Genomic DNA, 230686 nt, shown 5'->3' with positions numbered 1-230686 from the left:
AAAACCCAGAAGTAAAAGTTATTATTTACAGCGCACAGCAAGAAGAAGTTTATGCTGTAAGTGCTATTAAAGCTGGAGCAGATGGCTATGTTAACAAATCCACTGACTTACTAACTTTAAAAGATGCTATAATGAAAGTGTATTTGGGCGGACTTTACATAAGCCCAAATTTATCTAGAAAAATAGCATTGGATAAAAACAGTGGAAAAAGTAATTACTACAAAAAACTATCTACAAGAGAGGTTGAAGTTTTAAAGCTTTTATCTAACGGTAGACGTAACAAAGAAATTGCTGAGGAATTACAGATTAATGAAAAAACGGTTAGTACCTATCGTGCTAGGCTAATGAAAAAGCTTAATGTAACTAACTTAATTGATTTAGTAAACCAAGCAAAAAGTTTAGATCTATAAAGCTCTATTTAGCTTTCTTGACAACAACATTTTTAAACCTGAGTAATCCTTGACTTCTTCAAGGATTTCTCGGTTTATAGTGTTTTTATCTTCTAATGTTTCTTTTTGAAACTGTAATACTTTTTGATCAATTAAAAAGCAACGTAAAGTCAAAATTGTCTCGCTAACTAATTGCGCAACAGAGTCTATTTTTGTTTTTGGAAAAATATTATTACGATGCCAGTCCGATAACGCATAACGCTCATCCTCCATTAAAATAGATGTGATTTCTGAGGCTAAAACAGGATCTATTGTGTTAATAATGCTTTCTATTTTAAATTCTGGATTTTGATTTAAAGCTTCAATTATTGCAAAATAAATATCTTTAAACTGTGGGTTTAAAAATTCCATTTCGTCTTCTTGTAAGTCTAAGTATATTTTTTCAAACACTTTAGCTTCTTGCACAACTGGTTCTAACTCTAACTGACCATTGTCTGCTTCTTTTAAAACTAAGTCCTCAAAATCTTCTTTTCTGTTTCCGTAAAGTAGTAGTATCTCAATAATTTTTCGCTCTAAGGTATATTGCACATCAACCTTTTTAACTGCTGGTTGACTTTTAATAACTTCAAAAGCTTGCGGGTTTTGAGGTTGTTTTACTGCTTCATTTTGCTCTTTATTAGTCATTTGAGCTAGAGTAGAAAATAAAACCTCTTCACTTATATCCATTATCCTTGCGCACTCTTGGATGTAAATTTCTGTTTTAATTCTATCCGGAATTTTAGCAATACTATTTACAATATCTCTAATGGTTTCGGCCTTTTTAATTGGATCGTTTTTAGCACTTTCATATAAAACCGAAGCTTTAAACTGGATAAAATCCTTAGCATTTTGATCTAAATAGGCTGTTAGCTCCTCTAATGTATTTGATTTTGCAAAGCTATCTGGATCCTCTCCTTCTGGAAACGTACAAACCTTAACATTCATCCCTTGCTCTAGGATTAAATCTATACCTCTTAAAGAGGCTCTCATACCTGCAGCATCACCATCAAATAAAACAGTAATGTTTTTTGTTAAACGGTTAATTAATCTAATTTGGTCACTAGTTAAGGCTGTACCAGAACTAGAAACTACATTTTTAATTCCTGTTTGATGAAATTGGATTACATCTGTATAACCTTCTACTAAATAACAATTATCCTCCTTTGCAATGGATTGTTTAGCATGATAAATACCATATAAGACTTTACTTTTATGATACAAGTCGCTTTCTGGACTGTTTAAATATTTAGCAGCTTTTTTATCATTAGTTAAAATACGACCACCAAATCCTAAAACACGACCACTCATACTTTGTATAGGAAACAAAACACGTCCTTTAAAACGGTCAAACTGCTTAGTCTCCTTTACTATAGTTAGTCCTGTAGCCTCTAAAAACTCTAAATTATATCCTTTTTTTAAGGCTGCATCTGTAAAGGCACTCCATTGATCTAAACTGTAACCAAGTTCAAACTTTTTAATAGTTTCTGTTGTAAAACCTCGCTCCTTAAAATAACTTAATCCTATTGCTTTACCTTGATCTGTATTATGTAGTGTGTTTTGAAAATAACTGCTAGCAAACTCACTAACTAAATATAAGCTTTCACGTTTATCTTGCGCTTGTTTTTGCTCGTTAGACTGCTCTGTTTCTTCTATTTCAATATTATACTTTTTAGCTAAATATTTAATAGCTTCGGGATAGGTAAAATGTTCATGCTCCATTAAAAAAGCAACGACGTTTCCTCCTTTTCCACTTGAAAAATCTTTCCAGATTTGCTTAACTGGCGACACCACAAAACTTGGAGAACGTTCTTCTGAAAAAGGACTTAATCCTTTAAAATTACTTCCTGCTTTTTTCAGCTGAACAAAATCACCAATAACCTCTTCCAGTCTGGCTGTTTCATATACTTGGTCTATGGTAGATTTTGTAATCAAGATTAAATTTTATTGAATTTTTAGAATGTAAAAGTAATACAAAATAAGACGTTTTTCAATTCAGAAACTTTTAAGTTTTGACGTTTTTAGAATTAAATAAGTTTGAAACTGCGTTAATAATACTAATTTTTTAAACCTTTAAACCTAAATAGCATTGGGAAACATATAATTAGTTTTAAAGCAAAAAAAACCGGAATATGTTCCGGTTTTTCATTTTATTTTAAGTAAAACAACTATTTCTAGTCATTAACGCTTAACTTAGTTATAGTTAAATACTCTACTTCTTCGTCATCACCTTCATCATTTACAATCATTTCTTTTTCTTTCTCGTAAGTGATAGTAAAGCTTGTACCAATTAACTCATCAGAATCAAGATCAAAGTTTTCAAAAACATCTTCTGAAAGATAGTTAAATTCCATTTTTTCTGTCTTATCACCTTTAGTGATTGTAAATACGTAATTAGTATCCTCTACACCATCATAAACTCCAGATACTACTTGATTTTTTGAAATTGTAAAAGAACTTAAAGTTAGGCTTAAAAAAGCAATTGTTAAAACTAAAATTTTTGTTTTCATTTTAATACTATATTAAAGTTGATATTGTGTTAATGGGTTTCGGATTTTAGCCACCTCAAGTCCGAATCTGCTTTTAGTATTGTTTTCCTTAAAAACAATAACACGTGGTTTTACTTTAAATACGTTTAGTACTATCTGTTTAGATTATGAAACTATTTTTTTTAGTTTAATTTTTTTTTAAAAATCGTGATCTTGCTCTTCACTTTCTTCTAATTGAGGGTCTTGTACTGCTTCTGGATCATCATCTTCAAAATCCTCGTAGTCATCCTCATCGTAGTTTTCCATTGTTTTTACCAATTTAGTACTAACCTTAACTAGATATTTAGTATCTTCTGTAGTTACTTCTACAGCTTCAATTAACTCGTTTTTAGCGTTTCTAAATTCGATAATATGATCTTCATCGTATCCTTCTGGATATTTATCCACTAACAGCTTTAAAATTTCTGGTGTTAGCTTTTTAAAATCAACAATGACGCGTTTTAAATTGTCTGGCTTTTTCATTTTTTTATAGCAATTATAATCCTAATATATATGCAAAGATAAGTGGTGCAACAATTGTTGCGTCACTTTCAACAATAAATTTTGGTGTATCAATATCTAATTTACCCCAAGTAATTTTCTCGTTTGGAACTGCTCCAGAATACGATCCATAACTTGTAGTTGAGTCGCTAATTTGACAAAAATAGCTCCAAAAAGGTGTCTCTGTACGCTCCATATCTTGATACAACATTGGCACCACGCATATTGGAAAATCTCCTGCAATACCTCCACCTATTTGGAAAAATCCGATTCCTTTTTGAGAGTTGTCTGTGTACCAGTCTGCAAGAAAGGTCATGTACTCAATCCCAGATTTCATTGTGCTTGCTTTAAGTTCTCCTTTTAATACATAACTAGCAAAAATATTACCCATTGTACTGTCTTCCCAACCTGGACATACTATTGGTAAGTTTTTTTCTGCTGCAGCATACATCCAAGAGTCTTTTAAATCAATCTCATAATACTCCTCTAAAACACCTGATAATAACATTTTGTACATATATTCATGCGGTAAATAACGCTCGCCATTTGCTTCTGCATCTTTCCATATTTTTTCTATATGGTGTTGTAAGCGTCTAAATGCTTCGTGTTCTGGAATACAAGTATCTGTAACACGGTTAAGTCCTTTTTCTAACAAGTCCCATTCTTCTTGAGGCGTTAAATCACGATAATTAGGTACACGCTTGTAATGTGAATGTGCAACTAAATTCATTATATCTTCTTCAAGATTTGCTCCTGTACAAGAAATAATATGCACTTTATCTTGTCTAATCATTTCTGCAAAACTTTTACCAAGTTCAGCAGTACTCATAGCTCCTGCTAATGACACTAACATTTTAGCTCCATTATCCAATTGCGTTTCATACCCTTTTGCTGCATCAACTAAAGCTGCTGCATTAAAGTGTAAATAATGGTGTTGAATAAATTGTGATATTGGTCCTTTAGTACTCATCGTCTTCGTTAAATTTTGAACTATTATTTTTTTGTTTGTTACTGTCGTAAGTATTGTCATACTCGTCCTCTACACCTTGATCCATAAACTTATAGCTTAGCATTTTATAGTATAATTTTGCTGCTAAAAAGTCTGATGATTTGTCAACTGTGTTTGGACATAACTCTACTATATCAAAACCTACTACATTTTTTTCTTCAAATACTTGTTTTAAAAACTCTAAGGTCTCATACCATAATAAACCACCAGGTTCTGGTGTACCTGTACTTGGCATAATTGATGGGTCAAACGCGTCTAAATCTATGGTAATAAATACATTGTCCGTCATTTGATCAATTGCACTATCCATCCATGTATCATCAACAGCCATCTCGTGTGCGAAGTATGTTTTTTCTTCGTCCATAACTGTTTTTTCAATAGCATCCATAGATCTAATTCCAACTTGAATTAAATTAGTGGTTTGACTAGCTTCATAAACAGCACAAGCGTGATTACATTTAGAGCCTTCATACTCTTTACGTAAATCTGCATGTGCATCTAATTGTAACACAGTTAAGCTAGGAAACATCTCGTTAAAGGCACGAATAGTACCTATAGATACTGAGTGTTCTCCTCCAAAAATGGTTACAAATTTATTTTTTTTAATATACTTTTTTGTTGCTTGATGTACTGCCTCAACCATAGCTTCTGGCGAGCTATTTTCTGAAACAGGATCTGCTAAAAAGACACCTTGTTGATAAACTTCGGTATCGGTTTCGATATCATAAAGTTCCATATTCTCTGAAGCATTTAAAAAAGCTTCTGGGCCTTTATCTGCTCCTTTTTGCCATGTACTTGTCCCATCATAAGGAACAGGAATTAAGACAATTTTTGCTTGTTCTAATTTTGCTAATTCTTCTGGAATACCAGCATAAGTTTTACTTTGCATAGCCTAAAATTTTAAGTAAGTCTTCACTTTTTTGTTGTTCTGAAAATAATGTTTTGGTGATGTTACCATCTTCGTCTTTGTCTATTAAAATATGTTTTGGTGACGGAATCAAACAATGTTGTAATCCTCCAAAACCACCTATAGTTTCTTGATAGGCTCCTGTATTAAAAAAGCCTATATATAATGGTTTGTCTTTATTGTATTTTGGTAAATAGATGGCATTCATGTGCTGCTCACTGTTGTAATAATCGTCACTATCACATGTTAATCCACCTAATAAAACACGCTCATAAGAGTCATTCCAGCGGTTTATGGCTAACATTATAAAACGTTTATTTATAGCCCAAGTATCTGGTAATGTTGTAATAAAAGAAGAGTTAATCATGTTCCACTTTTCACGATCGTTTTGTTGCTTTTGGTATAATATCTCGTAAATTGCGCCTCCACTTTCTCCTACTGTAAAACTTCCAAACTCTGTAAATATGTTTGGTACATCTACTTCTTCGTCTTCACAAGTTTGTTGAATTTGATTAATAATTTCATCGATCATATACTCGTAATCAAAATCAAACGCTAACGAGTTTTTAATTGGAAAACCTCCTCCAATATTTAAACTATCTAAACTTGGACAAATCTTTTTTAAGCTTGTGTACACTTTTAAACACTTTAATAATTCATTCCAATAATAGGCATTATCTCTAATCCCTGTATTGATAAAAAAGTGAAGCATTTTAAGCTCAATCTTAGGATTGTCTTTTATTTGATTTTTGAAAAAAGGTACAATGTTTTTATACCCAATACCTAATCTAGAAGTGTAAAATTCAAATTTAGGTTCTTCTTCAGATGCTATTCTAATACCAACTTTAAAGTTACCTTCGATTTGTTCTGACAACAATTCTATCTCCTCATAATTATCAATAATCGGAATACAGTTTTCCTGACCACCATTAATTAATCTAGCAATATTTGTAACGTATTGGTCACGTTTAAAACCGTTACTTATTACAAATGTTTTATTTGTTATTTTACCTTCTTTTTTTAAATTTTCAACAATGTCAATATCAAAAGCCGAAGAGGTCTCTATATGTATATCATTTTTTAAAGCTTCATTTAAAACATGTTTAAAGTGCGAGCTTTTTGTACAATAACAATAGTTATAATTCCCTTTATAATCATGCTTTTTAATAGCATCACTAAACCATGATTTAGCGCGTTGTATGTTATTAGAGATTTGTGGTAGGTACGTAAATTTTAATGGTGCACCATACTCTTCTACTAACTCCATTAAGTTGATGTCGTGAAATTGTAGGGTTTTTTCCTCTAGTTTAAATTCTGGTTGAGGAAAATCAAAGGTTTGACTTATTAAGTCTATGTATTTTGTATTCATTATTTTGTTTAGAAATTACTTTAAAGATAAAACATAATATTTTTATTATGCTGTTATGTCAAAATAATTCTATCAAATCTGAATTTTTAGCTCACAAGTAGGCATGAAGCCAAACTGATGCTGGCTAGCAAATATTGTAGTGAAAGCGGAAGTTAGCTTTAAAATTCGGTCACTTAATCTGTAAGCTGCTTTTGAATATGACTTCCTAATTTCCAAAAGCCCGAACATAGAAACAGAGTTCAAGGTGTTCAGCTAATATGATGCAAATGAAATACTTTTTTTTAATTAAAAACTTTTTTTTGAAAAAAATAATATTTTTTTAAAGATTTGATAACATCAGTATTTACAACCCTTTTAACGCTAAAAAGCGTCTTTTTTAACAATAAAAAAAGACGCTTTTTAAAATAAATACTGTTTGTTTAATCTAAATCTACTCTAATACCTAAAGATAAGTTGTTTTGATCCACTATTTGGTTTTTAAATATTGGTGCCAAATCAAATTTAGCATACAAACTTAAATCCCCAAAACCTACATAAGCACTTACACCATAGGTAAATGTATTTGTATTATAGCCTCTTCTAATGGTTTCTTCGACACGCTCTCCATCGGATTTGTAATTTAGCTTTTGCACTGCTTTTCCATTAACACCAACGTATCCACCTAAACCTATTTTAAATTTATCGTAATTATTATAACGGACTCTACCATCTTCGTACACTTTTTTATCCCAAGGTCCAAATTCAAAATGCACAGGAACAACAAGACTGGTTGTTCTAAACTTAGCACGTTTTAAATCACCATCAAAACGTTGCAATGTGGTTTGATTACCTTCTTGCACAAAGTACATATCGTTTTTTATATCTAGTTTATTCCATTGTACTGAAAGCCCATATTTTAATCTTAAAAAGTTAGACTCTTTAAAGACTCGCGTATTCCATAGCCATCCTAATTCTACAAAACCAGAACCACCTAATTTATATGGCGAGTCACTTAAGCTAACACCATCAATAATTGCGTTATTAAAGCCCATTGCAAATAGTAATTGATTACCTGTGCGTATGTCTTGTTTTGGAGGTGTATGATTTGCTGTAACTCCGATTAACTCTTTATCTGATGCTCCAATTTTAATAGAAAAAACATTAACGTTTTCATCATCATCTTGCAGCTGCTTGTTTCGATCTAAAAACTCTAATCTATTAACAGCAATTGCGACTCTGTTTTCAATATTTAAAGCTCTTTTTTCTGCGACTTCTTTTTTCAAGCTTTCTGCTTCATCAAAAGTAATCTCATCCGCTTCCAATCTATCGTTAATTGCATCAATTTCAATTTTTAAAGCATCACGCTCTCCTGCAATAATCGCTTTTTTTAAGGTTTCAATTTTAGGAATTGTGTCATTTACTTGTGCGCTAATTTGGCTGACAGTAAATAAAATAATTAGATAAACTAAATGTTTAGTAATGGTTTGCATAATTGTTCGTTTTTTTTAATGATTAATTGATTTAAAAATCACGCTCTGCCACTGTTGTTTTTAATGTTTCGTAGCCTGATTTTACAGCATGAAACAGACGATTTTTTAGAGATTTTTCAGATTTCATCTCTACATCTTCCAACAATGAGTTAGCGTCAATTTTTTCTGGCTTATAAGTAGTGTAGTTGTTTTGCACATCTGAGTATGCTTCTTTTAATAATAGGTCAGCTTCAGATGTTATTGTTGTCGTTTGACCAGTATTATCAATAGGTTTTTGTGAATTATTAGCAGATGCTATAGTTACTTTATCTTCCGACTTAGTACTGTCATTTACAACCAAAACAGTATTAGATTTATCTGCTTCTACACTTTGTACTGTTGTTTTGTTTTTATTTGTTACCGCTTTATGTTTTGGTGTAACACTTACCTTATCAACGACTACTTCAGGACTTGTTATTGTTTTAGTTACTTTATTCTGCTTGTTAATTTGATTGATTTTACTTGGTAACAGTATTTCATTTTTAACCTCCTCAACAACTACATTAATTGGATCAGGATTGTCATTAAAAATAAAAATTGCCATAAATACACCTAGAAAAGTAGCTGCAATACTAAACCACCAAAACGGGAGTTTTCGTTTATTTTTTTGATTATCTAATTTCGTATCTAGTTGGCTCCAAGCTATTTTGCTTGGTGCAATTGTACGACGCTCTAGCGTGTCTTTTAATTGCTTTTCAAATTTATTTGGTGCCATATTCTTTAATATTTAATATCTTAATATTGTCCTGCAGCATTTTTCTTGCTTTAAATAATTGAGATTTTGACGTCCCAACGCTTATGTTTAAAAGTGTTGCAATCTCAGCATGTTTATAGCCTTCAATTGCGTACATTATAAAAACCATTTTATAACCCTCTGGCAAATTGTCTATTAATTCTTGAAGTTGTGCCACATCATATTGTTGCGATGCTTCATCTTGAATCTCGATGTGTTGATAATCTTCATCTACAAACTGAACCGTCTTTTTTTGTCTTAAAAAAGAGATAGCCTCTCTAACCATTATACGTCTAATCCAACCTTCAAAACTGCCTTCATGTTTAAAGGTTTTTAAATTAGTAAACACTTTTAAAAAACCATTTAACATGACCTCTTCTGCATGTTGCATATCCTTTATATAGTAACGACATACACTTAACATTTTAGGCGCATGCAACTCAAACAATACGTGTTGGGCTTCACGATTATTCTGAGCAGCTTTTTTAATTAGCTTAACTTCGTTATTAAATAAGGTAACGACTTTCACAAATAGTGTTGTTTAGTTTGGTCTTCTATTTATAAAGACGCAAAAGCTTTTAAGAAGGTTGCCTGAAGTATGAAAAAAATTATTTTTTTCTTTCTATGACATAATTCACCATTAACTCAAGCGAGTCTTTATATTCTGATTTAGGAAAATTATTTAGCAGTAATAATGCCTCTTCCTGAAATGCTTTCATTTTTGAAACAGCGTAATCCAATCCTCCATTGTCTTTTACAAATTGGATGACTTGATTAACCCGTTTTCTATCTGTGTTGTGATTTTTAACCGAATTGATTAACCACTTTTTGTCCTTTTTAGAACAATTGTTTAATACGTAAATTAAAGGTAAGGTCATTTTTTGTTCCTTGATATCAATACCAGTTGGTTTACCGATGCTTTGAGTACCATAATCAAACAAGTCATCTTTAATCTGAAATGCCATACCTATCAACTCTCCAAACTTACGCATACTTTCTACCTCAACAGAATTAGGTTTTACTGAAGCTGCTCCAAGACTACAACAAGCAGCAATAAGTGTAGCTGTTTTTTGTCTAATAATTTCATAATAAACAGCTTCTGTTATATCTAGTTTTCTAGCTTTTTCTATTTGAAGTAATTCGCCTTCACTCATCTCTCTTACAGCAATAGAAATGATTTTTAAAAGATCAAAATCATTATTATCTATTGATAGTAATAATCCTTTTGATAATAAAAAGTCACCAATTAAAACTGCTATTTTATTTTTCCATAGTGCATTTATAGAGAAAAAACCACGACGCTTATTACTATCATCCACGACATCATCATGCACTAATGTTGCTGTATGGATCAACTCTATGACAGATGCACCTCTATATGTCCTTTCACTAACCTCACCATTAGACACCATTTTTGCAACTAGAAACACAAACATTGGACGCATTTGTTTTCCTTTACGATTGACGATGTAATAGGTAATCCTATTTAACAGAGCAACTTTAGAAGACATGGCAAGCCTAAATTTTTGCTCAAAAAGATCCATCTCAAAAGCAATAGGCTGTTTTATTTGTTCTGTTATTTTCAAAATAATGGTGTAACTTTTAGTAATATCAAAAATACGAATAATCTAATGGACCTTAATATTAATAATTCGTAATTTTTATACTAATAGAGGCCAACTATTTAATTTTTAGTATATTTAATACGTAGTAATCCATAAAAACAAACACATGAAAAAAATTACATTTTTATTAATTATTTGTTTAACACTTACTAATTGGTCCTTTAGTCAATGTACTACACAAGGGTTTTATTGGCCTGATGACGATGTAAACATTGCTCCAGTACCTGGAGCACAAACCATTGCTACAAATAATTATGCAGACAACGAATACTCTACTATTACAGGAATTGTACCTGGAGAAACCTATACAGTAACAGCTGCTATGTACATTACTGTGACAGAAAGTGACGGAACAACAGTTATTAATCATGGTGCAAACTCTGTAACTTTTACAGCTGGTGCTGGTGTCACTAGCATTTACTGCTTTTGGACCGTCGATGCTGCTTGTACAGGTGGTGGGTTTACAGATATATTAACTGAGATAGAATGTACAACATGTACTTGTGCTGAAACCGCAATACCTGCTTGCACAACACCTATAGCTCCTGTTGATGGCGAGTTATACGCAGCTACCAATACCTCCACAGTAGATGGTACTCGTGAAGTTGCTTTTTCTTGGAATGCTATTCCTGGTGCACTTAGTTACCAAATAACTTTTGATGGTGTTGTTTTGGGAAGTACTCCAAATGCTGCTGTTAATATATATGGTTTAAGTTACGACACTACTTACACATGGTCTGTCACTCCAATTAATTGTTTTGGAACAGCTACTGGTTGTGCGACCTATACATTTACAACTGAGGATGCTTTATCTACTGATGAGTTTACATTAGATAATAATTTTAGCGTTTATCCTAATCCTGCTAGTGATGTTATAACTATTAAAACAAACTTAGCTATTGAATCTGTTGAAGTATACAACCAATTAGGACAACTGGTAATTAACAGAAAAGGTACAGATATTCTAGAAAACTCAATTAATGTAGCCTCTTTAAATAATGGTATTTACTTAATAACAATTAATACTCAAGACAAAAAGCAAACGCTTAAATTTGTTAAAGAATAATCTTGTTATAGTTATAAAAAAAAGCGACTTTCAATTGATTTGAAAGTCGCTTTTTTATGTTTAAACTATTTTTTAAACTATTCTTTATTTGCTAATTGCCCACATGCTGCGTCAATATCCTTACCTCTACTACGTCTAATAGTTACGGTTATGTTATTTTCTTCTAAAACGCTTTGATACATATCTATTGCTTGTGATCTTGCTTGCTGGAATTGACCATCGTCAATAGGATTGTATTCTATAATATTGACTTTGCTTGGTGCAAATTTGCAAAACTGCACTAATGCATCAACATCTTTGCGTTTGTCGTTAATCCCTTCCCAAACCACATACTCATAGGTGATGCGATTTTTTGTTTTCTCGTACCAATAGACTAATGCTTCTCTTAAATCTGCTAACGGAAATGTTGCATTAAAAGGCATTATAGATGTTCTTACCTCATCAATTGCTGAGTGTAGTGATACTGCTAATTTAAACTTAACCTCATCGTCTGCCATTTTTTTAATCATTTTTGGCACTCCTGATGTGGACACCACAATACGCTTTGGCGACATGCCTAATCCTTCTGGTGATGTTATTTTATCTATTGCTTTAAGTACGTTATTGTAGTTCATTAATGGTTCTCCCATTCCCATAAATACAATGTTACTTAATGGCCTGTCAAAGTATAATCTACTTTCTCTGTCAATTGCTACTACTTGATCGTAAATCTCGTCTGGATTTAGATTACGCATACGTTTTAATCGTGCTGTTGCACAAAATTTACAGTCCAAACTACAGCCTACTTGACTTGATACACAGGCTGTGGTCCTTGTTTTTGTAGGTATTAAAACCGACTCGACTATTAAGTCATCGTGTAATCGTACTGCATTTTTTACGGTACCATCACTACTACGCTGCATAACGTCTACTTTGATATGGTTTATAACAAAGTTATCTTCTAGCATTTGACGCGTGTCTTTGGACAGGTTGGTCATATCCTCAAAGGTGTGTGCACCTTTGCTCCATAGCCACTCGTATACTTGATTTCCTCTAAAGGCTTTATCGCCTTCTTTTTGGAAAAAGTCCCTAAGTTGGTCTTTGCTTAATGCGCGTATGTCTTTTTTCTTGATTTCCATTGGATTGCAAAAATAGTGAATCGTTTATTGATTTACGAATTACGATTGAGGATTTACTGTAGATTATTTTAAAACTGGTCTTTGGGTTGTGCATTAGCGATGGAGACATTTGTTGAAGCTCTTGCTTTTGCCTTAAAGCAAATGCAAAGCGACTGTCGAGAGCGCGACCCTTGGGTAATGCCATAAAAAAACCTCTTTTACTAATTAAAGCGAAAAGAGGTTTTAGTAGTTTATATTGATAGGATTAGATGATTAACATCGCGTCTCCATAACTGTAAAATTTGTATTTTTCTTTTACTGCTTCTTCGTATGCTTTTTTCATGAAGTCGTGTCCTGCAAATGCTGACACCATCATTAAAAGTGTTGATTTTGGCGTGTGAAAGTTAGTAATCATTGCGTTTGCGATGCTAAAGTCGTATGGTGGAAAGATAAATTTATTGGTCCATCCTTCTACTTCGTTTAGTGTTCCGCTTGATGATACTGAGCTTTCTATTGCACGCATTGCTGTTGTACCAACTGCGCAAATGCGACGTTTTTCTTTTTTAGCGTTATTGATAACCTCTACTGCTTTAGCTTCAATTTTAAGCTCTTCGCTATCCATTTTGTGTTTAGATAAATCTTCTACTTCTACTGGATTAAAAGTCCCTAAACCTACGTGTAAAGTTACTTCTGCAAAGTCTACACCTTTGATTTCTAAACGCTTTAATAAGTGCTTAGAAAAGTGAAGTCCTGCTGTTGGAGCTGCTACTGCACCTTCTTCTTTTGCGTAGATGGTTTGGTAACGGTCTTCGTCTTCTGGCTCTACTTCTCTTTTAATATATTTTGGTAAAGGTGTTTCTCCTAACTCTTGTAGTTTGATTCTAAACTCTTGGTATGATCCATCGTATAAAAAACGTAATGTACGTCCTCTAGATGTTGTGTTGTCAATAACCTCTGCTACTAACGTCTCGTCATCACCAAAATAAAGTTTGTTACCAATACGTATTTTACGTGCTGGATCTACTAATACGTCCCAAAGACGTTGTTCTTGGTTAAGCTCGCGTAATAAAAACACTTCGATTCTTGCTCCTGTTTTTTCTTTGTTACCAAATAAACGTGCAGGAAATACTTTGGTGTTGTTAAGAATCATCACATCTTTCTCGTCAAAATACTCGATTAAGTCTTTAAACATTTTGTGTTCGATGGTTTGCTCTTTTCGGTTTAATACCATCAAACGAGACTCGTCTCTGTTTTCTGCAGGATATTCTGCTAATAGCTCTTCAGGTAATTCAAAATTGAAGTGTGATAATTTCATTTATTAATTAGTTGTTAAGTTAACAAGATTGCAAATATACAATCTGGAGATAGGCGTTGTCAAGTAAATGACCAATTATTATTTATTAAACACTAAAAATGAAGCCTAAAGCAGCCAAATCGTCCCAAAACGTTGGGTAAGATTTAGAGACTACTTTTGAGTCTTCTATAATTATTGGCACTTTTAAGGCTAATGGTGCAAATGCCATAGCCATCCTGTGATCGTTATAGGTTGCTATTGTAACATTTTGATGTCTATTAGTCGCTTTTTTTAATGTTAAGCTATTGTCTGTAATAGTTACTTGGCCTCCTAGTTTTTCAATTTCGGTTTTTAAGGCGACTAAGCGGTCAGTTTCTTTAATTTTTAGTGTATGTAATCCTGTTAAATGACAGTCTAACCCTAGTCCAAAAGCTGTAACCGAAATAGTTTGTGCTATGTCTGGTGCATTTTTTAAATCGAAATTAATTATCGTATCTGATGATGTAGCTTCGGTTTTTTGAAGGACAACTGTATTATTTTTAAAGGTTGTGGTCACACCAAATGCGTTATATATTGTCGCTAAAGCGGAATCTCCTTGCAGGCTATTTTGCTTATATGATGATAACGAAATTGTTGTACCTATTGCAGACATTGCTACTATACTATAAAAATAGGATGCTGATGACCAATCACTTTCTACGGTTAATTGTTGCGTTTTATTAGCTAGTTGCTGTTGTGGGTAAATGGTAATTACATTATCCTGAAACTTTGTTTTTGTACCGATTTCTTCCAATAAGCTTAACGTCATTTTAATATATGGTACAGATGTGATATCGCCTTCAAGGGTTAATTCTAATCCGTTTTCTAATTTTGAAGCCACTAATAAAAGTGCTGATATATACTGACTACTTACATTAGCTTTAAGCGTAACTTTATTTTTAGTTAACTTTTTACCAGTAATTAATAATGGTGGAAACCCTTGGTTTTCTTTATAAGTAATCTGAGCTCCTAATTGATTTAAGGCATCAACCAAAATAGCAATAGGACGTTCTTTCATGCGCTTAGATCCTGTAAGCTCTATTGTTCTGCCTTCTTGTGTTGAAAAATATGCTGTTAAAAATCGCATCGCTGTTCCAGCGTGATGTATGTCTATAACAGTGTCTTTTGACGCTAAAGCTTTAGCCATTAATACCGAATCGTCACTGTTTGAAATATTATTTATTTTAATTTCGGGATATAAAGCTTGCAACAATAACAGTCTATTAGATTCGCTTTTTGACCCAGTAATTTGGATAGCGTTTGTTTGATGTATTGTTGATTGGTGTAAATGTAAATTCATATGTAAAGGATTTCTGTAATAACAGAAATTAGTACTTTATTTTAATTTTTGATTGTTGTGATGTCTGTCGTGATCACGCTTAGTTTTAAGGTCTAACTTTTTATCAAAAGCTTCCTGAAGATTTATTCCTGTTTGGTTTGCCAAACACAATACTACAAACATAACATCTGCCAGCTCTTCTCCTAAATCTTTATTTTTATCAGATTCTTTTTCGCTTTGTTCACCATAGCGTCTAGCTATAATACGTGCAACTTCACCAACCTCTTCTGTTAATTGAGCCATATTGGTAAGCTCGTTAAAATAACGAACACCATGATTTTTAATCCAATTATCTACCTCTAGCTGTGCATTTTTAATGTCCATTTTTAAACTGTTTTAAGTACTGTTTTTTCAATTTATAAATTTACTACTATTTGAATAGTGTAACTAGTTTGTTTTACTAAATATGTATAACGAAATACGTTTTTATAATTACTGGTTTTATGCTTTAAATAGTTTGTAATACTATTTTTGAAGCATCGTGCTTAGCTACTTCAGCTCTAAACAATCTATAGGCTTTATAGTCTTCTTTACTGAAATCTCCTTTATTTATTATTAACGTTCTGTTGTACACTAAGGTGTTTTTATTAGTTTTTGTAATAGAAAATTGATATGATCCAAACTTGTTTTTTATAGTAACATCCTCTTGTAGCGCTTCAATTTTTAAATTTTCAGGCAATATTATTGTGTATTGATCAGTATCTATAAACCCTCTATTAATTTTAAACGGTAATTTACGATTAGCATATTTTGGAGGTATATTTTTTGATTTATTAAATAAATTGGGTTCAAACAATAATCTGTTACCTACTTTTTTAGCATAGTTTTTGGCATTTAAAGCAATTTGCTCTTCAAACTCAATATTATCTTTGTTGTTATTAAATAACAAATTAGTTATTTGAATATTATTAATACCATCAAAATAATCTTTATAATCTAGTATATTTTCTTTTTCGGTTTGCGCTTCTAACCTTTTATATTTAGAATATTGCGTGCCTTTAGATTTAATGTTTATTTCAGCATTAATACTTCCGCTATTATCTAAATTAACCGTCGCATGAGTCACTTGAGAATTGTCATTGGTTTCATAGGCTTTGGTATGTACTATTTGACCTCCTGTTGGTGTAACTATAAGCACATCTCTGTCATCCGTAAAATTAGCATTATAACCAAACGGAACGGTTTGATCTGTACACTCTAAAGTAATATAACTATTATTATCTGGAATGGATAAAATAGCATGATTACCTTGCAAGGATGAGAAAGAAGTATCTATATCTCTTATATCTGAGTCACCATAAACAATGGTGTAATAGGACTGCACACCAACAACATCTAACAATGCCTTAGTGTAATTGGACAATCCTTTGCAATCTCCATAACCCAACCTATCTACGTCACTTGCCAACATAGGCTTCCAGCCTCCAATACCTATTTGAACACTAATATAGCGTGTTTTGTTTTGCATATAATTGTATACAATTTTGGCTTTTTCTAAAGGCGTTTTTGCGTCTGCAGTAAGATTTAAAATTTCTAATTTTACTGTTTCTGGTAACTCTTGGGTTCCTGCAATTAACTTATCATTAATCCATTTTCCAAACTCACTCCAATCTGTATTTTCGCCTTCTACACTTTCCATACTAAACTGTTTTAGTGCAAATTTAACAGAGGGAACTGTTTCTGTAAACGATGGACTATAAGCCTCATAGTTTATAGCTGGAATGTTTTTAGCTTCATAGTAGAATTCAGACTTTTTTTCAATTTTAAAACTATCTAAGTTTGTTTCTTTATAGCTTAATTGTATCTCAGAATTATTAATGATTTTTACCGATGATTGTTCTGTACTTAAGTGATAGCCTTCTATTGGATACCATTGTGGTAAAAATGCAGTATTTGTTGATACTGTTTCTAAGTTAAAAACAATAGTATATGGATAAGCGCTTGGTGTATAATCTATACGTTTGGCTCTATTATCATTAAAAATTGAAATACCATCTGCTACACTTACATCCAAAAAATCTCTTTTTTTGTACTTTTTAACCTCTTTTCCAAAAGCATCATATATTACAGCCTCTAGTGTTTTTATGGATTTAGAATCGTCATAATACACATAAGCACCTTCGTGTTTTTGACCATATTTATTAAGGACAGTAACAGCACGTTTCTGGTTTGTAATTAGCTTATCCTTAGCGTCAATAGTTATTTCGGTATGACTAGATCTAATAATTGCATTGGCATTTTTTTTAAATCCGAATCAATTAGAAGTGCTTGATATGTATCCTGAGCAAAAGTATTTATGGAGACAAAAAGTATCAAAAAAATACTTTTAAATAGTGTAGTTGTAGACATTTAAAATAATTAAACTCTAATATATAAAATTTGTAGAAAATGTAAAACAATGACTTGAATAAATCCTGTAATTACGCTTACTTTATTACTTAGCTTTTGTTTTAAAAATCAGTGGTCTAACTAAAGTTTCAAATAAACCCATAGCCACTCCAAAAAAGATAGACATATTAATTATTTGATTATTTGTATAATCAGATGTTACAAAATAATTAATTAGATATCCTAAAACACCATAAAACAATGCTGCTACAAAAAATGTGATTACCTTTTTTTCATGCTACTCTTTGTTTTTAGAATCTATAATGATAGTTACTGGACCATCATTTAGCAACTCCACTTTCATGTCTGCCCCAAACTGACCTGTTTGTACAGGTTTATCTAAAACAGATTGTAATTGCTTTACAAAAGCTTCATACAAAGGGATTGCAATATCAGGTTTTGCTGCCTTGATATAACTTGGTCTATTTCCTTTTTTGGTACTTGCATGTAGTGTAAATTGGCTTACAACCAACGCCTCACCATTTATGTCTATTAATGATCTATTCATGACTTGATTGTCATCATTAAATATGCGACAATTAGCAATTTTGTTGACTAACCAATCAATATCATCTTGCGTATCTTGCTCTACAATCCCAAGTAAAATTAGTAGTCCACTGTTAATATTAGCTACTAAATCACCTTCAATAGTTACGCTTGCTTTACTAACTCTTTGAATGACTGCTTTCATTTATTCTTGATTCCAGATATCGGTTCTGTAATGTTCCTCGTCTCCTTCTACAATTTGCACATAACTTTTATATCGTGATACTGCGATTTCATCTTTTTCTAAAGCATCTTTAACAGCACATTTAGGTTCTTCGATATGTAAACAGTTATTAAACTTACAATCTTGTTTTAAGGCAAAAAATTCTGGAAAATAGTCTCCAATTTCTTCTTTTTCCATATCTACCACACCAAACCCTTTAATTCCTGGTGTATCTATAATTTTAGCATCAAAACTTAAGTCAAACATCTCTGCAAAAGTTGTAGTGTGTTGACCTTGCATGTGTTGCATGGATATGGCTTTAGTTTTTAGGTCTAAAGCTGGCTCTATGGCATTGACCAATGTTGATTTTCCAACGCCAGAATGACCAGTAAACATACTTACCTTCCCTTCCATTAAGCCTTTAACTTGCTCTAGATTTTTTCCGGTCGTAGCCGAAATACCTATACATTCATAACCAATTTGACGGTATACATGAGCTAAATACCTTACCTCATCTAAAGTCTCTTGATCGTAAGTATCAATTTTATTAAATAATAAAACTGCTTTAATATCATAAGCCTCTGCTGTTACTAAAAACCGATCTATAAAACTCGTAAATGTTGGTGGATTATCAATAGTAACTAATAAAAACACTTGGTCAATATTTGACGCAATAATGTGTGTTTGTTTGGATAGATTTACGGATTTACGGACAATATAGTTTTGCCTGTCATGAATGGTGTTAATTACACCTGTTTCTTGATCAGATTTTGTATCTAATTCAAAGTCCACAAAGTCTCCAACAGCAATTGGATTTGTGCTTTTAATTCCTTTAAGTCTAAACTTACCTTTAATTCTACACTCGTAAGTTTGACCTAATTGGGTCTTTACTGTGTACCAGCTACCTGTGGATTTGTATACGCGTCCTGTCATTATTACAAATATGAAAATTATTATGGTCTATTCCAACAAAAATCAGTACCAAATAGCATCCTTTGTCGGTTTAAAATTTTTATTAACTTCGTGTCTTAACATAAATTATATCATGAAAAAAAACTATTTATTTATCGCATTAGCCATTGTTGGCTTTATTTCTTTCTCATTTATTACTAAATCTGACAAAAGTGGTCAGGTAGAGTATAAGGTTGTGACTGTTGTAGAATCTATTGTACCTAATGGTTTAGGTCGTTCTAGAATGATATCTGCAAATGAAACTAAAGATTACAAAGAATTTACAACTGTGCGCTCTGATGATAAAGATTCTGATGAAAAAAACAAATCTAAAAGAAATGAAATCAGAGTTAAAAATTATGACGAAACTAAGTTATTAAACTTTTATAATTTAGGTGGAATTAGATTTCAAAATATAGCTGCTAACGATGCTGTTATGACATCAAAAGTTAATGACATGGTAGCACAAGGATGGGAATTAGCCTTCATAAACACTGGTGTTGAAAGTGAAGGTGGAAAAGGAGATGGTAAAGGTATATTTATTACACGATACACTTTTAAAAGAAGTCTTTAAAAACAAATATTAAAAAAAGCCTCTTAAATTTAAGAGGCTTTTTTAATAATAAATTATCCTTTTATGATTTTTTCTTGATGATTAATAGACTCTTGGTGAATAGCTTTAAACATTTTTAAAATAAACTCTTCACTTAAACCTTTAGACTCACCTTCTAAAACCATTTTTCCTAAAATCTCATTCCAACGTTTGCTTTGTAAAACCGCAACATTTTTCTCCTTTTTAAGACCTCCAATTCCGTCAGCAATTTTCATACGCTTACCTAAAGCTTCGATAATTTGATTATCTACAACGTCTATTTGTGCTCTTAGGTTAGTTAACTCTTGATTGTATTCTGCTTCTGGATCAGACTCTTTTCTAATCTTTAAATCTACCATCATTTGAATTAATGATGTAGGTGTAACTTGCTGTGCAGCATCACTCCATGCGTTATCAGGATCTGTATGCGTTTCAATCATTAATCCATCAAAATTTAAATCTAATGCTGTTTGAGAGACATCAAAAACCATATCACGTTTTCCAGTAATATGCGACGGATCGTTTATTAATGGTAAATCTGGAAATCTGTTTTGAAACTCGATAGCAATTTGCCATTCTGGAATGTTTCTATATTTAGTTTTCTCGTAAGTAGAAAATCCTCTATGGATAGCACCTAAGTTTTTAATACCTGCAGTATATAACCTTTCAATACCACCTAACCATAACGCTAAATCTGGATTTACTGGATTTTTAACCAACACAATTTTATCTGTTCCGGCTAATGCATCTGCTAATTCTTGCATGATAAATGGACTAACTGTAGATCGTGCACCAATCCAAAGTAAATCAACATCATTTTCGATAGCCAATTTTACGTGTGCAGCATTAGCAACTTCAGTACAGGTTTTCATGCCTGTTTCTTCTTTTACTTTTTTAAGCCAATTTAAACCTAAAGCACCAACACCTTCAAACATTCCTGGTCTAGTACGTGGTTTCCATATACCTGCTCTAAAATAGCTAACGTCAGTATCTTTTAGCTCGTGTGCTATTTTTAATACTTGCTCTTCTGTCTCTGCACTACATGGTCCAGCGATTACTAATGGATGATCTAACTTCATGTCATCCAACCAGTTTCTCATTTCTTTTTTATTTTCCATAATCTTCTAATCTAAAGCCTCAAAATTATTTAAAATTTTAGAGGTATTACTATTTATTGTATTCCGTTTAATATTTGTTTTATGTAATTAGTGTCTTTCATTTCGTTAAAAACACCTTCAAAGTCATCATTTTCTATCAGTTTTTTAAACTGTGTTAAATTAGCAATGTAATCTTCTAATGTTTCGACTACATTAGTTTTATTCTGTTTAAAAATTGGTGTCCACATGGCTGGACTACTTTTGGCTAATCTTACAGTACTTTCAAATCCTGAACCTGCCATATCAAAAATATCACGCTCATTCTTTTCTTTTTCAATAACCGTTTTACCTAGCATAAACGCACTAATGTGTGATAAATGCGATACGTAAGCGATGTGTTTATCATGTGATTCGGGATTCATGTAACGCATGCGCATCCCAATGTCTGTAAATAAACTAACCGCTTTTTCTTGTAATTTAAAAGCTGTTTTTTCTACTTCGCAAATGATATTTGTTTTTTGATTAAACAGATTTCTGATTGCTGCTTTTGGTCCAGAAAACTCCGTTCCTGCAATAGGATGCATTGCTAAAAAATTGCGTCGTCTTTTATGATTTTCTACAACTTTACATATATCTGACTTAGTCGAACCAACATCTGCTACTAACGTAAAATCTGATATTTTATCTAATACTTGAGGCAAAACAATTACTGAAGCATCCACAGGAATAGCTAACACGACTAAGTCTGCCTTATCTAAATCCTCCAAAACTGCTTTATGGTCTATAACACCAAGCTCTAAAGCTTGATTTAAGTGGTCCTCAGAATTATCTATACCATAAACTGTAACTTCTGGACGCTTATTTTTTATATCCAAAGCCAAGCTACCACCAATTAATCCTACACCAATTATGTATATATTTTGTATCATACTCTTGCTATTGCTTCTTCTATTTGGTCAGTCGTTGCACATAACGAAAATCTTACATATCCTTCGCCTTGTGTTCCAAAAACCGTTCCTGGCGTTATAAATAGGCTTTTATCGTGTAACAATGTATCTATAAATGTTTCTGATTTGTAACCTTCTGGTGTTTTTGCCCAAACAAATAAACCTGAGGCATTTTTATCATACGTACAGTTTAATTTATCTGCCAATTGCCATACTAATTTACGACGTGTTGTATACACTTTGTTTAAATTATCAAACCAATCTTGTGAGCTCTCTAGTGCTGTTATTGCGCCTTTTTGAATGCCATAAAACATACCAGAGTCCATATTACTTTTTACTTTTAAAATTGCATTAATATGGTCTTGACTTCCTAACACCATACCTACTCTCCAACCAGCCATGTTAAATGTTTTGCTAAGTGAGTTTAACTCTAAACACACCTCTTTTGCGCCTTCAATGTTTAAAATACTTAACGGATTATCGTTTAAAATAAAGCTATAAGGGTTGTCGTTTATTAGCAATATATCATGCTTTTTAGCAAAATCTACTAACTTTTTTAAATCTGTTTTTTTAGCCTTTGCTCCTGTTGGCATATGTGGATAACTGATCCACATTAGTTTAACTTTAGTTAAATCTAAAGCTTCAATCTCGTCTAAATTAGGTAGCCAATTATTGCTTTCATCTAAATTATAAGCGATAGGATTAGCTTTTACTAATTTAGTCACAGCTGCATATGTAGGATAGCCTGGATTAGGGATCAAGACACTATCACCTTCATTTAAAAAAGCCATAGAGATATGCATAATCCCTTCTTTACTTCCCATTAATGGTAACACTTCTGTTTCTGGGTTAATCTGTGTTTGATATTGTTTTTTATAAAATTCTGAAATAGCTTGTCTAAACTCCGGTAAACCTTGATAGCTTTGATATTTATGTGCATTAACATCTAATAAACCTGCTGTTAACGCTGCAACAACTTGGCTTGATGGTTGTAAATCTGGACTTCCAATTCCTAAATTAATTATAGGTTTTCCGGCTGCTTTTAAAGCATTGACTTCCTTTAATTTTTTAGAAAAGTAGTATTCCTCTACACTATGTAATCTGTTAGCTACTTTCATTATTTTTTTGCATTTTTATATTGACCAATAACTTTAAAATGGGTGGCCATAATATCCATTATAGATTTTGCTTTTTTGAAATCTTGATAATCTTGAAAGGTTACATCCACAAAAAAGGCATATTTCCAAGGAGTTTCAATGATTGGCAAAGACTGTATTTTTGTTAAGTTTAATTTGCAATCACTCATGACATTTAAAATGGTTGCTAAACTTCCTCTTTTATGGTCTAATTCAAATTTGATAGACGCTTTATTAATTTCCGCTTCAGCGATCTCAGAATTATCTTGTTTTACAATAACAAAACGGGTTTCGTTATGCTTAATAGTCTGGATGCTTTTTGCTAAAATATCTAGCTCAAATATCTGCGCAGCTAAAGTACTTGCAATAGCTCCTGTATTTTTTAATTGTTTATTATGAATACGTTCCGCAACCTCTGCAGTGTCCTTATCTTCTATAAGTTTGATATGTGGATATTGCTTAAAAAAGGCTTTACATTGCAACAAAGCCATAGGATGAGAATATACTTCTGCAATATCCTCAATCTTTTGATTTGGCAAAGCCATTAAGTTGTGCTGAATATCTAAATAATACTCTCCTACTACGTGTAAATTATTAGTATCTATTAGCGCATAATTAGGTATAATGGAGCCTGCAATTGAGTTTTCAATAGCCATTATTGCTGCATCTGTCTGTTTATTAAGGACACTTTCCACAGTTTGGTCAAAAGACATAAACGGAACAATACTAATATTAGTCTGAAAATAATTTTGAGACACAATGTGATGAAATGATCCTTTAATACCTTGTATAGCTACTGATTTTATCAATTTAGTATTCTTTTTTAATTGAGTTATCCTAATTTGTTTTGTGTAATCCTGACTTATTAAAACAAAAAAAGTCTCGATATATATCGAGACTTTTTTAAAAAATATATGTTGCTAAATTACATATACAGCGTCTCGTTCCTTTTGTTAAAAAAGAAATAATACCAGCTAAAATATGTATTGTTTATTGTGCTCATGTTTGTAATAATACTGCTAAAGTAACTAATAAAATGATATAACAAAACACTAAGCACCTATTTTTGTGGTTTTTAGTAAAGATTTAAAGATTTACTAATAATCTATGGTTTAAATTACAGAATGTCTATTTTTGAGTAAAGATTATAACCATGTCAATTAAAGTAGAAAACATAACTAAGGTTTATGGCTCGCAGAAGGCTTTAAACAATATTTCTTTTGAAATTAATCGTCCCGAAATTGTCGGTTTTTTAGGTCCTAATGGCGCAGGAAAATCTACAATGATGAAAATCTTAACAACCTACATCAATCCTACATCAGGCGATGCAGAAGTTAATGGACATCATATTTTAACTGACACAAAAAATGTACAAAAAAGTGTTGGCTATTTACCTGAACACAACCCTTTGTATTTAGAACAATATGTAAGAGAATATTTAAGCTTTAACGCTAATGTTTATAATGTTGACAAATCGCGTATTGAAGAAGTTATTACGCTTACTGGATTAACACCTGAGGCACATAAAACTATTGGACAACTATCCAAAGGTTACAGGCAACGTGTTGGTTTAGCAAACGCCTTGTTACATAATCCTGAGGTTTTAATCTTAGACGAACCTACGACAGGCTTAGATCCTAATCAATTAATTGACATTAGAAATCTAATTAAAAATTTAGGAAAAGATAAAACTGTATTTTTATCTACACACATTATGCAGGAAGTTGAAGCCATGTGCGATCGTGTTATTATTATTAATAAAGGTGAAATTGTTGCCAACAAAAAGCTAAAAGAATTGCGCGATGGACAGCAACAAATTGTTATTGTGGAATTTGATTATAGAATTGAAGACGCTTTTTTATTAAAATTACCTAATGCAAAACATGTTAAAAACATTCACGATTTTACTTACGAAATCACGTTTGGAACGTCAGAAGATATGCGTAGTCATGTCTTTGATTTTGCCCATGATAACGAATTAAAGATTTTACAACTTAATCAAAAAAATGCAAGTTTAGAAAGTCTATTTAGAGAACTAACAAGTTAGTTACTCAAAAATTACTTGTCCATCAAATTGTTGCGAAATTGTAACTGTTGGTGGTGTATTAACAGCGATAACATCTCCTGTACTAACCAAACTAGCTATTAAGCTAAGTTGCGGATTTACTATGATATCATTTGTACCACGATGATAAATGGTTACATTTTGAGCTATTAAATAGCGTCCTTCAAAACGACCATTACCAGACGCATGATTAACTCTTAAATTCTCTGTTGTACCAGAGATTATATTTGTAGTTATATTATTAATTACCACTACTAAATCGGTACAATTAACTTCCATATTAAAAACACCTACATTGTAATAATCTCCAGAATCATCTTCAGAATACAACTTTAAGTCTGGAAAATTTAAAACACCAATACTATGTACGTCTAAATTACTACTGTTTCTAACTTCTGTCACGTTAGGTGTGGTAACATATATTTTAGTAATCCCATAATCCCTTGTTAAATTACAACCGTTATTGTCCTTTAAAATCAATCGTCCATTTTCTACATAGACATCAACATCGTTTGCTAAGTTTTCTCCAGTTTCTAAAACTACTTTTTGCGTCAGACCTTGTTCTATAAATAATTCGATATTTTCATATACCGTAATCTTGGTAAACCCATCTACAGCAATTTCTTGCTGTACGATATCTCCCGAATTTTGAAAACAATCTGGTGCGTTTTCAGAATCACAACTAAATAGAACTATTACTGATAGTATGTATATTATTTTTTTCATCTTATAATCTTATTCCTATTCCTAATTCTACTGCTTCTGCTTTGGCACCATGAGATTTAAGAGTTAAAGCTCCATAAATTTTATCTCCAAAATAGCGTTTTAAACCTACTCTATTATAAACACGACCTTCAAAATCAAATGGGTAATACACATAGTAACCTAGTTGTGTAATTAATGATGTTTTACTAATAAATAACTCATGACCTACAAAAACACCAACACGTTTATAATCTTCGTCTCCAGAGACATTATCTAAAGGAAAGGCAACCGATTTATATCTAATATGTGTTTTTAAAAAATTAGAGAAAAAGACATCTGTCCCTAATTGTATGGCACTTTTTTTATTTAAACGCTTATCTGCATATGCAGAAACAATGTAAAAAACGTATTGTCCAGAATCTATAATATCACTTTCGTTAACACCTGTTCTGATAGCAAAATTATACTTTACTTTTTCTGTAAATGCCTCGTCAATATGCTTGATATATTCTGGTGAATTATTTGAATCCAAAAGATAATTAACTCCTAAATTTAATGTAATACTATTTATAGAGCTGTTTGGTGCTTTAATGTTAGCGTTTGAGTAATGGATTAAAGATAAACCCGTTTGTAATCCAAATCCTTGAAAAATATTTTCTTTTTTATAATTAAGCATCACATAAGTACTGCTTAACAAGCGCGTACCAAATGCATTATTACGGTAATTATCTACCTTATCATACGGATTAGAATTGTATGCTAAGCCTTGACCTATTCTGAATACTAAGTTTCGTTTTAAAAAGTAAAAATTATAATGCGCATAGACACCAAGGTTATTGCCTAACGTTTCATTTTTAAAATCCTGATAAATAATTGACGCTCCATAATCTGGATAATTATATCTGCTTTCCCAAGCATTTTGACCAAATGTCTTTTTATTGTAACTTAAAATAAAACCAGTTGGGTGTCCTTTTATTAAATGTGAGAATATCACTGTTATGCTCTGTTATATTTCCATAGAAAAAATTAGCATCTAAGGTAAACGGATTTTTTTCTTGTTGTGCTGTAGCTAAAAAGACACAACATAAAAATAAACAACTAAAATAAGACTTCATTAACACTGTAATTAGGTCGCAAAAGTAATTAAATTATAAACAGCGTTAACGCATATTACTAATCAAATAAGGTAGAAGACAAATAACGGTCACCTCTGTCGCAAATAATTGCAACGACAACGCCTTGATCTAAAGTTTCGATTAATTTTAAAGCGGTCGCTACAGATCCACCACTACTCATACCAGCTAAGATACCTTCTTCCTTTGCTAATCTTTTAGTCATTGCTGTTGCTTCTTCTTGACTAACTTCGATAACTTGATCAACTTTAGATGGATTAAAAATACTTGGTACGTAGTCTGGAGACCATTTACGGATGCCTGGTATACTAGATCCATCGGCTGGTTGCGCACCTATTATTTGAATGTCTTTATTTTGTTCTTTTAAAAATGTTGAAGTTCCCATAATGGTTCCTGTAGTACCCATTGCAGACACAAAGTGCGTCACTTCTCCTTTTGTGTCTCTCCAAATTTCTGGACCTGTGGTTTTATAATGCGCTTTCCAGTTGTCGTTATTTTCAAATTGATTTAGCAATAAATAACCTTTTTCATCTCTCATTTTAAAAGCAATATCTCTTGAGCCTTCAATACCACGTTGGGCATCTGTTAAAACAACCTCTGCTCCATAAGCACGCATTGTTTTGACACGCTCGATAGTGGAGTTTTCTGGCATTACTAAAGAAATATTAATCCCAAATAAACTGGCTACATAAGCCAAAGCTATACCAGTGTTACCACTTGTAGCTTCTACTATATGTCCTCCTTTTTTTATGTCGCCACGTTTTACAGCTTCAGCAATCATATTATAAGCAGGTCTATCTTTTACACTTCCGCCTGGATTATCACCTTCTAGTTTTAAAAGCAACTTAACGTTAGGTTTTGATACTAAATTAGTGGCTTCTACTAATGGTGTGTTACCTATTTGTTTTAAAATACTCATTTGCTGTACTTATTGGTGATTTTAATATCTGATTTGTAAGTGACTAAAGATTGTTCTGGAATAGATTTAGTAATCCATACATTAGCTCCAATTACAGAACCTTCTCCAATAATAACGTCACCTCCTAATATAGTGGCATTGGCATAAATGGTAACATTATCCTTAATTGTTGGATGCCTTTTGGTGTTTTCTAAAGCTTTTTCGACTTTAATACCACCAAGAGTTACTCCTTGATAAATAATGACATTGTTATGTATAATTGCTGTTTCTCCAATAACAACTCCTGTAGCATGATCTATAAAAAATGAGTCTCCAATAGTAGCACCAGGATGTATATCTGCACCAGTTATACCATGCGCATATTCCGATATCATACGTGGTAAAACAGGCACATCTAATTGCCATAAAATATGACTTAATCTATACATTGCTATAGCGTAAAATCCAGGGTAAGCTAAATAAACTTCTTTAACACTTTTTGCTGCAGGATCATTATTATAAGCCGCTTCTGCATCCAATTGTAATTTTGGTTTTAAAGCTTTAACTCCTGTTTTAAACTGATCCCATTTTGTATTACAAACACCGCAATCTAATGCCTGAGAAACATAAAAAAAGGCATCTTTAATATTTTTAAAAAGCTGTTCCTGTTGGTCAGAAGTCTCTAACGCACAATAAAACAACTCTTTTGCTAAGTCTTCTACCTTCTCTTTAAACCTAAATGGAATTTGTAACGTCTCCTGCATAACCTATTTATATTTGAGGCTATAAAGTTACTTCTAATTTTAGACTATTTAGCGTATTTGTAATAGGAGTTTAACTATTTAAAATAATAGCAATTACTTAGATAATACATTGTATTTATTTAATAATTACTATTGTATAAATCCTGCACCTACCGTATTATTAGATTTACTATCTATAATAATAAAAGAACCATTTGTCCTATGGTCTTTAAATGCATCATAAAATATAGGCTTATTTAATTTAAAAGTCACTGATGCAATATCATTCATGTTTAACACCTGTGCAGACTGATCAATCCCAGAATAATCAGGATTTATTTTATGATGAATGGTATCCACTTTTGCTAATACTTTGTTAACACCATGTTGTATAACATACCTATTACCTGTGGCTAAATTTTGAGAATCCATCCAAGAAATGGTCGCTGTAAATTGTTTATCAATAACAGGTAAATCGTTAGCTTTAACAATCATGTCTCCTCTACTAATATTTACATCATCATCTAAAGTAATTAATACCGACGAGCGTCTTGATGCAGTTTGTACTTTTTGATTATAAAAATGAATCTCTTTAATTTTGGATTTAGTCTGAGAAGGAAGAATAACAACCTCATCTCCAACACTTAATTCACCTCCATAAACCTTACCAGCATAACCTCTAAAATCGTGAAATTCTTCGGTTTTAGGACGAATAACATACTGCACAGGAAACCGAGGTGTTCCTGAATTTAATACATCTTTTTGATTAATATTTTCCAAATGTTCCAATAATGTTTCACCAGTATACCAAGGTGTATTTTCTGATTTATTAACAACATTATCACCTTTTAAAGCACTTACTGGAATAAATTTAATGTTTTGGTCTTGATAGTCTCGTTTGCTCATCAAAACTTCAAATTCAGATTTTATCTCATTATATCTCTCTTCAGAAAAATCAACTAGATCCATCTTATTTATAGCTACAATAACGGTCTTAATTCGTAATAAATTATTGATAAAAAAATGACGATTAGTTTGCTCAATCACTCCTTTACGCGCATCTATTAAGACAATAGCTGCTTGAGACGTTGACGCACCAGTTACCATATTTCTAGTATACTCAACATGACCTGGAGTATCTGCAATGATGTAACTTTTGTTAACTGTAGAAAAATAAATATGTGCAACATCAATAGTGATTCCCTGTTCTCTCTCGGCAACTAAACCATCTGTAGCCAAAGAAAAATCTAAATAATCATAACCTAGTTGTTGACTTTTATTTTTTATAGCTTCTAATTTGTCTGAAGTAAGTGATTTTGTATCGTACAATAATCTTCCAATTAATGTACTTTTTCCATCATCAACGCTACCTGCTGTTGCTATTTTTAATACGTCCATATTATATGTTTGACTTCAAAATGAAGTTTTTATTATTAAATTAAATATTACTTTTTCAAGGAAAGAAAAGGCTTCTCTAAAAATACCCTTGTTGCTTTCGTTTCTCCATTGCAGCTTCAGAACGCTTATCATCTATTCTGGCACCTCGCTCTGATATTGAAGAATCACGAATCTCTTGTACTACACTAGATATATCTGAAGCTTCGGATAAGACAGCTGCTGTGCAACTCATATCTCCAACGGTTCTAAAACGAACAATTCTTTCAATCACTTCTTCATCTTTATCTCTATACACAACATCATCGTCAGCAGACCATATTAATCCATCTCTTAAAAAAGTAGCTCTTGTATGTGCAAAATAAATAGAAGGAATTTCAATTTTTTCTTTCTCTATATAAGACCAAACATCTAATTCCGTCCAATTAGAAATAGGAAATACACGTACATTTTGTCCCAATTCTATTTGTCCATTTAGCATGTCAAATAATTCTGGACGTTGATTTTTTTCGTCCCATTGTCCAAAATCATCTCTTACTGAAAAGATACGTTCTTTTGCTCTTGCTTTTTCCTCATCACGTCTGGCTCCTCCAATACACGCATCAAATTTAAACTCTTCAATAGCATCTAAAAGTGTTGTTGTTTGTAATTGGTTTCGGCTTGCGTATCGTCCAGATTCTTCTTTAACTTTTCCTTGATCAATAGAGTCTTGAACATTTCTCACTATTAATTCTAAACCTAATTCTTTGACCAAACGGTCTCTAAAGGCTATAGTTTCAGGAAAATTATGACCTGTGTCTATATGCATTAATGGAAACGGAATTTTAGCAGGATAGAATGCCTTTTGAGCTAATCTTACTAATGTTATAGAATCTTTTCCTCCAGAAAACAGTAAAACTGGTTTTTCAAATTGTGCTGCCACTTCTCTAAAAATATAAATAGCTTCGTTTTCTAACGGATTTATTTGTGAGGTATTTTTCATTATTTTATTTATCATTTATGCGTGTAAACCGCATTCTCTATTACCTAAAACTTTAGTTGGATCAAAGTATTTAAACTCGTTTGGTAGTTGATGTTTTTCAAGATATGCATCAAGGCTTTCATCTGTAAAATTATAAAAAGGACTAACTTTAATTACGCCATTTTTATCCACAGATACAACATCAATACTATCTCTAAAAGCAGTTTGACCTTTACGCAAATTGGTAAACCAAACATCTGGTTTATGCTCTAAAAATGCTCTAGTAAATGGCTCTAGCTTAACTTGTTCTGTAAATAGTTTATGATTGGGATCATTTACATCAGGAATACCTAAAACGACATCACGATGTGCAACAGTCTGTTTTGGCACATAAAGTCTTACGTTTAAATTTAGGGTATTAATAACCGACTCGGCATGTTTATAGGTATTAGGCGTATTATATCCTGTGTCGCACCAAATTACCTTTATATCCTTTTTTTGATTGGATACTAAATGTAATATTGCAGCTTCATAAGGTCTAAAATTAGTAGTAACCAAAGGATTTTTGGCAATACTAATAGCCCAATTGACAATCTCCTGTGGTGTTTTATTTTTTAATTTTTGGTTAATACTATCTATATCTATTTGTATCATTTTCCTAATTTAATTTTGTTCCAAGCACGTTCATGAAAAAAGTAAAGTAACATTTTAGAAAAAAACTCTATAAAACCAATACTTAAAGCCATTTGTAAAGTGCCAGTAATAAAATAGGTAATTACTAAAGTATCTAACGTACCAATAACTCTCCAACTTATTGTTTTAAGGATGCTTCTATTAATGTTCTCTTCGGATGACTTAGCTTCCTTCTTTTTGTTTTCTACTTTAAAAAACGCATCTAAAATCATATCTAAATTCAATTACTCTTTAATTCCTATCGGAATAGTAGATTAAATGCAAATGTATAGCTTGCAGCTTGTTTGCACAAATAAATTAAATAAAATCTGCTAAAGTCTTGTTGTTAAAAATTTTAAGAGAACTATCTCTAACCTCTTCCATTAAGGTGTGAACAGCGCAAATGGTTTCATCTGGACAATCACTACATGCTTCGTAAAAATTTAAACTTACACAAGGCACCATTGCAATAGGTCCTTCTAAAATACGCATGACATCTGCCATACTAACATTTTTAGGTTCCTTTAAAAGGTAATAACCACCTGCTTTTCCTTTTTTAGAACCCAAAATCCCGTTTTTTTAATGTAAGCAGGATTGTCTCTAAAAATTTTTGAGAAATATTTTCAGCTGAAGATATTGTACTAATTTGCACAGGACAACGTTGGTCCTTTTTAGCTAAGTGTACTAAAGCCTTAATTCCGTATTTTGTTTTCTTAGAAAGCATATTACAAAAGTAAGCGTTTTTTGTTATTAAAAAACAGCTTCGGCAATTGCTTTAATATTATCACTTTTTCCCATCGAGTAGTAATGCAACATTGGTATGCCTGCTTTTTTAAGCTCTAAAGATTGCTGGATACACCACTCAATACCAACTTGTCTAACCTCAACATTAGTTTTACATTTAATAATACTTTTAATTAAAGCTTCTGGCAAATCCACATGAAAACGATGCGGAATAACATTTAACTGCTTTAAAGTTGATATTGGTTTTAAACCAGGAATAATAGGCACAGTAATCCCTTCGTTTCTGCATTTATTTACAAACCGAAAATACTTTTGATTATCAAAAAACATTTGTGTCACCACATATTCAGCACCATTTTTAATCTTCTTTTTTAAAAAATGAATATCACTTTCTAGACTTGGTGCTTCCATATGTTTTTCTGGGTACGCACCAACACCAACACAAAAATCCGTCGCACTACAATTAAGTAGTTGATCATCCAAATAATTAGCTTCATTTAAAGCTGTTATTTGTTTTACCAAATCACTAGCATACGCATGACCTTCTTTTTCTGGCGTAAAATAGGTTTCGGTTTTAACAGCATCTCCACGCAATGCCATAACATTATCGATATTTAAAAAGTCCAAATCAATCAAAAAATTCTCAGTATCCTCTTTAGTAAAACCACCACATAAAATATGCGGAATGGCATCCACGTTATATTTATTTTGGATTGCAGCACAAATACCAACGGTTCCAGGACGCTTTTTTACCACTTGTTTTTTAAGCAACCCATCACCCAAATCCTTATAATGATACTCCTCACGATGGTACGTAACATCAATAAAAGGTGGATTAAATGCCATTAAGGGATCAATATTATCAAAAATAGATTGGATATGTTGTCCTTTTAAAGGCGGTAAAATCTCGAACGAAAATTGCGTTTTCCCTTCACCTCTAATTATGTGTTCTGTTACTTTCATGTATTACCTAAAATTATATCTCAGTTACTTTTATGGCGTTACCACAAGGGTCGCGCTTTCCGTTATATCTTTTTACTTGTTCTCGTTACAATACTCCTAACGTCGTATCACTCAAACTGACGTAAAAAGGATGCCACATCAATCGCTAACGCACTAGTCTGCTAAATTTGGGTTTAGCCATTTGGTAGCTTCTTCTATGCTAATATTTTTTCGTTTTGAATAATCTAATAATTGATCTTTCTTGATTTTTCCTAAGCCAAAATACTTAGCCTCAGGATTACCAAAATAATAACCACTTACACTTGCTGCAGGCCACATAGCAAGACTTTCGGTAAGTTTTACACCAATATTTTCTTCCACGTTTAATAGCTTCCAAATGGTTTGCTTTTCTAAATGATCTGGACACGCAGGATAACCAGGAGCTGGACGAATGCCTTTATAACTTTCCTTAATTAATTCTTGGTTAGTTAAACTTTCATCTTGTGCATAAGCCCAATGTTTTGTTCTTACTTCTTTATGTAGATATTCTGCAAAAGCTTCGGCTAATCTATCTGCTAACGCTTTAATCATAATCGAATTATAATCATCATTATCAGCTTCAAACTGCTCTGCTAATTCTGCTGTACCAAAACCAGTAGACACGCAAAAAGCACCAATATAATCTTGTATTCCTGTTTCTTTTGGAGCAATAAAATCTGCTAACGCATGATTAGGCACGCCTTCTCTTTTCTTTAATTGTTGACGTAAGGTTATAAATTTAATTTTATCTTCACTTGTAAGACCTCTCGACTGCGCTCGAGGCGACAAACTTACCTCAACGTCATCATCATTTATGGTATTAGCAGGAAATAGTCCAAAGATGGCTTTTGCTTTTAATAGTTTTTCATCAAAAATTCTTTTTAATAATTCTTGAGCGTCAATAAACAAATCTGTTGCTTGACTTCCGACAACATTATCTGTTAAAATATCAGGATACTTGCCATGTAAATCCCAACTTCTAAAAAAGGAGACCAATCTATAAACGTTTCTAATTTTGTAATATCAAAATCATCAATAATCTGAATTCCTAATTGTTTTGGCTCGACAATTTTAGAGGTTTGCCAATCTATTTTATACTTTCTATTTCTAGCCTCTTCAATACTTATGTAGTCTTTTTGTTTAGTTCTGTTTAAAAAATTTTCTCTAAAGACTTCATATTCTTCCCTAATCTGCTCTTTATAAACAACATTGTTTTTATTTAATAATTCACCAACAACAGTTACAGCTCTTGAGGCATCATTAATATGTACCACAGCATCTTTATAATGAGGTGCAATTTTGACAGACGTATGTGCTTTAGACGTCGTTGCTCCTCCAATAATTAAGGGTATATCTAGGTTTTGTTTTTCCATTTCTTTGGACACATAAACCATTTCGTCTAAGGATGGTGTGATTAAACCACTTAAACCAATAATATCTACCTGCTCTTTAATAGCAGTATCAATTATTTTTTCTGGCGGAACCATAACTCCTAGATCTATAATCTGGTAATTATTACAACCTAAAACCACGCTCACAATATTTTTACCAATATCATGAACATCTCCTTTTACAGTTGCCATTAAAATTTTTCCAGCAAAGGCTTGTTTTCCATCTTTTTCAGCCTCAATAAATGGCTGTAAATAAGCTACAGCTTTTTTCATGACTCTAGCCGATTTTACTACTTGTGGCAAAAACATTTTTCCGCTTCCAAATAAATCTCCAACAACACTCATACCTTGCATTAAATGTCCTTCAATAACCTCAATGGGTCTTGAAACAGATTGTCTTGCTTCTTCAACATCTTCAATTATAAATGCATCAATTCCTTTTACTAAAGCATGTGTGATTTTGCTTTGCAAGTCGGTATTTCTCCATTCCTGAACCGTTTCTGTAGTTTCTTTTTTATTGCCTTTTACGGTTTCGGCAAACTCCAATAAACGCTCAGTAGCATCCTCACGTCTATCAAACAAAACGTCTTCAACACACTGTAGTAACTCCTTATCAATTTCATCATAAATCTCCAACATGGTTGGGTTTACAATACCTAAATTCATTCCGTTTTTTATGGCATGAAACAAAAATGAAGCATGCATAGCCTCACGCACAGTATTGTTTCCTCTAAAAGAAAAGGACACATTACTTACACCACCAGACACATTAGCAAATGGTAAATTTTGTCTAATCCACTTTGTAGCATTAAAAAAGTCTAATGCATTTTTACGATGTTCTTCCATTCCGGTGGCAACAGGAAAAATATTGGGATCAAAAATGATATCTTGTGCAGGAAAATTGACAATATTAACCAATATTTTATAAGAACGTTCACAAATTTCAATACGACGTTTATACGTATCTGCTTGACCATTTTCATCAAAAGCCATTACAATTACAGCAGCTCCATAGCGTTTTACTAGTTTAGCTTGACGTATAAACTCGGTTTCTCCTTCTTTTAAACTTATAGAATTTACAACAGATTTACCTTGAACCACCTTTAAACCAGCCTCAATAATTTCCCATTTAGAGCTATCAATCATTATAGGGATTCTGGAAATATCTGGCTCTGAAGCAATGAGATTTAAAAAGGTAGTCATCGCATAAACGCCATCCAACATACCTTCGTCCATGTTGACATCTAAAATTTGTGCACCACCTTCTACCTGATCTCTTGCTACAGCTAAAGCTTCGGTATATTGTTCTTCTTTTATTAAACGTAAAAACTTTCTAGAACCTGTAACATTGGTACGCTCTCCTACGTTTATAAAATTACTTTCTGGTGTTACAATTAAGGGTTCTAAACCAGAAAGTGTTAAATATTTTTGACAGTCGCAGTCGTCCATTATGCTAATTGTTTTATTTGTCTTGGTTTATAGCTTTTTACAACCTGAGCAATTGCTTTAATATGTTCTGGATTTGTCCCACAGCAACCTCCAATAATATTAATTAAATCGTCTTTTAAATATTCTTCAATTAAGTTTTTCATTTCTTCTGGAGTTTGATCATATTCTCCAAAAGCATTTGGTAATCCAGCGTTTGGATGTGCAGACGTGTAAAAATCTGTTTGATTTGATAGACGTTTTAAATAAGGTTGTAATTGCTTTGCGCCTAAAGCACAGTTAAAGCCAACACTTAATAAAGGCACGTGAGAAATTGAAGCTAAAAAAGCCTCAACTGTTTGACCTGACAGCGTACGACCAGAAGCATCTGTAATGGTCCCAGAAACCATAATTGGAATGTCTATATTTTGTTCTTCTTTTACTTCTTCAATTGCAAATAATGCTGCTTTTGCATTTAAAGTGTCAAAAATAGTTTCGACTAGCAATAAGTCTACTCCTCCATCTATTAATGCTTCTACTTGTTGCTTATAAGCTATACGTAACTCATCAAAAGTCACAGCTCTAAATTCTGGTCTGTTAACATCAGGACTAAGGCTTGCAGTACGATTAGTTGGCCCAATGCTTCCTGCTACAAAACGAGGTTTTTCGGGATTTTTATTAGTGAATTCCGTAGCAACATATTTAGCAATTTTAGCCGATTCAAAATTAAGTTCGTATACTAAATCTTCCATGTCGTAATCTGCCATAGCGATGGTTGTACCAGAAAACGTATTAGTTTCAACTATATCAGCACCAGCTTCAAAATACTTACGATGTATGTCCGCAATAGCATTGGGTTGGGTTAATGACAGTAAATCATTATTTCCTTTTAAAGATGTTGGATAGTCTTTAAAACGCTCGCCTCTAAAATCTTCTTCAGTAAAATTATAGCGTTGTAACATGGTACCCATAGCACCATCAAGCACTAAAATTTGTTTTTTAATGACTTCTCTGATACTACTCATACACACTTTTTTAATACTGCTTCAAATTTGTTTATTGACACTTCTTTACTTTTAAAAATTGGGTTTAATAATCTAGACAACTGATCAAATTCTATTAAAAAAGCATCATGACCATGCAGTGATTTAATCTCACCAATAGTTACATTTTGCTTGACTGATTTTAAATCAATATAAGTTTCCCAGTTTTCATCAGCCTTAAAAAACAAATCGCTATTAATTGTTATAATATGTACGTGACCTTTAATAACTGAAGCCACGTCTTTAAAAGGTAATCGTCCTTTTGTTATATCAATAGTCTTTAGAATTTGATTCATTAATTTATAAGCTGACAAATGAAATCTGCTATCCAACTGGTCTCCATGATAACTTAACCAACTTTGGACTTTAAATAAAGATTGTGAATTTTTACCACGAGAAAACTTTTTTGTCAAAGATTCTGGCGTACGATATAAAGTCATAGCGTGCATTCTCGCATCTTTTAAAGGCTGATTTGAATTGTTTAAGATTGCGTCCTGAATATGGCAATTTGCGGTAATCCAATCCGTCACTTTCCAATCTGTAGCAATTGGTATTACATGCTGTGCTAAGTTTGGTTTTAAAACAGCTAACTCCCAAGCTATTCCTCCTCCAACGGAACCTCCAATGATGGCATACAATTTATTAATTAATAAATGTTGAAGTCCTAAAGCAAAAATTTCGGCTATGTTTCTAGCTGTAAATTCCTGGTAATTATGTATCAGATTTTCTTCTAGATTATCATAACCATTACCTGGAATATTAAAAGCTAAAATGGTATAATGTAAGGTATCAATACATTTATTATCACCTATTAAATCATTCCACCATCCTTGGTCTCCAACCACATTAGAATTACCAGTAAGTGCATGATTAACCAATATAATTGGTGCTGTATGTAATGGTCTGCCAAATAATTGGTAAGACAACTTAATATCTGATGTCTTACCATTATTGTTAACAAACTCAGGGATATTTATATATTTTAAATCCTCCATTTTACTTTAAACTATATTCTTTTTCAACAGCTATTTTTATTGGCGTTTTATTTGACAAATTGTCTCTTACAGGACAACGTGCCTCAACAATCTCTAACCATTTTGCAAGTGTTTCTATACTTGCATCTGTTTTAGGGATTAGGTTTAGTTCTATTGTTTTAAAACCAGCACGCTCGTCTTGCGAGATTCCTAAGAATTTATTTGGATTGATTTGTCCTGAAACTTCGATATCAAGTTTTTCTATTTTAAAACCAAGCTCTTTTGCTACTAGGTGTCCAACTACATTTACGCAACCTGCAAAACCTGCTAAAATATACTCGACAGGGTTTGGACCTTGATCTGCTCCATTTAAAGTATCTGGTTCATCAACCACTAATTTAAACTGTCTAGCTTGTCCTATAAATTGAGTAGCAGAAGTACTGTTTCCTGTTACTGTAAATTTTAAATCACTCATATAAAATCACTTTAGAAATAACCTTCACACTTTAAAATGGCAACTAAAAAGTGTGACGTTATTTCGGGTTAAAAAATTAAAATTAAATTAGGTCTAAGCTAAAACGGTTTTGTTTACAACAGCAAAAGCCTCTTTTAAATCTGCTTTTAAATCGTCTATATTTTCTATTCCAACCGACAATCTGATTAAGTCTTTTGTAACTCCTGTGGCTTGTTGCGCTTCATCACTTAGTTGTTGATGCGTTGTACTTGCAGGATGAATAATTAGTGATTTAGTGTCACCAATATTAGCCAATAGTGAAAATAACTTAGTCGTATCTGCTATTTTTTTAGCCGATTCAAAACCACCTTCAACTCCAAATGTCACCACACCACTTTGTCCATTAGGCAAATATTTTTTAGCTAACGTATTGTACTTACTAGTTTGCAATCCTGGATAATTTACCCAAGTTACTTCTGGCTGTTCTTGTAACCATTTAGCTAATTGTAAAGCATTTTGAGAGTGTTTTAAAATTCTTAATTCTAAGGTTTCTAATCCTTGAATAATCTGAAATGCATTAAAAGGACTTAAAGCGCCACCATAATCACGTAAACCTTCAATTCTTACCTTTGCTATAAACGCTGCTGGTCCAATAACATCACTATAGACTAAACCATGGTATCCAGCAGAAGGCTCTGTAAATTCTGGAAACTTACCATTAGTCCAGTCAAAAGTTCCTGCATCTATAATGATACCTCCTAAAGAAGTTCCATTACCTGTAATATATTTTGTAAGCGAATGGATGACTATATTTGCACCATATTCAATTGGATTTAACAAGTAAGGTGTTGCAACTGTATTATCCACAATTAATGGCACTTTATGGGCTTTTGCATGTTTAGAAATAGCCTCTAAATCCAAAACATCCAATTTTGGATTACCCAAAGACTCTACAAATACAGCTCTTGTATTTTCTTGAGCTGCTTTACTAAAATTTTCTGGATCAGAAGGATCAACAAATGTGGTTGTAATACCATGTCGTGGTAAGGTTACGCTTAATAGATTATAGGTACCACCATACAAACTACTAGAAGCCACAATATGATCTCCTGCTTTTAATAAGGTTAATAATGTTGTAGAAATGGCAGCTGTTCCGGAAGCAGTTGCTACTGCTGCAATACCACCTTCTAGAGCTGCAATACGTTGTTCTAAAACATCGTTTGTTGGATTATTTAAACGTGTATAAATAAATCCAGGGACAGACAGATTAAAGCGTCCTGCTGCGTCATCCGAATCGTCAAAAACGTATGAAGTAGTTTGATAAATAGGAACTGCTCTTGTCCCTCCTGTTTTAGCAGTGTCATGTCCTGCGTGTAATGCTTGTGTTGCAAATTTTTGAGTACTCATTTTTCTAATTTTTGAGTTAATAAATAAATTAAACCAAAAGTCAAATAAGCTTCGTTTGAAGCATACTTAATAGAAAAATGTTAAAAAGAAAAACACTAACCACAGATGAGTAATTAGTTTTTAGTTATCTATCCAATGTATCGATTAATGAATCGAAAATTAAGTAGAATTTAGCACCTTCTTAGTAAGTCTAAGGGTTGCTAAGGCTTCAATGGGTCTAATCCCTCCACCTTTCTTGATAACATTTCAGTAAGTTTTTGAACTTTGTGAGTACAAATATTGCAAAATAAATATTTTAGAAACAAACAAAACGGAATAATTTTCTAAAAAATTAACTTTTTATTCATTAAACAGAAAATAATTCATATAATATTAAATTATACAGATTAATATTCTGTTATATTTAAAAATAGCAAGTTCAAAAAAATTTTAAACTTGCTATTTAATGTTATATTAAATGTTAATTGGTTATGATTAAGCCGAATTACGACTCGCATTTATATTACCAAATAACGATCGTGTTACTAATTTTTCATAAACAGCAATCAAATCGGTGTCTTTTACAGCTGCTTTTTCTAATTCCTGAATTTGTTTTAAAGCATATTGTTGTATTGTTAATAGTGGCAATACAATAGATTCTCTGACCCTAATTGAGGCTTTACCTGATGGCTCTTCTTCCATTAAATCTGTATAACCTGTTAATTTTAAAATCAATCGTTTTGTTGTTAAATACTCGTTATGTATAACATTCCAAAAGGCACCATATTCTGGATCATCACTCATATACTTTGTCAAATCAAAAAACGATTTTGATAAGGACATCATACTGTTTTCAATTAATGTTCTAAAAAAGCTAGAGGTTTTAAATAAGTTTTGCGCTTTTTCAAATTCGCCAGCATCTTCGTAATGTTTTAAAGCAGTCCCAACACCAAAAAATCCTGGTACATTTTGTTTTAATTGACTCCAAGATCCTACAAAAGGAATGGCTCTTAAATCTTCAAACACTAAACCTTCTGCTTTACCACGTTTGGAAGGTCTGCTTCCAATATTAGTTTTTGCGTAATATTTAAGTGTACTCATATGTTCTAAATATGAGATAAATTTTGGATGATTTTTAAAATCTACATACGCTTGATAACTTAGCTTAGCTAAATTATCCATAACCGCTCTATTTTCTGGAACCATGCGTAAATCCGTATCACTTAAACTATTATATATACCAGAACTTATTAATTGCTCTAAGTTATATTGTGAAGAATCTAAAGTACCAAAATTAGAACTTATAGTTTGTCCTTGGATAGTTAATTGCACTTCTTTATCCTCTATAGTTGGTCCTAAGGACGCATAAAAATTGTGTGTTTTACCACCTCCTCTTGCTGGTGGTCCACCACGACCATCAAAAAATATGACAGTTACATCATATTTTCTAGATATAGCTGTTAAACGTTCTTTTGCTTTATAAATAGCCCAATTAGCCATTAAATAACCTCCATCTTTAGTTCCGTCGCTAAAGCCTAACATTATAGTTTGCTTATTTCCTCTAGATTTTAAGTGTTTAGCATAAGCAGGATTTGTATATAAATCCTCCATTACTATATGTGCATTTTCTAAATCTGTAATAGTTTCAAAAAGAGGTCCAATATCAACCGTTAGCTTATCATTAAATGCTACAACTTTAAGCATTGCAAATAACTGCATCACATTTAAAGTGGTTTGATTATTACTAATAATATAACGGTTTGCAGCCAACTCTCCATTAGTTTCCTGAATTGATTTTAAAGCCTTAATAGTATTTAGTGCTTTTAGCGTTTCTTCATCTTTAATTAAAGACAAATCCACTGTTCCTTTAACTTCAGACAAAACCTTAACTTGTTCCGCTTCTGAAAGACTATGATAATTACTCGGAATATCCTTGCTTCCGTTAGCAATCATACTATCCACCATTGTTGTAAAAATTGAATGATGCACTCTACTATCTTGACGTATATCTAAGCTTGAAAAATGAAAACCAAATAAATGAATTTTGTTAAGTAAACTAGTTACTTCGGTAACGTAAAGCGATTGATGCTGATCAATTATGATTTGTCTGATGGCTTTTAATTCTGAAACAAATTCGTTTAAAGTTAAACTTGATTCTTCATGAAGCACCTTTTTATATAACTGTGTTTCTATATGTGATATACGCGCTTCAACACCTTGAAAGGTTAATTTACGTTTTAATTTTCTGACGTCTTTATGGTAATTTTTAATAATAGTTTCGTGTAACCTTTCTGCGACTTTAACTGTAATTTCTGGTGTAACAAATGGGTTTCCATCTCTGTCTCCTCCTGGCCAAAAACCAATATTAATAATATCGTTATCTATATGTTTCCCGTCAAAAATATTTTGTTGGATATAGTCATATATTTTTCCGAAGGATTCATAAAACACATTTTCTAGATACCAGATTAAGCTAACCGCTTCATCGTAAGGTGTTGGTTTTTCATGTTTAAAAAATGGTGTTTTTCCTAATTGTGCTAACAAATCATTAATACGTAGTAAGTCGTTTTCTCTAACTGCTTCTGTCAAGTCTGTGATAATTCCTAAAACAGTACCAGGATAAAATTGTGTTGGATGTGCTGTTAGCACAATTCTAACTTTAAATTCTTCTAAATACTGACGTAACTTATCTAGCTTTCCTTCTGCAACAGCACTTTCTTTTAAACTTCTAAGTGTACCAATTCCGTCCATATTATTAACAATCGGGAAAGCAGCATCCTCTATCGCATCAAATAAAACGACTTGTCTTTCTATATATTGAATAAACCTAAACAACAAATCTATCTTGGATTTGTCTGAACGTCTAGCTTGATATTTTTTAAAAAACGTATCTACAATAACGGTTGGATTATGCCCATCTTCAAACCCATTTTTGCATGTTTCATGAAACAATGGTAATAAAACACCTGTTTTAGTAATTGTATCAAAAGGAAGAGTCATAAAAATACCATTATATATTTGATATTTAGACAATACATTTTGATTGAAACGCGTTAACTTAGGCTGTAAAGGCATAATTTTTATTTTTAGATAAGTTATAAAGTTAATGAACAATAGGTGACTTTGATAAAATGATTGAAATTTTTAGGAATTATTAACTAATAGCACTGCTTTATATGAATTACATAATTAAATCTTCATATTTTGATTTTTACTAAATGTAATTATGATTGGCAATTCCATCAATTAACTATTTTTAACGGTATGTTTTGATAAAAACTACTTTATTTTCTTACTTTTGCTGCTCAATAAATTAGAGGACGGATTTGACTGATTGCAACCTCATTAAAAAATGCTAAAGGCAGTGTAAACTTCCTTAGACGCTTTCGTCAAATCTATTATATACATTTTAAAAAACAAATATGGCGTATTTATTTACATCAGAGAGTGTGTCTGAAGGACACCCAGACAAAGTAGCAGATCAAATTAGTGATGCTTTAATAGATAATTTTTTAGCATTTGACAAAGACAGTAAGGTTGCTTGCGAAACTTTAGTAACAACAGGACAAGTTGTTTTAGCTGGAGAGGTTAAATCTAACACGTATTTAGACGTACAACAAATAGCAAGAGACACCATTAATAAGATTGGATATACTAAAAGTGAGTATATGTTTGACGGTAATTCTTGTGGTGTGTTTAGTGCAATACATGAGCAATCGGACGATATTAATCGTGGTGTTGACAGAGCTAGTAAGGAAGAGCAAGGTGCTGGTGACCAAGGTATGATGTTTGGTTATGCAACGCGCGAAACTGAAAACTACATGCCTTTAGCTTTAGATTTATCTCATAAAATCTTAATTGAATTAGCTGAGTTACGTCGCGAAAGCAAAGACATTACTTATTTAAGGCCTGACTCTAAAAGTCAAGTTACTATCGAGTATAGTGATGATAATGTACCACAACGTATTGATGCAATTGTAGTATCAACTCAGCATGACGATTTTGATGCTAACGATGAGGTGATGTTATCTAAAATTAGAAAAGACATTGTCGAGATATTAATACCTAGAGTCGTTGCTAAATTACCAGAAGCGACACAAGCATTATTTAATGACGACATCAAATACCACATTAATCCAACAGGAAAATTTGTTATTGGTGGACCTCATGGTGATACAGGATTAACAGGTCGTAAGATTATTGTTGATACTTACGGAGGAAAAGGAGCCCATGGTGGTGGTGCTTTTTCTGGAAAAGATCCAAGTAAAGTTGATAGAAGTGCTGCTTATGCAACAAGACATATTGCTAAAAATTTAGTTGCAGCAGGCGTTGCTGACGAAATTTTAGTGCAAGTATCATACGCAATTGGTGTTGTTGAGCCAATGGGAATTTTTGTAGACACATACGGAACTTGTCCATTTAATATGACTGATGGAGAAATTGCACAAAAAATATCGAAGATATTTGACATGCGTCCATCTGCTATTGAAGATCGTTTAAAATTACGTAATCCAATGTATAGCGAAACAGCTGCTTATGGACATATGGGAAGACAAAACGAAACCGTGTCTAAAACATTTTCTAGACCAAATGGAGGAGACATTACTATGGATGTTGAATTATTTACTTGGGAAAAATTAGACTACGTAGACAAAGTAAAAGCTGAGTTTGGATTATAACATCCAACTTATTTATATAAAAAAAGCCTCTCAAATTATTTGAGAGGCTTTTTTATTTATTAGTTGGCTTTCCATTTTATTGGCAAATGCACAATTTTTTTAGTGTCAAAAAAGTCTTCTTCAAAATAATCTGATATATTATAGATAGTAGTGGTTTTATAGTCCTGAAGCTCTTCCGTTAAGTCACCACCTTTAAGGTAAATTATTCCATTTTTAAGTTCGTTTTGCTGTGTTTTTGAAACTTTTCCTTTTATCCAATGTACAAACGTTGGCATTGCTGCAACAGCACGACTGATAATAAAGTCGTAGGTTTCTTTAATTTCTTCTACACGACTATGGGTTACTTTAACGTTTTGCAATTCTAAACCTGCAACAACCTCTCTAACTACATTTAGTTTTTTATTAATACTATCTACTAAATGAAATTCGCATTCAGGAAACAAAATAGCCAAAGGAATACCAGGAAAACCTCCTCCTGTCCCAACATCCATCATCGAGCTTCCATCTTTAAAATTAATAATTTTAGCAATTGCTAAAGAGTGTAGTACATGACGTAAATACAACTCGTCAATATCCTTTCTAGACACCACATTTATTTTCAAGTTCCAATCTTGATATAAAGCTTCAAGCTTAGTAAATTGTTCTATTTGCAAAGGGGTTAAATCAGGAAAATACTTTAAAATCAGCTCCATAAACGTTTATAATTTTCGACAAAAATATGCATTTTAACACTAAAAAGGGAGCTTCTGTTTTGCTTAATTAATTATCTTTGTAATAAATATTATTTGACGGATTTTTCCGTTATAGTAAAAAGAATACAATTACAATGACAAAACAAACAGTAACGTTCTCTCGAACAGACTCTGCAAAATTTTTTAAAACACTTAATAAACGTGTCAACAATTATTTTAAAGAAAACAATATTAAAAAAACAGGAAATTGGAAGTTATACTTTAAAGCGATAGTAATGTTTACATTATTATTGGGTCCTTTAGTACTTATATTAACCGTTGATCTACCAACTTGGCTACAAATTATATCTGTTATGGTTATAGGTGTAGGTATGGCTGGAGTAGGTATGAATGTAATGCACGATGCTAATCATGGGTCGTTCTCAAGTAAAAAATGGGTTAACCGTTTAATGGGTAGTAGCATCCATATTTTAGCTGGTAATGACTACAATTGGAAAGTACAACACAACGTATTACATCACACGTATACTAATATTGAAGGTCATGATGAAGATATTGACGCAGGAAGAATCATACGTTTTTCTAAACATTCAAAATGGTTAAAGATCCACCAATATCAAAAATATTATGCATTTTTACTGTACGGTTTACTAACTGTAAACTGGGCAATTACAACAGATTTTAAGCAAACTTATATTTATTTAAAAAGAAAATTATCTTATGGTGATTTCCCTAAACCTGCAACACAATGGACCAAATTAATCATTGGAAAAATATTGTATTACACGATTTGGGTAGTATTACCATTATCTTTAGGATATGCTTGGTGGCAAGTTTTAATTGGCTTTTTAATCATGCATTACACAGCAGGAATAATACTAAGTGTTGTGTTTCAATTAGCACACGTAATGCCTAATACAGACATGCCTTTACCAGACGAAAATGGTAACATGAAAAATACTTGGGCTATTCACCAGTTATTTACTACTTCTAACTTTTCGCCTAAAAATTGGTTAGTAGAGTTTTATACAGGTGGATTAAACAGACAAGTAGAGCATCATTTATTTGCACATATTAGCCATGTACACTACAAAAACATAGCAAAAATAGTCAAAGAAACTGCACATGAATTTAGCTTACCATACAATGAATATAACTCTATTTGGAAAGCTATTGGAGAACACTACCAACAACTAAAAATGTTAGGTCAAAAACCTAACATGGCATAATTAATTTTTGCACAATATAACAACACACACATGAGCCAACCACTTTCTGATCGTATTTTAAACATGTCCACTTCTGCCACTTTAGCTATGGCAGCAAAAACTAGAGAACTTAAAGCTGAAGGAAAAGACATTATTGGATTAAGCTTAGGCGAGCCAGACTTTAATACACCAGACTTTATTAAAGATGCTGCTATCCAAGCTATTAATGACAATTACAATTCATACTCTCCAGTAGATGGTTATGTTGAGTTAAAAGAAGCGGTTATTACTAAATTTAAGCGTGACAACAACTTAACATACACCTTACCACAAATTGTAGTATCTACAGGTGCTAAACAAAGTTTAGCAAATATAGCTGCAGTTATGTTAAACAAAGGTGACGAGGTTATTTTACCATGTCCTTATTGGGTAAGCTACTCTGACATTGTTAAGTTAAGTGAAGGTGTACCTGTAGAAGTACAAACAAGTATTGACACAGATTTTAAAATGACTGCTGCACAATTAGAAGCTGCTATTACACCAAAAACTAAAATGTTATGGTTTAGTAGTCCTTGTAACCCAAGCGGATCATTATATAGTCAAACAGAATTAGAAGCTTTAGCTGAAGTTTTAAAAAAACATCCAAATATATACGTTGTTTCTGATGAAATATACGAACATATTAATTACACCGGAAAACCTCACGCAAGTATGGCTTCTGTTGATGGCATGTTTAACAATACTATTACGGTAAACGGAGTCTCTAAAGCATTTGCAATGACTGGATGGCGTATTGGTTACATTGGTGCTCCAGATTGGATCGCACGTGCTTGTAACAAAATGCAAGGTCAAGTGACTAGTGGAGCTAATTGTATTGCACAACAAGCTGTAATTACAGCTTTAAACGCAGATCCAAGTGTTGTAAAATTTATGATTGATGAGTTTAAAGTACGTCGTGATTTAGTTTTAGATCTACTTGGTAACATTGAAGGTTTTAATACAAATACACCAGAAGGCGCTTTTTATGTTTTTCCAGATATTTCTTATTTTTTCGGAAAAACATTAAGAGGAAAAACAATACATAACGCAACAGATTTTTCGTTATATTTATTAGAAGAAGCTTTAGTAGCAACAGTTACTGGAGAAGCTTTTGGAAATCCTAATTGCATTAGATTAAGTTATGCAGCTTCGCAAAAAGAGATCACTGAAGCTATAAAGCGTATTAAAGAAGCGGTTAGTTAATTAGCCCACTACATATTACTTATAAAAAAGCTTCACTATTGTGAAGCTTTTTTTTATTAAATACTTTTTCTTTTTGTGAAAATAAAATAGATCCATTTAAACTTATAGTAAACACCTAAAGCTATAAAAAGAAACATAAAATAGTATAACCAATTATAATCTGTGTCAGATTGGTATCCATAATATTGTTTTAATAAAAATAATACTGATGCTAATGCGTAAAATACTAACGCAAATACTAAGTTTTTCATAAAGGGAAAATTTAATAACTAAATAAAAAAAGCAACGTTTAATTAGACATGAGTTTAAATCTAAAAAAATAAACTAACATCACTTTATTTAAACTAAATATATAAAAATAGATAACATAACAGCCAAAGTTATAATAAGTAATACTATTTGTTTGACACGTCTCAACTTATGCTCTTTCTTAAGCTTATTGCGTAACAACGCTATATCTTTATCTGATGCTTTTGGTAAATTGTATTTTGTTTTTTCTTTAGAATTACTAACAAAACTAAAAGATTTCTCTTTTCGTTTTGCTAACATATTTCTATTACTTTTTAATGATTGGTTGGCAGCCATCATTGATCCTTCTCCACCCATAAAATCTATATTTTAGTCTGAATATTTTCAGAAATTAAACATTTAAATCTTTTTAGCAAACCATTATACATTAGTTGCTATTAAAATTATTATATAAAAAAAGCTGCTTTATATATATGTAGCAGCTTTTTATAAAATGTTACATTCCTGATTAAAGAAAATAACGATAGACTAATAGAAATTAAATAATAGCGAGAATTATCATGACTACAAACAATAACAGTTTAAGTGATGTAGCAACTGTACAACAGCTTTTATTATAAGACCACCTTTTTAGACGTTGCTTACTGCTAAATAAAGATTTAGACGAAATGTTTTTAAAATTACTTATTACAATAGACTTGTAATTAGAATTTAAAATCCCAGAATAATTATTTAATGTAGTTACTGAGTCCGTTTGTAAAGACTGTGTGTTGATTGATAGTGACATGATTGATTGATGTATTGGTTATATAATAAAGACGAAGTAGACTTTAAAATGTTACAGTACAACAAATAAAATACCAATACTATTTTGAAAACTATCTATTTCTCCAGAAAAAAGGCGTCAATAAAATCAATACAGTAAACAACTCTAGACGACCAATTAACATTAAAAAACTACACCACCATTTACCAACAGCTGGTAATGCTGCATAATTATTTACTGGTCCAAATTGACCTAAAGCAGGACCAACGTTTCCTAAGCTTGAGGCTGCAATACCAATAGAGGATTCAAAATTAATACCCATCATAGAAAAACCTAAGGCACCAATTATAAAAGCAATCATATATAAAATAAAAAAGCCTAGAATATTAAATACAATATCTCCTGATATAGCTCTTTTATTATATCGTACTGGTAAAATAGCATTAGGATGCAGTGTACGTTTAAACTCTAAAAATCCGTTTTTAATTAATACTAAATGACGCACTACTTTTACACCTCCTGCTGTACTTCCTGCAGAGCCACCTAAAAACATTAGCCCAAAGAAAAATACCACCAAAAATGGTGTCCACAATGTATAGTCTGCTGTTACAAAACCTGTAGTAGTAATTACAGATAGTACTTGGAACAAAGCGTGTCTAAAAGCACTTTCGGCTTTACCCCAAACCATTGGATGGTCTATAGAAGATATCGTTAAATCTGCTCTAAAATAAATAATTAACGCAGCAATTATTGTAAATATAGCTACAAATTTAAAGTACAGTTTAAACTCTTCATCATGTATCACTTTTTGAACTTTTCCTTTAAAAGCAAAATAACTTAGTACAAAGTTAGAACCTGCTAAAAACATAAAAGCGATAATAATATATTGTATAACTGGTTGATTATTCCAGTAAGCAACACTTGCATTTTTAGTAGAAAAACCACCAGTAGACAACGTACACATGGAGTGATTTATGGCATCAAAAAAGCTCATTCCTGCCACTTGAAGCAAAATAGTTTCTGCTGCTGTATAACCAAAATAGATTAACCACAAACGCTTTGCAGTATCTGTAATTCTAGGATGTAATTTATCTGCACTAGGTCCAGGTGCTTCAGCTGCAAATAACTGCATACCTCCAATTCCCAGCAATGGTAATATGGCAACTGCTAAAACAATAATACCCATACCACCAATCCAATGGGTTAAACTTCTCCAAAACAAAACCCCTTTAGGTACAATTTCGATATCATTTAAAATGGATGCTCCAGTGGTTGTAAAACCAGACATGGTTTCAAAAAAAGCGTTTGTAAAGTTAGGAATTGCTCCTGTGGCTAAATACGGAACTGCACCTGATAAGGACATAACAATCCACCCAAAAGCTACAACAATGTAACCTTCACGCTTATTCATTTCTTTATTATGGTTACGATGATTAATCATCCCTAAAAGCCCAAAAATTAAAATTCCTAAGCCAGAAGACACCAATTGTAAAGTCACACCATCTTGATAAATTAAACTTACCAATGCTGACAGTAAAATAAAACCACCATTAAAGACTAATAGTAAACCAAAAAAGTAAAATATAATTTTGTAGTTAAGGCGTAATCGTTTTCCCATTATAAAAATAGTTTTTCTACTTCTTTAATAGATCGTGGTAAACAACACACGACAATATAATCTCCTTCTTCTATTCTAAAACTACCCAAGGCAATCAATCCTTTACCGTTTCTGATAACACCACCAACAATTGCAGATCTAGGAAACTCTACATCTTTAATTAACTTATTGCAAATTTTTGAAGTAGGCTTAACCTTAAACTCTAACAACTCGGCATTCATGTTGTTAAGTTTAGTCATTGCAATAACTTCACCTTTACGTATGTATCTAAAAATGTTATTGGCAGCTAAAAGTTTTTTATTAATTAGCGTGTCAATACCAATAGATTGGGATAACTCAAAATAATCCATGTTTTCTACTAAGGCAATTGTCTTTTTAACACCCTTAGATTTAGCAACAAGGCAGGACATGATATTAGTCTCAGAATTACCAGTTACAGATATAAAAGCATCCATTTCGCTAATATTTTCTTCTTCTAACAATTCAACATTACGACCATCTCCATTAATAACTAAAACTTTAGGTAAGTCGTCCGCTAAATCAAAAGCGATATCTTTATTATTCTCTATTAATTTTACATTAAACCCGCTTAAAGACAGATCTCTAGAGGTTTTAAAACCAATTTTACTACCACCTAAAATCATGACATCCTTAACAGGTGTATTTGTTTTACCTGTCATTTTACACAACTCATCACCTCCTCCTGCACAAGTAATAAATACTGCATTATCACCTTCTCTAAACTCGGTATCACCTCTAGGTATAATAGTATATTGCGTACCAAAACGTTGTATTGCAATTGGCACAAAATGTATTTCCGAAAATGATTCGGCAGCCTCTTTTACTGTTTTACCAACAAAACCTGCTGTTCTGGTCAAACTTAAACTAACCATTGTTAGTGCACCACCTTCAAACTCATAACTATCCTTAAAGGCAGATTGATTTAAAAGCAACTCAATTTCTGCAGCAGCTAAACTTTCTGGCGAAATCAGCTCGTCAATACCAAATCGGGTAAAACCAACCTCATCTTTATGTTTAATAAACTCTGTATTAGAAATTCTAGCAATCGTACGTTTAGCACCTAATTGCTTGGCTAATACACAGACTGTAATATTTGTAGTTTCGGATGCTGTTACGCCAATTAATAAATCTGCACGATCTATTTTAGCTTCTTTTAAAATAGCAATGGATGTTGCATCACCTTTTAAGACTTTAATATCCAAATGGTTATCTGCATAAGACAAACTGTCTCTATCTGTATCAATAAGTGTAATTTCTTGAGACTCGTAAGACAATAATTTTGCTAAATGAAATCCAACTTCACCAGCTCCAGCAATAATTATTTTCATAGTTTCTTTAATAAACGGAGTGCAAAGATAATTAATTTAAAGATTTAAGGGTCAATTATTTATTCTTTTGAAGTTTTACAGACTATTATATATGCATTATCTTTGTAAAAAAATTGATTTTGACAAAAGTAAATCCATACAAAGATAGCGACTTAGGAAAGAAAGAACAGGTAACTAAAATGTTTGATACCATTTCTGGTGAATATGATGGTTTAAACCGAGTAATTTCTTTTGGAATAGATATTAAATGGCGAAAAAAAGTAGTTGACATTGTTAAAGCTACTAATCCAGATAATGTTTTAGATATTGCCACAGGAACTGGTGATTTAGCTATTAACCTTGCTGAAACTAGCGCAAAAAAAATTATTGGTTTAGACATTAGTAGTGGTATGCTAGAAGTTGGAAAGCTTAAAATAAAAGCTAAAAAACTAGATCAAAAAATTGATATGGTTATTGGTGATTCCGAAAACATGCCTTTTGACGACAACACCTTTGATGCCATTACTGTTGCTTTTGGTGTGCGTAACTTTGAAACTTTAGAAAATGGTCTAAAAGACATTTTACGTGTTTTAAAACCAGGTGGTATTTTTGTTATTTTAGAAACCTCTGTACCAACTAAGTTTCCGTTTAAACAAGGGTATCAATTCCATTCTAAAGTTATTTTACCTACCGTCGGAAAATTATTTTCTAAGGACAAAACAGCTTATAAATATTTAAGCGAAAGTGCTAATGCGTTTCCATATGGAGAGGCTTTAAACAATATTTTACGTAAAATTGGGTTTAGTAATGTTACAGACATGCCTCAGACATTTGGTGTTGCTACAATTTACAAAGCATTTAAAAAATAATGAATACAAAACATATATCAACCTTACTGATTGCTCTATTTTTAGCCACAGCTTCTCAAGCGCAGCTTTTCACTAAAGAAAAAGTAAAAAACCTAGAAACTGTAGATAAAGCAACATTAAGTTGGGGTTATTATTTAGGATTTAATAACTTAGATTTTAAATTTGACTACAATAATAATCTTGGCGATATACAAACAGAACGCACGATTGGTTTTAATGTAGGTTTGTTAGGTAACGTACGTATTAACGATTATTTTGATGTCCGTTTTGAACCAGGTTTGGTAATCTCGCAACGTAACCTGATGTATCCAGAAAACTATTTTGACGGTTTTGACGAAGAGATTACAGACTCGGATTTACTACGTGAGGTAAAGTCAACCTATGTATACTTTCCGCTATTACTTAAAATGTCGACTAAACGCATTAATAACTTCAAACCATTTGTTTTAGCAGGTGTATCCACTGCTATTAACTTGTCCAGTAACGAGAAAAACCCAGACGATAACTCGGCTGGAGATTTTAGAATGGTAAAAAATATGCAGTTTTTTGAGCTTGGTTTTGGTATAGATTTTTACTTAGACCGCTTTAAGTTTACACCTTCCATTAGAGGTGTTTTTGCAATGCAAGACGAGCTGGTTAGAGACAAAGATATTAACAGTCCTTGGACAGGTAATATTAGTCAAATGCAAACACGTGGTATTTTTATCAATTTTACTGTTCAATAAAAACTTAACGCCTAAACTCACTTAACAAAATAGCTCCAGCAGTGGCTACATTTAAACTTTCTGTTGCTTGAAGATCTCCAAATCTTGGAATACTAATTTTATCTGTTACGCTAGCTTCAATTATTGAAGATATTCCGTTGGCTTCATTTCCTAAAACTAAAATCCCATCTTTTGGCAACTCTGTTTGGTACACATTTTTACCATCCATAAAGGCACCAAAAACAGGTACATCGACTTCTTTTAAATAAATGCTTAAGTCGGTATAAACAATATTTACTCTAGTCAAAGATCCCATAGTTGCCTGCACTACTTTTGGATTATAACAATCCACAGTTTTAAGACTACATACTAATTGCTTGATTCCAAACCAATCACACAAACGTATAATGGTACCTAAATTACCAGGATCGCGTATATCATCCAACGCCAATATCAGACCTTGGTTTATTATAGTGTCAGTTTCTGGAATTTTAAAAATAGCTAAGGCTGTATTAGGCGTAGTTAAACAGCTAATTTTTTTAAATCAGCTTCGGACACGATGCTTTCGTTTTCTACATTAAAGGTCTCTGTTGTAAATAAATCTACAAGTTTAAAAGTAGAGTTTAAAAACTCTTTGATGACTTTTCCGCCTTCAGCAATAAATAAACCTTCTTGTTGTCTATATTTTTTTTGCTTTAAACGCGTTATATTTTTAATTTGATTTTTAGAAAGCACGCTTTTAATATTTTTTTATAAAGAAAATGAAAAAAAGGAGTTCGCATTTGTGTGTTTCTATTTATTTAAAATTTATTTGTTCAATAAATAGTGTATTTTTGAATATGATGTATATACAGTACATCAAATCAGTAATAAACACCCTTATTATTTAGTATTCTTTTGAAAAAAATTCAATTTAAAATAATAGTTTTAATAGCAATTACCATGTTGTTTAATGCTTGTGACTCCGTTAAACGCGTAGCTCAAAACCAGCATCTATTAACTAAAAACACCATAACTATTAATGGAGAAAGTGTAACAAATGATACAATATCTAGTTTGTTTTACCAAAAACCAAACTCTAGATTACCTATACCATTTACTACAATACCATTAAAGCTTTATATATATAATAGTGCTAGACCAAATATTGACTCTGTTTTAAATGCTAGATTTTATAGCAATCCAAAAAAGATGGCACGTAAATCTAAATTACTGTCAAGAAAACAATTGGATAAATATTTAGACTCTAAAAAAAGTTTTAACAGTTGGTTAAAACGTACTGGAGAGGCACCAGTTATTATTGACACAGCATTAACTAATAAATCCTTAGTAAGGATAGAAAACTATTACAAAACTAACGGTTGGTTTAATGCCACAGCAGACTATAAAATTAATAAAGGTGACGACAAAAAAGCGACAATTGATTATACTATCCAAACAAAAAACGCTTATAAGTTTGACACAGTTGCTTCCAATATTAAATCTCCCGTAGTCGAAAAAATCTACAACCAGTTTAAAGACCAATCACTAATTAAATCTGGGTCACAATACCGTATTAACAACGTTTATAATGAAGCAGACCGTATTGTAGAACTAATGCGTGATAATGGTGTTTATCACTTTAGTCAAGATTATATAGAGTTTGAAGGCGATACCATTTTTGGTACCAACAAAATGAATATTGAAACCATTATTGAAAACCGATTAATTAGAGAAGAAGACGTTTCTAGACGAGAGCCTTTTAAAATTTTCAAGGTAAAAGATGTCAATATTTATACCAATAGCTCATTTAAAAATAGAAACCAATCTACAAACGACACCACTTATTACGATGGTTATAATATCTATAGTATTGGTAAATTAAAGTACAAACCAAGAGCATTAACAAACTCGGTATTTATAACACCAAACACTGTTTTTAAAGATAAAAACAGACCGTTAACATCAAGAAAAATAAGTGATTTACGCACGTTTAAATATCCAAACATTACTTATGTAGAAAATCCAGACACGACGTTAACCGCTAATATATTTTTAACACCTTTAAAAAAGTTTGAATTAGAGTTTAGCGCAGAAGCACTACAAAGTAACATACAAACCATTGGTTTTTCTATTAATCCAAGCTTATTAATTAGAAACGTTTTTAATGCTGCCGAGACTTTGGAAATTTCTGGATTTACATCCATTGGTTCCTCCAAGGATGCTAGCAATATAAAAGATCAGTTTTTTGATATTAACGAGATTGGAGCCAACCTAAAACTTACCATTCCAAGATTATTCTCTCCTTTTAATACAGAGAAAATCATACCTAAGTACATGTTTCCTAGCACAAGCCTTACAGTAGCAACATCTAGTCAAACTAACATAGGTTTAGACAAGCAAACCTTTACAGGATCATTTAATTACAGATGGTATCCCAATAATACTATAACTAGCAAATTAGATTTATTTAATATCCAATTTGTAAAAAACCTTAATACTGCTAACTATTTTAATGTCTATGATAATTCATTTGATTCTTTAAATGAAATTGCACAAACCTCAGGATTTATTAATTCTAGCCAAAATTTAGGCATACCTACTCAAGCCAATAACTTTTTAGATCAAGTAGCAAGTGGATCCTACAACACCATACTATCCAATGACGATATAGATACCGTAAATGCTATAAATGAAAGAAAACAAAGACTAACAGAAGACAACCTTATTTTTGCAACTAGTTTCAGTTTTACTAAAGACAGAAGAGACAACTTAGGTGATGAGGATTTTTCAATATTTAAATCACGTTTAGAATTAGCAGGAAATTTCTTTTCACTAACCTCTAAAGTTTTAGGATTACAAAAAAATGCAAACGGAAAATACGAAATGTTTAATGTTGCTTATTCGCAATATGCTAAAGTAGAATTAGACTATATCAAACATTGGAGTTTAGGGTACAAAAACGTACTAGCTTTTCGTACCTTTTTTGGAATAGCAATACCTTATGGCAACTCTACAAACATACCGTTTTCTAAAAGTTTTTTTGCTGGTGGAGCTAATGATAACAGAGCTTGGTCAGCCTATAATTTAGGACCTGGAAGTTTAGAAACCTCAAACGAGTTTAATGAGGCCAACCTAAAAATAGCCATAAGTGCAGAACAACGATTTAACTTATTTGGACCACTTAATGGAGCCATTTTTGTTGACACAGGAAACATCTGGAATGTCTTTGACGACATAGACCAAGATGAGGCAACACTATCAGGCTTTGACTCGCTTAAGGACATTGCAGTAGGTTCTGGTTTTGGACTTAGATATGACTTTAACTTTTTTGTACTTCGTGGTGACATAGGCTTTAAAACCTACGATCCATCCTATCCAATAGGCAACAGATGGTTTAATGATTACAATTTTGCAAACGCTGTTTATAACATCGGAATCAACTATCCTTTCTAGTATAAATTAGCACTTTAGCTAAAACGTTTGCGTGGTTTTATAGTTATTTAGACTTAAAATTTAGCAATTTTCATTACTTTTGAAGCTATACAAATTCAACTAAAAAAAATTAAAATGGCTCATAATATCAAACCAGGAGTTGCTACTGGAAAAGAAGTTCAAGAAATCTTTAAACTTGCTAAAGACAAAGGATTTGCTCTTCCAGCAGTAAACGTAATAGGATCAGACACTATTAATGGTGTATTAGAAACTGCAGCAGCATTAAACGCTCCAGTAATCATACAATTCTCAAATGGAGGTGCACAATTTAACGCAGGAAAAGGCTTAAGTAACGAAGATCAAAAGGCAGCAATTGCAGGATCTATAGCAGGTGCAAAACACGTCCACTTAATGGCAGAAGCCTATGGTGTACCTGTAATTTTACATACAGACCACTGTGCAAAAAAACTATTACCTTGGATAGACGGTTTATTAGATGCTAGTGAGCAACACTTTAAAGAAACTGGAAAATCATTATACAGCTCGCACATGATTGACTTAAGTGAAGAACCACTTGAAGAAAACATAGAAATCTGTAAACAATACCTTGCCAGAATGAGCAAAATGGGTATGACCTTAGAGATCGAGTTAGGTATTACAGGAGGAGAAGAAGATGGTGTAGACAATAGTGATGTAGACGAGTCTAAGTTATACACACAACCAGAAGAAGTAGCCTATGCCTATGAAGAGCTTAGCAAAGTAAGCGACCAGTTTACAATCGCAGCAGCTTTTGGAAACGTACATGGTGTATACAAACCAGGAAACGTAAAATTAACACCAAAAATCTTAAAAAACTCTCAAGAGTTTTTATCAAAAAAACACAACTTACCACACAACCATATTGACTTTGTATTTCATGGTGGATCAGGATCTACTCTAGAAGAAATCAGAGAAGCTATAGGTTACGGAGTTATAAAAATGAATATTGACACAGACATGCAATACGCATTCATGTCAGGAGTAAGAGATTACATGGCAGAAAAATCAGACTACCTACAATCACAAATAGGTAATCCAGATGGACCAGAATCTCCAAACAAAAAATATTACGACCCACGCGTTTGGTTACGCAAAGGAGAAGTAACGTTTGTAGAGCGTCTTAAAAAAGCATTCGAAGACCTAAACAACGTTAACACACTATAAAATAATTTTGGCGTTACCCAAGGGTCGGGCTTTCCGTTATATCTTTTTTGAAAAAAGACAAAAAAGGATGCCACTACAATCCCTAACGCAGCCAACATAATTACATAAAATAAAATTCCGTTTAAACTGATTAACCTCAGCACTAAACGGAATTTTTTTATCCCCAAAAAGCAATAAAAAAACAGATAGAGACATCAATTTTTGAGATTGATTAATAAAAAATGTAATTTTGTACGCTTGTATAAAGCAAACTAAAACTAAAATTAGAATAGGTTACTAGAAAACATCTACTAATCTTAATCCCAAAATAGTAAATCAATATGGCTTGGTTTAAAAGAAAAGAAAAAGGAATAACAACCGAAACTGCAGAGAAAAAAGACATTCCAAAAGGATTGTGGTACAAATCTCCAACAGGAAAAATAGTAGACTCTAAAGAGCTAGAAAAAAACTTTTACGTAAGCCCAGAAGATGGTTACCACGTGAGAATAGGAAGCAAAGAGTATTTTGAAATACTATTTGATGACAATAAATTTAAGGAGTTAGACGCAAATCTAACCTCAAAAGACCCATTAAAATTTGAGGATACAAAAAAATATCCAGACCGTTTAAAAGCTGCCGAAGCTAAAACAAACCTTAAAGACGCTGTACGTTGTGCAGTTGGTAAGTCAAAAGGTCAGGATTTAGTAATCGCATGTATGGACTTTGCTTTTATTGGAGGATCAATGGGTAGTGTTGTAGGAGAAAAAATAGCACGTGCTGCAGAGTATTCTTTAAAACACAATGTACCATTAATGGTCATCTCTAAATCAGGAGGAGCACGTATGATGGAAGCAGCATTATCTTTAATGCAATTAGCAAAAACATCGGCAAGACTTGGACAACTAGCAGATGCAGGTATACCATACATATCGTTAGCAACAGACCCAACAACAGGTGGTACAACAGCATCATTTGCTATGTTAGGTGATATTAACATCTCAGAGCCTGGTGCATTAATTGGATTTGCAGGACCACGTGTTGTGCGTGATACAACAGGACAAGAGTTACCAGAAGGTTTCCAAACCTCAGAGTTTTTGTTAGAACATGGTTTTCTGGATTTTATTACACAACGTAAAGATTTAAAAAACAGAGTCAACCAATATATAGACTTAATCACAAATAAGCCATTAAGAGCTTAATTGATAAACCATAAAAAAAGCCTTACTTATTTAGTAAGGCTTTTTTATTATTTTGCATCTTTAATGTCTTTATTCAAATGATCCAAAAATAAAATACCATTTAAGTGATCTATCTCATGCTGAAAAATTACGGATGTAAAATCTGCAACATCTTCCGTTACATGCTCGGCATTCAATGTGTCATATTCAATTGTAATAACTTTAGATCGTGTATTTAAGGTTTCAGCACGATTAGGAATCGATAAGCAACCTTCTCTCCTAATCTGCTTTTCTTCAGAATAATTAATAATTTTTGGGTTAAGATAAACCTCAAAAGGTGCATCATCTTTATCAAAACGCTGTACCCAAATAATATTTTTTAATATTCCAACTTGTGGTGCTGCAATACCAACACCTAAGGACATACTATCTCTAACGGTTGCAAACAAACGATTAGTAAAATGTTTTAAAGTTATATCATTTGGATCTGGTTTAACATATCCACTTTGTTGTCTTAATAAAATGGAATCTTTAGTATTATTAATCTTAAATACACGCATGGGTTGACCAGAGTCTAAAGCAGTTATTAATGCGACTTGATCTTTAGTAAAATTACCAGGCTTTAAATCCTTTTGATTAGCACAACTTACTAATACAAAAACAATAAATAATACATTTATGATGGGTCTCATTACTGTTGCAGTTTTAAATAATAATAACACATTTGATTAAGCTGTTTTAAAATAAACTAAAAATTGACTTCCAATATTAACTTGACTTTTAAATTCTATCTTACCTCCTATGGATTCCACTTGACTTTTTGTAATAAATAAACCTAAACCTCTTGCGTTTTTATTGTTATGAAATGTTTGATACAACGAAAACATTTTATCACCATACTTATTCATATCCAAACCTAAACCATTGTCTTTAACACTCAAAACAATAAAGTCGTCTTGAACATAAGTACTTAATACTACTTCAGATTGTTTGTTAGCATCTCTATACTTTATGGCATTGGTCAACAAATTAAGAATTATACTATCCAAATACGCTTCAACAGCAACCACCTTAACATTGTCGGTAACTAAATTTTTAATCTGGCAAGCATTATTTTTAGCCAAAGCATTAACACTATATATTGCATTGGTTATGTATTTACCAAGATGTAACGGTTTTAAATCTTCGTTTTCAAACCAAGTAGACTCTGCAATACTTTTTAAATGTTTTACCGTTTCATTTAAATTGGTAATCGCTTCATTTAAGTAAATAAAACTTTCATTTGTTTTAATTTCGGGCACTTCATTTTTTGTAAATTTGGCCAAAGTCTTTAAATTTCCAGCATGCGTACTTAAATTATGAGAAATTATCCTAGAAAAATTTAATAACCTTTCATTTTGTTCTTTAATAACTTCTGTAAAAACCTCTTTTTCACTCTCAACCTTTTTTAAATCGGTCACGTCCTGTATTTGAGATATAAAATACTTTGGTGCTCCCTTTTCATTTTTAACTAAAGACACAGATAATTGTGCCCAAATAATACTCCCATTTTTAGCAAAGTATCTTTTTGGCAAAGTATAACTATTAATCACACCACTTTTTAACTTGTCAAGCCTATCCAAATCAATATCTAAATCTTCCTTATGGGTAATATCCTGAAACGTTAAGTCTAACAGGTCTGCTTCAGTATAGCCAAAAAGGTCACAAATACTTTTATTAACTTTTATCCATTTACCATCCAATCCTACAATTGCAATACCATGATAAGCATGATTAAAAACATCAGGCAAAAAATTGGATTTCAGATCTTCTAGGCTCTCTTTGTACATGGCAATATAATATTTACCTAAAAATAGTTCATACTGTATTTTTAAAAAAATTTTAGAAGAATTTGTTTTAAAAATTACGAAATCATTAAAAATAACTATATTTGCGGCTCGAAAGATAAACTTTCGTGTACATAACAATCATTTATAATAATATTAGAATGTATTTAGATCAAAAAGAAAAAGAAGAAATTTTTACTAAACACGGTAAAAATGCAAAGGACACAGGTACTGCAGAAGGGCAAATAGCTTTATTTACTTACCGTATCAACCACTTAACTGAGCACTTAAAGAAAAATCGTAAAGATTATAACACTGAGCGTTCTTTAGTAAAACTAGTAGGAAAAAGAAGAAGCTTACTAGATTACTTAACTAAGAAAGATATCTTAAGATATCGTGCAATTATTAAAGAATTAGGATTAAGAAAATAATCATAATATAAAACCACGCTTTTTAGCGTGGTTTTTTGATACCAAACAACTCGATTTGAACGAGTATAATAATCAAAATTGAAGAAGCTAATTACAGTTTTTCATTGGTCAATCACAACTACTACTACCACAACACAACGACCATTGTTTAATTAGAATTAAAAAAATTTATGATTCCACAAGTTTTTAAAGAGGTTATTGACCTTGGAGACGGTAGAACTATTTCTATCGAAACCGGAAAATTAGCAAAACAGGCACATGGATCTGTTGTTGTACAGTCAGGAAACTGCATGTTGTTATGTACATTAGTATCTAACTACAAGCAAAGCGACGTTGACTTTTTACCATTAACAGTAGATTACCGCGAAAAATTTGCTGCTGCTGGACGTTATCCAGGAGGTTTCTTTAAAAGAGAAGCAAGACCTAGTGATGGTGAAGTATTAACTATGCGTCTTGTTGACCGTGTTTTACGTCCATTATTTCCAAAAGATTATCATGCAGAAACACAAGTGATGATCCAATTAATGTCTCATGACGACAACGTTATGCCAGACGCTATGGCTGGATTAGCTGCATCTGCTGCTATCCAACTATCTGACGTACCATTTGAAACGCCTATCTCTGAAGCTAGAGTTGGACGTATTAATGGTGAGTTTATTATCAACCCAACACGTGCGCAGTTAGAAGAGTCTGATCTAGATATGATGATTGGTGCCTCTGCTGACTCTGTAATGATGGTTGAAGGTGAAATGTTAGAAATTTCTGAAGAAGAAATGGCTGAAGCAATTAAATTTGCACATGAAGCTATTAAAGTACAATGTGCTGCTCAAGTAAGATTAGCAGAAGCTTTTGGTAAAAAAGAAACACGTGAGTACGATGCAGAACGTTCTGATGACGATTTAGCAAAAAAGATTTACGACTTAGCATACGATAAAGTGTACGCTGTCGCTAAAGCTGGATCTTCTAAAAAAGAAAGAAGCAATGCTTTTTCTGAAATTAAAGAAGAAATCAAAGCAACATTTACTGAAGAAGAATTAGCAGATTATGGAGATTTAGTCTCTAAATATTATGCTAAAGCGGAAAAAGCTGCTATTAGAAATTTAACTTTAGATGAAGGATTACGTCTTGATGGTCGTAAGACTGACGAGATTAGACCAATCTGGTGTGAGGTAAACTATTTACCATCTACACATGGATCGTCTATCTTTACACGTGGAGAAACGCAAGCATTAGCTACAGTTACTTTAGGTACATCTAGAGAAGCAAATCAAATAGACATGGCCTCTTTTGAAGGAGAAGAGCGTTTTTATTTGCATTACAACTTCCCTCCTTTTTCAACAGGAGAAGCTAGACCTTTAAGAGGAACTTCTAGACGTGAAGTTGGTCATGGTAATTTAGCACAACGTGCATTAAAAAACATGGTACCAGCAGACTGTCCTTATACAGTACGTGTTGTGTCTGAAGTATTAGAATCTAACGGATCATCATCTATGGCTACTGTATGTGCAGGAACTATGGCACTTATGGACGCTGGAGTTAAGCTTAAAAAACCAGTTTCTGGTATTGCAATGGGATTAATCTCTGACCAAGAAACAGGAAAATACGCTGTATTATCTGATATTTTAGGAGACGAGGATCACTTAGGTGATATGGACTTTAAAGTTACAGGTACTGCAGATGGTATTACTGCTTGTCAAATGGATATTAAAGTAAAAGGTTTATCATATGAGATTTTAGTAAATGCACTAAAACAAGCTCGTGATGGACGTTTACATATCTTAGGTAAACTTACAGATACAATTGCTACACCAAATGAAGAAGTTAAGGAACATGCACCTACAATGGTGACAAGACGTGTACCTAACGCATTTATTGGTGCTTTAATTGGACCTGGAGGAAAAGTTATCCAAGAAATGCAAAAAGAAACTGAAACAACTATCGTAATAAACGAAGATCCTGTTACAGAAGAAGGTATTGTTGAAATTTTAGGTGTTGGTAAAAAAGGTATTGATGCTGTTATGGCAAAAATTGATGCTATATTATTTAAACCTGAAGTTGGTAAAGTATACCAAGTAAAAGTTATCAAAATGTTAGATTTTGGTGCTGTTGTTGAGTATATGGATGCACCAGGAAACGAAGTGTTATTACACGTAAGTGAATTAGCATGGGAACGTACTGAAAATGTTACTGATGTAGTAAACATGGGAGACGTTTTTGACGTTAAATATTTTGGTCTTGACCCAAGAACACGCAAAGAAAAAGTATCTAGAAAAGCAATCTTACCAAAACCAGAAGGTTATGTAGCTAGACCACCAAGAGAAAATAATGATCGTGGTGGACGTGATAACAGAGGTAGAGATAATCGTGGACGTGATAACAAACGTGACGACAGAAAACCTAGAGAAGATAAAAAAGAAGATTAATTCTTTTTAAACTTTATTAAAAAAAGCCCAAATAGATTTATTTCTATTTGGGCTTTTTTACGTTTTTAACTTAATCCTAAATTTTAACTATTTGACCAGTAAAAAAGTTTTCTTAAATAAATACTAAAAAACATCTAAACTAAATTTTGATGCGTAAATCTAATATTACACTAATTTAAAGACAAACAATTTTTATGGCTACAAAAACTACCAACACAATTAAAACTGTATCAAATAGAAAAAAATAGTAAATAAAATCAACGGGTTTTTTCATAGTAAAGGCATCACTGGAAGCCCACAAAATAGATTAGTGTTAATTAGCTCCTTTTTACTTATTATTTTAGGTGTCTATTTCTTTTATATATTCCATAACGATTTTGACGCATTTAATACGTCACAAATGAGCACTAAAATTGGGCTTACTTTTATATACGTGGCAACTACTTTATTTGCATACAAAGTTTTATTCTTTTTATACACAGCCTATAATTATTTTAAGTACAAACCAGTTGTATCTGTGACTGACCAAGAATTACCAACCTGTACTATTATAGTACCAGCTTATAATGAAGGTAAACAAGTTTGGGATACGCTTATGAGCTTGGATAAAAGCGACTACCCAAAAGATAAATTACAACTATTAGCAATAGATGATGGTAGCTTAGACGACACTTGGGATTGGATGGTTGATGCTAAAAAACAATTAGGAGATCGTTTAGAAATATATAAACAACCTAAAAACAAAGGTAAACGCCATGCTTTGTATCGTGGTTTTAACCTTGGTAAAGGAGATATTTTTGTAACCGTAGATAGCGACTCCATTGTTACTAAGGATACTTTAAGAAATTTAGTTAGTCCATTTGTAGGTAATGAAAAATGTGGAGCTGTAGCTGGAAACATTAGGGTACTAAATAACAAATCAGAGATGCTTCCTAAAATGCTTGACGTAAGTTTTGTAATGAGTTTTGAATTTGTACGCTCTGCAGAAAGCAATTTAAACTCTGTTTTATGTACTCCAGGAGCATTAGCTGCATATAAAAGAACTGCTGTTTTTGAAGTCTTACCAGAATGGATTAATCAAACTTTTATGGGACAACCTTCAGATATTGGAGAAGACAGAGCTATGACTAATATGATTTTAAAACAAGGTGATCATGTTTTATTTCAAAGTAATGCTATTGCCTATACCAATGTACCTGAAGAGTATTTAGGACTATACAAAATGTTTATACGTTGGGGAAGAAGTAATGTTAGAGAAAATTTAGAAATGGCTAAATATGTATTCACTAACTTTAGAGAAGGTAATAAATTAGGAACTAGATTATTATTTTTTAGTCAATTTTCTAAACTAATAATGAGTTATCCTTTAATAATATTTATGTTGTTTTTTGTTATGGTACATCCATTGTTATTTTTTGGATCTACTCTAGTAAGTATCTTAATATTATCGACGTTTTCTTTATTATTTTTTACTAAAAAATATAAAACTTACCAAGGATTTTGGGCTTACTCATATAGTATTTTGTACACCTTTGGATTGTTTTGGATTACACCTTACGCAATTGCAACAGCAAATAGAAGAGGCTGGCTAACAAGAGGGTTAGTCGAAAAAAAATAGTTTTTTTTATATAAACACCCCTATTTTAAACGGGTTAATTGTTTCAGATTGGTACAAATATCAAAATTTGTCACCGACAGACTGTCACAATTAACCCGTTTCTTAATTTTATCAATTTAGATATTGCCACCTATTTACTTCTTAAATTTTCAATATCACAATTATCAATACAAATCTTTATAAAAATCTAAATTCTTTAAATCAAAATTTCGTTTTGGCACTGTCGCACAGTAATTGTGGCTATTATGATACTGACAGTTAATTTATTAATTAAAACAAATTATGAAAGTATTAGTAATAGGAGCCGGAAACATGGGTTTAACTTATTCTGAAGGAATGATAAATTCTTCATTATTAAATAAACACAAATTAAGAATTTTTGATACCGATCCTAAAAAAATTGAAACCTTAAGACAACAACCTAAATTTAATGTTTACACGTCCTTAACAGATTGCTTACCACAGGCAGACATTATTTTTTTAGCAGTAAAACCCTACCACTGTGACGATCTATTTACAGAAATGAAGCGCATGGTAAATAAAGAGCAAATTTTTGTATCTCTTATGGCAGGAGTTACTATAAACTCCATTCAAAAAGGCTTGGGTATAAAAAAAGTGATCAGAACCATGCCTAATCTGCCAGCTAAGGTTGGTAAAGGTGTAACCTCTTACACTGGTGACACATCTGTTTCTAAAGTAGAGCTTTTAATGATAAGACATTTATTAGATACTACAGGAACATCGATTGAAGTTAGTAGCGAAAACTTTATAGATGCTTCAACCGGAATTTCCGGAAGTGGTCCAGCTTATGTGTTTTATTTTATGCAGTCCATGTTAGAAGCTGCTTTAAAAATGGGCTTTTCGGATTATGACTCTAAAGTTTTAGTAAGTAACACCTTTGAAGGTGCTATAGAATTATTTAGTCAAAACGATATATCTCCAGAAAAATGGATTGACAAAGTAGCCTCTAAGGGAGGGACTACTCAAGCTGCAATTGATAGTATGGAAGATAATAATGTAAAACAACTTATCCAAGATGCTGCTTACGCTGCGTTTGATAGAGCTGTTGAATTAGGAAAAGAAAAATAATAATGGAAGATAATATAAAGCGCGTAGTAGTTAAAGTAGGTACCAACGTGCTAACAAATAAAGACAACAGAATATTAGGACCTGTATTAAGAGAACTAGTTAGACAAATTGCAGTATTGTACGAACGTGGTATTAAGGTCGTATTAGTTTCTTCTGGATCTGCAATTGCCGGAAAAGAAATTTTAGGAAACACGCAAATTGAAGACTCGTCAATACGACGTCAAGTCTACTCATCCGTTGGCCAACCCAGAATGATGAGACATTATTATAGCATTTTTCATGATTACGGAATGCGTTGCGCTCAAGTTTTAGCCACAAAACGTGATTTTGACTTAGGAAAATACAGAGAGAATATGATTAACTGTTACGAAGGTTTGTTGTCTGAGGGCATTACACCTATTGCAAATGAAGATGATGCTGTATCCTTAACCATGTCTATGTTTACTGATAATGACGAGCTGGCTAGCTTGGTTGCAGAATTAATTGATGCAGATAGATTAATTATTTTGTCAGATACCGATGGATTATATACAGGTCATCCTGACCATAAAGACTCGGTTAAATTACACGAAGTTAAAACTAACCAGAATGTAGAAAAATACGTGTGTGCTTCTGGTAAAAAAGAAGGAGAAGGTCGTGGTGGAATGGCTTCAAAATTAAGAATAGCAAAAGTCACAGCACGTAAAAACATACCAACATATATTGCTAATGGTAAACGCGAAAATGTAATGGTAGATATTATAGATAATAAACAAATTGGTACAAAGTTTATTTGTGCCTAACTAAAAATTTAAATTAATGAAACTATTAAATACAGATATAAAAAATAAAGTTCTAAAATCAATGATACAGATTTTAGACCATGAAAGAGAACATATTATTGCTGCCAATAAAAAAGACTTAGACGCTTTTAACAAAGACGATCAAGCATTGTTTGACCGCCTGATTGTAAACAATAAAAAGGTAAATGAAATGATTGAGGCTGTTAAAGCAGTATTAAGTCAAGATGATCCTGTTGGTCAAGAGCTATCAAATTTAACGCTTAAAAATCAACTTAATGTTGTTAATACAACTGCTCCTTTTGGTACAATATTAATTATTTACGAATCTAGACCAGATGTCACCATTGAAGCTGCAGTGTTAGCTTTTAAAGCCAACAACAAAATTTTATTAAAAGGCGGTAAAGAAGCGTTAAACAGTAACCTTATTTTAGAAAAATGTTGGCATCAAGCGTTAGAAGACAACGGACTAACTAAAGATTGGATTAAACTTTTACATTTAAAAAGAGAAGAAACACAAGCCTTTTTAAAAAACCCAACAGAACCATTGGATTTAATAGTCCCGAGAGGTGGAGAGCGTTTAATTAATTTTGTAAAAACACATGCTACCTGTGCTGTATTAGTTAGTGGTAGAGGTAACAACTTTTTATATGTTTCAGAACAAGCCGATTGGAGTAAAGCGGTTGGTGTAATTGTAAATGCAAAAACAGATAAAATTTCTGGTTGCAATGCTTTAGACAAGGTATTAATTAATAAAAACATCCCAGAATATCAATTAAAACTTAAAATGTTACAGCAAAAACTGGAGCAACATAATGTCACTATACTATCTGATAATAGCGTTGCTAAAGTTTTAGATTCTACTGAAAAAATAACAGAAGATGCAATTTGGAAAGAAGAGTTTTTAGCCTTAAAGCTACTTATAGGTGAAGTTAGTACATTAGACGAAGCTATAGATATGATTAATACACACTCTGGTAAACATTCTGCTGCTATTATAACCGAAAACACTACTGAAGCACTACATTTTATGAATCATATTGATAGTGCTGCTGTATACCATAATGCCTCTACTAGATTTACAGATGGAGGACAAATGGGAGTTGGTGCAGAGTTAGCCATAAGCACAGACAAATTACACCACAGAGGACCTTTGGGACTAAAACAATTAGTAACCAATAAATACTATGTATTTGGTGATGGCCAAGTTAGAGTTTAAAAAAACTATTTAAAAAATCCGATGATTACATTCATCGGATTTTTTTTATAATGCTAGACTAAAAACTGTATAATATTTTAGGTGTTATATACACAGATCCCACATTTTCCTGAACTGCACCTTCAATTTTATAAGGCGCATAATTTAAACCTAGACCAAAGGTTAACTCTTCATTATTTCTAAATTTTTTGACGTAATCTAAAGTTGGCGAAATTAAAAATGCAGTAATAACTTCGTACTTTTCTTCTGTATCATTGTCTCCTGTATAAAAGGGATTTCTTGCATCTGTTTTAATAATAGAAGCACCAATACCAAAGCTAACATGTAATTGCGAATTAACATTTTGACTCAAGTTTTTTTTAAACCTCAACATAGGATTAAACATAAAAGCAGCTTTAGCCTGAATAGTATCCAAAGCTCTAACATACTTAAAAGACTGTTTTTGATCCGGAACGACAAATTGCAAAGCTAATTCTAAAGACTTTTTATTAGTAACTGGAAAGTCCAAACTTAGCTCGATTAATGGAGAGACTCCAAAATAATTTTTCAGTTTACCTTGAGGTAGCATGACACCTCCTCCAATTTTAAACGTCACTTTTTTAAAGTAGTCGTCCATATAACTATGATATTGATTACTATTGGTCACGTAAATAGTATCCTTTTGCGCTATACATAGCTGTAAACCTCCAAAAAATATAATGGTAATTAATAAATTTTTCATGATTATAATTTTAAAATTTGATTCAAAATTATTGTTATAATCACATAAAATTTTTGCTAATCCGCCAATAGTAAAAGTAATTTTTGCGATTTTCGCAAATTAATAGTAAATTACTATATGTTTCAAACTTCATTTTTAGCTTATTTAAAAGCACAACTGCCAAATAATACTTCTGTAATAGATGCTGTTGCAACTGCGTTAGATATTAGTTATGATGCTGCACATAGACGTGTTAGCTTAAAAAGTAAATTATCTTTAGATGAAAGTGTTGCATTGGCTAAATACTACAATGTGTCATTAGACAGGTTATTTGAAACGACTGCTAATGAGTTTGTAACCATTGAAAAAACGAAGCAAATAGAGAACGAAACAGAATTGCAACACTATTTTGAAGATTCTTATCTGTCTTTATTACCCTTATTAAAGCAAAAGGATAGTACCATATTATATTCGGCTAAGGATATACCGTTGTTTTACAATTTAAATGGCGATCCTTTAAGCCAGTTTAAATATTATGTTTGGCTTAAGTTACTAAACCCTAAATTAGCTAGTAAAAGTTTTGATAATTTTGCTCCAAGCCCATCTTTAATTGAAGCCGGAAAGCGACTAGGTAGTTTGTATAACACCTTAAACACGCAGGAAGTTTGGGACATTACAACTATTAATAGTACTTTAAAACAAATACATTTTTACTTTCAGGCTGGACAAGTAAACTCTAAATCTGCATTACAGTTATGTGATTTATTAAAACAATTAATCACATCTATTTTTAATAAAATAACGTCGGAAGACCATCCTTTTTTACTGTATTATAATGAGTTACATTTAATGAATAACAATGTTCTGGTTAGTACGCCTAATAACCAAATGTTATATGTGCCTTTTACTTTGCTATCTTATTATAAAACTGAGGACAGGCACACGTGTGAGGAAGCCGAACGCTTTTTAAAAAAGCAGTTACAGAATAGTAAATTATTAAATACTGCTGGAGAAAAAGAACGTAATCGTTTTTTTAATAAACTGTATAGTAAAATTGACGCTTTAAAGCAACTTATTGCTGCCACACAGCTATTAGATTTTGAGTAAGTCGCAACCGTAAGCGCGTTAAGGATGGAAGTGGCATCCTTTTTTGTTTTTTTTCAAAAAAGATATAACGTACAGCCTGACGCATTTAAGCTTACAAAAAAGCTTAAATGGGTAACGCTAAAAAAATAATCACTAATTTTTGTAACAAAAAGTGGATTGTATACGTATAACTATTGATAGCAAAATATTCACAAAGAAAATAATCACACTTTTTTAGATGAGACAACTTAAAATTACCAAGCAGGTTACTAACCGTGAGACCGCATCGTTAGATAAATATCTACAAGAAATTGGAAAAGTTGACTTAATTACCGCAGATGAAGAGGTAGAATTAGCACAACGTATCAAGGCTGGAGACCAGGTTGCACTTGAAAAATTGACTAAAGCTAATTTACGTTTCGTAGTATCGGTAGCTAAGCAATATCAAAACCAAGGGTTAACGCTTCCGGATTTAATAAATGAAGGTAACTTGGGATTAATTAAAGCTGCACAACGTTTTGATGAAACGCGTGGATTTAAATTTATCTCGTATGCTGTTTGGTGGATTAGACAATCTATTTTACAAGCTTTAGCAGAACAATCTAGAATTGTGCGTTTACCGCTTAATAAGATTGGATCTATTAATAAAATAAATAAAACTTTTGCTTTCTTGGAACAAGCGCATGAGCGTCCACCAAGTCCAGAAGAAATTGCTAAGGAATTAGACATGACTATTAACGATGTTAAGGAGTCTATGAAAAATTCTGGTCGTCACGTTAGTATGGATGCACCTTTAGTTGAAGGTGAAGACTCTAACTTATATGATGTATTAAATTCTGGTGAGTCACCAAATCCAGATCGTGAATTATTACACGAATCTTTACGTACTGAAATTGAGCGTGCTTTAGAAACACTAACGCCTCGTGAAGCTGATGTTATTAGATTATACTTTGGTTTAGGTAACCAACATCCAATGACATTAGAAGAAATTGGTGAGACTTTTGACCTTACTAGAGAGCGTGTAAGACAAATTAAAGAAAAAGCTATACGTAGATTAAAACATACGTCTAGAAGTAAAATATTAAAAACTTACTTAGGATAACACCTAAGTTGCGGTAACAAACAGTTATTCATAACTGTTCGTTTTTTGATTGATGAAAGAACCCGAAGCTGATTACTTCGGGTTCACTCATTTAAAATACTACTGTATTATTATTTAAAATTTATTATTATATTTATTTATGTTAAAAACCATTTGCTATAAAAGCCAAGCTAATGCTAACCTAAACTTACTAGAGTTTGAGGCACTTTTTAATCAAACTCAGTTAAAAAACAATAGCCATAACATTACAGGTGTTTTAGTTAAAAGAGATGATGTGTTTTTTCAGATACTTGAAGGTAATCCTATAATAATTGACACAGTTTACGAAGAGATTAAAAAGGATCGTAGACACTTTAATATATTAGAACTTTTAAATAAATCCATATCGCAATTAAGTTTTAAGTCCTTTGATATTGGCTATGCTGTAATTAAGGATACTGATACACTTTATGGATTACAAAAATTTGTTAGCGATTTACAACAAAACAATATTGAAAATAGTCCACTGTTTTTACAAATTATTGAAGAGCTACTAAGCGAGCACTAATAAAAAATGTTAGCTTTGTGCAAACAACACAAAACTAAAATAAATGTCTTCTAAATTAATTGCTCCTTCAATGCTTGCTGCCGATTTTGGCAACTTACAACGCGATACTGAAATGGTTAACAATAGTGATGCCGATTGGTTTCATATAGATGTTATGGATGGTCATTTTGTACCAAACATATCTTATGGAATGCCAGTTATTGCTGCCATTAAAAAACATGCCACTAAACCATTAGATGTGCATTTAATGATTGAAAAACCAGAACGTTATATTGAGGAGTTTGCAAAGGTAGGTGCAGATATTATTACTGTACACCACGAGTCTACTGTACATTTACATCGTACATTAAGACAAATTAAAGATGCGGGCTGTAAAGCTGGTGTTGTCCTTAATATTACTACTCCTGTATCCGTTTTAGAGGATATACTTCCAGAATGCTACATGGTTTTACTTATGTCCATTAATCCTGGTTTTGGTGGTCAAAAGTTTGAAGAGGTTACTTACCAACGTGTAAAAAAACTTAGAAAAATGATAGACGAGCAAGGTCTTGATACCAAAATAGAAATTGATGGTGGTGTAACAGATAAAAACATTGAAAAACTAGTTGAAGCTGGTGCAGATGTTTTTGTTGCTGGTAGTCACGTTTTTAAAAGCGAAAACCAGAAAGACGCTATAAAAAACCTGAAAGCATTAGCTAACGGTTAATAGATATAAAAAAAGGCTCCATATTATGGAGCCTTTTTAATTACTTAATTATTTATTATTAACCCTAAAACTGATTAATTAAGTAATTAATTAAATCTGTAGTAGTAACAATCCCAACCAAAACATTGTTATCTACCACAGGTAATGCATGAAATTCTTTTTTAGACAATAATTCTGCTACCTCTTTTATTGTCGTATTACTAGACACACTTATTAAATTTTTAGCCATAACCTGCTGTATTGTAAACATATTATATACTACTGTGTCCACATTACTATCCTGATCATCTGTTGCATCTGCATAACTAATTCTAAGTAAATCTGTATAACTTAACATTCCAATTATAGCATCTCCACTAACAACAGGAATATGTCTAATGCTGTGAAGCTTAAATAAATTTTCTGCTTTATCTAAATCGTCAGTTGTATTTAAGGTAATGACATTTTTAGTCATTATGTCTGATACTGGAGTTCTTTTTTTCATGTTATTGGCTTTTAAATTACAGTAATAAAGTTACCTTTTATATACTTAAAAAAACATGACAAAAGTCAGTAAAAATCTATTTAATAGCCTTTAAAATTAAAGTTAAGCATTTGCTTAACCTTTTTATAAAGCTCCGGAAATTGTGCTTTAAAATCTTGAGGCGTTTCGATAAAAGACTCGACAACAACAGCGATAAACTCAAAGTTGTTTTCAAAAGCATATGCCCTAAAATAATTTGAATTTACTAGTTTACTTTTATAAACTGGATTGTCATTAATATAACTTTGCAACTCCTTTAAACCTGTTAAAAATAGATATGCAGTTACATCATTTTGAAATTCGGTTTGCAAATAACTTAAGTGTAGTGCGTGTATAAATTCGTGTATACCTAAATTAAGATTATCATCTTCTATTTTATAGCCAATCATAAAATCTTCCCAAGATAATATCACAGCTCTGTAAGCAGGATTAAAATGACCTTTATGATAGGTCTTATCTAAACTAGAGTAAAAAGTCGTGGGATAAATTAATATTTTGTCTACTAATCCAATTTTATAATCTCTGTATCCAAAAGTTAGCATTACTGCTGTTGCAGAAACTAAAACACGATGTGTATCATTAATTTCTAAATGCTCTTTACCAACAAACTCGGTATTATTTAAAAATTTATGAAGCCGATGCCTAAAGTAGCCTTGCTCTTTTAAATTAAGTCTTTTATAAAACTTGAAATTACGTTCTAGTATTTGTCTTTGTCCTAGAGTTAAGTCATTTAATTTAAGGTAAAAATGACGGAATAATGGTTTTCTAGCGATATAGTCAATATAAATACTTTCTACCAATTTAAATAACCATATAGAGCCAGCTATTACCAAAAAACAAACTAACAACACAGAAATTACACCTAAGACATATTTGTACACCAATGGGTTTTCCTCTAATTCTGCCTTAGCTTGTAATAACATTAATTATTGTCCAGTTTTAAAATGTTTATTGATTAAATATAAATTAAAAATAAAGAAAGTGATTTTTATACATTACAGATACTTAAATTAAGATTATTTTTATTGATAATAAAAAACCAAATCACTACTTCAGAAAACTTGAAACAGCGTTTGGTTTTAATTAAAATTGTGACCTCGAAGGGACAGAGTTCAAACTTTTCGAAGGAAGATATTGACTTAATTATCTCAAAATCAATATAAATCAAAACTCACCCTTATTACTTCGAACCCAAGAGTTTATTAGAATTGTTAATTTTGATTTTATTTTTGTAATCACATTGTCGTACAGTAATTTCTAAAAAAATCAAATATATGGTTGTTGAAATTGATAATGCTCAAGGGATAAAGTGGTTCTCGTTATAAATTGATATTCGTTAAAGCCTGTATTATTTTGCTCTATTTTCCTCAACAATTCTAACCACTCTATTTATCATTATTTCTGACAAATTCCACAGTAATAAATCCTCATCAGTTGTATTATTAAAAAGAATTACTACAGTGTCTATATTGTTATGATATTCTGTAAAGCTCTGATATCCTGGAACCCATCCAGAATGTTCATATTCATAAATTTCAGAATAGATTTTCCGTTCTCGTTCTTTGAATATAGAACCATCGTTTAATGCTCTCAAAAATATACCAACATCTTCCGCAGTAGCCAGCATACCGAATTCTTTCTCTTTTAAATCAGGTTCATAGCCAACGTAGTAACCACTCATCACATCCTCTATATCTACCTCGCTTAACGAGAAGAATGTATTATTCAGTTCGAGTGGTACTAAAATTTGCTCTTTGATATATTGATGATGATTATACCCCACCGTATTGTCAATAAGTAAACCAAGGAGTAAATAATTTGTATTTGAATAGCTATAGTCTTCTCCTGGTTCAAACAGCGCGGGTGTATCCAATACTAATGCTAACGATTCCTCAGCACTATCAGGTGGGTTTTCCCAGTAACCTCCACTGTCTGTAAAATTTGGAATCCCGCTTCGATGTTGTACCATCATTTTTAGAGTTATTCTATCTGCATTTTCAATCCTACCTAGCAATTCAGGGAAATAATCAGCAAGGGTTTTATCTAGTGACAATCTGTTATCATTAACCAACTTAGAAATGGAAACCGCTACATATAACTTGCTAATACTAGCTATTTTAAATAGTGCATTGGGTTTAGCAGGTATTTTATGTTCTCGATTGTGCCAACCACCTGTATAAAATTCTGGTTGTTTCCCTGCCTCATCTACATAAACAATCATACCATCCAAACCGTGACTTATTGCTTGGTCAACTTGTTCTTGAACAGTATCTGGCAATGGTAATATCCAAGCTTTCACTAAAATCCAAGGCACAAACCACAAGGAAATTGCAGTACCTGTGAACAAGGCTATCCTGATTATAATTTTTTTATTTCGTTTTTTAGAATTAAGCATAGATAGTAAAGTTATAATTATTGCTCATTTTTAGGAAGTATTATTCGTAACACAGTTCAGAAAAGTTCAGGGTTTCAAAGTTTATGTTTGGAAATATGATCCTATTATATGCAACATAAAAATACTATTTGTTTTCTTGATTAATTTTATGCGTTTTAAGTTTGATTCAGAAAGTACATGTCCAATTTCCCTTTTCCCTTTGCATGGATCTTTCCACGAGAAATACACGAAAATTCATTTTTAATCAGTTTATAGGTGGATGAAGATATATTGATTTTACCTACTTCACCTGCAGATTCCATCCTGCTGGCGGTATTTATCGTGTCTCCAAAAAGGTCGTATGCGAACTTCTTCTTGCCCACAACCCCTGCTACTACAGATCCAGAATGTATACCAACCCTCATTCTCCATTTTATGACATGGCTTTGATTTCTCTCCTCAAGATAGGATAGCATCTTTTGTGCGGCTTTGATGCAGTTAGTAGCATGATTTATCGTTTCTTTTTCAAGGCCACACGCTGCCATATACGCATCACCAATCGTTTCAATTTTTTCTACTTTCGTTTCTTCCATAATTTCATCGAATCGACCAAAAATATCATTGAGTTCATTGACTAAAGTGATTGCTGACATGGACGCCACAAGATTTGTAAATCCTTCAAAATCAGTAAACAGGACAGTGATATTTTTGTGTCTTTTTGGAATTGTTTTACCGCTTTCTTTTAAGTCTCTTATTATGTTTGCGGGTAATATATTGTGCAGAAGATCATCTGATTTTTTCTGTTCAACCATTAAAGATTCCTCAGATTGATCTATTAAAATAGACATACTTGCTATTAGTATGAAGCAAATCAATGCAGTAATACTGATATTAACTATTTGTGATATATAGGGATCTAATCCTCCAAAATGGGATTTTATATTTGATTGAGAATATTACTGTAGCAATCAACGTTAGGCAAGCTAGAATACTAAAGACATGGGCTATATTCCTAGCCTTACGAGGAAAAGTCATATATGGCAGAATAATAATTAGGAAACAAACAACTCCAACTCCTGAGGAAAACCCTAGCAAGTAAAGAAATAAGAGAACAGACATATAAGATGCTAGAATAAGCCAAACGGAAGCCAGGACTCGTAACCCTTTCCAATTGAAAATTAACGCCATTAGAAACATTAATCCCAAAAAAGTATTACTTCCGTAAATTATTAATGCGTCTGTCAAGAATAATGCAATTAGCATCCAAGTTACATTATAAACTACACCTAAAAGAGATGCAATATTCGTAACACGTAAATATCTGAGTTCAGTTATAGAAAAATTGTACTCAGCGCCAATATCGACTATTCTTTGAAAGAATCTAGACTTGTTTTTATCATAAATTGACATAAATGCTTTTCAAGTTTTATGAATTGTTAATGTCTTTATTATACGCAAGTAAGTTAACCTTTTTAGCGTTAATTTCTCGATTTTTAGAAGGTCAAAAATTGCAGATTTTCTTTATTCTTTTGTGAAAATGGTAGCATACCTCTCCTTATTGATCTAAACATATGGTGGTTCGTTTTATTTTAAGCTTAGATATGTTCTTTCTTTATTATAAATGTGTTCCGCTTGTTTGATCATCTTCTTAGCTAACGTAAGATTTTTAATGGTTTGCCACAATAAGCACAGGTTTTATGCTTTTATGAGAAGTTGATTTATTTAACCTTAGTGATTTTTTAATACACCCACAGATTCAAAAAGCTCCTCGATGATATGCTGGAGATTGCTTGGTGTAACTGCTCTGAAATACTCTAGTAAGTCTTGAGTTGTCGCATATCTATCAGTCTGCATTTTTAGTTTGCCGTTTTTTGTATTCCAATCTTCAAGAAAATATTTTAATGCTAAATTCACATTCTCTTCGCCAATTGCTTTTTGAAATTCGTACATATTGATTGCTCCTTTTGCGTAATAGACATAATCTTGATTTTCTACGAGAGTAAGAGATGGTTCTTTTTTACTTTCTTGTTGTATTCCTTCTTTATATTTATCCATTTGAAGCGCTAAAAACTGTTGCACTTTTTCTTCGGAATAATGTTGCTTTAAAACCATCAATGCTGCATATTGAGATAAGGTTTCTAAGACCATCAATTGTCCTTGTACATTTGCAGCTTCCACTTGCATACCAAACCATTGGTGAGCTACTTCATGCGCAGTCACATAAAAAGCCATATCAACATCTTTTTCGTCATCTATATCTAACACAAATCCAATAGATTCTGAAAATGGAATAGTTCCAGGAAACGATTGTGCAAATGTTGCATAACGTGGAAACTCCATAATACGTAGTTGCTGGTATTGATAAGGACTGAAGTTGTTACTACAATAATCTAATGAAGCTTTCATAGACTTCATCATTCTATCGATGTTATATTCATGTCCTTTTTGAAAATAAATTTCAAGGTCGACAGGCTCAGTAATCCCCTTATTGCTTGTCATCCATTTGTCTTTTTTAATTTCATAGTCAGCAGAAACTATTGCGTAAAAATTAATAATAGGGGTATTTGTTTTATAGTGAAAATAATTACGATTATTTTCTGTCCATTCCTGCAATAAATCTCCAGGAACCAAAGCCGTTTGATCTTTGGATGTACCAATAATCATTTCAAAATTAATACCATCAGAATCACCACCAGATCTTGCATTGACTAATTCTTTAGGGTCATCTATTTTAGCTTTTTTAGATCTCCTTGATAAGTTATGATCTCGTCGTTCATCTTCATCTTGAAGTTCATATTTTTTATTGTAACCCAAGGTTGGAAACTGTTCATTGTTGAAAAATGTACCATTGTAAACTATATTGGTATTAGAACGACCTTGCTCAAAGCCTTTGGTTGTAAAACTTTGCTTAAAATACATTTTTACAGAATCACCAGGTTGTAAAGCTTTCTTCAGGTTAAAAATTGAATAATCAAACTTTTTATATTGATGATTCGTCGTAAAACCACCTTCGAAAGCGATACTGTCTATCGTAACATTTTCTTCGAGAAGTTTTTGAATATGGATGGATTTTATGTTTTCAATTGATGTGTTTTTTAACATATAATACCCTTCTACTGTGTAGTCTCGTTTAGAAGGATATAGCTCTAATTGTAAGTTTAAGTCTACTATTTTTGGTTGCGTTATATATTCAAATTGTTTCAATTCTTTTTCATACGCTACTCTAAATTCAGTAGCTTCAGAATTGCTCCAATATTCATTTAAAATATTCGTATTGTAAAATATAAACCCTCCAATAATTATAAAAGCAAAAAGAATGATGTCAGTAAACTTTATGAGTGGCTTGCTGAACTTATACTTAGCAATTCTTGTTCGTTTTATTAAATTGGTTTCATTTCCTCTAACAGCGACTAAAGATCCTATGATTAATAAAAGGATTCCGAAAAGAAACCAATACAATTTAATGAGTAAATAGGGTTGTAAAAAATGCCCATAACCATTCATCTCTGAATAAGCACCTAAGGAACTTCCTCCAAAAAAGTGTAAATCATGATCAAACCCCAACACGGCAATAGCTACATTGACAATACTAAATACAATCACCAAAATGATACCTACAAACTTATTATTCACTAAAGATTGTATGAAAAACGCTAAGCAAGTAAAAATGGATAATAGGGGTAGAATTTCTAAAAAGAATCCATTAAAATACACTTGCAATTCATAGTTATAATAGCCACTTAGCGTTTGGAATAATATCCCTGAACTTATTAAAGCAAGTATTAATACGACATAAATTATGTTTAATCCAATAAACTTTCCAGCTAACCTTACAAAACTTGACATGGATGTAGCATCATAAATTAAATTCAACTTCGCACCTCTTTCTTTCCACACCAATTCTCCTGAATAAAAAACAAGGATGATGATAAAGAAAAAATAAGAGGTTTCCTGAAGTTCCTCAACTATAAAATAGGTTGCAGGATAACTATCAACTCCATATACCGTTCCAAGATTTACAGAATTGATTAAGATGATAATCATTCCGCAAATAACTATTCCCCAAAATGATGGTTGTTTAAAAATACTTATAAAATAAAACCACGAAAACTCTTTTAATTGTGTCCATTTAGATTGTAAACCATATTGTTTTTTAGCTTTAGGAATCATCACATCACCAACTAAATTAGTACTTTTATCTACCAGCTTTTGAACTTGCTTTCGTTTTGATTTCTTTTCTTTAACCAGATTGAAATTGAATTTTTTATATCCATAGATTAATGCGATAACACCTAATAAAACCCAAAATAATTTGTTGTATAACAAGGCACTAATAAATGGAAGTTCTTGAGTGCTCTTTTCTAAGACCGACCAAGTTTTTGTAATATAGGTTGTTGTTGTTAATGAAAATGGATCAAAAATAGCTTGCCAGAAATCATTAGTAATTGCTTTGGTTAACAAAAACACCACAAACAAAATAACACCCTGAGTGTATACAACTACTAAATTTCTAGTTAAAGCTCCAGTTACAAAAAACAATGATGCACCAAAAAACAACGTTGGTAGCGTTACCATTAGAAAGGTCTTCATATAAACAAATGCATTAAAAGCCAATTGATCATCTGGACTATTCCAGGGCATAAATTCACCCAACATCATACCCAAAATAATTCCTGTAAATACAAACAGCAAAACAGTAAATGCGCCTAAAAACCGACCAATTAAATAATCTCTTTTTTTGATTGGTGTAGAAAATAGTAATGATTCTATCTCATACTCAAAATCTCGCAACACAGAAACGCCCATAATCATTGAGGCTAAAATCATAAAGAATCCGGTTATAGCTCCCATTGTTTTCGCTATGACTACGGGTGAATTTCTTTTCATTAGACCTAATTCAGTACCTTGAAAAATAAAATCTACACCAACAATTGAAAACAGAAATATAAATAAAAAGAATACATAAGTGTCTGGTCGTTTAATTCGATATTGAATTTCGAACTTAAAAATTTCATACCACATAATTAAATAGATTTAGTTTTAGTTCTATTGAAAATTTCTGAGAAATACACATCTTCTAATTCTGCATTAATGGCTGTAAATCCATCTCCAGGATTGATCTCGCTTATTATATGAATGGTTGGTTTACCAAGAAATAATCGTTCACTGATGACCTGATAATTTTCTTTATATAGGTTCAATTCTGATTTCTCGATTGTTTTTTTATAGACTTTATCTTTTAGGCCTTCTAGTATCTGCAACGGCTGCCCTTTTAAGCATACTTGACCTTGATTAATAATGGCCATATTTGTGCAGAGTTCTTTGACATCGTCAACAATATGCGTAGATAAAATAACCACAGTATGTTCTCCGAGCTCGCTTAAAACATTGTAAAAGCGATTGCGTTCTACAGGATCCAATCCTGCTGTTGGTTCATCTACAATAAGTAACTTCGGATTGTTAAGTAAGGCTTGTGCAATGCCAAATCGTTGCTTCATCCCACCAGAAAACCCTTTCAGATTTTGTTGTCGCACGTCATATAAATTGGTTTTATACAAAAGTGCTTTCACTAATTCTTTACGTTCGTTTTTATTGGTGATGCCTTTAAGCACTGCGAAATGATTGAGTAATACTTCTGCCGATATTTTTGGATACAAGCCAAATTGTTGCGGCAAATACCCTAATACCTGTCGCAATTCATTTTTTTGTTGTAAGACATCGATGTCTCCAAGAACAATGGAACCAGAATCGGCTTCTTGCAGTGTTGCAATAGTTCGCATTAACGTAGACTTGCCTGCACCATTTGGGCCTAATAGACCAAACATCCCTTTTGGTATATCAAGTGAAATGTTTTGTAAAGCTTTAATCCCGTTTGAATACGTTTTTGATAGATTGTCAATTCTGAGTTCCATACTGTTCATTTTTTGATTGATTGAGACAAACATATAAGCGTTTTTAGCCTTTAAAAAGTGTTAGTGACACAAACACATGCATTAGTGACAAACACATTTTTTTAAGGTATAAAGACACCTCAAAACACATTTAGGATTGTTTGTCACTGATGAGATACTGTTTGTCAACTTATTTGTCTGAGGTGTTTTATTTAATTAATATTGAATTATGAATTTTAAAATACCAGAAAGAAAAAGGAAAACTATCAAGCGGTTATATAAAATAGCGCTGGTTATTATAGGCTTAGCCATCGTCATTTTTAATGACACTTTTGGAAAACTAGAAGGGTTTGTAGAATTTATTGCATTGTACTTTATCCTTGTGTTTATTACCATTGCACATTGGCTATTTAAACAAATCAAATCACTAATAAGATTGAAGAATGAAAAAGTAAAAACAGAATTAATGCATTTAAAGAGTCAAGTGAATCCACATTTCTTTTTTAATATGCTTAATAACCTTTATGGATTAGTGGATAAGGATTCTAAGAAAGCTCAAGAGCTCATTCTAAAACTTTCTGATATGATGCGCTATAGTATTTATGATGGCGAAAAAGACAGGGTTTTACTGTCTGAAGAAATAGCTTATCTCGAGAATTATATTGAACTTCATAAAATGCGTTATCATAAAGCGATTGATATACAATTCAATATTGAAACAAACGACACTAATTATGAGATTATGCCACTTCTTTTCATTATTCTTTTAGAAAATGCCTTTAAGCATGGTGTGGAAAATTTAAGAGAAAATGCTTATGTTCATATCACATTAACAGCGCATAATAGTGAATTGACCTTTGAAATAGAAAACAATTTTGATGAAACACAAGATAACCCTGAAACAGGAATTGGATTAAAAAACCTAAAACGACGATTAGAATTGGTATATCCAAAAAAGCATACCTTAACAATTTCCAAAACAGATACCATCTATAACGCTACATTGAATATTAAGGGCTTATGATTACATATATCATTATAGACGACGAACATATTGCACACGATATTATAAAAGGCTATTGTGATATGCTACCAAATTTAGAATTCAAAGCAGATTGTTATGATGCTATAGAAGCTATTGACTACTTAAGCAAACATGATATAGATCTCATTTTTTTAGATTTGAATATGCCTAAATTAAAAGGATTTCAATTTTTAAAAACCTTATCATCTCCACCAAAAGTTATTGTAACTACTGCGTATAGTGAATTTGCGATTGAAGGCTACGAATTAAACGTTGTTGATTACTTGTTAAAACCGTTTAGTTTTGAACGCTTTTTGAGTGCTATTAATAAAGTGACCTCTTCTGATACCAGTACAATAAGAAAAGAAAGTAAAGAGACTATAAAACCTGAAGGACAACATATTTTTTTAAAACAGAATAATAGTCATATTCAGGTAGATGTAGATGATATTCTATTTATTGAAGCCTCAGGCAATTATACCAAAGTTGTTACGAGTACTAGTACTATCAGCATTCGAGAAAAAATATCGGATACCATAGAACTGCTTTCTGATAATGATTTCATACAAGTTCATAAATCATTTGCGGTTGCAAAAAAGCACATCTTTAGAGTAGAAGGAAATAGAATTTATATGGGCGATCATGTTGTACCTATTGGCAAGCTATATAAAACAAACATTAATCAATTATTGAGGTAATTGCTATTGCCATGTCAATATATAATCTAGTCTGAAAATTCGTAAGGATTTTCATGAGTAGGTGAGTACTAGCAATGAATTACTCAAGAGGTTACTACAAGTATTTTATATCTTATTTCAGATGTTCTATTACCCATTTTTTTATTTCGTTCAATGCTGTTGGGGAAAATGTTTGTTCTATTTTTCTATATTCATCCATCTTTCCAGTTTCACACTCCTGAAAGAAGTGGTTTAAGTTTTCTAATTCCACTATTTTATAATTTTTATTCTGGCCTTTGATTAGTGCTTGTCTTATAGCTTCTTGATTAATTTTTGCATTTACTTGCGTGTCTTTACTGCCATTTAATGACAACACTGGAATTTGTAATTTTTCAATTTCATCAGCAGGATTGTATTGTAAAAAATAGCGTGACCAAGGTTGTAAACTTGTTTTAAGTTGGTTTTCTATAAATGCATTGATATTCTTTTCTGGTACGTTTAATGATGTTAAAATGGGTCTTAAAAACTCATTATAATGAGTTGTCAATTCGATTTTAATTTCTGTTTTACTCTTATTAGAGATTACAATTGCAATCGCTTTTCTTGTGTTTTTTTCATAAGCCACCTCATCTTTAACAGGAAATTCTCTCAATGTTTTAGATTGCATTACAGATAGTTCTGTTCCCGAAATTCCGGTAGAAGCTAATAACACCATAAAAGCGACATCTTTAGAGTTGTTAGCCGCTAGAGGTGCGATAATACCACCTTCACTATGACCAATCAAACCTATATTTTTAATATCTACATCGTTTCTAGTTTTTAAGTATGCGATGGCACTCAAAACGTCTTTGGAAAAATCTTCTGTGGTTGCTTTACCAAAATTTCCTGTAGATTCTCCAACTCCACGATCATCAAAACGCAATACGCCAATGCCTTGTCTTGTTAAATAATCTGATAATACTAAAAAAGGTTTGTGTCCCATAAAACTTTCATCTCTGTCTTGTGGACCACTTCCGCTAATTAAAATTACTACTGGAAATTTTCCGTTTTTATTGGGTAAGGTTAAAGTACCTGCTAATGTTATGTTGGCTTCATTATTTTTAAAAATGACTTCTTCTTCATAATAAGGGTAGGGTTTTACAGGTTCCTGCGGCCGTTTCGAATCCTCTATTTTTATAGTTCCTTTTTTTAAGTTTAGGACCATTTCTATGCCACCTTCCTTGTAAATACCTTCAAATTGTTGTGCTTCAGTATTAAAAACTCCTGTATAGTTCATTCCAACATTAGAGCCATCAATAATTAGCTTTCCATTTGTAAAAGTTGTAGCTGATGGTTTGATGCCAGCAATTCTAAACGTTGGAACATCCATAGTAGTTGAATACGTAGCGTTTTCTTGTTTTATATTAAAAACAAAAGTGATTTCTTTATCGCCTCTTTTGGTTGTTCCGTTCCAATGTCCTGAAATATCTTGAGAACGTGCACTAGTAATGGCGAGTAAATTTAAAAGTATGATAATTGTTAATGTTTTCATGTTCGTTAAATTTTGATTGGTGATGTCTAGGCCAAATTTTCGTTAGCCTTGTGGTATTAAAAAATAGTATTACTAATTTAGTAATCGAAGCTATTTGAAGAGAGATTTAGTTAGATTTACTTTAGAGCACGTTTCCAGCTTCTTTAGCTTGAGCATCCTTACGGCGACCTATTAATGCGCCAATAAATAGTCCCATACAAATGCCAACGGAAATCCCTAAAGACCTTTCAAAACGCTCACCTATTAGAATTCCAGCTATAACTCCGAATAACATTCCTAAAGTTACACTCAGGTTTGTATAGTATCCTTGAGAAGTCAAGGAAAAGGTGTCCTTTAAATAGGTCTCAAATTTACTCAGTGCGTTTTTAAAGAATTTTTTTCTATTGTCTGGATTTGAGTTTAGTTTTAAGCTATCCAGTTCCATTTCTATAGAATGAATTTCATTAGCGGTAAATGCTCTATTTTCTAATTTTTTAAGAATCTCAATAAATTGAGTATAAATCTTAATTTCAGATTTTTTAGAGGATTCAGTTTTTAAACTTTCAAAAAAGTTAATTGCATTTAATAGTGTCATAATTTTTACTGTTTTCTTGGTTAGTGGCCCAAACCAAAAAATATTACACCAAAAATTTATTTATTTTAAAAAATCACACTAAAACACCTTATATTCAGGTGTTTAGCTTCTTAAACTTTCTATATCTGTCATCAATTCTTCTAGTTTTTTGAATAGTCTTCCATAAACGATGTTTAAATCCCATTTATAAATTCGACCTCCAACAAGGAATAGCAAAACCAAGATGACTGCCACGATAACAATTCCGATGAGTGGGATTCCAAATATTAAATAGGTATCTGGAAAACCAACAAGTATTTCATTTACAAGTCTTTCACCTAAAGGCATGCCTTCGGCATCTTTAAACCAAAAGCCTAAAACCAATGACATGAATATAATTGGATACAAAAACCTTGAAAATCTCTTGTTGATAGATACCTGTTTGTTTATCCATTGGTTAAATGCTTTTAAGTATTGATAACTGCTAATACCTATATCGATTTTCTCTAAATCGTTTAATAACCTCTTATTAATAACAACAAGAACTGAAAGAGTAACAAAAAATATGATACCTGTTATGGGAATTCCTATAATGAAAGAGACGACTAAAAAAGCAAACGAGAATGCCACAATGGCAATCAAATTTATTTTAAACATTCTTTTAAATTTATCAATGATATGAATTGATTTTTGGTTGTAAAGATTGTTTATTTTTGGGACTACTAGTGCGTCGCTCTTGAGAAAACCTTCTTTCCAAATGTTTTCAATTGATTTTTCCATCTAATAATTTTTTTAATCTAGTTTTAATTCTTTTAACACGTACACCAATATTATTTGGGTTCGTTCCTATAATTTCAGCAATTTCCTTTTGCGATTTTTCTTCCAAATAAAGCATGATAACGGCTCTATCTATTTCCGATAGTTTTCTTATGGCATCATATAATAAATTTAGAGATTCGTCTGAAAACGCGTAGTTGTTTTCGGTTTCTTCAGCAGTTATAGAATCAGACACAAAATGCTGAACATTGTTTTTCTTTTTCTTAAGTAAGGTTAAACAGACGTTTAATGAAATGCGATACACCCAAGTGCTCCATTGCGATTCTTCGCGAAAATTGTCCTTACTCCTCCAGATTTGTAAACACACTTCTTGGTAATAGTCTTCAAAATCTTGTTGTGAACTGGTGTAAGCTCGACATAATTTGATAATTATTCCTGCGAATGGTAAAATGGATGTGTTGTAAAAATCGCTACTCAATAGTGTTGTTTTATTGGTTGGTGGCTTAAATTAGGAATTATTACAGGTTAATGTCAAAATTGATTTTATTTTATTAATCGATTTACATTAAGCTTATACATTTTTCCTATTGGAATTTTGTGATTCCTTAGATGTATTCTATTACCTTCAATTAATTCTATTTTATCTATTGAGATAATAAAAGATTTGTGAATCCTTATAAATTGTGTCTCTGGTAAATTATGTGTAAAGGATGTTAGCGTTTGATGAGAAACAATCACTTTATCAACCATATTAATCTTTACATAGTTTCCATAGGCTTCTAAAAACAGAATGTCCTTTAACTTTATCTGGTAGTATTTTTTATCTTCCTTTATAAAAATCTTAGTGTCTTCTATGGTTTCCGTATTTTGTATTGGGCTGGCTTTAATTGATAATGCATCGGAAACTTTACTAACAGATTTTACAAAACGACTGAAATTAAATGGTTTTAATAAATAATCGTCAATATTCAATTCATAACCTTCTAAGGCAAATTCCTTGTAGGCTGTAGTAATGATAATTTTTGGCGGATTAGAAAGTGTTTTTAAAAACTCTAAACCAGAAAGCTTTGGCATATTTATATCTAAAAAAATAAGATCAATAGAATGCTTATTTAAATAGTCTAGGGCTTCAAAAGCATTATAACAACTTTTTTGGAATGATAGATAAGACAAATTACTCGCATAATCTTTAATATTATCATGAGAGGCAGTTTCGTCGTCTACAATTATATATTTTATCATTTCTTATATATATCTAATGTTGTTGAATAGGTGTTTTCTTCAATTTTATTATACAATTGATGTGTGTTTGGATATAATAAATTTAAGCGATCTTTTAAATTTTTGAGCCCAATACCTTTGTCTTCTGATGATTCTTCAGCATCATAATTGTTTTTAACTGTGAAACTTATTTTATTTTCATCTTCAATAAGTTGTAAATGAACAAATGCATTATCTGTTGCTTTTTCAATGCCATGTTTAAAAGCATTTTCTAGCAAGATAATGAATAACAAAGGTGCCACTTTTGTTTCTGGATTTTTAATTGATTTTTCAAAATTCACATCAATGTCTTTATGGTATCTGGCAGTTTGTAAATCAATAAAATTTATTAAATAATCTATTTCATCTTTTAACTGCACGTTTTCCTTTCCGCTATCGTAAATAGTGAATCGCATTAAATCTGATAATTTTAGGACATAGTCTTGAGCTGCATCAGCATCCTTTTTTATTAAGGCATACAAATTGTTAAGTGTGTTAAAGAAAAAATGAGGATTTATTTGATTTTTTAATAGCATCAATTCGGCTTCTAATTTATCCTTTTTAAGTTTTTGAATACTTTTTCGGTATTCGTAGGTCCAATAGAAAATTAAATAAGCAACTGCAATTGCTAAAAGAATTCTTACGCTATTCTTTAGAAAGCCTCCATCTAAATCTGTAGTAGCATCAATAGCAAATATTAAAAGCGGAATACTTATTCCTAAAAAGAGATATTTTAATCGAAGGTTAGAAGTCCCAAATTTTATTTTTTCAGTTTGAAAGAGATAATTCAAAAGGGTGTAAAAGACTACTAAACCCAATGAACTTGAAAGCACTGCGAATATTTCGCTTTGAGCGTTTCTTAAGATTAGCATCAAAATAATAATGATTACAGATAGAACTGCTGCTGCTTTATAAAGTTTTTTATGTGTCATGATTTTAATTTATTTATGATTTTGACACAAATCTATATTGCATATTCAAGGTTACAGCTTTTATTTTATGAACGTCTCTTTTCATATTGTAAACGTATCAAATTTAATGATAAAGGTACTTTAAATATCATAATGAGTTGATTACCATTTGATACGCTAGCTTCATCAAAATAGTTCTAATTAACGAATATTCAGCTCTAGGTTTACATCGAATTTAAAACTAAATACATATGAAAACTTTAATTACAATTATTACAATCGCATTATCAACCTTATTTGTAAATGCTCAAACGAGTTCTGAGAAAGAACTATTAAAAACTTTAAATGAAACTACACCAAAGGCATTGCAAGACAATAAAGTACCTGGATTGGCATTGGCTATTATTAAAAATGGCGACGTTATTATTAAAAAAGAATATGGGTTTTCTGATGTATCAGAAAACGAGATTGTAAATAGTAAAACAGGCTTTAATATTGGTTCTATATCAAAAATGTTTACAGCTTGGGGAATTATGAAATTGGTAGAAGACCAAAAACTTAATTTAGATGCTCCAGCTTCAAAATATCTTTTGAATTGGAAATTACCATCTAGTGAATTTGATTCAGATAAAGTAACTATCAGGAATCTATTGCAACATACTGCAGGTTTGTCTGTTCATGGTTACAACGGTTATGAAACTAAAGATGAATTAACTTCAATTGATGCATCGTTATCCGGAACTACTAATCTAGATGAGAAAGTAGAACTCGTTATGGAACCAGAAAGCAAATGGAAATATTCAGGTGGTGGTTATTCTATATTGCAATTAGTTATTGAAGACGTTAGTGGGAAATCTTTTGCGGATTACATGAAAGAACATATTTTTAAGCCTTTAAAAATGAAACAAACAAGTTTTAATATTAGTAAAAAGGTTTTAAAAAATTCTGCAAAGGCCTATGATGAAGAAGGAAATGAAATCCCATTACGCCTTTTTAATGCGCAAGCAGCAGCAGGTTTGCATACAACAATAGATGATCTTATTCTTTTTGCAAAAGCATCATTTTCAAAAAATCCTGTTTTGTCAGAAGAAAGCATTGCTCTTTTGATAAAACCTACCGAACTATCCAAAGGGAATTACGGAATGGGTTATATGATTATGAATCGTTTTGGGGATTTTACATTATCTGGTCATGGTGGTTCTAATGAAGGATGGCAATCTGGTTTTATGCTCGATTTTGAATCAAAATCAGGTATTATTATCCTTACCAACGGCTCTAATGGAAAAAACGTTTTATTTGGAAACCTGCAAGATTGGGCAAAATGGCATGGAAGTAATTAATTTAATGTCTTAATTTTTGTAACGGTAAAATCTCGTTCACGGTCAACATTTTTTATGGCTATAATAATACTTTCTGGCATTAAATTGTTTCGGTTTCTATTGGAACTCATAAAATGTACTATTCCAGATGCTGTTTTAAAATGAGTATATCCATCCAATAATATGATAATTGGATATTTTTTCGCCACTTCAGTTGAATCATTATATGAATCAGGAATACTTATTAAACAAGTTCTTTCTTCATTTAAAATACTAGATTTAATAATGAACTGACTTCCAATTATAATATCCGTTTTATTCTGTCCGAACGTCGTTTGTGCTCCAAAAAGAAGAATACATAAAATCACAAATGTAAAAGTTCTCATAGTTTGCTTTATATGTTTGGTAACAAATATTTTCGACAACGTACCACCTGTGGCTTTCATTTCTCCAATTTCATAAGTGGTATTATCACACTTCGGACATTTGTATTTCATAGTTTTATATTTTTTGAGTTGATACTATATGGCTGTTAACGATGATATTCATTGCCTTTTATTTTAAAAACTTAAATCGAGGACTATATATCACCTCTTTTTCATTGTTTATTCTCAGTGTGTTGATCAATATTAAAATTAAATTGGCGACATACAAAAAGCCAATAACCATAAAAAATGTACTTAACGTTATTTGGTCTGTGAGTCCAATTTTTGATATGGTGAACAATACTATTGGGATAAAAAATAACAGAATGGTCCACGTGATTTCGAAATTGATTAAATCTTTACCCAACTTATTACTATTTTTTATCTTACCTTTTTTTGATGTCCAAAGTATAAATGGAATTAAAACCCCTAGCAATGGAAAGACCAGAAATAACAGTGCAGAGAGATTGAGATACGTTAAATACTTTTTATCTTCTTTTACGGACCAATCTATCAACTCATCTGGACTTACATTTAAGGCATTGGCTAATCGCTTCAATGACTCACCTGTAGGGTTTGATTCCCCTTTTTCGATGCGTTGAATAGTTCGTAAACTTAAACCAGATTCTTCTGCTAGAAATTCTTGTGACATCCCTTTCTGGTTTCTCAATTCTTTTACTCTTAAAGCTAAATAGTTATTATCCATTTTCTAAAGGTTTGTTTTTAGTTAAAGTTTTTCTGTACCTCATTATTGTTATGGTTACTATTCCTAATAAAAATCCAGGAACCAATTGAACTAACGACCCATAAATCACATGATTTAATAGCGCTTGCCCAAAATTATCATAATATAATCCATAATGAGTGCCAATTTCCCATTTTGTATCTACCCACCAAAGTATAGCAACTGGAATCCTTGAAATAGGTGAGTAAATAAGTAAGCTTAATAAAAGAATCTTGTAAGCTTGTTTTTGATTACCTAATTTAATACCTAGATATATAGCAATCCCTAAGGTAAGCCAAAGTAGCCCGATAATAAAAATAGCATTTTCAGGCAATCCCAATAATTCTAAACCATATCTAACTGGAGTTAAAATTAATGCAATTATGATGGGTGCTTTAGCATAATAAATGGCTTGCTGTAAAGATGTTTTTTCCTTGTTTTTCATCCTAATTCTTTTTTGCGATAATTTTACGACCAGATTGATTCATCGTTAAGCTAATAACATTATTCGCTTCATTTTTATTAAACGTGATTTCTGCATCTACAATTTTTACAAAAAAATGATTTTGAGTTTCAGCAAATAATTCAACCTTTTTAGTTTGACCTGGAGCTAATAAGTATAATTGATTTGTGTTATCCAATCCTATAGTAAGGTTTACATTTGGTTTAACCTCGTAAGTACCTGTATAGTCACTTAATATTTCAGAAGGTACATTAATTGATTTTCTCTCAGGTTGATTATGCTTAGCCTCTGTTATTTTATCATCTGGTATACTTACAAATAATTCAGCAACTTGTTTCGCCACGTTATTTACATTCTTACAATTACAGTTGGTTAATGCAGTTATATACAGTTTCTCTTTAGGTAAAAACAGCGCAATACTGGTAAACCCCTTCGTACTTCCTGTGTGGGCAATTACAGGAGAATTCCCCAATTTCGAAAATCGAAAACCATATCCATAAGGTACTCTTTTCCCACTGTTTAATGAGGTTGGTGTCATAGCTTGTTTTATACTAGAAGCTTTTAAAAGTGTGTTTGAAAGTAATGCATTTTGCCATTTTAAAAGATCCTCTGTGGTAGATAAAATAGCTCCCGCGGAATATGCTAAAGACAAATTGATATCATCTGATTTTACAAAATCATTTTGTTCAATGATATAACCCTTAGTAGGGTTTGGAATACCTTGTTTCGTATCTCCACAGGATGAATTCTTCATTCCTATTTTATCAAAAATATGTTGTTCTATAAAATCACTGTAAGGTTGTCCAGAAACGATTTCAATAATTCGCCCTAGTATAATATAGCCGGCATTGCTGTATTTAAAACGCTCTCCTGGTTTAAACTCCAAAGGTTCATCTTTAAAATATGCAATAAGTTCTGTAGGTGACATATTAGTTTTAGAAATAAAACCCTTGTCACCAACAGGTGTTCTGTTTTTTATTCCCGAAGTATGATTCAATAGATTGTGAATGGTAATATCTTTTCCAATCTCGACATATTCAGGAATGTATTTTCCAATATTATCCTCAATATTCAGTTTGCCTTGCTCTGCTAGCATTAAAATTGAAACTGCGGTAAATTGTTTTGTAATTGAACCAATCTGAAATACACTACTCTTTTGTAAAGGTGTATTTAATTCTAAATTAGCTTTTCCAAAAGATTTACTATAAATAGATGCTCCTTCTTTTGCTACCAGAATTGAAATACCAGGCTCGTTTTGATTGTAACTTATAGCAACTATGGAATCTATTTTTGATTCATAGCTCTGACTAACGCTAAAATATGTAATGAAAAGAAAAGTGAGTGTTGTAAAAAAATTATTCATTGATTTGTATTTAATGTTCAGTGAACAAAATTAAATACATTAGCCTTTGACACTTGCGCCAAGCTTATGACATCTTTATGACATCTGCGCTTATTCCTTTAAATAAAGGCACATTTAGACTTTATTTTACTAAAAGAGATGAGATTCTAATAGTTATTGAAATTAGTTCCAAATTGGTAAAGAAATACTGCTATTTCCTGTAAAAGTTATGCTCAAAGGAATTTCAGCATCTTTAATACTTTCTTTATTAACATCCTTTCCAGTACCATAATTAATTTGAGCATTATTGTTTTTATTGACATTAACCACCACTACAATGCGACTCCCTTTTTCTAATTTTTTACTGATTAGTTTCGAATTGTCGAAAGATATTTGCGTCTTTTGATTCGGTGTCAATAAATTTCTCTGTTCTCGATCTTTAGCATAGCTCGCTCTACCAATATAATAACTTAAATGAAAATAGTTTCCTTCTGGCGTTAATTGATATACGATTACAGAATAATCAACATCTTTTTTATTTATTGAAAATTCAAGATTCCCGAAAAAAGAACCGTTGATGATAACATCTTCCTTTAAAGTTTCAGATTTAAAAATTAACCCATCTTTAAAATTGATATTCTCTTTTTCTAAAGGCCAAGGATAATAGTCTATGTTGGTCATGTTCTTTCGATCCTTAAAATCAATAGACATTTCAATCTCTGAGTTATTTGCTTTCGGTTTTAAAGCATAAAAATCGTTGGTTTTATCAGCACTTAAATAAAACTGTAAAGTATCATTTGTCATAGCGCTTAAACTTTGTTTGTGCATCCATGTATTGGTGCCCATGACTTGGAAGTTGACTTTATCTTTTAAAATACTCGGTTTTGCTTTTCCGTTTAAAATATAATCAAACCATTGATAAATTAGATCTTCTTCAATATGTATTAAAGCAGCTTTGTCTAATTTGTAATTTCTTAGACTTTCTTCGGGTTTCGTTTGTGCAGTCCAATGGTCATAAGGCCCAACTAACAAATAATGATTCGGATTTTTTGCGTATTTATAATGCTCATTGAAATAATACATGGCTCCTCCTTGTGAGTCATCATAATACCCTGTTATGGTTAAAATCGGAATGTCAATTTTTGCAAATTCTTGCTTGTATGGAATCATTTTTTTCCAGAAATCATCATAACTAGGATGTTGCATATAGGTGTTCCATAATGTATTTGTCTGTCCATCTAAACTATCTAACTTGTTAAACGCAATGCCTGTTTTGTACCAGGTGTTTTTTAAGTTATTCCAACGATTAAAATTATTTGAAGCTTCAAAATCTAAAAACTTGTTATTGGTGACATAAAAATTCCAGGAATACGAATAATTGTGTAGGACATTATTTTCCATGGGGTAATCAATTCCTGGTGCAATAGCAACCATGGGTACAATGGTTTTTAATGCAGGATGCACATTGTGTTTCATAGAAGCCCATTGTGTAAAACCATTGTAACTACCTCCAAACATGGCTACTTTTTGATTAGACCAAGCTTGTTTACTAATCCAATCAATGACTTCATACACATCAGTATGTTCATATTCAAGTGGTTTTATGTCGCTATGACTCAATCTTTTTCCTCTTGTATTGGCAATCACGCCAATATAGCCTTTGGAAGCTGATAACATGGCAGAGGCCTCATTGGTGCCTGCGTAAATAGAAGACACTAGTATGGCAGATTTTTTAGCTGTTGAATTTCCCTTGCGTTTAACTACTACCATTGAAACTTCGGCACCATCTTTCATAGGAATGACGATACTATCATTTATGACATATCTGCGTTTATGATCTTGTTTAATTTCATCAAAATAAATAACTCTAGTTGATGAAAATACAGTGCTTAAAAAATATTTTTTTACTAAATCCGTAGCTGTTGCCTGTGTTATTTTTTCTGATTTAATACTAGTATACGTATTATTAAATTTACTCACATAATAATCTGTAGGATCTCTAACTATCAGAGCCTTATCTAAGTTAATAACTTGTATGTCATCAGAATTCTTTATGTATTTGCTGTAAGAGTTTTTAAACGCATCTTTAAAGTTCGTAGAAAGCTTTGCCTCTACATAATACTTGTAGACATCTAAATACTGACTTTGATCTCTTGGTGTTTCTGCTATTCTTTTTTTTATTGAAGTTAAGGCGTCTTTATATTCACCTCTTATTAACTGGAACTTAAACTGGTCTATTGCTGATAAACTTTGAATGTCACATTGTATTGCTAATTGCTGCATTTGGTTTTCAAGCGCTACTGAATCTGATAGTTTCACCTTTTTAAATCGCAATTCTTGTGCAAAAGAAGTAACGCTAATTGAGATTAAAAATAATATCAGGACTAATTTTTTCATTGTTTTACGTTTGAAAATTGATAGCAAACAGAACTATTTCTTATTTGGGTATACATATTTGATTAACTCTTCATTGTATAAAAAGCCGTCTTGAGTTTGCGTCATTTTAATAAAGTTTTTTAGTTCTGGTGCATACAACCAAACTTCATCTGTTTGTGCGTTGTATCCTCTAGAATTAGAAACCGTTCCCTTGTATTCTATGGTGTACGCCATAAAGGTACCAGCGTCTACCGTTTCTTCTTTGTAGGATAATACTTTTGCATCTTGACTTTGTGTTCCTGTGGTACCATCTTGACTTGTCCAATTTTTTTCATATCGCCACGTTTTACCAACCTCTAAAGGCCATTTGTATCTTGGTGTTTCGCTTTCTTCTGGCTTTACAATGTCCGAAACTGGAATCGTATCTTTTTCAATCACCATACCTAAACCGCCATTCATATTAACTATTTCTCTTGTGTCTTCCCCTTCTGAACGCACTTCGCCTTCAGTGGTTACGCCTTTATACTTCCAAGTCCATTGTTCTCCCACTTTATAATCGGCTAAGGTTGGTTGTTCTGCTACTGAAACAGTGTTTTCATTACAAGATATCAACACTGAAATTAGCACTAGATATACGGTTCTTTCTATATTAAATACTACTTTTAAATACTTCATAATAAGGCTTTTAAATTAATTGTGGTACAAAGTAAAGACGTCTGTTTCTATCAAAAAAGGAAAAGTACATGAGCGTAAATAAAAGTCAATGAACGTTAGAAAACTCAGCGATTTTCTCTTTATAAACTATTCCAGTTTTTAAACTTAACGGACTGCCTGCTAGAGACTTCTACTTTTTCACCAGTGGTTAATATAATTTGTAATTTATTATTAAAGTATGGGTGAATCTCTTTGATGTAATGTATGTTAATCATTTGACTTCGATTCACACGGAAAAAGACTTTAGGGTCTAATTTCTCTGCAAGCAAATTTAAAGAACGCTTTATCATGGCTTTATCTGAACCAAAATAAAGACGCGCATAATTTTCTAAAGATTCAATAAAGTAAATCTCTGTGAGTGGAATAAAATGACATTTTTCACCATCTTTTATAAAGATTTTTTGATGCATCGGTAAGGTGGTAGGCTCTAATTTTACCCTATTCGACAATTCTTCCTTTACCTTTTCAATAGTTTTAGAAAAACGTTCATCTCTTAAAGGTTTTACCAAATAATCTAAAGCATTCATCTCAAACGCTTTTACAGCATATTGATCATAGGCCGTTGTAAAAACGACGTCAGGTACATTTGTTAATTCTTCCAGTAAATCAAAACCAGATTTCCCAGGCATATGAATATCTAAAAACAATAAGTCTGGTTGTAAGTCTTCAATTAAAGTTATGGCTTCATCTACATGACTAGCTTCGCCTATTATTTCAAACTCTTTATGTTTTTCTAATGCACGTTTTACTTCTTCTCTCGCTAAACGTTCATCATCAATGATTATGGTTTTATATCTTTTCATCGTTTATATGCATTGGAATTATTAGTTCTGCGCAGACATGGTTATTTTCATTCTCTGTTAAACTAAAAACAGCCTTACCTTTATATTGAATTTCTAAGCGTTTTTTTAAATTTTCGAGACCTAATCCAACACTTTTATTTTGATTTATTATTCCAGGATTCTCAACTGTAATATAAATATGACTATCCTTCTTTTTAATTTTTAAGTTAATAACGCCACCATCAACTTTTAAATCGATGCCATGTTTAATGGCGTTTTCGATCAACAACTGAATACTTAAGGTGGGAATCTTATATTGACCAAGGCCTTCTTCAATATTCGTTTTGAGTTGCAGTCGTTCTTCAAAACGCATCTTTTCTAATTCAATGTAATCATAAACTAAAGCCAATTCATTTTTAATGCTAATTAGATCTTTGTCTTTTTCATATAATGATGACCGCAGTAAATCTGATAATAAATCAATAGCTCTTCTTGCAACGTTTGGGTTTTCGATGACTAATGATTTAATAGAATTTAATGAGTTGAATAAGAAATGGGGATTTAATTGCGCTGATAAATTATCTAACTGGGCTTGTTTTGCGATTAAGTAAAGTTGAGCATTCTCTCTTGCTGTAACCACTTCTTTTTGATAGTAATGATACAAGTGATACGCCAATATCCAAATAGACATTAGTCGAAGTCCGGTAAGTAAAATTGGATCCCAATACGTGATGGCTTCAAATAAATTTTTATCCTCGCCTGCAATAAAAGTCCAGTACGTATACCATTTTAAGTTATTTATTAACACGTATAGAAGCGCTAACAAAAGGATACTTGGAATAACACGAATAAGTAACTTTTTAATTGGCAACTGACTCCAGTTAGCTTTTAATGCATATATTCTATACATATGCGTCAAGAAAATTCCAATTGCCACATCTAAAACATAATTTAAAAATGTATAGAAAATTCCATAATTATCTCTAGTATATACGGTGTATGCCCAATAAGTTGACACCAAGCACCAGCCCATCAATTGGCAAAGCCAATACAAACGGGTTTTTGATATTTTCTTGGTATAACTTAAACTCATATGAATTACAAAGCAACGTATTTTCTTTAAAAATAGAAAAAAGAAATACATGAGCGCGAATAAGAAGCGATAAGCGTTAGTTATTAATTTTAAGAATTTAAGCTATGGAATATTTAAGGCTTGGATTAATTGCTCTTAAAAAATACTGATTGAAGACAAGAGAATTTATAACTTAATATAATATCGTGCTTCACGCTAATCTCAGCAGAGGATTGCTCTATTTGCTATATACATCTTTGTTGTTGGCTGTAGGTTTTATACAATTCTTTATCTCTAACTTATAACGCCATTATTAAAATATAATCCAATAAGACTAAGAGAGTTAATAATTCCATGTGCAATTATTATAGGAAAAAGTTTTCGCTTAATTATAAAATAAATTGAACCAAATATAAGGGCAATACAACCAGTGGCAATAACACCTGCTAATCCTTGGTAAATGTGTAACATTCCAAATATTACAGCATGTATAATTAATGCTATAATTATTCCCAATGTATTATTTCCAGTACAATCAACCAATCTATTTAGTAAATATCCACGAAATAACAATTCTTCACCTAAGGCTGCACCAAACCAAACAACTGTAATGAGGTGACCTATAAACACAAGAGGTTTTCCCATAAAAAAAGCAAATCTATCAGCTGCACCTGCTGGGTTCGTTAGACCAAAACTTTCCAATATTGGTTTTACAATTAGTCCCATAATTGAAAAAACTAGTATTACAGTGCCAAGTGCTATCAATATATTAATCATCCAATTTTTTGTACCTTTTGGAATCTTAGGCCCAAACTCTTTCCAGTTTATTTTTTTTGTTTCATGAAAATCGTACTAACTATAATACCACACCAAATTGCTAATGAGCCAGCACCAATTACGTCGAAATAATCCGCAAGGTGTTTTATGCTCAATATAGTTAGGAATACAATTGTTATTTCTACAAGTATTTTAATATTAAAGGATTTCTTTTGTGGTTTCATATCATTCATCTTATTAGTTATGAGCTTTTTACGTCTTTGTTAATGTCTGTGTTTTTAATCGACCGGATATATTATGAAGCTATCATGAATTTTTTTGTTGGTGTATCTCCCAATTTTGTTAGAGCATTTGAAAGTTCATTTAATGTGAGCACACTTAACGGAAGTTGGTGTTCTTTAGGCTGGTAGATACTTCCCATGGGGTAATCAACTCCAGCTGATTGAGTCATTTCAATGTGATTTCCAAGTATGGTTGAAACCTCATTAATGTCGGTGAATTTTACAAGTCTTTCAATACTCATTTTAAAAGCAATCCAATCATTTATGTATAGTCTACCAGGATAAAAAGTGTCTCCAGTCAAGAGAATTTTCGTCGAAGTATCATAAACCGCAATTGAAGACGCTTGGTGTCCAGGAATTGGTATTATTTTCATCATGCGATTTCCTAAATCATAATCTACAACTTCTTCGGGCCAGTTTGCTATCTTAAAAAAATCTTGTACATCTTTAACTTTAAGACCGATTACAGAAGTGTTCGGTTTTCCTTTGAATTGTCCATCGCCAGCATAGTGGTCTCCATGCTTATGCGTATGAGCCACAATTAATTCAACCGCTCCATTTTTTTTAGACCAATCGTTAATAATTTTATTTACAGTTTCATAAAGCGGAAAAATATCATCTTCTTGAGTAGCTCCAGTATCCATTAATAGCGCTTTGTTCTCACCAAAAAATAGAAACATAAAAGGCGCTTCGTAATTTATACACTTGTTTTGACGTAAAATATAAGTATTGCTATTATACTTAACGACCTGAATTGGTGGGTCAATATTATTTTCACAGTTTTGAGAACCATGAATCCAATTTTGAACATTTAAATCAACAGTGTCTTCGATTGATGGCTGGCATGACGACATCAGAATTAGTGCTGATAGTAAGATTGTGATTTTTGTTTTCATATGTTGATCTATATTGGTTTTAATGTGATTGTGTAAGATTCGTTACGCATTTAAGCAACTGATTTAACAAATAAATCACAGATAGACACGAGCTTTGCGAACTGTGCGCAGCAAAAGTCAGCGAGGACTTTCGTAAGTAGGCTATAACTAGCAATGACAAGAGCTCAGCGAACTGGCGAAGCAATTATACACGGTATTAGCCGCTGTGTTTTTCAGTTATAATTTTTCTTTAATTGCTTTTCTTAATTCATAAATAAAAAATCCTCGCCATCCAATCTCTTCCCCTAATGTTGTTGCCGCTGCTCTAATTACTTCGATAGTTCCTAATAAGATAATAGCTATGATTGCAATTGATGTAGGATTTAAAGTTCCTATTCCAATCAAACCAAGTTCTTTTCCCCAATCTGTAATTGCTTCTTCATTTGTTAAACTTCCAAAACCTAAAACCCAAATGAGTATATAAGTGATTAAGCCATATAAAGCAGGAATAAAATAAGAAAGTCTAATATATTTCCAATTTCCCCAATTCCAATTTAGAGATGAAATCTTACGACCTTTTATTTTTAAGGTAATGAAGGCTGCAATTGCAGGACACCACATTATAGCTCCAACATATATTCGTGATGGATATAAATTAACTATGGCATAATGAAAAGGTGAAGTAAGAAGAATAACGATTGCAAGAAATAGAAAGATTGTTTTCCAAGTTTCTTTTCGTTTCGATAAATTTTCAGGCATAAGGTTTTAATAATTGATTTGTTTATGGAAGACGAAGAGTTGGTAGTTTTGCTACATTGCGCTAACGTCCAATGTGTATCGCGTAATGAGGCGCGCCTCACGATAAGCCATTGTTGGCTACAGTTTATATATTCATTTCCATTTCATATTGATTAACAGTATTCGATAATCCAATTGAATTGATAAAATTTATTTTCTCGTTTAATCTTGTATCAACATTTATTATTTTTATTGAGTTTGAAACTTCTTTTATCCCTTTAAATAATCTATTCCAACAGCCATCACTTTCTTTTAAAATCTCAAATTGTGCTAAATATTCATTTTTGGGGTTTACAACAAAAAAAGACTCAAGAAAATTATCCTTTGTAATTTGATAGTAATCGTAATCTCCGTTTTTAATTACTTCTAAGTTAAAATCCCAAGAATATAAATTTTGATTAGGTAATTTTCCCCAATCAAAAGTATTATAGTCAACTTTATTCATCTCAATTTTAGCATTTGAGATTAATTTAATTTTTCCACTGAAACAATTAAATGTTTTACAAATTTCGAATCCAATTCTTTGATAAGATTTTATTGCTTTAATATTTTCAATGATTACCTCTAATGAACATTTTGTAACTCCATTTATTTTTAAATCTGGTATAGCAAAATCGTAAATCGATTTAACGATTCTTCTTCCTCTATATTCTGGAAGTACACCTGTTCCGGTATTAAAGGCTATTTTTTCTCCATTACGTTTATCTATGGCGTTAATTATAAATCCAACTAATTTATCTCCATCAAACATTCCATAAGAAAGAGCATAATTAACTTTTGCTATTTTCCATCTCTCTTTATAATAATTTTTGTCAGTTGGAACTTTAACATAGTAATTCTCGAAAGACCTTAAAAAACAATCAACGATTATATCAAATGTTGTATTCTCTAATTTTTTTACTATCAAAATTTCATAAGTTATTTGTTATTAAATTGTGGGTAGTGCCATTATATCTTCATATTCATTGCTTCAGTGACTTCACTTAAAGTTTCAATAGCTGTTTCTCTCGCTTTGCTTATTCCTTTAAGCAAAATATCTCTGACATAGTCTTTATTTTTTTCAAGCTCTATTCTTTTTTTCGAATAGACTCAAAATATGTGTTTATAGCTTCTGCTGTTAGTTGTTTAAGTTTTCCTGCACCTTGGTCGCCAATTTTATCAGCAATATCTGTTGGACTTATATCTGAACATAAGGAAGCTAACTTAAGTAAGTTGGAAACCTCTGGTCTGTTTTCGGGGTCGTAAGATATGTAACGACTTGAATCAGTTTTGGCAGATTTTATTAGTTTTACTGTTTCATCAGCGGTTGACTTTATCATAATTGAATTGTTGCGACTTTTACTCATTTTTTGAATACCGTCTAACCCAAGAATAGTAGGGGTATCAGTAAAAAGTGCAACTGGTTCTATAAAAATATTTTTATTGAATTTGGTATTAAAGCGCTTTGCAATTTTCCGAGTTAATTCTATGTGAGGTAATTGGTCTTTTCCAACAGGAACCACATTACTCTTACAAAACAAAATGTCAGCAGCTTGGTGAACTGGATAGATATACATTCCTGCATTAATAGTATTCATCCCTGAAGCAGTAATTTCTTCTTTAACAGTTGGATTTTTGTTTAATTCTGAACTGGAAACTAATGTCAGAAATGGAATAGTTAGTTGATTTAATTCAGGAATATGACTATGTGGAAAAATATGAGTTCTATAATTTTCAGGGTCTAATCCACAGGCTAAATAGTCCAAAGTTAGTTCATATGTGAATTTTGAAATTTCATTAAAAACATTTCTATCTGTCAACACTTGATAATCAGCAATTAAAATATAAGTCTCAATTCCCAAGCTTTGTAATTTTAATCGGTTTATAATTGAGCCAAAATAGTGTCCAAGATGCAAATTACCTGTAGGTCTATCTCCCGTTAATACGCGGTACTTTTGAGGATTCTCATACAAATCATTTTCTAATAATTTGCTTTGCTCTTTTGCTTTTTCAAAACTTTTATTAATCATTTTTTGTTTAATTTTATTCAAGTAAGTTCAATTTTTCTCATTATCACACAATGTGATTTTATAAGATTCGTTGTATGTTTAAGCACCTGATTTAGCAAATAAATCGCAGATAGAAAGTCAGCGAGAACTTTCGAAAGTAGGCTAGAACTAGCAATGACACGAGCGCAGCGAACTGGCGAAGCAATTATACACGTTGCTGCCATTAGTTTGTTTTTACATTTATTTTTTCAATTCTGTTTATCATTTCTTCTGTATTTGTATTTTCAGGATTGAGTTCTAAAGATTTTTGATAGCTTATTTTTGATAATTCAAATTGGTCATTTAAGAAATAACTTTCGCCCATACTATCAAATGCATTTGATGAATTTGGGAATTCTGAGATAAGTAATGTAAAAATGTTAATAGCCTCTTCTATTTGACCTTTCTTAATCAAATCATAGCCAAGTTGATTTAATTCATTTTCATCCGAAAAATTATATTCAGAAAAATTTTGCTTTTTAAAGTTTTTATAAAGCTGAATTCCCTCATTAGCATTATCATAACATTTTTCTCTAATTGCGAAATAAATAGACTTCTGTGGTATTGAAAAGGAATTGCCTTTTAAAATATTTTCGACTGCATCAGTTATTTCTCGAAGCTTGCGGTTTTTATTATTTGTCATTAAAACGATTGATAAATCTTCTTTCACATTATAATGGATAAAAGATTCATAATTAAAAGATGATCCATGATGTTGATGAATTAGCAAAGTGTCATTCTCAATTACCCCAATTCCTAAAGCAGAAGAACTCTCCTTAGAATGCGAATCAAATAAAGTAATTAACGATTTATTAGATATAAATTGTCCTGAATGTAAGTTGATTATCCATTTATACATATCATTTGCAGTAGGGTTTACCCAACCAGAGAATTCGATATCCATTGCTCTATCATTTACAAAAGTATTATTAAATGCGGTTACTAATTCAGGGTTTTGAGTATCCGCGTCAATAATAGCATTTGTCATACCGCCAGGAATAAGTAGGTTTTTTTGAATGAAATCATTAAAACTCATTCCAGATACTTGTTCAACAATTCTTCTTTGTAGAAAAATATTATTGTTGCTGTACAAGTAATCTGTACCAGGTTCAAAATTTAGACGTTTAATATTCTTTATATCATTATAGATATCATGGTCATTCTTAATATTGTTCCAGTTGATTCTTGGCAGTCCACTTGTATATTGAAGTAGATGCCTAATGCTAATGGTGTTTGACCATTCTGGTAATTGCAATTCAAAATTTGAGATTTTATCATCTAGATTAAGTAACCCTCTTTCATTTAAAATCATTATCGCAACAGCGTTGAATTCTTTTGCTATAGAACCAATATTAAATATTGAGTTTCTACTAAGTTTTTTTGATCTAGAGGCATCTGAATATCCAAATTCATTTTGATATATAATATTATTGCCCTTTGCAATAAGGATATTCCCGTTGAATAATCCACGGTCAAATGACACTTTCATCAATGTGTCTATTTGGTTTATTGTTGTTTCAGACAAATACTTTTCCGTCGGATTGTTTTTGTTTTGACAGTTTGTGAAAAAGATTATTGATATTAGAAAAAAGAGAGTTTTTATTCTATTCATTTTTGAAATTTTACTGAAAGACGATAAATTAATTAAACTGTTGCAGTTTTTAATGGCAACGATAAATTGTATGTTTAGTGGCAGATTGCGTGGTAGTTTCCAATAAGACTTCTACTCTGTTATTACTCATACAAAATATTAGGCTTTGTTATTTTCTTTTAAGTTCCTCAATTCTTTTCTTGTAGCCATCGTCACCACTTATTTCAAAAGCTTTAGTTACATATTTAATGGCATTAGTAAAGTCGCCTTCTGCTTCATAGTAGTCGGCCATAGAATTATAAGTGTTTGCGCTTTCAGGATAATACTCCGTGGCAAGTTCAAAGTACATTTTCGTCTTTTCAGGTTGTTGCATGTCTATATTCATATAACCCAACATAGTTAAAAGTTCTTCTGGATAAGGTGGTTCAGTATATCCAAAATGCTTTTTGAGTTTCTCTTCTCTGTATTTTATTGCACTGAAAAGCTCTTCTTTGGATGTGTCAAATGAATTTATTTTATCCGTATTTTCCATTTGGTACCATTCAAACATTGAAATTAAACCGTCCATAATTGACGGGAATGGCACAGTTCCATGAATATCTTTGGGGTAAAATTTCCAGTTAAAAGACAATCCGTTTTCAATATTTTGTTTTACCGTGTTTGAAAAGGCAATATTCGAACGGGCGAATACTGTAAAATCAGTTGTATCCTGCATAACATTGTCTATCGTTATTTCCGGGTTTTGCATATGTAACTGTCCGCCAAGTGACATAAACAAGGCTTTGTTTGTATAATTCTGTTTAGCAAATACGTTTTGGGCTTCTTTTAATAGCTTTTGATTGTCCCAATCCAGACTTGGATCTATGGCTAAATAATTCGCAAATAAATCGGGTTGCTTTAGTAGTGTGGAAATAGTAAATAGACCTCCGTAAGAATGACCAATTAGCGTTCTGTAATTAGTTACAGGATATTTGCTTTCTATAAAAGGAATCAATTCTGTCTCAATGAACGTCCTGAAATTATCCGCCTCTCCGTTTTTTTCATTGAAAGGCATACCATATTTCGTGGTTATGGTAGACGTCGTTAAGTCTCGAACTCTATTTTTATCATTAGCAATACCCACAAGAACCATTTCTGGTGTAAAACCACCGCTATAATAGTTTTGCACATCATTGACGGTAGGAAGAAACATTTCTCCATCTAAAATATAGACTACAGGGTAATTTTGACTTTTCTCAGGGGTATAACTTGCAGGCAATTGCACATAAATCGTTCTTGACTCGTCTAATACTTTGGAATAGAGACTATCTAAAACACCTACTTTTTGTAAAAACTGTTGATTTTGATGTCCTTGAGCTGTTACGAATTGTTGAAAGACAATAATGAGTCCTATTGCCAATACTATTTTAAATCGGTTGTTCATTTTATTATTTTTATTAATTGTTATTTATAGTTTTAATTGGTTCATAAAGTTCTACAGCTATCTATTTTAACATACCATGCTTCAGACCTAATATTATTTTAATCCTAAATTGAAATTCTGATAGAATGATGTTTAAGTATTTGTGTAATTTAAACTAAGGATCAATCCATTTGATTTTTAATAGATTTTGTAATCTCATGGATTACATTTCCTGTATGCAAAGCTGATTTATTTTCAATAAGCATTAAATGGCATTCCTTTTTAGAACTGACTTTATGATTAATTCCTTTTTTTACAATGAATAAATCCCCCTTTTTCATTGTAAATGGTTCTTGGTTTTCTATTTCAAAAACAAGACTTCCTTTAAGAACATAAAATAATTCATCTTCATTTTTATGATGATGCCAAGGCACTTTATTTCCTTGAATTTTAACTAGTTTTATGAACACATCGTTTACTTCGCCAATTATTTTTGGCGAATAGTAGTCTTTAATGGTGTTTAGTTGATCGTTTATATTCATAATATAAGTGTTGACGTTATGTGAAAAGGATATTTATTAATGAGTTTACGCTTATAAAATAGATCCAAAAATTAAAGCTTGTCTATAGTCTCCAACAAATTCTGCTTCCTCTCTATAAATTGCCATTCTTGTTTCCATTTCTTTTTTAACCATTAAACTTTGCCAACCATTTTAAAATCGATTCATTTGTTTCTTGTGGTAATTCTTGTTGAATATGATGGCCACAATGCAAACTAATCACATCCAAATTCGGAACAAAATCCTGTAGTCTTTCAAATTTTGGAATCATATCTAAATTACCATAGATCATAAGCGTAGGCTGTTTGATGATTGGGTCTAAATCTGCTAATACGTGCCAGTTTCGGTCAAGGTTTCTATACCAATTAATAGCGCCATTAAACCCAGAATTTTTAAAGGCCGTAACAAATACAGACAAATTATCGTCGTTCATAATAGGCTCACCAAGGGGTTTTTCTGCTTTTGCAAGATTCATCATTAACATTCCTGGTTCTGGTGGTGCAAGAGGTACATTCTTACGAAATAAATTACGAAGAAAATTTTCTGCATGGTTCTCTAATACAGCATCTGCTACTCCTGGTTTTTTATTGAAATGAACAAAATAGAAATCGTCTCCAAAAAACGCTTCCATCAACTCAATCCATGGTTTTTCACCTCGTTCTTGATAAGGTAGTGCAAGATTTATGATTTTATTTACACGCTCTGGATGTAAGAGTGCAAGGTTCCAAACTACATTTGCACCCCAATCATGACCCACAAAAACAGCATCTTTGTAGTTGTAATAATCAAGCAAAGCCACCAAATCACCTGTTAAATGGGTGATATCATATGCTGTTACTCCTTTAGGGCAAGATGAATTACCATATCCTCTTTGATTTGGAACAATGACATGATAACCAGCTTTAGCAAGCGCTGGTATTTGATAACGCCATGAAAAGGCATGTTCGGGAAAACCATGACAAAGTACAATTGGATTACCCATATTTTCTTTACCTGCTTCAAATACTTCTAACTCAATTCCATTTATTGAAATTATATTGGATTTGGGAAAATTTGAAAATTTAAATTCTTGTGTCATTTCAATGTTAGTTTTTATCAATAATTAAATCTTCTATTTTTTTAAAATTCTTAGCATTCGGGACATGTTTTGAACCTTCCAGTAATACTGTTTCGCTTAGTGTCGGAAAAACTCTTTCGGCGCGTTTTACCATTTTTTTGCCTGGAAACAGGATATCCTTTTCTGAAGCGAAAATGGTAATTGGTGTATTAATTTCTTTTGCTGAATTTTTTGAAATAACCGGCAACGGCGAAAAATCCATGTTGCAATTTTGAAACGTAGTCCCCATGAATTGAAAAGCAAAATCATCGGCTTCACTAAAGAGGACATTCATGACTTTTTTGAGATACTTACTTTTATTCGTTTTTGTGAATTTCTTTAAGGGCATAAACATTTTAAACAATCCTGTAAAAGGGTTACCGTTTACGATGTAAACTGGCGCAATGAGGTACGCCTTTTTTATAAGGGTTTCATCAAATTCTAAAGTCTTTAAAGAAATAAATCCACCAAATGAAAACCCAACCAATGTTACTGCCGTAAGGTCTAACTTCTGAATGACTTCAACCAACCATTTGCCATAATCCAAAGATTTCATATCTAATCGATTCTCAGCACTTTTGGTGGGTTGGGCTAAGACATCAACTGCATAAACACAATATTTAGAGCTTAGATTTGGAAACGAATCTAAAATTTGTGGTGCACAACCACCTGTGCCGTGAATTAGCACTAATGGAGGGTTTTTAGTGTCCCCAGTAATTATAACATTAGTAGCCCCAAATTGGTTCTGTATCAATTTTTCTGAATATTCAATATTCAGCTCATTCAACTTTTGATTGTAAAGACTTAAAATTTTTGATTTACCTTCTTGTGATTTAAAAAACATGTGCTGTTCGTTTTTTTATTAATGATTTATGGATTGAGATTATCTATAGTCCAACTAAATAGTGATTACCACATTTCCTCTTTTATGACCCATCTCCACATATTTGTGAGCTTCGGCCATTTCTTCTAAAGAATATACTCTATCAATAACAGGTCTAAGTTTCTCTTGTTCGGCTAACCTTTTTAAATTCAAAAAAGCTTCTTTTGGAGTTAATGGAGTCCCATGATCAATGGATATATATTTGCCATTCAAAGTCAACGCTTTTTTGCTCATTTCTTTTAGTTTCGATGATTTCGAATTGCCTACAGCATCAATCACATATTTATATGTTTCTAATTGTTTTTCAGCATTTTCTATTGTGTAGTCAATCGCCTTATCACTTCCTAAAGAGGTTACTAATTCAAAATTTCGACTACTGCATACACTTGTAACATGAGCACCCATATACTTCGCCAATTGTATCGCCATTGTACCTATACTTCCTGACGCTCCATAAATTAAAACATTGTCGCCTTTGTTTATGCTCGTCTTTTTTAATAAGTGAGAAGCAAGTAAGCCACCATAAGGGATTGCTGCAGCTTCCTCAAAACTAAGATTTATAGGTTTTAGGGCTAGATTCCAAACTTCTGGTAAACAAATATATTCTGCGTAAGAACCAAAACGACGTTTAGTAGGCGAGATAGAACCATAGGCAAAAACCTCATCACCATTTTCAAACATTGTCACCTCCTTGCCTTTAGCCTCAATAATTCCAGCTGATACCATTCCCAACACAGGATTCCTTGGACGACCAAAACCAAATATGAGTTGAAGTATAAATCTAGAGATCAAAGGTTCATTTAATCTCCGAATAAGAACATCGCTTGTGGTAACTGAAGTAGCACGTATCTTTATAAGTACTTCATTAGCTTTAGGTGTTGGTTTTTCAACATTACCTAGCACCAGATTATCTACATCGCCATATTTTAGACATTTTATTGCTTTCATAATTGTTTTTGCTAAAACCTATACCCTATTCGCAAGTGCATATTTAATTCCAGTTCACTTTTGTTCTTTAAATAACCAGCACGTTTAGCAAATGTGTAGCTAAATCCGGCACCAAGACCTGCTTCATAATTAAAGTGTTTGCCTAAATTTCTTCTAATTCCCCAAGTAGGTATGATAGAAAAATCACTCACCACAGGAGCATCGTCAGTATTGAACAGCGCCAATTCTGGATGATAACCCATTTTTAAAGCAATAAAATTGCCACTATTTCCTTCAATTAGTTTTGAGTTCTCTGAGCGTTTTTTGAGATTGTAATAGAATCTTGGCTCCATAACTATTACAGGTGTTAGCAAAAATGGAGAATCATAATCATCGTAAAACGTAGATTCCCAAATACCAAAATCAAAACCAAGTTCAATTCTCAGTGCTATAGTATTTGATAGTTTTGCTTCATTATATGCCCAGATTCCTAAAACTCCAGTTTGTAATCCGAATGTTGATTTTTCTACACTTGTTGTTTGAGCAACACCAATCGTCGTGGAAAAGATAATTAGCGCTAATATTATTATTGTACGTTTCATAATGTTTCAATTAAAAATTAGTTTTCTATTCGTGTTTAAGTCAAATTCAACATTATAACCAGCTGAACCTAATCCTACATTAAAGATTACGGCATCTCTATCCGCACCTCCATCTAAAGACACACTACCAAGCACCAATTTAGACTGAATATTGAGCGCAAAATTTTTCTTTTTGTAAATCTCATAACCTGTGCTTGCCATAACAGCGGCACCAAAATTCCAATCGTCATTTACATTGTCTTTAATATCATATAGTGCAGGTGAGTCTATGGCTAATCCAATTCCACCATGAATCCACCAACGATCTTTTACCCAATACTGTACAGATGGGATAAATGCTCCAAAATTTCTGTCATTGTCCTGAAATTCGTAGATGTTTCCTGGTAAAGAGGCAGTAATAGCAAGTCTTTCGTTTAACATATAGCCAAACTTTAGATCTGGAAAAACAAAGGTTCCTTGAGCCTTGTCAAAGGTTTGAATACCTGCACTATCTTCTATGCTGATAATGCCACCACCTACTACGAATTCGAAGATGAAACCATCCCTTTGTGTTGTTGTTTCTGAATTTGTGTTTTGTGCATAGGTTATACTTGATAATAATGTAAAGGCTACACAAGCCATTCTTGATAAGATTTGTTTTTTAATAGATTTCATAATTGTTTGTTTTTGATTGATGATTTATTTCGTATTCTTAGTTAATACATTAATTTTTTTTGAGTATTCTAACGCTGCGCCAATGGTAATTCCAATGGGAAGCCACAAAGCTATGTTTGAGGTTAATACGCCTAATAATACTCCTGAAACTATGCCAATTGCAAGTCTAATTCCTTTTTTTACTTTTAATTAATTTCATAATTGTTTGTTTTTTGATTTTTTAAATTGATGTTTACCACTCGATATCAAATTTTTCTGAATTATTCATTTGTATTTCGTAATTCAGCATATGTGTCTTTTAGCTTCTTTAATGATTCAATGGCATTACCATAAGCCTCACGATTTTTTTCTGAATTATTCATTTGTATTTCGTAATTCAGCATATGTGTCTTTTAGCTTCTTTAATGATTCAATGGCATTACCATAAGCCTCACGATTTTGTGCGATCGTTGTCATTCTCGTTAAAACCATGTTTTCAAAATAAATGTCTTTTCCATAAGTGTCTGAAGAAGTGCCCATTTCCCTAAATTTAACGTTTGGCATCAAAAAATTCTCGTAATAATCTGCAAGGGTTGGTTGATCTGCTAATGAAACGGAGTTTTCCTTACAAGATATTAGCAATAAGATTAGCACTGGATATAGGCTTTTTATTAATTGAAATACTATTTTTAAATAACTCATAATAAGACTTTTAAAATAATGATAACACAATGTAAAGCTTATGTCTCTATCTCAAAAGGAAAAGTACATGAGCGTAAATAAATCTAATTGTACGTTAGAAAATTTCATAATTGTTCGTTTTTTGATTGATGATTGATTGATGAATTATATTTTATTGTTTTGATGTACTGATAACTATTATTAAGTGAAAAGATAAGTTTGAGTTAGATTCTAAATCCTTTTTAATTCTTTCTGTACGACGCTTTTAAATTTCCATTTCAAACCAAATAAAGGTCTCAAGATTGTAATTCTTTTTAAGATGAATTCATAAATGAGAAAACAGACTATAAACGTAAATAGGGTAATTCCTACAAACTCTAGCATAGGATGAAGATCTAATGGCAGAATGAGTAATGCACCTGCATATAAGACAAACATGTGAATAATATAAACTGGATAAACAGCTGCACTCAAATAGCTTAGTAAGGCACTTGGTTTATTAAAGTAACTATATCCTATTCCAAATAAACCCAATATCCAAGAATTTGATTCTATGCTGGTGATATACATATTTGATATAGACTCAAATCTAGTGAAACGAATAGCAAATAAGACAGACGCTATGACTATATATAACCATTTCCATTTAGAAACGGTTTGCCAGAATGCGCTACCACTGTATACGAAAAGAAAACCAAAAAAGAACGCAAGAAAACCCATAAAGAATCCATGCCATGTTTCAGCGTACAGTTCAAATAACTGTGGTTGAACAACACCAATTTCTAACATAAAAAATGCTGATATAGATAACGGTCCTAAAGCATAGGTCATGACTTTTGAAATGGTCATTCCAAATTTTCCATTTTCGTTTTTCTTCAGATAGAAAAAAGAGGTAACAACACAATCACATAGACCACAATATTTCCTAAAAACCATAGGTGTCCCATATGTGGAAAATAGCTCAGTGGCATATTATAGTAGTTCTGAAAAACTAAAAAGTGTAATGGAGTGATTACCAAAATTCCAAACACAAAGGGCAATAGAATTCGTTTACCTCGCTCTATAAACAATTGCTTCCAATTTCTTTTTTCATTGCGAAATATAAACCCATTCCAGATACAAAAAATAGCAAAGGTATTCTCCAAACATTGAGCATCGTCATAGGTTCCCAAAGTCCTACCAAAGCGTCTTCGCTTCTTATAAAACCTATAAACATGGCCCAAGGTTGAAAAATAATAGCTATGTGGTAAATCAATAATAAGCCTATAGCAATTACTCTTAACCAATCAATATCGTATCTTCTTTCTGTGGTCATCGTATTGTATGTTTATTGAAGCATCATTGCTACAACAGGACGTGCTTTTTGTAATTCATTAAGATCTAATTCAAACCCCATTGGTTTTAATTGTTGAATTAGCATTTCATAGATAGGTTTCATTTGAGCAAAATCTGCCATTACAGTTTCTCTTGCTGTAGCTCCATAATTATTGCGAGCTGATTTATCTGCTTTTGCATCAATAAGTAATTGTACAATTTCAATACGTCCAAAGAATGCTGCTGTATGTAAAGCTGTGCCACCATCATTATTTTCAATAGACAAATCTGCCTTGGCGTTGATCAATACTTTTGCAATTTCTGGTTTATTAAAAGTGGCTGCGGTCATTAATGGTGTAGAACCAGACATAGCCTCTTTTTGATTAATGTCCGTCCCAGCTTCAATATGCTGCTTAACTGCATCTAAGTTTCCAGTGAGTACAGCTCCGTGAATATCTATACTTGGTTTGGTTGCAATTTTTGTAGTTTTAGCAATATTATCTGAGTTTGATTTTTTGTCAGATTGCGCACATGAACTTGTTAATAAAAGCGTTAAGAATAACATCTGAATGGTCGTTTTTATTGAATTAATCGTAAGTGTTTTCATAATTTTAAATTGTAACGATTTATAACTTGATTTTTGTTCCTACAAAGATGCGAAACCACCCTAATCAACTGATAATGTGTATGAAGCCTAATGTATAAAGTTTGATGAGAGGTAGAAAATTATGACGCAGAAGTATAAATTATGACGCAAGCAACTGTTTTTTTGCTAAAGAATTTCAAACTTAAAACCATAGAATGGTTCAATATAAATTTCTAAATTTGTACTAGTATAAAACAACATGTCTAAAATCTCATATCAAGGAAAATTTATAGAACAGGCTGAGGCTCTTATTTTAGAGAATATCTCTAATGAGCAATTTGGGGTTTCAGAATTGGCTGAACTCATGAATATGAGTAGATCAAATTTGTTGCGGAAAATTAAGAAGCAAACACAAGGTAGTGCTAGTCAATTTATTCGTGAAGTCAGACTCCAAAAAGGGATGACACTTTTAGAAGAAACGGAACTTACTATTTCTGAAATTTCTTATCAGGTGGGCTTTAGTAATAATTCCTATTTCACTAAATGTTTTAAGGACTATTATGGGTATTCGCCAGGCGAAGCCCGAAAAAAAATAGATGAGCAAATAGAATTTGAACAAGATGGAGTAAAGGTAGAAGAAGATAACCAAAACAAAGACACTATTAAAGTTGCTGAAAAAGGGTTTTTCCAACAGTACCGAATTCAAATACTATTTGGAATTTTCTTGGTTTTAGTGATAGCAGCATTCTCGTTTTATCCAAAAAAGAAGTATCGAACGGTGATGAAGAGAATGCTAACTCTAAGAAATCTATTGCAGTATTGCCGTTTAAGAATATGAGTAGCGATTCTGATAACCTGTATTTTGTTAATGGACTTATGGAGTCGACATTAAATAATCTACAAAAAATAGAAGATATTCGAGTTATAAGCAGAACCTCTGTAGAAAAATATAGAGATACAGATAAGACCATCTTAGAAATAGCACAGGAACTTAATGTCAATTACTTGATTGAAGGAAGTGGGCAACGTGCTGGTGATCAAGTTTTATTGAATATTCAATTGATTGATGCTTCAATGGATACTCCGATATGGGCAGAACAGTACAACCATAAAACGGCAGACATTTTTTCCATACAAAACGAAGTTGCAAAAAAAATTGCAGAAGCCATCGAAGTAACTGTAACACCAGCAGAACTAAAACAAATAGATAAAAAACCAACAGAAAACGTATTAGCATATGACTATTATTTAAAAGGACTTGAAGCCCTACAAACAAAGACAGAGGAGGGTTTGCAAGCCGCCATAAGTTCATTTGAAAAAGCGATAGAAAACGACTCGAAATTTGCACTCGCTTATGCTCAGGTTGCAATTTGCTACTATTATTTAGATGTAAATAAAATTGAAAAGAAATATTTAGACAAATTAAATGAATACGCAGACAATTCCTTGTTATATGATTCAACTTCAGAATTATCTTTGATTGCAAAAGCGCTGTATTATATAAACGCAAACGAATTTAGGTTAGCGATACCTTACTTGGAAAAAGCACTAGATTATAATCCAAATGCTTCTTCTGTAGTGCTAATTTTATCTGATATCTATGCTAGAGTTGTTCCAGATACAAAAAAGTATCTCACTTATGCATTAAAAGGAATTAAATTAAATATTGAAGCTAACGATAGTGTATCTAAAAGTTTTATCTATCTAAACCTGAGTAATGCATTAGTCCAAAATGGGTTTGCTAAAGAGGCTTCAAAATACATTGAAGAATCTCTGAAGTATAATCCTAAAAATCAATATAGTACCTACTTAAAAAATTTTATAGATTATGCGAATAATAAAGATTTAGAATCCTTAAGAAAAAAATGCTCATAGAGTGGCGTAAAGATACTACTCGCGCTGATATCACTCAAGAATTAGCCAAAACATATTATTTTCAGGAAGATTACGAAAAATCATTGGTTTATTACGAGAAATATATTAGTATACTTACTACTGATAAAATTGACTTGTATCCAGCAGAGAACATAAAAATAGCCTACACCTATAAAAAATTGGGTCTTCCTAATAAAGCAGAAAAATATATTCAGAAATATAAAGATTATTTGGAAGAAGATGAGTCAATTTACAGAGAGGCAAGTTTAGCTATGCTGTATCTTTATGAAAATATACCAGATAAAGCTATAGAAGCCTACGATAAATTTAGTTCACAAGATGGTTTCCAATATTGGGTGCTTTTATTTATGAAGGAAGACCCTCTATTGAACCAGTTGCAGAATCATCCAAGATACGACGAAACTATTGAGAAAATAGAAGTGCAATTTTGGGAAAAACATAAAATACTTAAAGAAACTTTAAAAAAGGAAAAACTATTATAGATCGTTGGAATTTAATTATCCATACTATTCAAAATATTGGTTGAGGTTGAGTAATAGTTAAATTTTAGCGCAATCAACTCAATTTCATATAACTTAAGAGTGACCTCGAGAGGATTCGAACCTCCAACCCTCAGAGCCGAAATCTGATATTCTATCCAGTTGAACTACGAGGCCCAACTTGTATTTAAGATAACTTAGCCTTTACAATTGTAGATATCGTTTTACCGTCGGCTTTTCCAGCTAACTGACCGCTAACCATTCCCATGACTTTACCCATGTCTTTCATACCTTCTGCTCCTGTTTTTGCTATAACGTCATCAACAACTTTAGCGACTTCTTCATCACTCATAGCTTCTGGTAAAAATTGAGAGATTACTTCTGCTTCTGCCAACTCTGGAGCTGCTAAATCCTCTCGTCCTTGTTCTAAAAATATAGCTGCACTGTCCTTACGTTGTTTAACTTGCTTTTGTAAAATTTTAAGCTCTTGCTCTTCTGTTAATTCTTCTTTTGCACCACTTTCTGTCTGAGCTAATAATATAGCTGACTTAACTGCTCTTAAAGCTGTTAAGGCAACTGTATTTTTACTTTTCATTGCCTCTTTTAGGGCTGTCATTATATCTGTAGATAGACTCATTGTATGTATTATTTAATATTTATTACGAAGATAGTTAAAAGTATTTATTTAAGTAAGCTAACTGCAAGTGATGACCTGATTATAGCTTACAAAAAACCCGAAAAGTTTGAGGGAACTTTCCGGGTCAAAAAAATGGATTAATCTAATTGATTATTAATCTACATTATCGTGTAAAAAAGAATTATTGCTTCTTAATTGTATGTCGTCATTTTCATCCACACCTAATGATGTTCTTGAAATATTATTATCTGACGAGTGTTGTCTGTCTTCTAGCTCTAAACCTTGACGTTTATATGCTGGAATCTTTTCTATATCTTCAATTTTTGAGCTATTGAATTTATGATTAAAATTTTTCATTTTCTTTCTACGCTCATCTGCTCTACTTTTTAGTAACTCAGAAATTGGAGTATTCATTGGATCAACTTCAGCATCAATATCCACTTCTAATTCTTGAGCTTCAATTTGTTTTTTCTCAAAAACCACTTCTTTATCAACCTCAACTTTAGCTTCTGATACTTTAGTTGTATTAGTTTCTACCTCATCGTAGTCGTCTAACGCATATCTAATTTCTCCTGACTGCGAGTTTTCTGTTACTGGAACAACTTCTACAAAATCATTAACTTCTAAGTTGCTGATTTCATCTGTTAAATTCATAATAACAGGTTTTTCTTCTTCCACAACAGCCTCTACTTCTGGCTCTGATAATGGCATATCAAAACTTAAGGTAATTTGTTGTTTCTTTTCAGTCTCTTCAATATTATTAACCTGATCTAATGTAGCACTTGAAGAAGTGATATTAAACTCTTCTGTCTCGTCTATTAAGGCATTAACTTGTGTGTAGTTAACGTCTATATTTTTTATTGACTGAGTGGTTTGAACTAAATCTTGATCGTTAAGTGTTGTACTTTTTTGCTTGTTTACTTGCGCGATTTCAAAAGCTGATAATTGGTCATCCGTATCTTCTTCTAAATCTAATGTATGTACAACTGCTTTAGGTGTTTCTTTCTTTTCTTCTAATTCAATACTTGGTAAGATTATCGCAGGCTCTTTTTCTTTTTTGTTTAAATCCTGCTCCATATTTTGGTCATCTTCCAATGCATGAATTACCTTTTTAGTTTCGGTATTAGAAATTTCATTTTGTTGTTCAACATCAAAACCAGTTGCGATAATTGTTACTGAAATTGACTCTTCTAAATTGTCATCTTCACCAACTCCCATTATAATATTTGCACCATGACCAGCTTCATTTTGAATATGATCATTGATTTCTCCAATTTCATCAATAGTAATTTCTTGAGCACCAGAAACGATTAGCAACAATACGTTTTTGGCTCCAGTAATTTTATTATCATTTAATAATGGTGAATCTAATGCTTTAGAAATCGCTTCGTGCGCACGATTTTGACCTGACGCAGAAGCAGATCCCATAATAGCTGTTCCGCTATTACTAAGTACTGTTTTAGCATCACGTAAATCGATGTTTTGTGTGTAGTGATGTGTAATTACCTCTGCAATACCACGTGCTGCAGTAGATAAGACTTCGTCTGCTTTAGAAAAACCAGCTTTAAATCCTAGATTACCATATACTTCACGTAGTTTGTTGTTGTTAATTACAACCAAGCTATCTACTTCTTTACGTAATTTTTCAATTCCTTCTTGGGCTTGAGCATTTCGCATTTTACCTTCAAACTGAAAAGGCATTGTTACAATACCAACCGTTAAGATATCTAAATCTTTAGCCATTTTTGCTATGATTGGAGCTGCACCTGTACCAGTACCTCCACCCATTCCGGCTGTTATAAATATCATTTTAGTGTTAGTATCTAACATGCGTTGTAAATCGTCAAAACTCTCTACAGCTGATTGCTCTCCTACGTCTGGATTTGCTCCTGCACCTAATCCTTCTGTTAAGTTTAAACCTAATTGGATTTTGTTTGGAACACCACTGTTTTGAAGTGCTTGTGCATCTGTATTACAAATGACAAAATCTACACCTTTTATTCCTTGAAGAAACATGTGGTTTATGGCATTACTACCTCCTCCACCTACACCAATGACTTTAATGACATTAGATTGGTTTTTTGGTAAGTCAAATGCTATGTTTTCGAATTCGTTGTTGCTGCTCATAAATTCTATTTTACTGGATCAATTATTATTTTTTAGCGATACATACATCGCTTAGTATTCTTATGTATTTATTATTCTGCGTTATCCAAAAAGTCTTTTACTCTTTCTGTTAACGTATCTAAAAACGACTTGCGTTGTTTTTTAGGTGGTTCAATTTTTTCTACTTCTGGCACTTCTTCGTTTGCAATTTCTTGTGCTTGAATTTCTTCTTCAATCACTGCTTCTGCTTTTTTGCGGTCTTGACGTTTTAATCCGTCCATAACTAATCCTACTGCTGTTGCAAATAAAGGACTGGTTATTGCGTCATCACTATCTCCTGCAAGATGCTCGTTTGGATATCCTATTCTGGTATCCATACCTGTTATATATTCTACCAGTTGCTTTAAATGTTTTAACTGGCTTCCTCCACCTGTTAAAACAATTCCTGCGATTAGTTTCTTTTTTTGTTCTTCGTGACCGTAATTTTTGATCTCGACGTACACTTGCTCAATAATCTCTACAACTCTTGCATGTATTATTTTAGATAAGTTTTTTAAAGTTATCTCTTTAGGGTCACGTCCTCTTAATCCTGGAATTGAGACAATTTCATTGTCTTTATTTTCTCCTGGCCAAGTACTACCAAATTTTATTTTTAAAAGCTCGGCTTGTTTTTCAATAATGGAACAACCTTCTTTTATATCCTCTGTTATTACATTTCCTCCAAAAGGAATAACTGCTGTATGACGTATGATTCCGTCTCTAAAAATAGCTAAGTCTGTTGTACCACCTCCTATATCGATTAATGCTACTCCTGCTTCTTTTTCTTCTTGACTTAATACTGCATTGGCACTAGCTAGAGGCTCTAAAGTAATTCCTTCTAATGCTAATCCTGCACTTTGCACGCATCGTCCTATGTTTCGGATGGAAGATACTTGACCTACTACAACATGAAAGTTAGCCTCTAAACGACCACCATACATACCGATAGGCTCTTTAATTTCGGCTTGACCGTCAATTTTATATTCCTGAGGTAACACATGGATAATTTCTTCTCCTGGTAGCATTACCAATTTGTGTACTTGATTGATTAAACGCTCTATATCCTCCTCGTCAATAACAGTCTCGCTGTTTGGTCTAGTGATATAATCGCTATGTTGTAAACTTCTAATATGTTGTCCTGCAATACCTACTGTAACACCTTCAATTTTTGTTGCTGCTGCAGCTTCTGCCTCGTTAATGGCTAACTGTATAGATTGTATGGTTTGCGTTATGTTATTTACTACACCACGATGCACACCCAAACTTTTAGACTTACCTATGCCTAAAATTTCGACTTTACCATATTCGTTTTTACGACCAATCATAGCCACAATTTTTGTGGTTCCTATGTCTAATCCTACTGCAATGTTTTGTTCCATAACTTATGCTTTTGTGCATACAACTTGATTACCAAATTGTAAGTTTACTATACTGTAATTATCTAAAGCTTTATCTTTTGTAGCCTTTAAGTAAAAAGCCTTTAGATTATTAATTTTTTTATCCAATTGTTCTAAACTGCCTAATTTGACTACAAAATTACACTGTCTTAACTTAAGATTAATTGTACTGTTTTTATTTTGATGAATTTGCACCACATGCGTCTTCAAAAACGTGTCTTCTTGAATTTTTGTTGCTATGGTATAAACCTTTTCTAAATCTTTTTTATTGACAAAACCGGTTACCATTGGTACACGCTCTGTGTAGTTATTTGATAGTGGCATGTAGCCACCATTGCTATCTACATAAAAAGATCCGTCTGTTACCACTCTGGCAATAGGCGTTTTTTGTTTTACTTTGGCTGTTAACTTACCTGTCACGCTAACGTAAACATCTGCAAACTCGACAATTGGATTTGCATTTAGGGTTGTCTCTAACAAATTCAAATCTAAAATTTCTTTGGACTTGTTGGTTACACTTTGTTGATTTTGTATTAACAACTTACTAACATCTTCATGCGTGATAAATAGGTTTTTATTTCCTATAAATTCTATGTTAGGTTTTGATACTAATCTTTTACCACTTCGTGCTGAAGAGAAGGCATACAAAAATACTACTAAACCTAGTAGTAATCCCATTTTTATATAGCTCCAATTAGCTTTCATTTAATAATTCTTTTTTAATTTTTGATACTTCTGCACCAATATCTCCTGCTCCAATGGTCAACACTATTCTAGCATTACTTGCTTTAATATGCTGAATCATTGTTTGTTTAGTGACTAATTTTTTGTTTTTATTGTCAATCATACCTAATAACCAGTCCGACGTTACGCCTTCTATTGGCAATTCTCTTGCTGGATAGATGTCTAAAAGCAAGATTTGATCAAACTGCGCTAAACTTTTTGCAAAGTCTTGTGCAAAATCTTTAGTTCTTGAAAAAAGATGAGGCTGAAACACTGCAACAACTTTATCATTTGGATACATCTCTCTGACAGCTTGATGTACTGCATTTATCTCTTCTGGATGATGTGCATAATCATCTATAAAAACGATGTCGTCTGTCTTAATTTGATATGTAAATCTGCGCTTAACCCCTTTATAAGATGCTAATGCCTTTATAAGTTGGTCATGAGGCAATCCATACTCTAGCGACATTGCTAAAGCAACTAAAGCATTTAACAAATTATGTCTACCAGGTAGATTAAATTTAAATTGCTTTAGTACCGTTTTTGGCGTTTTAACATCAAAAATATAAGCACCATCTTTAATGGTTATATTTTGTGCAGAATAGTCTGCGTTATCTTCAATACCGTAGGTAATTCCATTTAATGGTAATCCGTTTTTAACAAACAATTTACCGTTAGGTTTTAGCTTTTTAGTGAAATCTTCAAACGTTTTTATTAACTCTGAAGCGTCACCATATATATCTAAATGATCTGCATCCATGGATGTAATACATGCCATATCTGGACTTAAAGTAAGGAAAGATCTATCAAACTCATCTGCTTCTACAACGCTTACTTTATCACCATTTAATATAAGATTAGAATTATAATTCTCACTTATACCACCTAAAAATGCAGTTAACTTTACGTCACACTCATTAAGTAAGTGCCCTAATATACTTGTTGTAGTTGTTTTACCGTGTGTACCAGCAACTGCTAAACAAAACGAATGCTGTGTAATTAAACCTAAAACCTCAGATCGCTTAAGCACTTTAAATGTATTATCTAAAAAATAATTTAATTGCACATGGTTTTTAGGCACTGCAGGCGTATAAACTATTAAAGTTGTTTCTGGATTTAAATAATGCGATTCTAAATCACTAATATCGTCTTTAAAAGTTACTGAAATACCTAAAGCAACTAAACTATCTGTAATATCTGTTTTTGTCTTATCATAACCACCAACTTGTTTACCATTAGCATTAAAATAACGCGCAATAGCAGACATACCAATACCTCCAATACCGATAAAATAGATGTTATGTATGTTATTTAAGTTCATTATTTATTTAATAGTTTTTCAACTTCGTCAGCTATATCCTTAGTTGCATTTACTAATGCTAATTTTTTAATATTTTGACTTAACTCTTCTTGTTTTTCTTTAGAAGCTACTAGTTGTCCAAATTTATTTTTAAAGTCAACTTTTAAATCTTCTTGAGCGATTAATAGTGCTGCGTTTTCTTTAACTATGGCATTTGCATTTTTAGTCTGATGGTCTTCTGCAACGTATGGAGAAGGTACAAATACAACCGGTTTACCAACAATACACAACTCGCTTACCGATCCTGCTCCTGCACGTGATATTATAAAATCTGCTGCAGCATATGCATAATCCATTTTATTAATAAACTCATGGACTTGTACATGTTTTGTGTTACCATATAACTTATACGTTTGATAATACAACTTACCACATTGCCATATTACTTGGACGTTTAGTGTTTGTAAAAAATCAAGCTCATCAACCATCAACTCGTTAATTGCTTTTGCACCTAAGCTTCCGCCCAAAACTAATAAGGTTTGCTTACCTTCAATTAAATTAAAATACTTAATTGCTTCTGCTCTTTTAGAAGAAATATCCAATAAATCTTGTCTAACAGGATTACCCGTTTTAATAATCTTTTCTGAAGGAAAAAATCGCTCTAAACCATTATAAGCAACGCATACTTTGGCTACTTTTTTAGACAGTAATTTGTTAGTTATTCCTGGATAAGAATTTTGCTCTTGAATTAAGCTTGGAATTCCTTTTAAAGCAGCAACATGTAATAATGGACCACTAGCAAAACCACCTGTACCAATAGCTACATCTGGCTTAAATTGATTGATTATTTTTTTTGCATTCCATAAACTACTAATTAGCTTAAATGGAAACATCATATTTTTAAGCGTTAATTGACGCTGAATTCCTGTAATCCATAATCCTTTAATTTGGTAGCCAGCTTGTGGCACCTTTTCCATTTCCATTCTATCCTTTGCACCAACAAATAAGAATTCCGATTCCGGAAAGCGCAACTTCAGCTCGTTAGCAATTGCAATTGCAGGATAGATATGGCCTCCTGTGCCTCCACCTGATAAAATTATCTTATATGCTTTATTTGTATTACTCACTTTACTTTTTAAACTACGTATTGAAAATAGATTTAGCCTATATTTTTTAAAATTAATCTTCTAATGTTTCTGATAAGATATCTAACGGATTTGTGTCATCAGAATCTTTTTCTTTTTTTATAATTTCTTCTCGTTTTGCACTTACACTTAAAATTATTCCAATTGCCAAACACGTCATCCATATACTTGTTCCTCCACTACTAACCAATGGTAATGTTTGCCCTGTTACAGGAAACAACTCAACAGCTACAGCCATATTAATCATAGCCTGAAAAATGATAGGCAAACCAACACCTAGTACTAATAATTTTCCGAAAACGGTATCTGCTTTTTGTGCAACAATTATAATTCTAAATAATAACCACATATATAAAATCATCAATGCCAATCCACCAATTAAACCATACTCTTCAACAATAATGGCGTAAATAAAATCGGAAGAGGATTGAGGTAAAAAGTTTTTTGAATACTTTTTCCTGAACCAACACCTACGATACCTCCTGAGGCTATAGCAATTTTGGCTTTTTCTATTTGATAATCTTCTTCTGAATCTTCACCATTAAAAAAACTGTCAATCCTACTCATCCATGTATCAACACGATTTGGCATTGCATCTGGAAATGCTTTAGCCACCAATATAAACATGGTTAATCCAACGATACCTGCAAAACCCATTGCTATTAAATATCTAAGAGGATAACCTCCTAAAAATAACAAAGCACTAGTCATTACAAATATGATTGCTGTGGTGGAAAAATTTGACGGTAATATTAATGCCAAAATTATAAAAATTGGAATCCATAAAGGCAAAACAGACTCTTTAAAAGTTATTGTTTTGTCTTTAATTTTAGACAAGTACCTAGCAATGTACACCATTAAAACAACAGCTGCCAACGTTGATGTTTGAAATGACATATTTACAAACGGAATCCTTATCCAACGACTAGCATTGGCACCATCAATAGTTGTACCTTGAAGAATTGTTAAAATTAACAACACAAATACAATAGGCATCATAACCATTGACAATCCCCTAAAATAACGATAAGGTATTTTATGCACTCCGTACATAATTGAAAAACCTAAAAACAAGTGCATTAAATGTTTAATAAAAAAACCAAAGGTATTACCATCTCCACCAATATATGCCAAATTACTTGCAGCACTATATACTGGTAAAAACGAAAATATAGCTAATAGCGCAGAAATTGCCCATATTAACTTATCACCTTTTATATTATTTATTATTGTGTTTTGCATTTACTTTTTAGAACTAACTATATATTAAACAGTTTGATATCACATTAAAGGTTTCTTACAGCATCTTTAAACTGTCTACCTCTATCTTCATAATTTTCAAATAAATCAAAACTTGCACATGCAGGAGACAACAACACACTATCTCCAGCTTCTGCCAACTTATAAGCTATTTTAACAGCTTCACTCATAAACTGTGTTTCAACAATAACATCAACCATTTTACCAAAGCTTGCCAACAGCTTTTCGTTATCAACACCCAAACAAATGATAGCCTTAACTTTTTCATTAATAAAAGGATATAATTCTTGATAATTATTACCCTTATCCACACCTCCAACAATCCAAACTGTAGGCGATTCCATACTATCCAAAGCAAAGTAAGTCGCGTTTACGTTTGTAGCCTTAGAGTCGTTTATGTACTGCACTTTATTGATTTTAAGTACATTTTCTAAACGATGCTCCACACCTTGAAAATTTTCTAAACTTTCGCGTATTGTTTGTTTTCTAATTTGTAATAAATGCGCTACTGTTGAAGCAGCCATAGCATTTTTAGTATTGTGTTTTCCTTCTAGAGCGATATTTTTTGTTGGCATAATTATCTGATTATTATCAATTGTTATTATAATGTTGTCTTGATCCAAATACGCACCATTTTCTATTGTTTTAGTTAACGAAAACGGTAATAATTTAGCTTGAATGTTATTGTTATTTATATACTGCAAAATCACCTCATCATCTGCATCATATATTAAGTAATCTTCTTTTGTTTGATTTTGGGTAATCTTAAATTTTGAAGCGATATAATTTTCAAACTTATAATCATATCTATCCAAATGATCTGGAACTATATTGGTAATTACTGCAATATTTGGCTTAAAATTGATGCAACCATCTAATTGAAAGCTACTAATCTCTAAAACATAATTTTTGTAATTATGTTCCAAAACTTGTTTTGCAAAACTATCTCCAATATTACCTGCCAACCCAACGTCCAACTCTTGTTTTAACACATGATGTGTTAACATAGCTGTTGTTGTTTTACCATTACTACCTGTTATAGCAACAATGGTTGCGTTGGTAAATTGAGTTGCAAACTCGATTTCTGAAATTACAGGCACTCCTTTATTAATAAGTGCTTTAACTATTGCCACTCTTTCAGGAATTCCTGGGCTTTTCATAACAAGATCAGCTTCTAAAATTTTATTATCAGAATGCTGCTCTTCCTCCCATTCAATCTCATTATGTATAAGAACTTGCTTGTACTTTTCTTTTATTTTTCCTTTATCAGAAACAAATACTGCGTAGTCATTTGCCTTTCCTAAAAGCGCTGTACCAACACCACTTTCTCCACCTCCTAATATGACTAGTTTTTGTTTTTTCATTTATATTTTAACGTATAGACTTTATTAATTTAAGTCTTAGCTTTTATCTTAACTTTAATGTTACTATCGACAGTATTGCAAGAAAAATTCCAACAATCCAAAAGCGAGTTACTATTTTACTTTCGTGATAGCCCTTTTTTTGATAGTGATGATGCAAAGGAGACATTAAAAATATGCGTCGTCCTTCTCCATATTTTTTACGTGTAAATTTGAAATAACTAACTTGTAAAATTACAGACAAAGATTCAGCGAAAAAGATTCCGCATAACACAGGAATCAACAACTCTTTTCTTACTGCTATTGCTATTACAGCGATAACACCACCTATTGTCAAACTACCTGTGTCTCCCATAAATACTTGAGCAGGATATGTATTGTACCATAAAAACCCGATTAATGCTCCGACAAAAGCAGCTATAAACACAACCATTTCACCCAGTCGTGGTATAAACATAACATTGAGATAATCTGAAAAAACGATGTTACCAGAGATAAAAGCAAATATTGCTAGTACAAAGACTATAATTGCCGAACTACCTGCTGCTAACCCATCGATACCATCCGTTAAATTAGCACCATTAGAAACTGCTGTGATTATAAATATTACTATTGGTATAAACACCAACCATGCATATTTAGCATAATCTTCTCCCATCCACGTCACCAAATTTGAATAATCAAACTCATTATCTTTTACAAAAGGAATGGTTGTTTTTAGCGACTGCTCCTCCACATTAAATTCTCTTTCAGAACTTTGAGTTATTAATTCTGTTTCAAAAACTGGATTAACTTTTTCTGTTTTGATAGTAATTCCTGGATGGAAATACATTATCGCACCAACAAATAAACCTAAACCCACTTGTCCTAACACTTTAAACTTTCCGCTAAGGCCTTTTTTATCTTTTTTAAACACTTTTATATAGTCATCTGTAAATCCTACTGCTCCCATCCATAACATAGTTACAATTAACATGATGACATATATATTATCCAATCTAGCTAGTAATAGTACAGGCAATAACGTAGCAAGAATTATAATAATCCCTCCCATAGTTGGCGTACCTGCTTTTTCTAACTGTCCATCTAAGCCTAAATCTCTAACCGACTCTCCTACTTGCTTTTTTTGTAACGCTACAATAATACGTTTACCAAATATTGTAGAAAATAACAATGATAAAATAATAGCCAGAGCTGCCCTAAATGTGATAAATTGAAACACACTAGCACCTGGAAATTGGTAGTTTTTTTCTAAAAATTCAAATAAGTAGTATAACATTTATATTGCTTTTTTATTTAGCTAAACCGTTTTAAATGGTGTTACGTTTAGCTTAACTTCAATTATTATTTTTGTAATTGTTTTAAAAAATCCTGAACTATTTTAAAATCGTCAAAATCATGGCGTTTTCCATTTACCTCTTGATAGGTTTCATGTCCTTTACCTGCTATTAAAATAATATCGTTAGGGTTTGCTAACTGACAAGCTGTTTTAATAGCTTGCTTTCTATCCACAATCGACATTGTTTTTTTAAAGTTTTGAGGCTCGACACCCTTTTCAATATCTTCAATAATAACCTCTGGCACTTCTGTACGTGGATTATCACTTGTAAAAATAACTTTAGTACTAAGTGCTGAAGCTATGTGACCCATTTTTGGACGCTTAGTTTTATCCCTATCTCCACCACAACCAACAACAGTAATTACGTCCTCGTTTTTGGTTCTGATATCGTTAATAGTTTCTAAAACATTTTGTAATGCATCTGGTGTATGAGCATAATCTACAATTGCAGTTATTTTTTGGTCAGAAATTAAAAATTGAAAACGTCCGCTTACACTCTCTAACTCACTTATCAACCTTAAAGTTTCTTCTTTTTCCAATCCTAAAAGTTCTGCAGTAGCAAAAATTGCAAGGATATTATAAGCATTAAAGTTCCCGATTAATCTAACCCAAACCTCATTATCATTAAGCTTTAATAACAAACCATTAAACTGATTTTCTAAAATCTGAGCCTTATAATCTGCAAAACTTTTTAAAGCATAAGTATATTGTTTTGCTTTGGTGTTTTGAAGCATTACGCTTCCGTTTTTATCATCACCATTAGTTAATGCAAATGCTGTTTTAGGCAATTCGTCAAAAAATCTTTTTTTAACATCTCTATATTCAGCAAACGTATCGTGATAGTCCAAATGATCATGAGAAAGGTTTGTAAATATTCCGCCTTCAAACGTTAATCCTAATGTTCTATTTTGATGTATTCCATGAGAACTGACTTCCATAAAGCAAAACTCAACACCTTCATCATTCATTTGCTTTAAGTACCTATTGATAGTTAAAGAATCTGGTGTAGTATGCGTTGCAGGAAACTCCTGATTATCCACCATAATTTTTACAGTTGAAAGCAAACCAACTTTATATCCTGCTTTTTTAAACAATTGATACAAAAGCGAGGCAATCGTGGTTTTTCCATTGGTACCTGTTACACCAACTAACTTTAAGTTATCTGAAGGATTACCATAAAAATTTGAAGCCATTATTGCTAAAGCTGCACTTGAGTCATCCACTTTAACATAAGTAACTCCAGCTTTAGTCACACTTGGAAGCTCTTCACAAACAACAGCTATTGCGCCTTGCTGGATTGCACTTTCAATATACTGATGTCCATCTGTAAGACTACCTTTAACAGCTACAAAAACATCGTTAATTGCTACATTACGAGAATTAAAATGAATATTGCGCACTAAGATATTTGTACTTCCTACAACTGCATCTAGCGTTACTTTATATAATATGTCTTTTAATGAAATCACGAGGCTTCTAAAACTATAGTTTGATTATCTTTTAATTTGGTGTTTTTATTAACTGACTGACTTTTTACAGTCCCTTGACCTTGACATTTAACATTTACTTTTACGTTCATGTTTTCTAACAAAGCCATAGCATCCATAACAGGTAATCCTGTTACATCTGGCATAATTGTTTTATAAGTATTTGCTATTTTATAATAGCTTTCATACTCTTTATCTACTTTTACATCCTTAACATTTAGTGATGCTACTTGATCAATTAATGGCGTATCTGTAAATATTTTTTGAGCTATTTTTTTAAACACTGGACCAGAAACATCAGCACCATAAAATCCTTTTTTAACACTAGGCTTATGGATCACTACAATACATGAATATTTAGGTTTGTCCACTGGAAAATATCCAGCAAACGAAGAAATGTAACGTGGATTTTTTGCCCAATCATCCATCCAATATTCTACCCTTGCAGTTCCTGTTTTACCACACATAGAAAAGTAGTCCGAGTACAATGATCTACCTGTCCCTTTTACAACCACATTTTTAAGCATTTCTTGAGCTGCGCGCAAGGTCTTGTCTGAACATATTTTTTCATTGATAATAGTTTTATCAAAAACCTCTATTTGCTTATTTAAATCCCTTACCTCTCTAATAAATCTTGGCTTAACCATAACACCATTATTTGCAACAGCATTATAAAACGTTAAAGTTTGTAAAGGTGTGATTTTAAGATTATAACCATAAGCAATAGACGGTAAAGCATTACGACTCCATTTACCATCTCCTGGTCTAGGAATCATTGGTTGCCCTTCTCCTTTTATAGAAATACCTAATTTTTTATCTAAATTCCAGTTACTTAAAATATCTATAAAACGGTTTGGATCTTTTGCATAAGCATTATCTACAATTGTTGCTATCCCAATATTAGAGGACACTTCAAATGCTCTGGCTGCAGATATCTTTCCATTACCATGAGAATCTTTTATACCTCTACCATAAAATACCTTATAACCATTTCCCGTATCAATAACATCTGACGTATCAATTTTGTTATCTTCCAGAGCAGCCATTAAAGCCATAAGCTTAAACGTAGATCCAGGCTCATGCGCTTCGTACACCGCATAGTTTCTTTTTTCCCAATAATGACCTGATGCTGTTTTACCTAAATTTGAAATAGCTCTAATTTCACCTGTTTCAACTTCCATCACCACAACTGTTCCATGCTCTGCTTGATACAACTCTAATTGTTCCAGCAATGCATGATGCGCAATATCTTGTATATTAACATCAATAGTAGTATAGACATCAAACCCATCTTTAGGCTCAACTTGATCGTAATCTAAAATAGGTTTCCATTGTCCTTTACCTATTTTTTGTTTTAAACGCTTACCATCTTTTCCTCTTAAATAATCGACACCAAAAGCACCATCAATACCTGCTCTGGTCACGTTACCTTCGTCATCAGTACGCTCATAACCAATAGTTCGTTGCGCAACTTCACCCAAAGGATGTTCTCTTTTAACTTTCTGTTCTACTATTAAACCACCTTTAAAAGCTCCTAATTTTAATAGAGGAAATTCTCTAAACTTTAAATACTCCGAGTAACCAATATTTCTAGCTAATAAAAAATAACGATTTTTATTAGCTCTAGCTTTCCCTAATTCTTTTTGATAAAAACTTGAAGGTTTACCTGTATAGTTTGATAAGGCATCACTTAATGGTTTTAAGTTAGCTTTAAAGTTTTTGTCTGAAGGTGTAATGGCATCAAACAAGATATCATACTTAGGTATTGATGTTGCCAACAAACTACCATCTGCAGAATAAACATTACCTCTGTTTGCTGGTATAACCACGTCCTTAATAGCACGCTTATCTGCCAAAGCCCTATACTTATCACCTTGCACAACCTGAATGGTTAACAATTTTCCAACCACAAGCAGCCCAAAGATGAACATACATCCTGCGACAAAATATAATTTGTTTAATATGTTCTTTTCGTTTACTGCCACGAGTGGAACTAAGTTTGCGGTTTAACAATTATTTTTTTTGGCGGAATAACAGAAGGCGCCAAACCTTTTTCTTTCATTTTTTTTACAACAGAAGATTCCATTTTTAACTGCATAAGTTTGGTTCTTCCATCATACAACTCGGATCGCAACTCTTTAACTTGATTGTTAAGCTTTGCAATTTGATGTACTTTTTTATCTAGACTATGCGAACTTGCTATCATTACTATAGCTAAAACCGAAAGAAATATGATAAGCTTCCAGTTTTTAAATGAATCTTCGCTGACTAAAAAAGTCCCTCTTAATATGCTATAGATACTTTTTTTCAATGTTATATCTTTTCAGCAATACGCAACTTTGCACTTCGCGCTCTGTTGTTAATTTTTATTTCTTCTTTAGATGGGATTATTAATCCTCCAACTTTTTTTAATGGCACTTCAAAACGACCAAAAACATCACGTTCTGGCTCTCCTTCAAATAACCCATTTCTAATAAATCGTTTTACCAATCTATCTTCTAAGGAGTGATATGAAATCAAACTTAAACGACCCTCTGGCTTCAAAACCTCAGGTGTTTGTTGTAAAAATTCTTTTAAAGCCTCTATCTCTTGATTTACTTCAATCCTGATTGCTTGATAAATCTGAGCTAATATTTTGTTTTCATGCTTAGGCGACAAAAATCTTTGTAACACCTTTTTAAGCTGATCACTAGTTTTAATTATTTCGTTTTTACGATGCTCTACAATTAAACCTGCCATTGCTGGTGCAGCACGAAGCTCTCCATATTGCGATAGCACTTGTTTTAACTGTTCCTCGTCATATTCATTAATAACATGAAATGCAGACAAAGTATCATTTTGATTCATCCTCATATCCAAATCTGCTTCAAAACGCGTCGAAAATCCTCTAGAAGCAACATCAAATTGATGTGATGACACGCCAAAATCAGCCAAAATACCATCCACTTGCTTTACACCATGAAAACGCAAAAAACGTTTGATATATCTAAAGTTTTCATGTATTAAAGTAAATCGTGGATCATCTATTGCATTTTCTAATGCATCAACATCTTGATCAAAAGCATATAGCTTTCCGTTTTCACCCAAGCGACTTAAAATCTCTTTACTGTGTCCACCACCTCCAAAAGTAACATCCACGTAAATTCCGTCTGGCTTAATAGCCAAACCACTTACTGTTTCGTTTAATAATACTGGATTATGATATGCTGTCATACTCTTCATCTTGACCCATTACCTCTTCAGCTAAATCAGCAAAATCATCTGCTGCATCATCAATAGCTTTTTCATACTTCGTTTTATCCCAAATTTCTACAATATTAACCGCTGAAGACATCACGATATCTTTAGCAATAGATGCAAACGCAACTAAATCTTTTGGTATTAGCAAACGACCGTTAGCATCGACTTCAACAATTTTTACTCCAGCAGTAAACCTGCGGATAAAGTCATTGTTTTTCTTTTTAAAACGATTAAGTTTGTTCACTTTTTGCATTAAAGCATTCCATTCTTGCATTGGATACAACTCCAAACATTCCTGAAACACTGCGCGTTTTAAAACAAAGCCATTTTGCAACTCAGGAGCCAACTGTTTTTTCAGCGCAGCAGGTAGCATAAGCCGTCCTTTTGCGTCTACTTTACATTCGTATGTTCCTATTAATGAGTTCACAACCGTTTTTAATTGTCAGAATTTGTAAAAATCAAATATATTGAAAATTTTACCACATTTTACCACATTTTACCACTTTGTTGATAAGTATTCCAATTTTAACACCTTTTAGAAGGCAAATCAAGTCCAAGCTTAAACAAAGTCAACAAACCAAGCCAAAATCTTAGGTGGGAAATTTTGCTTTTTATTAACACGAATGACACTTAACTAAATGATTAAAATGTCTGTTTTTTAAATGAATTAGTTATATTTGCTTTTGATGTAAACTACTAGCCATTAATGACGCGTATACTTAAAAAAGAAGGAAAATTCAACTATATTGAAGTTGGTGAAGGACAACCTATAATTGTACTTCACGGACTAATGGGAGGTTTAAGTAATTTTGATGCTGTGACCACTTTTTTTAGCACAAATGGATACAAAGTAATTATCCCAGAACTGCCTATTTATAGCATGTCCTTACTTAAAACAAATGTCAAAGCATTTGCTAAATACTTATACGATTTTATTGCTTTTAAAGAACTTGATAACGTCATTTTGCTAGGTAACTCATTAGGCGGACACATTGGCTTATATCACACAAAAATGCATCCTAACAAAGTAAAAGCTTTAGTAATAACCGGTAGCTCTGGATTATACGAAAGCGCAATGGGTGGAGGATACACTAAACGAAGTGATTACGAGGTAATTAAAAAGAAAGCCCAAGAGGTATTTTACGATCCTGCAGTAGCCACTAAAGAAATAGTAGACGAAGTTTATGAAACTGTTAACGACCGAAATAAACTTATTAAAACTTTAGCTATTGCAAAAAGTGCCATTAGACATAATATGGCTAAAGACTTACCTAAAATGACTGTTCCGACTTGTATAATTTGGGGTAGAAATGATGGCGTAACACCTCCAGAAGTTGCAGAAGAATTTAATTTATTACTTCCGGACTCTGATTTATTTTGGATCGAAAAATGTGGTCATGCTGCGATGATGGAGCATCCTGAAACTTTTAATCAAATATTATTTGATTGGTTTAAAAAACGTGATATTTAATATCTTACCAGTCTTACAATATAACTTAATATAAGATTTTCGGTTTAACCGAAATCAAAACACTAGTAATACATGCATATTAAATCTGCCGAGTTTGTAACCAGTAATTCTGATGCGTCAAAGTGTCCTAAAGATCGCATACCAGAATATGCTTTTATTGGTAGAAGTAACGTTGGAAAGTCGTCTTTAATCAATATGCTTACAAGCAGAAAAAGTCTAGCTAAAACATCTGGAAGACCAGGAAAAACACAACTAATCAACCATTTTATAATTAATAAAGATTGGTTTTTAGTTGATTTACCAGGTTATGGTTATGCTAAAGTATCCAAGAGCACAAAGAAGGTATTTCAAAAATTTATAACACATTATTTTGAAAACCGAGAGCAATTAGTAACTGCATTTGTACTTGTGGATATTAGACATAAACCACAACCTATAGATCAAGAATTTATGCAATATTTAGGAGAAAGCGGAATACCTTTTTCTATCATATTTACAAAAGCAGACAAGTTAAAACCTAAAGCTATTGAAAACCACGTTGAAGACTATAAAACAATACTGTTAGAAACATGGGAAGAAATGCCAAATTACTTTATAACATCTTCCAGCAAAGACATTGGTAAAGATGACGTACTAAACTACATTGATGGATTAAATGAAAACATCATAATTGAATAGTATTCGCCAAAAAGTTACCAACTTAAAATTAAAACAAAAAAACTCGCTTTAACAGCGAGTTTTTTTGTTTTATTAAGGGTATAGACTACATCATTTTTAATGTGTTAACCTCTTGCTCTGATAATATTTTCCAATTACCTCTTGGTATATCTTTTTTAGTTAAATGCGCTATTTGAACACAATCAATTCTAACTAATTCATATTTTAAATGCTCAAATATTGTATGTAAAATAGTGTTTCCTGTGTTTTTTATTTTTACACCAACTTCATTCTTTGTGTTATTTACATAGTCAATTTCTTCAACACCAACTTGTTTACCTTCAACCTTAAAACCTTCTCTGATTTTTTTAAGATCTTCCATTTTTAAGTTTTTATCCAACTCTAAATGAAATAATCTTTCAACACCTTTATTAGAATTGGTAAAACGTGCTACAATCTTTTCGTCGTTAGTAAAAAGTAATAAACCTGTAGAGTTACGTCCTAAACGTCCTATTGGCTTAATTCTAGAACTTGAAGCATTAGCTACTAAGTCCATAACGGTTCTACCTTTTTGTTCACTTGTAGTTGTAGCAAACCCTTTTGGCTTGTTTAATAAAACGTAAGCCTTCTTTTCTGGATTAATTCTAGCTCCATCGTACCTTACTTCATCCTCTAGCTTAACTTTATAACCCATCTCTACCACAACTTTACCATTTACGGTAACTAAACCCATTGCAATATGTTGATCAGCTTCTCTTCGAGAACACATCCCAGAATTAGCGACGTATTTATTTAACCTGATTAAATCAGAGTTAGTAGCGCTTGTAGGCTTTGCTTTTGGAGCAACTTTCTTTTTTATAGGTGCATTGCCTCTAGCAAAAGTTTTGCTTTTAGCATTATCACTTCCTCGTCCTGAAGACTTTCCTTTATCATTGCCACCTTTATGTCTACTCATAATATAATTTTTTGCAAATCTACAACGAATTTTTCATCTGTTGTTAATTATCGTATGAATGTTAATGATTTAACCATTAAAGAATTCGATTTAAAACTAAATCAATATTGATTAGCAGTATACTAAACACTCCTGCTACGATTATTATTTTTAAGATATTATGCAACCACAAATAGTGTGTTTTAGTCACTGATCGCCATAATAAAAATAAATAGACAACCAACAGAGCCTCGCAAACATAAAAATACAGATACATATATCCAATATCAAATTTTGCTATTAAAAAATAAACCGGAAACAACGTAGCTATAACCAAAACACTAATCATTTTTTTGGATGTGCGCTCACCATATACAATTGGGATAGTCCTATAGTTTAGTGTTAAATCTCCTTTTATATTCTCCAAATCCTTAGTTAATTCTCTTATAGTAATTATTAAAAATAAAAACGTAGCATGAACAAATACTACTGACTTAAAATTATGATAGTAGACAAAAATTACAAAAAATGGTGTTAATGTCAATATTGACGACACAACATTACCTACAATAGGCATTTTTTTTAGTTTATGTGAATAAAACCAAATTGAAAAAATATAAAACGAAAAGAATAATACTGGCTTAAAAGACACGTAACTAGCCATTACAACTGCTGAAAAATTAAGCACAAAATAAAAAGACAACTTAGTATTTTGACTTACTAACTTATCCAACATTGTTTTGTTAGGTCTGTTGATTAAATCTTTTTCAGAATCGTAAAAATTATTAATTATATATCCTCCTGCAATTACAGCTGCTGTTGCTAACACTAGCATTAGCAGATTAACATCAAACAACACCTTTTTTAGTGGTTTGTCCGAAGCAAAAATGTAAATTGACGCTAAATATTGCGCAAGGACTACAACTAGTATATTATAGCCTCTAATTACAGAAAACATACTAAAAAACTTAATAAGTATATGTTTTTGCTTTCTAGTGAGCATTAACTATTTATTAGATGTAATTTTTTTATAAATTTTATAAACCAAAACGATGAATGCTAATAACAGCAAAATCATGAATAATTGCCAAACGAATAAGCTTATTGAAAAATGATTTAGTTCTGTTTTCAAAAAATAATGGTGTTAATTAAAAATTATAAACCACTTCTAATTTATAGTCTTTTAAGGCTAATTGCGCTTTTTTAATATCAGGTGTAAAACCTAAGATATAACCTCCACCACCAGAACCACAAAGTTTTAAGTAATAGTCATTAGTCTCTATTCCGTTTTTCCATAACTCATGGAATTGAGCCGGAATCATTGGCTTAAAGTTATTTAACACTACTTTAGATAACTGCTTGGTATTTTTAAACAGCGATTTTATATCTCCTTTTAAAAAGTCATCTACACACGCATCTGTGTGCTTTATAAATTGATTTTTAAGCATTGTTCTAAACCCTTCTTGCTTCATGTTTTCCATAAAGATACTTACCATTGGAGCAGTTTCTCCAATAATACCAGAGTCTAACAAAAACACTGCACCTTGACCATCGCTACTTTGCGTTGGTATACCTGTAGCTTCAATATTTTCTTTAGAATTTATTAAAATTGGTAAGCTTAAATAACTATTAAGAGGATCTAATCCCGAAGATTTTCCATGAAAAAAAGATTCCATTTCAGAAAAAATAGCCTTAAGCGTTAACAACTTTTCACGTGTCAAATTTTCTAAGACAGTAATTTTATTTTGTGCATACTTATCATATATAGCTGCAACTAACGCACCACTACTACCAACTCCATATCCTTGCGGAATTGAAGAGTCAAAGTACATACCTGCTTTAACGTCTTTATTTAATGACTGTATATCAAAAACGACTAATGAATCGTCTATTTTAGATAAATAGTCTGCAAAGCGTTGTAAACTTTTATTTGATTGTTGCGCTACTTCCGATGGATTGTCCTCCATTTTTAGCGCACCATTATAAAAATTATAAGGTATTGACAGACCTTTAGAGTCTTTAATAATACCGTACTCTCCGAATAATAAAATTTTTGAATAAAATAAAGGGCCTTTCATAAGCAATTAAGCATTGGTTTTATAAAGTTACAACTGTTTTGCGCCAAAACCAATTTTATCACAAATATAGTGACCGTTTTGACAATATGCAACTAACTGTTCCTTAATGAATTCATAAATTTGATTTTTATATTTATCTGGATATAAGACATGTACATTAGCACCTGCATCTAAAGTAAAGCAAACAGGCAACCCTGTATCTTTCCTAAATTGCCAGATTTTATTAATAATTTCTAGCGTATTAGGTTTCATTAAAATAAAATAAGGCATACTTGTCATCATCATAGCGTGTAGCGTCAAGGCTTCACTTTCGACTAAAGCAATAAATTGATTTAAGTCTCCAGTTTCTAAAATTGATTTGATTGCAGTTATGTTGTCTACTGCTTGATCAAAACGTTGGCTAGCAAATGGGTGTCCATGCATTAAATTATGACCAACTGTGCTACTTACCTGTTTTTCTCCTTTATCAACCAATAATATAGTGTCGTTATAGTTTTTAAAAATATCGTGAACTTTATACGGATATTTTATACCAAACAAATCGCTACTATCTTCAATTTTTGGGTGTTTACCCCAAACTACTAGATCGCCTTCCAAACTCCTACAAGCACTACCTGATCCTAATCTTGCTAAAAAGGATGCTTTTTGGATAAAATGCGTTTGAGATAATTCTGGATTTAATTGTTTTTCTATGCTCATTATACACAAAGCTAAAGCACTCATACCTGATGCGGAAGATGCAATACCAGAACTATGAGGAAACGTGTTTTTAGTTTTAATAGTAAACTCAAATTCTTTTAAAAAAGGCACATAACTTTCAATACGCTTAAAAAACGTTTCGATTTTAGGATGAAAGTCAGGCTTTAATTCTTCATCTAAAAAAACCTTAAAATCAAAACTATTATTACCTTTTTGCTTTTTAATATAGTGCAACTCAGTAATTGTTTTACAAGAATCTAAAGTAAAACTGATTGATGGGTTTTCTGGAATTTGATGTTCTTTTTTTCCCCAATATTTAACTAGTGCAATATTACTTGGAGAAGACCAAGTTACACTTCCGTTATTTAGCTTATTTTGATAGTTTTTTAATAAAAAACGTGATAAATCCATCTAATAATTAAATTTATACAAATATAGCTTTAATATTTAAACTAATTTATTAATTTTGACCACCGAATGAACATTCAATTTGCTGATTAACAACACTTAACAAATCGTCTGTCTTTCTTAAAAAATTTATAATGTTAACTGATAGGTAAAAAAAGTTCCCTTAAAACTTCGCTTCACCGCTTTTTACCATAATATACAACCTGTCTAAATGGACAAAAAACAACGCATAATAATCACTATGTTAGAATTAGTGGTTAAACAAGGTGTACACGCTACACCTATGTCTCAAGTCGCCAAAGAAGCTAATGTAGCTGTTGGTACGATATACCATTATTTTGAAAATAAAAATGAGGTTATACAAGAACTATACATGATGATTGTTCAAGATTATGGTGTGGTTTTAATGGCTAATTTACCTGAAGGCGATTTTAAAGCACAATTTGAAACCATGTGGTCCAATTTGTACAACTACTTTGTTGGAAACCCATTAGCTTTTCAATTTGTCGAGTACGTTGCTGCACCACCAATTATATCTAAAGAGATTGTTAAACAATCTGTGCCTTATATTGCTAACATTAGAGATTTCTTTTTAAAAGGAATTGAAGAAAAGCATGTTAGAAATGTACCTGTAAGATTAATTTTGCAAATGGCTTTTGGAACCGTAATATCTGCAGTTAGACTTAAGAGTAACGAAGAATTGGAAATGACAAAAGAGGAAATAGATCAAGCAATAGAAATGTCTTGGGATGCTATTAGAAACAAAAACTAATTTTTTATTAGCGACAGTACCTTAGTAAGTGTTTTAAAATTTCTGGCGGTAGCTTTGATTTTTAATTTAGTTTCAAAAAAATTACTATTTGCCTTAGTCCTTCCATAACCTACACTTGAATAAAGATAGATACACTGGTTAGTTATGGTAAATTTTTCATTTGGAAAATCATAACTTGATAATGCTGTGATTTGACTTTGACTTGGAGCGTTATAAAGTAGAGCAAAATAGCTGTTTTCTTTTTCTACATCAGTAAAAGGACATTTTTTTAATATTAAATCAAGGTCTGCTTTTGTTTTTACTAGAGTTGGTATGTTAAAACCAAAATGATCTAAAATAGACTCCTCTATTTTACTGGTTATAATTGCTTTGTCTTTTAAATCCGTTTTTAGTATAATATTACCCGTTTGAATATACGTTTTTACATCATTAAAGCCTATATCTGATAACACTTGACGTAAATCTAACATTTTTATTTTGTTGTGTCCTCCAACATTAATACCTCTTAAAAATATAAAAAAGTCTCCATACTAAATCTCAATATTTTTAGCCACAATGTAAGCTCCTGTCCATGCATTTTGGAAATTAAATCCACCTGTTAAGGCATCAACATTAATAATTTCGCCAGCAAAATATAGGTTACTATGCAATTTACTTTGGTAATTTTTAAAATTAACTTCCTTTAAATCTATTCCTCCTGCTGTAACAAATTCTTCTTTAAACGTACTTTTTCCGTCTACTTTAAAAATTGCTGTAGTTAATTGACCAGCCAAATCATCTAATTGGGATTTATTTAAATCTGCCCAACGTATATTTTCAGTTATTCCTGCAGCTTCAACTAACGTTTTCCATAACCGTTTTGGCATATCAAATTGCGCTGCTTTAAAAACAGTTTTTTTAGACAAGTCTTGCTTATATGTTTTTAAATCTGACAGCACGTCCTCAAAATCTTGGTTAACAAAATTAACTTCAATATCAAATTTATACTCTTTTTTAGCCAAATCTAAAGCACCAAAAGCTGATAGTTTTAATATGGAAGGCGCACTCATTCCCCAATGTGTAATTAATAAAGGACCAGAAGACTCTAACTTAGTCCCTATTACTTTAACTGTTACGTTTTGAGCCACAACACCTGGAATATCTTTAATCCTTGTATCATTAATATTAAATGTAAACAATGAAGGTACTGGCTTAATAATAGTATGCCCTAACTGCTCTAAAAAAGACCAAATTTTAGGATTACTTCCTGTAGCAACAATAAGTTTTTGAGCTGTAAATTGGTCCGATTTTGTAACCACTTCCCATTGCTGGTCGATTGGACTAAAACTTGTTACGGATTGATTTGTTAATACCTCAACATTATACTTATCAGCTTCGTTTAAAAAGCAATCAATAATGGTTTGCGAATTATTACTGGTTGGAAATATGCGTCCATCGTCTTCAATTTTTAATGACACGCCTCTATTTTCAAACCACTCCATAGTATCTCCAGTCATAAAGGTATGAAAAGGTCCTAAAAGTTCCTTTTCTCCCCTTGGATAGTAACTGGTTAATTCTTGCGGAACAAACTCGGCATGTGTTACATTGCAACGTCCACCACCAGATACCTTAACTTTGCCTAGTACATCTTTACCTCTTTCTAAAACAACTATTTTTAAATTGGGATACAACTCGCCAATATTAATTGCTGCAAAAAAACCAGCTGCACCACCACCTATTATTATTACATCGTACTGTTTCATAATCTATCTGGAAAATCACTTATTATAGCATCAACATTATAGCTTTTCATACGTGCAATAGCTTGCTTAGTGTTGACTGTCCACACATTTACTTTATATCCTTGGTCTTGTGTCTGTTTAACATTGTCCTTACTTAGCAATGCTAAATTAGGGTGTATTGCTTTTGCATTAATCCGCTTGGCTAAAGCAATTGCTTGATTTACACTTGCTTTTGTTAAAACGCCTAATGCTATATTAGGGTTGCAACTAAACACGTCAAGCAACTCTTTTTCTTGAAAACTACTAACAATAAAATGGTCCATTGTCCAATTTTTATTATCCACGTAATCTTTAATTACAGCACAAGTTGGATTAGCGGTATGTTCGCCTTTTAATTCAATATTTATAAAAATTTTATTATCAATTAAATCTAATACTTCAGTTAGCGTTGGGATACTATATAGATTTTCAACCTTTAATTGCTTTAATTCCGATAACGAAAATTTACCAATTTCTCCTGTACCATCCGTAATTCTATCTAACGTAAAATCATGAAAAACAACTAGCTCTCCTGTTTTACACACGTGTACATCAATTTCGATCCCATCGACTCCCAAATCCAAAGCCTTTTGGATTGACTCCAAGGTGTTTTCTGTCACATGACCCTTTGCTCCTCTATGACCAAATTTTAATATTTTGTTCATTAATTTTATAAATACTTTAAGATTACAAACTTTAGTCTGACTTGTTATATGCCTATATTTAATCTTATTTTAAACATGACAATTTATGACTTTTCATTTAAAACCAATACTAGTTTTAGCATTACTTTTTATGTCTTGCAATACAGGAAAACTAACTGTAGTAGGATCCATAGATGGTGATTTGGATGAAGCTTCTGCAGCACAATTGATTAGTGGATCTGATTTAATTTGGACTATTGAGGATGCAGGTAATAAAAACAATGTGTATGGTTTAGACAAAAAAGGTAATATTATTAAAGATATAGATATTAGCAATATTAAAAACCATGACTGGGAAGACTTAGCTGCTGACAACAATGGGAATTTATACATTGGAGATTTTGGAAATAACTCAAGAAAACGAGACCACTTTTTTATATATAAAGTCAGTAACATAGCAAACATTAAGGACAAAACCGAAGCTGAAATTATACGCTTTACATTACCTGATGATATTAAGTCTGAAGATTTTGAAGCTTTCTTTTTATGGAATAATGACTTTTATATTTTTAGTAAAGAGAATAAAAAAACAATGGTTATTAAAGTACCAAACACCATTGGGTCTCACGTTGCAACGTACGTTACAGACTACAAACTAAAAGGAAAAGACACACGTGTAACATCTGCAGACATCAGTCCTGATGGCTCTACCATTATACTATTAAATCATGATAGAATTTGGAAACTTACAAACTTTAAATCCGATGCATTTTTTGATGGTAATGTAGAGAGCATCTCATTAAATCATGATAGTCAAAAAGAAGGTGTTTGCTTTATAAATAACACGTCTATTTATATTACAGACGAAGACTCTGGTAAAGAAGATAATAATATTTATAAGTTTAAATTATAAATTAAAAGATTTTAACCTGTCGTTTATTAATTTTAAATCCTCCTGATTACTTATAGCACTATTAGCATCTATTGATAAGCGTTTAACTTCGTTATCAATATCTGCTAAATAGCCTTTATTATCGCAATCTATATTAAATGCTAAATGCTGAAATAGGTTAATTAATTTATTAACTATAATAACGTCATGCTTTGCGTAAGTCCTAATTGGAGCCATTACAAAATATAGTAACTCTTTAAATGTCACAGAGCTAATTTTTACTACTGGTTTATTATCTTCCAACAAGATACTTATATCATTTTTATACATTCTGCTTTGAAAAAGTTCTGCAAGATAATCTATTGCGATAATAGTTGTTCCAGGATCATTGATACCAGGAGACATCGCTTTTACAGCAATTTCGGTAATTTGTTTAAAGCCTAAAACGTAGTTGTCTTCTATAATCTCGTCTCTAGAAAAAAGAAAATAAGCTAGTAAATTTTCAAGAGCTTCGTCTTTAAGTTTTGTTTTACATTTAAATAAAGGCTTGTCCTTATATATGTATTGTCCTTTAATTGCTACAATTTCAAATTGATTATCATTTTGTTTTGCATGTTGACTAAAAGGGTCTAATATAATATCTTGTAAAAAGCCTGTTGCTGGAGACTTATAAACCGTCCATTCATCCGTATTTGGAAACTCTTCAGTTGTATCTTCTTCTGAATGTATAAGTTTATCTAGTCTATTTTTAGCCTCATCAAATATGCGTTGCATGATACTATGAACCTGAATCTCTTGCGAAATGGAATGTATAAAATAAATAAAAGCACCTAAGCAGATAACCATAAATACAATAGCCAATAATACTGAAAAGCCAGGCAATTGGTTTTCACCTCCATCAGGCTCTATTCCTACCATAGTAAATATGCAAAATAGTAACGTTGCGTTATATATACCTAATATTTTTTGATGACGCTTATTAGATATTAAACCAGGTAAGACTCTAGGCGAAAAGTTACTTGATGCTTGATTTAACAATATCATTACCATGGAAAAACTAAAAACCATTATAGAGATTAGTCCAGCAATAAACGTGGTTAAAATATTAAATGCGGTTTCTGAATTATTTATAACCAACAGAGGTACATTGTCTACTAAATAAGACGATATACCTTTATTTTCTGCATAGTACATAAAAAATGTAAACAGTAACCCTGTCAGGCTATAAACCGAAGGGTAAAAAGCTATTTTACTTTCAAGTTTTTTTAAATATTCAAAACCATTAACTATAACATTTTTCATTAATTGGGTTTTAAAAATTTAGTCCAAATCCAAAAGAAAAACGTAATCCTTCTTCGCTATTAAAAAAGTTAAATGTCCCAGAAACACTATCTGCTGCAGTCACCCAAAATCCAACACCATAATCGTTATGCCAAATTTTTGATGCATCATTTTTAGTCCAAACACGTCCTACATCACCTCCAACAAAGACACCTAATTGTAATGGTAACGTTTTTGTTTTAAACTGATTAAAGCTATATCTAATATCTGCACTACCAGTTAAACTGTTTTGACCTGTAAAACGTTGTAACCTGTAACCACGTAGTCCATTAGCTCCACCAATATTTGCTGCTTGATAAAATATTAAATCATCACCAAATCTCATTTGTGCTCTTGCATCTGTTTTTAAAACTAGTTTTCTGTTTGTAGACAGCGCATTGTAAAACCCTAAAGCAGTATTTACAAATCCGTATGTGTATTTAGAGTCTTTAACTTCGGTTTTACCTCCTACACCTAAATCAAAGGTCATCCCTCTGGATGGATTTATAGCATTATCAAAACTATGATAATTAAAATTCCCTTCTAAACCTGCGAAAAAGCGTCTATTATAAAAGTCTGTTGTGTTTACAGACGGTTCTTGTGTTTCAATAAAACGGTCTGGTGTTTCTCCAATCTCTACAGCTTCTGTAGTTATTTTTATTCCGTAATCAGATCCAAAATCTCCTTTTTTAAGGACACCTACACTAGCTGCATAAATACTTGTTTTAATTCTATTATAATCTAAATCTAAGTCATCATCATTATTAACGGTTTCATTACCATAACCAAAAAAGTTATTGGTAAAATTCTCGCTGGTTAGCTGTCCTGCAACATGTAAGTTCCATTCGCCAAAAAGGTTTGCAAATTCACCATCATAATTTAAACTAAAACCACTAGTTGCAAAAAAGTAACCACTTTTAAAACGATGTTGTTGCGAGTATGGGTTACGAGAAAATCCTTTGACAGTATAATTTAAGCCAACACCTACTTTAAAACCATCATCTGGATTATATCCAAGACTTGGCGTAACCACACTTGTTTTAACTATATTTTTCTGAAAATCAAACAGGTTATTGTTGTAAATATCTGTAAATTTAACCTTAGCTCCATTATTTTTTGTTATGGTATTTGGTTTTGATTTATGGTCATAAATACGTACACGTCTTCCATTATTAATAATATATTCGTCGTTATTTTGCCCACCAATAATACGTGTAAAAATCAAGTTACTAGCTTTACCACTAACTTCAATTATATCATCATCATCTAAAGCATAAATCCATAACTCCTTAGTTATATCCTTATCAAAAGTACGATCTACTATAACATCTGCTTTTTTACCATCTTTTATTCTTGAAATTACAACTTGCGTTTTATTATCTGCAATCCTATTAACTTCAATATAATCATCCTTATCTGTACCAGTCAGTATCACCAATTGATTAAGATAATCAGAATAGCGCTCTGCTATATCCTGTAAGTTATTTTTTCTTTCTTTTAAAAATGTCTTTATCTGTAATAAAGATTCTTCTTGTACTTCTTTTGGAACTTTACTAAAAGCCTCTTCAATAACAGCATCTGTAATATTATCTTGCAAGTATTGTGCTTGCTTAATCCAAACAGATTTATCAGAATTTTGAATTAACACTTTATCCAATTTAATACCTGCACTATTCATCCATTTTATATCCTTCAACTCACCATCATACACTTGAAGCTGTTTAGTTGATCCAGAAATAAAACGCATAATATCTAATAAAGCACCATCAAAATTAGAAAATACTTGATCTCTATCTCTAGGAATAGGTTTATATAATTTATCTCCATTGTCTTGGTTAAACTGAGCCCATCTCCATTGGTCTTGGTGTCTGTCCCAATCACCTAAAAGCATATCAAAAAGGCGTGCTCTAACAAAAGCGTTTTCGTCTATTTTATATTTTTCGTCAGTTCTAATTTTTTTAATAATGTCATGCGTACTTTCAATATCATCTGCATAACCAAAGTTTTTTTCATCTGTATAATTATCTTCAGGTCGTTCTTCAATTAAATATAATTCGCCACCATAATTATAGTTGTAATCCTTTAAATATTTATGTTTTGGTATATAAAACAATTTAGGGTTAGTATGGTACACACCTGCTGCATGTGACAAATCCGGAACTACTGAAAACGCATAAGGATGCGCTGCTGTGTAAAAATCTAATATTAAATCTTCGACTTTAGTTTTATCAAAATCATCTTTTAAATATGTTTCTTTAAATAAAACCGTTTGCAAATACTGTGTAGCACTTTTGCGCAACGCACGCATATTTAATTGTCGACCATCTTTTGTTTGCAATCTTAAAGATCGTGTTTGGTGACCTCCACCTTCTCTTACAATTTCTAGACCACCATAAAGCGTATCCAATGTAGCAACAGGAACTTCTACTTTTTGGCTATAGATATCACGATATTTCTCTCCAAAAAATGTTTTATAAACACCTGTTTTTTTGGTTTCTTCTTCAGTATAAATTGAGGCTTGAATAGTCGGTGAAAAGCTATCTGGTAATGTTGATAAATCAAATTCAGATGCATTTTTTTCAGCAATCTGTTTGGTATATAACAGTTTTGGCTGCTCATTATCCTCGCCATAAAAACTAACATAACTACTTCCGTCTTTATATACTGTTAGTGTTGCAAAACCTTGTTTACCATAGGCAAATAAACCATTATTACTTAAGGCTGCTCCAGATTTTTTAGCGCCAGAACCTGATACAATTTGTTTGATTCCATTATTTTCTATGTATTGTAAATTGTGTTCGTGTCCAGATGTAAAAATTATATTTGTATACTCTAAAGCTAAGGTTTCAATACGATTCATCATCTTATTATAACGCTCGTTATACCTATCTTGAATAGAAACACCACCTTGTGTTCTAACTTGCGTTAAAAAAGAAGCTAATATTGGAACCGGAATTTTACTTTGTGTTGGGTACAAATGTTTATCTGCGCTATAAAATCCACCATGAGTACCATTAGTATACATGGGATGATGCATAGCAACTACAACGGTTTTATTTTGTGCTTTTTTAAACTCGCCTTCTAATTCTAATAAAAAACGTTCTCTTGTTTTAATTTCACACTCATCATTTATAGTTGGATGATCATTCCAGTTTTCTAAATACCATTGTGTGTCAATGATAATTAACTCGATACCATCGCTAACCTCGACCACTTCTAACGGACAACCGTTTTCTGGCTGAAATGTGTTTTTACCCAATGCGTCTTCAATAAATTTTTCTTCATCTTTTAACCCATTTAAACCATCTGCGTACCAATCGTGATTTCCAGGAATAAACAACACTTCACCATTAAAATCAGAAACAGCATTTACTTGTGCTTGCAAATGGTTTTTAGCTTCGTCATAATAAGGATCTTCCTTTGTTGGTAGACCTGCAGGATAAATATTGTCTCCTAAAAATATAGTATAATCACCTTTGGTATCTTTCTGATTTATTAGATTTTTATATGCAGTTAACCCACTACTAAATCCACCCATTGGTGATTTTCCAGCATCACCAACCAAGTAAAACGTTTTGTCAATTGGTTTATTTGGTAATGCAACTACTGTTTTATCTTCTGATTTATATTGCGCCTCAAAACTGGCACAATTAGTCAATAGAAAAGCTAAAACAAACGTTAGAAATATGTTATTTTTTGTCATTAAAGGTTGAGAGTTTTATTTTTTTAGTACTTTGGATAAGAATAATTATGCACTCATGTCAAAACTAATTGAAAAAACCGAAGCTTTTGTATTTGAACTCCTTAAAAATGAGCTACCAAACACGATAGTCTATCACAATCACACGCATACCCTACGAGTATTTAAAAGTACGAAAGAAATTATAGAAAACTCTAAAATTGATGTTAATGATGCGCAAATACTTCAATTAGCAGCATTATTACATGATGTGGGCTACACTAAAAAAAGAGAAGGCCATGAGGAGGTTAGCGCACAAATAGCTAGGGAATTTTTGACTACAGAAAATGTAGATGAAAAAACTATTAAAACTGTTGAAGATTGTATACTAGCTACAAAATTTGATAGTAAGCCAGAAACCGAATTAGAGAAAATTTTACGCGATGCTGACGCCTCTCATTTTGGAAAAAAATACTTTCCGGAAGCCAGCGAGTTTTTAAGGAAAGAGTTAGAATTAGCAGGTATTGCAAACTACACACCAAGAGAATGGCTTGACGAGAACATTAAAGTCTTATCTAAAAAACACAGTTATTATACGGATTATGCCTTACAAAATTGGCAACAAAGAAAAGAGAAAAATCTTGCTAAGCTAATCCTTACAAAAAAGAAACAAAAAAAGAAACAAAATACAGAAGAGCTAAAGGCAAAGTACAAAGCCCAATATAAAAACGAAAGTCCAGAACGTGCTATTCAATCGTTTTACAGAACTGCGCTACGAAATCACATTAAATTAAGTGACATTGCGGATACTAAAGCCAACATCTTATTATCTGTTAACGCTATTATTATATCAGTGGTATTGGCTAATTTAATTTCTAAATTAGACACCAACCCTTATCTAACTTGGCCTACTGTGATTTTTACTCTGTTTAGTGTTGTATCAATGGTAATGTCTATAATTGCTACAAGACCAAATGTAACTAGTGGTCAATTCACTAAAGAAGATGTAGAAAACAAAGAAGTTAACTTAACGTTTTTTGGGAATTTTCATAAAATGAAACTTAACGAATTTGAATGGGCTATTAATGAAATGATAAATGACAAGGAGTACATTTACAAGTCACTGACTAAAGATTTGTATTTTTTAGGAATTGTATTAGAACGAAAATACCGTTTATTAAGAATAACATACACTGTATTTATGATAGGTATTATTATATCGCTACTTGCTTTTGGTATTGCTGTAAAAAACAATCCAGGTGTAAATATTCAGGATGTATTAGATACAACCTCGCAAATACAATACATATTACCTCAAAATCTTAACCAACTTTTAGTTGGTTAGGATTTTATAGCCTGCATTAAATCGTTATACGTGTAAAACTGCTTTGTATTGTTTTGGTCTTGATACAAGATATTAACTCTAATAGCTTTTAAGCCTGTTACTCCTTGTAAATCCTCTAACTCTAATATTTCTACCTCATCACCTAATTTATGTTTTGATTGTAAAAATCTAACATATTTTAAGTATTCAAACTCATCTTCTTGCTGAGAATAGACAATTGTTAACTTACCCTTAGCAGTAATTCGCTCGTCTGTACCTTTAATATTAGCTTTATCCACACGTTTTTTAACCACCTCGTATCTTGCATTATAAGTACCATCTACATCAAAGTGTTTCTCATCTGCTCTAAATCTAATAGATAACGGTTGATTAAACACTAAAATCATTGATGCAACATCAAGCGCGATAGGATATTTGTGCTGTTTGGTGTAAAAAGACGTTTCCATATCAATCATGACTTGCATTTGCCACAATCTTAAATTATACAAGTACAATTCGTTAAACGAATCTTCTTTTGTAATAGACTCTCCAATGTACATATTATGCTCAACACCATCCGTTTTAAACCGCTCAAAAAAGTGAGGATACATAGCTTGTGCCTCTACTTGTTTTTTATCTAACAAGGCAGACATATTTTTGTTTATCAAGCTAATAGTATCATCATAATTTTTACGATAATAATATATCACTTCAAGATTAGCATCTACTTTAGCAAAATAATCCTCAATATCTTGGGTTATAAATGATTCTGATTTAAGTTGAAATTTAAAAAGTGGCTCTATTTCATATTTAAAAAAATGAGTGATTTTTTGCTCACTATCAACTTTAAAATCATTTTTTAAAGCAATTTGATAACTTTTAACCTGAAATAATAATTGCTCAAAAATTGGTAAGTTTTGATGATCAAAAGCTTTTTCAACAATCTTTTCTACTAATTTTAATTGAAGCGCTAAATCCTTTTGTGTTGCATTATTTCTAGCATCAGACGATCCTTTAACATCTATCTGACCAAATAATGGATAAACATTATCAAAACTAATTTTATTAAAAGATGGGTTTTCATTACCATTATACTCCTCTTGCATAAACTTGCGTGCAGCACTTTCAAATTTCCATTTTACACTTGGATGTATAGAAGTACATTCGCGTTGTATAATAGCCTGTATTAAATTTGCCTCGTCTAATTTAGAGCGCTTAACCGCAGACAAAATAAAAGGCATAACGTCTGCTAGTTTATTGGCATTAATACTATTTAAAGCTCTGGGTGTTTTAGATACTAACTCCAAAACAGCAAGTAAATCACCTTGTTCTGCTATTGGCGCAAAAATGGCACTTTTAAAACCTTGCTCTTTTAAAACTTTAACCTGAGGAGACTTACCTTTTGATTTTTTAAAATTAGCATCTACATCAGATATAGCAAGGTTAGCTTTACTTTTTAAAATTTTATCATAACTGTAATGACAAAATAAATTCTCACACTTAAACTCCTCTTTAGCTTTAAGCAAAAAACTATTAATACTAGAATCATGCACCTTCATTAAGGTGTTTTCTTCCTTATTATAAATAGAAAATCCCACCTCCAAATCAGTAACTCCTAATAACGAACGGAAGACTTTTTGAAAATCTACCATAAAGCTTTCGTCTTTACGTTTACTATTTTTTATTAAGGTTGTTTTTATATTTGAAATAGACTGATCGTCCGTAACATCAAAAATATTAGATATTACAAATCCTTTTGATACATAACTGTTAGGAGGAAATTTTTCTTTCCACAACTCTATATTTTCAAAATTATCTAATAATTCGTCAAAGTCTTTATCAGTTAATTTAGGAGCAGCTTCAGTAGGCATAATTTCCATGAAATCTGCATTATAAGTAATCTTGTAAATTCTTACAATACCATTTTCATTCGGAATCTCATAATATAATGGTCTTTTAAAATTAGTGTCATAGTTATAACAAAAACTCATTATAATTGTACAACTAAGAATATACCAATCATTTTCTGGCATATTTTTAATTACCAATTCAAAATCAGGACCAGCTGATTTTATTATATTTTCAAAACGTTTTGAAGCATTAAAAATAAAATTATGATAAGGTACACTTGCTGTTTTAATTTCATTTAGACTTAAAACCTCGCTAAACGAATCTTCCAATAATATTGCGATTTCTTTCTCATATTTTTTCAATACAGAAATCTTACTAAATCCCTCTTTTAATAAAGGATTAGCCTGTCCTATTTCTAATATGCGATTTGCTTTGGCTGCGATAAAGGAATCTTCACTTTTAGCCAAGTCATTATAACGCTCAATAAGTTTATTAAAACTTATTTGTAACGAAAAAGGTAAATTTATATTGTCGTTTAAATCGATCATTTATATTACTAATGTAATGCAAAAATACGCATTATTATGATTAGTCGTATTTTCTTGTAAAAACTGACAATTTATTAAACCAGAAAAGCACCATCAGGCACTTTTCTATATTTTTATGAAGAAGAACTATTAATTCTTTTACTTTTTAACTAAAATCTTAAATTCATTAACCGCTAAAGGGATTGCATCACCTTCTAATTCTATGGTTTTATTAGACAAATAATCTAAATATGTCCCTTTTTGAACAAGGTTTACTTTAACATTTTCTTTTGAAACATTTGCAATAAACACAACCTCATCATTATCTTTTATTCTTGAAAATGAAATTACATCTTTTCCATTATCAATTACGTTGTATTTAGCGGAAGCTTTTCCGCCATGTAAAGCAGCATTATTCTGTTTTAATGTTGCTAATTTTTCTAATAATTCCCAAGTGGCTCCTTTGGTATGAGGGAAACTATCTTTTTCAAAAAACAATAATCTATGGTCTAAATCATACTCTTGACCAGAATAAATTAATGGCATTCCAGGAGTTACATAAGCTAAAGCAGTCATCATTTCGCTAGCTTCTCCCATGCGTTCCTTAATGGTACCATTCCATGAGTTTTCATCATGATTGGTAACAAAATTCATTAAAATATCGTCACTCGCGTAACGCTCAAAATCGGTTTGTAAAACATTATTAAATTCGGTTGCATCCTTTTCTCCTTTTGCAATTGCATTCATAGCGTGATGTCTATCCCAACCGTAAGCCATATCAAATAAACCGTCTTTTAATAATTCTGGTTCCCAAGCTTCTGCTAACATAAAAATGTCTTTTTTAGCACGTAATTCTGGTATCGCTTGCTCCCAAAAGTTGGTTGGTACAGATCCTGCCACATCACATCTAAATCCATCAACACCTTCCTTTGTTAACCAATAGGTCATATCTGCAATCATTGCTTTTCGCATCTCTTGGTTGTCGTAGTTTAAATCGGCAACATCTGTCCAATCTGTATCTACAGGATGTACTACTTCGCCTTTATCATTTTGTGTGTAATATTCCGGATTAGTTTTTAACCAAGTATGATCCCAACCTGTATGATTTGGTACCCAATCTAAAATCACATAAATTCCGTTATCATGAGCAGTCGTTAATAATGTTCTAAAATCTTCCATTGTTCCAAATTCTGGATTAATTTTAGTAAAATCAGACACTGCATAATAACTACCTAAGTACTTGTCTTGTTCTGCTTCTGGGAAATCGGTTGCAAACTTACTATCTTCACCTCCTGTAGCTTTACGTTTTGTTTCCGAAATAGGAAAAACAGGCATTAACCAAATTACTTTTACACCTAATTGTTTTAACTGCGGAATGTCTTTTGTGAAAGCTTCAAAAGTGCCTTCTGGTGAATATTGTCTGATGTTAGCTTCATAGATAACAGCTGTTTCTAAATCGGAAGCCGAAATAGGTTGCATTGCTACTTTTTCCTTAGTATCAACTTTTGTTTCTTCTTGTTTTTTTTCTTCTTTACAAGCAAAAACACTAAGTATTGCAAGGGATAATATTAGTTTTTTCATGTGAGTATTTATTTAATATTTTCTAATAATAGAATGTTAGATTCCGTATCAATTGTAATGTTTCCGTTTGTAACGTCTAGAATTTCTCCTGAATAGAAGTCTTTAATTTGAGGGGTTTCGTTAAATACTGAAGACACATCGATAGTATGTTTTCCTTTAGGAATATCGATACCAATAATGACGTCATCTTTAAAATCACCTTTGGTATACCTTCTACTAAAAAGGTAAGGTGTATAACTTAGCATGGTATGTTTTCCTGCTCCAACCGAAGGATGATTACGTCTAAATTGTCCTAATTTTTGCCAGTGGATTAGCAAATCTTGTTGCTTTGCTATTTCATTCCAATTCATGAAACTTCTTAAAGTAGCATCTCCAACCGTACCTTCTATAGTTAAATCTCTTGCAGATTCGTCTCCATAATATACTTGTGACGCTCCAGGAGATAGTAATAATCGTGTTGCAGTTTCGTAGGTTTTCTCTCTATTTTTATCGAAAGGTTGTCCGTCGTCATGAGACGTTAAATAGTTTAAAACACCATAACCTTTAAGGCTAGTATGTAAAAGACTATCGTATGTTTTGAATTGCTCTTCGTAGGTTTGCTGTGCTGCGTTCCATTTAAATTCAAAATTGATTAGACTATTAAAAGCAGCATCAAAATAATTTACTTTTTTATCACCAAAATCAAAAGCGGTTCCTGCAGAAATTCCGTAGTTATACACTTCTCCAACCAAGTAAAAAGCATTATTGTCTAAAACTTTGTTTGGGTTTTGCTGCTTAAATTCTGCGAAAGCGTTATCACAAACGTCTTTAAACTCTTGCCAAACAAAAGCTTCGGTGTGTTTAACGGTATCTACTCTGTAACCATCAATACCAAAATCTGTAATGTAATCGCTCAACCATTTCATGATGTAAAAACGAGGTGCACGAGGATGACCTGTGGCTTTAAAAAAAGCATCTAATTCTGCAACTTCTTCGTCATAACGACCTTCGGCTTTCCATTTTTCTACCAATTGTGGTGGTAAATTTACCGCTTCATTACTTTCGGTTTTAATGTCTGGAAGGTTTTTTACTAAGGTACAAGTAACGGTATTTTCGTAATTATTGTATTGACATTGTGGTTCTGTTCTAACCCAATCACTTGGCCAAACAGGATCTTGATCTGTAACAGGTCCTGTATGATTAATTACTGCATCTAACAACACACGAATGCCTTTTTTATGTGCAGCATCCACCAGGTTTTGTAGATCTTCTTTGGTTCCTAAATTAGCATCGATATTGGTCCAATCTTTAGTCCAATAGCCATGAAACCCATACGTGTTTCCAGTACCTTCATCGGTTGCGCCATGAATTTGCTCAACAATTGGTGACATCCAAATGGCATTGATTCCTAAATTTGTAAAATATCCGTCTTCTATTTTTTGCGTGATTCCTTGTAAATCGCCTCCTTCGAAACCACGTAAAACAGCAGTTTCTTTAGTTCGGTTATAATTAACGTCGTTTGTTTTATCTCCATTGTTAAAACGATCGGTTAATAAAAAATAAACATTTGCAGCATCCCAAACAAAAGGGGTTTTAGCTTCTTCTTTTTTCTTGTTTTCTGCGATATCTTGATTTGCTTTTTTATCGGTTTTACAACCGAAAACAAGAATAGATAATGCGATTAAAAGTATGCTCTTTTTCATGTTATACTTAGTATTTTATTTGTGTTTCAAAGTCTTTAGACGTTTCCCATTGTAAATTAAAACGTAGTGTTTTGGTTGCTTCGTTGTAATTATAATCTACTTTTTTTCCATTACTTTTAATACGTTTAGGTGCTTTCGGGAAATTGTGAATTACAACATCTATATTTTTTGTAGCTGTTGTATAATTGGTACCTATTTCTGCTTCAAAATCAAATTCTAAAAGCTTTGCAGTAGTTTCTGCTTCAAATTTTAGAATTTCGTAACTTCCATTTTCAAAAGCATTTTTGGTTGCTCCATCATCATTATACATTTTACGAATGCTTTTTTCTACTGATGCATCAAAATAATAATGTAAGTCTAGATTAGTACCATTATATTCTGCAGTGCTTTGCATTGGTTTTGCAGTTGGGATAAATGCGCCACCACGAACGTAAGTTGGAATGCTATTTTCTTCCGTTTTCACGGATAGTGTTTGTCCGCCTTCTACTTTTTTATTGGTATAAAAATCGAACCAATTACTGTTTTTAGGAAAGTAAACCTCAGCTTCTTTTTGTTCTGATTGTACAATTGGCGTGACTAAAAAGTCATTTCCCCAAAGATACGTAGATGCATAGGTTTGTAAATTTGTATTGTCTTCCTCTTCAAAAAACAAAGCTCGCATTAAAGGTGCTCCTGTTTGGTTATTTTCGAAAACTAAATTGTAGTTATAAGGTAGTAATTTGTAACGCAACTCGATAGACTCTCTTGCTAAGGCTTTCGCTTTATCGCTTCTAAAAACAGGTTCTGCAGGCACTTCTTCTTGTGCATGTGGTCTGTAAATTGGCTGAAAAACACCATATTGCAACCATCGTGCATATAGCTCATCGTCTAAATTATTACCAGCAAAACCACCTAAATCGCTATGCATAAAAGCCAAACCTTGCAATCCCATTTGCAGTGCAATTTCTGGCTGAGATTGTAATCCTCCCCAAGTTCTATTCACATCACCAGACCAAGGAATCATTCCAAAACGTTGGGATCCAGAACTACCTGCACGCATTAAAATAAACGGTCTTGTGTTTGGAAAGTTTTGCGTGTACATCTCTTGTACAGATTCTGCCCAATTATGACCATAAATATTATGTACTTCGTCTGCTGTTCCTGTTGCGTGTAGAAGGTTTTTAGGATGTACTTCTGGTTCTCCTAAATCTCCCCAAACACCAGAAACACCTAAATTGGCCAAGTCTTTGTAAATGTTTTGAAACCATTTTTTCCCTTTCGGATTATAGATATCAATCAAACCGGTATTACCAAAATAGAAATCGTAGGTAAACGGATTTCCTATAGAATCATTAGCTAAAACATCTGCTTTTACAGCTTCGTCCCAACGATTAGATGTCGTTAATACAAACGGTTCTGTTACCAAAACAGTTTTCACATTGTTGTCTTTTAATACTTTTATCATTTGTTTCGGATTAGGAAAAGAATCGCGATCAAACGCTAGATTTCCCATAGTACCTTGAATGGTTTTTCCGAACCAAAAAATATCGATAATAATAGCATCTAATGGAATGTTCTCTTCTCTAAATTTTTCTACAGTAGCAGTTACTTCTTCTTGTGAATGGTATCCAAATCGACTAGAAAAATTACCTAAAGCCCAACGTGGTGGCATGGGTTGTGTTCCCGTAAGTTGAGTATAATTTTTAGTAAGATCTAACCAAGAATCACCAACTACTACTTGATAGGTTTTTCTACCAGAAATAGTTTCGTACGTTAGTGTGTTATCTGCTTTGCTATCTAAATCTAAAAAGCCAATTGGTGCATTATCAAAATGAATTAAATACTTGTTAGAAGACACTACCATTGGCATGGTGTAATTCATTAACTCACTTCTATCTTCATAACCATAATGGGCTTTATTGTACAATTCTAAACGATTACCTCTACGATTCATACCTAGAGCTCTTGCGCCTCCACCATATAAAACTTCGTCTGATTTTAAATTAAAATGAATGGTTTCAAATGCATCCGTTTTTTGATAGCCATTTTTTACAGAAGTGACTTCTTTACCATCTTTCCAATACGAAATACGAAAAGGTGCTTTGGTGATTTTTACTGTTAATTTTTCAGATTGAAAACTAATCTCTGAAGCTGTTTCATTAAATTTTACATCAGAATCTACTTTATCTAAAACAACTGCGTGAGACTTTTTATTAAATACTTCTCCTGTTGGTAAAAATGTAGTTTCGATAATTTCAGGATGGTAAAAATGCATTTTATAACTTCCGTCGGAAACTTGAATATGTAATTGATTATCTTGAAAGCGCGCTGTCTTGAACGTTCTTTTTTAATAGCATCTGCAAACAACCAAGTAATAGCTTCCTCAAAATTGTTTTCCCATAAAGCCTCATTATGTTTCCCTTCTGGAACGACTTTAGACTGTATGTTTTCTTTAGGAAATCCGTTTTCAGTTAAAATAGAAATCATACTATTCATGTCTGTAACGGTTTGGCTAATTTCATTAAAACCTGCGTTTTCGCCTTCTTTTCCACCAGCCAAAAAGTACATTTTCGTGTCTTGAATATTCGCTCGTTTTTTAGAAAACTCATTAACTGCTGGAGCAAACCAAAATGCAGGAGAATAGACACCAACTTTACCAAAAACCGTTGGGTATTTTAAAGCAGCATAATGCGAAATCAATCCACCCATGGAACTACCAAAAACAGCTGTATTAGATTTGTCTTTTTTAGTATTGAAATTAGTATCGATATACGGTTTTAATGTGTTTACAATAAAATTTACATAAGCTTCACCTTCGCCTCCACCATATTCTGGATGTGTCCAAGGTGAATATTCATCTAAACGCTTAGATTCTCCATTATCTACAGCAACCACAATAAGTTTTAGATTTTCTTTAAATAATTTGTCTAGAATTTCATCTACTTTCCACTCACCATATGTAGACGTACTGGCATCAAAAACATTTTGTCCATCGTGCATATACACTACAGGATAATTTTCTTTAGACGTTTTATAATCTGCAGGTAAATACATCCAAACACGACGTTTTCTGTTGAGTTGTGGTATGTTGAAAGTTTCGGATAAAACAGTGACATTTTTTGAAGCTGTTGATACTTCCTGAAGATCAAATAAATGACTCCAACCTGCGATTTTTACTTTTAGCGTATCGTTTGATTCTGTAAATTTATAGGTGCGATTATCTATTTTCAAGCCTTTATTTGTACTTTCTGAAGTCTCCCAATTCCCTAAGGTAAACTTGAATAAAATACGTTGTTCTGTTTTAGGAAGTGATATTTGATACTGTCTATTTACTTGTTGTAATTGGTAGTCTTTATGTCCTCCAGACCAACCTTCAAAATCTCCTGAAATAAATATGGAAGCATCTTTTGGTGTGTCTTTTGGAAGTTCTTCAACTATAATTGTAACCTGAGCAAAGGTGAATTGAAATAGTAAAAAAGATAATATGTATATAATATTTTTCATTACGATGGAGACCTCTCGACTGCGCTCGAGGTGACATTTAATTTATAATTTAGTAGATAATAGCAAGCTTCCTCTTTCGTTTAAGGTAATTTCATCTTCCCAAACAAAAGTTTCATTAGTTACTATGTTTTTTAATGTTTTGCCTTGTAAACCAACTTCTTCAAAACGTTTTAAATCTAAACTAATTGGTTCATTATTTTTATTAATGATATGTACAACGGTTTCTCCATCTATAACTCTAAATAAGAAATACGTTCCCATAAATGGAGCAAAATGGATGGTTTTTCCATTGTGGATGGCATCACTAGATTTTCTGTAATTCAATACTTTTTTAAGGAATAACTGCATGTCTTTTTGCGCATCTGTTAAACCTTCTCCTGAAAATGCATTTACAGCATCTCCTTGCCAACCTCCAGGAAAATCGGTACGAATTAAACCATGATCGCCAGGTTTTTCAAAATCGTTCATTAAGATTTCTGTTCCGTAATACAATTGCGGAATTCTAGGTAAGCTTAATAGATAACTTAAAGCCATTTTGGTATTTGGCACATCTCCTTTTAATTGTGTGAAAATGCGACTCATATCATGATTGTCTGGAAAGACCATAATATCTTTTGGTGATGCATAGGCAAAATCGTTTGCTAAACCTTCGTATATTTTCACCAATCCAGTATCCCATTTTTCGTCTTCATTTAAAGCATCGACCGTATTTTTTTGCATAGCAAAATCCATAGTCGATTTTAAATTAGAATCGTAACCATCTTTATTGTCATGTCCTTCTTGCCAATAGGCAATTAATAACGGATTGGTACTCCATTCTTCACCAACGATGTTAAAGTTAGGATATTCGTTCATGATTGCTCCTGCCCAATTAGACATGAAATTTTTATCTGGATAAGGATAGGTGTCTTGACGAATTCCGCTAAGACTTAATGTTTCTACCCACCAAATACTATTCTGAATAATATAGTTTGCCATAAACGGGTTTCGTTGATTTAAATCTGGCATTGTTGGTACAAACCAACCTTCTGCCATTTCTTTTTTATCGCGTTTAGAAGCATACAAATCTTGGTTACTCGTACGTCTGTGGTTGGAGTTATTTAATGGTTTATTATTCTCAAAACTATCTTGTTGGTTCACCCAATCTTTAAATGGTAAATCTTGCATCCACCAATGTTCGCTTCCGCAATGATTAGCCACTTGGTCCATGATTAAACCGATACCTTTTTCTTTGGCTTTTGCAGCTAATTCTTGGTATTCTTCTAAACTTCCGTAACGAGGATCTACTTGGTAAAAATCGGTCATGGCGTAACCATGATACGAAGCTCTTTCCATATCATTAGTTAGTAAAGGACACGGCCAAATTTGTGTAAAACCCATATCTTCTATATAATCTAAATGCTGAATAATACCTCGTAAATCACCACCATGACGTGCATAATCGTCTTTTCTATCGATGGTTTTCTCCTTTAAATCTTCTTTTATATCATTAGAAGGATCACCATTTGCAAAACGATCTGGAGTGATTAAATAAATAGCATCTGTACTATCAAAACCTTGATAATCGGAAGCCTCTTTTAAACGTGCTTTTACTTCGTAAGTTTGAACAAGCTCTTTTTCTTCATTAAATTTAAAATGAATATTGAATGGTCCTGCTTTCGCACTTTCTGAAATATTTAAATCTAAAAACAGATAATTAGGGCTATCTGCTTTATGCACTTTTTCAATAGAAACTCCTGCATAATTTATACTAGGTGTTGCTTCCGAAATATTAGCATGCTTCACCAATAATTGTACTTGTGAATTATTAAAACCTGTCCACCAATGTGGTGGTTCTATACGCTCAATATCGTTTTTAACTTCGGTTACAACTTCAGAAGTTGTTGTTTTTTCGGCTACCTTCTGGCAAGAAAAACTAACACTAATTAAAATTACTAATGCTAGTGGAATTAATTTTTTCATCTTAATTAGTGTGTTTAGTTTTAAATTTTCACCAAGTTATTTGGTGATACTGTTACCGAATTATCATTTACTTGAATGTTTAAATCTGTATTCCCTTCTAACTCGAAAGTCGTTTCCGCTTGCGATACATTCACTTTTAAAATTTGATCTCTAAAGTTTACTTTAAATGAATACGCTTCCCATTCTTTAGGAATACGAGGTTCAAAATGTAGCGTATCGTTTTTAACACGCATACCACCAAAACCTTCTACAATACTCATCCATGTTCCAGCCATACTGGTAATATGTAAACCTTCTTCTACCTCTTTATTATAATCGTCTAAATCTAAACGAGACGTACGTAAATAGAACGTATACGCTTGTTCCATTTGGTCTAATTTAGCAGCTTGAATACTGTGTACACAAGGTGAAAGTGAGCTTTCATGTACTGTAAATGGTTCGTAAAAATCGAAATGACGTTTTAATTCTTCAGTTGAAAATTGATCTTCAAAGAAGTAAAAACCTTGTAAAGTATCTGCTTGTTTGATGTAAGGCGAACGTAAAATACGATCCCAACTCCACTTTTGGTTTATTGGTCTATCTTGATTTGGTAAATCGGCAACCGTAATTAATTCTTTATCTAAAAAGCCATCTTGTTGTAAGTATACTTGGTGTTTTTCAGAATAAGGGAAAAACATATTATCTGCTACTTTTTGCCAAGCATGTAACTCTTCGTGGGTGATTTTTGTTTTGCCCGAAATACGCAAGTAATCGTCGTGATGTCCTTCTTTAACTTTCTCGATATTTTCTAACGCATAATCAATACACCACTTTGCTAAATAGTTGGTATAAAAGTTATTATTGATGTTATTTTCATATTCGTTAGGACCAGTAACACCTAAAATAACATACTTGTTTTTATCTGTAGAAAATGTAGCACGTTGTTGCCAGAATCTAGCGATACCAATAAGGACTTCTAATCCCATTTCTGGAATATAGCTGTAATCTCCTGTATAACGATAGTAGTTAAAAATAGCAAAAGCAATAGCTCCATTTCTGTGAATTTCTTCAAAGGTAATTTCCCATTCGTTATGGCATTCTTCACCATTCATGGTTACCATTGGGTACAATGCTGCTCCATTATTAAACCCTAATTTCTCAGCATTTTCAATCGCTTTTTCTAAATGATTATACCTATATTTTAATAAACTGCGTGCTACTTTTTGATCTTTGGTAGCCATGTAAAACGGAATGCAATATGCTTCGGTATCCCAATACGTACTTCCACCATATTTTTCTCCTGTAAATCCTTTTGGACCAATGTTTAAGGTAGAATCTTTTCCTAAATAGGTTTGGTTTAATTGGAAAATATTAAAACGAATACCTTGTTGTGCTTTAACATCACCATCGATTGTGATATCTGACATTTCCCAAATTTTTGACCAAGCCTCTTTTTGATTATTTAAAAGTACTTGAAAACCTAAATTTGAAGCAGTATCTAATGCTTTTTTAGCTGCTGAAACTAACTGATTTTTATCGTGATTTCTATCTACTGTATAACCACCAAACTTTTGGATGCTTGCAGTTTCACCTGAATTCACAGAAACTGTATACATAAATGAAATAGCATTTGCTTGTTTATCTATTTCTGGTGTTTGCTCTTGTTTTGTATTATTTACAAATACTGAAGACTGCATAAATGTACAAGTATGAAAACCTGTTTTCATGGTTTTTGCTTCAATAAATGCTTGCTCGTTTTCTGTACTTACGTTTAAAGTATCCCAAAATTGGTCGTCCCAATTGGTGTCTTCATTTGTAATACCTGAATCTAAATACGGTTGAAACTTAATAGTCGCTTTTCCATTTAAAGGAGTTACTTGGTAATTTATAGCTCCAACTTCATCTAAATCTAAACTTAAAAAACGAAGTACTTTCACTTCAATTTCTAATTTATTTTGAAGCGTTGCAGTAAACGATCTTGATAACCAACCTTCTTGCATGTTAAGCTCTCTTCTAAAGTTAGAAACCGAAACACAGGTATTTAAATCTAGTTGTTCATCATTAATTTCTACATTAATACCTATCCAATTTGGAGCATTTAATACTTTAGCAAAATACTCTGGATAACCATTTTTCCACCAACCCACTCTGGTTTTGTCAGGATAATAAACGCCTGCAATGTAGCTTCCTTGAAAGGTTGGACCTGTATATTGTTCTTCAAAATTAGCACGTTGACCCATTGCACCATTTCCGATGCTGAATAAACTTTCTGAAGACTTAACGCGATCTGCATCAAAACCTTCTTCAATTATGGACCAATTGTCTGGTTGTATATAATCTTGATTCATTTTCTTATATTTTTTTGATAACAAACACTTCGACTACGCTCAGTGTGACAATCAATATTTTTATCTATTTATTAATTCTTCTATAAAGCTGTTTTCTATTTCAGTAAAATCTGAAAAGATATAATCTGCTTCATGTAATACCTCTTTTTCGCCTATACCAATAGAAATCATGTTTGCTGTATTTGCAGCTTGAACACCAGCTACAGAATCTTCAAAAACAATACAATCTTCAGGTTTCATGTTTAAATGCTTTGCTGCAATTAAAAACACTTCTGGGTCTGGTTTTGCTTTGCTAACATCGTTACCATCAACAATAGCATCAAACTTTGAAAGTAAATTGACTTTTTCTAAAATTGGTCGTGCATTTTTACTTGCAGACCCTAAAGAAATTGGCTGTTGTTTTTCGATTAAATAATTTAATATTTTTGGTACGTCGGGTAAAATTTCTTCATCGGTCATTTTTTCAATGAAGCTTAGATACTCTTCATTTTTTTTACCCATTAATGATGTAAATAATTCTTCTGAAATGGTTTTATTTCCCCATTCTAATATTTTTTCTAATGATTTTACTCGGCTAACACCTTTAAGTTGTTCGTTTTGCTCGTGTGTAAAATCTATATCAATACTTTTTGCAAGGTTTTGCCATGCTAAAAAGTGATATTTTGCAGTGTCTACAATGACACCATCTAAATCGAATATGAATCCTTTTTTATTCATTTTTTAAATTTCTTCTGCTTGATATGAGATTGCGTTTTTATTAGTTATCAATAAGTTGCAAAGACCTGCAATTATTAAACTAATTCCTGCAACTGTCATAGCATTTATAGTTTCTTCTCCTAATAAACTTGATATAAAATTAATACCTCCAAGTGCTGCGATAATTTGTGGAATTACAATAAACATGTTGAAGATTCCCATAATTACACCCATTTTTTTTGGATCTACAGAACTAGATAACATGGCATAAGGCATTGACAAAATACTTCCCCAAGCAAAACCAATAAGTATAAAGCAATACTTTAGGTGTTCTGGTGAAGCGTAATTCATTAACAAAAATCCTACACCACCTAACATTAGTGATACCATATGTACTAACTTACGGTTAATGCGCCTTTTGGCTGTATATAGTACTAATAATAAAGCAAAAGCCATAGAGGATAACCCATACACACCCATTGCTGAACCTACTAAATTTGATGATTTTTGAAACGCTGTATTTTGTGTATCAAATGCAGCTTTTTGCACAGTATCTGCCATATCAAAAGCACTTTCTATTGGAGCTGGTGTATTAAACACGTGCTCTGTAAGTGCTGGATTGGCTAAACTCCACATGGTGAAAAAGGCAAACCAAGAAAAGAATTGGATGACTCCTAATTTTTTCATGGTTAAAGGCATATTTCCAATATTATTTAAAATATCAGGAATGAAGTTGTTTTTCTTAGCTTTCTCGCGCTCAAACTCTTCCATGTCTTCTGGAGGATATTCTGTTGTAGTAAATACAGTGTAAAGAATACTTAGTAAAAACACGAATGCACCAATTGCAAAAGCTATTTTAACTGAGTCCGTAATTACACCAGAGTCTGCAGAATCGCTAACTCCAAATTGCGACACCATCCAAGGTAAATTACTAGCAACCCAAGTACCAATACCTATAATTAAGGTTTGTACAACAAATCCATAAGACCTTTGAGAGTCAGGTAATTTATCTGCCACTAAAGCCCTAAAGGGTTCCATAGACACATTTATTGAAGCATCCAGAATCCATAAAAATCCTGCTGCTACCCAAAGTGCTGGAGAATAAGGCACAAAAAATAATGCTAACGAACTTAAGATAGCTCCAATTAAGAAAAACGGTCTACGTCTTCCCCATTTGACACTCCAAGTACGATCACTCATGTAACCAATTATTGGCTGAACCAATAAACCAGTTAAAGGTGCTGCAATCCATAATAATGGGATTTCATCTTTACTTGCTCCTAATGTTTGAAATATTCGAGACATAAAGCCTCCTTGTAATGCAAAACCAAATTGAATTCCTAAGAAACCGAAACTCATGTTCCAGATTTCCCAAAAGCCAAGGGTACGCTTTTTCATAAATAGTAAGTTTAAATTATTACTATTTTGATAAGCTTTTACTTATCAAAACTATATTACCTGAGAAGTAAAAATATATGTTTTGATTGGCGTAAAGATATAAAAGATTTTAAACGAGCAATGTTAAATTTTTATTTTGTGGATGCGCGTTCAATTAATTCGGTTTCAATAACTACGGTTTCGTAGATGTCTTCTTCGTCTTCTCTTTCTAAATTATTTATCAATAATTCGGCTGCTTTTTCGCCTATTTTCTTACCATGTTGACTGACTGTAGTTAAAGCAGGAACAGCATGTTTAGACAATACACCATCTGTAAAACCAACAATTTGCAAATCGTCAGGAATGGTTAAGCCTAACTTTCTAGCAACCTTCATGGTTGTAATAGCATACAGCTCGTTTACAGCAAAAACACCATCAATTTTTTTATTATTTTTAAATAAGTTTTCAATTTCAATTTCTAAAGAATCCAAATGATCTTCGGACAACAATTGATCATGAACCTTTAGTATTAGACTTGCTTTTGGATCTATTTTATGATCTTCTAAAGCTTCTAAATAGCCTTGAGTCCTTAATTTACCTACACTTACATAATCTTTAGTGGTTACAATCGCTATGTTTTTACAACCACATGCAATTAATTTATTAACTGCTAATTTTGCTCCTTCAGTGTCATCAACTATTACCTTATCACATTTTATTTCGTTTACAACACGATCAAACATTACAATTGGCATACCTTGACTGATAGTTTCAGTAAAATGATGATAATCTTGCTGTTGTAAGGTTTCTTTAGCAATAGACAATATAAAACCATCTATACTACCATTAGCAAGCATTTCCATGTTAATGACCTCTTTAGCAAAGGACTCGTTTGACAACCCTACAATAACATTATAACCTCTTTGATTTGCTACAGCCTCAATACCACTAATAACTTTTGAGAAAAAATGATGCACGATTTCTGGAATAATAATTCCAATAGTTTTTGTCTTCCTATTTTTTAAACTTAACGCAATGTTGTTTGGTCTGTAATTATAAAACTTAGCAAATGCCTGTACTTTTTGGCGTGTATCCTCACTAATCTCTATGCTATTTCTAAGTGCTTTGGACACTGTCGATATTGACACATCTAATTCTCTTGCTATTTGCTTTAAGGTTATTTTTTTCATAAGTGTATTAAAAATAGAATGCTTGATTAAGATTTATCAAATATAAGGGGTTAAACTTATTGGATTAAGTCAAATATCCATTAAAAAATGACGATAATTCATTATTTAGTAGTCATTTATCTTAAATACTCAAAAAGTTGTCAACACGAAAACGTTTTCGTTGCTTGATATACAAGAGGCGACAAAATATTAACATAAAATTTACATAGATTTATCATCGAGAAGTAAAAATATACATTTAAAATTTAAACTAACTTAATATTATTGTATGAAAACAATTTTTAAAAGGCTTCTATTAGCTTTACTGTTTTTACCAACGATTATACTTGCACAAAGTACAGTTACTGGGACAGTTACAGAACAAGCTACAGCCTTACCAATACCTACGGTTAATGTTATAATTAAGGATACATCCAGAGGAACAGCTACGGATTTTGATGGTAATTATACATTAGAGGTTAATAATGGAGATGTATTAGTCTTTTCTTATATAGGCTATTTAACTCAAGAAATTACTTACAATGGACAATCTAATATTAATGTAGGTCTAGTAGAGGACGCTTCGCAATTAGATGAAGTCGTTATTATAGGATATGGTAGTGTTAAAAAAGAAGACCTAACAGGATCTGTAGATGTTGTTACGTCTGAAGATTTTAATAAAGGAGCCATAACGTCTACGGATCAACTGTTACGTGGTAAAGCAGCAGGTGTGAGAATTACAGATAGTGGTGGATCACCAGACTCTGCTCCAACTATTAGAATACGTGGTGGTGCCTCTTTATTTGCGGATAACAGTCCATTAATTGTAATTGATGGTGTTGCTCTTGGAGGTCAAAATCCAGCTGGAGTTTCAAACCCTTTATCATTAATTAATCCAAATGATGTAGAAAGCTTTTCTATATTAAAAGATGCCTCTGCAACTGCTATTTACGGTTCTAGAGCATCTAATGGTGTTATTATTATTACAACTAAAAAAGGGACTTCTGGCGAAGCAAAATATACATTTTCCACTAATGTATCAGTTGATAGTGCAGGTGAAGGTTTAGATATGATGAATAGCGAAGAATATGTTCGTTTTATTAAACAATATCATCCAACATACCAATCAGAATTAGGAGTACCAGTTGGAGAAGTTTCAACTACTGAACCTTCTAGCATTATCCAGGTTAACATTTATGATACCGATGGAAACATTACAGGTACAGAAAACAGAGCTATTTATGATACTAATTGGAGAGATGCTATTTTAAGAACTGCTATTTCAACAAATACAAACTTTAGCGTTAGAGCTAACCTTGGAGGTGTATTACCTTTTAGAGCCTCTGTAGGTTATAGTGATTTAGAAGGTGTTGTAAGAACAGACGACTACAAACGTTATAGTGCTGCCTTTAAATTATCTCCAAAATTATTAAATGATAATTTAAAAATTGATGCCAATGCTAAATTAACTTTTGTAGATAAAAATGCTACAGATTCAGGTGGAGCATTAGGAGGAGCAATTGTGTTTGACCCAACAAAACCTGTGTATGATAATAATTCAATTTTTGGAGGATATTATACCAACACAGCTTTGGATGGCACAAGGTTATTGATTGATGGACAATCAAATCCATTAGCGCTTTTAGAGCAAAGAGAACGACCTGAAAGAGCTTACAGATTTTTAGGAAATGTAGAATTTGATTATACCATGCCTTTTTTACCAGAATTAAAAGCGGTTGTAAATGTTGGATTAGACGCATCACGTTCTAAAATAAAAGAAAGCTTTGAAAATAATGCAATTTCTGCTTTTGGTATAGATACAACTAACGGTAACGCTGTTGTCTTTAATCCAGGAACAAGCTACAGAGAAAGACAACACATAACTAATGCAACCTTCGATTCGTATTTACAATACGCTAAAGAAATCGAGGAAAGCTTTATAACAAGATATGATGTACAATTAGGTTATTCTTACCAAAATTTTAAAACAGATGGTAATAGTGATCGTTTTCGTAACAACGTGGACACTGGTTTTAGAGAAGTAGATTTTAATCCAGAAAATCCTAATAACAGATATTATAATGATCAAAATTTACAATCGTTTTTTGGACGTTCAAACATTAATATTCTAGACAAGTATTTAGTAACTGTATCTTTAAGAGCAGATGGTTCGTCATTTTTTGTAACCGATGATGTTTGGGCAGAAGAAGCTTGGGGATTTTTTCCAGCAGCAGCTTTAGCTTGGAAAATAAAGCAAGAAAACTTTTTAAAGGATGTTAAGTTTGTAAACGACCTAAAATTAAGATTAGGTTATGGTAAGACAGGACAACAAAACATTGCAGGTGCAGTTGGGACATACTATCCTACTAGTCCACTTTTTGCAATAGGATCTCAAAACAGTCAATACCTTCCAGGTGCTAATTTATATTCGGCATTACCATTTCAAACAGGTTTAACTTGGGAAAAAACGTCTACTTACAACCTAGGTTTAGACTTCAACTTCTTTAAAAACAGCATAATTAGTGGTTCTTTTGATATCTTTAAAAGAGAAACAACAGACTTATTAACAGATGCGTTAATTCCGCCAGGACAAGGATTAACAGATTCTTTTATTAAAAATGTAGGGTCGACAGAGAGTGAAGGTTTTGAACTTAACTTAAACTTAAACCCTATCCAAAATGAAGATTTCAACCTATCGTTTAACGGAAACATTAGCTACGCTACAACAGAAGTTACAGATTTAGGAGGAATAAATACTTTAAGAATAGGAGGAGGTCTTTTAGGGACAGGTTCTAATTTGTTTTTTAATAAATTAGGAGAAGAGCCTGGTTTAGCAGGAGTTTTCAAACAAGTTTATGATGCTTCTGGAAATCCAATTCCTGGTGCTTTTGTAGATTTAAATGGTGACAATCAAATAACTGAAGATGACAAATACTTTGAGGCTTTAGCACCTAATTGGACGTTTGGTTTTGGTTTAAATGTTAATTACAAAAACTGGGATTTATCAGCTAGTTTTAGAGGACAGTTAGACGGAAAACTTTATGACTTTAATGAATTAAGATATGGTCATACAGGTAGTGCAGAGCCAAACAACAACACAAGTATTACAAATGTTTTAAACTTTTATGATGGTGCAGCCAATCCTGTATTTGATGAAGTTATTGGTAATACACAGTTTTCAGACTACTTCCTACAAGATGCATCATTTTTAAGATGTCAAAACATTGTTGTAGGTTATAACTTTGATAGTAATTTTATTAAAAACACAAGTATGAGAATTTATGGATCGGTTAACAATCCATTTATAATCACTAATTACGAAGGTCAAGATCCAGAAAATAATGGTGGTATTGATGGTGCTTTCTATCCAAGACCTACAACAATTAGTATGGGTGTGAATATTGATTTTTAAAAAACTATGAACATGAAAAAAATAATATTAACAGTTTTAGGGCTAGCGTTATTTACAACACTATCGTCTTGTGTTGATGACCTTGACACAGCGCCTAAAGTAGAATTAACTTTGGAACAATTATTAGAAAATGATCCAAATGCTGTAGAAGGTATTTTATCTAGACTATATGCTTCATTTGCATTATCAGGTCCAAGTGGTCCTGGTAGTTCAGATATAAGTGATGATCCAGGAGAATCACCTTTTTTAAGAGGAATTGTAAATTTACAAGACTTTACTGCAGACGGAATGAAAAATCGTTGGGGAGATGATGGTTTAGACCAACTAACAACAACCTCAGAATGGACAAGTAATAATAAGTTTTTAGATATTTATACAACAGAGCTTATTACACGATCCCACAATGTAACAACTTACTTAACGTATTAAGTAGTGCTAGTACTGATGCTGGCGAGACAGTAGTCTCTGAGGTAAGATTTTTAAGAGCGCTAGCTTACTTTTATGTAATCGATGTTTTTGGAAAAGGTGTTTTAGCTACTGACGAAAACTTTGGCCAATCAGAGCTTTTACCTGAATCTACAAGAGAAGAACTATTTAATTACGTAGAGTCTGAACTTTTAGAAATCGAACCTTTAATAGGAACGTTTAACGGTTACGGAAGAGCAAACACATATGTTGTAGACATGTTATTAGCAAAACTTTATATTAATGCTGAAGTTTATACAGGTACACCACGATATGATCAAGCCTATATTTATGTAAATAAAGTTATTACTGAAGGTGGTTATAGCTTAACAGATAACTTTGTTGAAAATTTCTCAGGAGATAATGATATGTCTTCAGAAATTATCTACCCTTTAATTGCAGATCCAATTGTAAGTCAAAGTTTTGGAAACACAACTTATATTGTAAACGGAAACTTAAGTCCAGACACAATAACTATTTCAGAATTTGGTGCAACAGAAGGTTGGCAAGGACACAGAGCCACTAAAGCTTGGTATGGATTATTTGGAGATTTAGATACATCTACAGATGATAGAGCTGATTTATTCTGGACTGAAGGTCACAACTATGAAATGAATGATTATACTGTATGGACTGATGGTTACCCTTCAATAAAATTTAGAAACACAACATTTAATTCGGAATATACTCCTACTAGTTTTTCTGGTACAGATTTTCCTTTATACCGTTTAGCAGACGCTTACCTTATGTATGCAGAGTGTGCGCTTCGTGGTGCAGCTGGAGCAAGTATGACAGACGCACTAAATTATGTTAATTTAGTAAGAACACGTTCAAATGCAACAGCTATTTCAATGGGAGATTTAAACTTAGATTTTATCATTGACGAAAGAGGTAGAGAATTAAACCTAGAAGGACACAGAAGAACAGACCTTATTCGCTTTGGAAAATTCACAGGTGGAAACTACCTATGGCCTTGGAAAGGTGGAACTGTAAATGGTTCTTCAATTCCTGACACATACAAAGTGTTTCCAATACCGCAAACAGCTTTAGAAGCAAATCCTAATTTACAACAAAATACAGGTTACTAACTAAATAAAATAACAATGAAAAATTTTAAAATTTTATTACTTGTAGTTATTGCTATGATAGGCTTTAACTCTTGTCAAGAAGACGATGATTTAGTTTTCACAGCAGCTCCAACAGGTGATTTCACCTTTTCAAATTCGTTTTTAGAACAATATGTTTTAACATCTCAAACGTCTGGTAACATCGCAGAAAGATTTACATGGGATGATGCCAACTTTAATGTAGCTACCAACACTAGTTATGAACTACAACGTTCCTTAACTGGAGATTTTACAGATATGGTTGTAGTAGAAACAACAAGTGCTAATGAGCTAGCTGTGACTATTGGAGACATGTTATCTATTGCTGAAGAAGCAGGTTTAAATAACGATCCTGCAACACCAGAACAAAATGCTGGAAGCATAACTTTTAGATTAAGAGCTTATGTTGGTGATACTGGTAATGGGACAGAATTAATGTCTTTTCCACAAGTATTAAACGTTTATTTACCGCCTGTTACTAATGGTGGTGGATCTGGAATAGAACCATCTATTTGGGGAGTTGTAGGATCTGCAGCTAACGATTGGGGAGCTGCTGGTCCAGACTTACCATTTTACACGACTTCTGATCCTGACGTTTTAGTTGCTTATGTTAATTTAAAAGATGGAGAGATTAAAATTAGACAAAGTAATGATTGGTCACTACCTAATTATGGAGATGCAACTTTAGATGGTGTTTTAGACACAGACAACGATAATAACATTGCTGTTACAGCTGGCGATTACAAAATTGTATTTAATACCTCTACATTAGATTATACCATTGAAGCGTTCTCTTACGGAATTGTTGGTTCTGCTTACAATGATTGGGGAAATGCTGGACCTGATGCTAAATTTCATTACGACTACACTACAGATACATTTAAAGTAGGTGTAAGATTAATAGATGGTGAAATGAAGGTTAGATTTAACCAAGATTGGGGATTACCTAACTATGGTGATGCAACACTTGATGGTGTTTTAGATACTGATAGCGACAATAATATTGCTGTAACTGCTGGATTCTATTTAATGACTATAAATCTAAACGATTTTTCTTACACCTTAGTACCAACAGATTTATGGGGAGTTGTAGGTTCTGGTTATAATGATTGGGGTAATGCAGGTCCTGATGCTACTTTTACACCTTTAACAGACACACAATGGTTAGCAGAAAATGTGACATTAATTGATGGAGAAATTAAAATACGTTTAAGTGAAGATTGGTCTTTAATTAACTATGGAGATGCAACATCAGATGGTGTATTAGATACTGATAACGATAATAACATAGTTGTAACTGCTGGAGTTTATGATATCAAACTAGATTTTACAGATCCTGGTGCTCCAACATATGTATTTATAACTAAATAATAATTAATTTGATTATTAAATAAGAGGCAGCATCCAATTTGGTAAGCTGCCTCTTTTTTTAAAACTAACTTCGCTATGAAAAAAATTATTTTTTTATTTTTTTTGCTATGTCAGATTACATTGGCGCAGCAACAAAATGTAACTTACAATGTTACTCCTTCTGTAATTGAAGAAGACCAACTGGTAACACTAACTTTTAATGGTAGTAGTATTAATGAAGCAACTTGGAATGTTGTTAATAATGAACTGTATTTATGGTCTTGGTCATATGATTTAAACTTAACTAATCAGCAAGACGCACCAAATAATGGAGATTGGACAGACTCTTCAAACACAACAACGCCAAACCTATTGACTTATAATTCAGGAAGTGACACCTACTCTATTTCATTTATACCACAAGACTTTTATAACAGAACAGGAATTGGACGTATTGGATTTCTTTTAAAAGCTAAAGACGCTTCAGGAGACAAAAAATCTCAAGATATACTTGAAGATGTTGGTTCATTTCAAGTAATACTAACGACTCCAGAAGACAATTCAACAACAATTATAGATACTGGAAGTAACTTTGACATTTCTGCTAATAATACTGGTGGTAATGCTAATTACGTTTTAAGTGCAGACGGAACAACTATTGACACTCAAAATGGCGTGTCTTCGTATAACTTCCAAGACACAGCTATTACAATAAACAAAAACTATACATTAGACGTAACAGTTGGTGGGCAAACCAAAACAAAATCATTTTCTGTAGTAGTAGATCCTGGTAGTACTTTTGCTATCATGCCAACTAACTATCAAGACGGAATCACTTATGATCCTGCAGATCCTACACAAGCAACTTTAGTATTATATGCACAAGGTAAAGACTTTGTATACGTAGCAGGAAGCTTTAACAATTGGCAGCCTGACAACAGCTACGCTATGAAAAGAGATCCCACTAGAAATAATAAATATTGGATAACATTAACAGGGTTAACTCCAGGTCAAATAGAAACTTATCAATATTGGGTAGTGGACAAAACACCAATAACAAATTCGCCTAAATTAGTTAAGGTTGCAGATCCTTATTCAACATTAGTATTATCTCCTTTTGATGACCCATACATTCCAGCAACTACTTATCCAAATATCCCTACCTATCCTACTGGTCAAGATAGAGAAGTTACTGTTTTACAAACTGGTCAAACAGATTATCCATGGGTAGTTACAGATTTTGAAAAACCTAAAAAAGAGGATTTAGTAATTTATGAAGTCTTAGTTAGAGATTTTGATGCTAATAGAAATTTTCAGGATATAATAGATAGAATAGATTATTTTAAAAATCTAAACATCAATGCTATTCAATTAATGCCAATTATGGAATTTGAAGGCAATGAAAGTTGGGGATATAATACCTCTTTTCATATGGCATTAGATAAATATTATGGTACAGAAGACAAACTTAAAGAGCTTATCGATATTTGTCATCAAAACGGAATTGCTGTAATATTAGACCTTGCACTAAACCATGCATTTGGACGTAACCCTATGGTACGCATGTGGATGGATGATGCAGATGGTGATGGTTGGGGAGAACCAAGTAGTGAAAATCCATATTTTAATCAAGTCGCAACACATAGTTACAGTGTTGGTTCAGATTTTGACCACTCCAACTCTTTCACAAAAGTATATTCAAAAAGAGTGGTAAAACAATGGATTGAAGAATACAAAATTGATGGATTTAGATGGGATTTAACCAAAGGGTTTACTCAAAACGCATCTTCAGGAGAAACGCAAACCAACGCTTACCAAGCCGATAGAGTTGCAATTTTAAAAGAATATGCAGATTACTCATGGAGTTTGGATGAAGACCACTACGTTATATTTGAACATTTAGGATTTGGCGGAAGTGCTGCAGAAGAAAAGGAATGGGCTGATTATAGAGTAGATGAAGGTAAAGGTATCATGCTTTGGGGTAAAATGACAGATCCTTATAACCAATTAACCATGGGCTATGCTTCAGGAACCGATATTAGCAGAATGGGTCATAAAGACAACAGTCGTAATTACGATGCACCAAGATTAGTCGGCTATCCAGAAAGTCATGACGAAGAAAGACTAATGTATAAAAATGTACAATTTGGAAACAGCACTAATGCTAGCCATAATGTTACTAATTTAAATATAGCTATTAAAAGAATGTCTGCATTAGGTGCAGTATCATTAACCATACCTGGTCCAAAAATGATTTGGCATTTTGGAGAACTTGCTATGGAAAACTCTATTTACACCTGTAATAATGGTAGTGTAAATACGGAAGCAGACGCTATTGACGGTAACTGTAAACTAGATACAAAACCACAACCACAATGGACAAACGGATGGCTTACAGACGCTAACAGAAGTCAAGTATATAATGATTGGTCTAGAATTAACGAGTTAAAGGTAAACGAAGCTGTCTTTGAAGGAGACTATATAATTAACGATAGTAGCAACCCAAATGTAGATACTTTAACACCTAGAATTTACATATTTGACAATGCTTTACCTTCAACCGAATTAAAAAACGTAGTTATATTAGCAAATTTTGATGTAACATCACAAAACGTGACACCAGATTTTCCATATACAGGTACATGGTATGACTTAATGGATCAAAATAATAGTACCTTTATTAATGTAACTAACACTGCAACACCAATTACAATTCCAGCAGGAGAGTTTAGAATATATGGTAATGCAGTTCCACAAAGCCTAAGCACAGATCAATTTCAAATTGCAGATAACTTTAAATTATATCCTAATCCTGCAAAAACATCTTTTAAACTAACCACTAAAATAACAGGAGTTAAAATCTTAGACGTCTCAGGAAAACAGTTAATTGAATACAAAGGAACATTTGATGCAGGACATCAATTTAATATTGACAGTTTAGTTAACGGATTATATATTATACAATTAGAAGACACTAAAGGACAAACTAAAATAACCAAACTAATAAAATCTTAAATCAACACTTAAAAACATATAAAAAGCTTCAACTAAATCTTGAAGCTTTTTTATAGTGCATTTTGATACTCAAAAAGATATGAACAAACTTATTAAAAATAAGTGCTATCAGTATTTGGTAATCAAATATATAATCGTAAATTTGCAAACTCTTTTTGAGAGAGGAATGTTTAATAAAAAATAATTAATAACGTGGACACATTAAGCTACAAAACGATTTCAGCAAACAAAGCAACTGTAGATAAGCAGTGGGTTTTAGTAGATGCTGAAGGTCAATCATTAGGTCGTTTAGCTTCTAAAGTTGCAAAACTTTTAAGAGGAAAACATAAGCCTAGCTTCACACCACACGTTGATTGTGGAGATAACGTAATTGTTATCAATTCAGAAAAAATCAACTTAACTGGAAACAAATGGAATGACAAAACGTACATTCGTCACACAGGTTATCCAGGTGGTCAAAGAAGTTTAACTGCTACAGAAATGTTTGGAAAAGATCCAGCAAGATTAGTAGAAAAATCAGTAAAAGGAATGTTACCTAAAAACAAATTAGGTGCAACATTATTCCGTAATTTAAATGTTGTTGTTGGTGCAGCTCACTCACATGAAGCACAAAAGCCAACAGTAATTAACTTAAACGAATTCAAGTAATGGAAGTAATTCACAAAATTGGTCGTCGTAAGACCGCAGTTGCTCGTGTTTACCTATCTGAAGGAAAAGGTAACATTACGATCAACAAAAAAGATCTTAAAGACTACTTCGATACAGCAACTTTACAGTACAAAGTAAACCAACCATTAGCTTTAACAGATAATGAAGGTAACTTTGATATTAAAGTAAATGTATTTGGAGGAGGTATCACAGGTCAAGCTGAAGCTGTACGTTTAGCAATCTCTCGCGCAATGTGCGAATTAGATGCTGAAAACAGATTAATCTTAAAGCCTGAAGGATTATTAACAAGAGACCCAAGAATGGTTGAGCGTAAAAAATTCGGACAGAAAAAAGCGCGTAAGAAATTCCAATTCTCTAAACGTTAATACCTTTGTTGAATTTATTTTCAACACAAAACAAAAAATCAAACAGTTATTGTTGTCCTAGTCTCTTTAAAACAAAAGCGCAGGATTTAGTTTAGCATCTAAATAGTTAAGGCTATTGAATATTTTTTTCAAAACCACTTAATTATTGCTAATTCAACAGAACGTAAACTATTACAAAATGGCAGTAGAAGTAAAAGAATTACTTGAAGCAGGTGTACACTTTGGTCACCTTACACGTAAGTGGGATCCTAACATGGCGCCTTACGTATATATGGAGCGTAACGGTATCCATATTATAAATTTATATAAAACAGCAGCTAAAATTGAAGAAGCTGGAGAAGCATTAGCAAAAATTGCAGCTTCAGGTCGTAAAATTTTATTTGTTGCAACAAAAAAGCAAGCAAAAGATATCGTAGCTGAAAAAGCAGGTAGCATTAACATGCCTTTCATTACTGAAAGATGGCCTGGTGGAATGTTAACAAACTTTGTTACAATCCGTAAAGCAATCAAAAAGATGGCTACTATTGATAGAATGAAAAAAGATGGTACGTTTTTAACGTTATCTAAAAAAGAACGTTTACAAGTTGACCGTTTAAGAGCTAAGTTAGAAAAAAACTTAGGTTCTATCGTTGACATGACACGTTTACCAGGAGCTTTATTTGTTGTTGACATTAAGCGTGAACATATTGCAATTAAAGAAGCTCAAAAATTAAACATTCCAATTTTTGCAATGGTAGATACTAACTCTGATCCACGTCAAGTAGATTATGTTATACCAGCAAATGACGATGCTTCTAAATCAATTGATAAAATCTTAACGCACGTTACCGATGCTATTACAGCTGGATTAAACGAGCGTAAAGCTGAAAAAGCAGACAAAGATGCAGCTAAAGTAGATAAAAAAGCAGCACCTAAAAAAGCTAAAGCAGCTAAAGACGAAGAAGAATAAAATAACAATTTCAAAACACAAATAAGTCGTTTAATTCTTTTCTTTGTTGAAAACTAATTAAACGACTTTTTTTAAATTATACTTATTATGAGCGAAGTAAAAATTTCAGCAGCACAAGTAAACGAACTAAGAAAAGCTACAGGAGCCGGAATGATGGACTGTAAAAAAGCATTAGTTGAAGCAGGTGGTGATTTTGACAAAGCAATTGACGTTTTACGTAAAAAAGGTCAAAAAGTAGCAGAAAAAAGAGCTGACAGAGATTCTTCTGAAGGTGCTGCAGCAATCAAAATTAACGATGACAACACTGTTGGTGTTGCAATCGTATTAGGTTGTGAAACTGATTTTGTTGGTAAAAACGAATCATTTTTAGCATTAGCTGCACAATTTGCAGATATCGCAATCAACTTTGATACTAAAGAAGATTTCTTAGCTGCAGACTTTGGTGGTATGACAGTTACTGAAAAATTAGTAGAACAAACAGGAGTTGTTGGAGAGAAATTAGAAATTACTGCATTTGAAAAATTAGAAGCTCCTTACGTAGGTTCTTATGTTCATATCAATAAAATTGGTGCATTAGTTGGTTTATCTGAAGCAAACGAAACGGTTGGTAAAGATGTAGCAATGCAAGTTGCTTCAATGGGAGCGTCTTCATTATCTTACAAAGATTTTGATCCTGCATTTGTAGCATCAGAAACTGAAGCTAGAATTGCTGTTATCGAAAAAGATAACATCGAGTTAGGTCGTTTAGGTAAAACACTTAAAAATGTACCTCAATACATCTCAATGTCTCAATTAACTCCAGAAGTTATGGCTAAAGCAGAAGAAGATGCTAAAGCAGAATTAAAAGCTGAAGGAAAACCAGAACAAATCTGGGACAAAATTTTACCAGGTAAAATGGATCGTTTTGTATCTGACAATACTACTTTAGATCAAGAACAATGTTTATTAGATCAAAGATTTATTAAAGATGAAAAAATGACTGTAGCAGATTACGTAGCATCTCAAAACGTATCTGTAACAGCTTTCAAACGTGTATCTTTAGGATAGAAAACTATTTTTATTTCCGCGTAAGCGAAAATTTAAAATAATTACACATATTTAAAACCACTACTCTATTTTAGAGTTAGTGGTTTTTTTTGTTTAAATGGTAGTTTAAATTCTTTTAAATGAAAAATATATTATTCACATTAATATTCGCAATTTCTTTACTATCATGCAAAGCACAACAACCTATAATAAGCATTGAAGATGCAACAGCCGAAGAAATAGAAAACGCCTATTATAAAGACACTAATAATATACTTGATCCCTTTGTTGGTACTTGGGTACTAAATGACGGTATAACCTATCTAAAAATTATATTTCAAAAAAAATCATGGTAAATACAGGAAATTATTTTGAAGACCTTTTAATAGGCGAATTTCAATATAAAGAAAATAATATAGAGCTAGTAAACACCTTACCCAACCTTACAGACTCAACAATAACTAATGTTTTTGAATATAGTATAAATGGCAATTACTATATGTTAAATACATCACCTTTTGAAGACTATACAACTGAGACCTTTAGAATGAACTTAAGTATGAGCGAACCAAATGGATGCTTTAGTGAATTAGATGTAAGAGTAGCTACGGTAAACGGTCAACAAGCTATTCAAATATTTAAGCGAGGCTTTCTTATAACTTTAGAACCAGGTGAGCCAGCATCACCAGAACCTATCATACCAGCAGGTTTTTACTTTTTGATAAAAGAATAAGATTTAATATTATTAAAACACAAAACCACTACTCTAATTTTAGAGCTAGTGGTTTTTTTTATAAAAACACTTAAACGAGGTAAAAAAGCTAACATTTGTGTAATAATAGCAATTTCAGAAATAAAAAAATTATGTAGCTTTGCTAAACTTTCAGAACGACTTATGAAACTTCCATAAAAAACGCTCTAACGCAAGAGAATGATTAAATGGAAGCAACATATGACCCATGAAAAACAATAAATAAACACATGAAATACAAACGCATACTCCTAAAATTATCTGGTGAAGCCCTAATGGGAAACCGTCAATATGGTATTGATCCAGAACGATTATCAGAATACGCAGAAGAAATTAAAGCAGTTACAGAAAAAGGTGTAGAAGTTGCTATAGTTATTGGTGGTGGTAACATTTTTAGAGGTGTTGCAGGTGCCATGAATGGTATGGATCGTGTACAAGGAGATCATATGGGTATGTTAGCAACTGTTATTAATGGTTTAGCATTACAACAAGCATTAGAAGACGCTGGTATAAAAACTAGACTTCAAACAGCTATCAAAATAAACGAAGTTGCAGAGCCTTTTATTAGAAGAAAAGCAATGAGTCATCTTAATAAAGGTCGCGTTGTTATTTTTGGAGGTGGAACAGGTAATCCTTACTTTACAACAGACTCTGCAGCTGTATTAAGAGCTATCGAGATTGAAGCTGACGTAATCCTAAAAGGGACGCGTGTAGATGGTATATACAATACAGACCCAGAAAAGGATAGTACAGCAATAAAGTTTGACCATATTACTTTTGACGATGTATTACGCAAAGGTCTTAAAGTTATGGATACTACAGCTTTTACTTTAAGCCAAGAAAATGATTTACCAATTATAGTATTTGATATGAATACAAAAGGTAATTTAATGAAGGTAGTTTCTGGAGAAAACATAGGAACACAAGTAAGTTTATAAAATAGATTATTATATTACGTTTAAAATTGGCTCGCTTTTTGAAAGTCATTCAGTATTAAATTATTACAAGCATGAACGAAGACATTACATTTATAGTAGATAGCACAAAGGAAGCAATGGATAAAGCCATTAAGCATCTAGAAAAACAATTTGTAAACATTAGAGCTGGAAAAGCTAGTCCTGCAATGTTAGGAAGCGTAATGGTAGACTATTATGGCTCACAAACTCCGTTAAGTCAAGTTGCCAATGTTAACACTCCAGATGGTCGTACAATAACAGTACAACCTTGGGAGAAAAACATGCTACAAGCAATTGAAAAGGCTATCATGATCGCTAATCTTGGTTTTAACCCAATGAATAATGGTGATTTAATAATAATAAGTGTTCCACCTTTAACAGAAGAGCGTAGACGTGATTTAGCAAAACAAGCTAAGGCTGAAGCTGAAGATGCTAAAGTAGGTGTTAGAAGCGCACGTAAGGATGCTAATAACGACATTAAGAAGACTGAAGATGCGTCTGAAGACCTTCAAAAAAATGCGGAAGCTGACGTACAAGCCTTGACTGACAAATACGTTAAAAAAATTGATGACATACTAGCTGCTAAAGAAGCAGAGATTATGACTGTATAAATCTTAAAAGCGACTTAAAAGTCGCTTTTTTTATAACTTTTATCAAAATATACCGTTAAGAGGTTTTAATAAAATATAGTTATGAAGTTTTTAAAATCACTTTGTGTATGTTTGTTTTTATGTGTTAGTATCCTGCAAGCACAAGAGTATGCCTTTATACCAAAAGAGCAACATCGACTAACAGATGAAGAAGTTAAAACAATGGAGTTAGTCATAACACCTGATGTTTTACTTTTTAACGAGAGAGGCAAGTTATTACCCATGTCACAGGTGCAACTAATGACCAACTCAGACTACAAACCGTTATTTTTTGTTGACAACGACAATAAACTAAAGTCAATAGTATTTAAAAGACTAAAAGCAATAAACAATACTATCGCTAAAAATCCTGAAGCTAACTTTACTAAAGGCGAAAAAGCCTATGATTTTATAGCTACAGATTTAGATGGCAACACCTTTAAATTATCAGATTTAAAAGGACAAGTTGTAATATTAAATTTTTGGTTTACAAATTGTGGTCCTTGTATCCAAGAAATGCCAGAATTAAATAAATTAGCAGACAATTTTAAATCTAAAAAAGTAAAATTTTTGGCAATTACTTTTAATCAAAAAGACAATATCGAGCAGTTTTTAAAAACCCAAGACTTTAAATTTACTATTTTACCAAATGCCAATAACATAATATCTTTATATGGTGTAGGCACCTTCCCGACCACTATTGTAATTAATAAAAAGGGTGAAATTGTAACCAAAGAAGTTGGTTACAGAACTAATATAAAATCTGTACTTACTAAAGCTATTAATGCAGCACTTTAAAACAAAAAAACAAAAGTATTGGTTAGTAATGTTGTGCTTAATTTGCATGACGTTTTCTTGGGCACAAACACCTGAGAAAAACCTAAAAGTTAGTGACACTACCAAATCTAGTGAACTTTTAAAACAAATAGGAAATGGTTTTTTCCCTACCAAAGTATGGAATTTTGACCTAAGGTATCTTATTAAATTTAATCAATACGAAGGATTTAGAACAGGTTTAGGCGGAATTACTAATGATTCGTTTTCTGAAAAATATAGAATAGATTCTTATTTAGTTTATGGATTTAGAGACGATAGTTTTAAATATAAAATTGGTGGTGGTTTTAGAGTAAACGAAAAATCAAAAACCTGGATAAACATTTCTTACATTGATGATTTAAAAGAAACTGGTAGTTCTGACTTTTTAACAGACAGTAGATCTTTTTCATTTTTTGAACCTAGATTGTTAAACATAGATTTATTTCATAAACACATTACATCTGCAATATCTTTAGAACACGAAATTACCGCAAAACTATACTCAAAATCTGAAATAGCAATAAGTAACATAAGACCTACTTACACTTATAGCTATGACTTAGAAGGCAATAATTTTAGCGGATTTGAAACCACTACAGCAAAAGTCGCGTTACAATGGAATCCATTTAACACCACACAACAATCTGACGATGGAGCAGAGAAAACTATTGAAGGCTACCCAAAATTTACACTGCAATACACAAAAAGTTTTAAAGATGTTTTGAATGCTGATTTCAACTTTTCAAAACTAGACTTTAAAACCATTCATAAAATTAAGCACAGCAAAAACTCCTATACTATAGGAACTTTATCTGCAGGAATAGCACATGGTGACGCACCTTTAACTCACCTTTACCATGCTTACCCAAATAATATAACCAAAGAAACTATTTTACAACGTTTTTCAGTCGCTGGAATTAACAGTTTTGAAACCATGTATTTTAATGAGTTTTTCTCAGATCGTTTTACAACAGTAGTCTTAAAACATTATGTCAAACCATTTGCAATTGCTAAGCGTTTTAATCCACAATTAGTTTTAATTACTCGTTATGCTATTGGTAACATGAATAATATTAACAGACACAAAGAAGTTACGTTTGGGACTCTGGAACATGGCTATACTGAAAGTGGTTTTGAGATTAATAAACTGCTATTTGGTTTTGGATTAAGTGCAACTTATAGATATGGAGCCTACCACTTACCTAACCAAGAAGATAATATTGCAGTAAAATTCACTTTTAATATTGCATTATAAACCAAATTTAGCTTAGTAAATACAATGGTTTTACATACCTTTGCTCCGTTTTTTAAAGCATTATGTTAAAACTATTTTCAGCAAATTTTTGGGACGTTGTAGCAAGACTAATATTGCGCAACAAAATAGCTATTCTATTAGGTGTTGTACTTGTTACTATTTTTTTTAGTACACAATGGAAGTACATGCGCTTTACTTACACTGAAGCTAATTTATTGCCTGATGACCATGAGGTCAATATTACTTACAACGATTTTTTAAAAGTTTTTGGAGAAGAAGGTAACTTAATTGTCCTTGGTGTTAAAGACACAACCCTGTTTACTGTAGAAAAATTAAATGCTTGGAATGCACTTTCTGATAGTTTTAGGGAAGCTCCAGAGGTAGAAACTGTAGTTTCCATAAAAGATCTTCAAAAATTAGTTAAAGATCAAGAAAACGAAAAATTTGCATTAGAGCCTTTTATTAAGGACTCAGTAGCTTCAATAGAACAAATTGAAAAACTGCAAGACCAACTTTTTAATCAATATCCTTTTTACGATAATTTTTTATTCAACAAAAAAACTAAAACGGTACGTACTGCTATCTATTTAAAAAAAGATATAGTTAATACACCTGCTAGAAAGGATTTTGTGATGGAAAATTTAGTTGAAAAAGTTAAGGCTTTTGAGACTAGTCAGGGAATGAATGTTCGTATTTCTGGAATGCCATACATTCGCACACTTAATGCTCAAAATATTGTTGATGAGATTAACTTATTTGTACTTGCTGCATTATTAGTAACCTCTTTAATATTCTTTTTATTTTTCAGATCGTTTAGAGCCACCTTTATTTCACTTATCGTAGTCTGTATAGGTGTTATGTGGACACTTGGGATTTTAGGACTGTTGGGTTATGAAATCACTGTATTAACAGCCTTAATACCACCTTTAATTATTGTTATTGGTATTCCTAATTGTATTTTCTTAATTAACAAATACCAACATGAGGTTAAATCTCATGGTAACAAAGTTAAAAGTTTACAACGTGTTATTACTAAAGTTGGTAATGCAACACTAATGACCAACGTGACAACAGCATCTGGTTTTGCAACCTTTATTTTAACAGAAAGCACTCTATTAAAAGAGTTTGGTGTTGTCGCATCACTAAGCATCCTTGCTATTTTTATACTTTGTCTGTTAATAATACCAATTATTTACACCTTTTTACCTTACCCTAAAGAGCGTCATTTAGAACATTTAAACAAAAAATGGATAGGTGGTTTTGTGGATTGGATGGAAAAAATGGTTAGAGAAAAACGCATTACTATTTACATTACCTCTATCGTATTATTAGTGGTTTGCTTAATAGGAATTTTTCAAATTAAAATATCTGGAAGCCTAATTGAAGACATGCCTAAAAAGGCAGAGTTTTTTCAAGATATTCGCTTTTTTGAAGAAGAGTTTGATGGTATTATGCCATTAGAAATCATGATTGACACCAAACGCAAACAAGGTGTCATGAAGTTAGCGACCTTAAAACGTATGAATAAAATTGAGGAGTTTATTAATGAAACACCTGAATTTTCTAAACCAATCTCTGTAGTAGGCTTAGTTAAATACTCTAAACAAGCGTATTATAATGGTAATCCAAAATATTACCAGTTACCAACTAGTCAAGAAAACAGTTTTATATTATCGTACGCAAAAAACTCTACGTCAAATGTAGACTTACTTAAAAACTTTGTAGATAGTACAGGTCAATATGCTAGAATAACAACCTTTATGAAGGATATTGGAACCGATAAAATGGAACGTATCCAAGAAAATCTTCAAGATAAAATAGATAATGTTTTTCCGGAAGAACGCTATAATGTTACCATGACTGGTAAAGCATTAGTGTTTCAAAAGGGAACAAAATATTTGGTTAAAAATTTAGCGATTTCATTATCATTAGCTGTGATATTAATATCACTGTTTATGGCTTATATGTTCCGTTCGTTTAGGATGATAATCGTTTCATTAATTCCAAATCTTTTACCATTAGTTGTTACTGCTGGATTAATGGGATATTTAGGCGTACCAATTAAACCATCTACAATACTTGTATTTAGTATTGCTTTTGGTATATCTGTGGATGACACGATACACTTTTTAGCAAAATACAGACAAGAGTTACAAGCCAATAATTGGAAAATTAAAAAGTCGGTTTATGCTGCTTTAAGAGAAACAGGTGTAAGTATGTTTTACACATCAATAGTACTGTTTTTCGGGTTTTCGGTATTTATAATCTCTAGCTTTGGTGGTACAGTTGCTTTAGGTGCATTAGTATCTGTAACGCTTTTATTTGCTATGTTATCAAACTTATTACTATTACCATCTTTATTATTATCTCTTGAAAGAAGCATTGCCAATAAAGAGGTCCTAAAAGAACCAACAATAAATATCATACCTTCTGAAGATGATGATGACGAAAAATCATTTATTTCAGAAGAAAAATAATATAAAAAGTATATTTTTAATCAAATTTTTTTAAAAATGAATTCATATACAGTCGCTACATTACTTAAAGAGACCAAATTACAAGAAGTACATATAAAAGGTTGGGTACGTACCTTTAGAGCCAATAGATTTGTGGCTTTAAATGATGGATCAACACTACAAAACATACAATGTGTTGTAGATTTTGAAAAAACTGACGAAGCCTTATTAAAACGAATTACAACAGGTGCTGCTGTAGCAATTACAGGAGATTTAGTGGAGAGTCAAGGAAAAGGACAAAACGTTGAAATAACAGTTACTAAAATTGAAATTTTAGGAGATTCTGATCCAGAAACATATCCAATTCAACCTAAAAAACACAGCTTTGAGTTTTTAAGAGAAAACGCGCATTTACGTACACGTACTAATACATTTAGTGCTGTAATGCGTTTACGTTCGGCTTTATCTTTTGCTGTACACAAGTATTTTAACGACAATGGTTTTTACTACATGCACACACCAATCATAACAGGTAGTGATGCAGAAGGAGCTGGAGAAATGTTTCGTGTAAGCACTTTAGATCAAAAAAATCCACCTTTAACAGAAGATGGAGCAATAGATCACTCAAAAAACTTTTTTGGTAAAGACACAAACCTAACTGTTTCGGGACAATTAGAAGCCGAAACCTATGCGATGTCTTTAGGTAAAGTATACACTTTTGGACCAACGTTTAGAGCAGAAAACTCTAACACTTCTCGTCACCTTGCCGAGTTCTGGATGATTGAGCCTGAAGTTGCTTTTATGGATTTAGCTGGTAACATGGATTTAGCAGAGGACTTTATGAAATCTGTTATTAGTTATGTTTTAGAACATAATAAAGAAGATTTAGAATTTTTAGACCAACGTCTATTAGATGAAGAAAAAGTAAAACCACAAGCTGAAAGAAGTGATTTAAGTTTAATTGAAAAATTAAAATTTGTTACAGAAAACAACTTTAAACGTGTTAGCTATACTGAAGCTATAGATATTTTAAGAAATTCTAAACCTAACAAGAAAAAGAAATTTAACTATATCATTGAAGAATGGGGAGCAGATTTACAATCAGAACACGAACGTTTTCTTGTAGAAAAGCACTTTAAATGTCCAGTAATATTATTTGATTATCCTGCAAACATTAAAGCATTTTACATGCGTTTAAATGAAGACGGAAAAACAGTACGTGCTATGGATATTTTATTTCCTGGTATTGGAGAAATCGTTGGTGGATCACAACGTGAAGAGCGTTTAGAAGTTCTTAAAGAAAAAATGGCTGTTTTAGATATTCCAGAAGAAGAGTTATGGTGGTACCTAGACTTACGCAAGTATGGTACAGCTGTGCATTCTGGTTTTGGTTTAGGTTTCGAGCGTTTAGTAATGTTTGCAACAGGTATGACAAATATTAGAGACGTAATTCCTTTCCCAAGAACACCACAAAATGCAGAGTTTTAATAGCATAAATGACTATAGTGTAACACTAAAGTAATTTTATACTTAAAATATATCTTAAAACAATCTACTAAAATCAATAATGTAGATTGTTTTTTTTATTTTTATCATTATTCTAAAACAAATCATGCTTAAACAATATCTACAGTTTAAATTATCGCAAAAGTTGTCTCCGCAACAAATTCAATTAATGAAATTGATACAATTGCCTACGCAAGCATTTGAGCAACGATTAAAGCAAGAGTTGGAAGAAAACCCTGCTTTGGAAGGTGGTAAAGAAGACAATTCAGACGATTTAGATGATGATTTTGACAACTCTCAAGACGATTATAATGATAATGAAACCATTGATACTGGTGACATCAACGTTGATGATTATTTAAGTGATGACGAGATACCAGATTATAGAACAAGTGTCAATAATTACAGTGCAGATGATGACGAAAAAAGTGTGCCATATGCAGCAGGAACATCGTTTACACAACATTTAATCAATCAATTAAACACGTATAGACTATCAGATGACGAAAGAGATATTGCCGAATTTTTAGTTGGTAGTGTTGATGAAAGTGGTTACATACGCAGAGAATTAAGCGATATCGTTGATGATTTAGCTTTTACACAAAGCGTCTACACAGAGGAAGATAAAGTAAAAAAAGTACTTAGGATTGTTCATCAATTGGATCCAGCTGGTGTTGGTGCCAGAAACCTTCAAGAGTGTTTAAGCATACAATTACACCGCAAAGAAAAACAGCCTGACATAGTATTAGCAGCAGATATTATAGATAACGCTTTTGATCAATTTACAAAAAAGCATTATAAAAAATTAATGCAAAAATTTGATATTACAGAGTTACAACTTAAAGATGCCATTCATGAAATTGAACGCTTAAATCCAAAGCCAGGAGGATCCTATGCTGGAAACAACAGAATTGTAGAACACGTCGTACCAGACTTTGCAATTAAAATTGTTGATGGCGAGTTAGAGCTTACTTTAAATGGTCGTAATGCGCCAGAATTACATGTTTCTAGAGAATATAGTAACATGATGAAAGGTTATAAAGAAAGTAAAGATAAAAGTAAGTCGCAAAAGGATGCTGTTATGTTTATAAAACAAAAACTAGATGCAGCCAAGTGGTTTATAGATGCCATCAAACAACGTCAACAAACTTTATTTGTAACAATGAGTAGCATCATGCATTACCAAAAAGAATATTTTTTAACTGGTGATGAGCGCAATCTAAAACCAATGATTTTAAAAGATATTGCTGACGAGATTGAGATGGATGTCTCAACAGTATCACGTGTGGCTAATAGCAAATACGTAGATACACCTTACGGAACTAAATTGATAAAAGAATTTTTCTCTGAATCTATGACTAACGATCAAGGAGAAGAAGTATCCACTAGAGAGATTAAAAAAATATTAGAAACTGTTATTGAAGAAGAAAGCAAAAAGAAACCTATGACAGATGAGGCATTGGCTAAAATCTTAAAAGAAAAAGGCTATCCTATTGCACGTCGTACTGTTGCTAAATATAGAGAGCAACTAGATATTCCTGTTGCTCGATTGCGTAAAAAAATATAATTACGTAAATCTAACAAGTAAAACTTAGACCTACACTGCTATTAATATACACTGTTTTTTACAGAAATTAAAACGTATTACTTCATGAAATGGCTAATCAAAAGTTTGTCATTTATATTTCATCCTGTAATAATGCCATTATTGGCAGTACATTTCTATTTTAAAAAATCACCAAGATTTATTCCCGAAGAAATTGTTCATGCCAAGTTAATTTCGCTTTCTATACTATCTATAGCATTACCCATATTAGTATATTTTTTATTAAAAACTTTAGGTAAGACTGAAACAATATATTTAAAGACAACCAAAGAGCGTGTCTATCCTTTACTAATTAACTGCCTTATAATTGGTTTGCTAATATTACGTGTATTTCCATTAGATCAAATACCAGAGTTATACTTCTTTTTTGTGGGAATATTAATTTCTAATATCACTTGTTTACTTTTCGCTCTAGCAAAATTTAAGGCCAGTATACATTTAATTGCAACAGGAGGCGTTTTTATGTTTTTTACAGCATTTGCTATTCACTTTAGTGTAAATATAAATGGCTCGTTAGCATTAATGGCAATAATAACTGGAGCTGTAGCATCTTCTAGATTATCCCTAAAAGCACATACACCAAGAGAGTTAATAATAGGTTTATTTATTGGTATTACACCTCAATTAATATTATTACAATATTGGTTATAAGATGTAAAACATTAGACCTACTTTAATAGCAGTCATATCTATAGGTTTTGCATTAACAGTTGCAGTATCAAAAATATCGTTTAGACCATAGTATAGATAAAAATTCCAGGTATTATATCCTGCACAAAAGGTTAATCCATATTGCAACGTATTAAATACATCTGTATTTTTTAAGTTAATATTGTCTGGACTTCCTTCAAACTTAGTATTATTAGCTAAAACATAGCCAAATTTTACTCCTGTATAAATCCTCCAAAAACTATATTGAGTTGCTGTAGACGTCCTCCATCTATATTGTAAGGGCATTTCAATAACGTAAGTATTAAATTTATTTTTAGTGTAATCTGTATCATCATTTAACACATTAAAACCTAGTGTTTTGCTATCTTGGGATATTAGCAAATTTTGATTATATGAATTAACAGACAATCCTAACCCTAAACCAATAGCCTTGTTACGTCTTTTATTGATAGGCATATCCCTAATAAAACCAAAATGTACACCACTTGAAAAACCATTTTGAGATACACCACTTGGCTTTTTACTTAATAGGTTATAAGTTACACCTAAATAAAACTGATCTTCTCTGTAAAGTGAATCTATTACAGTATTTACTGAGGTAGACTCTTGAGCAACACTTACTGTACTAAACAAAGGGATAATAAATAAAAGCACTAAATATTTCATCTGATACATTTATTGAAATTAAACAGATATAATCACATCTATTAATCTAAGATAAAAGAAATTAATTATTATAAAAAACAAAAGGTGTTTTGAAAATCAAAACACCTTTTGCTATAAAATTAAGAGTAATACTTATTTAAGTCCACTACCTTTTTTAGTAGTGTAATTAATTTTTAATTGACCAGTTTTACGCAATGCTTGTTCAATATCAGATACTAAACCCATGTTAGTTTCTTTATCAACCTTTAAAGCAGCGATTAATTGTGGCACTTCAGCTTCACGCTTAGAAGCTCTTTCAGCAGCTATAAAAGGTGCAATGTCTTTAAGTTCAGCAAACTTATCGTTTAACTGGATCTTAGCTTCATCACCCATATTTTTATAACTATCACTAGGCTTTCCAGCGTAGATAAACATTATTAAGTTTTTTTGACCTAATTTTTCAGTCTCTGCAGCAGATGGTAAATTGTTTTTAATTTTCAAACTGTTGTCTCTCATTACGGTTGCTACCATAAAAAAGAATAATAGCATGAATACAATATCTGGTAAAGATGCTGTAGATATAGCTGGCAACTCTTTGCTGCCTCCTTTTTTAAATTTTGACATAGTTTAATAATTATTTAGGTTCTGCTTTCGAGATAATTCTAGGATATTTATTCTTAATATTATCAATCTTCTCTTTTAGCTTTTCACTTTTAAATTGAGGTGAATTAGAGTCATCATAACTAGCTTCCATTTCTTTAAAAGAACGGTTGTATAGTCTTTGTGCTAAACGCTCTCTTAACTCAGTGTAAGCGCTTACTAACTGATCATAAACCACGATAAATGTTTCATAATCTGTAGCTCTAGAATGTGTTATAGACACGATAGCTTTTGATGGATGGTCAGACGATGCTGGATCCTTTGCTCCGTTACAGTAATCACACTTAGTTCCCTCAGTTCCCTCTCCTGCTCCATTATCAATAAACTTGATAGCTGCAGCTTTAAGGTCTTTAATTTTCATTAATTCTTCTTCAACCAACATTTGGTTGTCTTTGTTCAATTCAACAGTAAAAATGTTTTTCTGTTTAATTTTAACTTCAGGTGGTGGAATATCTGGTGGTAGTTTAGAACTAATACCAGAGTCCACTTCTATAGTTGTAGTAACTAAGAAGAATATTAATAATAAGAAGGCAATGTCAGCCATAGAGCCTGCATTAACTTCTGGTGCTGATCTTTTTGCCATAATTATTTTATTAGTTTTTTAATACCTGAGAATAACATTGCTCCAGCAGCTGCTAAAATTAGTATATAAAAAGCTACTAATCCTGCTCCTACCATTTTAGATTCTCCTTCTGTAGCTACAATCCCATTATAGAAGTATTCTTTAACATCTCCACCAGATACTGCATAAGCAATAACCAATACTAATAAGAATGCTCCCAATCCTATTAATGTATTTTTAAGAGATTTTCCTCCTGTAAATAAATTTTTGAATACAAAAAACACTACAAAAGCTAATACTAATCCTAGAATGATATAAGCAACAATTGCCATAGGGTCTACTATTGAAGTATCTCCATCAAGAGCTGCAGCTTTAATCGCTTCATCTCCTTTAGCAATAATGTTAACTAATATACCAATTCCAGCCAAACTCAATACTAAAGCAACTATTTTTAAAATCTTGTGCATAATCTTTAATTTTTAAAGTTAGTAATTGAGTAAATTATTTCTTGTACTTAGATAACATATCCATTAAGTTAATAGAAGAGTCTTCCATATCGTTAACAATACTGTCTATCTTAGCGATAATGTAATTGTAAAAAATTTGTAATATAATTGCTACAATAAGACCAAATACAGTAGTTAATAAGGCAACTTTAATACCTCCTGCTACTAATGACGGTTGCATATCTCCTGCAGCTTCAATTTTATCAAATGCTTGAATCATACCAATTACAGTTCCCATGAACCCTAACATTGGTGCTAAAGCGATAAATAAAGAAATCCAAGAAACGTTTTTCTCCAATTGTCCCATTTGAACTCCACCATAAGCAACAACTGCTTTTTCAGCAGACTCTAAGTCTCCATCTGCTCTGTCTAAACCTTGGTAAAAGATAGAGGCAACAGGTCCTTTTGTGTTACGACAAACTTCTTTAGCAGCTTCTAATCCACCTGATTGAAGTGCATCTTCTACATCTTGTGTTAACTTTTTAGAGTTAGTTGTAGATAAATTTAAAAAGATAATTCTCTCAATAGCAATTGCTAATCCAAGAATTAAACATAATAATACAATCCCCATGAATCCTGGTCCACCTTCAATAAAACGTTTTTTAAGTTCTTGGTGGAACGTTAAGTTTTCGTCTGCAGTTGCAGCAGCAGCATCTGGTTCATCTTGTGTAAGTACTACAGTAGTTGCAGTCGTCATTGCTGCGTTAGTAGTTGCATTTGCAGTTCCGAATGCCATGATACACGCTATGGCTAGGATAGAAAATAATCTTTTCATTTTGTTGTTCTTAATTTTATTAGTTAAAGTGTTAAAGATATAAAAAAAATGTAATTAAAAATAAAAATTACAAAAAGAGATAAGTAAAATCATACAATTCTACTTTTCCTCCTCTATAATTTATCAAGACAGTTAAATATCTTGCAGAGAGGAAGGGATTCGAACCCTCGATACGCTATTAACGCATACACGCTTTCCAAGCGTGCGCCTTAAGCCACTCGGCCACCTCTCTGTAATTATTACTAATTACGGTGGGCAAATAACAAAAAAATATCCTAAGGTTAAAATTTTGAGGGTTAATTTTAAGACATTTCTCCACGTAAAGACGTTTCATATATGGTTTTGAATAAGTTAGGAGATATATTTTCTCCTAATAAATACATTAATTTACACAATGCTGCTTCTGTAGTGATATCTTTTCCTGAAATTAAACCTATTCGCTTTAACTTTTCACTAGTTTCATATTGTCCCATTAAGACACTTCCTCCGGAACATTGCGTTACATTTATAATTGGCACACCTTTATTTATGGTCTCCTTTAATAACTGTAAAAACCAATCTTTTGTTGTGCAGTTTCCTGCACCATAGGTTTCCAATATCACTCCTTTTAGTCCTTCGGTTTTAAAAATACTTTCTAAAAGGTTTCTTGAAATTCCTGGAAACAGTTTTACTAATGCAATATTTGAGTCTAAATCCTTATGTACCACTAGATTTTTTCTAGTGTTAGGTTTAAATAAATACTCGTTATTAACTTTTAGGTGCACACCACTTTCTGCCAAATCCGGATAATTTAGACTAGCAAAAGCCTCAAAGTGTTCTGCATTTATTTTGGTGGTACGATTGGCTCTGTACAATTTATATTCAAAATACAATCCTACTTCTTTAATTACAGGTTTATTATAATATTGTAAAGAAGCGATTTGAATGGATGTTATTAGATTTTCTTTTGCATCTGTGCGCAAATCTCCGATTGGCAATTGGGATCCTGTAAAAATAACTGGTTTTGCAAGATGCTCCAACATAAAGCTTAAGGCTGATGCAGTATAACTCATGGTGTCGCTACCATGTAGTACTACAAATCCATCAAAAAGCGGATAGTTTTGCTGGATAACCTCAGCTATTTGCACCCAATATTTAGGTTCCATATTACTGGAGTCTATTGGCTCTTCAAAAGAATAGGTTTCTATTGTACACTCTAGTAATTTTAACTCTGGAATACGGTCTAATAAGTTAGCAAAATCAAAAGCGCGTAATGCTCCTGTTTCTGGATCTTTTATCATACCAATGGTTCCACCTGTGTAAATAAGAAGTATGTTAGGAATAGTTTTAGTCATAAGTTTTTTTAGATACCGAAAACTGCTTTAGAGTTCTCTGTTGTAATTTGAGCAATTTTTTGTTCGGACACTTCATATATATCAGATAACTTTTCAATAACCTTTATTATGTAGCTACTTTCATTACGTTTACCTCTAAATGGTTTTGGAGCTAAATAAGGTGAATCTGTTTCTAATACAATATGTTTTAAATCTATTTGATTTAAAAACTGATCAATCTTTCCGTTTTTAAAAGTTGCTACGCCTCCAATACCTAGTTTCATGTTATAAGAAATGGCTTGATGTGCTTGCTGTAATGTCCCTGTAAAACAATGAAAGATCCCAAATAAATCGTCTGATTTTTCGTCTTCTAAAATTTCAAAAATCTCATCAAATGCTTCGCGACAATGGATAACAATGGGTAGTTTGTGTTGTTTTGCTAATGTGATTTGTTTTCTAAAAGCATCTTGCTGAATGGCTAAGGTGCTTTTATCCCAATATAAATCTATACCAATCTCTCCTACTGCGTAAAATTTATGTGTATCTAACATCTCAGACACATGCGCCAACTCTTGTAGATAATTATCTTTAACATGCGTTGGATGTAAACCCATCATCAAAAAGACATGTTCTGGATAGTCTTTTTCTAGTTGCAACATACTTGTTGTGTAGGTACTATCAATTGCTGGAATAAATAATCTAGAAACGCCAGCTTCCAAGGTACGTTGCATCATATCTGCCCTATCGTCGTCAAAAGCTTCGCTATATAAATGTGTATGTGTATCTGTAATTATCATATCGCAAAAATAAAAAAGTCATCATGGATATGATGACTTTTAGTTAAGTATTTTAAGACCTTATATTTAAGACTCTTTTTATTCTATTTTATTTAATAATTTATGTGCTTGATCATAGTCATCTGCATCTTCTGGTATTGTCTTTAATATCTTAATACATTCTGCTTCTTTTTGTTGTTTCAATTTACTTAAGGCTAAGTACCATTTTGCTTTATTGTTATAGGCAGAGCTTCCTTTTGAGATATCACCTAATATTGTTTCTGCTTTAGCAAAATTATCTAATTCTATATTTGTAATAGCGTAATAAAAATTGTACTCGACGTTATCAGGATAGTCTTGCAGTAATTCTTCCAAATACGCTTTAGCTTTTTTATAGTCTTTGTTATTAAATGCTTTTGTTGTTTTTATTAATAAACCCACATTCCCTTCTGTACTTCTTACTGCAAAATCTACAGTATCATGTGTATTAAAATCAGAGTAATTGGCTCCTCCAGAGAACTGATTGTACGCAAAAAAGCCCATTACTAATGCTATACTTGCTGCAATTGCTAGTTTATAAAAATTAAAAGTTTTTTTACGCTCTATTGGATTTTGTTTATCCTCTTGTTTGATAAAATACCTATGAGAAATAGTATCTAAATTGGCTTTAAAATCTGCAATTTGGTCTTTATTACCAATCTCATGTTCCAAATTAGCAGACAATTGTTTGTAAATTGTAAAGGCTTGCTTAAACTCTTGATCTGTATTTAACTTGTTTTCAAAATCTGAGGATTGTTGATCAGATAAGTCGCCAGCCAAATAGTTTTCAAAAAGGATATAATCTTGTTCTTCCATAGCATTAATAATTAAGTTGATTAAACGTTGGCGACTCTTTAACTAACTTGGTTAATTGTCCTATACATAAGGATTTTTTCTTTCTTGCGTAAGCATAACTTACATTAAGACTTAAGGCTACTTCTTCCATAGATTTTATTTTAAATGTAGCTTTTAGTAAATCCTTGCAGGCATCTCCTAATTTTTGAAACATCTGATTAAATAATATCTGTTTGTTTTCAAAAACAGAGGTTTCAAAAGATAACTGATAAGCGTCGTCATCTTTAGATAGCACTTCCTCATTTATTGTTACCTCTTTATTATCTCTTTTTTTCAAAACATTAAGCCATTTGCGTTTACATAATAAAAAAAGTAAGCATCAAAAGGACAGGTTAATTGTAAGTTTTTTTGACTGCCTTGATTATATATAGTTAGTATGGTGTCTTGGATAATGTCTTGAGCACTATCTGCATCACCACTGTTTTGTTTGATATAATTAATCACTTTAGGCGCAAACTTATCATATATAGCCTGAATAATAAAGGAGTTATTGTTTACCAATCCATCCACATACTTCTGGTCTTCGTGTATTTTTTTGACTCATAAACCCTTTGTTTCCAACGAATTTAAAAAAACTTAGCAAAACAAGGGTAACAAATTTTAAATGGTTTTGATATAAGGGTGTAACAGTCAAAATTAGACAGCACACACAAACTTAAAAAACAACAATTTAAAACTTAGAAATTATGAACGTACTACAAAACAATCCGGAACACGTTAGCAACATCAAAATTAACGTGAGTAAAAAAGCAATTTTAATTATAGCAACCGTAGTGTTAGGCTTTTTTAACCTAAATGCAACTAACCAAAATAAACCACTTAATAGTAATACATCCATTGAGCTTTTAAAAGATGAATTGATTACAGTTTACGACTGGACAGTTGTAACTACTAATGGCACATATTCTGGAACTGCTACAACATTATTTGAAGCCAAAAAGCGATCAAACTTAGTTGGGCAAAACGAAGTTGTTTTAGAAAGAAAAATTACCAATTATTATGTATTAAAAAGTGACCTGCTTAAAACAGAAAGTCGCCTATACTTTTGGGAAGTAAAAAGCCAAAAAGGATACGCTAAAGGTTATGCTACCTCAGAGGCATCTGCAAAACAAATGATACGTCTAGTAGCAGAAGGAGATATAATTTCTCATAAAATAATTGCTAGCGGAAATAAAAAAGAATACTAAATAGGGTAACAAAATAGACACACTATTTATATAACTATATAAACCTTTAAATTATAAAATCATGAAAAATTTAAAAACAATTTTTGGAACAGTATTAATGACCTTAACATTACTAACTAGTTGCGAGACTAAAGATGATGGAGACAATGACTTTGGCAATGCTATTGACATTGCAACAGCTCAGGAATTTAAAAATATTAAAGATATAGCATTAGCTAATCTAACTCAAAATTTCACCTTTAATGCAGATGATGGAAACATTACTTTAACCTCTGCCAATGGAGTACAAATTAATATTAACGGTAATTGTCTAACCTTAAATGGTAATCCAGTAACTGGACAAGTACAACTAGAATATGTAGAGTTATTTGAAAAAGGAAATATGCTTACTACAAACAAACCTACTATGGGAACATTACCTAATGGTGATAAAACCTTATTAATTTCTGGAGGAGAATTTTTTATTGAAGCCACACAAAATGGTAGCGCATTAGACACAACCTGTGGTTTGCAACTTATTATACCTGCTAGCTTAACAGGTGGAGCAGATCCATTAATGTCACTTTGGGAAGGCGAGATTGATGCAGAAGATAATTTAACTTGGGACGAGGTAGAAGATGCAACAGGTCAAGGTGGTGTTTTTGTAGAGGGTAGCGAGTATTATGGATTGTTACAAGGTTTTGGATGGTCTAATGTTGATCGTTTTTATAGCGACCCAAGACCAAAAACATTAATCCAGGTACAAGCTCCAATAGGTTACAACTTTACTAATAGTGCTGTATATTTATCTTATGATGGTGAAGATTCTGGACTTGCTGCTTTAGATACCTACGACGGAACATTAAATTTATTTAGCGAACATTATGGACAAATACCAATTGGTTTAGAGTGTCACGTTATTTTTGTAACAGAAGACAATGGTGTTTGGAGATATGCAATCAAACCAGTGACAATTGTAGCAAATGATATTATAACGTTTACTATGGATGACACAACAACAGGAACAGAAGCAACCTTAACAGCTTTAATAAATGGTTTACCATAAACCATTAGCCTACTTAAACTTAAAAGTCAGAAATTAATTTTTCTGACTTTTTTTATGTTTAAACATCTATTGTTATGTACCGTTGCTTTACTTAAAACCTCCACTCATAGATTGAAAAGCTAATATCAATATTATTATTACTAAATTTAATCTCTAAACCACACCACAAATGAAAACTATAATCGCTATTATTTTCACCCTTAGCCTAACCAACATCACTTTTAGTCAAGACACAGTAATAGATACGACTAGACGCACTGCAACCATAGATTACAAAATAGAAGGCAAACAAGTACAATTCTCTCCAAATGCACCACAACTAAATCAAATAGCTGGTGCACCTAAAGCGTTTTACACAAATTATTGGGAGTTTGGAGATGGTACTTACAGCAAAGAAAATAATCCTACTAAAGTTTACAAAAAATCAGGAGACTATGAGGTAAGACTTTGGACTACCAATAATTACGACACAGGCAAACCACCAACCACTAGACCAAAAAAAATAAGAGTTAACACTGCAGATGACACCTACCCAGAGCAAGCGTCAATGGAAGATGCAATAGATTTACAACGTAACAGAGAGCCCATTCCAGAAGAAGAAATAGTAGTAATTTACAAATACAAAAACACAAAAGACTACACTACAAACGGTAAAATCTATTTGTTTTATAACGAAGCAAAATATGGAGACGACAATTTTAAAATCACAGATACTAGAACGTATCATGGCGAGATTGCACAAGATAACGACAACCTAGTTTACACCTCTAAACCAGAAAACAAAACCTATTACGCTTCCGCGGAAATTCAAAGCTTGCGTAAAACATTTAACCCACAAGATTCTACTGAAAGACAAAATCTACCATTAACACTTGCCGAAGCTAAAGCCAACTATAAAAACTCAAGCCAATTAAGCTTTAGCAACATGCAACCAAATGAAGAGCGTAATATATTTTACACCCTAAAAACAACACCAGAAATGCTAAAGGATACAAGCGCGATAATTTCGGTTAGAGGTGTTTATATTCCAGATAACAATTATGACGACCATAATGTAAAAGACATGGAAATGGAAATTGTAACCTCTCATGATCCCAACAAAATGTCCTCAAACGCTACTTTTTTAAACTACAGATTAGTACGTTTCAAAAAACCTAAATTTAAAATTAGATTTCAAAATAATGGCGAAGGTCCTGCAACCACAATTAGACTAGAAACAGACATACCAGATATGTTTGACAAAACCACTATTGAAGTTTTGGACATGTACCCAAAAGTAAAAATTTGTCCTAAATACGAGGTCCAATATAGTTGCCTTGACACAAGCTATACACAAAAGCAAGCCATATTTACTTTTAAAAACATTTACTTACCAGGAAGCCAGCAAAAAAACGTAAAGGTTTATGACTCCACAAAAGGTTTTGTACAATACCGCATTAAGTTTGGTAAGGATTTTCATAAGCAAAAAACCAAATCACGTACTGCTATAATTTTTGACAAAAACGACCCAATAATAACTAACTATTCCACAACACGTTTTTTACCAGGTATATCTATTGGTGTAAAAGCTGGTTACAACCTATTCTCGGATTTAGATAATTCTAAAAGTTACTTTGTTGGCGCCACAGTATCACCTTACAAATCCTACAAATGGTATTGGCAAGCAGAGCTTTTAAACAGTTTTCATAGCTTTGATAGCGATAGATTGGTCACTCAAACCATTATTGGCGAACCTGGAATAGACGATAGGATACAGCGCACAACAACCACCAAATCCTACGACAACATAGATTGGGAAATCCCTGTATTAGCAAGATATAATGTTAATAATTACATTGGTCTTGGAGCAGGTTTACAAGGTGCACTATCCATTAGCCAAAAAAGTACAGAAAACATTTTAATAGAAGAATTTGAAAACACCAACATCCAACCGCCTTTTTTATTAGACACATCACAAACCTCTACCCAGAACACAGAGACATTTACAAACTTCAGAACCGGTTTTTTGGTAGAAGCAACTGCTGGATTTGCCAGAATTGGTCCAAGTATTGGTGCACGATATGTATTCAATTTTAAAACAAATTATAATTACATGCAGTTTTACGCAATCTGGAAATTTTAGATTGAATTAATTTGATTTATACTTTTAATAATGAAATACAGCCTTGTCATATTACTTTTTTTAGTCTTCGGAAGTTGTTTTTCGCAAGATTTAGAAGAAAGTATTTATGTGGCTACTGAAACATTTAACAAAAATAGAACTACTGAAACCTTTTCCGTTTTACTTAAAAACGAAGCTGAATTCTCTTCAAAACTAAAGACAAAAGACCATTATTTTGCCTATCTATTTTTGTTAGTTAATAAAGCAGATTATTTATATCAAAGTAACCAACAACCCAAAGCTATTACTGCTTATGAGGCTGCATTGGACGTTTACAACACACAACAATTAAATAAAACCTTTGTGTATGATATTACAGAGTATTGCTTAAAACCGTTAGGTATACTTTATCATAAAATTGGTGATTATACTAATGCAGAAAACACAATTAAACACTATATTTTTCTTGCTGAAAAACAAAAAAACAATCCACACAGAATTAGTGGTGCCATAAACCTAGCTAATCTTTATTATACTCTTGGCAAATTTAATGCAGCACTTAATATTGCCAAAAATGGCTTAGATATAAAAGGAGCTTCAGCTATACAAAAACAAGCATTACAACAGGTAATTAATAAAAGTGCTATTCAAAATAATTCTGAATTAAAAAAGAACCCTAATGTATTGGCGTTGAAAAACAAGTATGATAACGATAGTAAATACCATTTAGCGCTAAAAAACAAAGATTATAAAACTGCATTATTCTATTTTAAAACTAAATATTTACACATAAATAAGGGGACACTAACCGCAAGAACTATAGCAAAATTAAATTTTGAAGAGGCACAATTACACTATAAATTAAACGATTTTAAAAACACTTCAGTAAAACTAAAACTGGCTTTACAAGCGTTATTACCAAATTATAATCTAGAAAACTTACCAAAAAAAGAAACTCTTTATCCTGAAAACACATTTATTGATATTTTTGATTTATTGGCTTTACTACAATCCAATCTTGACAATACTTTAGCCTGTTATGACTTAAGCTTTTACGTTTCAACATTATTAACTAATAACTTAACCTCACAAGAGTCTAAACTCATCCATCTACATGCCAATCGTAAACGTAGTGAGTCCATAATAAGTGCACTTTATAAAGCCTATCAAAACACTAAAGACACAACCCTTGTTACACAAGCTTTTGCATACGCTGAAAAAAATAAAGCTTCTATTTTAAAAGAAATAATTGGTAAAAAAACACTGTTAGAACGTCATCCAACAGACACCTTATTAATAAAAGAGTTAACATTATTACAACAACAAGAGCTTTTAACAAATACCTTAATTAAGGTCCAATATCAACAAGATGTAAAACAGATAAATAAATTAAGTCAAGAGTTAACATCAGTCAGTATTACATTAAAAAAATTAAAAGTTAAAATTAAGGCTAAGTATCCTGAGCCTAACGATGTAGATATTTCAATCTCAAAACTGCAACACAAATTAAAAACAGATCATGCTGTGTTGGTCGAGTATTTTTATGGCGAAAACCATATTTTTCAGTTTATAATTTCGGCAACAGCCATAAGCTTAAATAACATTACAAGAGATGCTGTTTTTAACACAGCTATAAGTGACTATATCCATTATTTTGATAACTCATCAGTTATAAATAATAACATTCCACAATTTTCCAATGCTGCTTTTAAACTATACAAAGCATTACATTTTGACAAAACTCTAGCTTTTAAAAATGTAGTAATAATTACGGATGGCTTTTTAAATTTTATTCCTTTTGAAAGTTTACTAACCCAATCCACAGACAGCAAAAACTATTCTAAAATGCCATTTGTTGTCAACAACCAAGTATTAGCGTACAATACTAGTGCTTTGTTTTATTTAAACGCGTCGGATTTTAAATTTGAAGATAAAGTCTTGGGTGTGTTTCCTGTATTTGACAATAGTGATGCAAAGCTAACCTACTCTTTAGACGAAGCTAAAAGTATTGACAAACAAACAAATGCAAAGTTTTTAATGTATCAAGATGCCACTAAAAGCAATGCGATGCAACAAGCTAAAAATTATGGCGTATTACACTTATCTACACACGCAAGTAGCGGGACATTTACCATACCTGCAAACATAGATTTTATAGATCAAAAATTATTTTTAAACGACTTATACAGTCTTAATCTTAAAAATCAATTAGTAGTCCTTAGTGCTTGCGAAACTGGTATTGGAAAATTACAAAAAGGAGAAGGCAGCATGAACTTAGCTAGAGGTTTCCAATATGCAGGTGTTGAAAATTTATTGTTTTCATTATGGAAAATCAATGATTTATCAACCTCACAACTAATGGCTTCGTTTTACAAAAATTATAGTCAATCACACTCTCCTTTTATAGCTAATCGTTTAGCTAAATTAGATTATTTAAAAGATCAATCCATTTCTAACATAAAAAAATCACCTTATTACTGGAGTACCTTTATCTATTATGGTCATTTGACACCAGAAAGACCATCGGTAAATTCAAAATATATCATTTTTACTTTTATTGGTTTAGGGATTGCTTTACTTTTATGGATTATAATACGTAAACGCAAAAATGGACCAAACGCTTAAAGATTTTTTATTTGCCAAAGACTATATAAGAGTCAAATTAAAACTAACAAAAACTAATCATTTTGAAATTAAAGCGTCCATAAATGGCTATAAAGGCTTATTTATTTTAGATACTGGTGCATCAAATAGCTGTGTTGGTTTTGAGGCAGCTAAAAAATTTAGCTTAAAAAAAGTTAAAGATTCTGAAATTTTAGCTGCAGGAGCTGGCGCAATAGGTATGGTTACTCAAGTATCTAAAAATAATACCATCAAGATCGGACGACTTAAAATAGCAAAGTCTGCTTTAGTATTATTTGATTTAAGTCACGTTAATACAGCATTAATAAATCATAACGCACAACCAGTTGATGGTATCATTGGAGCAGATGTATTAAAAAAAGTAAAAGGAATAATTGATTACGAAAAAAATATTTGTACTTAAAAAAATTAGTCTAACAGCTTATTTTTTTATAATTTTAATTACCAAAATCCAACCTCTAAAAGACCTCACATAATATGAAAGCATCAATAGTAATAGCAGATGACCATCCTTTAATGCTTAGAGGATTATCTGATTTTATTACCTCTAGAGGATTTAAAATAATTGGAAGTGCCGAAGATGGACAAACTGCTTACAACTTAATAGTAAAACTAAAACCAGATTTAGCCTTACTTGACATTAGGATGCCAAAAATGACAGGTTTAGAAGTAGCTGAAGCTTGCTTTAAAAACGAATTAAATACCAAAATTATTCTAATTACATTTGATAACGAAGAACATTTATTTGATAGAGCTAGAGCTTGTAATGTTTATGGGTATATATTAAAAGAATTTGCGGTTGAAGAAATAGAAACCTGTATTAAGCATGTATTAAAAGATGAAGCTTATTTTAGCGAAGAGATTGCCTCATACTTAAATTCAAAAGTTAGTTTTTCTAGTTCTAATTTATTAGAAATATTAACACCTACCGAATTAAAGGTGGTTAAGTTACTGTCTGATAAATTAACCTCAGCCGAGATCTCAAAAGAATTAGCCAGCTCTACTAGAACCATTGAAAAGCACAGAAGTAATATTGTAAAAAAATTAGACTTAAAAAAATCGCATAACGAGCTTATGTTATGGGCTAATATGAATAAAGACCTTATTAAAAACACGTAGACTTTTACGTAAAATAATTGTTAGCTTACTTCATTTTATTTTAAAAACAAGTAACTTTCATAACAAACACGGACAATTACAGCTTTAATTGATATCTCAATTAAAGCTTTTTTAATATAATAAAGTCTAAAAAAATACGTAGTTCTACGTATTTCACAGGTCATTTATTACTTATATCTTAGCAGTGCTATTAAATCAATTTTTAGGGAAAATTGGTAAAAGCTCTAAAACGACTAATTGTTTTAGAGCTTTTTTATGCAATCTACTTAAATAAAAATACGTAGTTCTACGTATTTCACACCTCAATTATTACTTATATCTTAGCACTGCTATTAATCAATTTATGAAGAACTGAGAAAGCTCTAAAACATTAATTTGTTTTGGAGTTTTTTTTGGAATTCACTCAAATAAAAATACGTAGTTCTACGTATTTCACACGTTATTAATATCTTTTATCTTAGCAGTGCTATTAAATCAATTTTTAGGGAAATTGAGAAAGCTCTAAAACAACGTTTTGTTTTGGAGCTTTTTTTTACGCTAGACCTTAATAAAAATACGTAGTTCTACGTATTTCATATGTCCTTTGTACATTATACCTTTACATTGCTATTAATTAGTTCTTAGGGAGAATTATTTAAAGAAAACTCTGCGCTGTAATGGTGCAGAGTTTTTAATTAATTAAAATTATGGATTTAGAAAAGAGAACACAGGAGCAAAACCGTATAATCGCAACTTGTATTATTATACTAGCAGTAATTATAATTGCTTTTAATATTTTTATTTTTTTAAAAAATAGATAAAAAAAAGGAACAACATTTAGTTATTCCCTTTTTTTATAAAACTATTATGTCTACTAAAGCTCTAAAGCTTTTTTAACATCATTGTTCATTAGTAATTCTGTTGGGTTTTCTAATGCTTCTTTAACAGCTACTAAAAAACCTACACTTTCTTTACCATCAATTATTCTGTGGTCATAAGATAAAGCAACGTACATCATAGGATGTATTTCTACTTGACCATCAACAGCTATAGGACGCTCAATAATATTGTGCATTCCTAAAATACCACTTTGTGGTGGATTAATTATAGGAGTAGATAACATACTTCCAAATACACCTCCATTTGTTATAGTAAACGTTCCACCTGTCATTTCATCTACAGTAATTTGACCATCTCTAGCTCTAAGTGCTAAACGTTTAACTTCAGACTCAACACCTCTGAAAGATAAATTTTCGGCATTTCTAATTACTGGAACCATTAATCCTTTAGGTCCAGAAACTGCTATACTTATATCTACAAAGTTAAAAGTTTTCATTTCTTTTTCATCAATCATAGAGTTAACTGCAGGATACATCTGTAATGCACGCACAACTGCTAATGAGAAAAAGGACATAAATCCTAAGCCAACACCATGCTTAGCTTTAAAAGTTTCTTTATACTCGTTTCTTAATGCAAAAATTGGAGACATGTTTACTTCGTTAAACGTAGTTAACATGGCTGTTGTATTTTTTGCTTCAACTAAACGCTCTGCCACTTTACGACGTAACATTGACATTTTAGTGTTAGTCGAGCTACGATCTCCTCCAGTTGGAGTTCCCATAGATGGTACCGCTTTAACTGCATCTTCTTTAGTGATACGTCCATCTTTTCCTGTTCCAGCTATGGATGATGCATCCATATCCTTTTCAGCTAATATTTTCTTAGCTGCTGGACTTGCTGTACCAGAAGCATACGTTTTTGTTGCTGGATTAGGAGCCTTAGCTGTATCAGTATTAGGTGTTGCTTTTTGATCTTTAGCTAAATCTTTTTCAGCGTTTGTGTTTCCGCCTTCATCACCACCTTCAAAAGTGCTACTTGCTGGTGCTTCTGCACTTGTGTCAATTAAACATACAACTTGACCAACTGCGACAGCATCTCCTTCTTCAGCTTTAAGCGTAATAATTCCGCTTGCTTCTGCAGGCAACTCTAAAGTTGCTTTATCACTATCTACTTCAGCAATTGCTTGGTCTTTTTCTACATAATCACCATCTTGAACTAACCATTCTGCTATTTCAACCTCTGTGATAGATTCGCCTGGAGAAGGCACTTTCATTTCTAAAATCATCGTAATGTAACTTTATATTGTTGTGTTATTTTTATTTTTTTGCTAAATCTAATTGAATAAATTCAAACTTATTGTCCGTTCCTAATAGGAAATACCCATTATAAACACCTTTATCAAAAGTAATTGTATAATTGTTTCCTGAACGAACTGTGTCTTTATATTCAATTGATTTAATTTTCCCTAAAGCTTCCATATTTACCTCTTTTGTAAAGTATGCTTTTGTTTTTTCTAGGGTTAAAACTTGTTTAAAATTATTATCAAACATGTTAAAAATACTAGTAACATCTCCATTATTATAATGGTTTTGAAAACTAGTTACTGCATTTTTATAGTTATCTTTTTCTTGTGCTATTCCTAAACAGGATACCAAGAGTGCTAGTATTAAAAGTAACTTTTTCATGTTTATAAATTTATAGTTTATCGCTGGTTATTTTTTGTTTTATCAAATACAAAATCTATAACTTCTTTATGACGTTTTTTAGAACGTACAGAACTACCTGCTGCTGGTGCACCATAAGGACGTCTTGAAGCTAATCTAAATGTTTTAGCTTCGTCTAGATGCATTAACATATGCGCATAAGCTCCCATATTTCTTGGTTCTTCTTGTGCCCAAACAATGTCTTCTGCATTTTTGTATTTGGCTAATACTTCTCTAATTTGTGTTGTTGGTAAAGGAAATAACTGCTCTATTCTAATTAAAGCAACGTCTTCTCTGTTTAAATTTTCACGCTCCTCATCTAAATCGTAATAGAATTTACCAGTTAATAACACTAATGTTTTAACTTTATCTGCCTGAACAGCTGTATCATCAATTAATGTTTGGAATGTTCCGTTTGCAAACTCATCTACAGTACTAACACATTTTGGATGACGTAGTAAACTTTTTGGTGTAAATACAATTAATGGTTTACGGTAATTAGTTTTCATTTGACGTCTTAGCAAGTGAAAAAAGTTTGCTGGTGTTGTACAATCTGCAACAAACATATTATCCTTAGCACATAACTGTAGGTAACGCTCCATGCGTGCTGAAGAGTGCTCTGCACCTTGTCCTTCATACCCATGAGGTAATAACATGACTAATCCGTTTTGTGTTTTCCACTTATCTTCTCCTGCAGAAATATATTGATCTAGCATGATTTGTGCACCATTACTAAAATCTCCAAATTGTGCTTCCCAAATAGTCAATGTATTTGGACTAGCCATAGCGTATCCATAATCAAAACCTACAACGCCATACTCTGATAATAATGAGTTGAAAATATGAAATTGACCTTGTTTGTCACTTACTTGGTTTAATAATAAAATTTCTTCTTCGCTATCTTCTACTTTGACAACAGCATGTCTATGAGAGAATGTTCCACGCTCTACATCCTGACCAGACATACGCACACTATAACCTTCGTCTAATAATGTTCCGTAGGCTAAATGCTCTGCCATAGCCCAATCTAATCTGTTTTCGTCAAACATAGTTTGGCGATCATTAATCAAACGTTCTATTTTTCTGATAAACTTTTTATCCTTTGGTAAGTTTGAGATTACTTTAGTAATTGCTGCTAACTTATCTGAAGATGTTGTAGTATCCACAGATTGCATCATAATGGTTTCATCTACCTGAGTAAAATCTTTCCATTGCTCCTCCATAAAAGGCGTAATTATAGTTTTGTCTTCCTTACGGGAGTCCTCTAGTTTTTCTTCTAAACTAGATTTGTAATCGTTTTCTAATTGTTTAACGTAATCCTTATCAATAATACCTTGTGCAATTAATTTGTCTGCATAAATATCTCGTGGATTAGCATGCTTAGCAATTGCTTTATATAGTTTTGGTTGTGTAAATCTAGGCTCATCACCTTCATTATGACCATATTTTCTGTATCCTAATAAATCTATAAAGACATCTCTTTTAAAATTCATTCTAAAATCTAATGCAAATAACATTGCGTGTACTACTGCTTCAGCATCATCTGCATTAACGTGTAATACTGGCGACAAAGTTACTTTACCAATATCTGTACAATACGTACTTGATCTTGCATCTAGATAATTTGTTGTAAATCCAACTTGGTTATTTACAACAACGTGTATTGTACCATTAGTTTTGTAACCATCTAATTGTGCCATTTGCACAACTTCGTAAACTAAACCTTGACCTGCTATTGCTGCATCACCATGGACTACTATTGGTAGTACTTTACTAAAGTTGTCACTATATAATGTGTCTTGTTTTGCTCTAACAATACCTTCTACTACTGCTCCGACAGTTTCTAAATGTGAAGGGTTAGGCGCAATACTTAAATTTATTTTTTTACCGTTATCTGTTTGACGGTTACTTGTCCAACCTAAATGGTACTTAACATCTCCATCAAATACTTCCTGCTCGTAATCTTTACCATCAAACTCACTAAAGATATCTTTTGCAGATTTTCCAAATATATTTGTTAACGTACTTAAACGACCTCTATGTGCCATTCCCATCACAAATTCTTGAACACCAAGCTCAGCAGCTTTTTCAATTACAGCGTCTAAACCAGGAATTAAAGACTCTCCTCCTTCTAGAGAAAAACGTTTTTGTCCAACATATTTAGTATGCAAAAAGCTTTCAAACGATACCGCTTCATTTAATTTTTTAAGGATATGCTTTTTTTGCTCTCCAGAAAAATTAGGCTGATTATCGTTGATATTTAGTTTATTTTGAATCCACTGAATTTCGTCAGGTTTTCTTATATACATATATTCAACACCAATAGCATCACAATAGATACTGTTTAAATGTTTTAATATTTCTCTTAGCGTTTGCGCTCCAATACCTAAAATATCACCAGCATTAAATTTGGTATCTAAATCGGTTTGAGACAATCCAAAATTCTCCAAATCCAGTGTAGGCTCGTATCTACGACGATCCCTAACAGGATTGGTTTTGGTAAATAAATGCCCTCTGTTACGATAACCATCTATTAATTTTACGACCTGAAATTCTTTTTGAACATGTTCTGGTATTTGACTAGAAACACCTTCCACAATTTCGCCTTCAAGTCCATAATTTTCAGATCCAAAGTCGTAACCTTGAAAAAAGGCTCTCCAACTAGGCTCAACAGAGTCAGGGTTTATTGTATATTGTTCGTATAAATCAGCAAAGTATGCTGTATGTGCTGCGTTTAAAAAGGAGTATTTATCCATTATTTTCTTTAAGACGTGTTCGCTTCAACAAAATTTTATCAAAAATACAACTTTTACTAAATATAAAGATGCTTTTATTATATTTATAACATTCTAAAAAATCTAAATTAACAATTATGAAATTCAGCACTCTAAATCGACATAAAATTATTGTTTTATCAATCTTTTCATGTTTTTTCCTCACTTTTAGTAATGCACAGGATAATTTACCACAACAAAAAAGTGAATTTTGGAAAAATGTACGTTTTGGAGGAGGCTTAGGTTTAAGTACTGGAAATAACTTTTTTAGTGCAACTTTAGCACCTAGTGCTATTTATCAATTTGATAATACTTTTGCCTTAGGTGTAGGATTAAACGGTACTTATAATTCAAGTAAAAACGTGTACAAATCTACTATCTTAGGAGCTAGCGTTCTTGGTTTATATAGTCCCATTAGAGATATACAATTATCCGGAGAATTTGAACAAAATCATGTCAGCAGAAATTTTGACAATCCTGCAATTGTTGACGACACATATTGGGTACCTTCCTTTTTTGTTGGCGCAGGTTACACCACAAACAATGTAACCATAGGAATACGTTATGACGTGCTTTATGACGAGGACAAAAGTATTTACGCTAACGCCTGGGTCCCATTTGTAAGGGTATTCTTTTAAACTTAAATACAATTTATTTTATATTTTAAGGTGACTTAAGTCACCTTTTAGGCTTTAATTAAATTTTATTTTTGATAAAATTTAAACATATAAAGTCATGTCAAAATTAAATTTAATTATTGTAGTATTAGGTTTTGTGTTAATAAGCTGTGGTGGCAATGAGAAAAAAGCTAAAGACAATTTTAGCTATAAGCGTCCACCTTCGTCTAAAGTAGAATCAAATCCTGAACAAAACACAGCATCAAGCACTGTAGACCTAACTAACAAAGGAATAGGTCCAATAAAAACACTAACCTTACCTGATCAAATAGATACTAAAATGGTTTCTCTAGGAAAAGAAGTCTACGACAAAATGTGTACAGCATGTCATAGATCTGATAAAAAATTTATTGGTCCAGCACCAAAAGACATTTTAAAAAGACGTACTCCAGAATGGGTTATGAATATGATTTTAAATCCTGAAGAGATGCTAAAAAACGATCCAATTGCTAAAGATTTATTAAAAGAATATAATAATACGCCTATGATCAATCAAGGACTTACAGAAGCTGACGCACGCGCTGTTTTAGAATACTTTAGAACACTTTAAACACATTAAAGTATGGTTTAAACTTTTACGAATATTTATGTCTAAACCATACTTTTTGCCATTCTCTTTTTAAGATTAAAAAAGTAACCTCTTCCGACAATTGCAACGTATCACTACCATCTAATTTTTTTATAGCGTCTTCTGACACGTCAATTATATAAAGTAGATTTAAATATTCGGCAAATTTTTCTTGAATTAGCTTATATACTGTTTCATGTAATATTAGCTTTAAACTTGTTGGCAGGATACCTTCATCAAAATCCAAATCAATATTTGCGTACAAAAAATCTTTATTAAGTTGCAACACTAACTTTTTATAAAGTTGTAAGTTATTTGCTTCAACAATTAAATCTTCAAAAGTTGCAGGTAAAGCCATGTACTTGTTTTAAACCGTTCTAGTCATTAGTCCCATTCCAAACTCGCGAAGCAATTCTTTTTTATCCTCAGAGATTGTTAAAACATCTAACACATCAAATGCTTTTTTAGTGTAACTTTTTATAGCTTCTTGAGTTGCTTCAGCAGATTTAGAATCTATAAAATATTGTTTTACAGTTTCAATTTTTTCAGAATTATCATCTAATTGTACAGAAAATAATTGTTCTAATTTTACTTTATCCTTTTTGTTTAAAAACTCTAAAGCCTTTAAGTATAAATAGGTCTTTTTGTTTTCAATAATATCTCCACCAACTTGTTTACCAAAGGTTTCTGGATCACCAAATGCATCTAAATAATCGTCTTGCAATTGAAAAGCAATTCCTAATAATCTTCCAAATTGGTAGATGTTATTTTGGTTTTCTTCAGTAGTTTCGGCAACTATCGCTCCCATTTTCATGGCTGCACCAACTAAAACAGCTGTTTTATACTCAATCATTTTTAAGTACTCAGGTATAGTAACATCGTCTCTGGTTTCAAAATCAACATCATATTGCTGACCTTCACAAACCTCTAAAGCTGTTTTACTAAACAGTCTAGCTAACGCCTGAAATGTTGTTGGTTTATAGTTTTCAAATAACTGATAAGCCATAATTAACATGGCATCTCCAGATAAAATACCAGTATTAAGGTCCCATTTTTCATGCACTGTTTGTTGACCTCGACGCAAAGGCGCATCGTCCATAATGTCATCATGTACTAACGAAAAATTATGAAACACCTCTACACTTAATGCTGCATCTAATGCCTTTTGATAATCTATTCCAAAAATTTCTGCTGTCATTAATGTTAACACAGGTCTTAAACGTTTACCACCTAATTGCAATATATAGTGTATTGGACTATATAAGTTTTCTGGTTGTTTTGGCGACGAATAGTCTTTTAAATAGTCTGTAAATGCAGACTGATAAAATAAAATGTTTTGCATCCTGCAAAAATAAAGCAAATACTGCTAACAAACTATTGTCTAGCAAAAGTCCAATGTTAAATAATAATTAAAACTTTGGAAACTTTTATTGTTTTTAAAGTTTCCTATTGTACATTTGCACGAAATTATGAGAGACAAAATTATACATAAATCTGCCGAGTTGTTTTTATCACTTGGTTTTAAAAGCGTTACAATGGATGACATTGCTAATGCTTTAGGTATTTCTAAAAAAACAATTTATCAGCATTTTGCTAATAAAACAAAATTAGTAGAAGCAACCACATCGCACATGTTTGAAAACATTTGTGATGGCATTGATTGTATTTCAAACAAATCACTTAATCCTATTGAGGAGCTATACGACATTAAAATGTTTGTAATGACCTTTTTGAAAAACGAAAAAGCATCACCTCAATATCAATTAAAAAAATACTACCCTCAGATATACAGTGTTTTACACCTTAAACAATTTGAAAAAATGTACGTGTCGGTTAAACAAAGTATGGAAAAAGGTGTACAAACAGGTTTGTTTAGAAAAAACATTGATGTCGATTTTATTTCAAGAATGTATTTTAATGGTATGTCTGGAATTAAAGACGAAAACATTTTTCCTACCAAACTATTTACTATGGAATATTTAATGGAAAGCTATTTGGAATATCACCTTAGAGCCATTTGTACAGAAAACGGACTACTTACACTTAATAAATTTATTAACAAAACCACCCTTAACTAATGAGAAAACTAATATTAGCATTTAGTTTAGCACTAACATCTATCGTTTATTCTCAAGAAACTCCAACCGAGTTTTCTTTACAAGAAGCTATTAATTATGCTTTAGAAAATAACAGGTCATCAAAAAATGCAGCGTTAGACATTGAAGCTGCAATCAAACAAAAATGGGAAACTACTGCTACAGGTTTACCTCAACTTAACGCAACCGTTGATTACCAAAATGCATTAAAACGTAATGTATTTGTTTTTGGTGATCAAATTATACAAGTTGGATCACAGCATACACTAACTGGTACTGCTACCCTAAGTCAATTATTATTTGATGGCTCTTATTTAGTAGGATTACAGTCTGCTAAAGTATATTTAGAAATTTCTAAAAACGCAAAAACAAAAACTGATTTAGAGGTAAGAAAAGCTGTTATCAACGCCTACGGAAATGTACTATTAGCAGAAGAAAGCGTTGCTATCTTAGAAAAAAACATAAGTGTTTTAGAAAAAAATCTAAACGATATCACTAAGATTTTTGAAAACGGTTTAGAAGAAGAAGAAAGTGTCGAGCAACTAAAAATAACATTATCAAGTGTAAAAAGCACCTTAAATAACACTACAAGGTTAAAAGACTTAGCCTATCAGATGTTAAATTTAACCATAGGAAAGCCTATTAATGACAACATAGTTTTAACTGAAAATTTGGACACACTTGCGCTTCAAAACATAACTATGCAACTTTTAGATTCTGAAAATAATGTAGAAAATAACATTGATTATAAAATTGCAGAAAACGATAAAACAACAAAAGAATTATTAGTTAAATTAGAAAAAAGTAAAGCATTACCAAGTTTAAGTGCATTTATAAATGGAGGCTACACAGGTAACAGAGAGTCCTTTAACTTTACAAACACTAACGAAAAATGGTTTGGATCTTCCATATTTGGAGTAAGTTTAAATGTTCCAATATTTAGCTCTGGCATGCGTAATGCAGCGACACAACGTGCCAAAATAAATTTAGAAAAGGCTGAAATAAACCTTACCGAAACTGAGCAAATGCTTAATCTTCAAATTCAATCTGCAAAAAGCGATTACCAATTTGCTATTGAAGATTATCAAAACAAAAAAGAAAATTTAATACTTGCAGAGCGTATTGAAACTAAAAATCAAACCAAATTTTTTGAAGGAATTGGTTCTAGTTTTGAACTTAGACAAGCGCAAACGCAATTATATACTGCACAACAAGAGTTACTTCAAACCATGTTAGATGTAATTACTAAAAAAGCAGAACTAGAAACTTTACTAAACACAACTAACTAATCATCAATCCTACAAAATATTAATTATGAAACATATATTAACGCTTTCTTTTATAGCTGTTTTACTAGCCTCATGTGGAGGAGACAAAAAAAACTCAGTAGAAAAAATTCTAGAAAAAAATAATTTAGAAGACATTCGTACTAAACGTGCAGAATTAGTATCTGAACAAGAAGATATTAATTCTAAAATAAAATTATTAGACGAAAGAATTAAAACTTTAGATACCACTCAAAACATTCCTTTAATTACTACAATCCTTGCAAAAGAAGAAGTTTTTGATCACGTATTGGAGCTTCAAGGTAACGTAACAACTAAAAACCTATTGGTTATAACACCAGAGTATAGTGGTATTTTAACAAACGTTTATGTTACAGAAGGTCAACGTGTGTCAAAAGGACAAACCTTAGCAAAAATTGATGATGGTGGATTAAGCCAGCAATTAGCGCAACTTAAAATACAATCTGCATTAGCTAAAACAACTTTTGAGCGTCAACAAAAATTATGGAATCAAAAAATTGGTAGCGAAATCCAATTCCTACAAGCTAAATCATCTTACGAAGCACAAGAAGAAGCTATAAACCAATTACAAAAACAACTTAGTAAAACCGTTGTTAGAGCTCCGTTTTCAGGAACTATTGATGACGTAATTACAGAAAAAGGAAGTGTTGTTGGAGCAGGTCAAACACCTTTAATGCAAATTGTAAACCTAGACGATATGTATATCGAGACAGATGTTCCAGAAAGCTATATTCCTACTGTAGTACAAGGAAAAAATGTTACTGTTCAATTTCCAGTTTTAGGAACATCCATAGACACTAAAGTCCGTCAAGCAGGTGATGTTATTAACGTAGCTAACCGTACATTTAAAATTGAAGTTGCTGTACCAAACAAGGACAAAACTATCAAACCTAACTTAACTGCAAAGCTTAAAATAAATGATTACACTAACCCTAAAGCTATTTTAGTACCACAAAGCATTATATCTGAAAATGCTGAAGGAGAACAATATGTTTACATCGTAAAAGACAAAAAGGATAATAATCAAGGAACCGTAAATAAAGTAATTATTAAAACCGGAAAAACACAAGGTGATGTGATCGAGGTTTTAGAAGGTATTACAAATGGAGCCGAGTTAATCCAAGAAGGTGCACGTAGTGTAAAGGATGGACAAACTGTTAAAGTAATTAAATACTAAACCAACTAAATAATGACTAAAAAGAAAAAACAAGTCGATAAAGAATTTGGTTTATCATCGTGGGCAATAAATAACAAAACCACGATGTATGTCCTAATTGCAGTAATTTTTTACTTAGGGATTTCTGCGTTTTTTGACATGCCAAGAGAAAACTTTCCGGAAGTAAACGAAACTAAAATATACGTTAGTTCTATTTACCCAGGAAACACTGCAGAGGATATTGAAAAATTAATTTCAGATCCTTTAGAAGATAAATTAAAAACGGTTAGTAATGTTGTCGAAATCACCTCAACATCGCAAGAAGACTATTCGATATTAATAGTCGAGTTTGATGATGGTTTAACCGTAGATCAAGCCAAACAAAAAGTAAAAGATGAAATTGACACAGAAACTTCTGGCGAAGATTGGCCTACCTTTAATGGTGCAAAAGTAGAACCTGATGTGTTTGAGTTAAGCCTTTCAGAAGAAATGCCAATCTTAAACATTAATATTTCTGGAGATTACCCTATTCAAAAACTAAAAGAATATGCTGAGTATCTTCAAGATGAAATAGAAAATCTGCAAGAAATTAAAAAAGCAGACATTCGTGGTGCTCAAGAAAAAGAAGTTGAAGTCGCTGTAGACATTTATAAAATGATGGCAGCACAAGTTACTTTTAACGATATTATTGGCGCTATTAACAATGGAAACTTAACGATGTCTGCTGGTAACTTAAAAGCAAGTGGACAGCGTCGTACTATTAGAGTTCTAGGTGAAATTGAAACACCTGCTGAGCTTGAAAACTTTGTTGTAAAAGCAGAAAACGGAAACTCAATATACCTTAAAGATTTAGCAACCGTATCTTTTAAAGAAGAAGATAAAACAACATTTGCTAGAGAGTATGGTCATCCTGTAGTCATGCTAGACGTTAAAAAACGTGCTGGTAAAAACATGGTTGCTGCTGCAGAGCAAATTCAGGTTATTGTTGCAGATGCAATAGACAATGTATTTCCTCCAGATTTAACTGTTACTGTAGTAAACGATCAATCTTCAAAAACCATTGGTCAAGTGGATGATTTAGTAAATAATATCATCTTTGGTGTTATATTAGTTGTAACGGTTTTAATGTTCTTTTTAGGATTTAAAAACGCATTATTTGTTGGTTTTGCAATACCAATGTCCATGTTTATGTCACTAATGATATTACAATTATTAGGTCAAAGTTTAAATACCATGGTGCTTTTTGGTCTTATTATGGGACTTGGTATGCTAGTGGATAACGGAATTGTTGTTGTTGAAAACGTATACCGTTTAATGGAGGACGAAGGGATGAGCAGAATTGAAGCTGCTAAAAAAGGTATTGGCGAAATTGCTTTTCCTATTATCATATCAACAGCTACAACAGTTGCAGCCTTTATTCCTTTAGGATTATGGCCTGGAATTATGGGAGAATTCATGAAAATTTTACCTATAACATTATCCGTAGTTTTAGGATCCTCTTTATTTGTTGCCATCTTTTTCAATTCGGTTTTAGTATCAAAATACATGACTATTGAAGATAAGGATATGCCATTAAAGCAAATCATTAAAACATCCTCTATCATAGCTATCATCGGGATATTAATATTAATTTTTGGAGGAGCATACAGAGGTTTAGGTACTGTAATGATTTTTACAGCTGTTATGCTTTGGGCTTACCGATTCTTTATCAGAAAATGGGCAAACAGTTTCCAAAACAAAGCTTTAGTTAATTTAGAAAACTGGTACGAGCGTAAATTACGTGCGGCATTATCAGGAAGAAAACCATACCTATTAAGTATTGGTACCTTTTTACTACTTATTGCCTCATTTGTGGCATTTGGTATGTCTCTAGGTGCTAAACGAACAAAAGTAGAATTTTTCCCAGATAACAAACCAAATCAGATTATTGTTTATATAGAATATCCTGAAGGTACTGCTATCGAAAAAACAAATGCGATTACCAAAGAGATAGAACAACGTGTATTTACTGTATTAAATGATGACCATTACATGGATGATGGCTACAATTATTTAGTAGAAAGCACAGTATCTCAAGTTGGTGAAGGTGCAGGAAATCCGCAAACCGATGGTGGATCTGCTGCAGAAATGCCTCACAAAGCTAAAATTACCGCTTCTATGCGTGAGTACAAATTTAGACGTGGCGAAGACAGTGAAGTTTTACGACAAAAAGTACAAACAGCATTAGTAGGTATTTTTCCAGGAGTATTGATTTCGGTAGAAAAAGATGCTAATGGTCCTCCTGCTGGAGCGCCTATAAATATTGAAATTGAAGGTGAAGATTATGATGAACTTATTGCTACAGCAGAAACAATGCGTGAGTTTATTAACACCAAAAACATTCAAGGTATTGACGAGCTTAAGATTGATGTAAACAAAGCCAAACCTACAATGCGTGTAACTATTGACAGAGAAAAAGCAGGAGAACTAGGTATTAGTGCAGCGCAAGTTGGACAGCAATTACGTAGTTCGGTTTTTGGATCTAAAGCAGGTGTTTATAAAGAAGATGGTGACGATTACGATATCTATGTTCGTTTTAATAAAGAAAACAGATATAACAAAAGTGCTTTATTTAATCAAAACATTACGTTTAGAGATAATACAGGCCAAATAAAAAGTGTACCAGTTTCTGCGGTTATTAAATACGAAAACAACTCTGGTTTTAGCGCAATTAAACACAAAGACACTAGACGTGTTGTAACTGTTTACTCTGCTCTATCACCAGGTTTTACAGATGCTGCTGCTATTGTAAGTCAAATTCAAAACGAAATGAAAAGTTTTGAAAACTTACCTAAAGGTATCAAAATAGATTACACAGGTCAAATTGAAGAGCAAAACAAGCAAATGCTATTTTTAGTTGGCGCCTTTTTTACTGGACTTGGATTAATCTTTTTTATCTTAATATTTCAATTTAATTCGGTTTCAAAACCAACAATAATCATGATTGCTATTTTCCTTAGTTTTATTGGTGTATTTGGTGGTATTGTAATCTCAGGAAGTTCTTTCGTTATTATGATGACTATGGTTGGTATTATATCGCTTGCCGGAATTGTTGTAAATAACGGTGTGGTATTATTAGATTATGCCCAACTTCTTATTGACAGAAAGAAAGCAAAATTAGATTTAGATGAAGATGAGTATCTTACAAATGAAGACCTATTTGAAAGTATTGTAAATGCAGGAAAAGCACGTTTAAGACCAGTATTACTAACAGCAATTACTACCATTTTTGGATTAATACCGTTAGCAATTGGACTAAACATTAACTTCTTTACACTATTCGCAGATCTTAATCCTAACATATACATGGGAGGAGATAATGTTGTGTTTTGGGGCCCACTAGCATGGACGGTTATTTACGGTTTATTAATCGCAACCTTCCTAACATTAATAGTTGTTCCAATATTATTTTTCTTATCAATTAAATTAAAAATGTGGATAAGAGATAAATTTTCTTCAGACAAAAATGAAGACAATATTACATTAGAAACTGCAATTGAAGAGTAAATTTTCAGTTTAGTACATACATTTAAATGATTTAAACAAAAAATCCGAAGTCTTTACTTCGGATTTTTTACTTTTGCATTTCTAATAAACTATTATGTACAGAAGTCATAACTGTGGTGAGTTAACTGCATCACATATAAATACAGAAGTTACCCTTTCAGGTTGGGTACAAAAATCAAGAGATAAAGGGTTTATGATGTGGGTAGATCTACGTGATCGCTACGGTATAACGCAACTTATTTTTGATGAGGAACGCACACCTAAAGCAATAATGGAACAAGCACAAAAGCTTGGTCGCGAATTTGTTATACAAGTTAAAGGAACTGTTATTGAGCGTGCTTCTAAAAACCCTAATATCCCAACTGGAGATATCGAGATTTTAGTTTCGGAATTAAACATTCTAAATGAATCTTTACTTCCTCCTTTTACTATCGAAGATAAAACGGATGGTGGTGAAGATATCAGAATGAAATACCGTTACCTTGATATTAGACGTAATCCAGTAAAAAACAACTTGATTTTTAGAGCTAAAGTAACGCAAGAGGTTAGAAACTTTTTGTCAGGAAATGGTTTTATTGAAGTTGAAACACCATACTTAATCAAATCTACTCCAGAAGGTGCTAGAGATTTTGTAGTACCTTCTAGAATGAACGAAGGTGAATTTTACGCATTACCACAATCACCACAAACCTTTAAGCAATTGCTTATGGTTGGAGGAATGGACAAATATTTCCAGATTGTTAAATGTTTTAGAGATGAAGATTTACGTGCCGACAGACAACCAGAATTTACGCAAATTGACTGCGAAATGGCGTTTGTAGAGCAAGAAGATATTTTAAATGTATTTGAAAACTTAACACGTCACTTACTTAAAGAAGTAAATGGTGTCGAGGTTGACAAATTCCCACGTATGTTATATGACGATGCGATGCGATTATACGGAAATGACAAACCAGACATTAGATTTGGAATGGAGTTTGGAGAGCTTAATGACGTGGCACAACATAAAGACTTTGGTGTTTTTAATGATGCCGAATTAGTTGTTGGTATTGCTGTTCCTGGCGGAAACGAATACACACGAAAAGAAATTGATAAATTAATTGATTGGGTAAAACGTCCACAAGTTGGTGCTTTAGGTATGGTTTACTCACGTTGTAATGACGACGGAACATTCAAATCTTCTGTAGACAAGTTTTTTGACCAAGACGATTTAGCTAAATGGGCAGAAAAAACAGGCGCAAAAGCAGGCGATTTAGTTTGTGTGCTTTCTGGAGACACTAATAAAGTACGTGCGCAATTAAGTGCATTACGTATGGAATTAGCAACACGTTTAGGCTTACGTGACCCTAAAGTATTTGCACCATTATGGGTAATTGATTTCCCATTATTGGAGCTTGATGAAGAAACTGGTCATTACCACGCCATGCACCACCCGTTTACATCACCAAAACCTGGTCAAATAGAATTATTAGACACTAACCCAGGAGATGTTAAAGCTAATGCGTACGATTTAGTCCTTAACGGAAACGAAATTGGTGGTGGATCTATACGTATACACGACAAAGCAACACAAGCTATCATGCTTAAACATTTAGGGTTTAGCGAAGCTGAAGCTAAAGCTCAATTTGGATTCTTAATGGACGCTTTTGAATATGGCGCACCTCCACATGGTGGATTAGCTTTTGGTCTTGATAGATTAGTATCTATTTTAGGAGGTCAAGAAACCATTAGAGACTTTATTGCATTCCCTAAAAACAATTCGGGTCGAGACGTCATGATTGATGCTCCTGCTCCAATTGATGATGCACAGTTAAAGGAATTAAATCTTAAATTAGATTTACAATCATAAAAATAAAAATCCTGCAAATTGCAGGATTTTTTATTACATTTAATTAATGCCAAAGCAACCATTACATAAACGTTTTTTTATCTGGAGAATTAAAAATATCTCCGAAAAAAACTTCACTTATATTTTAAGTGGATTGGTTGGACTATTGGCAGGATTAGCTGCGGTAACACTAAGAAACATAACGTTTACCATAGAAAGTGCTTTAGATAACTTAGTCGTATTTTCTAAAAACCAAGTCTATTTTATACTACCTGTTTTTGGTTTGTTTTTAGTGTATTTATTTACAAAATATGTCTCTAAAAAAGGTAGAACACGCCATACCTTCCATATTGTTTAAATTATCAAAACGTAGTGGACTGATAGAGCGTTCCAAAATTTACATTCCATTAATAACTGCACCTCTAACTGTTGGTTTTGGAGGATCTGTTGGATTACTTGGACCAGCTATTGCTTCAGGATCTGCAATCAGCTCTAACTTAGGTAAGCTGTTTCATGTTAATCAACAAACGCGTACATTATTAATAGGCTGTGCTGCAGCAGGCGCCATTTCATCTATATTTAAATCGCCAATTGCAGCAATCATCTTTGCGGTTGAAGTATTTAGTTTAGATTTAACCTTTGCTTCATTATTACCATTATTAATCGCATCAGTCTCTTCCGTATTAACGTCATACTTTTTTTGGGTGACGACTTATTATTCAACTTTAATTTTTCTGATAAATTCGAAATTAAAGACACTCTCTTTTACGTAGCTTTAGGTATCGGAACTGGATTTGCTTCAATTTATTTCACAAAAATGTATTTCTATATTTTAAAATTTTTCGAGCGTTTTAAATCTAGATTAATAAAATTAATAATTGGTGGATTAGCAATTGGTGTCATGCTATATTTTATTCCACCATTATATGGAGAAGGTTTTGGTTTTATAAATAACCTATTAGCAGGAAACCATTTGGCAGCTTTAGGCACAACACCTTTTGACCATTTAAACGATAATATTTGGGTAGTTATTGGATTACTAATTGGTATAACGGTATTTAAAGCCATAGCCATGACCACCACATTTGCAGCTGGTGGAGCTGGAGGAATATTTATTCCAACCATGGTAATGGGTAGTGCATTGGGTAATGTGGTTGCCAAAATAATCAACAATTTAGGCTTAGGTTTTAATGTGTCCGAGACCAACTTTACCTTAATTGGTATGGCTGGATTAATTGCAGGTGTGCTACATGCTCCATTAACTGCCATTTTCTTAATTGCGGAAATCACTGGTGGATACGAGCTGTTTATCCCATTAATGATAGCAGTATCTATGTCTTTTATAATTAAAAAAACGCGATAGATTTTACCATTTACACCAAAGAGTTAGCTTTAAAAGGCGAGTTATTAACCCACAATAAAGATCAAAGCGTCTTAACACTAATGTCTTTAGATAGTGTAATAGAAACTAATTTTGTAAAACTAAATCCAAACATGACACTGGGAGATATGCTACATAAAGGTGTTGCAAAATCCACCCGAAATCTATTTCCTGTGATCAATAAAAACAAAGCTTTAGTTGGTATAATTCTGTTGGATGATGTCCGAGAAATCATGTTTAATCAAACACTTTATGACACTACTTTAGTCGAAGACCTGATGCATAATCCACCAGATATTATTGATTATAAAAATGACTCTATGAAAACGGTTATGGCAAAATTCCAAGATTCTAATGCTTGGAATCTACCTGTAATCAAAGATGGTATATACATTGGTTTTGTATCAAAATCTAAATTATTAACCGCTTACAGACGCCAATTAATTAACTACACCACCACTTAGTAAAGCATTTTATATCTTTACAAAAAATAACGTCTTTTAAAACATGAAATACATCATCGCATTATCTTTTATCGCCTCAGTTGCTAGTATTATTTGTGGCTATTGGCTAGAAGTTGACTATGGACAAAAGCTAATTGGTTTTGGTGTTTTAGGCTTGTTTTTTGTGGTCATCCCTTTATTTACCTACCACAGATGGAAAGATAGAGACGCCAAAGAATACATGTTAACCAAAGAAAAAATAGAAGACATGCGTAAAAAAGAAGGCGATAAAAGACGATTTTAGTGTTTTATTTGGGCATTACCCTTTTCCGCTGAAAAGCTACAAAGCGTCGCGCTATCCACTGTATCTTTTTGTTTTTTTTAGTAAAACAAAAAGGATGTCGTTACTATCCCTAATGCACTAAACCGCCAACAACAGTCTATTAATTTAAGTTTCGTTTTTCAATAAAAAAGCGCTTTAATAAAGCTGATGCTTCCTCAGCCAACACACCACCTTCCATTTTAGTTTTAGGATGTAGCTTTGTATTTAATGCAATACAACCACGATCCTCATCTCTTGCACCATAAACAATTTTAGAAATTTGACTCCAATACAAAGCACCTGCGCACATTTGACAAGGCTCTAAAGTCACATACAACGTACAATCTTTTAAATATTTACCACCTAAAAAATTGGCAGCAGCAGTAATAGCTTGCATTTCGGCATGTGCAGTAACATCATTTAAAAGCTCTGTTAAATTATGGGCTCTAGCAATAATGCGGTCTTTAATAACAATTACAGCACCAACCGGAATTTCACCTTTATCAAAAGCTTCTTCCGCTTCCTGGAGTGCCTTTTTCATAAAATAAGTATCGTCGTATGGGTTTATCATATCAGAAAGTTGACTATTAAAAATCAAAAATACAATTTCAAGTACTACATTTGTAAAGCAATGACTAAATTCCTTAATAAAATACAAAACCCAACACAGCTTCGTCTTTTAAAACAAGACGACTTACCTATTATTGCTAAAGAACTTCGTGATTTTATTATCAATATTGTAGCGACAAAAGAAGGACATCTTGGCGCAAGTCTTGGTGTGATAGAGTTAACCATAGCGCTTCATTACGTATTTAACACACCAAAAGACCAATTAGTTTGGGATGTTGGACACCAAGCCTATGGACACAAAATATTAACTGGTAGACGCGATACTTTTGAAACCAACAGACAACTTGGTGGTTTAAGCGGTTTTCCAAACAGGTCAGAAAGTAACTTTGATACGTTTGGCGTTGGACACTCCTCTACTTCTATATCTGCAGCTTTGGGTATGGCAATTGCCTCTAAATTAAAAGGCGATTTAAACACACAACATGTTGCAGTAATTGGCGATGCTTCTATAGCAAGCGGAATGGCTTTTGAAGGCTTAAATCACGCAGGTGTTACAGATGCCAATCTATTAGTTATTTTAAACGACAATGCTATTGGTATTGATCCAAGTGTTGGTGCGTTAAAGCAATATTTAACTAACGTTAAAAAAGGCACAGAAAAGCAAGACAATATTTTTGAAGCTTTAAACTTTGACTATTCAGGACCAATAGATGGCCATAATTTACCTCTGTTAATTTCAGAATTAAAGCGTTTAAAAAACGTAAAAGGTCCAAAGTTTTTACATGTAATCACCACTAAAGGAAAAGGTTTACGTCAAGCCGAAGAAAACCAAGTTACCTATCATGCACCAGGAAAGTTTAATAAAGATACTGGCGAGCTAAACCCAAAATCAAACACCAAACAAGCACCTAAATACCAAGATGTTTTTGGACATACTATTGTTGAATTAGCACAACAAAACAAAAAAATAATTGGGATTACACCTGCAATGCCAACTGGAAGCTCTTTAAAATATATGATGGAGCAAATTCCAGAGCGCGCTTTTGATGTTGGAATTGCCGAACAACACGCAGTTACATTTGCTGCTGGATTAGCTACACAAGGCATGGTTCCGTTTTGTAATATCTACTCAACCTTTTTACAACGTGCTTATGACCAAGTCATACATGACGTTGCTTTACAAAACTTACCGGTCATTTTCTGTTTGGATCGTGCAGGATTGGTTGGTGAAGATGGAGCAACACATCATGGTGTTTACGACTTATCTTATTTACGCTGCATCCCTAACTTGATAATTTTTGCGCCAAGAAATGAAGTCGAGTTACGTAACATTATGTACACTGCGCAATTGGGTTTAAAACAGCCCATTGCTATTAGATACCCAAGAGGACGTGGTCAAAATTTAGATTGGCAGCAACCGTTTTCTAAAATTGAAATTGGAAAAGGTGAGTGCATAAAACAAGGGACAACAACCGCAATACTTTCTATTGGGAATATGGCTAAAAATGTTACTGAAGCATTCGATTTAATTGAAGATACCTCAGCATTTTCTCATTACGACATGCGTTTTGTAAAACCATTAGATTTGGAGATGCTTCATGAAATATTTAAAACACACAAAACTATTGTTACTATTGAAGATGCTTCAGTTGTAGGTGGTTTTGGTAGTGCAATAGCTGAATTTTCAGTAAAACACAATTATAAAAATACGATAATTCTAAAAGGAATTCCGGATCAGTTTATTGAACACGGAACCGTTTTAGAATTACAGCAATCTATTCAGCTTGACTCTAAAAGCTTAAGTGAATTGCTAAAAAAAATGGCAGACTAAAAAATTAGTCTGCCATTTAAAATTATAAGGTAAATAGTGTATTAGTTTGTGGTAAACGACCACTCTTGACCAATACTTTTTACTCCGTTATTATCTTTAGTATCCACTCTCCAATAATATGTTGTAGCCGCAACAGTAGTTACATCAAAAGTTGATGTTGCTAAATCTAATTGACTAACAGCAGGATTTGTAGAAGTCCCAAAATATAAATCGTAAGTTAATGTATCTCCTGCATCTACATCTGAACCTGTCCAATCTAAAGTTGTTGTTCCTGCAGCTACAAAAGCATCTAAAGCTGGTGCATTTAATGCTGCTGTAAATGGAGCATAATTAGCCACTCCGTTTCCTTCAGTATAAAACGCTAAGGTAGGTGATGCTGCTGCATTATCCTCGCCATCTGAAGCCATAACGTTCCAATAATACGCTGTTCCTGCTCCTAATTGGATTGTTATAGAAGTATTAGTGGTTGTTTGTTGTGCTACGATGTTAGTTTGGTCTCTATCTGTTGCAATTCTGATTGTGTATTCTAAAACATCATTATCTACATCTGTTGCTGCAGCCCATTCAAATGTAATGTTACTATCTATACATAACAAATCTGAACTTGGGTACACTAAATTTGAAACTGCTGTTGGAGCAGTATTTGGTACCGCTGGAGCTGCACCTCCTCCATCATCACTACTGCTACTGCAAGACGCACTAAAAAATGCTGTTATTGCTAATACAGGTATTAATTTAAATATCTTATTCATCTTTCTTTATTTTTTTATAATTTTTAAAACCTCTGGAGTACCTAAATCTACCTGAATAAAATAGATTCCTGAATTTAGATTAGCAAAAGGAACTTGAATATAATTTGCACTAGTTTTTTGGTAGTTATTATTAAGTACTAACTTACCTGTAACATCATAAATTTGAATTCCGATTGTAGATTTAGAATCTGAACTTGGAATTGTTATTTTAAGATTATCAATTACTGGATTAGGACTAGCTTTTAAGCTTATCTCATTTTGAATTGTTTTTCTAAAAGTACCTTCACATGCTTTTGCTGTTTTTATCTCTAACTCTCCATTACCAACTAGATCTAAATCAAAATTAGTTTCAGAAGTTATCATGATAACTTCTTGGTTATAAAATACTGTAAATGGAGCAGTACCTCTACTAACGTCTACATTGGTAGTATCTGAATTAAGAGTATTGTTATTAGCAATCTGCAATTCTATTACACCAGCTTCATCTATATTAATTTCAAAACATTGCTCGTAATCTATTGCAATATCATCTACAGAGACACAAACTGTATAAGAGCCAACAGGTAAATCTTCAAAAGTATAGGTGTCATTAGTAAACGACTGAGATAAGTTTAATCCATTACCTACTAAAGTTGCAACATAATCCACGTAAGTTTCATTAACCGTAACTACTACTTTTCCATTATCTTGACCATCACAAGTTTCTGAAATAATTTGTAAAGCAATATTATCTGCATTAGTATAACTAGTATCACAAACATCACCAATTCCGTTTCCGTTAGTATCTTGCTGATCTGTATTTGACACTGCTATACAGTTATCGACATCATCAAAAATAGTGTCACCATCTGTATCTTGACACGCATCACCAACACCATTTCCGTCTGCATCCTCTTGACCTGGATTTGCTATTAATGGACAGTTATCATTTATATCTAATATTCCGTCACCATCTGTATCTTGACATGCATCTCCAATACCGTTTCCGTCTGCATCTGCTTGATCTGCATTAGCTGTATTAACACAATTATCGACTCCGTTTAGAACACCATCACCATCTTCGTCACCATTTGCATCAATTTTAAACTCTCCAGAAAAGATTCCTCTACCGTAAGTTGAAGCAAACACCATATTATCATCTCTTAAATCTAGGTCTGTTACTTTAACATTTGACATTCCGTTAAAAGCTTGACTCCAGTTTGGATTAGCATCAGAGAAATTATTTGTAAACCAAACACCTAATTCTGTTCCAATAATAACTTCGTTAGGACTTAAAGGGTTTTGTAAAATTGCTTTAACTGGCATATCAGGTAAATCTCCTTCTTTAGCTTGCCATACCAAACCACCATCGTTAGAATACCAAATACTCTCTACACCATAATTATGTATAGTTAAGAAAATTTCGTTTTCAGTAGCTCCAAATTCTACATCAGAAACACTTCCAAAAATCACATTTGAAGGATCTAATTTGGTAAATGTTGGTGTGGCTAAATTTGCATTTTCTATTAAAAACACATCTCCTAGAATTGTACCAACTAATACTTTTGATGACGTTGTAGTGTAAGGAGAAACAGTAAACGCAGTTGGTGTGCTTGTTAATAACGGATCTGTTAAACTTGCTGCTTGAAGTGTAGACTGAGATTTAATCCCTGAATATCTTCTAATAATACTATTTCCTCCTGACGAATAATTAGAATATAAAATATCTAAATTAGAATCTAATGCTTGAGGGTTTATAAACGCTCCATTTGAAGCAGTCTCATTGTTAATGGTAACATTAGAACTTGTTGCAAAATTATAAACGTTAATCCCTGAGTTATACACGTAGTTTCTTACAAAATATTGATCTGTTCCGTCTTGGTCAAAAAATGTAAAAGCACCATCTCCACCATAAGCTTCAATCGTAGCATCTGTTTGATTTGGATTAGCATTTTCAAATAATTGTGTTCCATTATCTTGTAATCCTCCTGCAAAATAATCTCCTGTAAAAGCGGTTGTTGGAGCTACACCTACCGTATAGAATTGCGAGGTGTTAAAATCTTTATTTCTTGACGTTGTATTTGATCCTGCATTTGCAGAATAATATACACCTCCATCGTTACCAAAAGCAACTACTGTTGATGATCCATTTGCAAAGGTCATTGCATGCTGATCTGCATGAACTAAAGAAATATTTAAACTTGCAAGGTTATTATTATTTGACCATTTAGAGATTTGACTCCAGTTAGCACCTGCATTATTTGACTTAAATAAATCAATACCTCCTGCAAATATAGTTTGGTCATTATTAGGGTCTACCTCTAACATTAAATCGTAAAACGCCTGACCTCTTGTAAAGTCATTAGCTGGAATACCAGTATCTGCATCGTTAGGCAGACTCATTGTTAAGTTATTTGTAAAAGCGTCAACTGTTTTTTCCATTAAAACTGGAGCTGCAGCATTACTACCTTGTGCTAATACGTAAACCACATCTGCATTAGATGACGAAACCGCTATTTGAGTTCTAGTAGCATCTGGAACAGTACGTTTAACTGTAAACGTTACACCATCAGTAGAGTTAAGGATGTTTCCTCCACCATCACCAAAAACTGTACTATTAGTGGTTGATAACCAAATTTTGTTATCTGCACCAATTTCGATGTCGTTTGGACAAAATTTATTACCTAAAGTTGTTGTTGGTAAATTTACTTCGTTCCAATTTGTACCGTTATCAATTGATTTATATAATCCAAATTCTGGACCTGTTAAAAATGTTGCTGTACTTGCTGCTCCATAAAAACTATCTCCTGCTGCTACATACACTTCTGAAACACCATTATTATCTCTTACTTTAATATCGTTTATAAATTGTATTCCTGGAACTAAATTACCATTTAAAACACCAATTTGCGGATTTAAAGACCCTGTTACAGTACCTGCATTAATAGCTGCTTCAATAAGATCTCCATCTGCTTGAGATATCATAACTGCAGGAATTACAATTGAGTCATCATCTCCTGACATATTAATTAATGCGTCATCCACATTATTCATCATTATAACTCCAATTGCTCCAGCATCTTGTGCTGATTTAACTTTTTCAATAAATGTACAAACCCCTCTTCTTATCAAAGCGATTTTTCCAGTCATGTCTATAGTTGATGGTCCACAACCTTCATTAGGATTATTGGATGTTTGACCGTTAGTACCTGTAAATGGTACAGATCCATCCGCTAAAATAAACTCGGCTGTAATTACAGTATCAATACTTCCTCCAAAAATGCTTGTAGGATTAGAGATATAATCTCCAGCAATACTGCTTGGCGCATTAACCGTAATATTATTTATAATAGTTTGTGCTGTTGTTGGTCCAGAGATACCTCCTAAAACTTTAGCCCAAGTTGTACCTGCATCTTCAGACTTCCAAACACCATCTCCATTTACATCTCCTCCAACGTAAGATTCTCCTGTTCCAACATAAAAAATATTAGTATTATTTGGATCATAAGTGATACAGCTAACTGCTAAATTTTCTGGAATATCAATTCTAGTCCAGCTAGAATTAGCGTCAGAAATATTAGTGTTTTTCCATAAACCTCCACTAACTCCACCTGCAAAAAGGGTTTGGTTAGTTGTGTCATTAGGATCAAACATGATAGCTCTTGTTCTACCTCCAACATTATTAGGACCTCTTTCTGTCCAACTGTTATCAATAGCATCTCCTGGCACTCTACCTGAAGCTAAAAAGGCTTGTCTTTTAGCTTGTTGAGCTTCTCTAATTTGTTTAAGATTTTCTGTTGTTGGTCTTCCTAAAATAGGATCCATTGTTAACTCCCATTCTTGTTCGTAGTATTTGTTAGGAGTTAATCCAGCAGCTTTTCTTTCTGGTTTAGTTAATTTTAAAACGTCTTTAAAAGGACTGTTTTCTAAATGTTTTTTGTGAATTTCTTTAGCGTTAGCCATCTCAGAAATTTCAGAGTTTTTTACTTTAGTTAGGGTAAAAAAGCAAGACATACTAAAACGCATGACGTTAGGATAATAATTTTCTTCTTCATTTTATTTTTTAAGAGCATAAAAATACCGGTTTTTAATATTTTTTTAAGAGTTTTATTGTTAAAAATTCATTTAATTAGAAGAAATACGAATTATAAACTAAACCCTTTTATTTTTCTATATTCGATAATCGCTTGACTATCAGACATTAAAGACACGTAATGACATACATTTAGCAATCTTACATACAAACTATCTGTATTAAAGTCTAATGTTGACGGTAAACCTTTCATTATTAGCTTATCATAATTAGTAGCTTTTCCTAAAAAAGTATTATTGACAGCTTTACTGTAAGTATTTAATAATGAATTTAATATTTGATAACCAGCAATTTCTTTATCTACTACATCTTTAGATTGATACACTTTATCAATGCTTAATTTTATAATATCATTGATTTGTGCTTCATACTTACTTTTATCCAATAAGCTAATACTAAATTGACCGCTAAGTATAGCTTCTTCGTTTTCCATAAATATGGTGACTGCTTCGTTAATTAATGTATTGATAGCTAATGCACGTAAATAACTTACCCTATCCTTAGTATTAGTTAGCTTATGGTATTTATTAGTGTTAATGGAATTTCGAACTAAATTAATAAGATATTCTAATGCATACTCCTCTTCAATTAATCCAAGATTAATTCCGTCTTCAAAGTCTATTATTGTATAACATATATCGTCTGCAGCTTCAACTAAAAAAGCTAAAGGGTGACGAGAGTAGCTTAAGTTGGCAGCATCACCTCTTGGAATTAAACCCAACTCTTCTGCAACGTCTTTAAATGATTCTTTTTCGGTTTGAAAAAAACCATACTTTTTATCTGCAATATGTTGTGATGGTTTTTTAGGTAATGAGGCTTTTGGGTATTTAGTAAAAGCGCCTAGCGTAGCATAGCTTAATCTTAAACCACCTTCTCTTCCTGCACGACTTTGCGTAACAATTTTAAAACCGTTTGCATTACCTTCAAAATCACATAAATCTTGATATTGACTATCAGTTAAATCATGCTTGTAATGCTGTCCTTCACCAGAAATAAAAAATTCGCCAATTGCTTTTTCACCAGAATGCCCAAAAGGCGGATTACCTATATCATGTGCTAATGCTGCTGAAGCTACAATTGCTCCAAAATCGTTTGGTAAATAGCCATGTATATTTTGAAGATGTGGATGCTTTTCTAAAATTTTTTGCCCAACTTTTCTACCTAATGAGCGTCCCACAACACTAACCTCTAAACTATGGGTTAATCGTGTATGTACAAAGTCTGTTTTAGACAATGGTATTACTTGCGTTTTATCCTGAAGGCTTCTAAACTCTGACGAAAAAATGACACGGTCATAATCTACTTCAAAACCTAATCTGGTCTCATCTTGTTCTTTTCTTAATCTTTTATTAGTGTCGCCAAAGCGCTTTAACGATAGTAATTGCTCCCAATTCATATTCAAAATTTAGTATTGCAAGATAACTATTTGAAAAATAAAGCAAAGTACTTTCTAATGTTAACTTAATGTTTACAGATAGTGACACTAAAACGACCCTGTTAACCTTTAGCTAACTTTTTGGTGACTAACTATTAATCTGCAGTTAACCTTGACTTTACAACATCAAGGTTTCTTTGCACCAAGAATTTTAATAGTCAAAATGAAAAATTTAACATACTTACTTTTTGCTTTATTTAGCATCGCAACTTATTCTCAAAATGGTTCGATATCAGGAACTTTAACTGATAAAGAATTTAACGACGAACCGCTAGCATTTGCCAATATCTTAATTAAAGGCACTACTATAGGTACAACATCTGATGATAATGGTCAATACCAATTTACCGACCTTAAGCCAGGTGCATATAATATAGAATTTAGTTTTGTTGGTTACCAAACACAAACCATTGCAACTACAGTGGAAGCTGGAAAAACAACAACCATTGATATTGCAATGGGAGCAAGTGCTGCGTCTCTAGACGAAGTAATTTTAGAAACGGTTACAACCAAGCGTGAAAGTGAAACTGCATTACTTTTAGACCAGAAAAAAGCGGTCGAAATCAAACAGAGTATTGGTGCAGAAGAATTATCAAGAAAAGGAGTTAGTGATGCTGCTGGTGCTGTTGCCAAAATATCTGGTGTATCTAAGCAAGAAGGATCAAGCAACGTATATGTAAGAGGTCTTGGGGACAGATACCTTAACACAACCATGAATGGATTATCATTACCATCTAATGATGTTAACAAGAAAAATATTGATTTAAATCTATTTTCATCAGACGTTATTCAAAACGTGTCGATAAGTAAAGCTTATGCCTCTCAATTTTACGGAGACTTTGCTGCTGGAAATGTAGATATCACTTCTAAAGAACATAAAGGCGGTAGCTTTGCAACTGCTTTTACAGGTAGTGGCTTTAACACTAATGCTATTGACAAAAACTTTGTACGTAGTGAAGGTACAGGTTACTTTGGTTTTTATGGTAGAAATGAGCATAATCCATTTGCAATTATACTATCTCATGGTGTAGATCCTGTAGCTGTAGACACACCAATAAATGTGGCTTATGGTGCATCAGGTGGTAGCTCTTTTAATTTTGAAAACGGTTCTAGATTAAGCTTTTTTGTAACTGGTGGATTTGAAAACAACTACGAATACAGACAAGGTAGGTCTGTAGATTTTTCTACAGTGGAGAAAAAAGCATTTGAAGCTGCTGAAGAATATGAGTATTCTACTACCTCAACAGCTATGGCTAATATTAATTACAAAATAAACTCTGAAAATACTCTAAGTTTTAATTCTGTATTTATTAATAGCTCTTCTGACGAGGTTGGATATTATGGAACAGATGGTAATGGAAGAAGCAGAGATGCCATCCTAAACACAGACAAAGGGTTTTACCAACAAAACATACAATTTGATCAAACAAAAATGTTTGTCAATCAATTAATAGGAAATAATAAATCTGGTAATTTTGAATTAGATTGGGGATTTGGATACAACAAAGTGTTTTCTGATCAACCAGACCGTAAGCGTTTTAGTGTAGAAAACTATGATTATGCATTAGATAATGATCCTACAACAAACCCAACCTTTTACAGCAATGTAGTATTTGATAACCAACGTTACTTTCAAAAAATTGAAGATGACGAATATAATGGTCGCATCAATTTAGCTTACGAAGTTAATGACAATCTTAAATTTAACTTTGGATACAATGGTCGTAACAAAACAAGACAATTTAATAATGTTAGATATGGTTACGATATAGTTGATAGTAATTATCAAATAACAGATGTAAACAACTTTGATTC

General features: G+C 32.3%; 200 protein-coding genes, 2 tRNA genes, 7 pseudogenes and 1 riboswitch (2 of these 210 cut by a window edge). Of the genes and pseudogenes, 71 read left to right on the top strand and 138 right to left on the bottom strand.

The genetic code is table 11. The features are described from left to right. Positions 1-410 carry the 3' portion of a response regulator gene (locus AC0L3M_RS14860; RefSeq protein WP_145006316.1) on the top strand. The gene continues 214 nt to the left of window position 1, outside the view, so 410 of the gene's 624 nt are visible here — the last part of the coding sequence; its start codon lies off the left edge, out of view; the stop codon is at positions 408-410. Here the strand turns inward: AC0L3M_RS14860 and dnaG are convergent. From dnaG to AC0L3M_RS14810, 10 genes are all read right to left on the bottom strand, one after another. Beyond that, entirely contained in the window at positions 405-2360 is a 1956-nt protein-coding gene (gene dnaG, locus AC0L3M_RS14855) for a DNA primase (RefSeq protein ID WP_473431254.1), read from the bottom strand. The two genes, AC0L3M_RS14860 and dnaG, sit on opposite strands and share 6 nt — an antisense overlap. 239 nt (positions 2361-2599) lie before the next feature. Then, positions 2600-2935: a hypothetical protein gene (locus AC0L3M_RS14850; protein ID WP_145006310.1), complete on the bottom strand. Its 336-nt coding sequence runs from the start codon at positions 2933-2935 to the stop codon at positions 2600-2602. Positions 2936-3112: 177 nt separating this feature from the next. Then, positions 3113-3436 carry a hypothetical protein gene (locus tag AC0L3M_RS14845; protein WP_145006307.1) on the bottom strand — a complete coding sequence of 108 codons (324 nt, stop codon included), beginning with the start codon at positions 3434-3436 and terminating at the stop codon, positions 3113-3115. 13 nt (positions 3437-3449) lie between these two features. Next, positions 3450-4424 carry a deoxyhypusine synthase family protein gene (locus AC0L3M_RS14840; RefSeq protein ID WP_473431253.1) on the bottom strand — a complete coding sequence of 325 codons (975 nt, stop codon included), beginning with the start codon at positions 4422-4424 and terminating at the stop codon, positions 3450-3452. Next, a complete protein-coding gene (speB, locus tag AC0L3M_RS14835; protein ID WP_028284351.1) occupies positions 4414-5352 on the bottom strand; it encodes an agmatinase in 939 nt (312 codons plus the stop codon). Before speB ends, AC0L3M_RS14840 begins: the two co-directional genes overlap by 11 nt. Further along, positions 5342-6739, bottom strand: coding sequence for a type III PLP-dependent enzyme domain-containing protein (locus tag AC0L3M_RS14830; RefSeq protein ID WP_292947118.1), 1398 nt, complete (start codon positions 6737-6739; stop codon positions 5342-5344). The genes speB and AC0L3M_RS14830 overlap by 11 nt, the downstream gene beginning before the upstream one ends. 419 nt (positions 6740-7158) lie before the next feature. Further along, positions 7159-8208: a hypothetical protein gene (locus AC0L3M_RS14825; RefSeq protein ID WP_473431252.1), complete on the bottom strand. Its 1050-nt coding sequence runs from the start codon at positions 8206-8208 to the stop codon at positions 7159-7161. Positions 8209-8239: 31 nt separating this feature from the next. After that, on the bottom strand, positions 8240-8962 hold the full coding sequence (locus AC0L3M_RS14820; protein ID WP_473431251.1) for a hypothetical protein: 723 nt from the start codon (positions 8960-8962) through the stop codon (positions 8240-8242). Further along, positions 8949-9509 (bottom strand): RNA polymerase sigma factor, encoded by a 561-nt coding sequence (locus AC0L3M_RS14815; RefSeq protein ID WP_292947109.1) that lies wholly within the window; start codon positions 9507-9509, stop codon positions 8949-8951. The genes AC0L3M_RS14820 and AC0L3M_RS14815 overlap by 14 nt, the downstream gene beginning before the upstream one ends. Before the next feature lie 79 nt (positions 9510-9588). After that, positions 9589-10566 carry a polyprenyl synthetase family protein gene (locus AC0L3M_RS14810; RefSeq protein WP_341587408.1) on the bottom strand — a complete coding sequence of 326 codons (978 nt, stop codon included), beginning with the start codon at positions 10564-10566 and terminating at the stop codon, positions 9589-9591. Between the two features lie 145 nt (positions 10567-10711). Here AC0L3M_RS14810 and AC0L3M_RS14805 point away from each other — a divergent pair, with 145 nt between their 5' ends. Continuing rightward, entirely contained in the window at positions 10712-11671 is a 960-nt protein-coding gene (locus AC0L3M_RS14805; RefSeq protein WP_473431250.1) for a T9SS type A sorting domain-containing protein, read from the top strand. A gap of 77 nt (positions 11672-11748) precedes the next feature. On the opposite strand, the gene rlmN is transcribed toward AC0L3M_RS14805, so the two are convergent. The 7 genes from rlmN to rsgA form a co-directional block, all read right to left on the bottom strand. Then, positions 11749-12789, bottom strand: a complete 1041-nt coding sequence (gene rlmN, locus AC0L3M_RS14800) for a dual-specificity RNA methyltransferase RlmN (protein ID WP_292947100.1) — start codon at positions 12787-12789, stop codon at positions 11749-11751. Positions 12790-13033: 244 nt separating this feature from the next. Continuing rightward, positions 13034-14083: a tRNA preQ1(34) S-adenosylmethionine ribosyltransferase-isomerase QueA gene (queA, locus tag AC0L3M_RS14795; protein ID WP_292947097.1), complete on the bottom strand. Its 1050-nt coding sequence runs from the start codon at positions 14081-14083 to the stop codon at positions 13034-13036. A gap of 85 nt (positions 14084-14168) precedes the next feature. Continuing rightward, complete coding sequence (locus tag AC0L3M_RS14790) at positions 14169-15401, bottom strand: 3-phosphoshikimate 1-carboxyvinyltransferase (protein WP_473431249.1); 1233 nt, start codon at positions 15399-15401, stop codon at positions 14169-14171. Between the two features lie 36 nt (positions 15402-15437). Continuing rightward, complete coding sequence (locus tag AC0L3M_RS14785) at positions 15438-15764, bottom strand: nucleotide pyrophosphohydrolase (RefSeq protein WP_191099186.1); 327 nt, start codon at positions 15762-15764, stop codon at positions 15438-15440. Between the two features lie 124 nt (positions 15765-15888). Beyond that, positions 15889-17550: a DUF3857 domain-containing protein gene (locus AC0L3M_RS14780; protein ID WP_473431248.1), complete on the bottom strand. Its 1662-nt coding sequence runs from the start codon at positions 17548-17550 to the stop codon at positions 15889-15891. A gap of 516 nt (positions 17551-18066) precedes the next feature. Next, on the bottom strand, positions 18067-18519 hold the full coding sequence (dtd, locus tag AC0L3M_RS14775) for a D-aminoacyl-tRNA deacylase (protein ID WP_473431247.1): 453 nt from the start codon (positions 18517-18519) through the stop codon (positions 18067-18069). Beyond that, the gene (rsgA, locus tag AC0L3M_RS14770; protein WP_473431246.1) at positions 18520-19470 is read right to left on the bottom strand and encodes a ribosome small subunit-dependent GTPase A; all 951 of its coding nucleotides are present in this window, start codon (positions 19468-19470) and stop codon (positions 18520-18522) included. Positions 19471-19582: 112 nt separating this feature from the next. Here rsgA and AC0L3M_RS14765 point away from each other — a divergent pair, with 112 nt between their 5' ends. Continuing rightward, positions 19583-20062: a hypothetical protein gene (locus AC0L3M_RS14765; RefSeq protein WP_339809137.1), complete on the top strand. Its 480-nt coding sequence runs from the start codon at positions 19583-19585 to the stop codon at positions 20060-20062. Between the two features lie 53 nt (positions 20063-20115). Here AC0L3M_RS14765 and AC0L3M_RS14760 read toward each other — a convergent pair whose 3' ends face one another. Genes AC0L3M_RS14760 through AC0L3M_RS14745 form a run of 4 tightly spaced genes read right to left on the bottom strand, consistent with a single transcriptional unit; the run spans position 20116 to position 24069 of the window. Further along, on the bottom strand, positions 20116-21198 hold the full coding sequence (locus AC0L3M_RS14760; protein WP_145006257.1) for a bifunctional 3-deoxy-7-phosphoheptulonate synthase/chorismate mutase type II: 1083 nt from the start codon (positions 21196-21198) through the stop codon (positions 20116-20118). 53 nt (positions 21199-21251) lie between these two features. Then, entirely contained in the window at positions 21252-22103 is an 852-nt protein-coding gene (locus AC0L3M_RS14755; protein ID WP_473432517.1) for a prephenate dehydrogenase, read from the bottom strand. After that, a complete protein-coding gene (locus tag AC0L3M_RS14750) occupies positions 22103-23245 on the bottom strand; it encodes a pyridoxal phosphate-dependent aminotransferase (protein WP_473432516.1) in 1143 nt (380 codons plus the stop codon). Before AC0L3M_RS14750 ends, AC0L3M_RS14755 begins: the two co-directional genes overlap by 1 nt. Next, positions 23242-24069, bottom strand: coding sequence for a prephenate dehydratase (locus AC0L3M_RS14745; protein ID WP_473431245.1), 828 nt, complete (start codon positions 24067-24069; stop codon positions 23242-23244). The genes AC0L3M_RS14750 and AC0L3M_RS14745 overlap by 4 nt, the downstream gene beginning before the upstream one ends. 344 nt (positions 24070-24413) lie before the next feature. On the opposite strand from AC0L3M_RS14745, the gene gldA reads away from it, so the two are divergent. Further along, positions 24414-25307, top strand: coding sequence for a gliding motility-associated ABC transporter ATP-binding subunit GldA (gene gldA / locus AC0L3M_RS14740; RefSeq protein ID WP_473431244.1), 894 nt, complete (start codon positions 24414-24416; stop codon positions 25305-25307). Here the strand turns inward: gldA and AC0L3M_RS14735 are convergent, their stop codons facing one another. The 16 genes and pseudogenes from AC0L3M_RS14735 to AC0L3M_RS14660 all read right to left on the bottom strand — a co-directional run bounded on the left by AC0L3M_RS14735 (position 25308) and on the right by AC0L3M_RS14660 (position 43305). Next, positions 25308-26051, bottom strand: coding sequence for a head GIN domain-containing protein (locus AC0L3M_RS14735; RefSeq protein WP_145006244.1), 744 nt, complete (start codon positions 26049-26051; stop codon positions 25308-25310). A gap of 1 nt (position 26052) precedes the next feature. Further along, a pseudogene (locus AC0L3M_RS14730) lies at positions 26053-27145 on the bottom strand (acyloxyacyl hydrolase). A 58-nt stretch (positions 27146-27203) separates the two neighbouring features. Then, on the bottom strand, positions 27204-28082 hold the full coding sequence (gene cysM / locus AC0L3M_RS14725) for a cysteine synthase CysM (RefSeq protein WP_473431243.1): 879 nt from the start codon (positions 28080-28082) through the stop codon (positions 27204-27206). Next, entirely contained in the window at positions 28079-28825 is a 747-nt protein-coding gene (epsC, locus tag AC0L3M_RS14720; RefSeq protein ID WP_292947053.1) for a serine O-acetyltransferase EpsC, read from the bottom strand. Before epsC ends, cysM begins: the two co-directional genes overlap by 4 nt. A gap of 129 nt (positions 28826-28954) precedes the next feature. Next, positions 28955-30202, bottom strand: coding sequence for a sulfate adenylyltransferase subunit 1 (locus tag AC0L3M_RS14715; protein WP_473431242.1), 1248 nt, complete (start codon positions 30200-30202; stop codon positions 28955-28957). Between the two features lie 76 nt (positions 30203-30278). Then, the gene (cysD, locus tag AC0L3M_RS14710; RefSeq protein WP_473431241.1) at positions 30279-31181 is read right to left on the bottom strand and encodes a sulfate adenylyltransferase subunit CysD; all 903 of its coding nucleotides are present in this window, start codon (positions 31179-31181) and stop codon (positions 30279-30281) included. Between the two features lie 15 nt (positions 31182-31196). Beyond that, a complete protein-coding gene (locus tag AC0L3M_RS14705; RefSeq protein WP_473431240.1) occupies positions 31197-31814 on the bottom strand; it encodes a phosphoadenosine phosphosulfate reductase domain-containing protein in 618 nt (205 codons plus the stop codon). Further along, a complete protein-coding gene (locus AC0L3M_RS14700; protein WP_292947239.1) occupies positions 31811-32065 on the bottom strand; it encodes a DUF2061 domain-containing protein in 255 nt (84 codons plus the stop codon). The genes AC0L3M_RS14705 and AC0L3M_RS14700 overlap by 4 nt, the downstream gene beginning before the upstream one ends. An 85-nt stretch (positions 32066-32150) precedes the next feature. Then, positions 32151-32556 (bottom strand): annotated as a pseudogene (locus AC0L3M_RS14695) (RrF2 family transcriptional regulator). A 26-nt stretch (positions 32557-32582) separates the two neighbouring features. Then, the gene (metF, locus tag AC0L3M_RS14690) at positions 32583-33539 is read right to left on the bottom strand and encodes a methylenetetrahydrofolate reductase [NAD(P)H] (protein ID WP_473431239.1); all 957 of its coding nucleotides are present in this window, start codon (positions 33537-33539) and stop codon (positions 32583-32585) included. A 153-nt stretch (positions 33540-33692) separates the two neighbouring features. Further along, positions 33693-36397 (bottom strand): annotated as a pseudogene (metH, locus tag AC0L3M_RS14685) (methionine synthase). After that, complete coding sequence (locus tag AC0L3M_RS14680; RefSeq protein ID WP_473431238.1) at positions 36397-37398, bottom strand: homocysteine S-methyltransferase family protein; 1002 nt, start codon at positions 37396-37398, stop codon at positions 36397-36399. Before AC0L3M_RS14680 ends, metH begins: the two are co-directional and overlap by 1 nt. After that, positions 37395-38411 (bottom strand): alpha/beta fold hydrolase, encoded by a 1017-nt coding sequence (locus AC0L3M_RS14675; protein ID WP_473431237.1) that lies wholly within the window; start codon positions 38409-38411, stop codon positions 37395-37397. The genes AC0L3M_RS14680 and AC0L3M_RS14675 overlap by 4 nt, the downstream gene beginning before the upstream one ends. Before the next feature lies 1 nt (position 38412). Continuing rightward, complete coding sequence (locus AC0L3M_RS14670) at positions 38413-38865, bottom strand: OsmC family protein (RefSeq protein ID WP_473431236.1); 453 nt, start codon at positions 38863-38865, stop codon at positions 38413-38415. Positions 38866-38958: 93 nt separating this feature from the next. Then, positions 38959-40251 (bottom strand): O-acetylhomoserine aminocarboxypropyltransferase/cysteine synthase family protein, encoded by a 1293-nt coding sequence (locus AC0L3M_RS14665; protein ID WP_473431235.1) that lies wholly within the window; start codon positions 40249-40251, stop codon positions 38959-38961. A 121-nt stretch (positions 40252-40372) separates the two neighbouring features. After that, positions 40373-40496: riboswitch (SAM riboswitch) on the bottom strand. Between the two features lie 229 nt (positions 40497-40725). Further along, positions 40726-43305 (bottom strand): phosphoenolpyruvate carboxylase, encoded by a 2580-nt coding sequence (locus tag AC0L3M_RS14660; protein ID WP_473431234.1) that lies wholly within the window; start codon positions 43303-43305, stop codon positions 40726-40728. Between the two features lie 347 nt (positions 43306-43652). On the opposite strand from AC0L3M_RS14660, the gene metK reads away from it, so the two are divergent. Then, on the top strand, positions 43653-44909 hold the full coding sequence (metK, locus tag AC0L3M_RS14655) for a methionine adenosyltransferase (protein WP_473431233.1): 1257 nt from the start codon (positions 43653-43655) through the stop codon (positions 44907-44909). A gap of 59 nt (positions 44910-44968) precedes the next feature. Here metK and rsmG read toward each other — a convergent pair whose 3' ends face one another. Beyond that, a complete protein-coding gene (rsmG, locus tag AC0L3M_RS14650; RefSeq protein WP_145006193.1) occupies positions 44969-45601 on the bottom strand; it encodes a 16S rRNA (guanine(527)-N(7))-methyltransferase RsmG in 633 nt (210 codons plus the stop codon). 134 nt (positions 45602-45735) lie between these two features. Between rsmG and AC0L3M_RS14645 the strand changes: the two genes are divergently transcribed. Then, on the top strand, positions 45736-46830 hold the full coding sequence (locus tag AC0L3M_RS14645; protein WP_342861534.1) for a fatty acid desaturase family protein: 1095 nt from the start codon (positions 45736-45738) through the stop codon (positions 46828-46830). A 30-nt stretch (positions 46831-46860) separates the two neighbouring features. Next, positions 46861-48051, top strand: coding sequence for a pyridoxal phosphate-dependent aminotransferase (locus tag AC0L3M_RS14640; RefSeq protein WP_292947012.1), 1191 nt, complete (start codon positions 46861-46863; stop codon positions 48049-48051). Positions 48052-48107: 56 nt separating this feature from the next. Here AC0L3M_RS14640 and AC0L3M_RS14635 read toward each other — a convergent pair whose 3' ends face one another. The 4 genes from AC0L3M_RS14635 to trkA form a co-directional block, all read right to left on the bottom strand. Further along, complete coding sequence (locus AC0L3M_RS14635; RefSeq protein ID WP_473431232.1) at positions 48108-48302, bottom strand: hypothetical protein; 195 nt, start codon at positions 48300-48302, stop codon at positions 48108-48110. Between the two features lie 88 nt (positions 48303-48390). Further along, positions 48391-48657: a hypothetical protein gene (locus AC0L3M_RS14630; RefSeq protein WP_292947007.1), complete on the bottom strand. Its 267-nt coding sequence runs from the start codon at positions 48655-48657 to the stop codon at positions 48391-48393. 521 nt (positions 48658-49178) lie between these two features. Next, entirely contained in the window at positions 49179-50684 is a 1506-nt protein-coding gene (locus AC0L3M_RS14625) for a TrkH family potassium uptake protein (protein WP_145006177.1), read from the bottom strand. Then, positions 50684-52033 (bottom strand): Trk system potassium transporter TrkA, encoded by a 1350-nt coding sequence (gene trkA, locus AC0L3M_RS14620; RefSeq protein ID WP_341587381.1) that lies wholly within the window; start codon positions 52031-52033, stop codon positions 50684-50686. Before trkA ends, AC0L3M_RS14625 begins: the two co-directional genes overlap by 1 nt. Positions 52034-52152: 119 nt before the next feature. Between trkA and ubiE the strand changes: the two genes are divergently transcribed. Both ubiE and porT read left to right on the top strand, forming a co-directional pair. Next, entirely contained in the window at positions 52153-52881 is a 729-nt protein-coding gene (gene ubiE, locus AC0L3M_RS14615; protein WP_145006172.1) for a bifunctional demethylmenaquinone methyltransferase/2-methoxy-6-polyprenyl-1,4-benzoquinol methylase UbiE, read from the top strand. Beyond that, entirely contained in the window at positions 52881-53606 is a 726-nt protein-coding gene (gene porT, locus AC0L3M_RS14610) for a type IX secretion/gliding motility protein PorT/SprT (protein ID WP_145006170.1), read from the top strand. The genes ubiE and porT overlap by 1 nt, the downstream gene beginning before the upstream one ends. 4 nt (positions 53607-53610) lie before the next feature. Here porT and AC0L3M_RS14605 read toward each other — a convergent pair. Then, a pseudogene (locus AC0L3M_RS14605) lies at positions 53611-54320 on the bottom strand (TrmH family RNA methyltransferase). Between the two features lie 162 nt (positions 54321-54482). Here AC0L3M_RS14605 and tamL point away from each other — a divergent pair. From tamL to accD, 3 genes are all read left to right on the top strand, one after another. Continuing rightward, positions 54483-57020 (top strand): translocation and assembly module lipoprotein TamL, encoded by a 2538-nt coding sequence (gene tamL / locus AC0L3M_RS14600; RefSeq protein WP_473431231.1) that lies wholly within the window; start codon positions 54483-54485, stop codon positions 57018-57020. Positions 57021-57134: 114 nt separating this feature from the next. Continuing rightward, positions 57135-58202: a class II fructose-bisphosphate aldolase gene (gene fbaA / locus AC0L3M_RS14595; RefSeq protein ID WP_145006164.1), complete on the top strand. Its 1068-nt coding sequence runs from the start codon at positions 57135-57137 to the stop codon at positions 58200-58202. 320 nt (positions 58203-58522) lie between these two features. Continuing rightward, positions 58523-59380 carry an acetyl-CoA carboxylase, carboxyltransferase subunit beta gene (gene accD, locus AC0L3M_RS14590; protein ID WP_145006161.1) on the top strand — a complete coding sequence of 286 codons (858 nt, stop codon included), beginning with the start codon at positions 58523-58525 and terminating at the stop codon, positions 59378-59380. Between the two features lie 47 nt (positions 59381-59427). Here accD and def read toward each other — a convergent pair whose 3' ends face one another. Both def and AC0L3M_RS14580 read right to left on the bottom strand, forming a co-directional pair. Beyond that, positions 59428-60051 (bottom strand): peptide deformylase, encoded by a 624-nt coding sequence (gene def, locus AC0L3M_RS14585; protein ID WP_473431230.1) that lies wholly within the window; start codon positions 60049-60051, stop codon positions 59428-59430. Positions 60052-60087: 36 nt separating this feature from the next. Further along, entirely contained in the window at positions 60088-61188 is a 1101-nt protein-coding gene (locus AC0L3M_RS14580; RefSeq protein WP_473431229.1) for a sensor histidine kinase, read from the bottom strand. Positions 61189-61346: 158 nt separating this feature from the next. On the opposite strand from AC0L3M_RS14580, the gene rpsO reads away from it, so the two are divergent. From rpsO to AC0L3M_RS14550, 6 genes are all read left to right on the top strand, one after another. Next, positions 61347-61616 (top strand): 30S ribosomal protein S15, encoded by a 270-nt coding sequence (gene rpsO / locus AC0L3M_RS14575; RefSeq protein ID WP_145006839.1) that lies wholly within the window; start codon positions 61347-61349, stop codon positions 61614-61616. A 170-nt stretch (positions 61617-61786) separates the two neighbouring features. Then, a complete protein-coding gene (locus AC0L3M_RS14570; protein ID WP_292946983.1) occupies positions 61787-64039 on the top strand; it encodes a polyribonucleotide nucleotidyltransferase in 2253 nt (750 codons plus the stop codon). 256 nt (positions 64040-64295) lie between these two features. After that, positions 64296-65657, top strand: a complete 1362-nt coding sequence (locus AC0L3M_RS14565) for a glycosyltransferase family 2 protein (protein WP_473432515.1) — start codon at positions 64296-64298, stop codon at positions 65655-65657. A 282-nt stretch (positions 65658-65939) separates the two neighbouring features. Next, the gene (gene proC, locus AC0L3M_RS14560) at positions 65940-66746 is read left to right on the top strand and encodes a pyrroline-5-carboxylate reductase (protein WP_473431228.1); all 807 of its coding nucleotides are present in this window, start codon (positions 65940-65942) and stop codon (positions 66744-66746) included. Between the two features lie 2 nt (positions 66747-66748). Next, positions 66749-67528 carry a glutamate 5-kinase gene (proB, locus tag AC0L3M_RS14555; RefSeq protein ID WP_145006143.1) on the top strand — a complete coding sequence of 260 codons (780 nt, stop codon included), beginning with the start codon at positions 66749-66751 and terminating at the stop codon, positions 67526-67528. Positions 67529-67544: 16 nt separating this feature from the next. Next, positions 67545-68744, top strand: a complete 1200-nt coding sequence (locus AC0L3M_RS14550; RefSeq protein WP_473431227.1) for a glutamate-5-semialdehyde dehydrogenase — start codon at positions 67545-67547, stop codon at positions 68742-68744. A gap of 58 nt (positions 68745-68802) precedes the next feature. Here the strand turns inward: AC0L3M_RS14550 and AC0L3M_RS14545 are convergent, their stop codons facing one another. Continuing rightward, positions 68803-69465 (bottom strand): hypothetical protein, encoded by a 663-nt coding sequence (locus AC0L3M_RS14545; RefSeq protein WP_292946969.1) that lies wholly within the window; start codon positions 69463-69465, stop codon positions 68803-68805. 117 nt (positions 69466-69582) lie between these two features. On the opposite strand from AC0L3M_RS14545, the gene AC0L3M_RS14540 reads away from it, so the two are divergent. From AC0L3M_RS14540 to rpe, 4 genes are all read left to right on the top strand, one after another. Further along, positions 69583-70551: a hypothetical protein gene (locus AC0L3M_RS14540; RefSeq protein WP_473431226.1), complete on the top strand. Its 969-nt coding sequence runs from the start codon at positions 69583-69585 to the stop codon at positions 70549-70551. A gap of 217 nt (positions 70552-70768) precedes the next feature. Then, entirely contained in the window at positions 70769-71632 is an 864-nt protein-coding gene (locus tag AC0L3M_RS14535; protein WP_028284293.1) for a sigma-70 family RNA polymerase sigma factor, read from the top strand. A 139-nt stretch (positions 71633-71771) separates the two neighbouring features. Beyond that, positions 71772-72179 (top strand): BLUF domain-containing protein, encoded by a 408-nt coding sequence (locus tag AC0L3M_RS14530; RefSeq protein WP_145006133.1) that lies wholly within the window; start codon positions 71772-71774, stop codon positions 72177-72179. A 43-nt stretch (positions 72180-72222) separates the two neighbouring features. Further along, positions 72223-72885, top strand: a complete 663-nt coding sequence (gene rpe / locus AC0L3M_RS14525; RefSeq protein ID WP_473431225.1) for a ribulose-phosphate 3-epimerase — start codon at positions 72223-72225, stop codon at positions 72883-72885. 64 nt (positions 72886-72949) lie between these two features. Here rpe and AC0L3M_RS14520 read toward each other — a convergent pair whose 3' ends face one another. From AC0L3M_RS14520 to AC0L3M_RS14495, 6 genes are all read right to left on the bottom strand, one after another. Further along, positions 72950-73369: a CBS domain-containing protein gene (locus AC0L3M_RS14520; protein WP_292946959.1), complete on the bottom strand. Its 420-nt coding sequence runs from the start codon at positions 73367-73369 to the stop codon at positions 72950-72952. Positions 73370-73449: 80 nt separating this feature from the next. Continuing rightward, positions 73450-74331, bottom strand: a complete 882-nt coding sequence (locus AC0L3M_RS14515; RefSeq protein WP_473431224.1) for a zinc-dependent peptidase — start codon at positions 74329-74331, stop codon at positions 73450-73452. 425 nt (positions 74332-74756) lie between these two features. Beyond that, positions 74757-75803, bottom strand: a complete 1047-nt coding sequence (locus AC0L3M_RS14510) for a serine hydrolase domain-containing protein (protein WP_115816073.1) — start codon at positions 75801-75803, stop codon at positions 74757-74759. A 155-nt stretch (positions 75804-75958) separates the two neighbouring features. Then, positions 75959-76630 (bottom strand): adenylate/guanylate cyclase domain-containing protein, encoded by a 672-nt coding sequence (locus AC0L3M_RS14505; RefSeq protein WP_473431223.1) that lies wholly within the window; start codon positions 76628-76630, stop codon positions 75959-75961. Positions 76631-77510: 880 nt separating this feature from the next. Further along, positions 77511-80804, bottom strand: coding sequence for an ABC transporter permease/M1 family aminopeptidase (locus AC0L3M_RS14500; protein WP_186844064.1), 3294 nt, complete (start codon positions 80802-80804; stop codon positions 77511-77513). A 2-nt stretch (positions 80805-80806) separates the two neighbouring features. Beyond that, positions 80807-81694 (bottom strand): ABC transporter ATP-binding protein, encoded by an 888-nt coding sequence (locus AC0L3M_RS14495; protein ID WP_186844065.1) that lies wholly within the window; start codon positions 81692-81694, stop codon positions 80807-80809. A 208-nt stretch (positions 81695-81902) separates the two neighbouring features. Between AC0L3M_RS14495 and AC0L3M_RS14490 the strand changes: the two genes are divergently transcribed. Next, positions 81903-82697, top strand: coding sequence for a sensor histidine kinase (locus AC0L3M_RS14490; protein ID WP_186844066.1), 795 nt, complete (start codon positions 81903-81905; stop codon positions 82695-82697). Continuing rightward, the gene (locus AC0L3M_RS14485; RefSeq protein WP_186844067.1) at positions 82694-83395 is read left to right on the top strand and encodes a LytR/AlgR family response regulator transcription factor; all 702 of its coding nucleotides are present in this window, start codon (positions 82694-82696) and stop codon (positions 83393-83395) included. Before AC0L3M_RS14490 ends, AC0L3M_RS14485 begins: the two co-directional genes overlap by 4 nt. A 112-nt stretch (positions 83396-83507) precedes the next feature. Here the strand turns inward: AC0L3M_RS14485 and AC0L3M_RS14480 are convergent, their stop codons facing one another. The 6 genes from AC0L3M_RS14480 to AC0L3M_RS14455 all read right to left on the bottom strand — a co-directional run bounded on the left by AC0L3M_RS14480 (position 83508) and on the right by AC0L3M_RS14455 (position 88427). Next, a complete protein-coding gene (locus tag AC0L3M_RS14480; RefSeq protein WP_290206423.1) occupies positions 83508-84905 on the bottom strand; it encodes an alpha/beta hydrolase family protein in 1398 nt (465 codons plus the stop codon). Between the two features lie 121 nt (positions 84906-85026). After that, positions 85027-85479 carry a hypothetical protein gene (locus tag AC0L3M_RS14475; protein ID WP_290206424.1) on the bottom strand — a complete coding sequence of 151 codons (453 nt, stop codon included), beginning with the start codon at positions 85477-85479 and terminating at the stop codon, positions 85027-85029. Positions 85480-85581: 102 nt separating this feature from the next. Then, complete coding sequence (locus AC0L3M_RS14470; RefSeq protein WP_186844070.1) at positions 85582-86238, bottom strand: hypothetical protein; 657 nt, start codon at positions 86236-86238, stop codon at positions 85582-85584. Continuing rightward, positions 86222-86713 (bottom strand): RNA polymerase sigma factor, encoded by a 492-nt coding sequence (locus AC0L3M_RS14465; RefSeq protein WP_186844071.1) that lies wholly within the window; start codon positions 86711-86713, stop codon positions 86222-86224. The genes AC0L3M_RS14470 and AC0L3M_RS14465 overlap by 17 nt, the downstream gene beginning before the upstream one ends. A gap of 65 nt (positions 86714-86778) precedes the next feature. After that, positions 86779-87477 (bottom strand): LytR/AlgR family response regulator transcription factor, encoded by a 699-nt coding sequence (locus tag AC0L3M_RS14460; RefSeq protein ID WP_044633815.1) that lies wholly within the window; start codon positions 87475-87477, stop codon positions 86779-86781. Then, positions 87474-88427, bottom strand: coding sequence for a sensor histidine kinase (locus AC0L3M_RS14455; RefSeq protein ID WP_052823525.1), 954 nt, complete (start codon positions 88425-88427; stop codon positions 87474-87476). The genes AC0L3M_RS14460 and AC0L3M_RS14455 overlap by 4 nt, the downstream gene beginning before the upstream one ends. A gap of 230 nt (positions 88428-88657) precedes the next feature. Between AC0L3M_RS14455 and AC0L3M_RS14450 the strand changes: the two genes are divergently transcribed. After that, the gene (locus tag AC0L3M_RS14450) at positions 88658-89746 is read left to right on the top strand and encodes a serine hydrolase domain-containing protein (protein WP_100818301.1); all 1089 of its coding nucleotides are present in this window, start codon (positions 88658-88660) and stop codon (positions 89744-89746) included. On the opposite strand, the gene AC0L3M_RS14445 is transcribed toward AC0L3M_RS14450, so the two are convergent. The 21 genes from AC0L3M_RS14445 to AC0L3M_RS14345 form a co-directional block, all read right to left on the bottom strand. Continuing rightward, entirely contained in the window at positions 89743-90222 is a 480-nt protein-coding gene (locus AC0L3M_RS14445) for a zinc ribbon domain-containing protein (RefSeq protein ID WP_290206426.1), read from the bottom strand. The genes AC0L3M_RS14450 and AC0L3M_RS14445 overlap by 4 nt on opposite strands. A 58-nt stretch (positions 90223-90280) precedes the next feature. Next, positions 90281-90856, bottom strand: coding sequence for a helix-turn-helix domain-containing protein (locus AC0L3M_RS14440; RefSeq protein WP_186844072.1), 576 nt, complete (start codon positions 90854-90856; stop codon positions 90281-90283). Continuing rightward, the gene (locus AC0L3M_RS14435; RefSeq protein ID WP_044634109.1) at positions 90849-91319 is read right to left on the bottom strand and encodes a hypothetical protein; all 471 of its coding nucleotides are present in this window, start codon (positions 91317-91319) and stop codon (positions 90849-90851) included. The genes AC0L3M_RS14440 and AC0L3M_RS14435 overlap by 8 nt, the downstream gene beginning before the upstream one ends. 1 nt (position 91320) lies before the next feature. Further along, positions 91321-92700: a serine hydrolase gene (locus tag AC0L3M_RS14430; protein ID WP_186844074.1), complete on the bottom strand. Its 1380-nt coding sequence runs from the start codon at positions 92698-92700 to the stop codon at positions 91321-91323. A 162-nt stretch (positions 92701-92862) separates the two neighbouring features. Continuing rightward, entirely contained in the window at positions 92863-95076 is a 2214-nt protein-coding gene (locus AC0L3M_RS14425) for a CocE/NonD family hydrolase (RefSeq protein WP_473431222.1), read from the bottom strand. A 33-nt stretch (positions 95077-95109) separates the two neighbouring features. Continuing rightward, positions 95110-95730: a hypothetical protein gene (locus tag AC0L3M_RS14420; protein WP_473431221.1), complete on the bottom strand. Its 621-nt coding sequence runs from the start codon at positions 95728-95730 to the stop codon at positions 95110-95112. A gap of 119 nt (positions 95731-95849) precedes the next feature. Continuing rightward, complete coding sequence (locus AC0L3M_RS14415; RefSeq protein WP_473431220.1) at positions 95850-96572, bottom strand: LytR/AlgR family response regulator transcription factor; 723 nt, start codon at positions 96570-96572, stop codon at positions 95850-95852. Next, positions 96559-97488 carry a sensor histidine kinase gene (locus tag AC0L3M_RS14410; RefSeq protein WP_473431219.1) on the bottom strand — a complete coding sequence of 310 codons (930 nt, stop codon included), beginning with the start codon at positions 97486-97488 and terminating at the stop codon, positions 96559-96561. The genes AC0L3M_RS14415 and AC0L3M_RS14410 overlap by 14 nt, the downstream gene beginning before the upstream one ends. 429 nt (positions 97489-97917) lie before the next feature. After that, positions 97918-98400, bottom strand: a complete 483-nt coding sequence (locus AC0L3M_RS14405; RefSeq protein WP_473431218.1) for a CPBP family intramembrane glutamic endopeptidase — start codon at positions 98398-98400, stop codon at positions 97918-97920. Between the two features lie 295 nt (positions 98401-98695). Then, positions 98696-99577 (bottom strand): MBL fold metallo-hydrolase, encoded by an 882-nt coding sequence (locus tag AC0L3M_RS14400; protein WP_473431217.1) that lies wholly within the window; start codon positions 99575-99577, stop codon positions 98696-98698. Between the two features lie 216 nt (positions 99578-99793). Then, the gene (locus AC0L3M_RS14395; RefSeq protein ID WP_473431216.1) at positions 99794-100315 is read right to left on the bottom strand and encodes a hypothetical protein; all 522 of its coding nucleotides are present in this window, start codon (positions 100313-100315) and stop codon (positions 99794-99796) included. Between the two features lie 124 nt (positions 100316-100439). Next, positions 100440-101261, bottom strand: a complete 822-nt coding sequence (locus AC0L3M_RS14390; RefSeq protein WP_473431215.1) for a GNAT family N-acetyltransferase — start codon at positions 101259-101261, stop codon at positions 100440-100442. 160 nt (positions 101262-101421) lie between these two features. Further along, complete coding sequence (gene trpS, locus AC0L3M_RS14385; protein WP_473431214.1) at positions 101422-102384, bottom strand: tryptophan--tRNA ligase; 963 nt, start codon at positions 102382-102384, stop codon at positions 101422-101424. Positions 102385-102565: 181 nt separating this feature from the next. Further along, positions 102566-103993 (bottom strand): serine hydrolase, encoded by a 1428-nt coding sequence (locus tag AC0L3M_RS14380; RefSeq protein ID WP_473431213.1) that lies wholly within the window; start codon positions 103991-103993, stop codon positions 102566-102568. 148 nt (positions 103994-104141) lie between these two features. Further along, positions 104142-105395, bottom strand: coding sequence for an alpha/beta hydrolase-fold protein (locus AC0L3M_RS14375; protein ID WP_473431212.1), 1254 nt, complete (start codon positions 105393-105395; stop codon positions 104142-104144). A gap of 161 nt (positions 105396-105556) precedes the next feature. Then, complete coding sequence (locus AC0L3M_RS14370; RefSeq protein ID WP_473431211.1) at positions 105557-105916, bottom strand: cupin domain-containing protein; 360 nt, start codon at positions 105914-105916, stop codon at positions 105557-105559. Between the two features lie 145 nt (positions 105917-106061). Next, complete coding sequence (locus AC0L3M_RS14365) at positions 106062-107012, bottom strand: alpha/beta fold hydrolase (RefSeq protein WP_473431210.1); 951 nt, start codon at positions 107010-107012, stop codon at positions 106062-106064. A gap of 7 nt (positions 107013-107019) precedes the next feature. Continuing rightward, complete coding sequence (locus AC0L3M_RS14360; protein ID WP_290206429.1) at positions 107020-107874, bottom strand: alpha/beta fold hydrolase; 855 nt, start codon at positions 107872-107874, stop codon at positions 107020-107022. Positions 107875-107928: 54 nt separating this feature from the next. Continuing rightward, a complete protein-coding gene (locus AC0L3M_RS14355; RefSeq protein ID WP_473431209.1) occupies positions 107929-108861 on the bottom strand; it encodes an NAD(P)-dependent alcohol dehydrogenase in 933 nt (310 codons plus the stop codon). 11 nt (positions 108862-108872) lie between these two features. Then, positions 108873-109442, bottom strand: a complete 570-nt coding sequence (locus AC0L3M_RS14350; RefSeq protein ID WP_186844087.1) for a hypothetical protein — start codon at positions 109440-109442, stop codon at positions 108873-108875. A 6-nt stretch (positions 109443-109448) separates the two neighbouring features. Then, positions 109449-110063, bottom strand: coding sequence for a hypothetical protein (locus tag AC0L3M_RS14345; protein WP_473431208.1), 615 nt, complete (start codon positions 110061-110063; stop codon positions 109449-109451). 52 nt (positions 110064-110115) lie between these two features. On the opposite strand from AC0L3M_RS14345, the gene AC0L3M_RS14340 reads away from it, so the two are divergent. After that, positions 110116-110289, top strand: a complete 174-nt coding sequence (locus tag AC0L3M_RS14340; protein WP_473431207.1) for a hypothetical protein — start codon at positions 110116-110118, stop codon at positions 110287-110289. A gap of 161 nt (positions 110290-110450) precedes the next feature. On the opposite strand, the gene AC0L3M_RS14335 is transcribed toward AC0L3M_RS14340, so the two are convergent. From AC0L3M_RS14335 to AC0L3M_RS14315, 5 genes are all read right to left on the bottom strand, one after another. After that, positions 110451-110777 carry a hypothetical protein gene (locus tag AC0L3M_RS14335; protein ID WP_246457472.1) on the bottom strand — a complete coding sequence of 109 codons (327 nt, stop codon included), beginning with the start codon at positions 110775-110777 and terminating at the stop codon, positions 110451-110453. Positions 110778-110987: 210 nt separating this feature from the next. Then, positions 110988-111605, bottom strand: a complete 618-nt coding sequence (locus AC0L3M_RS14330; RefSeq protein WP_473431206.1) for a hypothetical protein — start codon at positions 111603-111605, stop codon at positions 110988-110990. A 26-nt stretch (positions 111606-111631) separates the two neighbouring features. Further along, positions 111632-111826, bottom strand: a complete 195-nt coding sequence (locus tag AC0L3M_RS14325) for a hypothetical protein (RefSeq protein ID WP_473431205.1) — start codon at positions 111824-111826, stop codon at positions 111632-111634. Next, entirely contained in the window at positions 111817-112071 is a 255-nt protein-coding gene (locus AC0L3M_RS14320; RefSeq protein WP_473431204.1) for a hypothetical protein, read from the bottom strand. The genes AC0L3M_RS14325 and AC0L3M_RS14320 overlap by 10 nt, the downstream gene beginning before the upstream one ends. A gap of 12 nt (positions 112072-112083) precedes the next feature. Beyond that, positions 112084-112677: an ankyrin repeat domain-containing protein gene (locus AC0L3M_RS14315; protein WP_290206431.1), complete on the bottom strand. Its 594-nt coding sequence runs from the start codon at positions 112675-112677 to the stop codon at positions 112084-112086. Between the two features lie 238 nt (positions 112678-112915). Between AC0L3M_RS14315 and AC0L3M_RS14310 the strand changes: the two genes are divergently transcribed. From AC0L3M_RS14310 to AC0L3M_RS14300, 3 genes are read left to right on the top strand one after another with little or no spacing between them, the layout of a single operon-like run. Then, positions 112916-113494 (top strand): helix-turn-helix domain-containing protein, encoded by a 579-nt coding sequence (locus tag AC0L3M_RS14310; protein WP_473431203.1) that lies wholly within the window; start codon positions 112916-112918, stop codon positions 113492-113494. Beyond that, positions 113491-114531, top strand: coding sequence for a hypothetical protein (locus AC0L3M_RS14305; protein WP_473431202.1), 1041 nt, complete (start codon positions 113491-113493; stop codon positions 114529-114531). The genes AC0L3M_RS14310 and AC0L3M_RS14305 overlap by 4 nt, the downstream gene beginning before the upstream one ends. Beyond that, positions 114522-115034: a tetratricopeptide repeat protein gene (locus AC0L3M_RS14300; protein WP_473431201.1), complete on the top strand. Its 513-nt coding sequence runs from the start codon at positions 114522-114524 to the stop codon at positions 115032-115034. Before AC0L3M_RS14305 ends, AC0L3M_RS14300 begins: the two co-directional genes overlap by 10 nt. A gap of 100 nt (positions 115035-115134) precedes the next feature. On the opposite strand, the gene AC0L3M_RS14295 is transcribed toward AC0L3M_RS14300, so the two are convergent. The 15 genes and pseudogenes from AC0L3M_RS14295 to mraZ form a co-directional block, all read right to left on the bottom strand. After that, positions 115135-115208 (bottom strand) — tRNA-Arg (locus AC0L3M_RS14295). Positions 115209-115218: 10 nt separating this feature from the next. Next, positions 115219-115668 (bottom strand): GatB/YqeY domain-containing protein, encoded by a 450-nt coding sequence (locus tag AC0L3M_RS14290; protein WP_292946906.1) that lies wholly within the window; start codon positions 115666-115668, stop codon positions 115219-115221. 153 nt (positions 115669-115821) lie between these two features. Continuing rightward, positions 115822-117795: a cell division protein FtsZ gene (ftsZ, locus tag AC0L3M_RS14285; protein ID WP_473431200.1), complete on the bottom strand. Its 1974-nt coding sequence runs from the start codon at positions 117793-117795 to the stop codon at positions 115822-115824. Positions 117796-117866: 71 nt separating this feature from the next. Further along, entirely contained in the window at positions 117867-119192 is a 1326-nt protein-coding gene (gene ftsA, locus AC0L3M_RS14280; protein ID WP_145006120.1) for a cell division protein FtsA, read from the bottom strand. 3 nt (positions 119193-119195) lie between these two features. Beyond that, positions 119196-119915 carry a cell division protein FtsQ/DivIB gene (locus AC0L3M_RS14275; RefSeq protein WP_473431199.1) on the bottom strand — a complete coding sequence of 240 codons (720 nt, stop codon included), beginning with the start codon at positions 119913-119915 and terminating at the stop codon, positions 119196-119198. Beyond that, positions 119905-121257 (bottom strand): UDP-N-acetylmuramate--L-alanine ligase, encoded by a 1353-nt coding sequence (gene murC, locus AC0L3M_RS14270; protein WP_473431198.1) that lies wholly within the window; start codon positions 121255-121257, stop codon positions 119905-119907. Before murC ends, AC0L3M_RS14275 begins: the two co-directional genes overlap by 11 nt. Then, on the bottom strand, positions 121257-122363 hold the full coding sequence (murG, locus tag AC0L3M_RS14265) for an undecaprenyldiphospho-muramoylpentapeptide beta-N-acetylglucosaminyltransferase (RefSeq protein WP_145006114.1): 1107 nt from the start codon (positions 122361-122363) through the stop codon (positions 121257-121259). Before murG ends, murC begins: the two co-directional genes overlap by 1 nt. A 52-nt stretch (positions 122364-122415) precedes the next feature. Beyond that, positions 122416-123623 (bottom strand): annotated as a pseudogene (locus AC0L3M_RS14260) (FtsW/RodA/SpoVE family cell cycle protein). A gap of 44 nt (positions 123624-123667) precedes the next feature. Next, a complete protein-coding gene (gene murD / locus AC0L3M_RS14255; RefSeq protein WP_473431197.1) occupies positions 123668-125005 on the bottom strand; it encodes a UDP-N-acetylmuramoyl-L-alanine--D-glutamate ligase in 1338 nt (445 codons plus the stop codon). Positions 125006-125048: 43 nt separating this feature from the next. After that, positions 125049-126281 carry a phospho-N-acetylmuramoyl-pentapeptide-transferase gene (gene mraY / locus AC0L3M_RS14250; RefSeq protein ID WP_292946888.1) on the bottom strand — a complete coding sequence of 411 codons (1233 nt, stop codon included), beginning with the start codon at positions 126279-126281 and terminating at the stop codon, positions 125049-125051. Between the two features lie 65 nt (positions 126282-126346). Next, entirely contained in the window at positions 126347-127810 is a 1464-nt protein-coding gene (locus tag AC0L3M_RS14245) for a UDP-N-acetylmuramoyl-L-alanyl-D-glutamate--2,6-diaminopimelate ligase (RefSeq protein WP_473431196.1), read from the bottom strand. Next, on the bottom strand, positions 127807-129759 hold the full coding sequence (locus AC0L3M_RS14240; RefSeq protein WP_473432514.1) for a penicillin-binding protein: 1953 nt from the start codon (positions 129757-129759) through the stop codon (positions 127807-127809). The genes AC0L3M_RS14245 and AC0L3M_RS14240 overlap by 4 nt, the downstream gene beginning before the upstream one ends. Positions 129760-129821: 62 nt before the next feature. After that, positions 129822-130139 (bottom strand): FtsL-like putative cell division protein, encoded by a 318-nt coding sequence (locus AC0L3M_RS14235; protein WP_145006103.1) that lies wholly within the window; start codon positions 130137-130139, stop codon positions 129822-129824. A 2-nt stretch (positions 130140-130141) separates the two neighbouring features. Next, positions 130142-131041 (bottom strand): 16S rRNA (cytosine(1402)-N(4))-methyltransferase RsmH, encoded by a 900-nt coding sequence (gene rsmH / locus AC0L3M_RS14230; protein WP_292946881.1) that lies wholly within the window; start codon positions 131039-131041, stop codon positions 130142-130144. Further along, positions 131025-131495 carry a division/cell wall cluster transcriptional repressor MraZ gene (gene mraZ, locus AC0L3M_RS14225; RefSeq protein WP_292946877.1) on the bottom strand — a complete coding sequence of 157 codons (471 nt, stop codon included), beginning with the start codon at positions 131493-131495 and terminating at the stop codon, positions 131025-131027. Before mraZ ends, rsmH begins: the two co-directional genes overlap by 17 nt. A gap of 279 nt (positions 131496-131774) precedes the next feature. Between mraZ and AC0L3M_RS14220 the strand changes: the two genes are divergently transcribed. Both AC0L3M_RS14220 and yihA read left to right on the top strand, forming a co-directional pair. Next, complete coding sequence (locus AC0L3M_RS14220) at positions 131775-132539, top strand: alpha/beta fold hydrolase (RefSeq protein ID WP_473431195.1); 765 nt, start codon at positions 131775-131777, stop codon at positions 132537-132539. Between the two features lie 72 nt (positions 132540-132611). Continuing rightward, on the top strand, positions 132612-133217 hold the full coding sequence (yihA, locus tag AC0L3M_RS14215) for a ribosome biogenesis GTP-binding protein YihA/YsxC (RefSeq protein ID WP_292946873.1): 606 nt from the start codon (positions 132612-132614) through the stop codon (positions 133215-133217). Positions 133218-133302: 85 nt separating this feature from the next. On the opposite strand, the gene AC0L3M_RS14210 is transcribed toward yihA, so the two are convergent. The 4 genes from AC0L3M_RS14210 to AC0L3M_RS14195 form a co-directional block, all read right to left on the bottom strand. Beyond that, complete coding sequence (locus AC0L3M_RS14210; RefSeq protein WP_145006089.1) at positions 133303-134151, bottom strand: pseudouridine synthase; 849 nt, start codon at positions 134149-134151, stop codon at positions 133303-133305. A 76-nt stretch (positions 134152-134227) separates the two neighbouring features. Beyond that, positions 134228-135133, bottom strand: a complete 906-nt coding sequence (locus AC0L3M_RS14205) for a geranylgeranylglycerol-phosphate geranylgeranyltransferase (RefSeq protein ID WP_473431194.1) — start codon at positions 135131-135133, stop codon at positions 134228-134230. Between the two features lie 145 nt (positions 135134-135278). Further along, positions 135279-136208 carry a mevalonate kinase family protein gene (locus AC0L3M_RS14200; RefSeq protein ID WP_473431193.1) on the bottom strand — a complete coding sequence of 310 codons (930 nt, stop codon included), beginning with the start codon at positions 136206-136208 and terminating at the stop codon, positions 135279-135281. A gap of 27 nt (positions 136209-136235) precedes the next feature. Further along, positions 136236-137318, bottom strand: a complete 1083-nt coding sequence (locus AC0L3M_RS14195) for a diphosphomevalonate decarboxylase (protein ID WP_473431192.1) — start codon at positions 137316-137318, stop codon at positions 136236-136238. Positions 137319-137526: 208 nt separating this feature from the next. Here AC0L3M_RS14195 and AC0L3M_RS14190 point away from each other — a divergent pair, with 208 nt between their 5' ends. Further along, positions 137527-138087 carry a TetR/AcrR family transcriptional regulator gene (locus AC0L3M_RS14190; RefSeq protein WP_473431191.1) on the top strand — a complete coding sequence of 187 codons (561 nt, stop codon included), beginning with the start codon at positions 137527-137529 and terminating at the stop codon, positions 138085-138087. Here AC0L3M_RS14190 and AC0L3M_RS14185 read toward each other — a convergent pair. Genes AC0L3M_RS14185 through AC0L3M_RS14175 form a run of 3 tightly spaced genes read right to left on the bottom strand, consistent with a single transcriptional unit; the run spans position 138084 to position 140512 of the window. Further along, positions 138084-138557: a DUF1697 domain-containing protein gene (locus AC0L3M_RS14185; RefSeq protein WP_473431190.1), complete on the bottom strand. Its 474-nt coding sequence runs from the start codon at positions 138555-138557 to the stop codon at positions 138084-138086. The genes AC0L3M_RS14190 and AC0L3M_RS14185 overlap by 4 nt on opposite strands. A gap of 60 nt (positions 138558-138617) precedes the next feature. Beyond that, a complete protein-coding gene (locus AC0L3M_RS14180; RefSeq protein ID WP_473431189.1) occupies positions 138618-139829 on the bottom strand; it encodes a BaiN/RdsA family NAD(P)/FAD-dependent oxidoreductase in 1212 nt (403 codons plus the stop codon). Beyond that, positions 139826-140512, bottom strand: a complete 687-nt coding sequence (locus tag AC0L3M_RS14175) for a glycerophosphodiester phosphodiesterase (RefSeq protein WP_292946857.1) — start codon at positions 140510-140512, stop codon at positions 139826-139828. Before AC0L3M_RS14175 ends, AC0L3M_RS14180 begins: the two co-directional genes overlap by 4 nt. An 85-nt stretch (positions 140513-140597) precedes the next feature. Between AC0L3M_RS14175 and AC0L3M_RS14170 the strand changes: the two genes are divergently transcribed. Then, the gene (locus tag AC0L3M_RS14170; RefSeq protein WP_473431188.1) at positions 140598-141404 is read left to right on the top strand and encodes a hypothetical protein; all 807 of its coding nucleotides are present in this window, start codon (positions 140598-140600) and stop codon (positions 141402-141404) included. Here the strand turns inward: AC0L3M_RS14170 and AC0L3M_RS14165 are convergent. Together AC0L3M_RS14165 and AC0L3M_RS14160 are read right to left on the bottom strand one after the other, a co-directional pair. Further along, positions 141399-142685 (bottom strand): DUF2254 domain-containing protein, encoded by a 1287-nt coding sequence (locus AC0L3M_RS14165; protein ID WP_473431187.1) that lies wholly within the window; start codon positions 142683-142685, stop codon positions 141399-141401. The two genes, AC0L3M_RS14170 and AC0L3M_RS14165, sit on opposite strands and share 6 nt — an antisense overlap. A 10-nt stretch (positions 142686-142695) precedes the next feature. Beyond that, positions 142696-146406 carry a metallophosphoesterase gene (locus AC0L3M_RS14160; RefSeq protein WP_473431186.1) on the bottom strand — a complete coding sequence of 1237 codons (3711 nt, stop codon included), beginning with the start codon at positions 146404-146406 and terminating at the stop codon, positions 142696-142698. Between the two features lie 55 nt (positions 146407-146461). Between AC0L3M_RS14160 and AC0L3M_RS14155 the strand changes: the two genes are divergently transcribed. After that, positions 146462-147727: a Pycsar system effector family protein gene (locus AC0L3M_RS14155; RefSeq protein WP_473431185.1), complete on the top strand. Its 1266-nt coding sequence runs from the start codon at positions 146462-146464 to the stop codon at positions 147725-147727. On the opposite strand, the gene AC0L3M_RS14150 is transcribed toward AC0L3M_RS14155, so the two are convergent. The 10 genes from AC0L3M_RS14150 to AC0L3M_RS14105 form a co-directional block, all read right to left on the bottom strand. Continuing rightward, the gene (locus tag AC0L3M_RS14150) at positions 147724-150105 is read right to left on the bottom strand and encodes a GAF domain-containing protein (protein ID WP_292946843.1); all 2382 of its coding nucleotides are present in this window, start codon (positions 150103-150105) and stop codon (positions 147724-147726) included. The two genes, AC0L3M_RS14155 and AC0L3M_RS14150, sit on opposite strands and share 4 nt — an antisense overlap. A gap of 138 nt (positions 150106-150243) precedes the next feature. Continuing rightward, positions 150244-151665, bottom strand: coding sequence for an alpha-amylase family glycosyl hydrolase (locus AC0L3M_RS14145; RefSeq protein WP_473431184.1), 1422 nt, complete (start codon positions 151663-151665; stop codon positions 150244-150246). A gap of 8 nt (positions 151666-151673) precedes the next feature. Further along, on the bottom strand, positions 151674-153347 hold the full coding sequence (locus AC0L3M_RS14140) for an alpha-amylase family glycosyl hydrolase (protein WP_473431183.1): 1674 nt from the start codon (positions 153345-153347) through the stop codon (positions 151674-151676). A 7-nt stretch (positions 153348-153354) separates the two neighbouring features. Further along, complete coding sequence (locus AC0L3M_RS14135) at positions 153355-155601, bottom strand: TIM-barrel domain-containing protein (protein ID WP_473431182.1); 2247 nt, start codon at positions 155599-155601, stop codon at positions 153355-153357. After that, positions 155514-156830, bottom strand: coding sequence for an alpha/beta hydrolase (locus AC0L3M_RS14130; protein WP_473431181.1), 1317 nt, complete (start codon positions 156828-156830; stop codon positions 155514-155516). The genes AC0L3M_RS14135 and AC0L3M_RS14130 overlap by 88 nt, the downstream gene beginning before the upstream one ends. Positions 156831-156872: 42 nt before the next feature. After that, on the bottom strand, positions 156873-158792 hold the full coding sequence (locus tag AC0L3M_RS14125) for a glycoside hydrolase family 13 protein (RefSeq protein ID WP_473431180.1): 1920 nt from the start codon (positions 158790-158792) through the stop codon (positions 156873-156875). A 20-nt stretch (positions 158793-158812) separates the two neighbouring features. Continuing rightward, positions 158813-161119 (bottom strand): glycoside hydrolase family 65 protein, encoded by a 2307-nt coding sequence (locus AC0L3M_RS14120; RefSeq protein WP_473431179.1) that lies wholly within the window; start codon positions 161117-161119, stop codon positions 158813-158815. A gap of 60 nt (positions 161120-161179) precedes the next feature. Beyond that, a complete protein-coding gene (pgmB, locus tag AC0L3M_RS14115; protein ID WP_292946825.1) occupies positions 161180-161836 on the bottom strand; it encodes a beta-phosphoglucomutase in 657 nt (218 codons plus the stop codon). Positions 161837-161839: 3 nt separating this feature from the next. Then, positions 161840-163213, bottom strand: coding sequence for an MFS transporter (locus AC0L3M_RS14110; RefSeq protein ID WP_292946822.1), 1374 nt, complete (start codon positions 163211-163213; stop codon positions 161840-161842). Positions 163214-163344: 131 nt separating this feature from the next. Further along, positions 163345-164382, bottom strand: a complete 1038-nt coding sequence (locus tag AC0L3M_RS14105) for a LacI family DNA-binding transcriptional regulator (RefSeq protein ID WP_473431178.1) — start codon at positions 164380-164382, stop codon at positions 163345-163347. 268 nt (positions 164383-164650) lie between these two features. On the opposite strand from AC0L3M_RS14105, the gene AC0L3M_RS14100 reads away from it, so the two are divergent. The 18 genes and pseudogenes from AC0L3M_RS14100 to AC0L3M_RS14015 all read left to right on the top strand — a co-directional run bounded on the left by AC0L3M_RS14100 (position 164651) and on the right by AC0L3M_RS14015 (position 187344). Further along, positions 164651-167773, top strand: a complete 3123-nt coding sequence (locus AC0L3M_RS14100; protein WP_473431177.1) for a SusC/RagA family TonB-linked outer membrane protein — start codon at positions 164651-164653, stop codon at positions 167771-167773. Between the two features lie 12 nt (positions 167774-167785). Further along, entirely contained in the window at positions 167786-168202 is a 417-nt protein-coding gene (locus AC0L3M_RS14095; RefSeq protein ID WP_473431176.1) for a hypothetical protein, read from the top strand. Positions 168203-168456: 254 nt separating this feature from the next. Further along, positions 168457-169326 (top strand): RagB/SusD family nutrient uptake outer membrane protein, encoded by an 870-nt coding sequence (locus AC0L3M_RS14090; RefSeq protein ID WP_473431175.1) that lies wholly within the window; start codon positions 168457-168459, stop codon positions 169324-169326. A gap of 15 nt (positions 169327-169341) precedes the next feature. Continuing rightward, entirely contained in the window at positions 169342-170715 is a 1374-nt protein-coding gene (locus AC0L3M_RS14085) for a SusF/SusE family carbohydrate-binding protein (protein WP_473431174.1), read from the top strand. A gap of 75 nt (positions 170716-170790) precedes the next feature. Further along, positions 170791-173709: an alpha-amylase family glycosyl hydrolase gene (locus AC0L3M_RS14080; protein WP_473431173.1), complete on the top strand. Its 2919-nt coding sequence runs from the start codon at positions 170791-170793 to the stop codon at positions 173707-173709. A 192-nt stretch (positions 173710-173901) separates the two neighbouring features. After that, positions 173902-174357: a 50S ribosomal protein L13 gene (rplM, locus tag AC0L3M_RS14075; protein ID WP_145006015.1), complete on the top strand. Its 456-nt coding sequence runs from the start codon at positions 173902-173904 to the stop codon at positions 174355-174357. Continuing rightward, positions 174357-174743, top strand: a complete 387-nt coding sequence (rpsI, locus tag AC0L3M_RS14070) for a 30S ribosomal protein S9 (protein WP_028289143.1) — start codon at positions 174357-174359, stop codon at positions 174741-174743. The genes rplM and rpsI overlap by 1 nt, the downstream gene beginning before the upstream one ends. A 178-nt stretch (positions 174744-174921) precedes the next feature. Next, a complete protein-coding gene (gene rpsB / locus AC0L3M_RS14065; RefSeq protein ID WP_292946791.1) occupies positions 174922-175692 on the top strand; it encodes a 30S ribosomal protein S2 in 771 nt (256 codons plus the stop codon). Positions 175693-175779: 87 nt separating this feature from the next. Next, positions 175780-176739: a translation elongation factor Ts gene (tsf, locus tag AC0L3M_RS14060; protein WP_099568045.1), complete on the top strand. Its 960-nt coding sequence runs from the start codon at positions 175780-175782 to the stop codon at positions 176737-176739. Positions 176740-176858: 119 nt separating this feature from the next. Next, positions 176859-177451: pseudogene (locus AC0L3M_RS14055) on the top strand (DUF6705 family protein). A gap of 248 nt (positions 177452-177699) precedes the next feature. Beyond that, the gene (pyrH, locus tag AC0L3M_RS14050) at positions 177700-178407 is read left to right on the top strand and encodes a UMP kinase (protein WP_145006006.1); all 708 of its coding nucleotides are present in this window, start codon (positions 177700-177702) and stop codon (positions 178405-178407) included. Positions 178408-178478: 71 nt separating this feature from the next. Next, positions 178479-179036 (top strand): ribosome recycling factor, encoded by a 558-nt coding sequence (gene frr / locus AC0L3M_RS14045; RefSeq protein WP_145006003.1) that lies wholly within the window; start codon positions 178479-178481, stop codon positions 179034-179036. 81 nt (positions 179037-179117) lie between these two features. Next, positions 179118-179852, top strand: a complete 735-nt coding sequence (locus tag AC0L3M_RS14040) for a peroxiredoxin family protein (protein ID WP_473431172.1) — start codon at positions 179118-179120, stop codon at positions 179850-179852. Further along, positions 179839-181125: a DUF5686 family protein gene (locus AC0L3M_RS14035; protein WP_473431171.1), complete on the top strand. Its 1287-nt coding sequence runs from the start codon at positions 179839-179841 to the stop codon at positions 181123-181125. The genes AC0L3M_RS14040 and AC0L3M_RS14035 overlap by 14 nt, the downstream gene beginning before the upstream one ends. Positions 181126-181187: 62 nt before the next feature. Further along, complete coding sequence (locus tag AC0L3M_RS14030; RefSeq protein WP_473431170.1) at positions 181188-183602, top strand: efflux RND transporter permease subunit; 2415 nt, start codon at positions 181188-181190, stop codon at positions 183600-183602. A 36-nt stretch (positions 183603-183638) separates the two neighbouring features. Then, positions 183639-185069, top strand: coding sequence for an asparagine--tRNA ligase (asnS, locus tag AC0L3M_RS14025; protein WP_339807989.1), 1431 nt, complete (start codon positions 183639-183641; stop codon positions 185067-185069). Positions 185070-185193: 124 nt separating this feature from the next. Next, positions 185194-186654 carry an RNA polymerase factor sigma-54 gene (gene rpoN / locus AC0L3M_RS14020; RefSeq protein WP_292946766.1) on the top strand — a complete coding sequence of 487 codons (1461 nt, stop codon included), beginning with the start codon at positions 185194-185196 and terminating at the stop codon, positions 186652-186654. A gap of 84 nt (positions 186655-186738) precedes the next feature. Then, the gene (locus tag AC0L3M_RS14015; protein WP_342861571.1) at positions 186739-187344 is read left to right on the top strand and encodes a hypothetical protein; all 606 of its coding nucleotides are present in this window, start codon (positions 186739-186741) and stop codon (positions 187342-187344) included. On the opposite strand, the gene AC0L3M_RS14010 is transcribed toward AC0L3M_RS14015, so the two are convergent. The 11 genes from AC0L3M_RS14010 to AC0L3M_RS13960 form a co-directional block, all read right to left on the bottom strand. Continuing rightward, positions 187339-188031, bottom strand: coding sequence for a porin family protein (locus tag AC0L3M_RS14010; protein ID WP_473431169.1), 693 nt, complete (start codon positions 188029-188031; stop codon positions 187339-187341). The genes AC0L3M_RS14015 and AC0L3M_RS14010 overlap by 6 nt on opposite strands. Positions 188032-188163: 132 nt before the next feature. Next, entirely contained in the window at positions 188164-188634 is a 471-nt protein-coding gene (locus AC0L3M_RS14005; RefSeq protein WP_292946756.1) for an ExbD/TolR family protein, read from the bottom strand. A 10-nt stretch (positions 188635-188644) separates the two neighbouring features. Then, positions 188645-189253, bottom strand: a complete 609-nt coding sequence (locus AC0L3M_RS14000) for an ExbD/TolR family protein (RefSeq protein ID WP_028284233.1) — start codon at positions 189251-189253, stop codon at positions 188645-188647. Positions 189254-189255: 2 nt separating this feature from the next. Then, positions 189256-189699, bottom strand: coding sequence for a hypothetical protein (locus AC0L3M_RS13995; RefSeq protein ID WP_292946751.1), 444 nt, complete (start codon positions 189697-189699; stop codon positions 189256-189258). A 34-nt stretch (positions 189700-189733) separates the two neighbouring features. Beyond that, positions 189734-190513, bottom strand: a complete 780-nt coding sequence (locus tag AC0L3M_RS13990) for a MotA/TolQ/ExbB proton channel family protein (RefSeq protein ID WP_028284231.1) — start codon at positions 190511-190513, stop codon at positions 189734-189736. Between the two features lie 144 nt (positions 190514-190657). Beyond that, positions 190658-190745, bottom strand: a tRNA-Ser gene (locus tag AC0L3M_RS13985). Between the two features lie 70 nt (positions 190746-190815). Next, entirely contained in the window at positions 190816-191847 is a 1032-nt protein-coding gene (locus AC0L3M_RS13980) for an asparaginase (protein ID WP_473431168.1), read from the bottom strand. Positions 191848-191855: 8 nt separating this feature from the next. Continuing rightward, positions 191856-192623 carry a TatD family hydrolase gene (locus AC0L3M_RS13975; protein ID WP_473431167.1) on the bottom strand — a complete coding sequence of 256 codons (768 nt, stop codon included), beginning with the start codon at positions 192621-192623 and terminating at the stop codon, positions 191856-191858. A gap of 78 nt (positions 192624-192701) precedes the next feature. Next, positions 192702-193457: a tetratricopeptide repeat protein gene (locus AC0L3M_RS13970; RefSeq protein ID WP_473431166.1), complete on the bottom strand. Its 756-nt coding sequence runs from the start codon at positions 193455-193457 to the stop codon at positions 192702-192704. A gap of 4 nt (positions 193458-193461) precedes the next feature. Continuing rightward, positions 193462-193773, bottom strand: coding sequence for a hypothetical protein (locus AC0L3M_RS13965; RefSeq protein WP_473431165.1), 312 nt, complete (start codon positions 193771-193773; stop codon positions 193462-193464). Further along, positions 193770-193997: a hypothetical protein gene (locus tag AC0L3M_RS13960; protein ID WP_473431164.1), complete on the bottom strand. Its 228-nt coding sequence runs from the start codon at positions 193995-193997 to the stop codon at positions 193770-193772. Before AC0L3M_RS13960 ends, AC0L3M_RS13965 begins: the two co-directional genes overlap by 4 nt. A 185-nt stretch (positions 193998-194182) precedes the next feature. Between AC0L3M_RS13960 and AC0L3M_RS13955 the strand changes: the two genes are divergently transcribed. The 6 genes from AC0L3M_RS13955 to AC0L3M_RS13930 all read left to right on the top strand — a co-directional run bounded on the left by AC0L3M_RS13955 (position 194183) and on the right by AC0L3M_RS13930 (position 201591). After that, entirely contained in the window at positions 194183-194683 is a 501-nt protein-coding gene (locus AC0L3M_RS13955) for a hypothetical protein (RefSeq protein ID WP_473431163.1), read from the top strand. Positions 194684-194744: 61 nt separating this feature from the next. Beyond that, positions 194745-195728 carry a hypothetical protein gene (locus AC0L3M_RS13950; protein WP_473431162.1) on the top strand — a complete coding sequence of 328 codons (984 nt, stop codon included), beginning with the start codon at positions 194745-194747 and terminating at the stop codon, positions 195726-195728. 169 nt (positions 195729-195897) lie between these two features. Then, positions 195898-197850, top strand: coding sequence for a DUF7849 domain-containing protein (locus tag AC0L3M_RS13945; RefSeq protein WP_473431161.1), 1953 nt, complete (start codon positions 195898-195900; stop codon positions 197848-197850). Between the two features lie 30 nt (positions 197851-197880). After that, positions 197881-200454 (top strand): CHAT domain-containing protein, encoded by a 2574-nt coding sequence (locus AC0L3M_RS13940; RefSeq protein WP_473431160.1) that lies wholly within the window; start codon positions 197881-197883, stop codon positions 200452-200454. Beyond that, entirely contained in the window at positions 200438-200875 is a 438-nt protein-coding gene (locus tag AC0L3M_RS13935; RefSeq protein ID WP_473431159.1) for a retropepsin-like aspartic protease, read from the top strand. The genes AC0L3M_RS13940 and AC0L3M_RS13935 overlap by 17 nt, the downstream gene beginning before the upstream one ends. A gap of 74 nt (positions 200876-200949) precedes the next feature. Then, positions 200950-201591: a response regulator gene (locus tag AC0L3M_RS13930; RefSeq protein WP_145005948.1), complete on the top strand. Its 642-nt coding sequence runs from the start codon at positions 200950-200952 to the stop codon at positions 201589-201591. 853 nt (positions 201592-202444) lie between these two features. Here AC0L3M_RS13930 and odhB read toward each other — a convergent pair. The 3 genes from odhB to AC0L3M_RS13915 are packed head-to-tail and all read right to left on the bottom strand — an operon-like array spanning position 202445 to position 206869. Continuing rightward, positions 202445-203695, bottom strand: coding sequence for a 2-oxoglutarate dehydrogenase complex dihydrolipoyllysine-residue succinyltransferase (gene odhB / locus AC0L3M_RS13925; RefSeq protein ID WP_473431158.1), 1251 nt, complete (start codon positions 203693-203695; stop codon positions 202445-202447). 31 nt (positions 203696-203726) lie between these two features. Then, positions 203727-204095 (bottom strand): DUF3887 domain-containing protein, encoded by a 369-nt coding sequence (locus tag AC0L3M_RS13920; protein WP_145005942.1) that lies wholly within the window; start codon positions 204093-204095, stop codon positions 203727-203729. 17 nt (positions 204096-204112) lie between these two features. Then, positions 204113-206869, bottom strand: coding sequence for a 2-oxoglutarate dehydrogenase E1 component (locus AC0L3M_RS13915; protein ID WP_473431157.1), 2757 nt, complete (start codon positions 206867-206869; stop codon positions 204113-204115). A gap of 116 nt (positions 206870-206985) precedes the next feature. Here AC0L3M_RS13915 and AC0L3M_RS13910 point away from each other — a divergent pair, with 116 nt between their 5' ends. Together AC0L3M_RS13910 and AC0L3M_RS13905 are read left to right on the top strand one after the other, a co-directional pair. Beyond that, a complete protein-coding gene (locus AC0L3M_RS13910) occupies positions 206986-207525 on the top strand; it encodes an alpha-ketoglutarate decarboxylase (RefSeq protein WP_473431156.1) in 540 nt (179 codons plus the stop codon). A gap of 97 nt (positions 207526-207622) precedes the next feature. Further along, on the top strand, positions 207623-208114 hold the full coding sequence (locus AC0L3M_RS13905; protein WP_292943540.1) for a c-type cytochrome: 492 nt from the start codon (positions 207623-207625) through the stop codon (positions 208112-208114). 25 nt (positions 208115-208139) lie between these two features. Here the strand turns inward: AC0L3M_RS13905 and AC0L3M_RS13900 are convergent, their stop codons facing one another. Together AC0L3M_RS13900 and AC0L3M_RS13895 are read right to left on the bottom strand one after the other, a co-directional pair. Further along, entirely contained in the window at positions 208140-208490 is a 351-nt protein-coding gene (locus tag AC0L3M_RS13900) for a hypothetical protein (RefSeq protein ID WP_473431155.1), read from the bottom strand. Positions 208491-208499: 9 nt separating this feature from the next. After that, positions 208500-209474, bottom strand: a complete 975-nt coding sequence (locus AC0L3M_RS13895; protein ID WP_292943534.1) for a polyprenyl synthetase family protein — start codon at positions 209472-209474, stop codon at positions 208500-208502. 127 nt (positions 209475-209601) lie between these two features. Between AC0L3M_RS13895 and AC0L3M_RS13890 the strand changes: the two genes are divergently transcribed. The 9 genes and pseudogenes from AC0L3M_RS13890 (at position 209602) to AC0L3M_RS13850 (ending at position 220193) form a co-directional block, all read left to right on the top strand. After that, the gene (locus tag AC0L3M_RS13890) at positions 209602-210210 is read left to right on the top strand and encodes a TetR/AcrR family transcriptional regulator (RefSeq protein WP_292943531.1); all 609 of its coding nucleotides are present in this window, start codon (positions 209602-209604) and stop codon (positions 210208-210210) included. Continuing rightward, on the top strand, positions 210210-211517 hold the full coding sequence (locus AC0L3M_RS13885) for a TolC family protein (RefSeq protein WP_473431154.1): 1308 nt from the start codon (positions 210210-210212) through the stop codon (positions 211515-211517). The genes AC0L3M_RS13890 and AC0L3M_RS13885 overlap by 1 nt, the downstream gene beginning before the upstream one ends. Positions 211518-211542: 25 nt before the next feature. After that, entirely contained in the window at positions 211543-212712 is a 1170-nt protein-coding gene (locus tag AC0L3M_RS13880) for an efflux RND transporter periplasmic adaptor subunit (protein ID WP_473431153.1), read from the top strand. 12 nt (positions 212713-212724) lie between these two features. Beyond that, entirely contained in the window at positions 212725-216237 is a 3513-nt protein-coding gene (locus AC0L3M_RS13875; protein ID WP_473431152.1) for an efflux RND transporter permease subunit, read from the top strand. A gap of 94 nt (positions 216238-216331) precedes the next feature. Next, on the top strand, positions 216332-218086 hold the full coding sequence (gene aspS / locus AC0L3M_RS13870) for an aspartate--tRNA ligase (RefSeq protein WP_473431151.1): 1755 nt from the start codon (positions 216332-216334) through the stop codon (positions 218084-218086). A 46-nt stretch (positions 218087-218132) separates the two neighbouring features. After that, positions 218133-218423, top strand: coding sequence for a hypothetical protein (locus AC0L3M_RS13865; RefSeq protein WP_473431150.1), 291 nt, complete (start codon positions 218133-218135; stop codon positions 218421-218423). Next, positions 218377-219428: pseudogene (locus tag AC0L3M_RS13860) on the top strand (chloride channel protein). Before AC0L3M_RS13865 ends, AC0L3M_RS13860 begins: the two are co-directional and overlap by 47 nt. Positions 219429-219508: 80 nt before the next feature. Beyond that, a complete protein-coding gene (locus tag AC0L3M_RS13855) occupies positions 219509-219910 on the top strand; it encodes a CBS domain-containing protein (RefSeq protein ID WP_473431149.1) in 402 nt (133 codons plus the stop codon). 43 nt (positions 219911-219953) lie between these two features. Then, entirely contained in the window at positions 219954-220193 is a 240-nt protein-coding gene (locus AC0L3M_RS13850) for a hypothetical protein (protein WP_145005906.1), read from the top strand. Positions 220194-220332: 139 nt separating this feature from the next. On the opposite strand, the gene AC0L3M_RS13845 is transcribed toward AC0L3M_RS13850, so the two are convergent. After that, on the bottom strand, positions 220333-220782 hold the full coding sequence (locus AC0L3M_RS13845) for a nucleoside deaminase (RefSeq protein WP_292943511.1): 450 nt from the start codon (positions 220780-220782) through the stop codon (positions 220333-220335). Between the two features lie 60 nt (positions 220783-220842). On the opposite strand from AC0L3M_RS13845, the gene dxs reads away from it, so the two are divergent. Then, on the top strand, positions 220843-222612 hold the full coding sequence (gene dxs, locus AC0L3M_RS13840; protein WP_473431148.1) for a 1-deoxy-D-xylulose-5-phosphate synthase: 1770 nt from the start codon (positions 220843-220845) through the stop codon (positions 222610-222612). Between the two features lie 41 nt (positions 222613-222653). Here the strand turns inward: dxs and AC0L3M_RS13835 are convergent, their stop codons facing one another. The 3 genes from AC0L3M_RS13835 to AC0L3M_RS13825 all read right to left on the bottom strand — a co-directional run bounded on the left by AC0L3M_RS13835 (position 222654) and on the right by AC0L3M_RS13825 (position 228832). Further along, the gene (locus tag AC0L3M_RS13835; protein WP_145005895.1) at positions 222654-223364 is read right to left on the bottom strand and encodes a hypothetical protein; all 711 of its coding nucleotides are present in this window, start codon (positions 223362-223364) and stop codon (positions 222654-222656) included. A gap of 6 nt (positions 223365-223370) precedes the next feature. Continuing rightward, entirely contained in the window at positions 223371-227357 is a 3987-nt protein-coding gene (locus AC0L3M_RS13830; protein ID WP_473431147.1) for a thrombospondin type 3 repeat-containing protein, read from the bottom strand. A gap of 131 nt (positions 227358-227488) precedes the next feature. Then, complete coding sequence (locus AC0L3M_RS13825; RefSeq protein ID WP_473431146.1) at positions 227489-228832, bottom strand: deoxyguanosinetriphosphate triphosphohydrolase; 1344 nt, start codon at positions 228830-228832, stop codon at positions 227489-227491. Positions 228833-229034: 202 nt separating this feature from the next. On the opposite strand from AC0L3M_RS13825, the gene AC0L3M_RS13820 reads away from it, so the two are divergent. Then, a protein-coding gene (locus AC0L3M_RS13820; RefSeq protein WP_473431145.1) for a TonB-dependent receptor crosses the window boundary here: on the top strand, positions 229035-230686 show its 5' portion. Its footprint extends 1153 nt past the window's final position; the window shows 1652 of its 2805 coding nt (coding positions 1-1652); it begins with the start codon at positions 229035-229037; its stop codon lies beyond the right edge, outside the window.

This window comes from Olleya sp. KJ81-1 (assembly GCF_055808135.1).
This window is presented reverse-complemented; position numbering and strand designations above follow the sequence as displayed.

Coding starts and splice junctions, on each gene's coding strand:
- AC0L3M_RS13850 (WP_145005906.1), top strand. CDS start 219,954: ATGAAATACATCATCGCATTATCTTTTATCGCCTCAGTTGCTAGTATT.
- gldA (WP_473431244.1), top strand. CDS start 24,414: ATGTCAATTAAAGTAGAAAACATAACTAAGGTTTATGGCTCGCAGAAG.
- AC0L3M_RS13975 (WP_473431167.1), bottom strand. CDS start 192,623: ATGATAATTACAGATACACATACACATTTATATAGCGAAGCTTTTGAC.
- AC0L3M_RS14515 (WP_473431224.1), bottom strand. CDS start 74,331: ATGTTATTACAAGCTAAGGCAGAATTAGAGGAAAACCCATTGGTGTAC.
- AC0L3M_RS14130 (WP_473431181.1), bottom strand. CDS start 156,830: ATGAAAAATATTATATACATATTATCTTTTTTACTATTTCAATTCACC.
- AC0L3M_RS14350 (WP_186844087.1), bottom strand. CDS start 109,442: ATGAAACGTACAATAATAATATTAGCGCTAATTATCTTTTCCACGACG.
- AC0L3M_RS14445 (WP_290206426.1), bottom strand. CDS start 90,222: ATGAAATACAAATGTCCGAAGTGTGATAATACCACTTATGAAATTGGA.
- AC0L3M_RS14405 (WP_473431218.1), bottom strand. CDS start 98,400: ATGATTAATATATTGATAGCACTTGGCACTGTAATACTAGTTTTTTCA.
- AC0L3M_RS13885 (WP_473431154.1), top strand. CDS start 210,210: ATGAGAAAACTAATATTAGCATTTAGTTTAGCACTAACATCTATCGTT.
- AC0L3M_RS14360 (WP_290206429.1), bottom strand. CDS start 107,874: ATGTTTTTTAAATCACAAGAAGGTAAATCAAAAATTTTAAGTCTTTAC.
- AC0L3M_RS14120 (WP_473431179.1), bottom strand. CDS start 161,119: ATGAATCAAGATTATATACAACCAGACAATTGGTCCATAATTGAAGAA.
- trkA (WP_341587381.1), bottom strand. CDS start 52,033: ATGAAAATAATTATTGCTGGAGCTGGTGAAGTTGGATTTCATTTAGCA.
- AC0L3M_RS14530 (WP_145006133.1), top strand. CDS start 71,772: ATGTTAAAAACCATTTGCTATAAAAGCCAAGCTAATGCTAACCTAAAC.
- AC0L3M_RS14005 (WP_292946756.1), bottom strand. CDS start 188,634: ATGTCAAAATTTAAAAAAGGAGGCAGCAAAGAGTTGCCAGCTATATCT.
- rpsO (WP_145006839.1), top strand. CDS start 61,347: ATGTATTTAGATCAAAAAGAAAAAGAAGAAATTTTTACTAAACACGGT.
- AC0L3M_RS14820 (WP_473431251.1), bottom strand. CDS start 8,962: ATGGCACCAAATAAATTTGAAAAGCAATTAAAAGACACGCTAGAGCGT.
- AC0L3M_RS14040 (WP_473431172.1), top strand. CDS start 179,118: ATGAAGTTTTTAAAATCACTTTGTGTATGTTTGTTTTTATGTGTTAGT.
- AC0L3M_RS14205 (WP_473431194.1), bottom strand. CDS start 135,133: ATGCTCACTAGAAAGCAAAAACATATACTTATTAAGTTTTTTAGTATG.
- ftsA (WP_145006120.1), bottom strand. CDS start 119,192: ATGGAACAAAACATTGCAGTAGGATTAGACATAGGAACCACAAAAATT.
- AC0L3M_RS14735 (WP_145006244.1), bottom strand. CDS start 26,051: ATGAAAAAAATAATATACATACTATCAGTAATAGTTCTATTTAGTTGT.
- AC0L3M_RS14645 (WP_342861534.1), top strand. CDS start 45,736: ATGACAAAACAAACAGTAACGTTCTCTCGAACAGACTCTGCAAAATTT.
- ftsZ (WP_473431200.1), bottom strand. CDS start 117,795: ATGAGCAGCAACAACGAATTCGAAAACATAGCATTTGACTTACCAAAA.
- frr (WP_145006003.1), top strand. CDS start 178,479: ATGAACGAAGACATTACATTTATAGTAGATAGCACAAAGGAAGCAATG.
- rsmH (WP_292946881.1), bottom strand. CDS start 131,041: ATGACAGCATATCATAATCCAGTATTATTAAACGAAACAGTAAGTGGT.
- AC0L3M_RS14485 (WP_186844067.1), top strand. CDS start 82,694: ATGATTACATATATCATTATAGACGACGAACATATTGCACACGATATT.
- AC0L3M_RS14170 (WP_473431188.1), top strand. CDS start 140,598: ATGACTTTTCATTTAAAACCAATACTAGTTTTAGCATTACTTTTTATG.
- AC0L3M_RS13895 (WP_292943534.1), bottom strand. CDS start 209,474: ATGCAAAACATTTTATTTTATCAGTCTGCATTTACAGACTATTTAAAA.
- AC0L3M_RS14015 (WP_342861571.1), top strand. CDS start 186,739: ATGAAATGGCTAATCAAAAGTTTGTCATTTATATTTCATCCTGTAATA.
- AC0L3M_RS14195 (WP_473431192.1), bottom strand. CDS start 137,318: ATGGATTTATCACGTTTTTTATTAAAAAACTATCAAAATAAGCTAAAT.
- yihA (WP_292946873.1), top strand. CDS start 132,612: ATGCATATTAAATCTGCCGAGTTTGTAACCAGTAATTCTGATGCGTCA.
- AC0L3M_RS14420 (WP_473431221.1), bottom strand. CDS start 95,730: ATGAAGTATTTAAAAGTAGTATTTAATATAGAAAGAACCGTATATCTA.
- AC0L3M_RS14110 (WP_292946822.1), bottom strand. CDS start 163,213: ATGAAAAAGCGTACCCTTGGCTTTTGGGAAATCTGGAACATGAGTTTC.
- AC0L3M_RS14430 (WP_186844074.1), bottom strand. CDS start 92,700: ATGAATAATTTTTTTACAACACTCACTTTTCTTTTCATTACATATTTT.
- AC0L3M_RS14275 (WP_473431199.1), bottom strand. CDS start 119,915: ATGAAAGCTAATTGGAGCTATATAAAAATGGGATTACTACTAGGTTTA.
- AC0L3M_RS14440 (WP_186844072.1), bottom strand. CDS start 90,856: ATGGATAATAACTATTTAGCTTTAAGAGTAAAAGAATTGAGAAACCAG.
- rpoN (WP_292946766.1), top strand. CDS start 185,194: ATGCTTAAACAATATCTACAGTTTAAATTATCGCAAAAGTTGTCTCCG.
- AC0L3M_RS14305 (WP_473431202.1), top strand. CDS start 113,491: ATGAGTAGCGATTCTGATAACCTGTATTTTGTTAATGGACTTATGGAG.
- AC0L3M_RS14355 (WP_473431209.1), bottom strand. CDS start 108,861: ATGAAAGCAATAAAATGTCTAAAATATGGCGATGTAGATAATCTGGTG.
- AC0L3M_RS14630 (WP_292947007.1), bottom strand. CDS start 48,657: ATGGGTGGAGAAGGATCAATGATGGCTGCCAACCAATCATTAAAAAGT.
- AC0L3M_RS13865 (WP_473431150.1), top strand. CDS start 218,133: ATGCCAAAGCAACCATTACATAAACGTTTTTTTATCTGGAGAATTAAA.
- AC0L3M_RS14540 (WP_473431226.1), top strand. CDS start 69,583: ATGTTTCAAACTTCATTTTTAGCTTATTTAAAAGCACAACTGCCAAAT.
- AC0L3M_RS14190 (WP_473431191.1), top strand. CDS start 137,527: ATGGACAAAAAACAACGCATAATAATCACTATGTTAGAATTAGTGGTT.
- AC0L3M_RS14210 (WP_145006089.1), bottom strand. CDS start 134,151: ATGAGTAGACATAAAGGTGGCAATGATAAAGGAAAGTCTTCAGGACGA.
- AC0L3M_RS14680 (WP_473431238.1), bottom strand. CDS start 37,398: ATGAGTAGTATCAGAGAAGTCATTAAAAAACAAATTTTAGTGCTTGAT.
- AC0L3M_RS14400 (WP_473431217.1), bottom strand. CDS start 99,577: ATGAAAACAAAAATCACAATCTTACTATCAGCACTAATTCTGATGTCG.
- fbaA (WP_145006164.1), top strand. CDS start 57,135: ATGGCTCATAATATCAAACCAGGAGTTGCTACTGGAAAAGAAGTTCAA.
- AC0L3M_RS14095 (WP_473431176.1), top strand. CDS start 167,786: ATGAAAAAAATAATATTAACAGTTTTAGGGCTAGCGTTATTTACAACA.
- aspS (WP_473431151.1), top strand. CDS start 216,332: ATGTACAGAAGTCATAACTGTGGTGAGTTAACTGCATCACATATAAAT.
- AC0L3M_RS14160 (WP_473431186.1), bottom strand. CDS start 146,406: ATGACAAAAAATAACATATTTCTAACGTTTGTTTTAGCTTTTCTATTG.
- AC0L3M_RS13950 (WP_473431162.1), top strand. CDS start 194,745: ATGAAAAATTTAAAAACAATTTTTGGAACAGTATTAATGACCTTAACA.
- AC0L3M_RS14035 (WP_473431171.1), top strand. CDS start 179,839: ATGCAGCACTTTAAAACAAAAAAACAAAAGTATTGGTTAGTAATGTTG.
- AC0L3M_RS13935 (WP_473431159.1), top strand. CDS start 200,438: ATGGACCAAACGCTTAAAGATTTTTTATTTGCCAAAGACTATATAAGA.
- AC0L3M_RS14010 (WP_473431169.1), bottom strand. CDS start 188,031: ATGAAATATTTAGTGCTTTTATTTATTATCCCTTTGTTTAGTACAGTA.
- AC0L3M_RS13945 (WP_473431161.1), top strand. CDS start 195,898: ATGAAAACTATAATCGCTATTATTTTCACCCTTAGCCTAACCAACATC.
- AC0L3M_RS14545 (WP_292946969.1), bottom strand. CDS start 69,465: ATGAAAAATTTATTAATTACCATTATATTTTTTGGAGGTTTACAGCTA.
- AC0L3M_RS14830 (WP_292947118.1), bottom strand. CDS start 6,739: ATGAATACAAAATACATAGACTTAATAAGTCAAACCTTTGATTTTCCT.
- AC0L3M_RS14760 (WP_145006257.1), bottom strand. CDS start 21,198: ATGGAAAATAAAAAAGAAATGAGAAACTGGTTGGATGACATGAAGTTA.
- murC (WP_473431198.1), bottom strand. CDS start 121,257: ATGAACTTAAATAACATACATAACATCTATTTTATCGGTATTGGAGGT.
- def (WP_473431230.1), bottom strand. CDS start 60,051: ATGAGACCCATCATAAATGTATTATTTATTGTTTTTGTATTAGTAAGT.
- AC0L3M_RS14455 (WP_052823525.1), bottom strand. CDS start 88,427: ATGACACATAAAAAACTTTATAAAGCAGCAGCAGTTCTATCTGTAATC.
- AC0L3M_RS14475 (WP_290206424.1), bottom strand. CDS start 85,479: ATGACACTATTAAATGCAATTAACTTTTTTGAAAGTTTAAAAACTGAA.
- AC0L3M_RS14495 (WP_186844065.1), bottom strand. CDS start 81,694: ATGGAACTCAGAATTGACAATCTATCAAAAACGTATTCAAACGGGATT.
- AC0L3M_RS13930 (WP_145005948.1), top strand. CDS start 200,950: ATGAAAGCATCAATAGTAATAGCAGATGACCATCCTTTAATGCTTAGA.
- AC0L3M_RS14460 (WP_044633815.1), bottom strand. CDS start 87,477: ATGATAAAATATATAATTGTAGACGACGAAACTGCCTCTCATGATAAT.
- AC0L3M_RS13940 (WP_473431160.1), top strand. CDS start 197,881: ATGAAATACAGCCTTGTCATATTACTTTTTTTAGTCTTCGGAAGTTGT.
- AC0L3M_RS13875 (WP_473431152.1), top strand. CDS start 212,725: ATGACTAAAAAGAAAAAACAAGTCGATAAAGAATTTGGTTTATCATCG.
- AC0L3M_RS13915 (WP_473431157.1), bottom strand. CDS start 206,869: ATGGATAAATACTCCTTTTTAAACGCAGCACATACAGCATACTTTGCT.
- AC0L3M_RS14100 (WP_473431177.1), top strand. CDS start 164,651: ATGAAAACAATTTTTAAAAGGCTTCTATTAGCTTTACTGTTTTTACCA.
- AC0L3M_RS13995 (WP_292946751.1), bottom strand. CDS start 189,699: ATGCACAAGATTTTAAAAATAGTTGCTTTAGTATTGAGTTTGGCTGGA.
- tsf (WP_099568045.1), top strand. CDS start 175,780: ATGAGCGAAGTAAAAATTTCAGCAGCACAAGTAAACGAACTAAGAAAA.
- AC0L3M_RS14635 (WP_473431232.1), bottom strand. CDS start 48,302: ATGAAAAACTTAGTATTTGCGTTAGTATTTTACGCATTAGCATCAGTA.
- AC0L3M_RS14490 (WP_186844066.1), top strand. CDS start 81,903: ATGAATTTTAAAATACCAGAAAGAAAAAGGAAAACTATCAAGCGGTTA.
- AC0L3M_RS13955 (WP_473431163.1), top strand. CDS start 194,183: ATGAACGTACTACAAAACAATCCGGAACACGTTAGCAACATCAAAATT.
- epsC (WP_292947053.1), bottom strand. CDS start 28,825: ATGCAGGAGACGTTACAAATTCCATTTAGGTTTAAAGAGAAGGTAGAA.
- AC0L3M_RS13910 (WP_473431156.1), top strand. CDS start 206,986: ATGAAATTCAGCACTCTAAATCGACATAAAATTATTGTTTTATCAATC.
- proC (WP_473431228.1), top strand. CDS start 65,940: ATGAAAGTATTAGTAATAGGAGCCGGAAACATGGGTTTAACTTATTCT.
- queA (WP_292947097.1), bottom strand. CDS start 14,083: ATGAAATTATCACACTTCAATTTTGAATTACCTGAAGAGCTATTAGCA.
- AC0L3M_RS13970 (WP_473431166.1), bottom strand. CDS start 193,457: ATGGAAGAACAAGATTATATCCTTTTTGAAAACTATTTGGCTGGCGAC.
- accD (WP_145006161.1), top strand. CDS start 58,523: ATGGCTTGGTTTAAAAGAAAAGAAAAAGGAATAACAACCGAAACTGCA.
- AC0L3M_RS13855 (WP_473431149.1), top strand. CDS start 219,509: ATGTCTTTAGATAGTGTAATAGAAACTAATTTTGTAAAACTAAATCCA.
- AC0L3M_RS13845 (WP_292943511.1), bottom strand. CDS start 220,782: ATGATAAACCCATACGACGATACTTATTTTATGAAAAAGGCACTCCAG.
- AC0L3M_RS14785 (WP_191099186.1), bottom strand. CDS start 15,764: ATGGACATTAAAAATGCACAGCTAGAGGTAGATAATTGGATTAAAAAT.
- cysD (WP_473431241.1), bottom strand. CDS start 31,181: ATGAAAAATACCTCACAAATAAATCCGTTAGAAAACGAAGCTATTTAT.
- metF (WP_473431239.1), bottom strand. CDS start 33,539: ATGAAAGTAACAGAACACATAATTAGAGGTGAAGGGAAAACGCAATTT.
- AC0L3M_RS14510 (WP_115816073.1), bottom strand. CDS start 75,803: ATGCTTAATTCTAAAAAACGAAATAAAAAAATTATAATCAGGATAGCC.
- rpsI (WP_028289143.1), top strand. CDS start 174,357: ATGGAAGTAATTCACAAAATTGGTCGTCGTAAGACCGCAGTTGCTCGT.
- metK (WP_473431233.1), top strand. CDS start 43,653: ATGGCGTATTTATTTACATCAGAGAGTGTGTCTGAAGGACACCCAGAC.
- AC0L3M_RS14640 (WP_292947012.1), top strand. CDS start 46,861: ATGAGCCAACCACTTTCTGATCGTATTTTAAACATGTCCACTTCTGCC.
- asnS (WP_339807989.1), top strand. CDS start 183,639: ATGAATTCATATACAGTCGCTACATTACTTAAAGAGACCAAATTACAA.
- AC0L3M_RS14340 (WP_473431207.1), top strand. CDS start 110,116: ATGATTTATTTCGTATTCTTAGTTAATACATTAATTTTTTTTGAGTAT.
- AC0L3M_RS14470 (WP_186844070.1), bottom strand. CDS start 86,238: ATGGAAAAATCAATTGAAAACATTTGGAAAGAAGGTTTTCTCAAGAGC.
- AC0L3M_RS14660 (WP_473431234.1), bottom strand. CDS start 43,305: ATGCCTTTACAGCCTAAGTTAACGCGTTTCAATCAAAATGTATTGTCT.
- AC0L3M_RS14370 (WP_473431211.1), bottom strand. CDS start 105,916: ATGAATATAAACGATCAACTAAACACCATTAAAGACTACTATTCGCCA.
- AC0L3M_RS14080 (WP_473431173.1), top strand. CDS start 170,791: ATGAAAAAAATTATTTTTTTATTTTTTTTGCTATGTCAGATTACATTG.
- rpe (WP_473431225.1), top strand. CDS start 72,223: ATGTCTTCTAAATTAATTGCTCCTTCAATGCTTGCTGCCGATTTTGGC.
- pyrH (WP_145006006.1), top strand. CDS start 177,700: ATGAAATACAAACGCATACTCCTAAAATTATCTGGTGAAGCCCTAATG.
- AC0L3M_RS14670 (WP_473431236.1), bottom strand. CDS start 38,865: ATGAGTGATTTAAAATTTACAGTAACAGGAAACAGTACTTCTGCTACT.
- mraY (WP_292946888.1), bottom strand. CDS start 126,281: ATGTTATACTACTTATTTGAATTTTTAGAAAAAAACTACCAATTTCCA.
- AC0L3M_RS13880 (WP_473431153.1), top strand. CDS start 211,543: ATGAAACATATATTAACGCTTTCTTTTATAGCTGTTTTACTAGCCTCA.
- AC0L3M_RS14165 (WP_473431187.1), bottom strand. CDS start 142,685: ATGAAAAATGTTATAGTTAATGGTTTTGAATATTTAAAAAAACTTGAA.
- AC0L3M_RS14135 (WP_473431182.1), bottom strand. CDS start 155,601: ATGCATTTTTACCATCCTGAAATTATCGAAACTACATTTTTACCAACA.
- AC0L3M_RS14480 (WP_290206423.1), bottom strand. CDS start 84,905: ATGAAAACATTAACAATTATCATACTTTTAAATTTACTCGCCATTACT.
- AC0L3M_RS14090 (WP_473431175.1), top strand. CDS start 168,457: ATGTTATTAGCAAAACTTTATATTAATGCTGAAGTTTATACAGGTACA.
- AC0L3M_RS14240 (WP_473432514.1), bottom strand. CDS start 129,759: ATGTTCATCTTTGGGCTGCTTGTGGTTGGAAAATTGTTAACCATTCAG.
- AC0L3M_RS14580 (WP_473431229.1), bottom strand. CDS start 61,188: ATGTACAAAGAGAGCCTAGAAGATCTGAAATCCAATTTTTTGCCTGAT.
- AC0L3M_RS14185 (WP_473431190.1), bottom strand. CDS start 138,557: ATGTTAGATTTACGTCAAGTGTTATCAGATATAGGCTTTAATGATGTA.
- AC0L3M_RS14505 (WP_473431223.1), bottom strand. CDS start 76,630: ATGTCTATTTTAATAGATCAATCTGAGGAATCTTTAATGGTTGAACAG.
- AC0L3M_RS14145 (WP_473431184.1), bottom strand. CDS start 151,665: ATGAAAAAACTAATATTATCCCTTGCAATACTTAGTGTTTTTGCTTGT.
- AC0L3M_RS14365 (WP_473431210.1), bottom strand. CDS start 107,012: ATGACACAAGAATTTAAATTTTCAAATTTTCCCAAATCCAATATAATT.
- AC0L3M_RS13905 (WP_292943540.1), top strand. CDS start 207,623: ATGTCAAAATTAAATTTAATTATTGTAGTATTAGGTTTTGTGTTAATA.
- porT (WP_145006170.1), top strand. CDS start 52,881: ATGAATACAAAACATATATCAACCTTACTGATTGCTCTATTTTTAGCC.
- AC0L3M_RS14765 (WP_339809137.1), top strand. CDS start 19,583: ATGAAAAAAAACTATTTATTTATCGCATTAGCCATTGTTGGCTTTATT.
- AC0L3M_RS14825 (WP_473431252.1), bottom strand. CDS start 8,208: ATGCAAACCATTACTAAACATTTAGTTTATCTAATTATTTTATTTACT.
- AC0L3M_RS13830 (WP_473431147.1), bottom strand. CDS start 227,357: ATGTCTTGCTTTTTTACCCTAACTAAAGTAAAAAACTCTGAAATTTCT.
- AC0L3M_RS14320 (WP_473431204.1), bottom strand. CDS start 112,071: ATGACCACAGAAAGAAGATACGATATTGATTGGTTAAGAGTAATTGCT.
- AC0L3M_RS13920 (WP_145005942.1), bottom strand. CDS start 204,095: ATGAAAAAGTTACTTTTAATACTAGCACTCTTGGTATCCTGTTTAGGA.
- AC0L3M_RS14535 (WP_028284293.1), top strand. CDS start 70,769: ATGAGACAACTTAAAATTACCAAGCAGGTTACTAACCGTGAGACCGCA.
- AC0L3M_RS14200 (WP_473431193.1), bottom strand. CDS start 136,208: ATGAAAGGCCCTTTATTTTATTCAAAAATTTTATTATTCGGAGAGTAC.
- AC0L3M_RS14175 (WP_292946857.1), bottom strand. CDS start 140,512: ATGAACAAAATATTAAAATTTGGTCATAGAGGAGCAAAGGGTCATGTG.
- rsmG (WP_145006193.1), bottom strand. CDS start 45,601: ATGGAGCTGATTTTAAAGTATTTTCCTGATTTAACCCCTTTGCAAATA.
- AC0L3M_RS14570 (WP_292946983.1), top strand. CDS start 61,787: ATGATTCCACAAGTTTTTAAAGAGGTTATTGACCTTGGAGACGGTAGA.
- AC0L3M_RS14415 (WP_473431220.1), bottom strand. CDS start 96,572: ATGAAAAGATATAAAACCATAATCATTGATGATGAACGTTTAGCGAGA.
- AC0L3M_RS14300 (WP_473431201.1), top strand. CDS start 114,522: ATGCTCATAGAGTGGCGTAAAGATACTACTCGCGCTGATATCACTCAA.
- AC0L3M_RS13835 (WP_145005895.1), bottom strand. CDS start 223,364: ATGAATAAGATATTTAAATTAATACCTGTATTAGCAATAACAGCATTT.
- murD (WP_473431197.1), bottom strand. CDS start 125,005: ATGAAAAAACAAAAACTAGTCATATTAGGAGGTGGAGAAAGTGGTGTT.
- AC0L3M_RS14345 (WP_473431208.1), bottom strand. CDS start 110,063: ATGGCTTGTGTAGCCTTTACATTATTATCAAGTATAACCTATGCACAA.
- AC0L3M_RS14000 (WP_028284233.1), bottom strand. CDS start 189,253: ATGGCAAAAAGATCAGCACCAGAAGTTAATGCAGGCTCTATGGCTGAC.
- AC0L3M_RS14330 (WP_473431206.1), bottom strand. CDS start 111,605: ATGACCATTTCAAAAGTCATGACCTATGCTTTAGGACCGTTATCTATA.
- AC0L3M_RS14180 (WP_473431189.1), bottom strand. CDS start 139,829: ATGAAACAGTACGATGTAATAATAATAGGTGGTGGTGCAGCTGGTTTT.
- AC0L3M_RS14435 (WP_044634109.1), bottom strand. CDS start 91,319: ATGAAAAACAAGGAAAAAACATCTTTACAGCAAGCCATTTATTATGCT.
- AC0L3M_RS14380 (WP_473431213.1), bottom strand. CDS start 103,993: ATGAATAGAATAAAAACTCTCTTTTTTCTAATATCAATAATCTTTTTC.
- AC0L3M_RS14105 (WP_473431178.1), bottom strand. CDS start 164,382: ATGAAAAAAATAACCTTAAAGCAAATAGCAAGAGAATTAGATGTGTCA.
- AC0L3M_RS14155 (WP_473431185.1), top strand. CDS start 146,462: ATGTCAAAACTAATTGAAAAAACCGAAGCTTTTGTATTTGAACTCCTT.
- AC0L3M_RS14790 (WP_473431249.1), bottom strand. CDS start 15,401: ATGAATTTACATTTACACCAATCAACAATACATCAAACAAACGCTATC.
- AC0L3M_RS14715 (WP_473431242.1), bottom strand. CDS start 30,202: ATGGACGTATTAAAAATAGCAACAGCAGGTAGCGTTGATGATGGAAAA.
- AC0L3M_RS14315 (WP_290206431.1), bottom strand. CDS start 112,677: ATGAAAACACTTACGATTAATTCAATAAAAACGACCATTCAGATGTTA.
- AC0L3M_RS13990 (WP_028284231.1), bottom strand. CDS start 190,513: ATGAAAAGATTATTTTCTATCCTAGCCATAGCGTGTATCATGGCATTC.
- AC0L3M_RS13825 (WP_473431146.1), bottom strand. CDS start 228,832: ATGAATTGGGAGCAATTACTATCGTTAAAGCGCTTTGGCGACACTAAT.
- AC0L3M_RS14220 (WP_473431195.1), top strand. CDS start 131,775: ATGACGCGTATACTTAAAAAAGAAGGAAAATTCAACTATATTGAAGTT.
- AC0L3M_RS13890 (WP_292943531.1), top strand. CDS start 209,602: ATGAGAGACAAAATTATACATAAATCTGCCGAGTTGTTTTTATCACTT.
- AC0L3M_RS14550 (WP_473431227.1), top strand. CDS start 67,545: ATGAAACTATTAAATACAGATATAAAAAATAAAGTTCTAAAATCAATG.
- AC0L3M_RS14625 (WP_145006177.1), bottom strand. CDS start 50,684: ATGGGAAAACGATTACGCCTTAACTACAAAATTATATTTTACTTTTTT.
- AC0L3M_RS14290 (WP_292946906.1), bottom strand. CDS start 115,668: ATGAGTCTATCTACAGATATAATGACAGCCCTAAAAGAGGCAATGAAA.
- AC0L3M_RS14425 (WP_473431222.1), bottom strand. CDS start 95,076: ATGAAAAAATTAGTCCTGATATTATTTTTAATCTCAATTAGCGTTACT.
- AC0L3M_RS13980 (WP_473431168.1), bottom strand. CDS start 191,847: ATGACTAAAACTATTCCTAACATACTTCTTATTTACACAGGTGGAACC.
- AC0L3M_RS14085 (WP_473431174.1), top strand. CDS start 169,342: ATGAAAAATTTTAAAATTTTATTACTTGTAGTTATTGCTATGATAGGC.
- AC0L3M_RS14395 (WP_473431216.1), bottom strand. CDS start 100,315: ATGCCTGAAAATTTATCGAAACGAAAAGAAACTTGGAAAACAATCTTT.
- odhB (WP_473431158.1), bottom strand. CDS start 203,695: ATGATTTTAGAAATGAAAGTGCCTTCTCCAGGCGAATCTATCACAGAG.
- AC0L3M_RS14840 (WP_473431253.1), bottom strand. CDS start 4,424: ATGAGTACTAAAGGACCAATATCACAATTTATTCAACACCATTATTTA.
- pgmB (WP_292946825.1), bottom strand. CDS start 161,836: ATGAATAAAAAAGGATTCATATTCGATTTAGATGGTGTCATTGTAGAC.
- AC0L3M_RS14140 (WP_473431183.1), bottom strand. CDS start 153,347: ATGAAAAAGAGCATACTTTTAATCGCATTATCTATTCTTGTTTTCGGT.
- rpsB (WP_292946791.1), top strand. CDS start 174,922: ATGGCAGTAGAAGTAAAAGAATTACTTGAAGCAGGTGTACACTTTGGT.
- speB (WP_028284351.1), bottom strand. CDS start 5,352: ATGCAAAGTAAAACTTATGCTGGTATTCCAGAAGAATTAGCAAAATTA.
- AC0L3M_RS14700 (WP_292947239.1), bottom strand. CDS start 32,065: ATGATTTTAGATGCGTTTTTTAAAGTAGAAAACAAAAAGAAGGAAGCT.
- AC0L3M_RS14375 (WP_473431212.1), bottom strand. CDS start 105,395: ATGAACAACCGATTTAAAATAGTATTGGCAATAGGACTCATTATTGTC.
- AC0L3M_RS14675 (WP_473431237.1), bottom strand. CDS start 38,411: ATGGAGGATTTAAAATATATAAATATCCCTGAGTTTGTTAACAATAAT.
- AC0L3M_RS14335 (WP_246457472.1), bottom strand. CDS start 110,777: ATGAGTTATTTAAAAATAGTATTTCAATTAATAAAAAGCCTATATCCA.
- dxs (WP_473431148.1), top strand. CDS start 220,843: ATGACTAAATTCCTTAATAAAATACAAAACCCAACACAGCTTCGTCTT.
- AC0L3M_RS14030 (WP_473431170.1), top strand. CDS start 181,188: ATGTTAAAACTATTTTCAGCAAATTTTTGGGACGTTGTAGCAAGACTA.
- rlmN (WP_292947100.1), bottom strand. CDS start 12,789: ATGGAAATCAAGAAAAAAGACATACGCGCATTAAGCAAAGACCAACTT.
- dtd (WP_473431247.1), bottom strand. CDS start 18,519: ATGAAAGCAGTCATTCAAAGAGTTAGTAAAGCAAGCGTAACTATTGAA.
- AC0L3M_RS14450 (WP_100818301.1), top strand. CDS start 88,658: ATGAAAACTTTAATTACAATTATTACAATCGCATTATCAACCTTATTT.
- AC0L3M_RS14705 (WP_473431240.1), bottom strand. CDS start 31,814: ATGATACAAATAGATATAGATAGTATTAACCAAAAATTAAAAAATAAA.
- AC0L3M_RS14310 (WP_473431203.1), top strand. CDS start 112,916: ATGTCTAAAATCTCATATCAAGGAAAATTTATAGAACAGGCTGAGGCT.
- AC0L3M_RS14150 (WP_292946843.1), bottom strand. CDS start 150,105: ATGATCGATTTAAACGACAATATAAATTTACCTTTTTCGTTACAAATA.
- AC0L3M_RS14850 (WP_145006310.1), bottom strand. CDS start 2,935: ATGAAAACAAAAATTTTAGTTTTAACAATTGCTTTTTTAAGCCTAACT.
- AC0L3M_RS14125 (WP_473431180.1), bottom strand. CDS start 158,792: ATGAAAAAATTAATTCCACTAGCATTAGTAATTTTAATTAGTGTTAGT.
- AC0L3M_RS13900 (WP_473431155.1), bottom strand. CDS start 208,490: ATGGCTTTACCTGCAACTTTTGAAGATTTAATTGTTGAAGCAAATAAC.
- AC0L3M_RS14665 (WP_473431235.1), bottom strand. CDS start 40,251: ATGAGTACTCAAAAATTTGCAACACAAGCATTACACGCAGGACATGAC.
- AC0L3M_RS14845 (WP_145006307.1), bottom strand. CDS start 3,436: ATGAAAAAGCCAGACAATTTAAAACGCGTCATTGTTGATTTTAAAAAG.
- cysM (WP_473431243.1), bottom strand. CDS start 28,082: ATGAGTATTTTAAAACAAATAGGTAACACACCATTAGTAGAAGCCACT.
- AC0L3M_RS14520 (WP_292946959.1), bottom strand. CDS start 73,369: ATGAAAAAAAGAACTCCAGTATCAGACATAATGACTAAAAATGTCATT.
- AC0L3M_RS14805 (WP_473431250.1), top strand. CDS start 10,712: ATGAAAAAAATTACATTTTTATTAATTATTTGTTTAACACTTACTAAT.
- proB (WP_145006143.1), top strand. CDS start 66,749: ATGGAAGATAATATAAAGCGCGTAGTAGTTAAAGTAGGTACCAACGTG.
- AC0L3M_RS14500 (WP_186844064.1), bottom strand. CDS start 80,804: ATGTGGTATGAAATTTTTAAGTTCGAAATTCAATATCGAATTAAACGA.
- rsgA (WP_473431246.1), bottom strand. CDS start 19,470: ATGACAGGACGCGTATACAAATCCACAGGTAGCTGGTACACAGTAAAG.